Source organism: Streptomyces sp. NPDC101225 (assembly GCF_044767585.1).
GTDB lineage: Bacteria > Actinomycetota > Actinomycetes > Streptomycetales > Streptomycetaceae > Streptomyces.
The window spans coordinates 113,442-289,528 of record NZ_JBIWOE010000009.1; the positions used below are offsets into that span (position 1 = coordinate 113,442).

Annotated in this window: 161 protein-coding genes, 5 tRNA genes, 4 pseudogenes and 1 riboswitch (1 of these 171 only partly in view); of the genes and pseudogenes, 126 read left to right on the forward strand and 44 right to left on the reverse strand. The window is 70.8% G+C overall.

Annotated features, from left to right (window positions below):
* The 7 genes from gltX to ACIRPX_RS15710 form a co-directional block, all read left to right on the forward strand.
* On the forward strand, nt 1-491 hold the final stretch of the coding sequence (gltX, locus tag ACIRPX_RS15680) for a glutamate--tRNA ligase (protein WP_404193885.1). The gene continues 994 nt to the left of window position 1, outside the view; only the last 491 of its 1,485 coding nucleotides appear in the window; the start codon falls outside the window, past its left edge; it ends in the stop codon at nt 489-491.
* Between the two features lie 391 nt (nt 492-882).
* Nucleotides 883-1,635: an HAD family hydrolase gene (locus ACIRPX_RS15685; RefSeq protein ID WP_404193888.1), complete on the forward strand. Its 753-nt coding sequence runs from the start codon at nt 883-885 to the stop codon at nt 1,633-1,635.
* A gap of 91 nt (nt 1,636-1,726) precedes the next feature.
* A tRNA-Gln gene (locus tag ACIRPX_RS15690) sits at nt 1,727-1,798 on the forward strand.
* Between the two features lie 21 nt (nt 1,799-1,819).
* Nucleotides 1,820-1,892, forward strand: a tRNA-Glu gene (locus ACIRPX_RS15695).
* 29 nt (nt 1,893-1,921) lie between these two features.
* A tRNA-Glu gene (locus tag ACIRPX_RS15700) sits at nt 1,922-1,994 on the forward strand.
* 20 nt (nt 1,995-2,014) lie between these two features.
* A tRNA-Gln gene (locus ACIRPX_RS15705) sits at nt 2,015-2,086 on the forward strand.
* A 28-nt stretch (nt 2,087-2,114) separates the two neighbouring features.
* Nucleotides 2,115-2,187 (forward strand) — tRNA-Glu (locus ACIRPX_RS15710).
* A gap of 142 nt (nt 2,188-2,329) precedes the next feature.
* On the opposite strand, the gene ndgR is transcribed toward ACIRPX_RS15710, so the two are convergent.
* Complete coding sequence (ndgR, locus tag ACIRPX_RS15715) at nt 2,330-3,046, reverse strand: IclR family transcriptional regulator NdgR (RefSeq protein ID WP_007384919.1); 717 nt, start codon at nt 3,044-3,046, stop codon at nt 2,330-2,332.
* A 190-nt stretch (nt 3,047-3,236) separates the two neighbouring features.
* Between ndgR and leuC the strand changes: the two genes are divergently transcribed.
* The 4 genes from leuC (at nt 3,237) to ACIRPX_RS15735 (ending at nt 6,577) form a co-directional block, all read left to right on the forward strand.
* Entirely contained in the window at nt 3,237-4,661 is a 1,425-nt protein-coding gene (gene leuC / locus ACIRPX_RS15720) for a 3-isopropylmalate dehydratase large subunit (protein ID WP_404193890.1), read from the forward strand.
* A 5-nt stretch (nt 4,662-4,666) separates the two neighbouring features.
* On the forward strand, nt 4,667-5,260 hold the full coding sequence (gene leuD, locus ACIRPX_RS15725; RefSeq protein WP_404193893.1) for a 3-isopropylmalate dehydratase small subunit: 594 nt from the start codon (nt 4,667-4,669) through the stop codon (nt 5,258-5,260).
* A 274-nt stretch (nt 5,261-5,534) separates the two neighbouring features.
* Nucleotides 5,535-5,765 (forward strand): hypothetical protein, encoded by a 231-nt coding sequence (locus ACIRPX_RS15730; RefSeq protein WP_384269038.1) that lies wholly within the window; start codon nt 5,535-5,537, stop codon nt 5,763-5,765.
* Between the two features lie 137 nt (nt 5,766-5,902).
* Nucleotides 5,903-6,577, forward strand: coding sequence for an HU family DNA-binding protein (locus ACIRPX_RS15735; protein ID WP_404193896.1), 675 nt, complete (start codon nt 5,903-5,905; stop codon nt 6,575-6,577).
* Nucleotides 6,578-6,669: 92 nt separating this feature from the next.
* Here ACIRPX_RS15735 and ACIRPX_RS15740 read toward each other — a convergent pair whose 3' ends face one another.
* Nucleotides 6,670-6,873: a hypothetical protein gene (locus tag ACIRPX_RS15740; RefSeq protein ID WP_404193898.1), complete on the reverse strand. Its 204-nt coding sequence runs from the start codon at nt 6,871-6,873 to the stop codon at nt 6,670-6,672.
* 105 nt (nt 6,874-6,978) lie between these two features.
* Nucleotides 6,979-7,617: a 2-phospho-L-lactate guanylyltransferase gene (gene cofC, locus ACIRPX_RS15745; RefSeq protein WP_404193900.1), complete on the reverse strand. Its 639-nt coding sequence runs from the start codon at nt 7,615-7,617 to the stop codon at nt 6,979-6,981.
* 168 nt (nt 7,618-7,785) lie between these two features.
* Here cofC and ACIRPX_RS15750 point away from each other — a divergent pair, with 168 nt between their 5' ends.
* The 3 genes from ACIRPX_RS15750 (at nt 7,786) to ACIRPX_RS15760 (ending at nt 10,839) form a co-directional block, all read left to right on the forward strand.
* Entirely contained in the window at nt 7,786-8,568 is a 783-nt protein-coding gene (locus tag ACIRPX_RS15750; protein WP_404193902.1) for a lysophospholipid acyltransferase family protein, read from the forward strand.
* Nucleotides 8,565-9,575, forward strand: a complete 1,011-nt coding sequence (locus ACIRPX_RS15755) for an NAD(P)H-dependent glycerol-3-phosphate dehydrogenase (RefSeq protein WP_404193905.1) — start codon at nt 8,565-8,567, stop codon at nt 9,573-9,575. Before ACIRPX_RS15750 ends, ACIRPX_RS15755 begins: the two co-directional genes overlap by 4 nt.
* A 106-nt stretch (nt 9,576-9,681) precedes the next feature.
* The gene (locus ACIRPX_RS15760) at nt 9,682-10,839 is read left to right on the forward strand and encodes a D-alanine--D-alanine ligase family protein (RefSeq protein WP_404193908.1); all 1,158 of its coding nucleotides are present in this window, start codon (nt 9,682-9,684) and stop codon (nt 10,837-10,839) included.
* Nucleotides 10,840-10,851: 12 nt separating this feature from the next.
* On the opposite strand, the gene ACIRPX_RS15765 is transcribed toward ACIRPX_RS15760, so the two are convergent.
* Both ACIRPX_RS15765 and ACIRPX_RS15770 read right to left on the reverse strand, forming a co-directional pair.
* Complete coding sequence (locus ACIRPX_RS15765) at nt 10,852-11,346, reverse strand: DUF3515 domain-containing protein (protein WP_404193911.1); 495 nt, start codon at nt 11,344-11,346, stop codon at nt 10,852-10,854.
* Between the two features lie 20 nt (nt 11,347-11,366).
* Nucleotides 11,367-11,600, reverse strand: coding sequence for an Lrp/AsnC family transcriptional regulator (locus ACIRPX_RS15770; protein WP_003997603.1), 234 nt, complete (start codon nt 11,598-11,600; stop codon nt 11,367-11,369).
* Nucleotides 11,601-11,806: 206 nt separating this feature from the next.
* On the opposite strand from ACIRPX_RS15770, the gene ACIRPX_RS15775 reads away from it, so the two are divergent.
* Entirely contained in the window at nt 11,807-12,772 is a 966-nt protein-coding gene (locus ACIRPX_RS15775; protein WP_404193913.1) for a thiamine-phosphate kinase, read from the forward strand.
* Nucleotides 12,769-13,593 (forward strand): bifunctional hydroxymethylpyrimidine kinase/phosphomethylpyrimidine kinase, encoded by an 825-nt coding sequence (gene thiD, locus ACIRPX_RS15780; protein ID WP_404193915.1) that lies wholly within the window; start codon nt 12,769-12,771, stop codon nt 13,591-13,593. The genes ACIRPX_RS15775 and thiD overlap by 4 nt, the downstream gene beginning before the upstream one ends.
* 99 nt (nt 13,594-13,692) lie before the next feature.
* Here the strand turns inward: thiD and rpmB are convergent, their stop codons facing one another.
* Entirely contained in the window at nt 13,693-13,878 is a 186-nt protein-coding gene (gene rpmB / locus ACIRPX_RS15785) for a 50S ribosomal protein L28 (RefSeq protein ID WP_003993230.1), read from the reverse strand.
* Between the two features lie 254 nt (nt 13,879-14,132).
* Here rpmB and ACIRPX_RS15790 point away from each other — a divergent pair, with 254 nt between their 5' ends.
* A complete protein-coding gene (locus tag ACIRPX_RS15790; RefSeq protein WP_404193918.1) occupies nt 14,133-15,830 on the forward strand; it encodes a DAK2 domain-containing protein in 1,698 nt (565 codons plus the stop codon).
* A 17-nt stretch (nt 15,831-15,847) separates the two neighbouring features.
* On the opposite strand, the gene ACIRPX_RS15795 is transcribed toward ACIRPX_RS15790, so the two are convergent.
* Both ACIRPX_RS15795 and ACIRPX_RS15800 read right to left on the reverse strand, forming a co-directional pair.
* The gene (locus ACIRPX_RS15795; RefSeq protein WP_404193920.1) at nt 15,848-18,790 is read right to left on the reverse strand and encodes a tetratricopeptide repeat protein; all 2,943 of its coding nucleotides are present in this window, start codon (nt 18,788-18,790) and stop codon (nt 15,848-15,850) included.
* Nucleotides 18,787-20,655, reverse strand: coding sequence for an HSP90 family protein (locus tag ACIRPX_RS15800; RefSeq protein ID WP_404194257.1), 1,869 nt, complete (start codon nt 20,653-20,655; stop codon nt 18,787-18,789). Before ACIRPX_RS15800 ends, ACIRPX_RS15795 begins: the two co-directional genes overlap by 4 nt.
* 163 nt (nt 20,656-20,818) lie before the next feature.
* Here ACIRPX_RS15800 and recG point away from each other — a divergent pair, with 163 nt between their 5' ends.
* The 8 genes from recG to mutM all read left to right on the forward strand — a co-directional run bounded on the left by recG (nt 20,819) and on the right by mutM (nt 28,109).
* Nucleotides 20,819-23,038 carry an ATP-dependent DNA helicase RecG gene (gene recG, locus ACIRPX_RS15805; RefSeq protein ID WP_404193922.1) on the forward strand — a complete coding sequence of 740 codons (2,220 nt, stop codon included), beginning with the start codon at nt 20,819-20,821 and terminating at the stop codon, nt 23,036-23,038.
* A gap of 78 nt (nt 23,039-23,116) precedes the next feature.
* Nucleotides 23,117-23,704 (forward strand): 16S rRNA (guanine(966)-N(2))-methyltransferase RsmD, encoded by a 588-nt coding sequence (gene rsmD, locus ACIRPX_RS15810; protein ID WP_404193924.1) that lies wholly within the window; start codon nt 23,117-23,119, stop codon nt 23,702-23,704.
* 26 nt (nt 23,705-23,730) lie between these two features.
* A complete protein-coding gene (coaD, locus tag ACIRPX_RS15815) occupies nt 23,731-24,210 on the forward strand; it encodes a pantetheine-phosphate adenylyltransferase (protein ID WP_404194259.1) in 480 nt (159 codons plus the stop codon).
* 58 nt (nt 24,211-24,268) lie between these two features.
* The gene (locus ACIRPX_RS15820) at nt 24,269-25,330 is read left to right on the forward strand and encodes a DivIVA domain-containing protein (RefSeq protein WP_404193927.1); all 1,062 of its coding nucleotides are present in this window, start codon (nt 24,269-24,271) and stop codon (nt 25,328-25,330) included.
* 129 nt (nt 25,331-25,459) lie between these two features.
* Nucleotides 25,460-26,110 carry a YceD family protein gene (locus tag ACIRPX_RS15825; RefSeq protein ID WP_404193929.1) on the forward strand — a complete coding sequence of 217 codons (651 nt, stop codon included), beginning with the start codon at nt 25,460-25,462 and terminating at the stop codon, nt 26,108-26,110.
* Between the two features lie 2 nt (nt 26,111-26,112).
* Nucleotides 26,113-26,286: a 50S ribosomal protein L32 gene (gene rpmF / locus ACIRPX_RS15830; protein ID WP_003951102.1), complete on the forward strand. Its 174-nt coding sequence runs from the start codon at nt 26,113-26,115 to the stop codon at nt 26,284-26,286.
* Nucleotides 26,287-26,293: 7 nt separating this feature from the next.
* Nucleotides 26,294-27,136 (forward strand): ribonuclease III, encoded by an 843-nt coding sequence (gene rnc, locus ACIRPX_RS15835; protein ID WP_404193932.1) that lies wholly within the window; start codon nt 26,294-26,296, stop codon nt 27,134-27,136.
* Nucleotides 27,137-27,248: 112 nt separating this feature from the next.
* The gene (gene mutM, locus ACIRPX_RS15840) at nt 27,249-28,109 is read left to right on the forward strand and encodes a bifunctional DNA-formamidopyrimidine glycosylase/DNA-(apurinic or apyrimidinic site) lyase (protein ID WP_404193935.1); all 861 of its coding nucleotides are present in this window, start codon (nt 27,249-27,251) and stop codon (nt 28,107-28,109) included.
* On the opposite strand, the gene ACIRPX_RS15845 is transcribed toward mutM, so the two are convergent.
* Nucleotides 28,082-28,483: a winged helix-turn-helix transcriptional regulator gene (locus ACIRPX_RS15845; protein ID WP_404193937.1), complete on the reverse strand. Its 402-nt coding sequence runs from the start codon at nt 28,481-28,483 to the stop codon at nt 28,082-28,084. The genes mutM and ACIRPX_RS15845 overlap by 28 nt on opposite strands.
* A 102-nt stretch (nt 28,484-28,585) precedes the next feature.
* Between ACIRPX_RS15845 and ACIRPX_RS15850 the strand changes: the two genes are divergently transcribed.
* On the forward strand, nt 28,586-29,167 hold the full coding sequence (locus ACIRPX_RS15850) for a flavodoxin family protein (protein ID WP_404193940.1): 582 nt from the start codon (nt 28,586-28,588) through the stop codon (nt 29,165-29,167).
* Between the two features lie 385 nt (nt 29,168-29,552).
* Nucleotides 29,553-29,975, forward strand: coding sequence for a hypothetical protein (locus ACIRPX_RS15855; RefSeq protein WP_404193943.1), 423 nt, complete (start codon nt 29,553-29,555; stop codon nt 29,973-29,975).
* 182 nt (nt 29,976-30,157) lie between these two features.
* Here the strand turns inward: ACIRPX_RS15855 and ACIRPX_RS15860 are convergent, their stop codons facing one another.
* Nucleotides 30,158-31,288, reverse strand: coding sequence for a CAP domain-containing protein (locus ACIRPX_RS15860; RefSeq protein WP_404193945.1), 1,131 nt, complete (start codon nt 31,286-31,288; stop codon nt 30,158-30,160).
* Between the two features lie 176 nt (nt 31,289-31,464).
* Between ACIRPX_RS15860 and ACIRPX_RS15865 the strand changes: the two genes are divergently transcribed.
* The 4 genes from ACIRPX_RS15865 (at nt 31,465) to ACIRPX_RS15880 (ending at nt 37,758) form a co-directional block, all read left to right on the forward strand.
* A complete protein-coding gene (locus ACIRPX_RS15865) occupies nt 31,465-31,746 on the forward strand; it encodes an acylphosphatase (protein WP_404193947.1) in 282 nt (93 codons plus the stop codon).
* A 381-nt stretch (nt 31,747-32,127) separates the two neighbouring features.
* On the forward strand, nt 32,128-32,331 hold the full coding sequence (locus ACIRPX_RS15870; RefSeq protein ID WP_030048901.1) for a hypothetical protein: 204 nt from the start codon (nt 32,128-32,130) through the stop codon (nt 32,329-32,331).
* A gap of 224 nt (nt 32,332-32,555) precedes the next feature.
* Entirely contained in the window at nt 32,556-36,134 is a 3,579-nt protein-coding gene (smc, locus tag ACIRPX_RS15875) for a chromosome segregation protein SMC (protein WP_404193950.1), read from the forward strand.
* Between the two features lie 205 nt (nt 36,135-36,339).
* A complete protein-coding gene (locus ACIRPX_RS15880; RefSeq protein WP_404193952.1) occupies nt 36,340-37,758 on the forward strand; it encodes a sugar porter family MFS transporter in 1,419 nt (472 codons plus the stop codon).
* A gap of 126 nt (nt 37,759-37,884) precedes the next feature.
* Here ACIRPX_RS15880 and ACIRPX_RS15885 read toward each other — a convergent pair whose 3' ends face one another.
* Nucleotides 37,885-38,856: an LLM class flavin-dependent oxidoreductase gene (locus tag ACIRPX_RS15885; protein ID WP_404193954.1), complete on the reverse strand. Its 972-nt coding sequence runs from the start codon at nt 38,854-38,856 to the stop codon at nt 37,885-37,887.
* A 106-nt stretch (nt 38,857-38,962) separates the two neighbouring features.
* Here ACIRPX_RS15885 and ftsY point away from each other — a divergent pair, with 106 nt between their 5' ends.
* On the forward strand, nt 38,963-40,165 hold the full coding sequence (gene ftsY, locus ACIRPX_RS15890) for a signal recognition particle-docking protein FtsY (RefSeq protein ID WP_404193957.1): 1,203 nt from the start codon (nt 38,963-38,965) through the stop codon (nt 40,163-40,165).
* A gap of 90 nt (nt 40,166-40,255) precedes the next feature.
* Here ftsY and ACIRPX_RS15895 read toward each other — a convergent pair whose 3' ends face one another.
* Complete coding sequence (locus tag ACIRPX_RS15895; protein WP_404193959.1) at nt 40,256-40,912, reverse strand: bifunctional DNA primase/polymerase; 657 nt, start codon at nt 40,910-40,912, stop codon at nt 40,256-40,258.
* Nucleotides 40,913-41,359: 447 nt separating this feature from the next.
* Here ACIRPX_RS15895 and ACIRPX_RS15900 point away from each other — a divergent pair, with 447 nt between their 5' ends.
* The 6 genes from ACIRPX_RS15900 to ftsH all read left to right on the forward strand — a co-directional run bounded on the left by ACIRPX_RS15900 (nt 41,360) and on the right by ftsH (nt 51,022).
* A complete protein-coding gene (locus ACIRPX_RS15900) occupies nt 41,360-42,844 on the forward strand; it encodes a hypothetical protein (protein WP_404193962.1) in 1,485 nt (494 codons plus the stop codon).
* 314 nt (nt 42,845-43,158) lie between these two features.
* The gene (locus ACIRPX_RS15905) at nt 43,159-44,490 is read left to right on the forward strand and encodes an ammonium transporter (protein WP_404193965.1); all 1,332 of its coding nucleotides are present in this window, start codon (nt 43,159-43,161) and stop codon (nt 44,488-44,490) included.
* A complete protein-coding gene (locus ACIRPX_RS15910; protein ID WP_276112337.1) occupies nt 44,487-44,825 on the forward strand; it encodes a P-II family nitrogen regulator in 339 nt (112 codons plus the stop codon). The genes ACIRPX_RS15905 and ACIRPX_RS15910 overlap by 4 nt, the downstream gene beginning before the upstream one ends.
* Before the next feature lie 25 nt (nt 44,826-44,850).
* Nucleotides 44,851-47,298 (forward strand): [protein-PII] uridylyltransferase, encoded by a 2,448-nt coding sequence (locus ACIRPX_RS15915; protein WP_404193968.1) that lies wholly within the window; start codon nt 44,851-44,853, stop codon nt 47,296-47,298.
* Nucleotides 47,299-47,459: 161 nt separating this feature from the next.
* A complete protein-coding gene (gene ffh / locus ACIRPX_RS15920; RefSeq protein ID WP_404193971.1) occupies nt 47,460-49,010 on the forward strand; it encodes a signal recognition particle protein in 1,551 nt (516 codons plus the stop codon).
* 74 nt (nt 49,011-49,084) lie between these two features.
* On the forward strand, nt 49,085-51,022 hold the full coding sequence (gene ftsH / locus ACIRPX_RS15925) for an ATP-dependent zinc metalloprotease FtsH (RefSeq protein WP_404193974.1): 1,938 nt from the start codon (nt 49,085-49,087) through the stop codon (nt 51,020-51,022).
* 4 nt (nt 51,023-51,026) lie between these two features.
* On the opposite strand, the gene ACIRPX_RS15930 is transcribed toward ftsH, so the two are convergent.
* On the reverse strand, nt 51,027-51,893 hold the full coding sequence (locus ACIRPX_RS15930) for an SAM-dependent methyltransferase (protein WP_404193976.1): 867 nt from the start codon (nt 51,891-51,893) through the stop codon (nt 51,027-51,029).
* Nucleotides 51,894-52,389: 496 nt separating this feature from the next.
* On the opposite strand from ACIRPX_RS15930, the gene ACIRPX_RS15935 reads away from it, so the two are divergent.
* The 18 genes and pseudogenes from ACIRPX_RS15935 to ACIRPX_RS16020 all read left to right on the forward strand — a co-directional run bounded on the left by ACIRPX_RS15935 (nt 52,390) and on the right by ACIRPX_RS16020 (nt 64,472).
* Nucleotides 52,390-52,986, forward strand: a complete 597-nt coding sequence (locus ACIRPX_RS15935) for a hypothetical protein (protein ID WP_384263272.1) — start codon at nt 52,390-52,392, stop codon at nt 52,984-52,986.
* A 305-nt stretch (nt 52,987-53,291) separates the two neighbouring features.
* On the forward strand, nt 53,292-53,711 hold the full coding sequence (gene rpsP, locus ACIRPX_RS15940; protein ID WP_404193979.1) for a 30S ribosomal protein S16: 420 nt from the start codon (nt 53,292-53,294) through the stop codon (nt 53,709-53,711).
* 2 nt (nt 53,712-53,713) lie between these two features.
* A complete protein-coding gene (locus tag ACIRPX_RS15945) occupies nt 53,714-53,953 on the forward strand; it encodes an RNA-binding protein (protein WP_404193982.1) in 240 nt (79 codons plus the stop codon).
* Nucleotides 53,954-54,035: 82 nt separating this feature from the next.
* Nucleotides 54,036-54,578 (forward strand): ribosome maturation factor RimM, encoded by a 543-nt coding sequence (gene rimM / locus ACIRPX_RS15950; protein WP_404193985.1) that lies wholly within the window; start codon nt 54,036-54,038, stop codon nt 54,576-54,578.
* A gap of 3 nt (nt 54,579-54,581) precedes the next feature.
* Nucleotides 54,582-55,415, forward strand: coding sequence for a tRNA (guanosine(37)-N1)-methyltransferase TrmD (gene trmD / locus ACIRPX_RS15955; RefSeq protein WP_404193988.1), 834 nt, complete (start codon nt 54,582-54,584; stop codon nt 55,413-55,415).
* Nucleotides 55,416-55,547: 132 nt separating this feature from the next.
* On the forward strand, nt 55,548-55,898 hold the full coding sequence (gene rplS, locus ACIRPX_RS15960; protein ID WP_016432403.1) for a 50S ribosomal protein L19: 351 nt from the start codon (nt 55,548-55,550) through the stop codon (nt 55,896-55,898).
* Between the two features lie 45 nt (nt 55,899-55,943).
* Complete coding sequence (lepB, locus tag ACIRPX_RS15965) at nt 55,944-56,660, forward strand: signal peptidase I (RefSeq protein ID WP_404193991.1); 717 nt, start codon at nt 55,944-55,946, stop codon at nt 56,658-56,660.
* Nucleotides 56,653-57,759: a signal peptidase I gene (gene lepB, locus ACIRPX_RS15970; RefSeq protein ID WP_404193993.1), complete on the forward strand. Its 1,107-nt coding sequence runs from the start codon at nt 56,653-56,655 to the stop codon at nt 57,757-57,759. Before lepB (ACIRPX_RS15965) ends, lepB (ACIRPX_RS15970) begins: the two co-directional genes overlap by 8 nt.
* Nucleotides 57,647-58,654, forward strand: coding sequence for a signal peptidase I (lepB, locus tag ACIRPX_RS15975; protein ID WP_404193996.1), 1,008 nt, complete (start codon nt 57,647-57,649; stop codon nt 58,652-58,654). Before lepB (ACIRPX_RS15970) ends, lepB (ACIRPX_RS15975) begins: the two co-directional genes overlap by 113 nt.
* A gap of 91 nt (nt 58,655-58,745) precedes the next feature.
* Nucleotides 58,746-59,522 (forward strand): signal peptidase I, encoded by a 777-nt coding sequence (lepB, locus tag ACIRPX_RS15980; protein WP_404193999.1) that lies wholly within the window; start codon nt 58,746-58,748, stop codon nt 59,520-59,522.
* Entirely contained in the window at nt 59,512-60,036 is a 525-nt protein-coding gene (locus ACIRPX_RS15985; RefSeq protein ID WP_404194002.1) for an NUDIX hydrolase, read from the forward strand. The genes lepB (ACIRPX_RS15980) and ACIRPX_RS15985 overlap by 11 nt, the downstream gene beginning before the upstream one ends.
* A gap of 56 nt (nt 60,037-60,092) precedes the next feature.
* A complete protein-coding gene (locus ACIRPX_RS15990; protein ID WP_005311352.1) occupies nt 60,093-60,401 on the forward strand; it encodes a DUF2469 domain-containing protein in 309 nt (102 codons plus the stop codon).
* Nucleotides 60,402-60,530: 129 nt separating this feature from the next.
* The gene (locus ACIRPX_RS15995; protein ID WP_404194005.1) at nt 60,531-60,893 is read left to right on the forward strand and encodes a YraN family protein; all 363 of its coding nucleotides are present in this window, start codon (nt 60,531-60,533) and stop codon (nt 60,891-60,893) included.
* A 1-nt stretch (nt 60,894) separates the two neighbouring features.
* Nucleotides 60,895-61,146: pseudogene (locus ACIRPX_RS16000) on the forward strand (magnesium chelatase domain-containing protein); the annotation flags it as partial.
* Nucleotides 61,147-61,186: 40 nt separating this feature from the next.
* Entirely contained in the window at nt 61,187-62,749 is a 1,563-nt protein-coding gene (locus ACIRPX_RS16005) for a recombinase family protein (RefSeq protein ID WP_404194008.1), read from the forward strand.
* 240 nt (nt 62,750-62,989) lie between these two features.
* Entirely contained in the window at nt 62,990-63,208 is a 219-nt protein-coding gene (locus ACIRPX_RS16010; RefSeq protein ID WP_404194262.1) for a helix-turn-helix domain-containing protein, read from the forward strand.
* Nucleotides 63,205-63,402 (forward strand): hypothetical protein, encoded by a 198-nt coding sequence (locus tag ACIRPX_RS16015; RefSeq protein ID WP_404194012.1) that lies wholly within the window; start codon nt 63,205-63,207, stop codon nt 63,400-63,402. Before ACIRPX_RS16010 ends, ACIRPX_RS16015 begins: the two co-directional genes overlap by 4 nt.
* 488 nt (nt 63,403-63,890) lie before the next feature.
* Nucleotides 63,891-64,472, forward strand: a complete 582-nt coding sequence (locus tag ACIRPX_RS16020) for a hypothetical protein (protein ID WP_404194015.1) — start codon at nt 63,891-63,893, stop codon at nt 64,470-64,472.
* A 273-nt stretch (nt 64,473-64,745) separates the two neighbouring features.
* Here ACIRPX_RS16020 and ACIRPX_RS16025 read toward each other — a convergent pair whose 3' ends face one another.
* Both ACIRPX_RS16025 and ACIRPX_RS16030 read right to left on the reverse strand, forming a co-directional pair.
* Nucleotides 64,746-65,051, reverse strand: a complete 306-nt coding sequence (locus ACIRPX_RS16025) for a hypothetical protein (protein ID WP_404194017.1) — start codon at nt 65,049-65,051, stop codon at nt 64,746-64,748.
* Nucleotides 65,052-65,228: 177 nt separating this feature from the next.
* Nucleotides 65,229-65,402 (reverse strand): hypothetical protein, encoded by a 174-nt coding sequence (locus ACIRPX_RS16030; RefSeq protein WP_404194019.1) that lies wholly within the window; start codon nt 65,400-65,402, stop codon nt 65,229-65,231.
* Between the two features lie 411 nt (nt 65,403-65,813).
* Between ACIRPX_RS16030 and ACIRPX_RS16035 the strand changes: the two genes are divergently transcribed.
* From ACIRPX_RS16035 to ACIRPX_RS16065, 7 genes are all read left to right on the forward strand, one after another.
* Nucleotides 65,814-65,996 (forward strand): hypothetical protein, encoded by a 183-nt coding sequence (locus ACIRPX_RS16035; protein WP_404194022.1) that lies wholly within the window; start codon nt 65,814-65,816, stop codon nt 65,994-65,996.
* 570 nt (nt 65,997-66,566) lie between these two features.
* Entirely contained in the window at nt 66,567-66,854 is a 288-nt protein-coding gene (locus ACIRPX_RS16040; protein WP_404194024.1) for a hypothetical protein, read from the forward strand.
* An 86-nt stretch (nt 66,855-66,940) separates the two neighbouring features.
* Nucleotides 66,941-68,083 (forward strand): AAA family ATPase, encoded by a 1,143-nt coding sequence (locus ACIRPX_RS16045; protein WP_404194265.1) that lies wholly within the window; start codon nt 66,941-66,943, stop codon nt 68,081-68,083.
* An 833-nt stretch (nt 68,084-68,916) separates the two neighbouring features.
* On the forward strand, nt 68,917-69,201 hold the full coding sequence (locus ACIRPX_RS16050; RefSeq protein ID WP_404194026.1) for a hypothetical protein: 285 nt from the start codon (nt 68,917-68,919) through the stop codon (nt 69,199-69,201).
* A 432-nt stretch (nt 69,202-69,633) separates the two neighbouring features.
* Complete coding sequence (locus ACIRPX_RS16055) at nt 69,634-69,825, forward strand: hypothetical protein (protein WP_404194028.1); 192 nt, start codon at nt 69,634-69,636, stop codon at nt 69,823-69,825.
* A gap of 159 nt (nt 69,826-69,984) precedes the next feature.
* A complete protein-coding gene (locus ACIRPX_RS16060; RefSeq protein WP_404194031.1) occupies nt 69,985-70,536 on the forward strand; it encodes a hypothetical protein in 552 nt (183 codons plus the stop codon).
* Nucleotides 70,537-70,539: 3 nt separating this feature from the next.
* Nucleotides 70,540-70,797: a hypothetical protein gene (locus ACIRPX_RS16065; protein ID WP_404194033.1), complete on the forward strand. Its 258-nt coding sequence runs from the start codon at nt 70,540-70,542 to the stop codon at nt 70,795-70,797.
* A 42-nt stretch (nt 70,798-70,839) separates the two neighbouring features.
* Here the strand turns inward: ACIRPX_RS16065 and ACIRPX_RS16070 are convergent, their stop codons facing one another.
* Nucleotides 70,840-71,613 carry a hypothetical protein gene (locus ACIRPX_RS16070; RefSeq protein ID WP_404194035.1) on the reverse strand — a complete coding sequence of 258 codons (774 nt, stop codon included), beginning with the start codon at nt 71,611-71,613 and terminating at the stop codon, nt 70,840-70,842.
* A gap of 104 nt (nt 71,614-71,717) precedes the next feature.
* Here ACIRPX_RS16070 and ACIRPX_RS16075 point away from each other — a divergent pair, with 104 nt between their 5' ends.
* Nucleotides 71,718-72,389 carry a hypothetical protein gene (locus ACIRPX_RS16075; RefSeq protein ID WP_404194037.1) on the forward strand — a complete coding sequence of 224 codons (672 nt, stop codon included), beginning with the start codon at nt 71,718-71,720 and terminating at the stop codon, nt 72,387-72,389.
* Between the two features lie 11 nt (nt 72,390-72,400).
* Here the strand turns inward: ACIRPX_RS16075 and ACIRPX_RS16080 are convergent, their stop codons facing one another.
* Together ACIRPX_RS16080 and ACIRPX_RS16085 are read right to left on the reverse strand one after the other, a co-directional pair.
* Complete coding sequence (locus ACIRPX_RS16080) at nt 72,401-73,252, reverse strand: helix-turn-helix domain-containing protein (protein WP_404194039.1); 852 nt, start codon at nt 73,250-73,252, stop codon at nt 72,401-72,403.
* Between the two features lie 10 nt (nt 73,253-73,262).
* On the reverse strand, nt 73,263-74,012 hold the full coding sequence (locus ACIRPX_RS16085) for a DUF6879 family protein (RefSeq protein ID WP_404194042.1): 750 nt from the start codon (nt 74,010-74,012) through the stop codon (nt 73,263-73,265).
* Nucleotides 74,013-74,186: 174 nt separating this feature from the next.
* Here ACIRPX_RS16085 and ACIRPX_RS16090 point away from each other — a divergent pair, with 174 nt between their 5' ends.
* The 3 genes from ACIRPX_RS16090 to ACIRPX_RS16100 all read left to right on the forward strand — a co-directional run bounded on the left by ACIRPX_RS16090 (nt 74,187) and on the right by ACIRPX_RS16100 (nt 75,456).
* Nucleotides 74,187-74,405, forward strand: coding sequence for a hypothetical protein (locus ACIRPX_RS16090; protein WP_404194045.1), 219 nt, complete (start codon nt 74,187-74,189; stop codon nt 74,403-74,405).
* Nucleotides 74,405-74,632 carry a hypothetical protein gene (locus ACIRPX_RS16095; RefSeq protein ID WP_404194268.1) on the forward strand — a complete coding sequence of 76 codons (228 nt, stop codon included), beginning with the start codon at nt 74,405-74,407 and terminating at the stop codon, nt 74,630-74,632. The genes ACIRPX_RS16090 and ACIRPX_RS16095 overlap by 1 nt, the downstream gene beginning before the upstream one ends.
* A gap of 581 nt (nt 74,633-75,213) precedes the next feature.
* Nucleotides 75,214-75,456 carry a hypothetical protein gene (locus ACIRPX_RS16100; protein WP_404194047.1) on the forward strand — a complete coding sequence of 81 codons (243 nt, stop codon included), beginning with the start codon at nt 75,214-75,216 and terminating at the stop codon, nt 75,454-75,456.
* Between the two features lie 39 nt (nt 75,457-75,495).
* On the opposite strand, the gene ACIRPX_RS16105 is transcribed toward ACIRPX_RS16100, so the two are convergent.
* Both ACIRPX_RS16105 and ACIRPX_RS16110 read right to left on the reverse strand, forming a co-directional pair.
* Nucleotides 75,496-76,638, reverse strand: coding sequence for a hypothetical protein (locus tag ACIRPX_RS16105; RefSeq protein WP_404194050.1), 1,143 nt, complete (start codon nt 76,636-76,638; stop codon nt 75,496-75,498).
* A 197-nt stretch (nt 76,639-76,835) separates the two neighbouring features.
* Nucleotides 76,836-78,677, reverse strand: coding sequence for a pentapeptide repeat-containing protein (locus ACIRPX_RS16110; RefSeq protein WP_404194271.1), 1,842 nt, complete (start codon nt 78,675-78,677; stop codon nt 76,836-76,838).
* Nucleotides 78,678-78,843: 166 nt separating this feature from the next.
* Between ACIRPX_RS16110 and ACIRPX_RS16115 the strand changes: the two genes are divergently transcribed.
* Both ACIRPX_RS16115 and ACIRPX_RS16120 read left to right on the forward strand, forming a co-directional pair.
* Complete coding sequence (locus tag ACIRPX_RS16115) at nt 78,844-79,791, forward strand: tyrosine-type recombinase/integrase (protein ID WP_404194052.1); 948 nt, start codon at nt 78,844-78,846, stop codon at nt 79,789-79,791.
* Nucleotides 79,792-79,988: 197 nt separating this feature from the next.
* Nucleotides 79,989-80,339 (forward strand): hypothetical protein, encoded by a 351-nt coding sequence (locus ACIRPX_RS16120; RefSeq protein WP_404194054.1) that lies wholly within the window; start codon nt 79,989-79,991, stop codon nt 80,337-80,339.
* 193 nt (nt 80,340-80,532) lie between these two features.
* On the opposite strand, the gene ACIRPX_RS16125 is transcribed toward ACIRPX_RS16120, so the two are convergent.
* Nucleotides 80,533-81,459 carry a DUF3027 domain-containing protein gene (locus ACIRPX_RS16125; RefSeq protein WP_404194057.1) on the reverse strand — a complete coding sequence of 309 codons (927 nt, stop codon included), beginning with the start codon at nt 81,457-81,459 and terminating at the stop codon, nt 80,533-80,535.
* A 578-nt stretch (nt 81,460-82,037) separates the two neighbouring features.
* Here ACIRPX_RS16125 and ACIRPX_RS16130 point away from each other — a divergent pair.
* The 3 genes from ACIRPX_RS16130 (at nt 82,038) to ACIRPX_RS16140 (ending at nt 88,265) form a co-directional block, all read left to right on the forward strand.
* On the forward strand, nt 82,038-83,558 hold the full coding sequence (locus ACIRPX_RS16130) for an N-6 DNA methylase (protein ID WP_404194059.1): 1,521 nt from the start codon (nt 82,038-82,040) through the stop codon (nt 83,556-83,558).
* Nucleotides 83,555-84,748, forward strand: coding sequence for a restriction endonuclease subunit S (locus tag ACIRPX_RS16135; protein ID WP_404194062.1), 1,194 nt, complete (start codon nt 83,555-83,557; stop codon nt 84,746-84,748). The genes ACIRPX_RS16130 and ACIRPX_RS16135 overlap by 4 nt, the downstream gene beginning before the upstream one ends.
* Before the next feature lie 64 nt (nt 84,749-84,812).
* Complete coding sequence (locus ACIRPX_RS16140; protein ID WP_404194064.1) at nt 84,813-88,265, forward strand: DEAD/DEAH box helicase family protein; 3,453 nt, start codon at nt 84,813-84,815, stop codon at nt 88,263-88,265.
* Nucleotides 88,266-88,356: 91 nt separating this feature from the next.
* Here the strand turns inward: ACIRPX_RS16140 and ACIRPX_RS16145 are convergent, their stop codons facing one another.
* Nucleotides 88,357-88,719: a hypothetical protein gene (locus ACIRPX_RS16145; RefSeq protein WP_404194066.1), complete on the reverse strand. Its 363-nt coding sequence runs from the start codon at nt 88,717-88,719 to the stop codon at nt 88,357-88,359.
* Between the two features lie 1,013 nt (nt 88,720-89,732).
* Nucleotides 89,733-90,656: a hypothetical protein gene (locus tag ACIRPX_RS16150; protein ID WP_404194068.1), complete on the reverse strand. Its 924-nt coding sequence runs from the start codon at nt 90,654-90,656 to the stop codon at nt 89,733-89,735.
* 155 nt (nt 90,657-90,811) lie between these two features.
* On the opposite strand from ACIRPX_RS16150, the pseudogene ACIRPX_RS16155 reads away from it, so the two are divergent.
* The 4 genes and pseudogenes from ACIRPX_RS16155 to ACIRPX_RS16170 form a co-directional block, all read left to right on the forward strand.
* Nucleotides 90,812-92,197: pseudogene (locus ACIRPX_RS16155) on the forward strand (YifB family Mg chelatase-like AAA ATPase); the annotation flags it as partial.
* Complete coding sequence (gene dprA, locus ACIRPX_RS16160) at nt 92,194-93,354, forward strand: DNA-processing protein DprA (protein WP_404194071.1); 1,161 nt, start codon at nt 92,194-92,196, stop codon at nt 93,352-93,354. The pseudogene ACIRPX_RS16155 and the gene dprA, both read left to right, overlap by 4 nt.
* Nucleotides 93,355-93,625: 271 nt before the next feature.
* Entirely contained in the window at nt 93,626-94,468 is an 843-nt protein-coding gene (gene whiG, locus ACIRPX_RS16165; protein ID WP_404194073.1) for an RNA polymerase sigma factor WhiG, read from the forward strand.
* 74 nt (nt 94,469-94,542) lie between these two features.
* Nucleotides 94,543-95,097 (forward strand): TetR/AcrR family transcriptional regulator, encoded by a 555-nt coding sequence (locus tag ACIRPX_RS16170; protein ID WP_404194274.1) that lies wholly within the window; start codon nt 94,543-94,545, stop codon nt 95,095-95,097.
* Nucleotides 95,098-95,138: 41 nt separating this feature from the next.
* Here ACIRPX_RS16170 and ACIRPX_RS16175 read toward each other — a convergent pair.
* Nucleotides 95,139-95,720 (reverse strand): annotated as a pseudogene (locus ACIRPX_RS16175) (murein hydrolase activator EnvC family protein); the annotation flags it as partial.
* Nucleotides 95,721-95,990: 270 nt separating this feature from the next.
* Here ACIRPX_RS16175 and rpsB point away from each other — a divergent pair.
* The 10 genes from rpsB to ACIRPX_RS16225 all read left to right on the forward strand — a co-directional run bounded on the left by rpsB (nt 95,991) and on the right by ACIRPX_RS16225 (nt 106,534).
* The gene (gene rpsB, locus ACIRPX_RS16180) at nt 95,991-96,911 is read left to right on the forward strand and encodes a 30S ribosomal protein S2 (RefSeq protein WP_404194076.1); all 921 of its coding nucleotides are present in this window, start codon (nt 95,991-95,993) and stop codon (nt 96,909-96,911) included.
* Between the two features lie 182 nt (nt 96,912-97,093).
* The gene (gene tsf / locus ACIRPX_RS16185) at nt 97,094-97,930 is read left to right on the forward strand and encodes a translation elongation factor Ts (RefSeq protein WP_404194079.1); all 837 of its coding nucleotides are present in this window, start codon (nt 97,094-97,096) and stop codon (nt 97,928-97,930) included.
* 188 nt (nt 97,931-98,118) lie between these two features.
* Complete coding sequence (pyrH, locus tag ACIRPX_RS16190; RefSeq protein ID WP_404194081.1) at nt 98,119-98,877, forward strand: UMP kinase; 759 nt, start codon at nt 98,119-98,121, stop codon at nt 98,875-98,877.
* 144 nt (nt 98,878-99,021) lie between these two features.
* Nucleotides 99,022-99,579 carry a ribosome recycling factor gene (gene frr / locus ACIRPX_RS16195; protein ID WP_380854729.1) on the forward strand — a complete coding sequence of 186 codons (558 nt, stop codon included), beginning with the start codon at nt 99,022-99,024 and terminating at the stop codon, nt 99,577-99,579.
* Entirely contained in the window at nt 99,579-100,715 is a 1,137-nt protein-coding gene (locus ACIRPX_RS16200; RefSeq protein ID WP_404194085.1) for a phosphatidate cytidylyltransferase, read from the forward strand. Before frr ends, ACIRPX_RS16200 begins: the two co-directional genes overlap by 1 nt.
* 110 nt (nt 100,716-100,825) lie before the next feature.
* Complete coding sequence (locus ACIRPX_RS16205) at nt 100,826-101,287, forward strand: SRPBCC family protein (protein ID WP_404194087.1); 462 nt, start codon at nt 100,826-100,828, stop codon at nt 101,285-101,287.
* A 139-nt stretch (nt 101,288-101,426) separates the two neighbouring features.
* Nucleotides 101,427-102,533 carry a 23S rRNA (adenine(2503)-C(2))-methyltransferase RlmN gene (gene rlmN, locus ACIRPX_RS16210; protein WP_404194089.1) on the forward strand — a complete coding sequence of 369 codons (1,107 nt, stop codon included), beginning with the start codon at nt 101,427-101,429 and terminating at the stop codon, nt 102,531-102,533.
* Between the two features lie 48 nt (nt 102,534-102,581).
* Nucleotides 102,582-102,689, forward strand: a riboswitch (TPP riboswitch).
* Nucleotides 102,690-102,776: 87 nt separating this feature from the next.
* On the forward strand, nt 102,777-103,856 hold the full coding sequence (locus ACIRPX_RS16215) for a thiamine ABC transporter substrate binding subunit (RefSeq protein WP_404194091.1): 1,080 nt from the start codon (nt 102,777-102,779) through the stop codon (nt 103,854-103,856).
* Nucleotides 103,857-103,900: 44 nt separating this feature from the next.
* Nucleotides 103,901-105,502: an ABC transporter permease gene (locus ACIRPX_RS16220; protein ID WP_404194094.1), complete on the forward strand. Its 1,602-nt coding sequence runs from the start codon at nt 103,901-103,903 to the stop codon at nt 105,500-105,502.
* The gene (locus ACIRPX_RS16225; protein WP_404194097.1) at nt 105,503-106,534 is read left to right on the forward strand and encodes an ABC transporter ATP-binding protein; all 1,032 of its coding nucleotides are present in this window, start codon (nt 105,503-105,505) and stop codon (nt 106,532-106,534) included.
* Between the two features lie 75 nt (nt 106,535-106,609).
* Here the strand turns inward: ACIRPX_RS16225 and ACIRPX_RS16230 are convergent, their stop codons facing one another.
* From ACIRPX_RS16230 to ACIRPX_RS16260, 7 genes are all read right to left on the reverse strand, one after another.
* Complete coding sequence (locus ACIRPX_RS16230) at nt 106,610-107,263, reverse strand: LAETG motif-containing sortase-dependent surface protein (protein ID WP_404194099.1); 654 nt, start codon at nt 107,261-107,263, stop codon at nt 106,610-106,612.
* A 183-nt stretch (nt 107,264-107,446) separates the two neighbouring features.
* A complete protein-coding gene (locus ACIRPX_RS16235; RefSeq protein ID WP_404194102.1) occupies nt 107,447-108,568 on the reverse strand; it encodes an LOG family protein in 1,122 nt (373 codons plus the stop codon).
* Between the two features lie 115 nt (nt 108,569-108,683).
* Nucleotides 108,684-109,091, reverse strand: coding sequence for a VOC family protein (locus ACIRPX_RS16240; protein ID WP_404194105.1), 408 nt, complete (start codon nt 109,089-109,091; stop codon nt 108,684-108,686).
* A 95-nt stretch (nt 109,092-109,186) separates the two neighbouring features.
* Nucleotides 109,187-110,539, reverse strand: coding sequence for a hypothetical protein (locus ACIRPX_RS16245; protein WP_404194108.1), 1,353 nt, complete (start codon nt 110,537-110,539; stop codon nt 109,187-109,189).
* Nucleotides 110,521-111,261 carry an ABC transporter ATP-binding protein gene (locus ACIRPX_RS16250; protein ID WP_404194110.1) on the reverse strand — a complete coding sequence of 247 codons (741 nt, stop codon included), beginning with the start codon at nt 111,259-111,261 and terminating at the stop codon, nt 110,521-110,523. The genes ACIRPX_RS16245 and ACIRPX_RS16250 overlap by 19 nt, the downstream gene beginning before the upstream one ends.
* Before the next feature lie 192 nt (nt 111,262-111,453).
* The gene (locus ACIRPX_RS16255) at nt 111,454-112,818 is read right to left on the reverse strand and encodes an aspartate aminotransferase family protein (RefSeq protein WP_404194112.1); all 1,365 of its coding nucleotides are present in this window, start codon (nt 112,816-112,818) and stop codon (nt 111,454-111,456) included.
* Between the two features lie 19 nt (nt 112,819-112,837).
* Nucleotides 112,838-113,353 (reverse strand): Lrp/AsnC family transcriptional regulator, encoded by a 516-nt coding sequence (locus ACIRPX_RS16260; RefSeq protein WP_404194114.1) that lies wholly within the window; start codon nt 113,351-113,353, stop codon nt 112,838-112,840.
* A 168-nt stretch (nt 113,354-113,521) separates the two neighbouring features.
* Between ACIRPX_RS16260 and ACIRPX_RS16265 the strand changes: the two genes are divergently transcribed.
* Both ACIRPX_RS16265 and ACIRPX_RS16270 read left to right on the forward strand, forming a co-directional pair.
* Nucleotides 113,522-114,961, forward strand: coding sequence for a gamma-aminobutyraldehyde dehydrogenase (locus ACIRPX_RS16265; protein ID WP_404194117.1), 1,440 nt, complete (start codon nt 113,522-113,524; stop codon nt 114,959-114,961).
* A 162-nt stretch (nt 114,962-115,123) separates the two neighbouring features.
* On the forward strand, nt 115,124-116,314 hold the full coding sequence (locus tag ACIRPX_RS16270; RefSeq protein ID WP_404194119.1) for a spermidine/putrescine ABC transporter substrate-binding protein: 1,191 nt from the start codon (nt 115,124-115,126) through the stop codon (nt 116,312-116,314).
* A 13-nt stretch (nt 116,315-116,327) separates the two neighbouring features.
* On the opposite strand, the gene ACIRPX_RS16275 is transcribed toward ACIRPX_RS16270, so the two are convergent.
* Nucleotides 116,328-116,993 (reverse strand): YceI family protein, encoded by a 666-nt coding sequence (locus tag ACIRPX_RS16275; protein ID WP_404194121.1) that lies wholly within the window; start codon nt 116,991-116,993, stop codon nt 116,328-116,330.
* A 241-nt stretch (nt 116,994-117,234) separates the two neighbouring features.
* On the opposite strand from ACIRPX_RS16275, the gene ACIRPX_RS16280 reads away from it, so the two are divergent.
* The 5 genes from ACIRPX_RS16280 (at nt 117,235) to ACIRPX_RS16300 (ending at nt 119,906) form a co-directional block, all read left to right on the forward strand.
* Nucleotides 117,235-117,609: a sortase-dependent protein gene (locus tag ACIRPX_RS16280; protein WP_404194123.1), complete on the forward strand. Its 375-nt coding sequence runs from the start codon at nt 117,235-117,237 to the stop codon at nt 117,607-117,609.
* A complete protein-coding gene (locus ACIRPX_RS16285; protein WP_404194125.1) occupies nt 117,606-118,226 on the forward strand; it encodes a class F sortase in 621 nt (206 codons plus the stop codon). Before ACIRPX_RS16280 ends, ACIRPX_RS16285 begins: the two co-directional genes overlap by 4 nt.
* A 121-nt stretch (nt 118,227-118,347) precedes the next feature.
* The gene (locus ACIRPX_RS16290) at nt 118,348-118,839 is read left to right on the forward strand and encodes an RNA polymerase sigma factor (RefSeq protein WP_404194128.1); all 492 of its coding nucleotides are present in this window, start codon (nt 118,348-118,350) and stop codon (nt 118,837-118,839) included.
* Entirely contained in the window at nt 118,823-119,353 is a 531-nt protein-coding gene (locus tag ACIRPX_RS16295) for a hypothetical protein (protein ID WP_404194131.1), read from the forward strand. Before ACIRPX_RS16290 ends, ACIRPX_RS16295 begins: the two co-directional genes overlap by 17 nt.
* A 31-nt stretch (nt 119,354-119,384) precedes the next feature.
* Nucleotides 119,385-119,906 carry a hypothetical protein gene (locus ACIRPX_RS16300; RefSeq protein WP_404194134.1) on the forward strand — a complete coding sequence of 174 codons (522 nt, stop codon included), beginning with the start codon at nt 119,385-119,387 and terminating at the stop codon, nt 119,904-119,906.
* Here the strand turns inward: ACIRPX_RS16300 and ACIRPX_RS16305 are convergent.
* Nucleotides 119,888-120,583 (reverse strand): glycerophosphodiester phosphodiesterase, encoded by a 696-nt coding sequence (locus ACIRPX_RS16305; RefSeq protein ID WP_404194136.1) that lies wholly within the window; start codon nt 120,581-120,583, stop codon nt 119,888-119,890. The two genes, ACIRPX_RS16300 and ACIRPX_RS16305, sit on opposite strands and share 19 nt — an antisense overlap.
* Before the next feature lie 67 nt (nt 120,584-120,650).
* Nucleotides 120,651-121,715, reverse strand: a complete 1,065-nt coding sequence (locus ACIRPX_RS16310; protein ID WP_404194138.1) for an adenosine deaminase — start codon at nt 121,713-121,715, stop codon at nt 120,651-120,653.
* 178 nt (nt 121,716-121,893) lie between these two features.
* On the opposite strand from ACIRPX_RS16310, the gene ACIRPX_RS16315 reads away from it, so the two are divergent.
* Complete coding sequence (locus ACIRPX_RS16315; RefSeq protein WP_404194141.1) at nt 121,894-122,715, forward strand: DUF4190 domain-containing protein; 822 nt, start codon at nt 121,894-121,896, stop codon at nt 122,713-122,715.
* A 79-nt stretch (nt 122,716-122,794) separates the two neighbouring features.
* Here ACIRPX_RS16315 and ACIRPX_RS16320 read toward each other — a convergent pair whose 3' ends face one another.
* Nucleotides 122,795-123,367, reverse strand: coding sequence for an NADAR family protein (locus tag ACIRPX_RS16320; protein WP_404194143.1), 573 nt, complete (start codon nt 123,365-123,367; stop codon nt 122,795-122,797).
* A gap of 210 nt (nt 123,368-123,577) precedes the next feature.
* On the opposite strand from ACIRPX_RS16320, the gene ACIRPX_RS16325 reads away from it, so the two are divergent.
* The 8 genes from ACIRPX_RS16325 to ACIRPX_RS16360 all read left to right on the forward strand — a co-directional run bounded on the left by ACIRPX_RS16325 (nt 123,578) and on the right by ACIRPX_RS16360 (nt 133,219).
* Nucleotides 123,578-125,116: a gamma-aminobutyraldehyde dehydrogenase gene (locus tag ACIRPX_RS16325; protein WP_404194146.1), complete on the forward strand. Its 1,539-nt coding sequence runs from the start codon at nt 123,578-123,580 to the stop codon at nt 125,114-125,116.
* Between the two features lie 76 nt (nt 125,117-125,192).
* Complete coding sequence (locus tag ACIRPX_RS16330) at nt 125,193-126,437, forward strand: PotD/PotF family extracellular solute-binding protein (RefSeq protein ID WP_404194148.1); 1,245 nt, start codon at nt 125,193-125,195, stop codon at nt 126,435-126,437.
* Nucleotides 126,438-126,442: 5 nt separating this feature from the next.
* Nucleotides 126,443-127,594 carry an ABC transporter ATP-binding protein gene (locus ACIRPX_RS16335; protein WP_404194151.1) on the forward strand — a complete coding sequence of 384 codons (1,152 nt, stop codon included), beginning with the start codon at nt 126,443-126,445 and terminating at the stop codon, nt 127,592-127,594.
* On the forward strand, nt 127,594-128,517 hold the full coding sequence (locus ACIRPX_RS16340; RefSeq protein ID WP_404194154.1) for an ABC transporter permease: 924 nt from the start codon (nt 127,594-127,596) through the stop codon (nt 128,515-128,517). Before ACIRPX_RS16335 ends, ACIRPX_RS16340 begins: the two co-directional genes overlap by 1 nt.
* Entirely contained in the window at nt 128,518-129,318 is an 801-nt protein-coding gene (locus ACIRPX_RS16345) for an ABC transporter permease (protein WP_404194157.1), read from the forward strand.
* Nucleotides 129,319-129,347: 29 nt separating this feature from the next.
* Nucleotides 129,348-130,766 carry an NAD(P)/FAD-dependent oxidoreductase gene (locus tag ACIRPX_RS16350; protein ID WP_404194159.1) on the forward strand — a complete coding sequence of 473 codons (1,419 nt, stop codon included), beginning with the start codon at nt 129,348-129,350 and terminating at the stop codon, nt 130,764-130,766.
* A 110-nt stretch (nt 130,767-130,876) separates the two neighbouring features.
* Entirely contained in the window at nt 130,877-131,344 is a 468-nt protein-coding gene (locus ACIRPX_RS16355) for a hypothetical protein (RefSeq protein ID WP_404194161.1), read from the forward strand.
* 69 nt (nt 131,345-131,413) lie between these two features.
* Nucleotides 131,414-133,219 carry a chitinase gene (locus ACIRPX_RS16360; protein WP_404194163.1) on the forward strand — a complete coding sequence of 602 codons (1,806 nt, stop codon included), beginning with the start codon at nt 131,414-131,416 and terminating at the stop codon, nt 133,217-133,219.
* Here the strand turns inward: ACIRPX_RS16360 and ACIRPX_RS16365 are convergent.
* The gene (locus tag ACIRPX_RS16365) at nt 133,207-133,740 is read right to left on the reverse strand and encodes a phosphatase PAP2 family protein (RefSeq protein WP_404194166.1); all 534 of its coding nucleotides are present in this window, start codon (nt 133,738-133,740) and stop codon (nt 133,207-133,209) included. The genes ACIRPX_RS16360 and ACIRPX_RS16365 overlap by 13 nt on opposite strands.
* A 396-nt stretch (nt 133,741-134,136) precedes the next feature.
* Nucleotides 134,137-135,471 (reverse strand): 4-aminobutyrate--2-oxoglutarate transaminase, encoded by a 1,335-nt coding sequence (gene gabT, locus ACIRPX_RS16370; protein WP_404194168.1) that lies wholly within the window; start codon nt 135,469-135,471, stop codon nt 134,137-134,139.
* A gap of 248 nt (nt 135,472-135,719) precedes the next feature.
* On the opposite strand from gabT, the gene ACIRPX_RS16375 reads away from it, so the two are divergent.
* The 3 genes from ACIRPX_RS16375 to ACIRPX_RS16385 all read left to right on the forward strand — a co-directional run bounded on the left by ACIRPX_RS16375 (nt 135,720) and on the right by ACIRPX_RS16385 (nt 141,193).
* Complete coding sequence (locus ACIRPX_RS16375) at nt 135,720-137,831, forward strand: ATP-binding protein (RefSeq protein ID WP_404194171.1); 2,112 nt, start codon at nt 135,720-135,722, stop codon at nt 137,829-137,831.
* Between the two features lie 122 nt (nt 137,832-137,953).
* Entirely contained in the window at nt 137,954-139,555 is a 1,602-nt protein-coding gene (locus ACIRPX_RS16380) for a PucR family transcriptional regulator (RefSeq protein WP_404194173.1), read from the forward strand.
* Nucleotides 139,556-139,747: 192 nt separating this feature from the next.
* Entirely contained in the window at nt 139,748-141,193 is a 1,446-nt protein-coding gene (locus ACIRPX_RS16385; protein ID WP_404194175.1) for an aldehyde dehydrogenase family protein, read from the forward strand.
* An 83-nt stretch (nt 141,194-141,276) separates the two neighbouring features.
* Here the strand turns inward: ACIRPX_RS16385 and ACIRPX_RS16390 are convergent.
* From ACIRPX_RS16390 to ACIRPX_RS16400, 3 genes and pseudogenes are all read right to left on the reverse strand, one after another.
* Nucleotides 141,277-141,593, reverse strand: a pseudogene (locus ACIRPX_RS16390) (glycoside hydrolase family 3 protein); the annotation flags it as partial.
* 26 nt (nt 141,594-141,619) lie between these two features.
* On the reverse strand, nt 141,620-143,677 hold the full coding sequence (locus tag ACIRPX_RS16395; protein ID WP_404194178.1) for a TIM-barrel domain-containing protein: 2,058 nt from the start codon (nt 143,675-143,677) through the stop codon (nt 141,620-141,622).
* Nucleotides 143,678-143,732: 55 nt separating this feature from the next.
* A complete protein-coding gene (locus ACIRPX_RS16400) occupies nt 143,733-144,749 on the reverse strand; it encodes a LacI family DNA-binding transcriptional regulator (RefSeq protein ID WP_404194181.1) in 1,017 nt (338 codons plus the stop codon).
* A gap of 342 nt (nt 144,750-145,091) precedes the next feature.
* On the opposite strand from ACIRPX_RS16400, the gene ACIRPX_RS16405 reads away from it, so the two are divergent.
* The 12 genes from ACIRPX_RS16405 to ACIRPX_RS16460 all read left to right on the forward strand — a co-directional run bounded on the left by ACIRPX_RS16405 (nt 145,092) and on the right by ACIRPX_RS16460 (nt 158,013).
* Nucleotides 145,092-147,023, forward strand: a complete 1,932-nt coding sequence (locus tag ACIRPX_RS16405) for an acyl-CoA dehydrogenase family protein (protein ID WP_404194183.1) — start codon at nt 145,092-145,094, stop codon at nt 147,021-147,023.
* A 153-nt stretch (nt 147,024-147,176) separates the two neighbouring features.
* On the forward strand, nt 147,177-148,496 hold the full coding sequence (gene dxr / locus ACIRPX_RS16410; protein ID WP_404194185.1) for a 1-deoxy-D-xylulose-5-phosphate reductoisomerase: 1,320 nt from the start codon (nt 147,177-147,179) through the stop codon (nt 148,494-148,496).
* 8 nt (nt 148,497-148,504) lie between these two features.
* Nucleotides 148,505-149,797, forward strand: a complete 1,293-nt coding sequence (locus tag ACIRPX_RS16415; protein WP_404194277.1) for a M50 family metallopeptidase — start codon at nt 148,505-148,507, stop codon at nt 149,795-149,797.
* A gap of 168 nt (nt 149,798-149,965) precedes the next feature.
* Nucleotides 149,966-151,123, forward strand: coding sequence for a flavodoxin-dependent (E)-4-hydroxy-3-methylbut-2-enyl-diphosphate synthase (gene ispG / locus ACIRPX_RS16420; RefSeq protein ID WP_404194188.1), 1,158 nt, complete (start codon nt 149,966-149,968; stop codon nt 151,121-151,123).
* 206 nt (nt 151,124-151,329) lie between these two features.
* A complete protein-coding gene (locus tag ACIRPX_RS16425; protein WP_404194191.1) occupies nt 151,330-152,178 on the forward strand; it encodes a GNAT family N-acetyltransferase in 849 nt (282 codons plus the stop codon).
* Nucleotides 152,179-152,232: 54 nt separating this feature from the next.
* Nucleotides 152,233-152,799 (forward strand): GNAT family N-acetyltransferase, encoded by a 567-nt coding sequence (locus ACIRPX_RS16430; RefSeq protein WP_404194193.1) that lies wholly within the window; start codon nt 152,233-152,235, stop codon nt 152,797-152,799.
* Between the two features lie 105 nt (nt 152,800-152,904).
* On the forward strand, nt 152,905-154,608 hold the full coding sequence (locus tag ACIRPX_RS16435; protein ID WP_404194195.1) for a proline--tRNA ligase: 1,704 nt from the start codon (nt 152,905-152,907) through the stop codon (nt 154,606-154,608).
* A gap of 110 nt (nt 154,609-154,718) precedes the next feature.
* Nucleotides 154,719-155,054 (forward strand): hypothetical protein, encoded by a 336-nt coding sequence (locus ACIRPX_RS16440; protein ID WP_404194197.1) that lies wholly within the window; start codon nt 154,719-154,721, stop codon nt 155,052-155,054.
* Nucleotides 155,054-156,019, forward strand: coding sequence for an FAD:protein FMN transferase (locus ACIRPX_RS16445; RefSeq protein ID WP_404194201.1), 966 nt, complete (start codon nt 155,054-155,056; stop codon nt 156,017-156,019). The genes ACIRPX_RS16440 and ACIRPX_RS16445 overlap by 1 nt, the downstream gene beginning before the upstream one ends.
* Nucleotides 156,016-156,597 (forward strand): ferric reductase-like transmembrane domain-containing protein, encoded by a 582-nt coding sequence (locus ACIRPX_RS16450; RefSeq protein WP_404194204.1) that lies wholly within the window; start codon nt 156,016-156,018, stop codon nt 156,595-156,597. Before ACIRPX_RS16445 ends, ACIRPX_RS16450 begins: the two co-directional genes overlap by 4 nt.
* On the forward strand, nt 156,594-157,808 hold the full coding sequence (locus tag ACIRPX_RS16455) for an NADH-ubiquinone oxidoreductase-F iron-sulfur binding region domain-containing protein (protein WP_404194207.1): 1,215 nt from the start codon (nt 156,594-156,596) through the stop codon (nt 157,806-157,808). The genes ACIRPX_RS16450 and ACIRPX_RS16455 overlap by 4 nt, the downstream gene beginning before the upstream one ends.
* Nucleotide 157,809: 1 nt before the next feature.
* Nucleotides 157,810-158,013 carry a ferredoxin gene (locus tag ACIRPX_RS16460; protein ID WP_404194210.1) on the forward strand — a complete coding sequence of 68 codons (204 nt, stop codon included), beginning with the start codon at nt 157,810-157,812 and terminating at the stop codon, nt 158,011-158,013.
* Between the two features lie 9 nt (nt 158,014-158,022).
* Here the strand turns inward: ACIRPX_RS16460 and ACIRPX_RS16465 are convergent, their stop codons facing one another.
* From ACIRPX_RS16465 to ACIRPX_RS16475, 3 genes are read right to left on the reverse strand one after another with little or no spacing between them, the layout of a single operon-like run.
* On the reverse strand, nt 158,023-158,922 hold the full coding sequence (locus ACIRPX_RS16465) for an aminoglycoside phosphotransferase family protein (RefSeq protein ID WP_404194213.1): 900 nt from the start codon (nt 158,920-158,922) through the stop codon (nt 158,023-158,025).
* 27 nt (nt 158,923-158,949) lie between these two features.
* On the reverse strand, nt 158,950-159,417 hold the full coding sequence (locus ACIRPX_RS16470) for a ferritin-like domain-containing protein (protein ID WP_404194216.1): 468 nt from the start codon (nt 159,415-159,417) through the stop codon (nt 158,950-158,952).
* Nucleotides 159,414-159,956 carry a hypothetical protein gene (locus ACIRPX_RS16475; protein ID WP_404194219.1) on the reverse strand — a complete coding sequence of 181 codons (543 nt, stop codon included), beginning with the start codon at nt 159,954-159,956 and terminating at the stop codon, nt 159,414-159,416. The genes ACIRPX_RS16470 and ACIRPX_RS16475 overlap by 4 nt, the downstream gene beginning before the upstream one ends.
* Nucleotides 159,957-160,176: 220 nt before the next feature.
* Between ACIRPX_RS16475 and rimP the strand changes: the two genes are divergently transcribed.
* The 9 genes from rimP (at nt 160,177) to ACIRPX_RS16520 (ending at nt 172,082) form a co-directional block, all read left to right on the forward strand.
* Nucleotides 160,177-160,677 (forward strand): ribosome maturation factor RimP, encoded by a 501-nt coding sequence (rimP, locus tag ACIRPX_RS16480; protein ID WP_404194222.1) that lies wholly within the window; start codon nt 160,177-160,179, stop codon nt 160,675-160,677.
* Nucleotides 160,678-160,679: 2 nt separating this feature from the next.
* Nucleotides 160,680-161,714 (forward strand): transcription termination factor NusA, encoded by a 1,035-nt coding sequence (nusA, locus tag ACIRPX_RS16485; RefSeq protein ID WP_404194224.1) that lies wholly within the window; start codon nt 160,680-160,682, stop codon nt 161,712-161,714.
* A 101-nt stretch (nt 161,715-161,815) separates the two neighbouring features.
* A complete protein-coding gene (locus ACIRPX_RS16490) occupies nt 161,816-162,094 on the forward strand; it encodes a YlxR family protein (protein ID WP_404194226.1) in 279 nt (92 codons plus the stop codon).
* Between the two features lie 146 nt (nt 162,095-162,240).
* Nucleotides 162,241-165,315 (forward strand): translation initiation factor IF-2, encoded by a 3,075-nt coding sequence (gene infB / locus ACIRPX_RS16495; RefSeq protein ID WP_404194228.1) that lies wholly within the window; start codon nt 162,241-162,243, stop codon nt 165,313-165,315.
* Nucleotides 165,316-165,448: 133 nt separating this feature from the next.
* Nucleotides 165,449-165,742 carry a DUF503 domain-containing protein gene (locus ACIRPX_RS16500; protein WP_404194230.1) on the forward strand — a complete coding sequence of 98 codons (294 nt, stop codon included), beginning with the start codon at nt 165,449-165,451 and terminating at the stop codon, nt 165,740-165,742.
* Nucleotides 165,743-165,774: 32 nt separating this feature from the next.
* A complete protein-coding gene (rbfA, locus tag ACIRPX_RS16505) occupies nt 165,775-166,221 on the forward strand; it encodes a 30S ribosome-binding factor RbfA (RefSeq protein WP_404194232.1) in 447 nt (148 codons plus the stop codon).
* Nucleotides 166,218-167,123: a tRNA pseudouridine(55) synthase TruB gene (truB, locus tag ACIRPX_RS16510; protein WP_404194235.1), complete on the forward strand. Its 906-nt coding sequence runs from the start codon at nt 166,218-166,220 to the stop codon at nt 167,121-167,123. The genes rbfA and truB overlap by 4 nt, the downstream gene beginning before the upstream one ends.
* Nucleotides 167,124-167,381: 258 nt before the next feature.
* On the forward strand, nt 167,382-171,008 hold the full coding sequence (locus ACIRPX_RS16515; RefSeq protein WP_404194237.1) for a trypsin-like peptidase domain-containing protein: 3,627 nt from the start codon (nt 167,382-167,384) through the stop codon (nt 171,006-171,008).
* A 126-nt stretch (nt 171,009-171,134) separates the two neighbouring features.
* Nucleotides 171,135-172,082 (forward strand): bifunctional riboflavin kinase/FAD synthetase, encoded by a 948-nt coding sequence (locus tag ACIRPX_RS16520; protein ID WP_404194240.1) that lies wholly within the window; start codon nt 171,135-171,137, stop codon nt 172,080-172,082.
* 77 nt (nt 172,083-172,159) lie between these two features.
* Here ACIRPX_RS16520 and ACIRPX_RS16525 read toward each other — a convergent pair whose 3' ends face one another.
* Nucleotides 172,160-175,567: an SCO5717 family growth-regulating ATPase gene (locus ACIRPX_RS16525; RefSeq protein WP_404194243.1), complete on the reverse strand. Its 3,408-nt coding sequence runs from the start codon at nt 175,565-175,567 to the stop codon at nt 172,160-172,162.
* Nucleotides 175,568-176,087: the final 520 nt, after the last annotated feature.

Consider the following 176,087-nt stretch of genomic DNA (forward strand, 5'->3'; position numbering starts at 1 on the left):
GCGACCACATCCGGCTGCTGGACGTGAAGGACTTCACGGAGCGCTGCCGCCCGTGGCTGCAGGCCCCGTTCGCCCCCTGGGCGCCGGAGGACTTCGACGAGGCGCGGTGGCAGGCGATCGCCCCGCACGCCCAGACCCGTCTGAAGGTCCTCTCCGAGATCACCGACAACGTCGACTTCCTGTTCCTCGCCGAGCCGGTCGCGGACGAGGCGAGCTGGACGAAGGCGATGAAGGAGGGCTCGGACGCGCTGCTGGTCACCGCCCGCGAGAAGCTCGCGGCGGCCGACTGGACCTCCGCGCAGGCCCTGAAGGAGGCCGTCCTGGCGGCCGGCGAGGCCCACGGTCTCAAGCTCGGCAAGGCCCAGGCCCCGGTCCGCGTCGCGGTCACCGGCCGCACGGTCGGCCTGCCCCTCTTCGAGTCCCTCGAAATCCTGGGCAAGGACAAGACCCTGGCCCGGATCGATGCGGCCCTGGCGAAGCTGGCCGCGTAACGCACGCCCGCGTGCGGACGGACCCCGGCGTACCCCGCTCCGTCACCCGGACCTGCGCCTGCCGGGCAACTGCCGCTTCCCGAGCGGCAGTTGCCCGGCACCGGTGCACGCGGCCCGGCACCGGTGCACGCGGCCCGGCACCGGTGCACGCGGCCCGGCACCGGTGCACGCGGCCCCGGACCGGTGCACACGGCCCCGGACCGGCCCGGGCGTGGCGAGGGCCGTCGGCCACCCGGACGCCGGCCCGCCGCGGCACGCCGGGCCCGACGGCCCGGCCACCTGCGCCCCGGACCCTCACCGCCCGGACCCTCGCCGCCCGGCCCGGCCCCGACCGGCCCGGCCGCGGTGAACCGGCGGACGCGCCGCCCGCCCGCCGGGTTACGGTCGGTCCATGACCCTGCGCGCCGGCGACACCCGGGTCCACGCCATCGTCTGGGACGTGGACGACACCCTCTTCGACTACACGTCGGCGGACCGCGCCGGAATTCGCGCCCATCTGGCGGCCGAGGGCCTGCTCCAGCGGTACGGCACCGTGGAGCAGGCCCTCGCGCGCTGGCGGGCGGTGACCGACGCCCAGTGGGCGCGCTTCTCCGCCGGCGAGGTGGGCTTCGACGGACAGCGCCGGGACCGGGTGCGGGTCTTCCTGGGCGAGGAGCTGACCGACGCCGAGGCCGAGGCGTGGTTCGGGCGCTACATCGCGCACTACGAGACCGCCTGGTCGCTCTTCCCGGACGTCCTGCCCGTCCTCGACGCGCTCGCCGCGAGCCACCGGCACGCCGTGCTGTCCAACTCCAGCCTGACCGTCCAGGACCGCAAGTTGCGCGTGCTCGGCGTGCACGACCGCTTCGAGGCCGTCCTGTGCGCCGCCGAACTGGGCGTCTCCAAACCCGAGGCCGGGGCCTTCCTCGCCGCCTGCGAGGCCCTCGAACTCGCCCCGCACCAGGTCGCGTACGTGGGCGACCACCCGGAGATCGACGGCCGGGGTGCCGCCGCGGCGGGACTGCTGTCGGTCTGGATCGACCGCTCCGGCACGTACACCGGCGACGACGCCGGCACGGGCCCCCACCGGATCGCCTCCCTCGCCGAACTCCCCGCGCTGCTCGGCGCCGATACCCGTTTTGGAGCCCCGTCCACCTTCAGGTAATGTTCTTCCTGCGCCGCCGGGCAGCAGGCCGAAGGGTCTGGAACCGGGGGAGCAAACTAGAACGAGATCCCCACAGGGGCTTGCGTTCCAGTGGCCTATGGTGTAATTGGCAGCACGACTGATTCTGGTTCAGTTAGTCTTGGTTCGAGTCCAGGTAGGCCAGCTCGCAGAGCTCATCTGCTAAGCCCCCGTTGTGTAGCGGCCTAGCACGCCGCCCTCTCAAGGCGGTAGCGCCGGTTCGAATCCGGTCGGGGGTACGGATCCTGATCAACTCGGGATCGCTAGGGCCCCCGTTGTGTAGCGGCCTAGCACGCCGCCCTCTCAAGGCGGTAGCGCCGGTTCGAATCCGGTCGGGGGTACAAACTGGTCTAAACCACATTGGTCTATGGTGTAATTGGCAGCACGACTGATTCTGGTTCAGTTAGTCTTGGTTCGAGTCCAGGTAGACCAGCTCGGATCTGCGGAAACGTAAGATCCTCGCCCCCGTTGTGTAGCGGCCTAGCACGCCGCCCTCTCAAGGCGGTAGCGCCGGTTCGAATCCGGTCGGGGGTACGTATATGAAGGCCCTCCGCTCACGGCGGAGGGCCTTCGCCGTGTCCGGGGCAACGTACCGGCCGGAGGCCGGAGGAACAGGGAGGGCCCGCCGCGGCGTTGAGGCGGGCCCTCCCCGTCGACGTCCGACGGGGGCGCCGGCTCAGCCGGTGCGGCGCAGCGCCTCGGAGAGGCGGGCGGCGGCGTCGATGACCGCCTGGGCATGCATACGGCCCGGGTGGCGCGTCAGGCGCTCGATGGGGCCGGACACCGAGACGGCGGCCACCACGCGGTTCGACGGGCCCCGCACGGGGGCGGAGACGGACGCGACCCCCGGCTCCCGCTCGCCGATGGACTGGGCCCAGCCGCGGCGCCGTACGCCGGAGAGCGCGGTGGCCGTGAACCGGGCGCCCTGCAGGCCCCGGTGCAGCCGCTCCGGCTCCTCCCAGGCCATCAGGATCTGTGCGGAGGAACCGGCCTTCATCGTCAGCGTCGAGCCGACCGGGACGGTGTCCCGCAGTCCGGACAGGCGCTCCGCCGCGGCGACGCAGATGCGCATGTCGCCCTGGCGGCGGTAGAGCTGGGCGCTCTCGCCCGTGATGTCCCGCAGATGCGTGAGCACCGGGCCCGCCGTCGCGAGCAGGCGGTCCTCGCCGGCGGCCGCGGCCAGCTCGGCCAGGCGCGGGCCGAGAATGAAACGGCCCTGCATGTCACGCGCCACCATACGGTGGTGTTCCAGAGCCACGGCCAGACGGTGGGCCGTGGGTCGTGCCAGTCCGGTCGCCGCAACCAGTCCTGCGAGGGTGGCGGGTCCGGACTCCAGGGCGCTCAGGACAAGGGCCGCCTTGTCCAGAACGCCGACGCCGCTACTGTTGTCCATGAAACGATACTCCCGTCTCACTCTGTGAAACGCAAGTTCATTTTTCCGTGAGACGCGCAACCCTGGTACACACAGCGGCCCGCAGACCGAACGGGTCCGGTGGCGGGCGCCCGTGAACTGGGGCCGGGCGACGTCTCCTCAAGATCTCTAGCAAGGCCGGTGGACGTCGTGGCCGGCCGAAGGGAAAGCGATGGGTAGGACACTCGCGGAGAAGGTCTGGGACGACCATGTCGTCCGGCGCGCCGAGGGCGAGCCCGACCTCCTCTTCATCGATCTGCACCTGCTGCACGAGGTGACCAGCCCGCAGGCCTTCGACGGTCTGCGGCTGAGCGGTCGCACGGTACGCCGCCTCGACCTCACCATCGCGACCGAGGACCACAACACCCCGACCCTCGACATCGACAAGCCCATCGCCGACCCGGTCTCCCGGGCCCAGCTGGAGACGCTGCGCAAGAACTGCGCCGACTTCGGCGTACGGCTGCACCCGCTGGGCGACGTCGAGCAGGGCGTGGTGCACGTCGTCGGCCCGCAGCTGGGTCTGACCCAGCCCGGCACGACGGTGGTCTGCGGCGACTCGCACACCTCCACGCACGGCGCCTTCGGCGCGCTGGCGTTCGGCATCGGCACCTCCCAGGTGGAGCACGTGCTGGCCACCCAGACGCTGCCGCTGGCCCGTCCCAAGACCATGGCGATCACGGTCGACGGCGAACTGCCCGAGGGCGTCACCGCCAAGGACCTGATCCTGGCGATCATCGCCAGGATCGGTACCGGCGGCGGCCAGGGCTACATCCTGGAGTACCGCGGCTCCGCCATCGAGAAGCTCTCGATGGAGGCCCGGATGACCATCTGCAACATGTCGATCGAGGCCGGTGCCCGCGCGGGCATGATCGCCCCCGACGAGACGACCTTCGCGTACATCAAGGGCCGCGCCCACGCCCCCGAGGGCGAGGACTGGGACGCGGCCGTCGCGTACTGGAGGACGCTGAGGACGGACGAGGACGCCGAGTTCGACGCCGAGGTCGTCATCGACGCCGCCGCGCTGTCGCCGTTCGTCACCTGGGGCACCAACCCCGGCCAGGGCGCGCCGCTTTCGGCGTCCGTCCCCGACCCGGCTTCGTACGAAGACGCTTCGGAGCGCCTCGCCGCCGAAAAGGCCCTGGAATACATGGGGTTGGAGGCCGGGCAGCCGCTGCGCTCCATCGACGTGGACACCGTCTTCGTAGGTTCCTGCACCAACGGCCGCATCGAGGACCTGCGGGCCGCGGCCGCGATCGTCGAGGGCCGCAAAGTCGCCGACGGCGTACGGATGCTGGTCGTCCCCGGCTCCGCGCGGGTCGGTCTGCAGGCCGTCTCCGAGGGCCTGGACGTCGTCTTCAAGGAGGCCGGCGCCGAGTGGCGGCACGCGGGCTGCTCGATGTGCCTGGGCATGAACCCGGACCAGCTGGCCCCGGGCGAGCGCTCCGCGTCCACCTCCAACCGCAACTTCGAGGGCCGGCAGGGCAAGGGCGGCCGTACGCACCTGGTCTCGCCGCAGGTCGCCGCCGCGACCGCGGTCCTGGGGCACCTGGCCTCGCCCGCCGACCTGTCCGACGCCCCCGCGCCCGCTGGAGTCTGAGAGTCATGGAAGCATTCACCACGCACACCGGCCGGGCCGTCCCGCTGCGCCGCTCCAACGTCGACACCGACCAGATCATCCCTGCTCACTGGCTCAAGAAGGTGACCCGGGACGGTTTCGAGGACGGGCTGTTCGAGGCCTGGCGCAAGGACGAGACCTTCATCCTCAACCGCCCCGAGCGGCAGGGCGCCACGGTGCTGGTCGCCGGCCCCGACTTCGGCACCGGCTCCTCCCGTGAGCACGCCGTCTGGGCGCTGCAGAACTACGGCTTCAAGGCCGTGATCTCCTCCCGCTTCGCCGACATCTTCCGCGGCAACTCCCTGAAGAACGGCCTGCTCACGGTCGTGCTGGAGCAGAAGATCGTGGACGCGCTGTGGGAGCTCACGGAGCGGGACCCGCAGGCCGAGATCACCGTCGACCTGCAGGCCCGCGAGGTGCGCGCCGAGGGGATGACCGCCCCCTTCGAGCTCGACGAGAACTCCCGCTGGCGGCTGCTGAACGGGCTGGACGACATCTCCATCACCCTCCGGAACGAGGCGGACATCGCCGCGTACGAGGCCGGGCGTCCCTCGTACAAGCCGCGGACGCTCAAGGTCTGACCCGGACCGGTCCGCAGGGCCGGAACCTGACGGGTTTCGGCCACCGGAACACCCCCATGTACCCCCGATCGGCCCGATCGGGGGTACATCCGTGTCTGGGCCCGAACGGCTTGGAACCGTCTTGCTTTTCCTCTCAACTTCCCACGTTACGCCGGTCGTTGCCTGGGTAGCCGTGGGCTGTGGGCACGGCGCCCGGCCTTGCCCGGAAGGCTGTTTGAGGCATCAGTTGCTACCCCCGCAGGCGACAACTCGCCCCAGATGGCACAATCTGTGCATGGAACACGACGGCCAACTCGAGCTCTACACGGCAGTCGCGGACCGACTGAAGGAAGCGCACTCCCGAGTGCGCGCACTGCAAGTCCCGGAGGGCGTACGGATGGCGCTGACCCGGAAGCTGCTGGTCATTACGGCCGCGGCCAAGCACGATCTCGCCGACGCGGCAAGGCGTCTGGAGGCGTTCAACACGGACCTGGAGAAGGGGTGCATCCCTGAAGAGGACCGCTGAACGCAGCCGGAGCAGTCGAGTTCGTTGCGGCGCACGGGTGATTAGCCCGTTTCGTGTTTGATTTGCGGTATATATCTGCCTAACGTGCGAAAAAGCTTGAACACTTTCGTTCTGGCGATGTCTCCGAAGGGGAAGACGTGAACAAGGCGCAGCTCGTAGAAGCGATTGCCGACAAGGTGGGTGGCCGACAGCAGGCCGCCGAGGCTGTCGACGCGGTCCTGGACGCCATCGTCCGCGCGACCGTCGCCGGAGACCGGGTCTCGGTCACCGGCTTCGGTTCGTTCGAGAAGGTCGACCGCCCCGCCCGCTACGCCCGCAACCCCCAGACGGGCGAGCGGGTTCGGGTCAAGAAGACCTCCGTTCCGCGCTTCCGCGCAGGCCAGGGCTTCAAGGACCTGGTCAGCGGTTCGAAGAAGCTCCCGCGCGGCGGCGAGGTCGCCGTCAAGAAGGCGCCCAAGGGCAGCCTGACCGGTGGGGCTTCGGCCACCGTCAAGAAGGCCGCCGCGAAGAAGACGACCGCCAAGAAGGCGACCGCCGCGGCGAAGAAGACGACGGCGAAGAAGACCACCGCCAAGAAGGCCACGGGCGCCGCCAAGAAGACGACCGCCAAGAAGGCCACGGCGAAGAAGACCACGGGCGCCGCCAAGACGGCCGCCGCGAAGAAGACGACCGCCAAGAAGGCGACCGCCACCGCGAAGAAGACCACCGCGAAGAAGGCCCCGGCGAAGAAGGCGACGGCCAAGAAGGCCCCCGCCAAGAAGTCGACCGCTCGCAAGACCACCGCCAAGAAGGCCACCGCCCGCAAGCGGTAAGGGCACAGGGGCACTCACGCGCCGGGCCGGACTCCCTTCGGAGCCCGGCCCGCGGCGTGTTCGGGGTGCGTCGGAGCGTACTGAGAGCGGGTTCAGAGCGTCTGGAGCGTCACCAGTGTGATGCGGGGGCCGTCCGTGGCGCCCTCGGTCTCGATCCGCACGCGCTGGCCGGGGCGCAGCAGCCGCAGCCCGCCGGCGTCGAAGGCGGCGGCGTCGAAGCGGACGGGGGTGCCGTCGTCCAGCAGCACGCTGCCCTCGCGGGTGTCGGGGTCGTAGGTGTATGCCGTGGCCTGCATGACGGCCAGCCTAATGTGCGCGGAGGTTCGGGGCCTGCTGTGGGGGCTGCCGTCGGCGTACCGGGTGCGGGTTCGTCCTGGCCCGCCGCGCGGTTCCCGCGCCGCTCAGGTGCCCGGGGTCAGCAGGCCCGCCGCCGCGACGGCGGTACGCGGGCCCACGCCCAGGGCCAGTGCCGCCCGCAGGTCCGCGCCGGTGTCCACGTCCTGGCGAACGGAATCGACCGCGTCGAGGGTCAGCTCCTCGGCCCCGGAGGCGCGGTGGCGGGCGCGGGAATCGGGGCCGAATGCGGGGAGCAATTCCCGGGCGGGGGCGGCCGCCAGCAAGGTCGTGCCGATTGCGGCCGCGTCGGCGAGAAAAGCGCGGGGGAATTCACCGGCCGCGTCCAGTACCCGGAGCAATTCCCGGGGGCGTAGCGCCGGAAGATCGGCGTTCAGGGTCGCCACGGGACTTTCGGGGCGTGTGGTGCGTACCGCGGTCACGCCGTGCGCCAGCGCCGCGTTGAGGCCGCCGCGCGGTGTGTCCGGGACGATCCGGGCGCCCAGCGCGGACAGCTCGCGTCCGGCCAGGGAGTCGTCCGTGACGACCGCCACATCCCGCACGGCCGGGCAGGCCAGCGCGGCCGCCACGGTGTCCTGGGCGAAGGCGAGGGCGAGGCCCGGGCGCAGCCCGTCGGCGGCAGTGTCCGCGAGCCTGCTCTTGGCCCGCGTCAGGGGTTTCAGGGGTATGACCAAGCTCCACTGCACCGGTGTTCCGTCCCTCTCTTGTCGCGGCCATTGTCACTCAGCCGTCACCTCGGCCATCTGGCGGCGGCGCCGTCGGGGCGTACGGTGTTCTCGACAGACCGGCGGCCTGGGGCGACACTTGTGCGGCTCCTGGTCCGAGATCCCTGCCCCCAAGAGGAAGGTGCGCGCGTGCCCCGCCGCAGAATCGGCTTCTGGTACCGCTTCGCCGCGGTGCTCTGCAAACCGCCACTGGTGGTTCTGATCAAGCGGGACTGGCGTGGAATGGAGCACATTCCGGCCGAGGGTGGATTTATCACCGCGGTGAACCACAATTCCCATGTGGACCCCTTCGCGTACGCGCACTATCAGTACAACACCAAGCGGGTCCCGCGATTCCTGGCGAAGAGCGGCCTTTTCCGGAAGGGATTCGTCGGCGCCGCGATGCGCGGCACCGGACAGATCCCCGTCTACCGCGAGACCACGGACGCGCTCAGCGCCTTCCGGGCCGCGATCGACGCCGTGGAGCGCGGCGAATGCGTCGCGTTCTACCCCGAGGGCACCATCACCCGCGACCCCGCCCAGTGGCCCATGGTCGGCAAGACCGGTGCCGCGCGCGTCGCCCTGACGACCCGGTGCCCGGTGATCCCGATCGCGCAGTGGGGCGCCAACGAACTCCTGCCGCCGTACGCGAAGAAGCCCAATCTCCGCCCGCGCAAGACCCATCATGTGCTCGCCGGCCCGCCCGTCGACCTCACGCGCTTCTACGACCAGGAGATGACCCCCGAGCTGCTGAAGGAGGCGACCGAGGTCATCATGGCCGCGATCACCCGCCAGCTGGAGGAGATCCGCGGCGAGAAGGCGCCCGCGACGCCGTACGACCCGCGCCGGGAGCGGATCGAGCAGCGCCGCAGGACGCAGGCGCAGTCGCAGGGCCAGGGGAACGCCGCGCAGGAAGAGGAGCAGGGCACGTGAGCAAGCCGGTCAAGGCGGCCGTCTTCGGCACCGGTTCGTGGGGCACGGCGTTCGCCATGGTGCTCGCCGACGCCGGGTGCGAGGTCACCCTGTGGGGGCGGCGCGCGGAACTCGCGGACGCGGTCAACTCCGCGCGTACCAACCCCGACTACCTTCCCGGTGTCGAACTGCCGGACGGTGTACGGGCGACGACGGACGCCGCCGAGGCCGCGCGCGGCGCCGACTTCGCCGTCCTCGCGGTCCCCTCCCAGACCCTGCGCGGCAACCTCGCCGAGTGGGCACCGCTGCTCGCCCCCGACACCGTCCTGGTGTCACTCATGAAGGGCGTCGAACTCGGCTCCGCCATGCGGATGAGCGAGGTGATCGAGGACGTCGCCAAGGTGCGCGCGAACCGGATCGCCGTCGTCACCGGGCCCAACCTCGCCCGGGAGATCGCCGCGCGCATGCCGGCGGCCGCCGTGGTCGCCTGCACCGACGAGGCGGTCGCCCAGCGGCTGCAGGCCGCCTGCCACACCCCGTACTTCCGGCCGTACACCAACACGGACGTGGTCGGCTGCGAGCTCGGCGGCGCCGTGAAGAACGTCATCGGGCTCGCCGTCGGCATCGCGGACGGCATGGGCCTCGGCGACAACGCCAAGGGCTCGCTCATCACGCGCGGGCTCGCCGAGACCACCCGCCTCGGCATGGCGCTCGGCGCCGACCCGCTGACCTTCTCCGGACTCGCGGGCCTGGGCGACCTGGTGGCGACCTGCTCCTCGCCGCTGTCGCGCAACCACACCTTCGGCACCAACCTCGGCAAGGGCATGACCCTGCAGGAGACGATCGCGGTCACCCGGCAGACCGCCGAGGGCGTCAAGTCCTGCGAGTCGGTGCTGGATCTGGCGCGCCGGCACGGCGTCGACATGCCGATCACCGAGACGGTCGTCGCCATCGTGCACGAGGGCAAGCCCCCGGTGGTCGCCGTCAAGGAGCTGATGTCGCGCAGCGCGAAGCCCGAACGACGCTGAGCGACGCCCGCGCCCACGGCCGTCCCGGTCGCCGAGCGGCGCGCCCCGCGGCTCACTCACGGGGACGCTGTCTTGGACCAGTACCACCGGGTACTCTCAACGCGATATGAGCACCGAGAACCTCCCCCAGAGCCCTGAGCAGCCGCCTCGCAAGCCGCGCGTGGCCGTCGTGTTCGGCGGTCGCAGCTCCGAACACGGGATCTCCGTGGTCACCGCGGGCGCCGTCCTGCGCGCCATCGACCGGACGACGTACGACGTCCTGCCGATCGGCATCACGAGGGACGGCCGCTGGGCCCTCACCGCCGACGAACCGGAACGCATGGCGATCGCCGACCGCCGCACCCCGGACGTCGAGGAGCTGGCCGAGTCCGACGAGGGCGGTGTGGTGCTCCCCGTCGACCCCGGCAACCGCGAAGTCGTCTACAGCGAACCCGGATCGGTGCCCAAGGCGCTCGGCGAGGTCGACGTCGTCTTTCCGGTCCTGCACGGCCCCTACGGCGAGGACGGCACTCTTCAGGGCCTGCTGGAGCTCTCGGGTGTCCCGTACGTGGGTTCGGGCGTGCTCGCCTCCGCCGTCGGCCAGGACAAGGAGTACATGAAGCGGGTGTTCACCTCCTTCGGGCTCAAGGTCGGCCCGTACGTGGTGATCCGGCCGCGCGAGTGGGAGCGCGACGAGGCCGCCGCCCGCAAGAAGATCGTCGACTTCGCGGGCGAGCACGGCTGGCCGCTGTTCGTGAAGCCCGCGCGCGCGGGTTCGTCGATCGGCATCACCAAGGTCGACGACCTCTCCGGTCTCGGCGACGCGGTCGCGGAGGCCCAGCGGCACGACCCGAAGATCCTCGTGGAGGCGGCGCTCGCGGGCCGCGAGATCGAGTGCGGGGTGCTGGAGTTCGAGGACGGCCCGCGCGCGAGCGTGCCCTCGGAGATCCCGCCGCCGGACGCGCACGCGTACTACGACTTCGAGGCGAAGTACATCGACTCGACCCCCGGCATCGTGCCGGCGCCGCTGACGCCCGCGGAGACCGCCGAGGTGCAGCGGCTCGCGGTGGCCGCCTTCGAGGCCGCCTCCTGCGAGGGCCTGGTGCGCGCGGACTTCTTCCTCACCGAGGACGGCGAGTTCGTGATCAACGAGATCAACACGATGCCCGGCATGACCCCGATCTCGATGTACCCGCAGATGTGGCAGGCGAGCGGGATCGGCTACCCCGAGCTGGTCGGCAGGCTGATCGAGGCGGCGCTGCGCCGGTCCACGGGCCTGCGCTGACGAAGGACCCGGTCAGGAGGCGATCCCCTCGGGGATCGCCTTCCTCACCGCGGGGGCCAGGTCGACCAGCGGCGCCATACCGTCTCCGGTACGGCTGCGGGGGATGGTCACCTCCACGTACGCGGTGCGCAGCGTGGTGGTGAAGCGGAACGAGCCGTCCTGCTGCTTCTGCAGCAGCCAGCCGACCTTGTCGACCTCGACTCCGTCGGCCTCCGGGTTCGACATCTCGGCGGGCCGCTCGACACCGCAGCGCAGTATGATCGCCGGGTCGCCCCAGCCCGCGGTCAGTGCGGAGGCGGGTTCGGGATCCCGGCGATCCTGGCCGTCGACCTTGGACGGCAGCACCTTGTCCAGGTTCCGGCACAGCTCGGTGACCTTCGCGCCCGGGCCTGGAACCGCGGCCCGGGCACTGTCGTCTGCTGAGGAGCAGCCCGTTGCCGTGATCAGTGCGGCGGCGACGGCGGGCAGCCCGAGAACGGTTCGGCGCCGGTGGCGGATGGAGTTCACCGGCCAAGGGTAGACGGGGGCTACAGATGGACGACCGGGCAGGTCAGGGTGCGGGTGATCCCGTCCACTTGCTGGACTTTGGCGACCACCATGCGGCCGAGGTCGTCCACGGTGTCCGCCTGGGCCCGCACGATCACGTCATAAGGTCCTGTCACGTCCTCGGCCTGGATGACTCCAGGGATCTTGCTGATCGTCTCGGCGACGGTCGACGCCTTGCCGACCTCCGTCTGGATCAGGATGTACGCCTGTACCACGGAACCTCCAGGGCGGCCACGAGGATCATGTGGGGAAAAGGAACGCCACGGTATCGCGTCGCCGCACGCCGAGGGGAGACCTGCGCGGGCCGCGGTCCACGCGCCGGGGCGCAGGCACGGCAGAAGTTGACGGACACCTCGACCGTATCGAGGACACTGATGACGCGCGACCGGGAACTGCACGGGACAGAAGGGGAGCAAGGGCAATGAAGGGCACTGTTGGTGAGCTCGGGGAGTTCGGGCTCATCAGGGAGCTCACCTCCCGTCTCACCACCACCCCGGCGGTCCGGGTCGGCCCCGGCGACGACGCCGCGGTGGTCGCCGCGCCCGACCGGAGGGTCGTGGCCAGCACCGACATCCTCCTGGAGGGGCGGCACTTCCGCCGCGACTGGTCGACCGCCTACGACGTCGGGCGCAAGGCGGCCGCGCAGAACCTCGCGGACATCGCCGCGATGGGCGCCGTGCCGACCGCGCTGCTGCTCGGCCTGGTCGTCCCGGCCGAACTCCCGGTCACCTGGCCGAGCGAGCTGATGGACGGGCTGCGCGACGAGTGCCAGGTCGCGGGCGCCTCCGTGGTCGGCGGGGACGTCGTACGGGGCGACACGATCATGGTGTCGATCACCGCGCTCGGTGACCTGCGCAACCAGGAGCCGGTCACCCGGGCCGGCGCCCGGCCCGGCGACCGCGTCGCCGTCACCGGCTGGCTCGGCTGGTCCGCCGCCGGGTACGCGGTGCTCTCCCGCGGCTTCCGCTCGCCGCGTGCCTTCGTGGAGGCGCACCGGCGCCCCGAGCCGCCGTACCACGCGGGTCCGGCCGCGGCCGGCCTGGGCGCGACGGCGATGTGCGACGTCAGCGACGGCCTGATCGCCGACCTCGGGCACATCGCCGAGGCCAGCAAGGTGCGGATCGACATCCGTTCCGGCGCGATCGACATCCCGTCGCAGATGAACGACATCGGGCAGGCCGTCGGCGTCGACCCGATGCAGTGGGTGCTGACCGGGGGAGAGGACCACGCGATCGTGGCGACCTTCCCGCCGGACGTGAAGCTGCCCGCCCGCTGGAAGGTGATCGGCGAGGTGCTCAACCCCTCGGCGCTGCCCCAGGTGACGGTGGACGGGGCGCCGTGGACCAGCAAGGGCGGCTGGGACCACTTCGGGGACATCGAGTCATGAGCGTGCCGCCCCGGGTGCTGACCGTCGCCGGCTCGGACTCCGGCGGAGGAGCGGGGATCCAGGCCGACCTGAAGACGATGCTCGCGCTCGGCGTGCACGGCATGAGCGTCGTCACGGCGGTCACGGCGCAGAACTCGCTGGGTGTGCAAGGGGCTTGGGAGCTGCCGGTGCAGGCGGTGCGGGCGCAGTACCGCAGCGTCGTCGACGACATCGGCGTCCAGGCGGTCAAGACCGGGATGCTCTCCTCGGCCGAACTCGTCGAGGCGGTGGCCGAGCTGATCGCCGGCACGGACGTCCCGGCGGTCGTCGACCCGGTGGGCGTCTCCAAGCACGGGGACCCGCTGCTGGCGGCCTCCGCGCTGGATTCCGTACGGACGAAGCTGCTGCCGGCCGCGACGGTGGCGACGCCCAACCTCGACGAGGTCGCGCAACTCGCCGGTGTCCGGGTCGCGTCGGAGGCGGACCTGCGCGAGGCCGCGGCGGCCGTCCTGGCGTACGGACCGCGGTGGGTGCTCGTCAAGGGCGGTCATCTCGGGGCCGGGAGCGAGGCGGTCGACCTGCTCACCGACGGCGCCGAGGAGCACTGGCTGCGCGCGCCCCGCCACGGCAACCGGCACACGCACGGCACGGGCTGCACCCTCGCGTCCGCGATCGCGTCCCAGCTCGCGAAGGGGCAGCCCGTACCGGAGGCGGTGACGGCCGCCAAGGAGTACGTCACCGGGGCGATCGCGGCCGGCTTCGCGCTCGGCGGCGGGATCGGGCCCGTGGACCACGGCTGGGCCCTCGGCGGGGCACCCCGGCGGGGCACTCCGCCGGCATGATGCCGGCCGGCTCGCCGGGCACAGCAAGAAGCCGGCCCACCAGAGGTGGACCGGCTCAGTGCAGCGAACCAGCAGTGGCCGCGCGCTCAGCTGTGGGCGTCAGCGCGAGACCTTGCCGGCCTTGATGCACGAGGTGCAAGCGTTCACGCGCTTCGGCGTCCCGCCGACCACGGTACGTACACGCTGGATGTTCGGGTTCCAGCGACGGGACGTACGGCGGTGCGAGTGCGAGATGTTGTTGCCGAAGCCCGGCCCCTTGCCGCAGACGTCGCAGTTGGCAGCCACGGGTCACTCCAAAGACTTCAGATGCACTTACGGTTGAGTCCCGGCATGCCGGGATCGAGATCGCAGGATCAGAGATCTGGGTGGCGGTGCCAGGGGCGAGCCCGATCGGTGTCGGGCAACCGGAGCAGCATACAACGACTGCGCCAGTACAACGAAACTACCATGACTGCTCAGGGCTCCGCTCCCGGCCCTCTTCCGGCGGACACCGCCTCGGGGTCTACGCTGCGTCCCATTCGCAGCTCAAGGAGGCGCAGGTGGCGCAGGTGCCGCAGACATTCTTCGATGCTCTCGCGGTGCGCTCCTGGTGCGGCCTCGCGCTGGAGGCGCTGGGCCGCGCGCGCGAGGAGATCGACGCGATCAACGTCTACCCCGTGGCCGACGGGGACACGGGCACCAATCTCTATCTGACCGTGGAGTCCGCCGTCGCGGCGGTGGAAGCCGTCTTCGCTGCTCACGAGGTGGGTTCCGGGGCACCGGGGAGACCGACGCTGGCCGACGCGGCGGGCGCGATGGCGCACGGCGCGCTGATAGGCGCCCAGGGGAACTCCGGGACGATCCTCGCGCAGCTGCTGCGCGGCATGGCGCAGGTGCTGTCCGCCGACGGTGAGACGCCTCACACCGACGGCCCGGGCCTGCGGCTGGCCCTGCGCAAGGCGGCCGACTCCGCCCGCCAGGCCGTCGCGCACCCCGTGGAGGGAACGGTCCTGTCCGTCGCCTCGGCCGCCGCCGACGCCGTCGGCGGGATCCAGGGCGACTGCGGGACGGTGGCGAGGGCGGCCTACGAGGGAGCGCGCGTCGCGCTGGCCGCGACTCCGGGGCAGCTGGCCGTCCTGGGGCGCGCCGGGGTCGTCGACGCGGGCGGACGGGGGCTGGTCGCGGTGCTCGCCGCGCTGGTGGAGACGTTCACGGGGGAGGCGCCGAGGCCGCTCGCGGGATCTTCGGCCGCGAAGCTGCCGCCGGGCGGAGCGACGGGCGACGCGGCCGGCGTCCTCGCCGGCGAGGACTGCGCCGCGTCCCCGCAGGACGGGGGGCCCGCGTTCGAGGTGATCTACCTGCTGGAGGCGGAGGACGCGGCCGTCGCCCGGCTGCGGACCCGCCTCGACGCCCTCGGGGACTCGCTGGTCGTGGTCGGCGGCGACGGACTGTGGAACGTCCATGTGCACGTGGACGACGCGGGCGCCGCCGTGGAGGCGGGCGTCGAGGCCGGGCGGCCGTACCGGATCCGGATCACCCACTTCGGGCTCGGCGACGTCCACACGCGCGGGGGCGAACGGCCGCCGCGGGAGCGGGTCCAGCGCGCCGTGGTCGCCGTGGTGCCGGGCGAGGGCCTGGCCGGGCTGTACACCGAGGCCGGCGCGACCACCGTGCTCGCGCGCCCGGGGGAGGCGCCCGCCAGCGGAGAACTCGTCGACGCCCTGCGGCGGGCCCACGCGCGGGAGGTGGTGCTGCTGCCCAACGACGCCGGCCTGCGGCACACCGCGGCCGCGGCGGCCGAGCAGGCCCGCGCCGAGGGCATCCGTGTGGCCCTCATCCCGACCCGCTCCGCGGTCCAGGGGATCGCGGCGCTCGCCGTGCACGAGCCGGAGCGGCGCTTCGACGAGGACGTCGTCTCGATGACCTCGGCGGCGGGCGCGACCCGGTACGCCGAGGTGGCCCTCGCCGAGCGCGAGTCCTGGACCATGGCCGGCATCTGCCAGGCCGGCGACGTCCTCGGCCTGGTCGAGGACGACGTGGCCGTGATCGGCTCCGACGTCATCGCCGTCGCCGAGACCGTCCTGGACCGCATGCTCCAGGCCGGCGGGGAACTCGTCACCCTCGTCCTCGGCGACGACGCCCCCGAATCCGCCGCCCACCACCTGGAGGCACGGGTGCGCGAGTCGTACCTCGCCGTGGACACGGTGGTCTACCGGGGCGGCCGCCAGGGTGCGCTGCTCCTGATCGGCGTGGAGTAGCCGCGGCGGCGGACTCCTCAGCCCGCCGCCCCCTGCTCGTCGACCACCCGCAGCAACTGTTCGGCCTCCGCCCGGCGGTTCCGGGCCGTCTCGTCGTCGGCGGGCGCGCCGTCGTACGCCGCGAGGACCGCACGCGCGTGTGCCGTCGCAACGGCGGGGCGGCCGAGATCGCACTCCAGCCGGCCCGCGGCGAGCTCCGCGCCGGTACGGCTGTCCAGGGCGTCGTCCCCGAGCGGGGCGAACACCGCGACCGCCTCGGTGACCTGGGCCAGGGCGTCCTCCAGCGCGGCCCGGACCGCGTCGTCGTCGGTGTCCTCGGCGGCACGGCGTGCGAGCAGGTCGCCGAACTGGCGGTGGGTGTGCCCGAGTTCGGCGACGAGCCGCAGCCGCGCCTCCTCGTCGGTGCCGGTGGCGCCCAGCGCCGCCTCGCACTCCCGGACCGCCGCCGTCATCGACGCCCGTGCCGCGTCCGCCCCGTCCTCGACGCGCAGCGCCAGCCACGCGCGGGCGCGCAGCGAACGGACCAGGCCGTGCACATTGCCGAGCGAGCGCCACAGCTCGCCCGCGCGCGCGTACGCCCGGTCGGCGTCGGCCGGCTGCCCCGCCGCCCCCAGGGACTCGGCGGCGAGGTGGGCGAGCGTCGCGTGGTCGTGCTGCTCGGGCCAGTGCCGGGCGATCTCCGCGGCCTGCAGGCGCCGTTCGGCCGCCGCCCGGTGCTCCCCGAGCTCGCTCAGGCAGTCGCCCAGCCACCACTGGGTCTGCACCACCGCGCCGTCGCCGTGCGTCTCGGCGTTCAGGTCGGGCAGCGCCGACTCGAGCACCTCCGCCGCCTCGGCGAACCGGCCCTGCCGCAGCAGGAACCCGCCCAGCTGCTGCCGCGCCCACGCGCCCAGCGTCCGGCTCTCGCCCGCCTCGTCGGCCCAGTGCGCCGCCTCCAGGGCGTGCTCGGCCGCCTCCACCGACAGCCCGCGCCCGCCGAGCACCTCACCGAGCTGGAGGTGCAGCTGGGCCCGCCCGACGGCCTCCAGATGCGCTCCGCCGTGCTCCAGGGCCGCCCGCAGCGCCCGCTCCGCCCCCGCGATGTCGCCCAGGTGATGGGCCAGCCCCGCGAGCCGCGCCTCGTACTCCACCGCGAACCACGGCAGCCCGGCCTCGACGAAGGCGGCCGTGGCCCGCCCGAACAGCTCCACCGCCGTCTGCGGATCCCCGCGCCGCACCGCCAGCTCCGCCAGCATGGCCCGCGCCTCGGCGGCCCGCGCGGCGATCCGCACCGCGTCGCCGGTGTGCCCGCCGACCAGCGCGAGCAGTTCCCGCACGGCGGCCTCGGCCTCGGCGAGCACCCTTTCACCGCCCGCCTCGCCGCCCGCCGCGTCGGCGTCCAGCACCCGCCGCATCATGATCCGCGCCCGCCCCATCAGCACGGACGCCGTCTGCCGCACGCCCGTCGCGTCCTCCGCGTAGAGCGCCAGCACCTGGTCGTACGGCTCCTCGACCGCCGCGAGCGCCTCGTCCACCCGGCCCGCCAGCGCGCGTGCGTACGCCGCACGCGTGCGTGCCGCCAGCGCCTCCCCGGGGTCGCCCGCCCGCGCGTACAGCTCGGCGGCCCGCTCGAAGAGCGCGGCCCCCTCGGGCCCCCGGTCCATCGCCTCGTGGTCGGTGATCTCCGCGCGGTCGCGCACGTCCAGCTCGGCGTCCGCCGCGGCGCGCGCGACCGCCGCCCAGGCGTCCATGGCGTCCGGCCGCAGGGTGTCCGACATCCGGCGCGCCGTTGCCAGCAGGGCGGGCAGGTCCGGCGCCTGCGCGGTCACGGGAGCGGGCGCCGGTACGGCGGGCGCGGACACCCGGCCCGCCGTGCGCACCCCGAGCGGCAGCCGCTCCACCAGCGGGGGCCGCGCCATCCGCGCGCGTGCCCGCTCGCTGACATGGGAGGTGAGGTTGCGCTCGTCGAAACGGGCGGCCAGGGCAAGGGTCTCGGCACGCGCGTGTGCCGCGAGTTCGCGTGCCGTCCAGGTGCGGCCCGCCGGTCCCGGCACCTGCCGCTCGCCCAGCCCCATCGCGTCCAGGCGCTCCATGAGGAGCGTCACCACGCTGAGGAAGTCCAGCCGGCTGCGCGGTTGCCCGGTGTCCGTGAAGTACGCCGGCCGCTCCGCCAGCAGCTCCAGCGCCCGCGCCTCGTTGCCGGTCAGCGCGCAGAACTCCACGTGGTCCGCGTACGCGCCGCGCATGCTCTCCATGCCCCGCACCAGCCGGAAGCCCCGCAGATGGTGCGCGCGTGCCTCGTCCGTGCGGCCCAGCCGCAGCAGCGGCACCAGTGAGGACGCGAGGACCGCGTGCGGCTCGTGGGCACACGTGAACTGCCCCTCGAGGACCGGCGCCCACAGCTCCAGCGCCTGCGCGTCGCGCCCCTGCCGCTCCTGCCACCAGCCCTGCTCGTGCAGCTCGCACGCGTGGCAGTCGGCCATGCTGTCGCGGTCGGCGGCCAGCCACGCGGCGTACGCCCGCTCCGCGCGCGGGACGTCACCGAGATGCGCGGCCACACTGAACTCCGCTCCTCGCACCGCCCGTTCGGAGTGCCCGGCCAGGCGGTAGCGGTGCTCCATCTCGCCGAGCCACTTCTCGATCGAGGCGAGCGGCACGTGCGGCTGGTCGAGCATGCCGGACGACATCCACTTGAAGACCCAGTGCAGCGTGTGCACCTCGTACGCGTCGAAGTCCTCCGGCCGCTCGTCCCACATGCGCAGCAGGCGCGCGAAGGGGACGAACATCTTGTCCTTCTCGGAGCTGTAGTTGTAGACCTTCAGCTGGTGCCCGAGCGCCTCGATCACGGCCAGCGGGATGCCCAGTTTCTCCGCCTCCGCCAGCAGCTGCTCCGCGCGCGCGTTGCGCGCCGGGCCCTCCGGGCGCTCGCCGTTCTCCGCCATCTCCCGGCGCAGGGAGTCGAAGTCCGTGATCCCGCTCATCGCAGACCGCCTCCCGTGGAGTCGCCCGTCGTGCCGGGATCGCCGTGGGTCGCCCATTCCAGCAGGCCGATGAAGGACCTGTTCAGCAGGGCCGTGTCCGCCGGCCTGAGCGGACGCTGCGCCATCAGCAGCGCCTGCCCGTACAGGGACTCCGTGGCGGTGCCGATCAGTTCCGGGTCGCGCAGCGCACTGATCCTGCGGACCAGCGGGTTGAGATGGTTGAGCACCAGACGCGCGCGGGGAGCGGCGCCCCGCAGCGAGCCCAGGATGCCGGCCCACAGGTCGTCGGCCTGCCCCTCGGCCTCGGCACGGGCCTGCTCATGGCGGGCGGCCCGGTCGTCCAGGTGGAGGGCGGGGACCGACAGGGGGTGGAAGGCGCGCAGCACGATGTCGCACCCCACGGTGTCCAGCGTCGCCCGCGCCGCCGCCAGGAACCCCGACAGCGCCAGCTCCTCGGCCGCGTCCACCGGGTCCAGATGCGCCGTCACGGTGTCCGCGTCCAGTTCGGCGACCGCCGTCCCCGGCCGCACCGACGGCAGCGCCTCGACCAGTTCGCTGTCGTACGTGTAACCGCCGTTGACCACCCCGACGCCCTGCGCCGACGCGATCGGCGCGACCTGCCGGTACTCCTCCACGGTCCGCGTGAAGTGCACCACCGGGTGCCGCTGCGCGAACTCCTCCAGGGACAGCCGCCCGTCGGTCGTCTCGAAGGGCAGCCACGGCAGCATCGTGCGCAGCATCTCCCGGTCGTGCCGCGCCAGCGACTTCACGCCCAGGTGGTGCACCGACAGGAACGCCGCCAGCCGCTCCGGATCGCCCGCCGCGAGCCCCGTCAGCCAGGACCGGATCTTCTCGCCCAGCGCCTCCCGCACCGCGGCCAGCGTCTCGTCCTCGTACAGCGCCTCGCGTGAGGCCGTGGGCCGCAGACTGTCCGTGTCCAGCACGCACCGCACGAAGAACGCCCAGTCCGGCAGCAGCTGTTCGGCCCGCTCGGTCAGCAGCATGCCCTTGAGGTGCACGCGGTGCGTGGCCCGCTGGGCCGGGCTGACCGCCGACGGCAGCACGTACGCCACCCCGCGGATCCCGGCCAGCGGCACGTCCAGCCCGATCGTGTCCAGCGGCGTGAAGCCGAACAGGTCGTGGCAGTGCCGGGCCAGGGCCACCCGGCGGGCGGCGGGGGAGGGGTACGGGCGGTCCCAGGGCGCGGGCAGGTCGGTGACCGCCTCGTCGCCGACCCGGACGTCGTACGGCAGCAGCGACCCGAAGTCCCGGGCCAGCGTGAGCACCCGCCCGGGCGCGAGCCACTCGCCGGCGCCCGCCCGCGCCACCAGGTGCACGGTGGTGCCCGGTTCGGGCCGGGCCTCGTCCGGCAGCGTCCGCACGGTGTACGAACCGTCGTCGCTCGCCGTCCACTCCACCGGAGCCGCGTCCGGCGTGCGCGCGCTGCGGCTGACCACCCGGATCCGCTCGGCGACCACGAAACAGGCCAGCAGGCCGATGCCGAACTGCCCGAGGAAGTCGGCACGCACCTCCCGCAGGCCGTCCGCGATCGGGTCGGACCGCTTGGAGCTGCGCCCGATCGTGGCCAGCAGGTCGTGCACGTCCGCCTCGGTGAGCCCCACGCCGGTGTCCTCGACGCGCAGGGTGCCCGCCTCGGCGTACAGGCGCACCCGCGCCGGCGCGCCGGGCTGCCGCGCGCGCCGGGCGGTGATGGCGTCCACGGAGTTCTGCAGCAGTTCGCGCAGATAGACCTTGGGGCTGGAGTAGAGGTGATGGGAGAGCAGGTCCACCAGACCACGCAGGTCGACCTGGAAGGTGTGAGGTGACTGGGACGGCTGGGATGACTGTGAGGTCTGGAAGTCCATCGTCGCGGCGCCGGTGGGAGGAGAGAGCACGGCGCGGGGTCGGGCGGTCCTGGTGGGGCGGTGACCGCGGCATGGCCGGAGCGCGCCATCCTACGACCGGAACCAGCCGTCTGACCAGGGGTTTCCCGGGACGTATACGGGATTGTCAGTGACGTGGTGTGCAATGGATCTCGTGCCCGCACTGCAAGAACCACTGCAACAGCCCCTGAAGTCGGTGCTCGGCCCCGCCACCGCGAAGGTGATGGCCGAGCACCTCGGCCTGCACACCGTCGGCGACCTCCTCCACCACTACCCGCGCAGATACGAGGAGCGCGGCCAGCTCACGCACCTCGCCGACCTCCCGATGGACGAGCACGTCACGGTGGTCGCGATGGTCGCCGACGCCCGCCTGCACACCTTCGCCTCGGCCAAGGCCCCCCGCGGCAAGGGCCAGCGGCTGGAGGTGACCATCACCGACGGCAGCGGCCGCCTCCAACTGGTCTTCTTCGGCAACGGCGTTCACAAGCCCCACAAGGAGCTCCTGCCGGGCACCCGCGCGATGTTCGCGGGCAAGGTCTCCGTCTTCAACCGCCGCCTGCAACTGGCCCACCCGGCCTACGAGTTGCTGCGCGGCGACAGCGAGGAGACGGTGGAGACCTGGGCCGGCTCCCTGATCCCCCTCTACCCCGCCACCGCCAAGCTGGAGTCCTGGAAGATCGGCAAGGCCCTGCAGACGGTCCTGCCCAGCGCCCAGGACGCGGTCGACCCGCTCCCGCCCGCCCTCCGCGAGGGCCGCGGCCTGGTCACCCTCCCCGAGGCCCTGCTCAAGATCCACCGCCCCCACACCAAGGCGGACGTCGAGGACGCCCGTTCCCGCCTCAAGTGGGACGAGGCCTTCGTCCTCCAGATCGCCCTCGCCCGCCGCCGCCACGCCGACGCCCAGCTCCCGGCGGTGGCCCGCAGGCCCCGGGAGGCGGGCCTCCTCGCAGCCTTCGACGCCCGCCTCCCCTTCACCCTCACCGACGGCCAGCAGAAGGTCTCCAGGGAGATCTTCGACGACCTGGCGACGGAACATCCGATGCACCGTCTGCTGCAGGGCGAGGTCGGATCGGGAAAGACCATGGTGGCGCTGCGCGCCATGCTCGCCGTGGTCGACGCCGGCGGGCAGGCCGCCATGCTCGCCCCCACCGAAGTGCTCGCCCAGCAGCATCACCGGTCCGTCGTCGAGATGATGGGGGAGCTCGCCGAGGGCGGGATGCTCGGCGGAGCCGAGCACGCCACCAAGGTGGTGGTGCTGACCGGATCGATGGGGACCGCCGCACGCCGCCGGGCGATGCTGGACCTGGCCACCGGCGAGGCCGGCATCGTGATCGGCACGCACGCGCTGATCGAGGACAAGGTGCAGTTCCACGACCTGGGACTGGTCGTGGTCGACGAGCAGCACCGCTTCGGTGTCGAGCAGCGCGACGCCCTGCGCGGCAAGGGCAAGCAGCCGCCGCACCTGCTCGTCATGACGGCCACCCCGATCCCGCGCACGGTCGCCATGACCGTCTTCGGCGACCTGGAGACCTCCGTCCTCGACCAGCTCCCCGCGGGCCGCTCGCCCATCGCCTCGCACGTGGTGCCGGCCGCCGACAAGCCGCACTTCCTGGCCCGCGCCTGGGAGCGCGTCCGCGAGGAGGTGGCCAACGGCCATCAGGCGTACGTCGTCTGCCCCCGCATCGGGGACGAGGAGGACGACCCGAAGAAGACCGGCAGGAAGGCCTCCCCCGAGGACGAGGCGGAGAAGCGGCCGCCGCTCGCCGTCCTCGACGTGGCGGCCCAGCTCGCGCAGGGCCCCCTCAAGGGCCTCGGCGTGGAGGTGCTGCACGGCCGGATGCACCCCGACGACAAGGACGCCGTCATGCGCCGCTTCGCGGCCGGCGAGACCGACGTGCTGGTCGCGACGACGGTCATCGAGGTCGGGGTCAACGTCCCGAACGCCACGGCGATGGTCATCATGGACGCCGACCGCTTCGGCGTCTCCCAGCTCCACCAGCTCCGCGGCCGCGTCGGCCGCGGCTCGGCGCCCGGCCTCTGCCTCCTGGTCACCGAGATGCCCGAGGAAGGCGCCGCCCGCCGGCGCCTGAACGCGGTCGCCTCCACCCTCGACGGCTTCGAGCTGTCCCGGATCGACCTCGAGCAGCGCCGCGAGGGCGACGTCCTCGGCCAGGCCCAGTCCGGCGCCCGCTCCAGCCTCCGGGTCCTCGCCGTCATCGAGGACGAGGAGGTCATCGCCGAGGCGAGGGAGGAGGCGGCCCAGGTCGTGGCCGCCGACCCCGAACTGACGAACCTGCCCGGCCTGCGGACGGCCCTGGACGCCCTGGTGGACGAGGAAAGGGAGCAGTACTTGGAAAAGGGCTGAGGATGACCCCGCAGGGGCGCGGGGAGCTGCGCGACCCGCCACACTGAACGTGAAGCCGCCCACGACCAAGGACCGCAGATGACCCGCGTGATCGCCGGCGCAGCCGGCGGACGCCGCCTGGCCGTCCCGCCAGGCAACGGCACCCGCCCCACCTCCGACCGTGCCCGCGAAGGTCTGTTCTCCACCTGGCAGTCCCTGCTCGGCGGCCCTCTCGACGGCGAGCGTGTCCTCGACCTCTACGCCGGCTCCGGCGCCGTGGGCCTGGAAGCCCTGTCCCGTGGCGCGAGTCACACCCTCCTGGTCGAGGCGGACGCCCGCGCCGCCCGCACGATCCGCGAGAACGTCAGGAATCTCGGCCTCCCCGGCGCCGAGGTGAGAGCGGGCAAGGCGGAGCAGATCATCCAGTCCCCGGCGCCGGCGGATCCGTACGACATCGTCTTCCTGGATCCTCCGTACCGTGTCACGGACCACGATCTTCGCGAGATCCTGCTCACACTCCGCTCGCAGGGCTGGCTCGCGAAGGAAGCCCTCGTCACCGTGGAGCGCAGCACCCGAGGCGGCGCATTCGGGTGGCCGGACGGCTTCGAGGCGATCCGGGCCCGTCGCTACGGCGAGGGAACGTTTTGGTACGGTCGCGCCGCCTCTACGTGCGAAGACGCACGATGACCGGACCGGAGAGCGAGGGATCACAAGTGCGCCGCGCCGTATGTCCCGGGTCGTTCGACCCGATCACCAACGGACACCTCGACATCATTTCCCGCGCCTCCCGTCTGTACGACGAGGTCTATGTCGCGGTCATGATCAACAAGTCCAAGAAGGGCCTGTTCGAGATCGACGAGCGGATCGAGCTGATCCGCCAGGTCACCGCCGAGTACGGCAACGTGAAGATCGAGGCCTTCCACGGCCTCCTCGTCGACTACTGCAAGCAGCGCGACATCCCCGCCATCGTCAAGGGCCTGCGCGCGGTCAGCGACTTCGACTACGAGCTGCAGATGGCCCAGATGAACAACGGCCTCTCCGGCGTGGAGACGCTGTTCGTGCCGACCAACCCCACCTACAGCTTCCTGTCCTCCTCGCTCGTCAAGGAGGTCGCCACCTGGGGCGGCGACGTGTCCCACCTGGTCCCGCCGGTGGTCCTCGAGGCGCTCAACAGGCGTCTGCGCACGGACTGATGGGGCTACAGTCGTCCCGTCCGTCTCCAACACATCGGTAGAGAGTGGCGAGCACACGGTGGACGTGCAGAAGAAGCTCGACGAGATCGTCGCGGCGGTCTCCAGCGCCCGGTCGATGCCCATGTCGGCGTCGTGCGTGGTCAACCGCGCGGAGCTGCTCGCCCAGCTCGAAGAGGTCCGCGCGGCGCTGCCCGGCTCCCTCGCGCAGGCCCAGGAGCTGATCGGCGACCGTGAGCAGATGGTCGAGCAGGCCCGTCAGGAGGCGGAGCGGATCATCCAGACCGCGCACGCCGAGCGCGGCTCGCTGATCTCCGACACGGAGGTCGCCCGACGCTCGCAGAACGAGGCCGAGCGGATCCTCGGCGAGGCCCGCCAGGAGGCCGAGGAGATCCGCGCCGAGGCCGACGACTACGTCGACTCCAAGCTCGCCAACTTCGAGGTCGTCCTCACCAAGACCCTCGGCTCCGTCGGCCGCGGCCGTGAGAAGCTCCTCGGCACCGGCCCGGGCCTCGACGAGCAGGGCTACGAGGACGAGGACGCCCCCGAGCGCAGCCACGACCCGGAGACCCTGCGCAAGGACGCGGACGCCTACGTGGACGTCAAGCTCGGCGCCTTCGAGGCCGTCCTCGCCAAGACCCTGGAGGCCGTCGGCCGCGGCCGGCAGAAGCTGCACGGCCGGATCGCGACGGACGACCTCGGCGCCCTCGCCGACGACGCCACGTCCTTCCAGCACTCCAGCGACGCCGACTACCTGGCCGACCTCGCGGCCCTCGCCGAGCGGGACGCCGCGGCCGTCCCGGCCGAGCAGCGGCAGCCCGCCCAGCAGCAGGACTACGCCCAGCAGCCGGCCTACGGCTACCAGCAGCAGCCCGACCCCTATGCCGGCGCCTACCAGCAGCAGGGCTACGGCCAGCAGGACGCCTACGGCTACCAGCAGGCCGATCCCTACGCCTACCAGGGCTACGACGCCCAGCAGGCGGCGTACGACCAGCAGCAGATGGAGCAGCAGCACCAGGGGCACCAGCAGGAGCCGTACGCGCTCGACGAGACCAGCCTCTTCGACACCGGCATGATCACGCCCGAGCAGCTGAGGGCCTACGAACAGGGGCGCGGCCAGTAGGACACCCGCGGATTGGGCCGTGAGCGAAAGGACCGGTATCCTGGCTCTTCGGTCGCGCGTACGTCCGCGATCATCGCTGCCCGGGAGCACCACGGGCGGCGTCCCTCTGAGCTCGGATCGAAAGCAGGAATGGCTCCCAACGCTCGCCTGGACCACCGCAACCCCCTCGTGTTCGACACCCACGAGCTGGGCCGGCGTCCTGGTGCGCTGCAGAGGCTGTCCCGCACGGTGGACGCTCCCAAGGACCTCGGTCTGCAGGGAGTCGTCGGAGTGCCGGAAGGAGCCCCGGTGGAGCTCGAACTCCGGCTCGAGTCGGTCATGGAAGGGGTGCTTGTCACAGGCACCGCCCGTGCACAGGCAGAGGGGGAGTGCGTAAGGTGTCTGGAGCCGCTTCAGCTCGACGTCGAAGCGGAATTCCAGGAGATGTTCTCGTACCCTGACGCCGATGAGCGGGGCCGTGTGAAAGCGGAGCCCGACGACGACGCCGAGGACGACGAGGACAGGCTCTTTCTCGAGGACGGCATGTTCGACCTCGAGCCGGTGCTGCGTGATGCGGTGGTGCTCGCACTGCCGATGCAGCCGGTGTGCCAGGACGACTGCCAGGGCCTGTGCTCCGAATGCGGGGCGCGGCTGGCGGACGACCCGGACCACCACCACGACGCCGTCGACATCCGTTGGGCGGCATTGCAGGGACTCGCCGGTTCACTCGAAGACGGCGAGAAGGACGAGATGAGCGGCGCTGACGCGGAAGCGGGCGTCGACGAGAAGCAGGAGAAGTAGCCGTGGCTGTTCCGAAGCGGAAGATGTCGCGCAGCAACACGCGCCACCGCCGGTCGCAGTGGAAGGCTGCGGTCCCCACCCTGGTTGCGTGCGAGCGCTGCCACGAGCCCAAGCAGCAGCACATCGCGTGCCCGTCTTGTGGCACCTACAACAAGCGCCAGGTCCTCGAGGTCTGAGCGGCTGGTGAGAGGCACCGTGTCCACTGCCAAGAAGGCGGATGACGCCAAGGCGGACCCATCCGCCAAGAAGAAAGCGGACAACACGGCCTCGTCCCACACGCTTCTGGAAGGGCGGCTCGGGTACAAGCTCGAGTCCGCCCTTCTGGTGCGTGCGCTGACCCACCGTTCGTACGCGTACGAGAACGGCGGTCTGCCGACCAACGAGCGGCTGGAGTTCCTCGGGGACTCCGTGCTGGGCCTCGTGGTCACGGACACGCTGTACACCACCCACCCCGATCTGCCCGAGGGCCAGCTGGCCAAGCTGCGGGCCGCGGTGGTGAACTCGCGTGCGCTGGCGGAGGTCGGCCGCGGGCTCGACCTGGGCGCCTTCATCCGGCTCGGCCGGGGTGAAGAGGGCACAGGCGGCCGGGACAAGGCGTCCATCCTCGCCGACACCCTGGAAGCGGTGATCGGCGCGGTCTATCTCGACCAGGGCCTCGACGCGGCCTCCGAACTGGTGCACCGCCTGTTCGACCCGCTGATCGAGAAGTCCTCGAACCTCGGAGCCGGCCTGGACTGGAAGACCAGTCTCCAGGAGCTCACCGCGACCGAAGGGCTCGGCGTGCCCGAGTACCTGGTCACGGAGACCGGTCCCGATCACGAGAAGACCTTCACTGCTGCCGCCCGCGTCGGAGGCGTCTCGTACGGCACCGGCACCGGCCGCAGCAAGAAGGAGGCGGAGCAGCAGGCCGCCGAGTCCGCCTGGCGGTCCATCCGGGCCGCGGCGGACGAGCGAGCCGAGCAGGAGGCGGCCGAGAAGGCCGCCGCCGAGGACGGCCACGAAGGGCCGGCCTCCGTCTCCGCCTGACGCAGGACTCCGCCCGGGCGGAGTCCTGCCGGAAGTACAGCGCCGGCCTGAGCGCCCGCCCCGCCCGGGGCGGGCGCTCAGCTCATCCACAGTGTTCGGTACGGGGGTTGCGATGCCCGAGTTGCCCGAGGTCGAGGTCGTCCGGCGGGGTCTTGAGCGGTGGGTCGCCCACCGTGTCGTCGCGGACGCCGAGGTGCTGCACCCCCGCTCCGTGCGCCGCCACATCGCCGGTGCCGACGACTTCACGCACCGCCTCAAGGGTCATCGCGTCGGCGTTGCGAGCCGCCGCGGCAAGTATCTGTGGCTGCCCCTGGAGGACACCGGCCAGTCGGTCCTCGCGCACCTCGGCATGAGCGGCCAGCTCCTGGTCCAGCCGGTCACGGCCCCCGCCGAGAAGCACCTCAGGATCCGGGTGCGGTTCGCGGACGACCTCGCCACGGAACTCCGCTTCGTCGACCAACGCACCTTCGGCGGGCTGTCGTTGCATGACAACACCCCCGAGGGCCTGCCGGACGTCATCGCGCACATCGCCCGCGACCCTCTCGACCCGCTGTTCGACGACGAGGCCTTCCACCAGGCACTGCGCCGTAAGCGCACCACCATCAAACGGGCCCTGCTGGACCAGTCGTTGATCAGCGGGGTGGGCAACATCTACGCGGACGAGGCCCTTTGGCGGGCCCGCGTGCACTACGAGCGCCCGACGGCCGGCTTCACCCGCCCCCGCACCGCCGAACTCCTCGGCCACGTACGGGACGTGATGAACGCGGCGCTCGCCGTCGGCGGCACCAGCTTCGACAGCCTCTACGTCAACGTCAACGGGGAGTCGGGCTACTTCGACCGGTCCCTCGACGCGTACGGGCGCGAGGGCCTGCCCTGCAAGAGGTGTGACACGCCCATGCGCCGCCGTCCCTGGATGAACCGGTCGAGCTACTTCTGCCCGACGTGTCAGAGGGCGCCGCGGGCCGCGTCGTAGCGCACCCGCGCGGCGAGGACGTCGTCCATCCGGCCTTCCACCAGGTGGACCAGGCCGAGCAGCCGCTCGGCGACCTCGCGGCCGAGCGGGGTCAGTTCGTAGTCCACTCGGGGTGGGTTGGTCGGCTGGGCCTCGCGGAGCACCAGACCGTCGCGCTCCAGCGCGTGCAGGGTCTGGGACAGCATCTTCTCGCTCACGCCGTCGACGCGCCGGCGCAGCTCGTTGAAGCGCAGTGCGCCCTCCTGCAGCGCGCAGAGGGTGAGTCCGCCCCAGCGCCCCGTCACGTGCTCCAGCGTGCCCCGGGAGGGGCAGGCCTTGGCGAACACGTTGTACGGGAGGTCGGCCGCCTCCCTGAGCTCCTGCGTGGTGTCCATTCCTGAAGCGTACTCGAACGCAGCGCTAACCGGCAGGTTGCGCTAACTAGAAGTTAGTGCTTTCCTTTCGTCATTGCCACCATCACCCCAGGAGTACGCATCGTGACCACCCCCGTTGTCTCCATCGCCTACCACTCCGGCTACGGCCACACGGCCGTCCTCGCCGAGGCCGTCCGCGCCGGCGCCGCCGAGGCGGGTGCCGAGGTGCACCTGATCAGGGTCGACGAGATCACCGACGAGCAGTGGGCGCTGCTGGACGGATCGGACGCCATCGTCTTCGGTTCGCCCACCTACATGGGCACGGCCTCCGGCGCCTTCCACGTCTTCGCCGAGGCGTCCTCGAAGCGCTGGTTCGGGCAGGACTGGAAGGACAAGCTGGCGGCCGGCTTCACCAACTCCGGTTCCAAGAGCGGCGACAAGCTGCACACCCTGCAGTTCTTCCAGATCCTCGCCGGACAGCACGGCATGCACTGGGTCAACCTCGGACTGCACCCCGGCTGGAACAACAGCGAGGGCTCGGAGCACGACCTGAACCGCCTCGGCGTCTTCGCCGGCGCCGCCGCCTCGACCGACGTCGACCAGGGGCCGGACGCCGTCCACAAGGCGGACGTCCAGACCGCGGAGCACCTGGGCCGCCGGGTGACGGAGACGGCACGGCTGTTCCTCCAGGGCCGCGCCGCCTGAGCCCTGCGCGGGGGCGCGCGGCGCCGGAGCGCGGCGAGGAGCGGCGCGGGGCCTGCGGGCAGGCGTGCCGTCGAACCCCCGGCGGCGGGTGTCCGGTGTGACGGATGCGAGCATGGGCCGGACAAGGGGAACCACCAACGACGGCCCGGCTCGGCGGGTGGGGGAGAACGTGGCGAGGCCGAGGAGCAGGGCGGTACGGGCGCGGGAGGCGCGGCGGCGCAGGGCGGCGGCCCGCGGCGGCGACGGATACCGCTTGCCCGCCGGTGCCGGGCCGTCCGCGGTGGACGGCCGTGCTGCGCGGCAACGGATTCTTCGCAGAGCGGCCGCGCGGGCGGACGGGCACCGGTCCGGGCCCCTTCGCCGCTTCCTGTGGTGCTCTGCCGCGGTGGTCCTCCTCACCGTCACGGTGGTGCTCGGCGCGGTGGGCGCATCCGCTGCCGGGCTGGGCGGCACTCCGGGAGTCTTCACGGCGGACGAGTGCCATCTGGAACCGAGCGGCAGAGGCGGCAAGAGCACCTCGTGTTCGGGCGTCTTCGTCGCTCACGACGGGATCCTCGTCGACCGGCAGGCGCAGATGGTCTGGCCCGGTGGCCGGGCCGGGTCGCGTACACGGGCCAGGACGTTGCTGCTCGGCGGATACCAGAGGGAGCACGGCGTGGACGTGGCCGTGCTGGCCGTTCTCGCCCTCGTCATGGGGCTGCTGTCGGCCGGATGCGCGTTCGCCGGCCTGTCCCGTACGACGCAGGACCGTCTTGCCGTCCGGCTGCCCGACCCTGCGTTCACGGCCTATGTGACGTGGCGGTCGTGACGCGGCGGACGGCCGGGTCGAGCCGACGGGGCGTCGTCCGTCGGCCGAGGGCGGCTCCCCGCCCGGGACGCTTCGAGCCGTATCCGCTGGTGAGGCGCTCCGGTGACCGTCACGGACCGCACGGAGGCGTGCCGTCGGTGACGGTCGGGATCAGGCGTCGGCGCCGGACCCCGACGATCGGCTCAGTACCCGAAGTCCTGCGTCCACCACGGGCCGCCCGTGCCGAAGTGCACGCCGACGCCGAGGGTCTTGAAGTCGCAGTTGAGTATGTTCGCCCGGTGGCCGGGGCTGTTCATCCACGCCTCCATCACCGCGGCCGCGTCGGCCTGCCCCCGGGCTATGTTCTCGCCGCCGAGGTCGGTGATGCCGAGCTGGGCGGCCCGGTCCCACGGGGTGGCCCCGCTGGGGTCGGTGTGGTCGAAGAAGTCGTCCGCGGCCATGGCCGCGCTGAAGGCCTCCGCCAGCTTCGTCAGCGTGCTGTTGGCGGACACCGCGCTGCAGCCGGCCTTGGCCCGCTCGTCGTTGACCAGCCGGAGCACCTCCGCCTCGGCGGCCGCCTCCACGGAGACCGTCACCGGAGCGACGTTCTGCTTGGGGGGCTTGCTCTGCTCCTTCTTCGACGGCGTCGTCGTGGGCTTCTTGCCCGGAGTCGTCTTCGGCTTCTTCGTCGGCGCCTCGGTGGGCGCCGCCGAGGAGGTGGCGGGGCTCGGCGCCGCGGGCGGCGAGGCCGAGCGGTCGGCGTCGCGGCTCGTGGACGACCCCTGGTCGCGGTTCTGGACGCTGCCGGAGGAGCCGCCCTGCTCGGCCGCGGAGTTGGTCGGCGTGCTCGCGGCCTGCACCTTGTCGCCGCCGCCGTCCCCGCCGAGCTTGTAGTTCTCCAGGCCGGGCATCGCGCCCGTGGCGACCGCGACCGTGCCGATGGCGACCGCGGCGGACACCCCGAGCAGGCCGGTGCGCACCGGCGTCACGGCCTTCTTCTTGCGGCGCGAGCCGCCCCGCCTCGCTCCCTTGTCGCGCGAGATCCCGTGCTCGGGGAAGACGGTCGCGAAGTCCTCCTCCGTGGCGAAGAGGTAGGCGGCGCTGCGCGCCTCGGCCACGGCGTAGTCGTCCGGGCGCAAGTACGGGGCGGTGCCCAAGGTGGCGGGCTCGTCGGCCGCGTGGGCCTCCGGACCGGCCGGAGCCTCGTGCGGGTCGTAGCTGTACGAGTACTTCCGGGGGTCGTAGCTGCTCGTGTACGAGCCGTCTCGTGTGGTGACCCCCGTGGCGCGTCCCGTGGCGGCGCGGCCGGCGTCTGCGCGTCGGTGGCGTCCCATGTTCTGGCCTTCCTCGTCCTGCGGTCACCCGCACGAAAGGACCTTGCGGGTGACCTGACTCACGTCAACTCACTCCAACGAGTGAGTTTCATATGAGATTCATTGGGTGGGGACGGTACCGCATGGCGCCAGGGGAGGAAGTGTCCCGAGAGACATTGGCCGGTTAGGTTGCACCCATGAGCGAGGATGTGCGGCTGGTCGCCTGGGTGCGGGGACGCGTCCAAGGTGTGGGTTTTCGCTGGTTCACGCGGGCCAAGGCCCTCGAGCTCGGCGGCCTGAGTGGTTTTGCTCTCAATTTGGGCGACGGACGGGTCCAGGTGGTCGCCGAGGGCTCCCGGGAGTGCTGCGAGGGTCTGCTCGACTGGCTCCAGGGCGACGACACGCCCGGCAGGGTCGACGGCGTCACCGAGATCTGGGACACACCCCGTGGCGGCTACGACGGCTTCGCCATCCGCTGAGCCGATTCCGCGCCGCGGCCCTCGCCACGGCGCGGGAAGCCGCCGAATAGGGCTGCCAGGAGCAGATATTGCCTGGTGGTTGCCAAGAACCCCTTGCCGTGGGAGGCTCCGCACTCAAGAATGATCGCCACGCCCTGAGGGCCCCGCAGGAGTCGAGCGCCGCCGCTTCCAGGCCGCGCACCCCCGGGTCGCCCGCCAATACGGGGCGTGATCGTGTTGACCGTCAAACTTTTTGGTGAGACGCTGAAAGCACCCCGCGCACCTAGCTGTTTGGCATGGATGAACGGCAGCAAGAACTCAAGAGTGTCAAGCACCGCGGGTGCGAATCCCTCACGACCCACACCGCTTCGGTCGGTCACTCATTGTGGAGGACCATCCATCATGGCAAAGGCGCTTCTCGGTTACGTCGGCGGCTCCGACCCTCGACTCCTCGCCGAGATGCGACGGCTCCAGCAGCGCGTCCAGGACCTGGAATCCGAGCTCGGACGGATCCAGGCCGAGAACGACGCGCTCACGGCTGCCGCTTCTCACGACAGGATCATGGAGAGCATCGACGCACACCAGGCGGAGCCTGCGCTCACCTGATCACTGCTTCGCACCACGACAGCAGAGGTTGGGCCGCCCGTATCAACCGCTGAATTGTCAGAGTTTCAGAGTTTGCAAGGGACGCTCCGGCGTCCCTTCTTTCTTTCCCCGCGCATCCTTTCACCCTCTACAACGTCTGGTGTGCCCTGCATGTTCATGCGTGAAACCGCCAGGTGGCCCTGGTTCACCGTGCGGGATGGCGGCGGAAGGTAGAGTCCGGCGGCGTGCACCTCAAGGCCCTGACCCTCCGCGGGTTCAAGTCGTTCGCCTCGGCGACCACGCTCCGGTTCGAGCCGGGCATCACGTGCGTCGTGGGGCCGAACGGCTCGGGCAAGTCCAACGTGGTGGACGCCCTGAGCTGGGTCATGGGCGAGCAGGGCGCCAAGTCGCTGCGCGGCGGCAAGATGGAGGACGTCATCTTCGCCGGCACCACCGGCCGCCCCCCGCTGGGCCGTGCCGAGGTGTCGCTCACCATCGACAACTCCGACGGCGCCCTGCCCATCGAGTACGCCGAGGTCACCATCACGCGGATCATGTTCCGCAACGGCGGCAGCGAGTACCAGATCAACGGCGACACCTGCCGGCTGCTCGACATCCAGGACCTGCTGTCCGACTCCGGCATCGGCCGGGAGATGCACGTCATCGTCGGCCAGGGCCAGCTCGACTCGGTGCTGCACGCCGACCCCATGGGCCGCCGCGCCTTCATCGAGGAGGCCGCGGGCGTCCTCAAGCACCGCAAGCGCAAGGAGAAGGCGCTCCGCAAGCTCGACGCGATGCAGGCCAACCTCGCGCGCGTGCAGGACCTGACCGACGAACTGCGCCGCCAGCTCAAGCCCCTCGGCCGGCAGGCCGCCGTCGCCCGCCGGGCCGCCGTCATCCAGGCCGACCTCCGCGACGCCCGCCTCCGCCTCCTCGCCGACGACCTCGTACGGCTGCGGGAGGCGCTGAGGAGCGAGGTCGCGGACGAGGCGGCTCTCAAGGAGCGCAGGGAAGCCGCCGAGCAGGACCTGAAGAAGGCCCTGCAGCGCGAGGCGCTGCTGGAGGACGAGGTACGGCAGCTCAGCCCGCGGCTGCAGCGCGCCCGGCAGACCTGGTACGAACTCTCGCAGCTGGCCGAGCGCGTGCGCGGCACGATCTCGCTGGCCGACGCGCGGGTGAAGAGCGCGACGTCGGTGCCGCCCGAGGAGCGGCGCGGCCGCGACCCCGAGGACATGGAGCGCGAGGCCGCCCGTATCCGGGAGCAGGAGGCCGAGCTGGAGGCGGCCCTGGAGGCGGCCGAGCACGCCCTGGAGGACACGGTCGCGCACCGGGCCGAGCTGGAGCGCGAACTGGCCCAGGAGGAACGGCGCCTCAAGGACGTCGCCCGCGCCATCGCCGATCGGCGCGAGGGCCTCGCCCGGCTGAACGGCCAGGTCAACGCGGCCCGTTCACGCGCCGCCTCCGCGCAGGCGGAGATCGACCGCCTCGCCGCCGCCCGCGACGAGGCGCAGGAGCGTGCCGTCGCCGCCCAGGAGGAGTACGAGGCGCTCAAGGCCGAGGTCGACGGCCTCGACGCCGACGACGCGGAGCTCGGCGCGCAGCACGAGGCGGCCAAACGGCGACTGGCCGAGGCCGAGGCCGCGCTGACCGCGGCCCGGGAGGCGGCCACCGCGGCGGAGCGCAGGCGCGCGGCGACCCAGGCCCGGCACGAGGCCCTGGCGCTCGGCCTGCGCCGCAAGGACGGGACGGGCATACTGCTCGGCGCGAAGGACCGCCTCACCGGACTGCTGGGCCCGGCCGCCGAGCTGCTGACGGTGACGTCGGGCTACGAGATCCCGCTGGCGGCGGCGTTCGGGGCGGCGGCGGACGCCCTGGCGGTCACCTCGCCTTCGGCGGCGGCCGACGCCATCCGCATGCTGCGCAAGCAGGACGGGGGACGGGCGTCGCTGCTGCTGGCGGGGGAGGCGCCGCGGAGCGGCGCGGAGAACGGCGCGACCGGCCACGACGAACCCGCGGACGCCGGACTGGCCTACGCGGCGGACTTCGTCCGCGGCCCCTCCGACCTGATGCCCGCCGTGCGCCGCCTGCTGCGCGGCGTGGTCGTCGTCGGCACCCTGGAGGACGCCGAGGACCTCGTCTACGGCCATCCGCACCTCACCGCCGTCACCTCCGAAGGCGACCTGCTGGGGGCCCACTTCGCCCACGGCGGCTCCGCCGGCGCACCCAGCCTGATCGAGGTACAGGCCTCGGTGGACGAGGCCGCGGCCGAGCTGGAGGAGCTGGTGGTCCGGTGCGAGGAACTGACCGGGGCGCAGCACGCGGCGGGGGAGCGGCGCGGGGAGTGCGCCGCGCTCATGGAAGAGATCGGGGAGCGGCGGCGCGCCGCCGACCGGGAGAAGTCGACCGTCGCCCAGCAGCTGGGACGGCTCGCCGGCCAGGCGCGGGGCGCGGCCGGTGAAGCGGAACGTTCCGTCGCGGCCGCCGCCCGGGCGCAGGAGTCGCTCGACAGGGCACTCCAGGAGGTCGAGGAACTCGCGGAACGCCTGGCCGTGGCCGAGGAGATGCCCGTCGAGGAGGAGCCCGACACCTCGGTCCGGGACCGTCTCGCCGCGGACGGCGCCAACGCCCGCCAGACCGAGATGGAGGCCCGCCTCCAGGTGCGTACGCACGAGGAGCGGGTCAAGGGCCTCGCCGGCCGCGCCGACTCCCTCGACCGCGCCGCCCGTGCCGAGCGCGAGGCACGCGCGCGTGCCGAGCAGCGGCGGGCGCGCCTCAGGCACGAGGCGGCCGTCGCGGAGGCCGTCGCCTCCGGTGCGCGCCAGCTCCTCGCGCACGTCGAGGTCTCCGTCGCCCGGGCCGACGAGGAGCGCACCGCGGCCGACGCCGCCAAGGCCCGCCGCGAGCAGGAGCTGACCGCCGCCCGCACCACGGGCCGCGACCTCAAGGGCGAGCTCGACAAGCTGACCGACTCCGTCCACCGCGGTGAGGTGCTCGGCGCCGAGAAGCGGATGCGGATCGAGCAGCTGGAGACCAAGGCCCTGGAGGAGCTCGGCGTGGAGCCGGCGGGACTGGAGGCCGAGTACGGCCCGCACCAGCCCGTGCCGCCCTCGCCGCCGGCCGAGGGCGAGGAGCTGCCGGAGGACCCGGAGCACCCGCGCAACCGGCCGCGGCCCTTCGTACGGGGCGAGCAGGAGAAGCGGCTCAAGGCGGCCGAGCGGGCGTACCAGCAGCTCGGCAAGGTCAACCCGCTGGCGCTGGAGGAGTTCGCCGCGCTGGAGGAGCGTCACAAGTTCCTCAGCGAGCAGCTGGAGGACCTGAAGAAGACCCGCGCCGATCTGCTCCAGGTCGTCAAGGAGGTCGACGAGCGGGTCGAGCAGGTCTTCACGGAGGCCTACCGGGACACGGCCCGGGAGTTCGAGGGCGTCTTCAGCCGGCTGTTCCCCGGTGGTGAGGGGCGGCTGATCCTGACGGACCCCGACAACATGCTCACCACGGGCGTCGACGTCGAGGCGCGCCCGCCGGGCAAGAAGGTCAAGCGGCTCTCGCTGCTCTCGGGCGGTGAGCGGTCCCTGACCGCCGTCGCGATGCTGGTGTCGATCTTCAAGGCCCGGCCGAGCCCGTTCTACGTCATGGACGAGGTCGAGGCCGCCCTCGACGACACCAACCTCCAGCGGCTGATCCGCATCATGCAGGAGCTGCAGGAAGCCTCGCAGCTCATCGTGATCACGCACCAGAAGCGGACCATGGAGGTCGCCGACGCGCTCTACGGCGTCTCCATGCAGGGCGACGGTGTGTCCAAGGTCATCTCGCAACGCCTTCGATAGCGTCGACTTCAAGAAGTGAACTCAGCCGGGGTGGCTGTATCGAAAAGCTCACATTCAGCGGCCTATTGACTTCGAAACTTGAAGGCATAGTCTCAGGAACGTTGTCTTTACCTTCAGGTGTGAGCGGCGTGTACCTGCGTGCCACTTGAACCTGACAGGCGCCCCCCACTCCGGCAGTGACGCCGGTGGCCCGAGGAGTTCCCACGTGACCAGCACCGCGCAGGCACCCAAGTCAGGAGCCGGTACGGCTCATCCCGACCATCTCGGGCGCGTCGTCTTCATCGCGGCGGCGGCCGCCATGGGCGGTTTCCTCTTCGGGTACGACAGCTCCGTGATCAACGGCGCGGTCGAGGCGATCCGCGACCGCTACGACATCGGCTCCGCGGCCCTCGCACAGGTCATCGCCATCGCCCTCATCGGCTGTGCCGTCGGCGCCGCGACCGCCGGCCGGATGGCCGACCGCATCGGGCGCATCCGGTGCATGCAGATCTCCGCCGTGCTGTTCACGATCAGCGCCGTCGGTTCGGCGCTGCCCTTCGCCCTGTGGGACCTCGCCCTCTGGCGGATCGTCGGCGGCTTCGCCATCGGCATGGCCTCGGTCATCGGCCCGGCCTACATCGCCGAGGTCGCCCCGCCGGCGTACCGCGGCCGGCTCGGCTCCTTCCAGCAGGCCGCGATCGTCATCGGCATCGCCGTCTCGCAGCTGGTCAACTGGGGACTGCTCAACGCCGCCGGCGGCGACCAGCGCGGCACCCTGCTGGGCCTGGAGGCCTGGCAGGTCATGCTCGGCGTGATGGTGGTCCCGGCCGTCGTCTACGGCGTGCTCTCCTTCGTCATCCCCGAGTCCCCCCGCTTCCTGATCTCCGTCGGCAGGCGTGACCGCGCCCGCGAGATCCTCGCCGAGGTCGAGGGCGGGCAGTCCGACCTGACCACGCGCGTCGAGGAGATCGAGCACGCGATGAGGAGCGAGCAGCGGTCCACCTTCCAGGACCTGCTCGGCGGCGGCTTCTTCTTCAAGCCGATCGTCTGGGTCGGTGTCGGCCTCTCGGTCTTCCAGCAGTTCGTCGGCATCAACGTCGCGTTCTACTACTCCTCGACGCTGTGGCAGTCGGTCGGCGTCGACCCGACGGACTCGTTCTTCTACTCCTTCACCACGTCGATCATCAACATCGTCGGCACCGTGATCGCCATGGTCTTCGTGGACCGCGTCGGCCGCAGGCCGCTGGCCCTGATCGGTTCGGCCGGCATGGTGGTCGGACTGGCGCTGGAGGCCTGGGCCTTCTCGCACCACCTGGTCGACGGCAGGCTCCCGGCCGCGCAGGGCTGGACCGCCCTGATCGCCGCCCACGTCTTCGTCCTCTTCTTCGCCCTGTCCTGGGGCGTGGTCGTCTGGGTCATGCTCGGCGAGATGTTCCCGAACAAGATCCGCGCCGCCGCGCTGGGCGTGGCCGCCTCCGCCCAGTGGATCGCCAACTGGGCGATCACCGCGAGCTTCCCGTCGCTGGCCGACTGGAACCTCTCCACGACGTACGTGATCTACACGGTCTTCGCGGCGCTCTCCATCCCCTTCGTCCTGAAGTTCGTGAAGGAGACGAAGGGCAAGGCGCTGGAGGAGATGGGCTGAGGCCCCCCGAGCCGAGGAGTCGGGCCCAGTCCCCGCCGCCCTTCTCCTCGTACCCCGCCGCCGCCCCGGCTCGGCCAGTGACCGAGCCGGGGCGGCGGTTGCGTGTCCCGTGCCCGCGGACGGGCCTCAGTCCGCCAGCCGCGGCAGCACCCGCTCGGTGAACAGGCGCAGACTGCGCCAGCCCTCCTCCGGCGGCATTCCGCCGGCCAGCGGATGCAGGACGAGGTTGTCCAGGCCCAGCTCCACGCACTGGTCCGGGGTGAGGATGCGGTAGACGCCCTCGCCGCGCAGGTCGTCCACGGTCGTGGCGGAGGACTTCACGGCGGAGCGGATGTCCCCGGACTGCCAGGAGGCGTAGGTCCGCGCCTCGTGCAGGAAGTGCCGGCCGTACTCGGCCCACGCCCGGTCCGGGTCCTCGGCGATGTGCAGCAGCGGGGTCTCGGCGGCGGGCATCATGGTCCAGCCCTCGGTGCCGTACTCGACGAGCCGCTCCTTGTAGTACGCCTCCAGCTCCGGCAGGTGCGCGCTGGGGAAGAAGGGCAGGCCGAGGCGGGCGGCCCGGCGGGCGGCGGCCTTCGAGGAGCCGCCGACCAGCAGCAGGGGGTGCGGCTCGGTGAGCGGGCGGGGCGTGATCCGCACCGTACGGCCGCGGTACTCGAAGGGCTCACCGGTCCACGCCTTCAGCAGGGTCTCCAGCACCTCGTCCTGGAGCCTGCCGCGCCGCTTCCACTCCACGCCGAACAGCGCGTACTCCTCGGGCCGGTACCCGATCCCCGCGACCGTCACCAGCCGCCCGCCGCCGATCAGGTCCAGCACGGCGATCTCCTCGGCCAGCCGGAGCGGGTCGTGCAGCGGGCCGATCACCGCCGAGACGGTCACGGCGACACGGCTGGTCGCGCCGAAGACCGCGCCCGCGAAGGCGAAGGGCGACGGCAGCCAGTTGTTCGCCACGCCGTGGTGCTCCTCGGTCTGCACGGTGGTGATGCCGTGTGCGTCGGCATACGCCGCCATGTCCAGGGCCGCCCGGTAGCGGGCGCCCAGGGAGGCGGGAGTGGCGTCGGGCTCTACGAGGTTGAAGCGGACGACCGTGACGGGCATGGGGGGCTCCCCTTCACCGGGCGGGTGTGGAAGCGGACGTTAGCTGACGGAGTGTCAGACATCCAGAGGGGTGCCGCAGGACTCCATGACCGATACTGGTCGGGTTATGGAAACCGTCATCCTTGCTGTAGTCATCGCCGTGGTCGTGATCGGCGCGCTCGGCGGGCTCGTCATCGGCACCCGGCGCAGGAAGCCGCTGCCCCCGCCGCCGCCCGCCGCACCCGACATCACGGCCCCCCCGGCCGAACCGCACGTCGGCGACGAGGCCGAGACGCCCCGCGACGAACCACGCCGGACCATAGAGGAGGTGGATCTTCCGGACGGTTCGGCGCCGGTCGCCGTCGAGGAGCCGCCCTCCGTCGAGGTCCCCGAGATCGAGGTCCCCGAGCCGACCGCCGGCCGGCTCGTCCGCCTCCGCACCCGTCTCTCACGCTCCCAGAACGCGCTCGGCAAGGGCCTGCTCACGCTCCTGTCGCGCGAGCACCTCGACGACGACACCTGGGAGGAGATCGAGGACATCCTGCTCACCGCCGACGTCGGCGTGGCCCCGACCCAGGAGCTCGTCGAGGGCCTGCGCGAGCGGGTGAAGGTGCTCGGCACCCGCACCCCCGCCGAGCTGCGCGGCCTGCTGCGCGACGAGCTGCTCAAGCTGGTCGGCACCGACATGGACCGCACGGTCAGGACCGAGCCGGAGGCCCGCAAGCCCGGCATCGTGATGGTCGTCGGGGTCAACGGCACCGGCAAGACCACCACCACCGGCAAGCTCGCCCGCGTCCTGGTGGCCGACGGCCGCACCGTCGTCCTGGGCGCCGCCGACACCTTCCGTGCCGCCGCCGCCGACCAGCTGCAGACCTGGGGCGAGCGCGTCGGCGCCCACACCGTGCGCGGGCCCGAGGCCGGCGACCCCGCCTCCGTCGCCTTCGACGCGGTGAAGGAGGGCAAGGAGCTGGGCTCCGACGTCGTCCTCATCGACACCGCCGGCCGCCTGCACACCAAGACGGGCCTCATGGACGAGCTCGGCAAGGTCAAGCGCGTCGTCGAGAAGCAGGCCCCGCTGGACGAGGTGCTCCTCGTGCTCGACGCCACGACCGGCCAGAACGGCCTGGTGCAGGCCCGGGTGTTCGCCGAGGTCGTCGACATCACCGGCATCGTCCTCACCAAGCTGGACGGCACGGCCAAGGGCGGCATCGTGATCGCCGTCCAGCGCGAACTGGGCGTGCCGGTCAAGCTGGTGGGCCTGGGCGAAGGCCCGGACGACCTGGCGCCGTTCGAGCCGGAGGCGTTCGTTGACGCCCTTATCGGAGAGTGACACCGCCTGCCGGCATCGGTACGCGCACGAAGAAGCGCCCGCCTCCCAAGGTGCAGTTGGGGGCGGGCGCTTCGCTGTGTGTCTCTGCCGTCACGCCCGGGACCGGTGCGCCACGTACGCCAGGGTCCCCAGCAGCAGGCGCGCCGCCGGCGGCTTCGTGGCCGAGTCCAGTGCGGGCTGCCGCAGCCATCGCGCGGGACCCCGGCCGCCGCGGTCGGAGGGCGGGGCCGTGATGTACCTGCCGGGCCCCAGACCGCGCAGGTCGAGGGCGGCCGGGTCGTCCCACCCCATGCGGTAGAGCAGCTCGGGGAGTTCGGCGGCGGCGCCGGGGGCGACGAAGAACTGGGCGCGGCCCTCCGGGGTCGCGGTGACCGGGCCGACGGGCAGGCCCATGCGCTCCAGGCGGATCAGGGCGCGGCGGGCGACGGCCTCGGACACCTCGACGACGTCGAACGAGCGGCCGACCGCGAGCATCACCGACGCTCCGGGGAACTCGGCCCAGGTCCTGGTGACGTCGTCGAGCGTGGCGCCGGCCGGGACCAGCGGCGCGAACTCCAGGGGGTGCGCCCCCGGTGCGCCGCAGTCCGCCCGGCCGCAGGAGCACGCGCCCCCCGAGGCCCGCGCGCCGGCCACGACGTCCCAGCCCCACAGTCCCGTGAACTCGGCGACGGCCGTGCACTCCGAGGAGCGGCCGCGCCGACGCGAGCCGGAGCGGATCTCCCGGATGCCGCCGATCGTGAAGCCCATGCCCCCTCCAACGGGTCCGACGTGCCGGTGGTTACGGCGCGGATGCGGATCGTGACCCTGTGTGCCGTCCGAGTCACCCGCCCCGCTTGGCCCGGGCGGCGCTGGAGGTGCCTCTGGTGGTGAACTCGACGACGCGCGCCCCTGAGTGCGTCGCTCCGCCTACTCCCGATTGGTCTATGTCAAGTGAATCGCGTGCAGGCCGACGTGAGTTCATTCGAAGGGGTGGCGAATGGTGGCGTTTCCAGGATCGCCATGGCTGGACGGGTGATCGTAGGATTACTTTGAGTGCACGGGTCCTGGGGGCACATGCACTCGTGGGTATGCCGGAGGCAAGTCGGTATCCCGTTCGAAGGGTGAGAACCGGCGGACGGGAGACCGTATTCACCGGCATTCTGATAGGGCTTGGCGCACTCGGCGACAAGTGGTCTCAGGGATGGGGGCGTTCCAGTGAGCGGCAACGGCGGAAGCGGGACGACCGCGGCCAGCATCGACAAGCGCCCCAACGAGCTGCTCACCTCCTGGTTCGTGCGCAGCGGCTGGTCGAAGGGCGAGCTCGCCCGCCAGGTCAACCGCAGAGCACGCCAGTTGGGCGCCAACCACATCTCCACGGACACCTCCCGGGTGCGCCGCTGGCTGGACGGCGAGAATCCCCGCGAGCCCATTCCCCGGATCCTGTCCGAGCTGTTCTCCGAGCGCTTCGGCTGTGTGGTCTCCGTCGACGACCTCGGCCTGCGCACGGCACGCCAGTCACCCTCCGCGACCGGCGTCGACCTGCCCTGGACGGGCCCGCAGACGGTGGCGCTGCTCAGCGAGTTCTCGCGCAGCGACCTGATGCTGGCGCGGCGCGGCTTCCTCGGGACCTCGCTGGTCCTGTCCGCGGGCCCGTCCCTCATCGAACCCATGCAGCGCTGGCTGGTGCCCTCGCCCCAGGCGCCGCAGGCGGAGCCCGAGCCGCCCGCCGCCTCCCGCCGGGCCGGCCGGCTCTCCCGGCCGGAGCTGGACCTCCTGGAGTCCACGACGGTGATGTTCCGCCAGTGGGACGCCCAGTGCGGCGGCGGGCTGCGCCGCAAGGCGGTGGTCGGCCAGCTGCACGAGGTGACGGACCTCCTCCAGGAGCCGCAACCCGAGGCGACCACCAGGAAGTTGTTCAAGGTCGCCGCCGAACTGGCCGAGCTCGCGGGCTGGATGTCGTACGACGTGGGGCTCCAGCCCACCGCGCAGAAGTACTTCGTGCTCGCCCTGCACGCCGCCAAGGAGGCGGGCGACAAGCCGCTCGGCTCGTACGTGCTGTCCAGCATGAGCCGGCAGATGATCCACCTCGGCCGCCCCGAGGACGCCCTGGAGCTCATCCACCTCGCGCAGTACGGCAGCCGGGACTGCGCGAGCCCCCGCACCCAGTCGATGCTGTATGCGATGGAGGCCCGCGCCTACGCCAACATGGGACAGCCCGGCAGGTGCAAGCGCGCGGTGCGGATGGCCGAGGACATCTTCGCCGACGTCGACGAGTGGGACGAGCCGGACGCCGACTGGATCCGCTTCTTCTCCGAGGCGGAACTGCACGGGGAGAACAGCCACTCCTACCGCGACCTCGCCTACGTCGCCGGCCGCAGCCCGACGTACGCCTCCCTGGCCGAGCCCGTCATGCAGCGGGCGGTCGACCTGTTCGCCCAGGATGCCGAGCACCAGCGGTCGTACGCACTGAATCTCATCGGCATGGCCACGGTCCACCTGCTCCAGCGCGAGCCCGAGCGGAGCGCGGTGCTGGCCGAGAAGGCCATGCACATCGCCAAGAAGGTGCGCTCCGAGCGCGTGAACACTCGTATCCGAAAGACGGTCGACACGGCCGTACGCGACTTCGGGGACCTGGCCGAGGTCGTCGACCTCACCGAGAAGCTGGCACTGGAGCTCCCGGAGACCGCCGAGGCGGTCTGAATCCCCTGACCCCGGCCGCGGCCGGCCCTCCCGAACTGCCCGACTCGGCTCCCCCATGCCAGGTCGTCGGAAGGCCGTCCGTGGCCGGTTTTCTTCCCTCGCGGAAGGTTGCGCCAAGATAACGATCATTTCGGCCGGCATCCGGCAGTTCATCGAGGTGTAACACGCACGGCGCCTTCGTCACGGCGGCGAAACAACGAGGGGCTTCCACCGAAACCGCGCTGCGCCAATCTCATGGCGCATAACCGGCCCACCCCTCATGCCCGCTTCAGGCTTCGCCCGCACGGGGCCGTATTAACGACGAGGAGACGCCGATGGCACCAGCCATCACGCTAGCCGCAGACAAGCTGTCTGCCGCCAACACAGGCTTCATGCTCATTGCTTCCGCACTGGTGCTGATCATGACGCCGGGCCTTGCCTTCTTCTACGGAGGCATGGTCCGCGTCAAAAGCACCCTCAACATGCTGATGATGAGCTTCATCAGCATGGGTGTCGTCACCATCCTGTGGGTGCTGTACGGCTTCTCCATGGCGTTCGGCACGGACCACGGCTCGGTCGTGGGCTGGACCGGCGACTACATCGGCTGGGCCGGCATCGACAAGATGGACATCTGGTCCGGCTACACGATCCCGGTCTTCGTGTTCGCCGTCTTCCAGATGATGTTCGCGATCATCACGCCCGCACTGATAAGCGGCGCCCTCGCGGACCGCGTCAAGTTCTCGGCCTGGACCCTGTTCCTGATCCTCTGGGCCACGGTCGTGTACTTCCCGGTCGCCCACTGGGTCTGGGGCACCGGCGGCTGGGCCTTCGAGCTGGGCGTGATCGACTTCGCCGGCGGTACGGCGGTCCACATCAACGCGGGTGCCGCGGCGCTCGGCGTGATCCTGGTCATCGGCAAGCGCGTCGGCTTCAAGAAGGACCCGATGCGCCCGCACAGCCTCCCGCTGGTGATGCTCGGTGCCGGTCTGCTGTGGTTCGGCTGGTTCGGCTTCAACGCCGGCTCCTGGCTCGGCAACGACGACGGCGTCGGCCCGCTGATGTTCGTCAACACCCAGATCGCCACCGCCGCCGCCATGTGCGCCTGGCTCGTCTACGAGAAGATCCGCCACGGCGCGTTCACCACGCTCGGCGCCGCCTCCGGTGCCGTCGCGGGCCTGGTCGCCATCACCCCGTCCGGCGGCGCGGTCTCCCCGCTCGGCGCGATCGCGGTCGGCGCCATCGCCGGTGTCGGATGCGCCGCGGCCGTCGGCCTGAAGTACCGGTTCAACTACGACGACTCGCTCGACGTCGTGGGCGTCCACATGGTCGGCGGTATCCTCGGCTCCCTGCTGATCGGCCTCTTCGCCAGCGGCAAGGGCCAGTCCGACGTGGAAGGCCTCTTCTACGGCGGCGGGATGCACCAGTTCTGGATCCAGTGCGCCGGTGTCTTCGGTGTCCTCTTCTACTCCCTGATCGCCTCCGCGATCCTCGCCTTCCTCCTCGACAAGACCATCGGCATGCGGGTCAGCGAGGACGAGGAGATCTCCGGAATCGACCAGGCGGAGCACGCCGAGACCGCATACGACTTCAGCGGGGCCGGCGGCGGTGCCGCCCGGACCGCGGTCCCGGCCGGTGTCGGCACCGACAGCAAGAAGGTGGACGCATGAAGCTCATCACCGCCGTCGTCAAGCCCCACCGGCTCGACGAGATCAAGGAAGCCCTCCAGGCCTTCGGGGTCCACGGCCTGACGGTCACCGAGGCGAGCGGTTACGGTCGTCAGCGGGGCCACACCGAGGTCTACCGCGGTGCCGAGTACACCGTCGACCTGGTGCCCAAGATCCGCATCGAGGTCCTGGCCGAGGACGACGACGCCGACCAGCTGATCGACGTCGTGGTCAAGGCGGCCAGGACCGGCAAGATCGGTGACGGCAAGGTCTGGTCGCTCCCCGTGGAGACGGCCGTCCGGGTCCGGACCGGCGAGCGCGGCCCCGACGCGCTCTGAACGGAACAAGAACAGGAGTCGCCGGGTGTCGAGTACGGACGTGCGCAAGGAAGCAGAGGACTCGGGACCCAGCGGCTATGCGGCGGCCCGGCTGCGTCTCCTCACCGAGGAGGCGCAGTCCGGGCCGCCGCGCCGTACCGCCCTGTCCGCACTGACGGACAAATGGCTGGCCGGGCTCTTCGGAGCCGGCGCCGAGGGGCTGCGCGGGATCTCCCTGGTCGCCGTCGGCGGCTACGGCCGCGGCGAGCTCTCCCCGCGCAGCGATCTGGACCTGCTGCTCCTGCACGACGGCGGCGACAGCAGGGCCGTCGCCGCGCTCGCCGACCGCATCTGGTACCCCGTGTGGGACCTCGGTCTCGCCCTCGACCACTCGGTGCGCACCCCGGGGGAGGCCCGCAGGACGGCCGGGGAGGACCTCAAGGTCCAGCTCGGTCTGCTGGACGCCCGCCACATCGCCGGGGACATGGGCCTGACCGCCGGTCTGCGCACGGCCGTGCTCGCCGACTGGCGCAACCAGGCGCCCAAGCGGCTGCCCGAACTCCAGGAGCTCGGCGCCGAGCGCGCCGAACGGCAGGGCGAGCTGCAGTACCTGCTGGAGCCGGATCTCAAGGAGGCCCGCGGCGGACTGCGCGACGCCACCATCCTGCGCGCCGTCGCCGCCTCCTGGGTGGCCGACGCCCCGCGCGAGGGCCTGGCCGAGGCCCGGCGCCGGCTGCTCGACGTACGCGACGCGCTGCATCTGGCGACGGGGCGCGCGACCGACCGGCTGGCGCTGCAGGAGCAGGACCAGGTCGCCGCCGAGCTCGGCCTGCTCGACGCCGACACGCTGCTGCGGGAGGTCTACGAGGCGGCGCGGGTCATCTCGTACGCCAGCGACGTCACCTGGCGCGAGGTGGGCCGGGTGCTCAGGTCGCGGGCCGTACGGCCGCGGCTGCGCGCCATGCTCGGCGGCGGGAAGCCGGTCGCCGAGCGCTCGCCGCTCGCCGAGGGCGTGGTCGAGCAGGAGGGCGAGGCCGTGCTCGCCCGTGCCGCCCGCCCCGAGCGCGACCCCGTGCTGCCGCTGCGTGCGGCGGCGGCCGCCGCCCAGTCCGGCCTGCCGCTCTCGCTGCACGCCGTACGGCGCCTGGCGGCGACCGTGAAGCCGCTGCCCGCGCCCTGGCCCGCCGAGGCCCGCGAACAGCTCGTGACCCTGCTCGGTTCGGGCCGCCCGACGGTCGAGGTGTGGGAGGCGCTGGAGGCGGAGGGGCTGATCACCCGGCTCCTTCCGGACTGGGAGCGGGTGCGCTGCAGGCCGCAGCGCAACGCCGTGCACGTGTGGACCGTCGACCGGCACCTGATCGAGACGGCCGTACGCGCCTCCGAGTTCACCCGCCGCGTCCACCGCCCGGACCTGCTGCTGATCGCCGCCCTGCTGCACGACATCGGCAAGGGCTGGCCCGGCGACCACTCGGTGGCCGGCGAGATCATCGCCAAGGACGTGGCCGCGCGCATCGGCTTCGACCGCGAGGACGTGGCCGTGGTCGCCACCCTCGTCCGGCACCACCTGCTGCTGATCGACACGGCCACCCGCCGTGACCTGGAGGACCCGGCCACGGTCCGCTCGGTCGCCGAGGCCGTCGGCACGCAGTCCACGCTGGAGCTGCTGCACGCGCTGACCGAGGCGGACGCGCTGGCCACCGGCCCGGCCGCCTGGTCGTCCTGGCGCGGTTCGCTCGTCACGGAGCTGGTCAAGCGGGTGTCCGCGGTGCTGGCCGGCGACGCCCCCGACGAGCCCGAGGCCGCCGCGCCCACCGCCGAGCAGGAACGCCTGGCCATCGAGGCGGTCGCGACCGGCAGCCCGGTGCTGTCCCTGCGGGCGCAGACCGAGCCACCGGCGGAGGAGCAGCCGTCCGGGGACCCGGAGCCGCTCGGTGTCGAACTCCTCATCGCCGTGCCGGACCAGCCGGGCGTGCTGCCCGCCGTCTCCGGCGTGCTCGCCGTGCACCGGCTGACCGTCCGCACCGCGGAGCTGCGCGCCCTGGAGCTGCCGGCCGGCGTCGAGGGCGCGGTCCTGCTGCTGAACTGGCGCGTCGCCGCCGAGTACGGCTCCCTGCCGCAGGCCGCCCGGCTGCGCGCCGACCTGGTCCGCGCCCTGGACGGCTCCCTGGACGTCGCGGGCCGCCTCGCCGAACGCGACGCCGCCTACCCGCGCCGCCGGGGCGTCGTGGCCCCGCCGCCCCGGGTGACCGTCGCCCCGGCCGCCTCCCGCCTGGCCACGGTGATCGAGGTACGCGCCCAGGACGCCCCCGGCCTGCTGTTCCGCATCGGCAGTGCCCTGGAGGACGCGCAGGTACGGGTCCGCAGCGCGCACGTCTCCACCCTGGGCGCGAACGCGGTCGACGCCTTCTACGTCACCGGCCCCGAGGGCGCGCCCCTGCCGCGCGAGGAGGCGGCGTCGGTGGCCCGCAAGCTGGAGGAGATGCTGCGCGGGTGAGGCGCGGCCCGGACGCGGGACGGGCCCGGCCGCTGCCGGAACCCTCCCCGAGACCCCCCGAGCCGCCCCAGCCGTGACGTGGGATCCCGGCGTCGTACCGACCCGGGATACCCTGGAGGGCGATTCGTCAGCTGCCACCGACCCCGAGGACCGCGAGCGCCGTGTTCGATACTCTTTCCGATCGCCTCTCAGCGACTTTCAAGAACCTGCGCGGCAAGGGACGGCTCTCCGAGGCGGACATCGACGCCACCGCGCGTGAGATCCGTATCGCGCTGCTCGAGGCCGACGTGGCGCTGCCCGTCGTCCGGTCGTTCATCAAGAACGTCAAGGAGCGCGCCCTCGGCGCGGAGGTCTCCCGGGCGCTGAACCCGGCGCAGCAGGTCCTGAAGATCGTCAACGACGAGCTCGTCACGATCCTCGGCGGCGAGACCCGGCGCCTGCGCTTCGCCAAGCAGCCGCCGACCGTGATCATGCTGGCGGGTCTGCAGGGTGCCGGTAAGACCACCCTCGCGGGCAAGCTCGGCCGCTGGCTGAAGGAGCAGGGACACTCGCCGCTGCTGGTCGCCGCCGACCTCCAGCGCCCGAACGCCGTCAATCAGCTGAGCGTCGTCGCCGAGCGCGCCGGCGTCGCGGTCTACGCCCCCGAGCCGGGCAACGGCGTGGGCGACCCGGTCAAGGTCGCCAAGGACTCCATCGACTTCGCGAAGTCCAAGGTCCACGACATCGTGGTCGTGGACACCGCCGGCCGCCTCGGCATCGACCAGGAGATGATGCAGCAGGCCGCGGACATCCGCGACGCCGTCTCCCCGGACGAGATCCTGTTCGTCGTCGACGCGATGATCGGCCAGGACGCGGTCACCACCGCCGAGGCATTCCGCGACGGCGTCGGCTTCGACGGCGTGGTGCTCTCCAAGCTCGACGGTGACGCCCGAGGTGGTGCCGCCCTGTCGATCCGCCAGGTCACCGGCAAGCCCATCATGTTCGCCTCGAACGGCGAGAAGCTCGAGGACTTCGACGCCTTCCACCCGGACCGGATGGCCTCCCGCATCCTCGACATGGGTGACCTGCTCACCCTGATCGAGCAGGCGGAGAAGACGTTCAGCCAGGAAGAGGCCCAGAAGATGGCCTCCAAGCTGGCGTCGAAGAAGGGCCAGGACTTCACCCTGGACGACTTCCTGGCCCAGATGGAGCAGGTCAGGAAGATGGGCAGCATCAGCAAGCTGCTCGGCATGCTCCCGGGCATGGGCCAGATCAAGGACCAGATCAACAACCTCGACGAGCGCGACGTCGACCGCACGGCCGCGATCATCAAGTCGATGACCCCGGCCGAGCGCCAGGAGCCGACGATCATCAACGGCTCGCGCCGCGCCCGTATCGCCAAGGGTTCCGGCGTCGAGGTCAGCGCCGTGAAGAACCTCGTCGAGCGGTTCTTCGAGGCCCGCAAGATGATGTCCCGCATGGCCCAGGGCGGCGGCATGCCGGGGATGCCCGGGATGCCGGGCATGGGCGGCGGCCCCGGCCGCACCAAGAAGCAGCCGAAGAAGGCCAAGGGCAAGCAGCGCTCCGGCAACCCGATGAAGCGCAAGCAGCAGGAGCAGGAGGAGGCCGCACGCCGGGCCGCCGCCGCTGAGGGCGGCGCCTTCGGGGTGCCGGGCCAGCAGGCTCCGCAGGACTTCGAGCTGCCGGACGAGTTCAAGAAGTTCATGGGCTGAGGCCTCGGGAGGCCCGGCGGCCGGGGTCGCCCGCCGCGTGTGCCAGGGGTTGGTCGTTGTCGTAACGTCCGGATATGACCGACCCCGCCCCGCCGCGCTCGTCGCCGGACCAGCCCTGGCGCACCGAGGGCACGCCCGACGAGACGCCGAAGCCGCCGCCGGGCGGGCGCAGGATGCGCGGCGGCTGGTGGAGCCTGATCCTCACCGCGCTGGTCGTGTACCTGATCGCCAATCTGGTCCTGTCGTTCTTCAACGAGGGCGACGAGCCGACGATCTCGTACACCGAGTTCAGCAAGCAGGTCGACGCGGGCAACGTCAAGAAGATCTACGCCAAGGGCGACGCGATCCAGGGCCAGCTCAAGAAGGGCCAGGACAATCCCGAGGGCGAGGGCACGTACACCAAGTTCAACACCCAGCGCCCGTCCTTCGCGGACGACCAGCTGTGGGAGGAGCTGACCAACCACGACGTGACCGTCACGGCCGAGCCGGTCGTCCAGCACCGCGGTTTTCTGGCCAATCTGCTGATCTCGCTGGCGCCGATGCTGCTCCTGATCGCGGTGTGGGTCCTCATCGCGCGGCGGATGAGCGCGGGTCTCGGCGGCGCGGGCGGGATGCTCGGCCGCAAGGCACCGCCCAGGCCGGTCGAGCTGGAGCCGGGGCAGCAGCGCACCACCTTCGCGGACGTGGCCGGCATCGACGAGGTCGAGGGCGAACTCAACGACGTCGTGGACTTCCTGGAGACCCCGGACGCCTACCGCAGGATGGGCGCCAAGATGCCGCGCGGCGTGCTGCTCACCGGCCCGCCCGGCACCGGCAAGACCCTGCTCGCGCGCGCCGTCGCCGGCGAGGCGGGCGTGCCCTTCTTCTCGGCCTCCGCCTCCGAGTTCATCGAGATGATCGTCGGCGTCGGCGCCTCACGCGTGCGTGAGCTGTTCGCGCAGGCCCGCAAGGTGGCTCCGTCGATCATCTTCATCGACGAGATCGACACCATCGGCCGGGCCCGCGGCGGTGGTGCGGGCGTGGGCGGCCACGACGAGCGCGAGCAGACGCTGAACCAGATCCTGACCGAGATGGACGGCTTCTCGGGCTCCGAGGGTGTCGTCGTCATCGCCGCCACCAACCGCGCCGACGTCCTGGACCCGGCCCTGACCCGTCCCGGCCGCTTCGACCGCGTCGTCCAGGTCTTGCCCCCGGACCGCGGCGGCCGCGAGGCGATCCTGGAGATCCACACCCGCGAGATCCCGCTCGCCCAGGGCGTGGACCTCGCCCGGATCGCCCGTACGACCCCGGGCATGACCGGCGCGGAACTCGCCAACCTCGCCAACGAGGCGGCCCTGCTCGCCGTCAGGCGCCGACAGGAGCGGGTGACGCAGAGCGACCTCTCGGAGGCCCTGGAAAAGGTCCAGCTGGGCGCCGAACGGCCCCTGGTGATGCCCGAGGAGGAGCGCCGGCGCACCGCGTACCACGAGAGCGGCCACGCCCTGCTCGGCATGCTCCAGCCCGGCGCCGACCCCGTCCGCAAGATCACCATCGTCCCGCGCGGCCGCGCCCTGGGCGTCACGCTGTCGACACCGGAGTCCGACAGGTACGCGTACACCGAGGAGTACCTGCGCGGCCGCATCATCGGCGCCCTCGGCGGCATGGCGGCGGAACAGGTCGTCCACGGCGTCGTCACGACCGGCGCCGAGAACGACCTGGAGCAGGTCACCGCCATCGCGCGCGGGATGGTCGCCCGGTGGGGGATGAGCGAGCGCGTCGGCCGGCTGTCCGCCCTGCCCGCGGACGCCCAGCAGGCGTACGGTCTCGCCGCCGCCCCGCAGACCCTCGACGTGATCGAGGGCGAGATGCGCCGCATCGTCGACGAGTGCTACGACGAGGCGTGCCGCAAGCTGGGCGAGCACCGCTTCCGGCTCGACGCGCTGGCGCACGCGCTGCTGGAGAACGAGACCCTGGAGGAGGCGGACGCCTACCGCATCGCCGGTGTCGCGCGCCTGACGAAGGACGGGGCGTGAGGTCTCAGGGGATCCGCGCGATCAGGTAGCGGAAGACGTTCGGCATCCACACGGTCCCGTCCTGCCGCAGATACGGATGCAGTGCCTCCGCCAGCTCCTTGTCCACCTGCGCCTGGTCCGTGGCGCGGACCGCCGCGTCGAACAGGCCCGTCGACAGCAGCCCCCGTACCGCGCTCTCGGTGTCGGCGTACCCGAAGGGGCACGCGACCCGTCCCGAGCCGTCGGGCTTCAGCCCCGCCCGCTGGGCCACCAGCTCCAGGTCGTCGCGAAGGGCGGGGCGCCAGCTGCCCGCGCCGCGCAGCGGATCCGCCAGCTTGGCGGCCACCCGCAGCACGGACGACGTGGCGCAGCGTTCCGGCGGACCCCAGCCGGCGAGCACCACGGGCGCCCCGCGCTCGGCGAGCGGCGTCGCTGCCTGCAACAGCCCGCCGAGTCCCTCCGAGTCGCCCGCCAGACACCCGATGGGCTCGAAGGCGGTCACCAGGGTGTACGCGGGCGTCTCCGCGCCGCTCGCGCCCCCTATGTCCGCGGGTGAACCGTCGACGAGCCGGGTGTCCGCACGCGCGCGTGCGTGCCACGCGTCCGGGAGCAGCCGCTCCCGCGCCAGGGCGAGCCGTTCCGGGCAGGAATGGTCGATGCCGGTCACCGCGGCCCCTCTGGACGCCGCCATGACGAGGGCGAGCCCACTGCCGCAGCCGAGCCCCAGCAGCCGGGTGCCGGAGCCCACTTCCAGTCGCTCGTAGACGGCCTCGTAGAGCGGGACCAGCATCCGCTCCTGGATCTCGGACCAGTCACGCGCGCGTGCACACCGGTCCACAGGGGGTGTCTCACCCGCGTGGGAGAAGTGCCGCCGCACGAGCGTAGGTGTCATGTAAAGCGCCCCAATCCGCCGAGAGTTGCCGCTGTGCCCGTTTCCGTGGCCCCCGTGACGTGCGCTCGCACTCCCCCCGTATGCCAGGTAACTCCGCACTCGACCGCGCGTCCAGTGCTATCCGGGCCCAGCTTGAGGGTTCGCTGCGGGAGTGGCGAGATTTCACATCCCGGCAACCTGGGCCACTACGATCGCCGGGTCCCGGTAACGTCGCGGGACCCGACGGCGCTTAATGAGGTAGCGCCTTCCGCCCCGAGAGCGGCCGAAACGCCTCTTGCGTATCCACGGATCACGGCCGCACCGGCGTGTGGACATCGTCTACGCGCCGGGTCGTAGCCCCGACTACGTACCGGCTTGGTATGAGCTGTGAGGTTTCTCCGCAGATCAGCGCACCCGCCCTCGTCGCGACGCATCAGCGGCAACTGACGGGTACGTGCAAATTATTTGGGATGGCCCGGAATAGGAACACAGCGGCACCCCCGCTCGTTGTCATTACGTGAGCACGACACAGACACCACCTGTTCTGGCCGCAGAGCTGGCACAGGCGTGGGCCGACATTCAGCGGTACCACCCCGAGCTGCCCGATCTGGCCGCGCCCGAGTCCCTGATCGGAGAGTCCTCGTCCGCCTGCGGTCACGAGCTCTCCTTCGAGCGACTGCTCCATGAGGCAGTCCATGGCATCGCCGCCGCGCGCGGCGTGCGCGACACGTCCCGTGCCGGCCGCTACCACAACCGGAGATTCCTCGCCATCGCCGAGGAGCTGGGCCTGGACCACCCCGAGGAACCGCACCCCAGCAGCGGCTTCTCGCTGGTCACGCTCAACCCCGAGGCCAAGCGCCGCTACCGCCCGACGATCGAGCGGCTGCAGCGCGCCCTGAAGGCCCACACGGCGGCCACCTCCGCCGACACCCCGAAGAGCTTCCGGGGCCCGGCCGCCCGGCACGGCTCGTCCGGTGGCGGCGTCCGGGTGAAGGCGGTCTGCGACTGCGGGCGCAACGTCCGCGTGGTCCCCTCCGTCCTGGCCCAGGCCCCGATCGTGTGCGGTGGCTGCGGGAAGCCGTTCCGCATCCCGGAGGTGGTGGGGGCCGCCTGACGGCGACCGTCGGTACCGGCATCTCGTGGCTGCCGGTGCGGCCGGCGGGTCCCGGGGTGCCGCCGCCGTGCACGCGGCGGCGGTGTCCCGGGGCGCGGGACGCGTCTCAGCCATGCCCGGATTCCTGTGCGGCCCCTCGGCCCGAAGCGGCCCCCAGGGTGTGGCACAATGGCTAGCTGTACTCGACAGCCGCACAGGACCCCTCTCTCCTCCGGCTGACGCGTCCATCGGGCACTCGGGTACCGCAACCCCACGCGGCCGTCTCGCCGTGCCCAACCACGTCAAAACCAGGAGAGTCCACTCCCGTGGCAGTCAAGATCAAGCTGAAGCGTCTGGGCAAGATCCGTTCGCCTCACTACCGCATCGTCGTCGCCGACTCCCGCACCCGCCGTGACGGCCGTGCGATCGAGGAGATCGGTCTGTACCACCCGGTGCAGAACCCCTCGCGCATCGAGGTCAACGCGGACCGCGTGGCGTACTGGCTCTCCGTCGGCGCCCAGCCGACCGAGCCCGTGCTCGCCATCCTGAAGAAGACCGGCGACTGGCAGAAGTTCAAGGGCGAGCCCGCCCCGGCGCCGCTGCTGCAGCCGGCCGAGAAGGCCGCGCGCCCGTCGTTCGAGGCCCTTGGCGGCGGCGACGAGGGCAAGGGTGAGGCGATCACCCAGAAGAAGAAGGCTGAGAAGAAGGACGAGGCCGCCGCCGAGTCCGCGTCGACCGAGGCCTGAGCATGCTCGAGGAGGCTCTCGAGCACCTCGTGAAGGGCATCGTCGACAACCCTGACGATGTGCGGGTCGCCTCGCGCAACCTGCGCCGCGGGCGTGTGCTCGAGGTCCGGGTCCACCCCGACGACCTCGGCAAGGTGATCGGCCGCAACGGCCGCACCGCACGCGCTCTGCGCACCGTCGTGGGCGCCATCGGCGGCCGCGGTGTCCGCGTCGACCTCGTCGACGTCGACCACGTCCGCTGACGCCAAACGCACCACCGGCTCGGGCCGGGGAGGGCCTGTGGGCCGTCCCCGGCCCGAGCCGTACGACAGGAGATCAGGACACGTGCAGCTGGTAGTCGCACGGATCGGCCGCGCCCATGGCATCAAGGGCGAGGTCACCGTCGAGGTACGCACCGACGAGCCGGAGCTCAGGCTCGCGCCCGGAGCCGTGCTCACCACCGATCCCGCCGCCGCGGGACCCCTCACCATCGAGACCGGCCGCGTCCACAGCGGTCGCCTCCTCCTGCGCTTCGCGGGCGTCAAGGACCGCACCGGCGCCGAAGCCCTCCGCAACATCCTCCTGATCGCCGAGGTCGACCCGCAGGAGGTGCCCGAGGAGGAGGACGAGTACTACGACCACCAGCTGATGGACCTCGACGTGGTCACCGCCGACGGCGTCGAGGTCGGCCGGATCACCGAGATCTCGCACCTGCCGTCCCAGGACCTCTTCATCATCGAGCGGCCCGACGGGAGCGAGGTGATGATCCCCTTCGTCGAGGAGATCGTCACCGAGATCGACCTCCGGGAGCAGCGGGCGGTCATCACCCCGCCCCCGGGCCTGATCGACGACCGGGCGGAGACCGTCCCGACGCGGGAAGAGTCGTAGGACATGCGCCTGGACGTCGTCACGATCTTCCCCGAGTACCTGGAACCGCTGAACGTCTCCCTCGTCGGCAAGGCACGCGCGCGTGGGCAGCTCGACGTCCGGGTGCACGACCTGCGCGCGTGGACGTACGACCGCCACAACACCGTCGACGACACCCCGTACGGCGGCGGCCCCGGCATGGTCATGAAGACCGGTCCCTGGGGCGAGGCGCTCGACCGCGTCCTCGCCGACGGCTACGAGACCGGCTCCCACGCACCCGCCCTGATCGTCCCCACGCCCAGCGGCCGCCCCTTCACCCAGGAGCTCGCCGTGGAGCTCTCCGAGCGCCCCTGGCTGATCTTCACACCGGCGCGCTACGAGGGCATCGACCGCCGCGTGATCGACGAGTACGCCGGCCGCATGCCCGTGTACGAGGTGTCGATCGGCGACTACGTCCTCGCGGGCGGCGAGGCGGCCGTCCTGGTCGTCACGGAGGCCGTGGCCCGCCTGCTGCCCGGCGTCCTCGGCAACGCCGAGTCCCACCGCGACGACTCCTTCGCGCCCGGCGCCATGGCCGGCCTCCTGGAAGGCCCCGTCTACACCAAGCCGCCCGAGTGGCGCGGCCGCGGCATCCCCGACGTGCTGCTCAGCGGGCATCACGGCAAGATCGCCCGCTGGCGCCGCGACGAGGCCCTGAGGCGCACGACCGCCAACCGGCCCGACCTCATCGAGCGCTGCGACCCCGGGGCCTTCGACAAGAAGGACCGCGAGATGCTCTCCATCCTGGGCTGGGCCCCGGATCCGGAGGGAGAGCCGCACGGCCGATTTTGGCGCAGGGCGCAGGGCGTGGAAGAATAGGCCGCTGCTGTGCGCCGTCCGGCGTGCGCCCCTGCCACAGGGGGACACGACGCCCGCCCCGACGACGGCAGCATCCTTCAGAAACCTAGTTGCCGTTGATGACCTGTGGCATCAGCGAAGAAAGCAGACGAAATGTCTCACCTGCTCGACTCCGTCGACGCCGCGTCGCTGCGCAGCGACGTCCCGGCCTTCCGCCCCGGCGACACCGTCAACGTCCACGTCCGCGTCATCGAGGGCAACCGCTCCCGTGTGCAGCAGTTCAAGGGCGTGGTGATCCGCCGCCAGGGTGCCGGCGTGCGCGAGACCTTCACGGTCCGCAAGGTCTCCTTCTCCGTCGGCGTCGAGCGCACCTTCCCGGTGCACACCCCGATCGTGGAGAAGATCGAGCTCGTCACCCGTGGTGACGTGCGTCGCGCCAAGCTGTACTACCTGCGCGAACTGCGCGGCAAGGCGGCGAAGATCAAGGAGAAGCGCGAGAGCTGAGCTCGCGCCGGGGTCCATAGGACAGCCGGATAACATTCCGCCCCGATGGACACCGAAGCACAGCACACGGAGCGCGACCGCTCCTCCCGCCCTTCCCCGTCCGAGGAGACCTCGGACACAGAAGGACCGGAGGGACGGTCGCGTTTCGCGTTGGTGTCGCGGATCGCCGACCGGCTGCCGGGCGGGCGGATCTCCCTGACGCTGCTCGTCTGCCTGGTGTTTTTGCTGGTTCTCAACGCTTTCGTGGTGCAACCGTTCCAGATTCCCAGCGGATCCATGGAGAACGGATTGAGGATCGGGGACCGCGTTCTCGTAAATAAGTTGGCGTACCGTTTCGGTGCCGAGCCGCGGCGCGGCGATGTCGTCGTGTTCGACGGAACGGGGTACTTCGGTAGCGGGGACTACATCAAGCGTGTCGTGGGTGTGGGGGGAGACCGTGTGGTCTGCTGCAACAGGGAGGGGAGGATCGAGGTGAACGGCCGGTCGGTCGACGAGTCGACGTTCCTGTACCCCGGCGACAGTCCGTCCACGGTGCCCTTCAAGGTCGTCGTGCCCGACGGCACCCTCTTCGTCCTCGGCGACCACCGCAGCGACTCCAGCGACTCCCGCGACCACCTGGGCTCACCCGGCGGCGGCATGATCCCGGTCTCCGAGGTCGTCGGACGCGCCGACTGGATCGTCTGGCCCTCCGCCCACTGGACCCGTCTGCACCGTCCCGGCGCCTACGCGCGCGTGCCCGCCGCCGGCGGTGGCCATGGGTAATCGCGGCAAGCCGCGCGGCTCGGGGCCCGGCGACCCCTTCGCCACGGAGAACCTGCTGCCCACCGGATCCCGGCGCACCGGGAAATCGGTGCCGAGCGGCCGTAGCCGCGCCGAGCGGCGCAAGCTCCAGCGCAAGGTCAAACGAAGGCGCAGGCGCAGCGCGGTCAAGGAGATACCCCTCCTCGTCGGCGTCGCCGTCCTCATAGCCCTGGTCCTGAAGACGTTCCTGGTCCAGGCGTTCGTGATTCCGTCCGGTTCGATGGAGCAGACGATCCGGATCGGCGACCGCGTGCTGGTCGACAAGTTCACGCCCTGGTTCGGCTCCGAGCCCAAGCGCGGTGACGTCGTCGTCTTCAGGGACCCCGGCGGCTGGCTCGCGGACGAGCAGACCACGACGACGAAGAACGACCCCGTCGTCGTCAAGCAGGTCAAGGAGGGGCTGACCTTCATCGGTCTGCTGCCCTCCGCCAACGAGAAGGACCTCATCAAGCGGGTCATCGGCGTCGGAGGCGACCACGTCAAGTGCTGCGACGCGCAAGGGCGGATGACCGTCAACGGCGTGCCCCTGACCGAGGGCGACTACCTGTATCCCGGAAACGCCCCCTCCACACAGAAGTTCGACATCACCGTCCCCGAGGGGCGGCTGTGGGTGATGGGGGACCACCGCGCCAACTCCGCGGACTCCCGGGCCCATCAGAACACCGACTACGGCGGCACGGTCTCCGAGGACTCGGTGGTGGGACGGGCGATGGTGATCGCCTGGCCGCTCGGGCACTGGAACGCCTTGAAAGAACCTAAAACTTTCGCCTCTGTTTCCCACTCCGTGTCGGGGACGACCGCGGCCCCGCGGCTGTCGCATAGGGTTGCTTCCGACGATTTCAACGGAACGATCCAGCTCCCGAGCCCTGCGGAACTCCCGCTCGTTATGGGAGTGGTGGGCCTGCACCGTGTATGGGGCAGGCGGCGGCAGAGAGTGAGGAGTTGGCGTGGGGGATGTGGCGGTTGGCGCACGGTCCGGACACGACGGCGAGGAGCACCGCGGTCATTCCGTGGACGCTGCCGTCCCGGCCGCGGACAGCGCCGTGACCTCCGGGAATGACTCCGGGGCGACCGAGGACGGCGGGAAGCCGGGCGGCCGGGACGGGACCGAGAAGGAAGGCTCGGGCGGTACGCCCCCCAGGTCCGGGAAGCAGCGCTCCTTCTGGAAGGAGCTGCCGATCCTGATCGGTATCGCCCTCGTGCTGGCGCTGCTGATCAAGACCTTCCTGGTGCAGGCGTTCTCGATTCCTTCGGACTCGATGCAGAACACCCTCCAGGTGGGCGACCGTGTCCTCGTCGACAAGCTCACCCCCTGGTTCGGCTCCGAGCCGTCGCGTGGCGAGGTCGTCGTCTTCCACGACCCGGACAACTGGCTGGCGGGTGAGCCGGCGCCCACCCCGAACGCGCTGCAGAAGGTCCTCAGCTGGATCGGCCTGATGCCGTCCGCGGAGGAGAAGGACCTGATCAAGCGCGTCGTCGGCGTCGGCGGCGACACCGTCTCCTGCAAGGGCTCCGGCCCGCTGATGGTCAACGGCAAGGCGATGAACGACACGTCCGTCGTCTACGCCGGCAACACCCCGTGCAGCGTCGACGACCAGGGCGGCCAGTTCTCGGTGAAGGTCCCCAAGGGCTACATCTGGGTCATGGGCGACCACCGCCAGAACTCCCGCGACTCGCGCTACAACCAGAGCGACAAGCACAACGGCATGGTCCCGGTGAAGCAGGTCGTCGGCCGCGCCATCGTCATCGCCTGGCCGATCACCCGCTGGAACACCCTGCCGATCCCGGACACCTTCGACCAGCCCGGTCTGGACAAGCAGTCCTCGGCGTCCGCCGCCCTGACGGCCGCGCCGAACGCGCTCGCCCTCGCGGGTGCGGTGCCGGTGGTGCTGTGGCGGCGCAGGCGGACCGCGCCGGTGGACACCCGCCGGGGCGACTCGGTGGAGCAGGTCTGATCGCCTCTTGGTGAAGCCCTGGTGTAGCTGTGCCCAAGGCGGCCGGTGAAGGGCTGACCGGGTCACGTACCCCCGGGTAGGGTGCGGACCCATGGGTGGCGAGAGCACTACGCGTACGGCCCCGCGCAGCGGTGGCACCAGCACAGGCCCGGTGGGCAGCAGGACCGGACAGCGACTGTCCGGACTGGCCGTCGCACTGGGCGTCGTGCTGTTCCTCGGAGGATTCGCCTGGGGAGCCGTGATGTACCGGCCGTACACCGTGCCGACCAGCTCGATGTCGCCGACGATCGGCGTCGGCGACCGGGTGCTGGCACAGCGTGTGGACGGCAGCGAGGTCCGCAGGGGCGACGTCGTCGTCTTCAACGACACCAGCTGGGTGACCGGCTCGGCCGTGGTCAAGCGCGTGGTCGCGGTCGGCGGCGACACGGTCTCCTGCTGCACGGACGGCAAGCTGACCGTCAACGGCAGGCAGATCGACGAGTCGTACCTCAAGGACAACGTCGCCGAGGACAAGAAGATCCCGTCCGTGAAGGTCCCCAAGGGCCGCCTGTTCCTGCTCGGTGACGAGCGCGAGGGCTCCCTGGACTCCTCCGCGCACCTCAGCGACGCGGCGCAGGGCACGGTCGCGGAGTCCGCCGTGACGGCCCGCGTCGACGCCGTCGCCTGGCCCATGAAGGGCATGCTGCAGCGACCCACCGGTTTCGAGACCCTCGGCCCGCTGTCCCGGCCCGGTCCGCTGCGCATCATCCTCACCATGATCGTCGCGGGCGCCGTCCTCGTCTTCGCCGGCGGCGCCTACGGCCCGATCGCCAAGCGGACGGCCGCCCGGCGATCGCGCGCGCGGACGGAGCCCGTGGGTGCCCGCTGACGCCACGGGCGGGTCCGGGGACACGTACACGGGCGGCCTGCGCAAGGTGGCCCGGGTGGTCCTGCTCGACCCCGACGACCGCATCCTCCTGCTCAACGGCCACGAGCCGGACGACCCCGCCGACGAGTGGTGGTTCACGCCGGGCGGCGGGGTGGAGGGCGACGAGAGTCGTGAACAGGCCGCGCTCAGGGAACTCTTCGAGGAGACCGGCATCACCGACGTCGAGCTCGGACCGGTGCTGTGGCGGCGGATGTGCTCGTTCCCGTTCGCGGGCCGCCGCTGGGACCAGGACGAGTGGTACTTCCTGGCCCGTACGACCCAGACGGCGACCGGGGCCACCCGCCTCACCGACCTGGAGCGGCGCAGCGTCGCCGGAGCACGCTGGTGGACCTGTGAGGAACTGGCCCGGGCGCATGAGACGGTGTATCCGACCAGACTCGCCGGGCTGCTGCGCCGGCTGCTCGACGAAGGTCCCCCGGCCGGGCCCGTGACCCTTGACGCGGAAATCGTCTAGGGGCTCACGGGACTGGCGCACAATGGTGGGATCGCACGGCTGAAGGGGAAGCTGCCATGAGCGCCGAGGACCTCGAGAAGTACGAGACCGAGATGGAGCTGAAGCTCTACCGGGAGTACCGCGATGTCGTCGGTCTGTTCAAATACGTGATCGAAACCGAGCGGCGCTTCTACCTGACCAACGACTACGAGATGCAGGTGCACTCGGTCCAGGGCGAGGTCTTCTTCGAGGTGTCCATGGCGGACGCCTGGGTCTGGGACATGTACCGGCCGGCCCGGTTCGTGAAGCAGGTGCGGGTGCTCACGTTCAAGGACGTGAACATCGAGGAGCTCAACAAGAGCGATCTGGAGCTGCCGGGCAGCTGATCCGTTCTTGTTCCGCGCCGGTCCTGTCCCCGTGCGGGTGACGGGTTTTTCCACAACCGGTGAGTAGCCCACCAAGATCCACTTGGCCGGGGCCGATGCGCGACGGTTGGCGCCGGAGGTGGTGCCGACATGAACGCACGCAGTGCACTCGGCAGGTACGGCGAGGATCTGGCCGCGCGGCGGCTGGCGGCAGCCGGGATGACGGTCCTGGCACGCAACTGGCGGGACGGCAGGACCGGCGAGATCGACATCGTCGCCGTGGACGGCGACGTACTCGTCGTCTGCGAGGTGAAGACCCGCAGGGACGGCCGCTTCGAGCACCCGATGGCCGCCGTCACCCCGGAGAAGGCGCGGCGGCTGCGGAACCTCGCCGAGCGCTGGATCCAGACCCATGGGGGAGCGCCACCGGGAGGCGTCCGCGTCGACCTGGTCGGCGTCGTCCTGCCCGGCAAGGGCGCCCCCGTGGTGGAGCACGCGCGAGGGGTGGCCTGACATGGGATTCGCGCGTACGTGCTCGGTGGCCCTGGTGGGCGTCGAAGGCGTGGTCGTCGAGGTCCAGGCCGACCTGGAGCCGGGCGTGGCCGCCTTCACGCTGGTGGGGCTGCCGGACAAGAGCCTGACGGAGAGCCGGGACCGGGTGCGGGCGGCGGTGGTCAACTCGGGCGGCGAGTGGCCGCAGAAGAAGCTCACGGTGGGCCTCAGCCCGGCCTCCGTCCCCAAGGCGGGATCGGGCTTCGACCTGTCAAGTAGTGGACTAAGACTCTCTTAAAACGTAAAATTTGAATATGCAGAATGAGGGACAAAGCGGCATACGTCGCCGTGCTGTGATCTACTGCCGGATCTCCGACGACAGGGAAGGGCGGCGTGAAGGAGTCGACCGGCAGGAGAAGGCATGCCGCCAGCGTGCCGCCCGACTCGGTTGGAACGTCGTCGAAGTCCTCATCGACAACGACATCTCGGCCTACTCAGGAAAGCGGCGGCCGCAGTACGAGCGGATGCTCGACATGCTTCGTTCCGGTGAGGCAGACGCCGTTCTCGCTCTCACCTCCCGCCGGCTTCAACGCAACTGGCGGGACGCCTTCGACTTCCTCGACCTCGTTGAGCAAAAAGGCATCGCCGTCGAGCTGGTCAAGTCCGGCACCGTCAACCTATCCACCGCCGACGGTCGCCGTGAGGCCCGCCGCAAGGCAGTAGACGACCAGCACGAGTCCGAGGAGATCGGCGAGCGGGTCCGTGACGCTAAGGCGGAGGCCGCCACCCAGGGCATCTACAGGGGCGGCCCGCGCCCCTTTGGGTACGAAGCCGACGGCATCACCGTTCGCGAGGGCGAGGCGCGGTGGATTCGCTACGCCACCAAGGCGATCATCGATGGTGAGTCCTTGCGGTCGATCTGCCGCACCCTGGCGCGTGAAGGCGTCCGCACGGTGCCGCGCCGCAAGCGCCTGTCGGACGGCACCCGCACCGATCCCATTGCGCGTGACTGGAAGGGCGAGGAACTGCGGAAGATGCTGCTGCGAGCCCGGAACGCAGGACTTCTTGAGGTGTCCGTAAAGGACAAGGACGGCAAGAAGCGTTACGAGATAGCTGGCCCGGCCGTGTGGCCGCCAGTCTTGGACGGTGACCGGGCTAAGGCCGAGGAGATGTGGCGCGCATGCAAGGCGGTTCTGGAGAATCCGGCCCGCCGCACGACGACTGGCAACGGCCGTGTATGGCTCCTCAGCGGCCTCGCACGGTGCTGGTGCGGCTCCACGGTCCGAGGCTCCACAACGGGCGTAGGAGGCGTAAAGAAGGTCCGGGACGGCGGCAAGACGTACCGTCCCGCGTACCGGTGCTACGCGGTGCCCACCCATGTCATTCGCGACGCCCACCAACTCGACCAGCACATTGAGGACTTGGCGCGGGCACGGCTCGCCCGACCAGACGCTGCAGAGCTGCACCTGAAACAGGTCCTTGAGGCAGAACCTCGCGAGGACCTGGCGAGCCAAGGCCAGATGCTGCGGATCAAACTGGACAGCATCGCCGCTGACTACACCCAGGACCTCATCACCCGGGAGCAGATGCTGGAGATGACAGCGGGTACCCGAGAGAGGCTGAACGCGGTCACTGCAAAGATGGCCGGCCGGGCTTCCACGTCTGTAATCGCGGCTCTGCCGCTGGGCGACCCTGAGGCGATTGCGGAGATGTGGCAGACGCTGCATCTGGATCGGCGGAGGCAGGTAGTGGATGCCTTGATGACCATTGTGATTGGGAAGGCGCGGAAGGGGAGGCCACCGGGTTTCCGGCCGGGTATCGACAAGTCGTATTTCGACCCGGAGTCGATTGCGATTGATTGGAAGCCACCGACGTGACGACAATGCTATGCCTTCTAGCGGTGCCGATCGGAGATTGCGAGTCGGGACGCTAGGCGGTATTCCCTCTGTAAAGGGCTCACGGAGCTGGGCGGGGTGTCGGCCATCGATAGCCGTCCAGGAGTTTGGGTCTCCATCGCAAGGGGTATCGGGTTATCCGGGCCTTTTGGGGGAATGGAATTAGATTCCAAATTTGCGTAGAATTTAGACATGGCGAATAGTGTTGACGACCCACCCTTAATGTCTACCCGAAATGTTCCTCTGCGCGCCTTGCGAAGGAATCGGGGTTGGACCCTCGGTCAGGCCGCTTCCCTGGCACGCATGGATGCGTCTCACTTGTCGAAGGTGGAACGCGGAGTAGCGGGGGTGAGCGTTGACACGCTCGCCCGGCTGGCTGCCATCTATGACCTCACGGATCTCGGGATGCGGCTGAAGCCGTTCGTGCAGGAGGCCGAGTGAGCGCCCCGCAGTCGCCGTCGTATGAGGACATCAGGATTCGCCGGGCAGAAGAGGCGGGTGACATTGCTGCGGCTGACTACTGGCGACGGATCAAGGCTGAGGTCGACAAGGCCCCACCGCTGGGCCCGCGGCAGAAGACCCTGCTGCGTTCGCTGCTGTCGCAGCCGGGGAGCGTGGAACGCAGCGCTGCCTGACCACGGGGCGTCCGTTGTGATCTCTTTTCCGCTTGGCCGCAGGTGGGGCCATACCGGAAGTTCGACGTGGACCGGTACGGCACGAGAAGCGTTAGTCCTGACGACGTGGCAGCTGGCGACAAGCGTCTAGTTGGATGACGGCGGCGTAGTGCCCATCGTTTGAGCCTCCGCAACGCAGTCGAACACCTCCGACGTGACGCCCATGCCTAGCTCGTCGCCGACACCCCGAGACGCGCGGCGTACGGCTTGGATGGCATCGAGCCTGCGAGCATCCCTAGGTCGTCTGTGAACTGCCGGGCGGTGCTGCCGAGTAGACGCCCTTGCGCCTAGCACGCAGATCGCGGGCGCTGAGAGCGAGTTCTTCCGCCATCCCGGGATGGATAGGTACTCCGTCACCTGGTCTCTCCGCCTGTCGGCTAGGTTGATGTGCACGTTCGGTCAGGGAGGTTCAGGGCAGAGTGGCGTACCCTAATGATCCACTACGTGTAGTGGAGTATTCCGTCGCGTTCGACCAGGGCGTGTTGAGCCGATGTGAATTGCGCATCATTGGCACGAGTGGAAAATTCCGTGCGGCGGAACTGAGAAATATTCGCAACCGTATCGCCCATAGCGCCCCACCCGTTCCGGGTACCAGGACTCCGGTGCCCTCTTCGTCGGCGATGCAGTACTTTGCCGAAGAATGTGAGCGTACTGCCAGAGTGCCCCAACGGGCTGTATGGCAGCTCCTGACGAGTGATGAGGCGGTGGTGCCTGAGTTTGGTTCTCCCCCTCACGCGTGGTTGAGCCTAAACCAGGTGGTCACACAAGCCGTTGGTGCAGCAGCGGCTATTGGATCGGGCGGTGGAATTCCGACGATGTTCCTCGCTTACGGCACCGGTGTAGTCCTTGTGCAGTTCGTCAACCCGGTCGTGGCCGAGGCCGGACGCGCAGTCGCAGACGGTGTGGGGTACAAGATTCGGAAAGCCTTTGGCTTGCGTACTGACTCGGCTGTAGGACCGCAAGGCTCCACGCAGGGGATCGAGGGGCAAGGCGCCGAGTCTCTCGACGCAGACGACGACGAAATAAGTTAGGCCATCGCTGGCTGATCGGGGCGGGTGGCTCGTCAGCCGACGCGGTTTCGGGGAGGCCGCGGTGCACGGTGTCCTTGCCGATGCCGAGGCGGCGCGCTATCTCGCGGTTGCTGAGCTGCTCCTCGTCGGCGAGGCGGCGCACGGTGGCGCGGCGCGTGGCGCGGTCGAGGGTGTCGGTATCGTTTGTGCTGGCCATGGGGGCAACTCCCGTGGTTAGTCGGGCCCGTCCGGTGGTGTCGTCACCGGTTGCGGGCCCGCACGTGTCTGGTGGGGCTACTCGGTGTGCTCTCGCAGTCGCCGGTAGACGTACGAGTCGGTTACGCCGAGCGTGCTGGCGATGCTTTCCACGCTCCATTGGTCTTTGCGGGCCTCCGCCATGAGGGCGGGTAGCGTCTCCTCGACCTGCTTCCACTGGCGGCGGATGTGGCCGGCGGTTTCCATGCGGGAGTAGAGGGAGGCTGCTTGCGTGTCTGTGATCTCGCGTGTGGCCTTGATCTGTTCGGCCAGTTTGATCAGTTCGTCAAGTACGTGATCGGTGACGTGGTCCCGAACGTGCTGGTGAAACGGCTTATCGCTCATGCGGTCCTCTTGGTGGGTGGGCCCGCCCCGGTCGAGGCGGGCTGTAGGGCTACGCGAACAGGGTCGGGGCGGTCGAGGCAGTACGGCTGCTGATCCACTCTGCGCGCCACGTGCTGGTGACCTCGGCCTGTGAGGGGGCGCGCCGGTTGTCGACGGCCTCGACCTGGCCACCGAAGATCAGGGCGCGGTGGCCTCGGCGCTGTCTCGGGCTTCGGCCTTGACGCACGCGCGGCACAGGCGGGCCGGGACACTGAGGCAGCCGAGGGTGTCGCGACCGCAGTGGGTCTCCTGGGCGCCGGGACGGCGATAGCGGCCGGTGCATCCAGCGTTGGCGGCGCGGTACGTGTCCATGAGGGCTGCTCCCTGGTGTGGTGTGCCACGTGTCGTCCGTCATGCGCCACTGTACCGAGTACTGAACTCAGTTCACAATGGTTGTGCTCGCCAACAGCGCTACCACCAGCGCTTCTTGGCGCGACTCTCTTCGTGCCCTAACCTGTTCCGCGGTCTGAGAAAGTCCGGCGGTTGTACGCCGGTACGCCCCCAAAGGGGGCTTGGGCTTGAGTGTCCATTCGCGCAATATCGCGCTGCCCGCGAACTACGACGCAGACAGGCTGAGGTAACTCGACGAAGAACCCCCGTTTCCGCGGGGGTTTGCAGACTGCGGGCTCTGCACAATGACAGGCTTCCGCCTGCCTTCGTTGAGGTTCGTGTAGCACACGAAGTCTCTCGAAAGCGGCGGCTGACACCCCGTCGGGAGGCGGAATGTGGGCCGTGCTGGAGCAAGTAGCGATTGCTGCTCCGCAACTCTTCCTTATCGCGTTGGCGCTGCTCGTGGTCATGATTCTTCTTGCGCTGATCATCAGTCTGAAGAGCAGCAACGCTGCCCAGCGCCCGGAGATCATCCGGGCACTGGCGGAACTCATGGCGTTCTGGAGGCGCCGTTGACGGCGGCCCGTTCCTTGGCGGCTTCGATCGCCACCCACAACCTGACCAGATCGGCGCCCCGCCACGTGCGCCGGCCACCGTCGAGGATGACGGGCCCCCGCACGCCTCCCCGTTCGAGCAGGTCACGGACGGCTCGCCCCCCGGGGCGGGGTGCGCTCGGTGAGTTGCCCTCGGCGTCAGGGGCACGGGGCGTCGAGGCGCACCGTGCGGCCGTCGCGCTGTAGGGCCCGCTCGATGGCGGTACGCGCTACGCGGGCGACGGTGGCGGCCTCGGCGAGCATGCGCGGCGTGAACAGGGCGTCAGGCTCGTCGAAATTTGGGCGGCGACCGCAGATTAGGGCCACTCGTTACGTCAACCGTGCGGTAATTCGAGGACGTGCGACCTGAGCCCTTTCAAGCTGCCGACGGCACTATGCCCCTGGCGGTGCGGCTTATCTGAGCGTAAGGGGCGGGAAAAGGCCTCCCCCTTACTGAAGGTCACGGTTACGTAAGGTCAGCGAATCGGGCCTTTTCCGGCGTTGCCTTGAGCCACACGTGTGCCACAGGATTGATGCGACGAAAGGAAATGCCATGTCTGACCTGAGCGTGACCCGGAATGTTCGCATGTCCAAAACACTGGCCGATGTCCTGGATGAAGCCGCAGCATTCAAGGAGGTGAAACCCTCGGAATATGTCCGCCGTGCTCTTAAGGCCTACCTGGCGCAGACCGCCGTGGAAATCCAGATGGACAACAAGGGGAGGAAGGCGGCACAGCTGAGTAACCCGACTCAGCGGGACATGTTCGTCTCCGACGGGGGCGGAGCAACTGACGCAGATCTCGCGCGCCTATGGGGCGCCACGTACGACCGTAGGGGATAAGAAATCCCCCGGGAAGGGCGGGAATCCTACACCCGGGGGTTTCCTGGCTGCGGACATGCAACGACTCAAGGAAAGGATACGTGGCAATGCCGCGCCTAACAAAGGCACAACTACGGGCCGCAAAAGAGAAGGCGGCACAGATGACACCGGAGGACCTCGAACGCCTCGTGGAGTCGGAGGCGGAGCCTTTACCCGTTCCCCGCAGTTCATGGGAGGCGGTGGACCTGACCGCGATCCTGGACGGTACAGCGGAGCCGATTCTCCCCACTGTCGGGCACCGGACTGACGGCGTCGGCCTGTTCTACCCGGGCCGCACACACTGGGTTGCGGCCGAGTCGGAGTCAGGGAAGACCTGGTTCGCCCTCCACGCCTGTCGGCAGGAGATAGACCGCGGCAACTCCGTGGTCTATGTCGACTTCGAGGATGACGCGGCCGGCGTCGTCGGGCGCCTCCTGGTGCTCGGTGCCAACCCGGCGGATGTGGCGGCCCGGTTCTTGTACGTCCGGCCTGAGCGCAAGCCCACGGACATTGACGCGGCGGCGTTCGTGGAACAACTGCGGCACGCGCGCCCGACGCTGGCCGTGATCGACGGAGTCACGGAGGCAATGAGCGTCTTCGGCTTGGACCCGCTGAAGCTGGACGACATCCCGGCTTTCACCCAGCGGCTGATCCGGCCAATGGTGCAAGCCGGGGCTGCCGTCGTCGCCTTGGACCATGTGGTGAAGGCGTCCGACAACCGGGGCCGGTACGCCATCGGCTCCGCGCACAAGCTGAACGGTCTGAATGGCGCCATGTATGTGCTGGAGGTCAAGACGCCGATCAGCATCGGAATGACCGGGCGCACCCGTGTCCGGATATCAAAGGACCGGCCCGCGCAGCTCCGTAGGCATGCACTGCCGGGCCGGTCCGGCTCCCTCGCGTGGTTCGCCGACTTGGTGGTGGAGTCCCACGACGAACGGCACGCCACGGTGCGCCTTTATCCCCCAGCGGAGCACAAGGAGGAGGACGCGAGGACCGGGAAGCTCCAGGGGCTCCAGGGCGCCGTGTTGAAGGCTCTACAAAACGCTCCCGAGCCTCTGTCTGGCCGCGCGGTGCACGCCGTTGTTGGTGGCAACACAGCGGCTTGCCGCAGTGTCCTGGCCGCTCTGGTGGACGCCGGGATGGTGGAGACGATTCCGGGGCCGAAGCGCTCCACCCTTCACCGTCTGGTCCCGGAAGCCCTGATTTGACTGTGAGTGCGTCCGTAAGTGCGCCCCCCTAAAGGGGGGGCGCACTGGTTGCACAGACGCACTGACTCACGAGTGCGTCCCGGATGCACTGGGACGCACTTCGGATGCACAGACGCGAAGACCGGCGGCGACATGACGGCACGTTAAGACCTGGAAGCGTTCATGGGCCGGTGCCGGATACGCCTTGCAGGGTTACCGGTGGATCTGCGGAAGAGGCTGCAGCCAAGGTTCTGAGGCGGAATGAGCTGAGACGAACTGCGGGGACCGGTCTAGCAACAGCGACGTGCTCCGTGGCCGGCAGGTCGATGCTGCTGGCGGAGGAGGACCGGGTGATTGGACCTCGCAGGCCGTTGTCGGTCGAGCCGCAATGGACGGCAACCACCGGCATCCAAAAGTGACCAAACGTAGAGAGGCGAAGCGATGATTCAGCAGGTAGAGGCCCACTTACCGGGCGTGGGCTGGCGTGAGGTGTTCGAGCTGGAGTACGGGGGAGGCACGGTGCGTGTCGTCCCTGGCCCCAACCTGGCGGGTGTCTGGGTGTACAGGGGGATGCGGCTGGAGAGGTTTGTACCGGCCGATGACCCGGGGTTGGCGGAGGTGTTGCTCCGCTGCGGATTCTTGCTGTAATTCGCGTAGGCGTTATCTAAGGGTGTTCCGGGTCCCCAACTAGATAAAGGCCCTGTAGTAGCGGCCGTAAGCCAGTTTAATGGCTTGCGGCCGCTTTGCCTATTACGAAGGTCTCGTTTCGGCAATGTCGAAATGGGGCTATTTCCCGGGCTTGTTTTGTTTTGCGCTGCGGTACAGAATTGTGGAAACAAGGAAAGGGAATGGCTATGGCACTCGAAAAGAATCGCAACATCCGGATGACGGTGGATCTCTCTAACGCCCTGGACCGGGCCGCCGAGCACAAGGGGATGAACGCCTCACAGGTGGTGCGGCTGGCGCTCCGCTCGTACCTGGTGAGCGTCACCGATGAGCTCAAGTTGAGCAATGCGCGTCGCCCGGCCGTGGAGCTGTCGAATGCCGTCCAGGGTGATGTGGGCACTGTGACCGCGGCTGGCGTCAGTGACGCCGACATCGTGACGGCCTGGGGCCGAACGTACGACCGGTGGGCGTGAAGAAAGCTCCCGGGCGTGTGAGAAGACGTGCGCCCGGGACCTTTCTCCCGAACCATCACTCCGCTTCAGAGGAGCCGGATGACCTACCCCGACCGCAAGGAACAGTTATCCCGGAATGCCGCGCCTTACCTCGGAGCAACTCACGAAAGGGTAGACCATGCAGAGCAGAGAAAACCTGATTGAGGCCTACGACGACGCCCGTGTGGAGCACGACCGGGCGCACCTAGAAGCGTGGCTGACCCGCCGTCGTGTGCGGTTGGCGGAGCTACCCGGCGACGTGCAGAAGACCATGGAGACCAAGGCCCGGATCCGGGCTACGGAGCGCGAGGTACGCAGGACTGAGAACGCGTGCAAGGTGGCAGGTTGGGCGTTACTGCGGCCCCCAGCGACTGCGTACCTGGCACGCCACCGGGGCCGGTTAGAGCGGGTCGCGTGATTCTCATGAGGAACCCCTACTTCGAGCGCCGGGAGCGACTGCAGGAGGAGTATCGAACTGCTGTGTATCAGCTGGCCCTCGCGGACGAGACGGACGACGAGCCGCGGAAGCGGATGGCGCGGAGACAGGTGAAGGATGCCGTCCAGGGGCTGCGGTCCATCGGCATCAACCCGATACGGGGGCGGTAGGGGCTTACGAAGGATTTGCGCCGAAGGGCTCCCGGCGCCAACAGGGCCGCCCTTACTATGCGGTGCACGGGCCCGAGCGGCGCCTTCCCACCATTCGGCTCGAACGTTCGTTGCACATATAGAAAACGAGGGCGAATGAACCCCAATACACTGCTTCTAGTGGCTGCGGCCGTCACCATTGGTGCTGGATATGTTGGAGCCTTGATTGTGGTGTTTCGCCGCTTGCGTGCGGGGACGCTTCACTCGTTGCAAGTTACTCTACCTGGCTTTCGATTGGTCTGGGATTCCCGTGATCAGAGTTACAGGCTTCGTACGCCAGTCGGCACCTTCTCCGTTAACGGAGAGCCTCCAATTAGTTCGCCGGAGGGCTATGCCGCCAAAGTGGAAAATCTTACGGAGCAGGCTCGAAAGGCAGCAAATGAAGTCGATCGCGCCCTTGGGGAGATGGAGTCTGCCCTGGGTTCGCGAAAATCGGCAATTGCTGAACTTGAATCACAACTGTCGACACTCAAAGACAGCGAACAGCAGCTGAGCGAGCGCATCAAGAATCTCGAATCCGTTGAGCCTGAAGCCGCGCGAGAGTTCGTCAATTTGATGGATAAGAGTCTATCGAAGCGAGAAAAGCAGGGGGTCAAGCGAGATCTCTACCTGTTTGCCTTGGGGGTCGTCTGCACCATTATTGTGTCTGCAATCTTTTTTGCTCTGAGTTAAGGGTTGCAGGGAATCAAGGTGTTAATTCCGGCTCTCGTCTCGGCAAAGGTATTCGGGCCGTTGAATCTTTCTATCGGTGTCAAGGTGCTGATCTTCGTGATCTGCCTCCTGTTCTCCGCGCTGTCGGCTGGCTCAGTCCACAAGCCAGGGTCGCGCAAACGTGATGCGGTCCTCTTCGCGGGCGGAGCCTTCATCGGAGTCATGACGCTGTGCTTGGCGGTAATGGGCGCCCTCGGGGTGCTGTCCGGCGGGCCCGTCTGAACGTGCGGAAGCCTCGGAGATTGACACTCCGGGGCTTTTCGGTCAGTCGGCCGGCTCGCCGGGGCTCTCCCTGGACTGGTCGCCGGGCAGCAGACGGTTGAACATCGTGTCGGCGTCAGGCTGGATGTTCAACGCCTTGAGAGCAGCTGCGGAGTTGAGACGGTCCTTGGCGTCCTTGTCTTCAACGCGGTCGATAAAAGTCGTCGCAGTTTCCAGTTGGTGATCAGCGTCAATCTTGGCCTCATTGACCTCGGCAGCCTTGGTGAGGTTCGCCATGGTGCGCTTAGAGTGCAGCGCGAGCGCGCCACCCCCGGTCGTGATCAAGACGCCCGACAGGCCCGTCACAAGCGGCACATAGCCGTTGGAGCTGCCCGCATGGATTAGCGCCAGAACCGCCCCCACAAGGATGACTACCGCACCGGCGGTCATGAAGTACACGCTCAGGCGGAAGGTCCACTCGGCCTGTTTCATCGCTTGCTTCAGGAACTCGAAGTGGAACTTTTGTCGCTGCGCGGCCAGGCTCGGCGTGGTCGTTATGGCGCCGACTTGAACACCTGCGGAGCCCTGGATAAAGATGTTGCGGACCTCACCCGCGGACTGCACTACCTGCTGCTGCGGAGCGCCGGCGTCACGTAGCTGCAGTAGCTCTCTGAGGACCTTCCTAGTGAACCGACGGGTCGTGGCTGAGCAGTCAAGCAGTTCCATCACGTCGAGCAGGGCAGGCGGCGACGGCTGATCCTGTCGACGAGACGGTCGCTGCTGGGATATGCCGTCGTTCTCCTCGTGGGGGTCGCTCTCGTCTGTGGTTATCGCCATGCGCGGCACCCCGATCACACCAACTGACTCGTACGCCAACTCCCTTCAGCGTAGCGCCGGGTATGGACCCTCACGCAGGGCCGCAGCGGGCTAACGTCAGTTCCGTGCCCCATCTCTTGACGCGTGACAACGTCACCCTGGCCACTGCGGTCCTGGCGCTACTCGTGAGCGCACTGGCAGTGGCCTACACCCACCTTCAGCTACGGCTGGCCAAACAGGTTCGACGCGAGCAGTCAGAGCCCTACGTCATCGTAGATATCGCGCCGCGAAGTCCGACTTCCTCGATGATCTGCCTGAGCATCACCAACAGCGGTCCCACCATGGCGCGTGACGTGCAACTGTACGTCTCCCCGCCTCTCCGGAGCAGTCTCGGCACCGAGTATGAGCAGGCTCTTGCCGGGGTCATCGCGCGCAAGATCAAATCGATTCCTCCTGGCCGGACCATCATCTACAACCTGGACGTAGCCTTTAACGTGCTCGACCCCACACACGGCCTTCCGCTCGTCTACACCTTTCGGGTCGAGGCGACCGGTCCCTTCGGCGCAGTAGAGCCACTTGAATACGTAGTTGACCTGAGCGTTTGGCAGTACAGCGCTTACAACCGCGAGACGGTAGAGGGGCAACTTACGGAGATCGCCCAGTCGGTGAAAAAGATCGCCAACAAAGGCACGTGGACTGTTGTCACACGGCCCAGTCGGCAAGGCATCCAGCAGCCGCAGCCAGCCAGCAGCAGCAGCGACGATGATTCGGCTCCCCCGGCCACACCCGCACCTTGACGACCAGGTTGTCAACGGGGGTTCAGAGCACGACGGGCGGCGTTGATGAGGCTGCGGGCGTCGGAGCCGTAGACCGCAGACTCCTTTAAGGTGCGCCAGACCTTCAGGTAGGTGGCGATGCTGTCCGAGTCGTTCAGCCACAGCTCGGCGTGCCAGTCCTCGGTGATTACGAGCCGCTCGTCCAGGACCCAGAAGCCGTTCGCAGGGGGGACCTTGAGCGACGCTCCGAGAGGGATGATCCCGAGTTCCACAGTATCCATCCCGATGATGCCGGCGAGGCGGTCGAGCTGGCTGGCGAGAACAGGTGGCGGACAGAGCAGAGCGCGCAGGGCGGCCTCCCACACGAGGGCGTGCAGCCTCCGCCCCGCCCGGTAGAGCCACTCCTGGCGCCTCATTCGGGAGCGGACGGCGGCATCGGTGTCGCGCACCGAGTTCTGAAGATCCGCGTACCGCAGGAATATATGCCGGGCGTAATCGGCGGTCTGCAACATGCCGGGGATGACGGATTCTTCCCAGGTGTAGATGACCGTGGTCCGGTCGATCTCCAGGTTCCAGCTGTCCTGCACCGGCTTGTGCCCGGCGGCGAGTTGACGACGCCAGGAGCGGATGTGGGACTCGAACCCCTTGAGGCGGGCGTCCAGTTCGTCGAAGGCCTGGGGTCGTCCGACGCCGTCCGCCCAAGCTCGGAGGTCTTCGGGCGTGGCGGTCTGCCTGCCGTTTTCCAGCTTGTAGATCTTGGAGTGCGGCCAGCTGAGCCGCTGGGCGAGTTGCGGGCCGGTGAGCCGTCCTCCGTGGGCCGAGAGGCGTAGTTCCCGGAGACGTACGCCGAGCGCTTCCCGGGCCTGCTGGTAGTCCGTGCTCACCGGCGGCTCATCAATTCTTGTTCAGACGGGCGGCGAACTCGCCGCAGGGGACGGCGCCGTGCATTGCAGCGTCGCGGAGCTGGACGTACCTCAGCACCTCGGCGGGCTCGGTGATGATCTCAACGTCGTGGAACACGTCCTCCTCGTCGAAGTTGAGGCGGGCAACCATACGGCTATCGAAGATCCAGAAGTCCTCGTTCCCCAGCAAGCGGGCCTCGGCTTGGCTTCGGAGTAGGCAGCGGATGTCCTCTCCGGCCGCCATGTTCCGGGGCGAGTCGGCGAGGAGGAACAGCTGGCCTTCGGTCGGCGGTTCGTCAACGATCCGGACCCGCCCGACCGACTTCCCGGCGAGGGTCTGCGTGCGGATGTTCCTGGACCAGTCGTCGTCGTAGTCGAGGGTGATGCTGCCGGTCTCGATGAACTCTGCGTAGGTGGGGTCTTCGCGATCGGAGGCGTAACCGCGCCGAGTCTCCAGACGCCAGGCCGTGTGCTCGAAGGTGCCGAAGAGTTGGCCGAACTCGTCCGGGGCGATGATCTCCGGCACGCGCTCCAGCTCCTTGGGGCCGTGGTTGACGAGCAGTTCGCGTGGCACGACCACCGCCGCGTCGTTGGGACCGAAGTGCTTCAGGCGGGCGAGGTCGGCGGGTTCGGTGAGTGGCGGGCCCTGCACGATGATCTCGCCGGACTCGACGTCCTCATGTACGGCAGGGCATCCACCGTTCTTGCTGTCGGTGCCGTTGAAACGCAGTCGTCGGGCCATGGTTGTCTCCCTCGGAGTAGAGGTGTGCCGCCCCCAGCATCGACAGGTCCGAAGTCACGTACTACAGCGTGTGCGCTACGCCATGAGACCACAAGAGAACAATGAGCCCGAGCGCGAGAACATTCGAGAACATTGGATGGCTGGCGCCATTGCCCGGCTCCTACGGTCCTGTTCATGCCCACGAACACAGCCGACTGGCGCAATGCGCCTGACACCGACCCTCACGAGGCAGTCGAAGCCCTGCGGGCAGCGCTGGACCGAGCGGGGATCGTCCTGCCGTCGCTGGGCGCAGACTTCGCCAACCCAGACCTGAAGCTCGTCGAGCTGGGGCGCGTCCGGGCAGACGTCGCCGTATGCCTGGCACAAGCTCTCCAAAGTGGGGACCGCGAATGATGCAACATCACAAGGACGCCCTGGTCGTCGACACCATGCGGGACAGGCTTGGTTACGTCATGGGGCACGAGGGCCCCTACCTTCAGCTCCGGCCGGTGACCGGTGGACGTGAATGGGACGCCGAGCCGGCACACGTCCGCGACGCCACCGAAGACGAATGTCTGCAAGCGATGCGCGAACGCGCCCGCGCCCTCAACGCGGCCAGCACCGGAGGGACGTTCAGGTGATCGCGCAGGCCGCCGATACCTCGACCATGTCCCCGGAGTGTGCACTGGCCCAGCAGCGGGGCTACGAGGATCTGCACGACGAGTGTCGACAGACTCAGGATGTTCCCTTCCCCCACGGCCACGGCCTCCTGCTCGTCCCTCGCTGCACCTGCCCCCACCATCGCTACGCTCATGCTCGGTGATGTATCGGCTCACCTGAGCATCCATCAGCTCTATCCAAACTCGACAGAGGTGGGACTTCCTTGCGCTGCCTGAGCTACCCTGGATTGCGGTGGGCTGGGGTCCAAGCCAGCCACTGCCCAGGAATGGCCTGCCTGTCTCGCGACGAACATCGCGCGCATGTGGGGCTCACGGCACCACTGCATGGTTGAGGGCCAACCCTCGCCTAGACGCAGGCAGGGGTCCCGGTGAGGCACATGGGCTGAGCAGGACACTCAGAACCAATTGGGGCGGATAGAAGTCGCCCACAACGAGAACATCCGCGTCCGCGTCTATGCAGATGTCTCGGTCCGAACCGTGAGGGTTCGGATCGAGGCTGCCTGCGCACCCGATCCGACCCATGACAGGGAAGGTCAGGATCGGTGGACGGCACCGCCATCATCATCATTCTCGCCGTCGCTGGCGTGGTCACCTTCTTGCTCTATGTGATCAAGGGCGTGCTCGACCAGCTCCCCGACCTCTTCGAATCCGCCCGTAAGGCGCTTGAGGCATGGGAACGGCTGACCAAGAAGAACGACGAGGCTCCGCAACCGGACGAGACCGAGGAGCGGCCGCCCCCGGTGGTCCCCCCGGCGGACGACGAGGAGCCGCCCGCAGCCGCGTAAGGCCGCAAGGTCTCCCGCTTCATCCGGCGGGAGACCTGTTCACAGGGCGTCAATCACGTGGCACAGAACCCGGTTCAGCCACCTGCGAGGTGGTACGTCTTCCATGCCCAGTTGGTCAGGCTTCTTGCCGATAGGCCGGTGCAGAGCGTCGTCCCCCAACGTCCGGGAGTCCCTCAACTGCCTCGCAAACGCCCCGTCCGTCTGTCCCCACTTGAAGTTGCTCGCCGCCTGCTTGAAATCAGGCACTCCGAGCACGGGCGGAATGTGGTCGAGGATCGCCCTCAGCAACGCGAGGCAGGAGTAAGGGTTCTGGGCCGCGAAGTTGCTGTTCAGCTCGCGAATGAGCTGAATCAGCTTGATCACGTCCCACGGGGTGGTGTCCTGCTTGTCCTCCAACTCCTCGATCAGCGAGGTGTCGACGTACACGGGGGCCGGGGGATGCGGCTCAGGTGCAGGCGACTTCTCCGGCTCCGAGTTGAAGCCCGTCACGGAGGCGGGCAGCTGGCGCACGATGACCGGTTGCGGAAGGCGAAGACTGGGGCCGGTGTGCACAGGCCCGCCCCCGATCACCACCGGTTCCGGCATCAGCTCCGTCACCCGGGCCACGTACGACTTCACATCGTTGATACCTGCGTAGCGAGAGACATTGCGGCCCAGGTCTCGAATCCACTCGCCGTCCTCAGTCCACTTCGAACCGCCCCAGGTGGGCGGCTCGTGAGTCAGGATCTCTGGCAACCGAGCCACAAACTGGTCGCTGATTGATGGCACTGCTTGCTTGATCAACTCGGCCGTGTAGGTGGCCCGTACGACCTTGTCTGGCTCCAGAGGGGCGGCGCGATAGATCTCCACCAGCTTCCGCAGGATGTTCAAAAACGGGTGCGCCATGACGGCCATCAGCGATGGAACATGAAGCGCAGCAGCCACGGTCAGGGCTGGCTTCTCTTCGTCCTGGATGTAGCCGGTGAGGGGGTACCAGACCAGGCCATAGGTCGCCGTGCTCATCGGAACCTTCAACTGCGGCAGGGACTGGATCAGCTCGTCAGCGTCCAGGCCCTCCTCACGGTTGAGGGTCTCCCTGACGAAGTACCACGTCGGCCAGTTGCCGGTCCTGATGTAGGGGTCGGCCATGGTGTGAAGCAACAGCAGCTGGTCAGGACTGAGCGGGGCAAGCAGGTCGGTCACTGGTCATCCGATCACAAGTACCATGAAGGTGACGAACATCGTACTGACGGCGACCTACAGCCGGCGCCAGGATTGTGTGTGGGTGCTCCGGGCTCCGCAGAGGGTTGCAAGAGCCTCAGGAGCGGTCTCCTTCGGGTCGTCGCGTGCGCAGCTCCGCGAAGATCACAGCGGTTCACAGGACGTCAGACACCGGTGGGTCAGCGTTTGACGCGGCTGCGGATGGCCAGTACCGCAAGGCCCAAAAGAGCGGGCTCCGTCAGGCGGGAGGTCATCTCAATGTAGGTGCCAGCGGTGGTCAGGTCTTGGTCCGCAGAGCGGAAAACCACCGAGTTGAGTGTGACGTTCAGGGCCTTCTCGAAGCGCACGCCGGTGAACCGATTGCCTGTGGGGTTGCGGGGATCAGCCTTGTCGATCTGGAAGGTGACCTTGCCGCCGCTGGGCGGCACCGTGCCGGTCGCTTCCTGCTGTGGAGAGTCCTGGGGGAGTCCGAAACCCATCAGCAGCACGATGGTGACGAACATGGCGGCGCCCAGCCATGCAAGAGCCCGAGAAGCACGCATACCGTAGCCGGACAGGGCCCAGTAAGCGGTCAGAAGCCTTCGCTCGCTTCCGGGGATGTCGCCAGCGTGACGGCGCATTTCCATCTCCCCGTAATAGAAGTCGGCGGCACCGGGCTCGTGTTTGCCATCCTCGAACGCTTTGCGCAATGCTCGGTACACAGGCGCCAGTTGCAACGGCCCGACACGTCCGGCGCCGAGGACGGCTACGTTCCAGCCTCGGACCGCCCCCCGCTGGCTGGCACGCCAGTGGTGTTCTTCGGCGAGGGTGCGGCGCTCGGTGAACCGTACGGGAGGCCAACGTCGCCAGTGCACGGCGGGCGGGACGGTGGCGAACGTACATGCGCCTTCCAGGCGTAGTTGGTCCAGGTGGACTGTGCCGACGAACAAGCATCTCGACAGATCGATGTCAGCCAGGACCAGGTGGGCCGCATCCACGCCGCGCAGCGATGCCAACTTCACCACAGGATCAAACGCACTCGCGAGGGAAGTCTCTGCCAACTGCTGGCCGTCGGCGAGAACGAAGGGATCGGGCTCCGCAGCGATGGTGAGGGGGTACTCGAAAACCGCATGAGCGAAGTCCACTGTGGCGTAGCGCAGGCGTACCTCAGCCGTGGAGGTCCAGCGAGTCCGACGGCACTCCAGGCGCTGCGCAGCAAACGAGAGGGTCACTGGGCTGCCGAATGTCGCGCCGGACAGCAGCACCCGCCTGGCACATGCCAACGGCCCAAAGCTGATTGCTTTCTCGAAGGTCGCCGACACGAACAAGGCATCGCGCTCGAAGGTTGCCGCCCCGAACCCAGCGGCACCCTTGAAGGTGACTGACGCGAACCCTGCGAAGCCTTCGAAAGTCACCGAGTGGAACCAGGCGCCCCGCTCGAAGGTCGCCAACCGGAACTCGGCGCCGCCCTTGAAGGTCGTCGACTGGAACCCGACGCCGCCCTTGAAGGTCGCCAACCGAAAGCGTGCGGAGCCTTCAAAGGTCACCGAATCGAACCGGGTGACGTCTTCGAACGACGTCGATTCAAACCCGGCGGTGTCCTCGAAAACTGCCGAGTGGAACGACGCGACGCTCTTGAAGGTAGCTGACTTGAACATCGCGACGTTCTTGAAAGTCGCTGAGTCGAACGACGCGGCGCCCTCGAAAATCGCCGCCTCGAAACCGACGCGACCCTCGAAGGTCGCCGAGCTGAACTTGGCTTCGCCCAAGTGGGCGTGTCCGGTTGCGGGGTCGCGAAGCGCATGAAGGAGGGCATCGAGCATGGGGTCGGTGAAGGACGTGCCGCGGTGGTCAATGTCAGCGCCAGGCGTCAGGCCGGCCAGGTAGGCGTCGCGGTCGGGGTCGGCCAGGTGGACGAGGCATGCAGCGTGACCGGGGACGTGGTTACCACGGCAGCCAACCGCATCTTCCGGGGTGGTGCCGTGACCGCAGTACGGCCATGCACGCAAGGGCAGAGACGGTTCGGGGCTTGGGTGTGCCATACCCGAAGGACGATCGAGCACGGCCGAATAGTTGCCCACCTGCCTCCGATGCTCGGTGATCTGTCGCAGCAAGGGAAGGATAATCACTGTTATCCTTCCGCTTGTGGATGAGCCGTCAACAAGCCTACTGAGCACGGCAGTTGCATCGGTGGCGACCGCACAAGCGGTGGAATCCGAGGAAGCCGAGAAGGCTCGAACCACCCTGGAGATCCATTACTCGGACGACCTGCCTCGACTCGTCTCAGCCTGGCTGATGTCCAAGCGCTCCGCGCACACCCGGCGCTCCTACGCCCGAGGCTTCCGTAACTGGGAGGCCTTCTGCCGCTCCATCGACACCCACCCCATGGCTGCACGCCGGCCACACGCCGACGCATACATGCGAAGCCTGGAAACCTCCGGTGTGCCACCGACCAGCGTGGCGCACGCCCTCTCCACCGCCAGCTCGTTCTACCGGTACGCGATCAGCATCGAGGCGACCGACCGCAACCCCTTCGCCGACGTCGATCGGCCGACGATCGACCCGGACCACTCCGCAACCGAGGGTTTGACCGAGAAAGAGATGGCGCGACTGATAGCCGCTGCCTGGGAGCTATCGCCCCGTGCATACGCTCTGGTGTTGCTGCTCTACACCCTCGGCCTGCGGGTGGACGGCGCACTGTCCGCCGACGTGTCCTCCCTCGGTTATGACCGCGGCCACCGCACGCTGACCACCACCAAGAAGGGCGGTCTCACAACGAAGTTGCCGCTGCCGCCCATCACAGTCGACGCCCTTGACGGCTACCTGGCAGGCCGGACGGAGGGGCCTCTGTTCATCACCCGTACTGGGGCCCGGCTGCGCGAGCCTGAGGTGTGGAAGATGCTGCGCCGCCTGGCCAAGCGGGCTGACCTGCCGCAGGCCAACACGATCCACCCGCACGTGCTGCGGCACGGGTTCATCACCGACGCCCTCGACCAGGGTGTTCCGCTACATATTGTCCAAGACGCCGCTGGCCACAAGGATCCGCGCACCACCCAGCGGTACAACCGGGCCCGTCGCCGGTTGGACGGGCACCCCGCGTACACCGTGGCGGCGTCAATGGCGGGCCGGTTGGATCACCATGACGACGGCGGGTGAGCCGCCAGTCGGAGGTGGACAGCTCCGTATGCTTGCCCACAGCGGCCGTACGTCGGGCAGTGAGGATCCCCATGCGACTGAGCTCAGCTATTCCCGATGCCTACGCCGCAGCGCCGGCACGCAGGTTGAGGCAGATCGCCTCAGCAGCGCACACCGAGGTCAGCGAGCGACGCGGTGAGGTTGTCCGGGCTGTAACTATGGAGGATGACCTGCCAGCCGAACCGCTACGTCAACTGATTGCCGCGGATCAGTGGCACCAGGTGTGGCGACGCGTTGCTGAGCACGTTGACGACGAGATCCTGCTGGTAGGCACCGTCTATGAGCAGATCAATAAAGCCCCCGACGGGCTCTTGGTGATGGTTGCTCGCGGCATGCGCACTGAACTGAGTCAGAAATTGCAGGCCATTCCGACAAGTCCACGGCCGCAGTCTGGTGTCGACCAGGAGATTGCGTACCAGCGCCGGACAGCTCAAGCGCGCTACCTGGCGGAGACTTTCTTCCTGGACGACGTGCCCACGGTGGAGAGCCTCGGAGATGACGCCTCCTGATTGGCCGTCATGTGCCATTAGATAGTCAGGACTTGCCTTCCTCCGGCCCTCCGGTAAAAGCCCTCAGCCGATCGTGATACGGCGTCAGTGGCAGGTGGACTGGACCATCGTGATGATGGAGGCTGAGCCTTCAGCCGGGCGTGCTCGTCGCCGCCAGGCGGAGGTACCCGCGCTCCCGCACCCCGAGGCTGCCCTACGAGTGCCCCAACTCCGCCATGTCCTCCTCTGCCACCGCGGGCACGGAGCCGGAGTCCGCCGCCGGTCGAAGGGGGAACGGCTCGACCCTGGTCTCGTCGATGACCGGCGGGGGCGGGACCGGGGGCTTGGGCATGACCGCCGCCTCCGAGTGGCCTCCGCAGCCGTAGGCGAGGGAGACCACGCGGCCGTCGGCCGGGGAGAACTCGTTCGCGCAGACACCGAAGGCCTGGCCGAGCGAGCCGCCGATCGGCTGCAGGAAGCCGCAGCTGACGCAGGACGCGGGGGCCGCCTGGGCCATCGGCGTCTTCGCGCCGTACGCCTCCTCCCAGCGGTCCGCGGCGATGTGCAGGCCGTAGCGCGACAGGACCCGGGAGCGGCGCATGCCGAGTTCCTCGGCCACCGACGCGATCGTGCCGCGGGTCGGGACGACCGGAAGGTTCGCCGGGGTGCCCCCGGTGACCTCCGCGTCCTCGGCCTCGACCAGCTCCGCCATCTCCTCGGAGACCGGGGAGGCCGGCGGCGGCTCGTCCTCGCCGGAGTAGCCAGGCTCCAGGCGCAGATCCTCGGCGCCGGTGGGCAGCAGATCGCCCGGCCCCATGTCGCCGGGGCGCAGCCGCTCGCTCCACGGCACCCACTCCGGGGCGAGCAGCGCGTCGGGACCGGGCAGCAGCACGACCTCGTCCAGGGTCACGATCTTCGCGCGGGACGCGCGCGCCACCGTGACCGCCCAACGCCAGCCGCGGTACCCGAGCTCCTTGCACTCGAAGAAGTGCGTGACGACCCGGTCTCCCTCGGAGACCAGTCCGGAGTGCTCCCCCACCACACCGGGCGCGGCGGCCTCCTCGGCGGCGGCGCGGGCGAGGTCGACGGCCTCGGCACACAGGCGGTCGGGGGTGCGGCTTCGCGTTGTCGCTGCGCTCACAGGTATCGCTTCTCTCCTACGCCGTCACTCGGGTGCGCCGGCCTGAAGGCGGCGGGAGCGGACGGAGCGGACCGAAGGACCGCGTCGACGTCCACACCCGATCGCACTCGGGCGCACCTACGTCATCCATTCTGCGGTATACACGTAAGGCGCATGGCCGAGAACGTTCGCCACGGCGCTACGCACGCACGCTACCTTCTCGCAGCCGCTCGGCCTACACCGACGGTTGATCCACGGCCGCTCGGCGAGTGAGTGCACAGTCCTGGGGTGCGTCGGGGGGCGGGCCAGCCTGGGGGAGACGCGTACACGGGGGTCCGGTCACCCCGCGACAAGTCCGCCCGTCAGGGGCAGTCGGCCCGATCCGTGCCGCAGCGGCGCTAGCGGCGGTCGTCTCGGGGCACTGCACCGGAGCGGCATTTCGACGTTGTCACGCGCGAGTCCGAGGAGTAAAGCTCTCCAGGTGCTTGTCAGGGTTGGCACGAACCGTGCTGCTGCGGTGCGGCCGGCTCGGGGGTAGGGCTGCGACCTTGCCCAGGACTCCGTGTGAGTTGTCAGCGGGGTCCGCTAGCCTTCGGGCTGTGATTACGGGTGAGCTGAAGAGCAAGATTGACCGCGTCTGGGACGCCTTCTGGTCGGGCGGGATCTCGAACCCGCTGGAGGTGATCGAGCAGATCACCTACCTGATGTTCATTCGCCGCCTGGACGACCTTCAGAAGGCGAAGGAGAACAAGGCCAACCGGACGGGTCTGGCGATCGAGCACCCGATCTACACCGCCGAGACGGGCCGGTTCCGTTGGTCGCGCTTCACCAACGAAGCGCCGGAGACAATGCTCGCTCTGGTGCGGGACGAGGTCTTCCCCTGGCTGCGGAATCTTGGTGGCGAGAACTCGACGTACTCCCATCACATGAAGGACGCACGGTTCACGATCACTACTTCGAACCTGCTGACAAAGGTCGTCGACATGCTCGACGAGATCCCACTCGGTGATCGGGACGTCAAGGGCGACCTGTACGAGTACATGCTCGGCAAGATCGCGACGGCGGGGCACAACGGACAATTCCGTACGCCTCGGCACATTATCCGTCTCATGGTGGAGATGACGGCGCCAGGACCCAAGGACGAAATCTGCGACCCGGCTTGCGGCACGGCGGGCTTCCTTGTCGCTTCGGCGGAGTACGTCAGTCAGACGCACCACGAGGCGTTGCTGGAGCCGGTTCAGCGTCAGCACTTCAACGAGAGCATGTTCCACGGCTTTGACTTCGACAGCACCATGCTGCGAATTGGGTCGATGAATATGCTCCTGCATGAGGTGGAGAGCCCGGACATCCGTTACCGCGACTCGCTCGCTGAGAGCGCGGCCGGTGAAGGGGAACGGTACTCATTGATCCTGGCCAACCCGCCGTTCGCGGGCAGCCTGGACTACGACGCAACGGCGAAGGACTTGCAGGCTGTCGTCAAAACGAAGAAGACTGAGCTACTGTTCTTGGCGCTCTTCCTCCGCTTGCTCAAGCCGGGTGGCCGTGCTGCGGTCATCGTGCCGGATGGCGTGCTCTTCGGCTCGACCAAGGCCCACAAGGACCTACGAAAGATCCTTGTCGAGGATCACAAGCTGGACGCCGTGGTGAAGCTGCCGGGTGGCGTATTCAAGCCCTACGCTGGGGTGTCGACGGCGATTCTGTTCTTCACCAAGACCAACAGCGGCGGCACAGACAACGTCTGGTTCTACGAGGTCACCGCAGACGGCTGGAGTCTTGACGACAAGCGCGCCCCGTTGCTTGAAGAGGGCAAGCTCGGCCCCATCCCGGTAGTGGGTGAACTGACTCAGGCCGAGCACGAGAAAAACAACCTCCCTGACGTTCTCCGTCGCTGGCAGCTCCGGAATGGGACCGAGCAGGAGCGCGGCCGGACTGAGCAGAGCTTCTGCGTTCCCAAGGCGGACATTGAGGCCCAGGGGTACGACCTGAGCCTCAACCGCTACAAGGAAGTTGTCTACGAAGAAGTCGAGCACCGAACACCAACCGAGATCCTGGAAGAACTTGCCCGCATCGAGGCGGAGATTCAGCAGGGAATGAGCGAGCTGAAAGGGATGCTTGGATGACCGCGGTGCCTCTGGGTGAGCTCTTCTTGTTGATTCGCAACGGAATGAATGTTCGGCAAGATAAGTCGGGTGATGGGATTCCAATCACACGCATTGAAACGATTTCGAAATCGATTGTTGACCCAAGCAGAGTTGGCTATGCCGGGATCATCCCAGGAGTCGCAGACGAATGGCTGCTTCGGGCTGGAGATATTCTCTTTAGTCATATCAATAGTGTTGAGCATGTCGGCAAATGTGCCCTCTACGAGGGGGAGCCGAAGCAACTCATTCATGGCATGAATTTGCTCTGCCTGCGATGCGATCCCAGTCGCCTTGCGCCTGAATATGCGGTGCACCTTCTCCGAACCTCAGGATTTCGCGCGAAGCTTCTCCCCAATGTTAAGAGGGCCGTGAACCAGGCGAGTGTTTCTATCAGGGATCTGAGTCGGATTCCTGTGGATGTTCCCTCGCTTCCGAGGCAGCGCCAGATTGCCGCTGCGCTGGATAGGATTGACGCACTGTACGCAAAGCGTCGACAGGCCATCGCGCTACTCGATGACCTTACTGAGTCCGTCTTTCGAGACATGTTTGGGAATCCAGCGACTAATTCTCGGGGGTGGGAAAGGAAGCGACTCGGGAGTCTGGGTCGGGTTGTCACGGGAAATACGCCCTCGCGGACCCAAGCTGAAAATTACGGGGGGCGGATTGAGTGGATCAAGTCTGACAATATCCGCCGTGACGCGATTTATCTGACTGAAGCATCCGAGCGACTCTCGGAGGTCGGAATGAGAAAGGCGCGATTCGTCGGCCCTGGCTCGTTGCTTGTCACCTGCATCGCGGGAAGTCCTTCCAGTATTGGAAATGTTGCTATTGCGGACCGTGAAGTGGCCTTCAATCAGCAAATCAATGCCTTCACTCCTTCCGATGGGAATCCTCTCTTCTATTATTTTTTGCTCCGCTTGGTCAAATCGATGGTGTTGGAGAAGTCGACCGGTGGCATGAAGGGACTTGTGAGCAAATCGCGCTTCGAGTCGATCGCGTTGATCGACCCTCCGCTTGCTCTGAAGGAGGAATTTTCACTTAAGGTACGAGCCGCCTTGGCGGTGAGAGATGCTCAGCGCTCCCAGAATCTAGAACTGGACGCGCTATTTGCCTCCGTTCGTCATCGCGCTTTTCGCGGTGAATTGTGGGGCGAGGGTCAGGTCGCCTGAGTAGTCCAGAAGTATTCACCGAGTTCCCTCCCGTCTGTTGGCCGAACGCCTAGAAAGGGCACACGTGAGCAACTTCGGGTTTCTTAGGGGTGAGTGGCCTGACCTCTGCAGTGAGGCGCTACATGCGGAGCGGTTGGCTGTGGCGGATCCGCGGGCGGCTGTGTTCTACGCGAGGCGGACCATAGAACTCTTGGTTACCTGGATGTTTGATGCGGACGAGGCACTGCAGCGGCCGTACCGGGACGACCTGTCGGCCATGCTCTCGGAGCCGACGTTCGTGCGGGTCGTGGGGCCGGCGATCCGCACGAAGATGGACGTCATCCGGCGTCAGGGGAATGCCGCTGTCCATCGCAAGGCGCCGGTGTCGGTGAACGACGCGATGCGGGTCGTTGGCGAATTGTTCCACGTCATGTACTGGCTGGCGCGCACCTACGCCACGGACCAAGCGAACCTTCCCGCCCCTGGTTTGTCCTTCGACCCGACGTTGGTGCCGCGTCCGGAGCCGGCCAGCGTCAAGTTGGCCAAGCAGGCCGAGTTGAAGAAGCAGGCCGAACAAAACGCCGCGCAGCAGGAGGCGCTGGCAGCAGAGCGGCGCAAGGCTGAGGCCCTCGATGCTGAACTGCAGGTGCTGCGTGCGGAGATTAGAGCGGCGAAGGCAGCCAACGAGGCGCGCGTCGACACGCACGACTACAACGAGGCTCAAACCCGCACGCTGATCATCGACCTCCTACTGAAGGAGGCGGGGTGGGCTCTGGATAGCGTGCAGGACAAAGAGTTCCCGCTTTCCGGACTGCCGGAATCAGCATCAAGGACCGGCAGGGGCAAGGCTGACTACGTTCTGTGGGACGACGACGGCAAGCCCTTGGCCGTCGTGGAGGCCAAGCGCACTACGCGTGACGCGAAGGATGGCCAGAACCAGGCCAAGGTGTATGCGAAGGCGCTCGAAGAGCAGTTCGGTCAGCGCCCGATCATCTTCTACACCAACGGCTATCACACGTACATTTGGGACGACCTAAACTACCCGCCGCGCGAGGTTCAGGGCTTCTACACCAAGGAGGAATTGCGACTGCTGGTGCAGCGGCGGACCTCGCGGCAAATCCTGGCGAAGCTGCCGATCAACGACCAGATCGCGGGCCGCGCGTACCAGTCTCACGCGATCCGGCGGGTGGGGGAGGCCTTCGAGTCCGATGCAGCTCGCCACGCCCTTCTCGTGATGGCCACCGGCTCAGGCAAGACCCGCACAGTGATTGCGCTTGTCGACCTAATGATGCGGGCCAACTGGGTCAAGCGCGTGTTGTTCCTGGCTGACCGCAAGGTGCTGGTCAAGCAGGCCACCAACGCGTTCAAGCAGCAGCTGCCCGGGGCGCCGGTGGTCAGCCTCCTGGAGGAGAAGGACTCCAACGCACGGGTGTACGTGTCGACGTACCCGACGCTGATGAACCTCATCAACGAGGTGGACGAGACGGGGATGCGCCGCTTCGGGCCGGGGCACTTCGACCTGATCGTGGTGGACGAAGCGCACCGGTCGATCTACCAGAAGTACGGGGCGATCTTCGACTACTTCGACGCCTTACTCGTCGGTCTGACCGCGACACCGAAGGACGAGATCGACCGCAACACATACCGGCGCTTCCAGTTGGAGGACGGCGTACCGACCGACGTGTACAGCCTGGAGGAGGCTGTCGCGGACGGATATCTCGTGCCTGCGCGGGCTGTGGAGGTACCACTGAAGTTCCAGCGCGGTGGCATCAGGTACGCCGACCTGTCCGACGAGGAAAAGGAGCGCTGGGACGAACTCGACTGGGCAGAGGACGGCAGCGTACCCGACGAGGTCAGCTCGGAGGAGCTCAACAAGTACCTGTTCAACGCGGACACGGTGGACAAGGCGCTCGCGAGTCTGATGGAGCACGGTGTCCGTGTGGCTGGCGGAGATCGTCTCGGCAAGACGATCATCTTCGCGGCCAACAGCGCGCACGCCGAGTTCATCGCCGAGCGATTCGATTTCAGCTACCCACACCTGCGTGGGGAGTTCGCCCAGGTCATCACGTACCGCAAGGAATACGCGCAGAACCTGATCGATCAGTTCTCCGACGCGACCAAGGCGCCGCACATCGCGATCTCCGTCGACATGCTCGACACGGGCGTAGACGTGCCCGAGGTCGTGAACCTGGTCTTCTTCAAGCTCGTTCGTTCCAAGACCAAGTTCTGGCAGATGATAGGCCGAGGCACCCGACTGTGCCCGGACCTGTTCGGCCCGAACCGGGACAAGGATGGGTTCCTGGTCTTCGACCTGTGCCAGAACATCGTGTTCTTCAATCAGAACCTCATGAAGGCCGAAGGAAAGCTCGGGCCGTCCCTGACTCAGAGAATCTTCACTGGCCGCGCGGACCTGCTGCTCGCCCTCGACGGACAGGAGCCCACCGCGGACGGACAGGCCGAAGCAGAGGCAGCTGGTGACGACGGCACCATGAGCACGTCCGGACTGCGGCACCACCTCGCGGATCGGCTGCACCAGGAGGTGACCGCCATGAACCCGGACAACTTCCTGGTCCGCCCCAAGCGCGAGTACCTCGATGCGTTCGCCGGCCTCGATAGCTGGTTGTCTCTGACGCAGGAGGCGCATGCTCAAGTCGTCGACCACTTGGCGGGTTTGCCTACCGCGTTTCGCGACGACGACAGCAGCGAGGAGGCTAAGCGCTTCGATCTGCTCGCTTTGCGGTTGCAGCTCGCAGTGTTGCGCGCCGATCCCGGCTACGACCGGCTGCGTGCCCAGGTGCAGGAGATAGCCTCGGCGCTGCAGGACCAGTACACGATCCCGGTCGTGCGGGCTCAGCAAGAGTTGATCGATGAGCTGGTCGGCGACGAGTGGTGGCAGGACGTGACCCTGCCGATGCTGGAGTCGATGAGACGTCGGCTGCGGAGCCTGGTCAAGCTCATTGAGAAGGCCCGTCGCAACATCGTCTACACCGACTTCGAGGACGAACTGGGAGAGCTGTCGGTCGCCCAGTTGCAGGGCACGGCGATTGGCGCTGACCTGACCCGGTTCGAGCAGAAGCTGAAGATCTACCTGCGCGCCCACGAGGACCAGCTGGCGATCCAGAAGATTCGCCGAAATCGGCAGATCACCGCGACTGACTTGGCCGAGTTGGAGCAGGTGTTCCTTGAGGCTGGCATCGGTACTGAGGCTGACCTCGACCGCACCCGCAGCGTCGAAGGCGGGCTCGGCGTCTTCCTGCGCTCCCTAACTGGCCTGGACCGCGACGCAGCTCGTGACGCCTTCGACGACTTTCAGCGTGGACGGACTCTGTCCAGTGCTCAGCTGCGCTACGTGGACCTGCTGATCGACTACCTTGCGCGCAACGGCACGTCCGACATCGAGGCTTTGTACGGGTCGCCGTTCAGCGCCCTGGCGCCCCAGGGCCCCGAAGACCTCTTCGAAGAGGCGGAGATCGACAGCATGGAGGCGGTCATCAAGTCGATCCGCTCTACGGCCGTCGCAGCAGAGGACGTGGCGTAGCCGACAGGTTTTGCACCGGAGCTGGCCTCGACGTTGGCTGCCCTGCGCCGCGGATTTGCCGGGCAGCCACTCGCGGCAACCTAAGCAATACTCACGGCAAGACCGGGTCGCTGTAGCGGTCGAACACTGCGTCCCGCTCCCGCTCCCAGGTCCAGTCGGCGTCTCTACGGCGAAACTCCGTAACGGCCAGCTCGAAGAACTGGCCGGAAGGCTTACCAGTGGACCCATTGACCACCAGGGCCGACAACATCGGATCACGCCCGCTGCTGTCCCGGCGGCAAACGTCCGCCAGGAGGAGCGACATCATTCGGCCGTGATAGTGCACCCGGTGCTCCGGTGCCACGGCCTCGCTCAGTGCCTTGTAGGTGTCGGTCCGGCCCTCTTGGGCCCACGCCCTCAGAACTTCCATCATGGCTTCCAACGCAGCCAAGTAGTCCGCATCCCCGTGCTTCATCTGAGCCCCTCCACTTGAACAGAACCAGTACGGAACCGAGTTGAGACTGTATGGAGTTCGCAGACGCCGGCGAGCGTCGCACCGGAACGTCGATGCCTCCGCTAAGCCGAACTGGCCACCAACCAGTGCCATGGGTTGCCATCGACCACGGAGTCGAACTCTCCGGCAACCGACCAGCCAGCCATCCATCGTCCGCCGCCGTGGTTTTTGCCGCGGCAGGAACACGTACACAAGGGTCCTTGGGCGGTCTTGCAGCTCGCCGTGCACTTCTCGAGAGGGTTGTACTCGCGCCCTACCATGATCACCTTGTGTCGCCGCATCAGTGTGTTCGCGACGGACTGGAAGTGTTGGTTGTTGACCGTCCAGCACCCCATGCGCTCGTTCCAGGCTGACGTCACAGCGCGCTGCGTCAGGTCCTGCACTCGGTGTGCCTGCGTTGGCTTCGAGTAGCCGGGCATCCACACACCGAGCCATCCAGAGGCGGGAAGAACCACCGAAGCCAGGCTTCCGCCCTTCCACTGCGGCAGCCACTTTGGAGCTGGCATAGCCTCGGGAGCGGCAGCGGGGAGGCGCGGCGAGCCGCCATGCCCGGCGAGTCGCGCTGGTACCGGAGGTAATCGCGAGCTGCTGCTCTGCCTGACAGGGTGAGCCTTTCTGGCGCTGGCGGCAACGATCTCCGCCACGCGGCCCGTCAGCAGACCGGAGGCGTTGCACGCACGCTCGCCGTAGAGCTCACTGCTGTGGGTCTCGACAGTGCCGTCTTTGGTGATCCTGACGATCTGGCAGCAGTCCTGACAAACGGATACGTTGGCCAACGGGTGCCCTCTCAACCGATTTCCCGGATGCTACATCTGGGAAATCGGATTTTCGTGCCCTTCTCGTCATCGTTGAACTCTCGCCAGGGCCATAGCCATCGGCACGCCCGGATCGCCTCCCGCTGGGGGAGCAGGTGTACGACCTTCGCAGGAGTCCCCCGCTGGGCAGCTGCGGATCCTGAGGGAATGGGCAGAGGGTCAGAGGTAACCGGCACCTTTGGAACGTTCACGGCGGACGGTGGCGCCGACGGAGTCCGGGTTGGCGTCAGGGCGAACCTGGAGGATGTTCGCGACAGCCGCGGCGTTGGTGACGCCAGCGCGCAACTGTTCGCGAGCGAGGTGGGCGATGCTCGGCGAAGTGTCGTTGTGTTCGCCATTGTTCGGGCTGGTCAGCGGCACGTTGTTCTGCCGCTCGGGCCCCTCGTCCGCATCGTGTTCGCTATCGCTGTTCGGTTGTTCGGGAGCCCTGTTCGCTGGCTTCGCAGGTACCTCAGGCGGGGTGCCGGAGAGCCGGGCGCGGAGGTGCTCGGCGGCGAGGAGTTCAGCCGCAGCCCGGTCCTCGATGCGCGCAACCTGTCGGCGGACGTCCGCGACGGCGAGAGCGGCGTTCGCTCGTGACATCTCCTGCCGTACCCACGCGGCGTCGGCCTCGGACAGATCCCGGTCGATGAAGCGCATGACGCCGAACCACAGCGTCTTCGCGAACAGGCTCACCCCGGCCCCAACGACACCTAGGGCCGGGCTGCCGAGCAGCAGACCGTGCCAGAGGATTGCGCCCATGGTTGCAGCCAAGAGCGCCCATCCGAGGCGCTTGGAGAAGCCGCGTTTGGCGGGGTCGAAGCGGCTCAGCCATTCCAGGAGGATGTTGACCATCCAACCCAGGTCGAACACTACTGCGGCGGCGAACCCGATCCCGCGTCCCAGCAGTACGCCGATGCTGTAAGTGGACCAGGTGACTGAGACCAGGGTGAGGACGAGGACCAGACTTGCCGCGGCCCGTAGGGCGACCCGGTCCCAGTCGCGAGGCGGGACAGGGATGGCAACGGCGTAGTGCTCGGGTACATCGTGGGTACCGCCGTCGAGTGGTACATGGCGGACGTGGGTCCCGGTCCGAAACTTCACGAGAGGTCCTTCACTGTGAGCCCGCAGGGTGCCGGTCAGGGCCAGAAGCGGGGAGCGCGTACTTCCTCCCGGAGGCACCCACTGGATTCGGCCGCAGGTCACGGCCGATGCAGGTCAGAGCCCTACCGGGCACTTAGAAGCGTCTCAAACAAAGATTCGACCTGGCCGTGGCCTGTGCGGTGCTCGGCGCCGCGGAGCGGATCGACCCGCGGGTCCTCGCCGACATCGTGATGATCGGGGAGCTCGGGCTGGACGGCAGGGTGCGCCCGGTGCGGGGCATCCTGCCCGCGGTGCTGGCCGCGGCGGACGCCGGCTACGAGCAGGTGGTGGTGCCGGAGTGCGCGGCCGCCGAGGCATCGCTGGTGCCCGGTGTCTCGGTGCTCGGGATCCGCAGCCTGCGGCAGCTGATCGCCGTCCTTGCCGACGAGCCGGTGCCCGAGGAGGAGCCGGACGAGCTGGGCCGCCCGGACCCGCTGCTGGCCGGGCTGCGCGTGCCCGGCACCGGAGCGGCCACCGGCATGCACAGCCTGGGCGCCGCACCGCACGATCACGACCACGACCTGGCCGACGTCGTGGGCCAGACCTCGGCCCGTACGGCGGTGGAGGTGTCCGCCGCGGGCGGCCACCATCTGTTCCTCGAAGGGCCGCCCGGCGCCGGCAAGACCATGCTCGCCGAGCGGCTGCCGGCCGTACTGCCCCGGCTCACCCGGGAGGACTCGCTCGAGGTCACCGCGGTGCACTCGGTCGCCGGGCTGCTGCCGCCCGGCAAGCCCCTGATCGACGTCGCGCCCTACTGCGCCCCGCACCACTCGGCCACGATGCAGTCCCTGGTCGGCGGCGGTCCGGGCGTCGCGCGCCCCGGGGCGGTGTCGCTGGCCCACCGTGGGGTGCTCTTCCTGGACGAGGCTCCGGAGTTCCACGGCCAGACCCTCGACGCCCTGCGGCAGCCCCTGGAAGCGGGGCACGTGGTGATCGCGCGCAGCGCGGGAGTGGTGCGGTTCCCGGCCAGATTCCTGATGGTGCTCGCCGCCAACCCGTGCCCGTGCGGCCGCTTCTCGCAGCGGGACTCGCTGTGCGAGTGCCCGCCGTCGGCGATCCGCCGCTATCAGGCCCGGCTGTCCGGGCCCCTGCTCGATCGGGTCGACCTGCGCGTCGAGGTGGACCCGGTCACCCGCGCCGAGCTGACCGTGCCCGGTGCCCGGGGCGAGTCCACCGCCGCGGTCGCCGACCGGGTCAGGGCGGCGCGGGAGCGCGCGGCAGCACGCCTCGTGGGCACCCCCTGGCGGTCCAACAGCGAGGTCCCCGGGCGCGAGCTGCGCAGCCGCTGGCACGCGGCACCGGGAGCCATGGACGACGCCGAGCGCAATCTGGAGCGCGGGGTGCTCACCGCCCGCGGGCTCGACCGCGTGCTGCGGGTCGCCTGGACCGTGGCGGACCTCGCCGGCCGGGGCCGTCCCGGCGCGACGGACGTGGCCCTCGCCCTGCAGCTGCGCACGGGAGTCCCGCGGGGTGTCCCGATGGCGATCGGGGCGCCGGCGTGAGCGCCGGCGACGACCGCGGCGCCGAGCGGCTCGCCCGGGCCTTCCTGGCCCGGGTCCTCGAACCGGGCGACGAGGCCGGCGGGCGGTGGGTGCGGGAGCTCGGGGCCCGGGAGGTCGCCCGGCGCCTGCGCGAGGACGGGCCGCGGCTCGCCGGGGTCACCGGCAGGCGCTGGGCGGGACTGCTGGCCCGTGCCCGGCTGGCCGAACCGGAGCGGGACCTCGCGGTGGCGCGGGAGGCCGGGGTGCGCTTCGTGGTGCCGGGGGACGGCGAGTGGCCCGGACAGCTCGACGACCTGGGCGATGCCCGGCCCTGCGGACTGTGGGTGCGCGGGCGGGCCGGTCTGCGGATGTGGGCCCTGCGCTCGGTCGCCGTCGTGGGGGCGCGCGCCTGCACCGGGTACGGCGCCCACATGGCGGCCGTGCTGGGCGCGGGCCTCGCCGAGCGCGGCTGGGTGGTCGTCTCCGGTGGCGCCTACGGGGTCGACGGTGCCGCGCACCGGGGCGCGCTCGGGGCCGGCGGCGCCACCGTGGCGGTCCTCGCCTGCGGGGTCGACCGGCCCTACCCGCCCGGGCACACCGAGCTGATCACCCGGATCGCGGAGCAGGGCCTCGTCGTCGGGGAGCTGCCACCCGGTGATCATCCGACACCGAGCAGATTCATCGTCCGCAACCGCGTGATCGCCGCCCTGACCCGGGGCACCGTGGTCGTCGAGGCGGCGCACCGCAGCGGCTCGCTGGTCACGGCGCGGGCGGCGCAGCGGCTGGGACGACACACCATGGGGGTGCCCGGACCGGCCACCAGCGGTCTGTCCGCGGGGGTGCACGAGCTCCTGCGGGGCGACGCCGCGCTCGTCACCGACGCCGCGGACGTCGTCGAGCTGGTCGGCGCCATGGGGGAGCTGGCCCCCGAGCGGCGCGGGCCCGTACTGCCCCGCGATCTGCTGGAGCCGGGCGCCCGGCGTGTGCTGGCCGCCGTGCCCGGCCGCGGCGCGGCCCCGCCCGGGGCGATCGCGCGGGACGCGCAGACCACGCAGGACGACGCGATCGCGAGACTGTACGAACTCCGATCACTTGGTTACGTCGAACGACACGGCGACGGCTGGAAGTTGACACGCCAGGCGATGATCTCCGTCCACGGAGGCCGGAACCGGTGCTGACGGAGGGGGTTCGGCCGTCCGGGGGAAGCCCGAGACCTGTGGAAATACCCGCAGTTGGCGTTCCGGGCCGCTCGCTGCGAGCCGTCGCCCCGACCCGGTGGGGCGCACCGAGGAACGTATCTGCGCACGGGTCACGGGCCGCCCTTCGCTCACCGCGACACTCCAGTCACGCTACGCTCACGTGGATTCCGACGCAGACAGGCATCTCGACATCAGACCGACAGCTCACCCAGGCACCCTCACTTCACGGCAGAACGGCACAAGGCGACGAATGCCCCAGCACACCTCCGGGTCCGACCGGGCGGCGATCCCCCCAGCCGCCCGTGACGGTGGCAGCGTGCGACCGCCCGCTCCCTCGACGCTCGACGAGCTGTGGCGGTCGTACAAGGACACGGGCGACGAGCGGCTGCGGGAGCAGCTGATCCTGCACTATTCGCCGCTGGTCAAGTACGTGGCGGGACGGGTGAGCGTCGGCCTGCCGCCCAATGTCGAGCAGGCCGACTTCGTCTCGTCCGGGGTGTTCGGGCTGATCGACGCGATCGAGAAGTTCGACATCGGCCGGGAGATCAAGTTCGAGACGTACGCGATCACCCGTATCCGGGGCGCGATGATCGACGAGCTCAGGGCGCTGGACTGGATTCCGCGTTCGGTGCGGCAGAAGGCGCGGAACGTGGAGCGGGCGTACGCGACCCTGGAGGCGCGGCTGCGCCGGACGCCGTCCGAGGGCGAGGTGGCCGCCGAGATGGGCATCCCGGTCGACGAACTCCACGCGGTGTTCAGCCAGTTGTCGCTGGCCAACGTGGTGGCCCTGGAAGAGCTGCTGCACGTGGGCGGCGAGGGCGGCGACCGGCTGAGCCTGATGGACACGCTGGAGGACACCGCCGCCGACAACCCCGTCGAGGTGGCCGAGGACCGGGAGCTGAGGCGGTTTCTGGCCCGGGCGATCAACACGCTGCCCGACCGGGAGAAGACCGTCGTCACGCTGTACTACTACGAGGGCCTCACGCTCGCCGAGATCGGGAACGTGCTCGGTGTGACCGAGAGCCGGGTCAGCCAGATCCACACCAAGTCGGTGCTCCAGCTGCGCGCGAAGCTGGCGAGCTTCGGCCGCTGAGGCGCGTGAGCGCCTCCCGCCGGGGGTGGTCCGTCCGTAAAGTGGTCGACGTGCCAAGGATTCGAGCGGCCTCCGTGGCCGAGCACCGGTCGATGCAGCGGGCCGCCCTGCTGGACGCGGCCCGGTCGTTGCTGTCCGAGGGTGGGACCGAGGCGCTGACCTTCCCGGCCCTCGCCGAGCGGACGGGGCTCGCGCGGTCGTCCGTGTACGAGTACTTCCGCTCCCGCGCGGCGGTCGTCGAGGAGCTGTGCGAGGTCGACTTCCCCGTGTGGGCCGCGGAGGTCGCGGCGGCCATGGAGCGGCAGGGGACGGCCGAGGCCGAGATCGAGGCGTACGTGCGGCAGCAACTGGAGCTGGTGGGGGACCGGCGTCATCGCGCCGTCGTGGCGATCTCCGCCGGCGAGCTGGACGCGGGCGCCCGGGAGAAGATTCGGGCCGCGCACGGCGGGCTGGTGGCGATGATCGTCGACGCGCTGTCCCGGACGGGGCACTCCGAGCCGCGGCTGGCCGCGATGCTGCTTCAGGGGATCGTGGACGCGGCCGTGCGGCGGATCGAGCTGGGGGCGGAGGTGCCGTCGGACGTCGCCGACGCGGCCGTGGGCATGGCGTTGCGGGGCGTACGGGGCTGAGCCGGCGCTGCGCGGCCGTCCGCCGGCCGGGCGGGCCCGTGCGGCAGCGGCACGCCGAGCACCGGCAGCAGCCGCGACGGTCCCCTCCGCAGCAATCCCGGTGGCAGCAGGGACAGCGGATCCAGATAGACCCCGCCCCTCAGCAAGCCCCAGTGCACGCACGTGAGAGCGCAGTGCGAAGTCCCCGGCTCCGCCGTCCCCACCACCTCACCCGCCTTCACCTCGTCCCCCTTGCGCACCGTCGCCTTGACCGGTTCGTACGTCGTACGCAAGTGCGTGCCCGCGACTCCCACGGAGACCACGCCGCGGCCCGCCACCCGGCCGGCGAAGGAGACGCGGCCGGGCGCCGCCGCTCGCACCGGGGCGCCGGGCGGGGCCGCGAGGTCGACGCCCCGGTGGCCGCGGCCGTAGAGGGTCGCCGGGGGCTCCCAGCCCCGTAGGACGGCGGGGCGCACTCCCACCGGCCAGGCGCGGCCGGAGGCCGGCGTGGGCGGGGGCCGGGGCGGGACGGGGGGCGGGGCGTCCGCCCGGGCCCACGGGGTCAGGCCGGCCAGGGCCAGGGAGACCAGGGCCAGGGACAGCAGTTCCGCCCATGGCGGCCGCCCGCTTCGTTTCGCTCGCATGCCGCAACCGTCCCGCACTCCCGGCGGTCATGGCCGGGACCTGTGGACCACCGCGCGGTTGTGGACAGCGGCGTCACCCGGTGCCTCGCCGGTCCCGTACACTTCTTCTGGCGATCCGGGTCACCGGGTCGACTTCGCACGCCCCGACACCAGGTGGTCACAAGCCGGTGTCAGCGCTCCTCGGTCCTTCGTGGCACGGCGCATGCGGGCGTCAGGCGCGGGAGCCGTCCGGTCCCCGCGGCACAACCGAGAAAACCAAGGAGAACGGCCATGGCCGTCGTCACGATGCGGGAGCTGCTGGAAAGCGGCGTCCACTTCGGTCACCAGACCCGTCGCTGGAACCCGAAGATGAAGCGCTTCATCTTCACCGAGCGCAACGGCATCTACATCATCGACCTGCTCCAGTCGCTGTCGTACATCGACCGCGCCTACGAGTTCGTCAAGGAGACCGTCGCCCACGGCGGCACGGTCATGTTCGTCGGTACGAAGAAGCAGGCGCAGGAGGCCATCGCCGAGCAGGCCACCCGCGTCGGCATGCCCTACGTCAACCAGCGCTGGCTGGGCGGCATGCTCACCAACTTCTCGACCGTCTACAAGCGTCTGCAGCGCCTCAAGGAGCTCGAGCAGATCGACTTCGAGGACGTCGCCGCGTCCGGTCTGACCAAGAAGGAGCTTCTCGTGCTCTCGCGCGAGAAGGCCAAGCTGGAGAAGACCCTCGGCGGTATCCGCGAGATGCAGAAGGTGCCCAGCGCCGTCTGGATCGTGGACACCAAGAAGGAGCACATCGCGGTCGGTGAGGCCCGGAAGCTCAACATCCCGGTCGTCGCGATCCTCGACACCAACTGCGACCCCGACGAGGTCGACTACAAGATCCCGGGCAACGACGACGCGATCCGCTCCGTCACCCTGCTCACCCGTGTGATCGCCGACGCGGTCGCCGAGGGCCTCATCGCCCGCTCCGGTGTCGCCACCGAGGGCAAGGGCGAGAAGGCCGCGGGCGAGCCGCTCGCCGAGTGGGAGCGCGACCTGCTCGAGGGCGAGAAGAAGGCCGACGAGGCCGAGAAGCCGGCCCAGGCCGCCGCCGAGGCCCCCGCGGCCGAGGCTCCCGCCACCGAGGCCCCCGCGGCCGAGGCTCCCGCCACCGAGGCCCCCGCGGCCGAGGCTCCGGCTGCGGACGCCGAGCAGGCCTGAACGTCAGCGTCCTGAAGTTGACGGCGGGAGCGGTCCGGCAGCCAATAGCGCCTCCGGCGCGGTGAAAGCCGCTCCCGCCGTTCACCCGTAGGTCGGCGGAGTGTCCACGGCCCCCGACCGCATGGGGCCGTGGACCCCGTAGATCTTCGATCTTCCAGACTTCGAGAAAGATTCAAAGACTCATGGCGAACTACACCGCCGCCGACGTCAAGAAGCTTCGTGAGCTCACCGGCGCCGGCATGATGGACTGCAAGAAGGCGCTGGACGAGGCCGAGGGCAACGTCGACAAGGCCGTCGAGGCGCTCCGGATCAAGGGCCAGAAGGGCGTCGCCAAGCGCGAGGGCCGCTCGGCCGAGAACGGCGCCGTCGTCTCCATCATCGCCGACGACAACTCCTCCGGCGTCCTCGTCGAGCTGAAGTGCGAGACGGACTTCGTCGCCAAGGGCGAGAAGTTCCAGGCCGTCGCCAACGCGATCGCCGAGCACGTCGCCAAGACCGCCCCGGCCGACCTCGACGCCCTGCTCGCGTCCGAGATCGAGGCTGGCAAGACCGTCCAGGCGTTCGTGGACGAGGCCAACGCCAACCTGGGCGAGAAGATCGTCCTGGACCGCTTCGCGCAGTACTCCGACGGCTACGTCCTCGCGTACATGCACCGCACGATGCCCGACCTGCCCCCGCAGATCGGTGTCCTGGTCGAGTTCGACAAGCCCAACGCCGAGGTCGCCAAGGGCATCGCCCAGCACATCGCCGCCTTCGCGCCGAAGTACCTCGCGAAGGAGGACGTGCCGGCCGAGGTCGTCGAGTCCGAGCGCCGCGTCGCCGAGGAGACCACCCGCGCCGAGGGCAAGCCCGAGGCCGCCCTGCCGAAGATCGTCGAGGGTCGCCTCAACGGCTTCTTCAAGGACGCCACGCTCCTCGGCCAGCCGTACGCGCTGGACAACAAGAAGTCGGTCCAGAAGATTCTGGACGAGGCCGGTGTCACCCTGAAGCGCTTCACGCGTATCAAGGTCGGCATCTGAGTCCGTGCCGCGAGCGGCGTCCCGGCCCGATAGGGTCGGGAGCAGTCGTCCGGTACGCCGTCACGCGCGCGTGTGACGGGCGACAGCAGATCTGACGAGGAGGCCATTGCCGCGCATGGGTTGCGAACGACACCCCACCGGCAGTGGCCTTCTTCGTATGTGCACCACGTGAAAGAGGCGGGATCTCGATGACCACCAAGGCCCAGAAGAGCGACGACGGCAAAGTAACCGGTCGGTTTCTGCTGAAGCTGTCCGGTGAGGCATTCTCCGGCGGCGGGGGCCTGGGTGTGGACCCCGACGTGGTGCACAAGATGGCCCGTGAGATCGCGTCCGTCGTGCGGGACGGCGCGCAGATCGCGGTCGTCATCGGCGGCGGCAACTTCTTCCGCGGCGCCGAGCTCCAGCAGCGCGGCATGGACCGGGCCCGCTCCGACTACATGGGCATGCTCGGCACCGTCATGAACTGCCTCGCCCTGCAGGACTTCCTGGAGAAGGAAGGCATCCAGTCCCGGGTGCAGACCGCCATCACCATGGGCCAGGTCGCCGAGCCCTACATCCCGCTGCGTGCCGTACGGCACCTGGAGAAGGGCCGCGTGGTCATCTTCGGCGCCGGGATGGGCATGCCGTACTTCTCCACCGACACCACGGCCGCCCAGCGCGCCCTGGAGATCGACGCCGAGGCGCTGCTGATGGGCAAGAACGGCGTGGACGGCGTCTACGACTCCGACCCCAAACGCAACCCGGACGCGGTCAAGTTCGACTCCCTCGGGTACGGCGAGGTGATCACCCGCGACCTCAAGGTCGCCGACGCCACGGCCATCACGCTGTGCCGCGACAACAAACTGCCGATCCTCGTGTTCGAGCTTCTGGCGGAGGGCAATATCGCCCGCGCCGTCAAGGGTGAGAAGATCGGCACGCTTGTGGGTGACCGCGGCAGCCGGGACTGACCGGCAACACCTACGGACCCTGACCGGGGGATGGACAATGTCCTGCCGGTCGGGAACCGTGCAGGAAGAAGACGCGACGCAGCCGGCCGCCGCCCCACCAAGGAACCGCAGCCGGGCCTTACTCAAGACACGCAGGAGCAAGTGGTGATCGAAGAGACCCTCCTCGAGGCCGAGGAGAAGATGGAGAAGGCCGTCGTGGTCGCCAAGGAGGACTTCGCAGCGATCCGCACCGGCCGTGCGCACCCGGCGATGTTCAACAAGATCGTGGCCGACTACTACGGCGCGCCGACGCCGATCAACCAGCTGGCTTCGTTCTCCGTGCCGGAGCCGCGCATGGCGGTCGTCACCCCGTTCGACAAGTCGGCCCTGCGCAACATCGAGCAGGCCATCCGCGACTCCGACCTCGGCGTCAACCCGAGCAACGACGGCAACATCATCCGAGTGGTGTTCCCCGAGCTCACCGAGGAACGCCGCCGCGACTACATCAAGGTCGCCAAGGGCAAGGCCGAGGACGCGCGCGTGTCCATCCGCTCCGTCCGCCGCAAGGCCAAGGACGCGATCGACAAGATGATCAAGGACGGCGAGACCGGCGAGGACGAGGGCCGCCGTGCGGAGAAGGAACTCGACGACACCACGCACAAGTACGTGGCCCAGGTCGACGAACTCCTGAAGCACAAGGAAGCGGAGCTGCTCGAGGTCTGATGAACGACTCTTCCTGGGGAGCGCCGCCGCACACCGGTTCACAGCCCGGGTACTGGGGGCCGTCGGACCAGGGGCCTGTCCAAGGGGCTGCCCCGGCGGGTCCCGCGTACGATGCGCCTGAGGCGCAGCAGACTCGCCCCATGCCCATCGTGCCCGAGGGACCCGCGTACGGCGGTGACCAGGATGACGACCGGGGGGCCGCTCGGCTGAGCGGCCCCTTGTTCCGCGACGAGACCCCGCAGGCGCCGCCCTACGGGGTGGTGCAGCAGAATCCGGAGCCCATGCCCGACGCCCCGCAGCCGGCGCCCCCGCCGCAGAAGAAGAGCGCGGGGCGCGATCTGAGCGCGGCCATAGGGGTCGGCGTCGGACTCGGCGTGGTGATCATCGCGTCCCTGTTCGTCGTCAAGGCCGTCTTCGTCGGGGTCGTCGCGGTCGCCGTCGTGGTGGGCCTGTGGGAGCTGACCAGCCGGCTCGAGGAGCGCAAGGGCATCAAGGCGCCGCTGGTCCCGCTGGCGCTCGGCGGTGCCGCGATGGTGGTCGCCGGGTACGTCCGGGGCGCCGAGGGCGCCTGGGTCGCGATGGCTCTGACCGCCCTGGCCGTCCTCGTCTGGCGCATGACGGAACCGCCCGAGGGCTACCTCAAGGACGTCACGGCGGGCGTCTTCGCGGCGTTCTACGTGCCGTTCCTCGCCACCTTCGTGGCCATGATGCTGGCGGCCGAGGACGGCCCCTGGCGGGTGCTGACCTTCCTGCTGCTGACGGTGGTCAGCGACACGGGCGCGTACGCCGTCGGCTGGCGCTTCGGCAAGCACAAGCTGGCGCCGCGCATCAGTCCCGGCAAGACCCGCGAGGGGCTGCTCGGCGCGGTCGGCTTCGCGATGGTCGCGGGCGCGCTGTGCCTGCAGTTCCTGATCGACGACGGCGTCTGGTGGCAGGGCCTGCTCCTGGGCCTCGCGGTCGCCGCCAGCGCCACGCTGGGCGACCTCGGCGAGTCGATGATCAAGCGGGACCTGGGCATCAAGGACATGGGCACGCTGCTGCCCGGCCACGGCGGCATCATGGACCGCCTGGACTCGCTACTGCCGACCGCGCCCGTGGTGTGGCTGCTGCTGGTCCTCTTCGTCGGCTCCGGCTGACGGCACGGAACGTCCCGCCGGCCGATGGCGTCACCGTCGGCCGAGTGGGACGATTCTGCTGTAAGCCCTCAAAAGGGATCATCCGCGGATCATCCTGAAAGGGGGGCGTCATGTCCGCCTTCCATGAAGAGATCGACGTCGACCGGACTCCCGAGGACGTCTGGGCGTACGTCATCGATCCCTCCCATCTGCCGGAGTGGCAGCTGAGCGCGGTCTCCGCCGAGCAGCTCGACGCCGGTCCGCTCCACCCCGGCTCACGGGTCAGGGTCACCCGCCGGGTCGGACGCCGCGAGATGCCGATGACCATGGAGTTCACCGAGTACGAGCCGCCGCACAGCTGGGGGCTGCGCGGCGTCGACGGCCCGGTCAGGGGCACCTTCCACGGGGCGGTGGAGCCGCTCGACGACGGCCGCCGCGCCCGTTTGACGATGGACCTGGACTTCGAGGGGCACGGCATCGGAAAGGTCCTGCTGCCGCTCCTCGTCCGCCCCCAGGTCCGCAAGGAACTCCCGCGCAACGAGCAGCTCCTCAGGAACAAGCTGGAGCACACGGCGAGCGACTCTCAGCAGTAGCCGACGGGCGACGCTCCCCACCGGTCCACGGCCCACCCGACCCCCCGCCCCGGCCACCGATGCGGTGCCTGCGCCGGTGCGGGGGCACACCTGCGGCGGCAGGTTGTCACACCAGTCGATCTGCGACACTGGTACCGCCATGCCTAAGCCCGGAGAACTCACTTTCGTAGCCCCCCGCGGAGCCAAGAAGCCGCCGCGGCATCTTGCCGATCTCTCGCCCGCCGAGCGCAAGGAGGCGGTCGCCGAGATCGGGGAGAAGCCGTTTCGTGCCAAGCAGCTCTCGCAGCACTACTTCGCGCGGTACGCGCACGACCCGGCGGAGTGGACCGACATCCCCGCCGGTTCGCGCGGCCGGCTGCAGGAGGCGCTGCTGCCCGAGCTGATGAGCGTCGTACGGCATCTGTCGACCGACCAGGGCACCACCCGCAAGACGCTGTGGCGGCTGTTCGACGGGACGCTCGTCGAGTCCGTGCTGATGCGGTACCCGGACCGGGTCACCATGTGCATCAGCTCGCAGGCCGGCTGCGGGATGAACTGCCCCTTCTGCGCCACCGGGCAGGCCGGGCTGGACCGGAATCTCTCCGCCGCGGAGATCGTCCATCAGATCGTGGACGGGATGCGGGCCCTCAGGGACGGGGAGGTGCCCGGCGGGCCGGCGCGGCTGTCCAACATCGTCTTCATGGGGATGGGCGAGCCCCTCGCCAACTACAAGCGGGTCGTCACGGCGATCCGCGCGCTCACCGACCCGGCCCCGGACGGGCTCGGGCTCTCGCAGCGCGGCATCACCGTCTCGACCGTCGGGCTCGTGCCGGCCGTCCACCGTCTCGCCGACGAGGGACTGAAGTGCCGGCTGGCGATCTCGCTGCACGCCCCCGACGACGAGCTGCGCGACACCCTCGTCCCCGTGAACACGCGGTGGAAGGTGCGCGAGGTCCTCGACGCCGGGTTCGAGTACGCCGGCAGGAGTGGGCGCCGGCTCAGCATCGAGTACGCGCTCATCCGGGACATCAACGACCAGGCCTGGCGCGGCGACCGCCTCGGACGGCTGCTCAGGGGCAAGCCCGTGCACGTCAACCTGATCCCGCTCAACCCGACGCCCGGCTCGAAATGGACCGCCTCCCGTCCCGAGGACGAGAAGGCCTTCGTCGAGGCCATCGCCGCACACGGTGTACCGGTGACGGTCCGGGACACCCGGGGGCAGGAGATCGACGGGGCCTGCGGTCAGCTCGCGGCCACCGAGCGGTAACCTGAGCCGGTACGAACACCCGTACCGAACACCCGTACACACATCTGCATATTCCGACAGGGGAGCGCCACAGCGCTGAGAGTGCGGCAACCGGGCCGCAGACCCTCTGAACCTTGCCCAGGTCATTCTGGGTAGGAAGTTCGGTGATCACTCAAGCTGTTGCGCCCTGCCCGGGAGCCGTCGGCCCTGTCCGCCGGTCCCGGGCAGGGCCGCGTCTCTTCCTGGTCAGCCAGGAGGAATTCGGTGAACAACTACAGGAAGCTCGCGGCAGCCGCCGTGGGTCTCGGCCTCGTCACGCTGTCCGCCTGCGGGTCCTCGTCCGGCAGCGGCGGCTCCGGCGGCTCCACGTCCGTCACCCTCGTCAGCCACGACTCCTGGGCCGTCTCGAAGAGCGTCCTCGCCGACTTCGAGAAGCGGTCCGGCTACACGGTCCACGTCCTCAAGGACGGCGACGCCGGGCAGGCCGTCAACAAGGCCATCCTCACCAAGGACAACCCGCAGGGCGACGTCTTCTTCGGCGTCGACAACACCCTGCTCTCGCGGGCGCTCGACAACGGCCTCTTCCAGCCGTACGAGGCGAAGGGCTCCGACATGATCCTGCCGGAGTTCCGCGTCGACCAGGCCAAGCACCGGGTCACCCCCATCGACTCCGGCGACATCTGCGTCAACTACGACAAGGCGTACTTCAGCAAGCACGGGCTGACGCCGCCGCAGTCGTTCGACGACCTGGTCAAGCCCGAGTACAAGAACCTCCTCGTCACGGAGAACGCCGCCACCTCCTCGCCGGGTCTCGGCTTCCTGCTCGGCACGGCCGCCCGGTACGGTGACGGCGGCTGGCAGGGCTACTGGAAGAAGCTCAAGGCCAACGGCGTGAAGGTCGTCGACGGCTGGGAGCAGGCCTACAACGAGGAGTTCTCCGGCTCGGCCGGCGGCAAGAAGGCCAAGGGCGACCGGCCGCTGGTCGTCTCCTACGCCTCCTCGCCCCCCGCCGAGGTCATCTACGCCGACCCGAAGCCGAAGACGGCGCCGACCGGGACGGCGTACGGCACCTGCTTCCGGCAGATCGAGTACGCGGGACTGCTCAGCAACGCCAAGAACACCAAGGGCGGCAAGGCGCTGCTGGACTTCCTGGTCAGCAAGGAGTTCCAGGACGACATGCCGCTGAACATGTTCGTCTACCCGGTGCGCAAGGCCGCCCGGGTTCCGGCCGAGTTCCAGAAGTACGGGCAGCCGGCCAAGGACCCGGAGCGGATGGCGCCCGGCAAGATCGCCGAGAACCGTGACCAGTGGGTCAAGTCGTGGACGTCACTCGTACTGAAGTAGCCGTCCGTGCCCGGCGCGCGGGGAGCGCGGCGCGGCTCGGCCTCATGGCCGTGCCCGTCGCGTTCTTCGCGCTGTTCTTCGCCTGGCCCGTGGCCGCGATCGTGGCGCGCGGGCTCAAGGTCGACGGCACCTGGCGGTTCGGCCGGATCGCGGACGTCGTGGCGCAGTCCGACATCCGGCACGTCCTGTGGTTCACCACCTGGCAGGCGCTCGCCTCGACCGCGCTCACGCTGCTGATCGCGCTCCCCGGCGCATACGTCTTCGCGCGCTTCGACTTCCCCGGCAAGCAGGTGCTGCGGGCCGTGGTCACCGTCCCGTTCGTGCTGCCGACGGTCGTCGTCGGTACGGCCTTCCTCGCGCTCGTCGGCCGCGGAGGGTTCCTCGACGCACTGTGGGGGGTACGGCTGGACACCACCGTGTGGGCCATCCTGCTCGCGCACGTCTTCTTCAACTACGCCGTCGTCGTCCGTACCGTGGGCGGCCTGTGGGGCCAGCTCGACCCGCGGCAGGAGGAGGCCGCGCGGATGCTGGGCGCCTCGCCGCTGCGGGCGTGGCGGAGGGTGACGCTGCCCGCGCTCACGCCCGCCGTCGCCGCGGCCGCGCTCATGGTCTTCCTCTTCACCTTCACCTCCTTCGGCGTGGTGCAGATCCTGGGCGGGCCCACCTTCTCCACGCTCGAGGTGGAGATCTACCGGCAGACGTCCGAGATCTTCGACCTCTCCACCGCCGCGGTGCTCACCGTCGTGCAGTTCCTGGCGGTGGGCGCGATCCTCGCGGTGCACGCCTGGACCGTACGGCGGCGCGAGACGGCCCTGCGCCTGGTCGACGCGTCCGTGACCGCGCGGCGGCCGCGCGGGGCGCGGGAGTGGGGGCTGCTCGCCGGCGTCCTCGCCACCGTCGCCGTGCTGCTCGTGCTGCCGCTCGCCGTGCTGGTGCAACGGTCGCTGGACGCCCCGGACTTCGGCTACTACCGGTCGCTGACCCACGACGGCGGCGGCACCTTCCTCGTCCCGCCGATCGAGGCGATCGGCAACTCCCTCCAGTACGCGGCCGCCGCCACCGCCATCGCGGTGCTGATCGGCGCTCTCGCCGCCGCGGCCCTCGCCCGCCGGGACGCGGGCCGGCTGGTGCGTGCCTTCGACGCGCTGCTGATGCTGCCGCTGGGCGTCTCCGCGGTGACCGTCGGCTTCGGCTTCCTGATCGCCCTCGACAAGCCGCCGCTCGACCTGCGCGCCTCCTGGATCCTGGTGCCGCTCGCCCAGGCGCTGGTGGGCGTCCCCTTCGTGGTGCGGACCATGCTGCCGGTGCTGCGGGCGGTGGACGCGCGGCTGCGGGAGGCGGCGGCCGTGCTCGGGGCGTCTCCCTGGCGGGTGTGGCGGGAGGTCGATCTGCCCCTGGTACGGCGGGCGTTGCTGGTCGCGGCGGGTTTCGCGTTCGCCGTGTCGCTCGGGGAGTTCGGGGCGACCGTGTTCATCGCGCGCCCCGACAATCCGACGCTGCCGGTCGCCGTGGCGCGGCTCCTCGGACGCCCGGGAGACCTCAACTACGGGCAGGCGATGGCCCTTTCGACGATTCTGATGGTGGTGTGCGCGGTGGCGCTGCTGGTGCTGGAGCGGTTGCGTACCGATCGGACGGGGGAGTTCTAGATGCTGCTGAGCCTGCGGGAGGCGACGGTCCGCTTCGGCGGCCGGGCCGTGCTCGACGCCGTCGGCCTCGATGTCGCCGAGCACGAGATCGTGTGTGTGCTCGGGCCCAGCGGCAGCGGCAAGTCGACGCTGCTGCGGACGGTGGCGGGGCTGCAGCCCCTCGATGGCGGCCGGGTCTCGCTCGACGGCCGGGACCAGACGGGCGTGCCCGCCCACCGGCGGGGCGTGGGCCTGATGTTCCAGGACCACCAGCTCTTCCCGCAGCGGGACGTGGGCGGCAACGTCGCCTTCGGGCTGCGGATGCGCGGTGCCTCCCGCCCCCAGCAGGAGGAGCGGGTGGGGGAGTTGCTGGATCTCGTCGGCCTCCCGGGGGCCGCCCGCCGGGCCGTCGCGTCCCTCTCCGGCGGGGAGCAGCAGCGGGTGGCGCTGGCCCGGGCGCTCGCGCCCCGTCCCCGGCTGCTGATGCTGGACGAGCCGCTGGGGCAGCTCGACCGCTCGCTGCGGGAGCGACTGGTCGTCGAACTGAGGGAACTCTTCGGGCGGTTGGGCACCACCGTCCTCGCCGTGACGCACGACCAGGGCGAGGCCTTCGCGCTCGCCGACCGGGTCGTGGTCATGCGCGACGGGCGGATCGCGCAGTCCGGTACCCCGCTGGAGGTCTGGCAGCGGCCCGCGGACGCGTTCGTGGCCCGTTTCCTCGGCTTCGACAACGTGGTCGAGGGCGCGGTGGCCGGCCAGGCCGCGGACACCCCGTGGGGCAAGCTGCCGGTGCCCGAGGACACCCCCCAGGGCCCGCGCACGCTCCTCGTGCGCCCCGCCGGCGTCCGTCTGGTCGCCGCCGACCAAGGTCTGCGCTGCACGGTCGCCGCGCGTACCTTCAAGGGCACCCACGTCGCCCTGCGCCTCCAGCCTCAGGAGGCGCCGCGCCTGGAGGCGGCGTGCGCGCTGCGGGCGGCGCCGGAGGTCGGGGACACGGTCGGTGTGGAGTTCGACGCGGCCGAGATCGTCGTACTGGCCCGACCGTCGGCCTGACGGTACGCCTGACACGACCGTGGCCCGTCCCCCGGGGATACGGGGACGGGCCACAGCGGCAGTGCGGGTCGGGCGTCAGCCCTTGGTGCTCGCGCCACGACGACGCATGCCGAAGAAGACGGCGCCGCCGCCGACCACGACCAGGGCGCCCGCGACACCGGCGATGAGGCCGGTGTTGGAGTTGGCACCGGTCTCGGCCAGGTTCGAGTCACCGGCCGCCGGGGACGGCGCGTTGCTCGAGGTGCCGGCCGGAGCGGAGCTGCTCTCCGAGGCGGACGGGGTCGCGCTCGGGGTCTCGTCGGCCGGAGGCGTGCTGCTCTCCGACTGCGACGGGGTCGGCTCGCCCTTCGAGCAGCCCTCGGAGGGGGTCGTCAGGTTCGGCGTGATGTCCTTGTCGACGATCGGGCGGTTCTTGTTCTTCCCGGCCGTGACGTGGACGCGGTACTCGGCGTTCGGCTTCCAGTCCTCGTTGAAGGTGACGGTGACGCCCTCACGGGAACCGGTGACCTCCTGCTCACCGACCTTCTGGACGTCCGCGCCGTTGTTCTCGAGGAACACGGTGATCGTGGCCGGGGTGCCGGAGCCGTCCTTGTCGGTGACGGTGATGACGCCCTGGGTGCCGTCGCACTTGGCTTCGGCGGAGAACTCGCTGATGTTGCAGGCGAGCGCGCTGCCCGCGGCGCTCAGGGCGAGCGCGGAGGAAGCGGCGGCGACGCCCAAGATCTGCACGGAACGACGGGTTATGGACACGTTTGCCCTTCACGGGATGTTCAACTGCGGGGGGCTGACATGGGAAGTGAATCATCGTCGGAGGCGAAGCCTCACTCTCCCCAAGAGACTCACAGGTCTATAAGCGTTCCATAAGGAGTGTCAATGCGTAGGCGGGGCCCGGCCGTTGGCTTTGCCTTCTTATTAACCGCAGAGACGTTTCAACGCCTCCGGAGCCTCCTCGATACGGTCAACGAGGGCGATACGGGACTCCATCGACCGTTCCCGGGCGAGCGCCCGCAAGAGGGGCCACGTGGGCAGCCGCTCCGTCCAGTGCGCGCGGTCGACGAGCACCATGGGCGTCGGTTCGCCGCGTGACTCGTAGTAGTTGGGCGTCGCGTTGTCGAAGATCTCCTGTACGGTCCCGGCGGCACCCGGCAGGAAGATCACGCCCGCGTTGGAACGGGCCAGCAGGCCGTCCTCGCGGGTGGCGTTGGCGAAGTACTTGGCGATGTGCGACGCGAAGGCGTTCGGCGGCTCGTGGCCGTAGAACCAGGTGGGGATGCCCACGGAGTGGTTGCCCTTCGGCCAGCGCGTCCGGATCTCGAAGGCGGCCTGGGCCCACTCGGTGATCGAGGGCGTGAAAGAGGGTGCCTTGGCGAGCAGTCGGAGGGCCTCGTCCAGCATCGCGTCGTCGTACGGCGCCGTGTACGCGCCCAGGTTCGCCGCCTCCATCGCGCCCGGGCCGCCGCCGGTCGCCACGGTGAACCCGGCGCGGCTCAGCTCCCGGCCCAGGCCCGCGGCACCGGCGTACACCTCCGTGCCGCGCTTCATCGCGTGACCGCCCATGACGCCCACCACCCGCGCGCCGCGCAGGAGTTCGTCCAGGGCGTCGGAGATGGAGTCGTCGTGGACGGCGCGCAGCATCGAGGCGTATATGTCGCCGTCGGCCCTGGTGCGCCGGAACCACGCGTAGGCGAGGGCGTCCGGGGTGTGCGCGTAGCCCTGCTCCAGCGAGGCGAACAGGTCGGCGGGCGTGTAGAGGTGACCGCGGTAGGGGTCGAAGGGCAGGTTCGGGACGGGCGGGAAGACCAGGGCGCCGTCGCCGCGGATCTTCGCCGCCGCCTCCTCGCGCATCGCGCAGCCGAGGAAGACGGCCCGGGCGGTGTCGGTGGTGAGCAACTCCCGCGTACGGTCGGTCAGATCGACGGCCTGCACGCGGCATCCGGCGAGGGTGCCGCGCGCCGAGACGGTCGCGTCGAAGTCCTCGAGCGTCTCGATCTCGTGCTCGTCGTGGTGGGCCGCATGGGCCGGGCTCGTGTGCACGGGCCCATGCTAGGCACCGCGTGCTCCGGCGGAGGGTGCCCAGCCCGCGGCGAGGAGGCGGGGGTGCGGGGGCCGCCGCCCGTCGCACCGGGCGGCCGAGGCGGTACGCCGCGGCTCAGCCCTGGACGGCCGCCGGGTCCATCCACATGACCTCCCAGGAGTGGCCGTCGAGGTCGTCGAAGGAGCGGCCGTACATGTAACCGTGGTCCTGGACGTCGTCGTTGGCGGTGCCGCCGGCCGCGACCGCCTTGCCCACCAGTTCGTCGACCTTCTCGCGGCTCTCCGCGCTCAGGCAGATCAGCACCTCGCTGGTCTTCGTGGAGTCCGCGATCTCCTTCTTCGTGAAGTCCGCGTAGCGCTGCCTGCCGAGCAGCATCGCCACGATGGTGTCGCTGATCACGACGCAGGCGCAGTCGTCCGTGCTGAACTGCGGGTTGATCGTGTAGCCGAGCTCCGTGAAGAACCTCTTCGACGCGGCGACGTCGTCGGTGGCCAGGTTCACGAAGATCATCTGCTGGTACATGCGAGCCTCTTCCCTCGGGCGGATGCCGGTCGCGGGGGTAGACCGGTGGCCCGCGCGGAACTCATCGGTTCCCGGGGATCGTGTGCCACCACGGATCAGCGGGCCAGCGGAAGCGCCGCCAGCTCGGCCACGACCAGGGTCAGCGGGCCGAACACGGCGAGCAGGGCGCCGGCCCGCAGCCCGGCGGCACCGCGCAGCATCGTCACGGGCGCGCCGAGCCGCAGCAGCGCGGCCGTGGTGTCGGACCGGGCCTGCCTGGCCTCGACGGCCGCGGTCAGCAGCGTGGTCACCGCGCAGCCGGCGACGAGCAGCGTGCCGAGGGTGGTGAGCGGGCCGAAGCCGGGCCGGTCCGCGTCGAACAGCGCCGCCATGGCGACCATCCCGGAGGCGACCGCGCAGAGGACACCGAGCGGGCGTCCGATGCGGGTGGCCTCCTCCATCAGCACGCGGCCGGCGAGCAGCCTCAGGGCGCCGGGGCGCGCCGACTGCAGCAGGCGGCCGCACAGATGGGTCAGGCCGGGGCCTGCGAGGGCGAGGCCCAGGGCGGTGAGGACCCAGCCGATGAGGATGCCGGGCGCGCCGGTGGCGAGACCGCCGGGCAGGGCGAGCCGGGAGCCGCCCGTCGCGCCCCCGGCGTAGGCCTCGACGGCCAGGCCGGCGGCCAGGACCGCGACACCCCAGGGCAGTCCCGCGGGCGGGTGGCGCGGAGCCGGAGGCCGGGCGGGGTCCGGGTCGGGGTCGGGTGCGGGGGCGGCCGGGCGCTCGGTGGGCGCGGACATGACCGCCGCGGGCAGGACGGCGTCGGCGGACCGGTGGCCCGTGCTGCCGCCGCGCAGGCGCGCGCCGAAGCGGCCGTACGCGCCGAAGGTCTCCTGCGCCACCGACCTGCCGTACGCGCCGAAGCGGCCGTAGCCCCTCGGCGCCGCGGCCGGACGGGCGTCGCGCGGGCGCAGGACCAGCGCCACGGTGGTCGAGGCGATCGCCGGCACCAGCGCCAGCAGGGTCAGGGCCGCCGGGAAGGGCAGCGGCCGGCCCGCGGCGAGGAAGGCGGCGGCCGTCCCGCCGACGGGCCCGCCCGCGACGTCGCCGCGCAGCTGGAGGAAGACCAGCAGGGCCAGCAGCGAGCCCAGTGCGCAGGACAGGGCCGTGGTGGCCGCCGAGATGGTCATCAGGCGCCCCGGGCCCAGGCCGACGGCCGAGAGGCCGGGACGGGGCCTGGTGGCCGGGTCGGTGCGGGCCACCGCGGTCGCGAGGTGGACGGTGGCGGCCAGCGGGGTCAGGCACCAGGCGAGCCGCAGCGCCGAGGAGGCGGGGCTCTCGGCGTGGCTCATCGCGTAGCCGAGGACGCACAGCAGGAGGAAGCCCGTCCCGGCCGACGCCAGCGCCACCAGCGCACGGCGCAGGTGCACGGCCGGGTGGGCGCCGCGGGTCAGACGGAGAGCGAGCACGCGGCCCGGCCTTCCGTCTCGGTGACCGGGGGCAGGTGGACCGTCTTCACGCGGCGGCCGTCCAGCAGCGACACCGTGCGGTCGGCGAGGGCGGCGGTCTGCGCGTCGTGGGTGGCGAGCACCACCGTGATGCCGTGCGAGCGGGCCGCCGTGGTGAGCGTGCGCAGCACATGGGCGCGGTCGGCGCGGTGCAGCGGCGCGGTCGGCTCGTCGGCGAACAGCACGGTGGGGGCCGGGGCGAGGGCCCGCGCGATCGACACGCGCTGCCGCTCGGCCTGCTTCATCGCGTGCGGGCGCAGCCGGGACTTGTCGCCGATGTCGAGGCGCTCCAGCCACTCCAGCGCGGCGGTCTTGGCGCGCCGGCGGCTGGTGCCGCGGAGCATCAGCGGGAGGGCGGCGTTCTCCCAGGCGTTGAGTTCCGGCACGAGCACCGGGGCCGGGTCGATCCAGCCGAAGCGGTCGCGGCGCAGCCGCTCACGGGTCATCGGGCCCATGGTGTGCACCGGCACGCTGTTGAACCACACCTCGCCGCGCCGGACCGGCACCAGGCCGGACAGACAGCGCAGCAGCGTCGTCTTGCCGCTGCCCCGGGGGCCGCCGACGGCGACGATCTCGCCCTCGCGGACGCCGAGCGAGACACCGCTGAGGCCCGGCGAGCCGTCGCTGTGCTGGAAGTGCAGGGCGCGTGCCCAGAGCACGTCGTTGTCCGGCGGGGCCTCCATGGGCGTACACCTCGTTCAGATCCGTAGTTCCCGTGCCTTTCCCCCAGGCGGGGGAACGAAGGCTGGGCCGATCGGTTACCAGGCACGCTAAGGAGCCGGGGCCGCTGCGCCGGACAGCACGCGGCCCGGGGGCACCCTTCTCACTCGTACGGGTGCACCCCGGGCCGTATGACCGGGCGGAGGCGGCGGAGCCTAGAGCTTCGTCCACGCCTCCGTCAGCGTCGCGCGCAGGATCTGCTCGATCTCGTCGAAGGTCCCCTGGTCGGAGATCAGCGGCGGGGCGAGCTGGACGACCGGGTCGCCGCGGTCGTCGGCACGGCAGTACAGGCCGTTGTCGTAGAGCGCCTTGGAGAGGAAGCCGTACAGGACGCGCTCGGTCTCCTCGTCGTTGAACGACTCCTTGGTGTTCTTGTCCTTCACCAGCTCGATGCCGTAGAAGAAGCCGTTGCCGCGGACGTCGCCGACGATCGGCAGGTCGTGCAGCTTCTGCAGGGTCTGCAGGAAGGCGCCCTCGTTGTCGAGCACGTGCTGGGTGAGGTTCTCGCGCTCGAACAGGTCGAGGTTGGCGAGGCCGACGGCCGCGGAGACCGGGTGGCCGCCGAAGGTGTAGCCGTGCAGGAAGGTGTTGTCGCCCTTGTAGAACGGCTCGGCCAGGCGGTCGGAGATGATGCAGGCGCCGATCGGGGAGTAGCCCGAGGTCATGCCCTTGGCGCAGGTGATCATGTCCGGCACGTAGTCGAACTTGTCGCAGGCGAACATCGTGCCGAGGCGGCCGAAGGCGCAGATGACCTCGTCCGAGACGAGCAGCACGTCGTACTGGTCGCAGATCTCGCGCACGCGCTGGAAGTAGCCGGGCGGGGGCGGGAAACAGCCGCCGGCGTTCTGCACGGGCTCCAGGAAGACCGCGGCGACCGTGTCCGGGCCCTCGAAGAGGATCTGCTGCTCGATCTGGTCGGCGGCCCAGCGGCCGAAGGCCTCCGGGTCGTCGCCGAAGATCGGGGCGCGGTAGATGTTGGTGTTCGGGACCTTGTGCGCGCCCGGGACCAGCGGCTCGAACGGGGCCTTCAGGCCCGGCAGACCGGTGATCGACAGGGCGCCCTGCGGGGTGCCGTGGTAGGCGACCGCGCGGGAGATCACCTTGTGCTTGGTGGGCTTGCCGACCAGTTTGAAGTACTGCTTGGCGAGCTTCCAGGCGGTCTCGACCGCCTCGCCGCCACCGGTGGTGAAGAAGACCTTGTTGAGGTCGCCGGGCGCGTAGTCCGCGAGCCGCTCGGCCAGTTCGACGGCCTTCGGGTGGGCGTAGGACCACACCGGGAAGAACGCCAGCTCCTGCGCCTGCTTGAAGGCGGTCTCGGCCAGTTCCGTGCGGCCGTGACCGGCTTGGACCACGAACAGGCCCGCGAGACCGTCGAGGTAGCGCCTGCCCTTGTCGTCGTAGATGTAGGTGCCCTCGCCCCGGACGATGGTCGGGACCGGGGCGTTCTCGTACGAGGACATGCGGGTGAAGTGCATCCACAGGTGGTCGTACGCGGTGCGGCTGAGGTCCTTGCTGCTCACGGTTATCGGGTCCTCACGGTTATCGGGTTCCCCACATGTAGGTCTGCTTCTTGAGCTTCAGATAGACGAAGCTCTCGGTGGAGCGCACGCCGGACAGCGCCCGGATGCGTTTGTTGATGACGTCCAGCAGGTGGTCGTCGTCCTCGCACACGATCTCGGCGAGGATGTCGAACGAGCCCGCGGTCATCACCACGTACTCGACCTCCGGCATGGTGGTCAGCGCGTCCGCCACCGGTTCCAGGTCGCCCTCGACGTTGATGCCCACCATCGCCTGCCTGCGGAAGCCCACGGTGAGCGGGTCCGTGACGGCGACGATCTGCATCACGCCCTGGTCGAGCAGCTTCTGGACGCGCTGGCGCACGGCCGCCTCGGAGAGGCCCACGGCCTTGCCGATGGCGGCGTACGGCCGGCGGCCGTCCTCCTGGAGCTGTTCGATGATGGCGAGGGAGACGGCATCCGGATGAGGAGTGCCGTTCCTGGACTCGCGGGAGTCCCGCTGCTCTGCGTTTCGACTGGCCACCAGCTCACTGTGCACGACGTCTCGGCAGTTCCGCAAGGCCGGAGCAATGAAATTCGTTGTTTACGAGACGGAGACTTGCGGATTTCGCAGAAACGGCCCGAGTGGGGGTGTTGAAAACGTCGGCGTGCGGATTAGGGTGGGTGTCTCAGCCAATGGACAGCTCGACCTGACAGGAGGCCGGCAGTGAGCACCGAGCTGCGTCGTCTGCGCAACTACATCGACGGTGAGTTCCGGGACGCCGCCGACGGACGGACCACCGAGGTGGTCAACCCCGCGACGGGCGAGGCGTACGCGACCGCGCCGCTGTCCGGCCAGGCGGACATCGACGCCGCGATGGCGGCCGCCGCCGCGGCCTTCCCGGCCTGGCGCGACACCACCCCCGCCGAGCGGCAGAAGGCCCTGCTGAAGATCGCGGACGCGTTCGAGGAGCGGGCCGAGGAGCTCATCGCGGCCGAGGTGGAGAACACCGGCAAGCCGATCGGACTCACCCGGTCCGAGGAGATCCCGCCCATGGTCGACCAGATCCGCTTCTTCGCGGGCGCGGCCCGGATGCTGGAGGGGCGCTCGGCCGGCGAGTACATGGAGGGCCTGACCTCCATCGTCCGCCGCGAGCCGGTCGGCGTCTGCGCGCAGGTCGCGCCGTGGAACTACCCGATGATGATGGCCGTGTGGAAGTTCGCCCCGGCCCTCGCGGCCGGCAACACGGTCGTGCTGAAGCCGTCGGACACCACCCCGGCCTCCACCGTCCTGATCGCCGAGATCATCGGCTCGATCGTGCCCAAGGGCGTCTTCAACGTCGTCTGCGGCGACCGCGACAGCGGCCGTCTCATGGTCGAGCACCCGACCCCGGCGATGGCGTCGATCACCGGCTCGGTGCGGGCCGGCATGTCGGTCGCCGAATCCGCCTCCAAGGACCTCAAGCGCGTCCACCTGGAGCTCGGCGGCAAGGCGCCGGTCGTCGTCTTCGACGACACCGACATCGCGAAGGCCGTCGAGGACATCTCGGTGGCGGGCTTCTTCAACGCCGGCCAGGACTGCACGGCGGCCACCCGCGTCCTCGTCCAGGAGGGCATCCACGACGAGTTCGTCGCGGCGCTCGCGAAGGCGGCCGCCGAGACCAGGACCGGTCAGCCGGACGACGAGGACGTGCTGTTCGGCCCGCTCAACAACCCGAACCAGCTCAAGCAGGTCTCCGGGTTCATCGAGCGCCTGCCCGCCCACGCCAAGGTCGAGGCGGGCGGCCACCAGGTCGGCGAGAAGGGTTACTTCTACGCTCCGACCGTCGTCTCCGGGCTGAAGCAGGACGACGAGATCATCCAGAAGGAGGTCTTCGGCCCGGTCATCACCGTCCAGTCCTTCACGGACGAGGACCAGGCGGTGGAGTGGGCCAACGGCGTCGAGTACGCCCTCGCCTCCTCGGTGTGGACCAAGGACCACGGCCGCGCGATGCGGATGTCCAAGAAGCTCGACTTCGGCTGCGTGTGGATCAACACCCACATCCCGCTGGTCGCGGAGATGCCGCACGGCGGCTTCAAGAAGTCCGGCTACGGCAAGGACCTGTCGGCGTACGGCTTCGACGACTACACGCGGATCAAGCACGTGATGACGTCGCTGGACGCGTAGGGCCCACGGCGTGAGGCGCGGCCCCGGACGGCAGGTTCCGTCCGGGGCCGCGCCGCTTCCCGGGCGTCGCCCCCGGATGATCGACAGGGTGTCCGGACTGCGCCGGTGGACTCGACGCCGCGTCGATTGCCCGGGCCGTCACGGGGGCGGCATGCTGCGGCAATGCCCTCCTCAGCGAAGAACGCCGCCCTGTCCCGCCGGTCCCTGCTGCGTGCGCTGGGCGGGGGAGTGGTGCTCGGCGGACTGGCCGGGTGCGGGGTGCCGGCCGCCTACGTGGCGCCCGGTGAGCGCGCCGTGGCGGACCTGTCGGCCACGGACAGGCGGCTGGTCTGGGCGAACTGGCCGCTGTACATCGACACCGACGACGACGACCCCAACCGGCGCCCCACCCTCGAAGCCTTCGAGCAGCGCACCGGGATCTCCGTCGAGTACACCGAGGAGATCAACGACAACGACGAGTTCTTCGGCAAGATCAGCCCCGCCCTGATGAACCATCAGCAGACCGGCCGCGACCTGATCGTCATGAGCGACTGGATGTGCGCGAGATTCGTACGGCTGGGCTGGGTCCAGGAGATGGACCGGACGAAGCAGCCGAACGTGGCCGCGCACCTGGACCCGCTCCTGCGCTCACCGGCCTTCGACCCCGGCCGCAGGTACTCCGTGCCGTGGCAGTCCGGCATCACCGGCATCGCCTACGACCGCCGCAGGCTGGGCCGCGAGATCCGGCACGTCTCCGAACTGTGGGCGGACGACCTCAAGGGCCGTGTGACCCTGCTGTCCGGCCTCGACGAGGCGTTCGCGCTGCTGATGCAGGGCAACGGCGTCGACATCACCCGGTGGACCGCCGACGACTTCCACCTGGTCTGCGACCAGGTGGAGAAGTACGTCGCGCAGGGCCGCATCCGCCGCTTCACCGGCAACGACTACACCAAGGACCTGGTCAGCGGAGACGTGCTGGCCTGCCAGGCCTACTCGGGCGACGTCATCCAGCTCCAGGCGGACAACCCGCACATCCGCTTCGTCGTCCCCGAGGAGGGCGCGGAGCTGTGGTCCGACTCCCTGATGGTCCCGGACCGCGCCCGGCACAAGCGCAACGCCGAGCGTCTCATCGACTACTACTACGCCCCCGAGGTCGCCGCCGACCTCGCGACCTGGGTCAACTACGTCTGCCCCGTCCCGGCCGCCCAGCACGTCCTCGCCGAAGCCAAGGACGAGGACACCGCGGCCCTCGCCGAGAACCCGCTGATCTTCCCGGACGCACGGATGCGCAAACGACTGGCGATCGCGCGTGACATCACGTCGCAGGAGCGGGTGGAGTTCGCGAAGCGGTGGAACAGCATCGTGGGGCTGTAGCGGGAGGGACCGGTCAGGCGGGGTCCGCGCGGATGGCGGCGATGTCGAACTGCAGGCGCACCTTCTCGCTCACCATCGCACCGCCCTCCGCCAGCTTCTGACTGTAGGTCAGGCCCCATTCGGAGCGGTTGACGGTGGTCGTGCCGTCGAATCCCACCCGCTGCATGCCGAACGGGTCGGTGACGTGCCCGATGTAGGTGAGGTCCAGGTCCACGGGCCGGGTGGTGCGCTTGATGGTGAGGTCGCCGGTCATCCGGTAGACGTCGCTGCCCAGCAGCCGCACCGCCGTACTGACGAAACGCATCTGCGGGTAGTTCCTGGCGTCCAGGAAGTCGCGGCCCACCAGATGGGCGTCGCGCTGCTCGACCCCGGTGTCCACCGACCCGGTGGACATGACGATCTCGGCGCGGGAGCGGGACGGGTCACGGCCGTCGAAATGGAGCCGGCTCTCGTACTCGGTGAACGCCCCGCGGACGGTCGTCACCATGGCGTGGCGCACGGAGAAGCCGATACGGCTGTGCGCGGGATCGATGATCCACTCCCCGGTCAACGCGGCCAGCGCCGGGGCAGGCGCACCGGCCGTGGGGGGAAAGGCCGGTGGTTCCGGGGCGAGTCGGGGGGCGGGTGCGGTGGGGGGAGCCGGGCGGCGCAGGGTCGCAGCTCGGGTGAACAGGTTCATGATTCACGTATCTACGTCATGGCGGAAACGGCCGCAAGGCACCTTCAGGACCCGCGCACACGGTCGTCACCAAATAGCCCCCGAGCGGCACGGAATGGCCGCCGGGCAGCCCGCCGTGACGGCGATCCCGAGGGCTTTGCCCGCTCTTTACAACCAGTTCGGGGGCCGCCTCGTCTCTCCGCTCGACAGTCACCCAGCCCGCCGGTCGACCACCGCGCGGGCCGACGAAAGAGAGCGATTCATGCGCCGAACGGGCCTCAGTGCCATGGCACTTGCGTGCACCGCCGTCCTGGCGGGCGCGGTGCCCGCCTTCGCCGACGGGGCGAGCGCGACCCCGAGCCCGGCCCGGAGCGCCACCCGCGCCCCGAGCCCCGTCCCCTCCTCCGACCGGGCGAGCACCGTGCCCAGTGCCGTCCCGAGCGCCGCCCCGACCCGTGCGCCGCGGTCGGGCCAGGTCTCCGTCGTGCCGAGCGGCGCGCCCGACACCGGTGTGGCGCCGACGCGTTCGGACTCCCACGGGACGGGCGCGCTGGTCGGCGGGGGCGCCGCCGCGGCCGTCGTCCTGGGTGGCGGCGCGGTCTTCCTCGTACGCCGCCGGCAGGCGAGCGGGGCGTGAGCCCGTTCTCCAGGTCCGCCCTCGCCGCCGTGGCGCTGGCCGCGCTGCTCGTGGGCTGCGGCGGCCCCGGTGCCACGGCCGGCGGCCCCGCGGACGGGAGCCGGCCGAGCGCACCGTCGTCCTCCGCGCCGCCCGCCGCCGGGCGGGTGTCCGCGGTGGGGCGATCGGTCCCGGTCAGGCTCCGGATACCGGCCATCGGGGTGGACACCCCGGTCATCAAGCTGGGTCTGGCCGGGGACGGCACCGTCCAGGTGCCGCCGATCGCGGCGCACGACCGGGCCGGCTGGTACCGGCACTCGCCGACGCCGGGGCAGACCGGTCCGTCGGTGATCCTCGGCCATGTCACGGTCGGCGCCTACGGGGACGGCGTCTTCCGGCATCTGAAGGACCTGCGCCGGGGCGCGCGGATCGTGGTGCGCCTGGAGAACGGCACGGCTGCGGAGTTCACCGTGACCGGCGTGCGGACGGTGGCGAAGGACCGCTTCCCGTCGGACGAGGTCTACGGCGACGTGGACCGGCCGGAGCTGCGGCTGATCACCTGCGGCGGCGCACGGACCGGTGACGGCTACCGCGACAACGTGATCGTCTTCGCGCAGCTGAGCTCCCCGGGCGGCTGAGGGGCCGCCCCGGTCCGCGTCCGCCCCGACGTCCCATGGAGGCCGGGCCGACGGAACGTACGCCGTCGGTCCGGACTCTTCCCCAGGAGACCCCACGAGCCCCCCACACCCCGGGAGAACGTTGAAACGGTCCCGCGAGAAGGCCGCGTCCGAGCTGTTCGCCGCCCTCTACCCGCGTCTCGCCGGCTGGGTCCGCCGGCTGGTCGACGACGACGAGACGGCTCACGAGATCGCCTCGGAGGCGTTCACCCGGCTGTGGGCCCGCTGGACGTCGGTGGCCGAGCCGCGCGGCTTCCTCTACGTCACCGCGGCCAACCTCGTCCGGGACCACTGGCGCAAGCTGGAGCGCGAACGCAGGGCGGTGCGGCGGGCGACCACCGAGGCCGCGGTGACCCCGCCCCCCGAACAGGCCGACCCCTCGGTGCGGTTGCTCGTGCAGTCCCTCCCGGAACGGCTGCGCGTCCCGATCCTCCTGCACTACTACGCTGACATGCCCATCCGGGAGGTGTCCGTGCTCACCGGACGCAAGGAAGGAACCGTCAAGGCCGACCTCCACACGGCCCGTGAACTGCTCCGTGCCCACCTGAGGAGAAGCCTTGATCACACACCCTGACGAGGGCCCGGACCACGACCCCGACGACCCGCTCACCGTCATCCTGCGGCCCCCCGGCGCGTACCTCGGCGCACCCCCCGGCCGCTACGAGGCGATCCGCCGCGGCGCGTCCCGCCGCCGTCTGCTGCGCGCCGCCGCCGGGGCCGCCGTGACCTGCGGTGTCGCCGCCCTGGCGCTCCTGCCGCTGCGGCTGGCCGGCTCCGGCGGCGCGGGCTCACCCGCGGTGCCGCTCGCGCCCCCGCCCGCGAGCAGCCCGGCGGCGCCGCACCGGTCCGCCTCGCCCGCCCCGCGGAGCCCGCGCCCGGCCCGGGATCCCGGCACCACCGCGCCGACGGCCGTACCGACCACCCGTCCGAGCACCGCGTCCGGTGCCCGCCCGTCCGCGAACGCCCGTGTGAGCCCGTCCGCCTCCTCCGGGCAGAGCGTCACCCGGGCCCCGTCGGGGGCGCCGTCGACCGCCCGGACACGCGACACCTCGACGCCGTCCGCCGCCACCCGCCGGTCAACATTTTGAACATGTTCAATTCCGGGCGTACGCTACCGCCATGAGCGACAGAGCCGCCCTGCTGAAGGGCATCCGTGCCTGGTTGGTCCTCTTCGTCGTCTGCCTGGTGCTCAGCGGCGCCACGGCCTTCCCCCTCGTCCACGAACTGCGCTGGACCGAGGACCTGCTGCGGTCCCTGTCCGTGCCGGAGCACCTCCCGGCCGTCATGGACTGGATCGTGCGCGTCCGGCACGGCCTCGACACCGCCGACACCGACTACCCCTTCCTCCTCTACGGCACCGACTGGCTGGCCTTCGCCCACCTCGTCATCGCGGTCGCCTTCTACGGCCCCTACCGCGATCCCGTCCGCAACATCTGGGTCGTCGAGTTCGCCATGATCGCCTGCGCCGGGGTCATCCCCCTCGCCCTGATCTGCGGACCGCTGCGGGGCATCCCGTTGTGGTGGTCGGTGCTGGACATGTCGTTCGGGGTCCTCGGAGTGATCCCGCTCTACGTCGTCCGCAGGAAGATCAAGCGGCTGGAGGCGCTCGGCCCGGCGGTGCCTCAGCTCGCGCCGGCGTAGTCCCGCAGAGCGCACAGCACGTCGACGCGGTTCGTCGTGATCGAGTCGACGCCGACCTCGATCAGCCGGAGCATGGAGCGCCGGGTGTCCGGGGTCCAGACGGACAGGAGGTAGCCGTCGTGGTGGACCCGGGCGGCGAGGTCCCTGCCGACCAGCGAGAAGCGGTAGTTCAGCCAGCGCGGGCGCACCGCCGCCAGCAGCGCCGGCCGCGGCGGGGCCAGCGTCTGCCAGGTCAGCGCGATCTCGGCCGACGGGTCGGCCGCCCGGACGGCGAGCATGGCCGGGGCGTCGGCGCAGTAGTACACGCGGTCCCGCGCCCCGGCCTCGCGCACGGCGTCCGCGATCCGGCGGGCCGTCCGCACCTCGCGGGTCCCCGGCAGGTCGAGCATGACCCGGCTGCCGCCGGTCGCGGCGAGCGCCTCGGCCAGTGTCGGCACGCCGCCGCCGGTGAGACCGCGCACCTCGTCCGCGGACAGCGAGGAGAGGGGCCGCTCGTGCTCCCACAGCCGTTTCAGCGTCCGGTCGTGCAGGAGCACCGGGACGCCGTCCTTGGTCAGCCGTACGTCGATCTCGACGGCGTCCGCGCCCTGGGCGAGCGCGGAACGCAGCGAGTCGATCGTGTTCTCGCGGACACGGTAGGGGGCGCCACGGTGGGCCACGGCGGTCACGTTCTGCATGGCCCTCATTGTGCGGGTTCCCGCGCGGCGGCCCCTCCAGGGGTGGCGGCCGGCCGGCGGCCGGGGGTCAGGGCGCGAGCCACGCCGAGGTGTAGGCGTCGATCTCGTCGCGGATGCGGGCCTTGCCCGGCTCGTCCAGGAAGGAGACGTCGACCGCGGTCTTCGCCAGTTCCGCCAGGGCCCGCTCGTGCAGGTTCAGCAGCCGGGCGGCGACCGCGTACTCGGTGTTGAGGTCGGTGCCGAACATCGGCGGGTCGTCGGAGTTCACGGTGATGACGATCCCCGCCCGCGCGAACTCCTTGATCGGGTGCTCCTCCAGGGTGCGCACCGCGCGCGTGGCGATGTTGGAGGTCGGGCAGACCTCCAGCGGGATGCGGTGCTCGGCGAGGTGCGCGAGGAGTTCCGGGTCCTGGAAGGAGTGGGTGCCGTGCCCGATGCGCTCGGCCTGGAGATGGGTGAGCGCGTCCCACACGGTCTCCGGACCCGTGGTCTCACCTGCGTGCGGCACCGAGTGCAGGCCGGCGGCGACCGCGCGGTCGAAGTACGGCTTGAACTGCGGCCGCGGCACGCCCACTTCGGGCCCGCCGAGCCCGAACGACACCAGGCCCTCCGGCCGCAGCCGGTCGTCGGTGGCGAGCCGTGTCGTCTCCTCGGCGGCCTCCAGACCCGCCTCGCCGGGGATGTCGAAGCACCAGCGCAGCACGGTCCCGAACTCGGCCTCGGCCGCCTTGCGGGCGTCCTCGACGGCATCCATGAAGGCGCGCTCGTCGATGTTGCGGCGGGTCGAGGACCAGGGCGTGATGGTCAGCTCGGCGTAGCGCACCTGCTGCCGGGCCAGGTCGCGGGCGACCTCGTACGTCAGCAGCCGTACGTCCTCCGGGGTGCGGATCAGGTCGACGACGGACAGATACACGTCGATGAAGTGGGCGAAGTCCGTGAACGTGAAGTAGTCGACCAGGGCCTCGGGGTCGGAGGGCACCCGGGAGTCGGGGTGGCGGGCGGCGAGTTCGGAGACGATCCGGGGGGAGGCGGAGCCGACGTGGTGGACGTGCAGTTCGGCCTTGGGCAGTCCGGCGATGAAGGAGTGCAGGTCGCGCGGTGCTGCCGCGGACGCGTCAAGGTGCTCGGTCAAGGGTTCCTCCCCGAAAGCGGCGCCCCGTGGCGGTTTCGGCCGGGCGGGACGCGGGTGATCGGCTGATCGGTGACTCGCGGATCATCGTAGGCCGGGGCATCCGGCTTCCGGCCCCCGCTCCACGGCGGGGGGTACGGCCCGTAGCATGACGGGACGTTCGACAGAGGGGAATCCGCGCATGTCCGACGACGCGCAGACGCCGGCCGCCCGCGACCCGTGGGCCGCGCCGTCGGAGGCCGATTCGCGTGACGCGGCCCCCAAGGTCCCCCTGGGCAAGCAGGACGGCTCCGCGCCGGAGCCGAACCCCTGGGCCCCGCCGGCGAACGACGATCCGGCGGGTCCGGGGTACACGATCGCCGGGAGCGACGTGCCGCCGGCGGATCCGGGCGGCCCTCCCGCAGGTCCGGCGCACCCTTCCGTCCACGACCAGCGGACGGTGACGTCCATGCCCGGCGTGGGCGACACGGCACCGCCCGCCGCCCAGCCCTGGGCGAACCCCTTCTCCCCGCCGGCCGCCACGCCTCCGGCGAACCCCTTCTCCCCGCCGGCCGCCACGCCTCCGGCGAACCCCTTCTCCCCGCCGGCCGCCACGCCTCCGGCGAACCCCTACGCCCCTCCCGTGCACCACCACGGCGAGCCGGTCCCTCCGCCTCCCATAGCCCCCGGCGGCCCCGGCCAGGTCCCCTACGGCTTCGGCCATCCGCAGCAGGCGCCCGGCGCGCCGGGCTACTACGGCTGGCCCGGCATGGCTCCCCTTCCCAGCAACGGCATGGGCACCGCCGCCCTGGTGATCGGCATCATCGCGGTCGTCGTGTTCTGCCTGTGGCCGATCGCCGTCCTGCTGGGTGCGCTCGCGGTGATCTTCGGCTCGATCGGCCGGGCCAAGGCCCGCCGGGGCGAGGCGACCAACGCGGGCCAGTCCCTGGCCGGCATCATCCTCGGCGCCGTGGGCATCGTCCTGGGCCTGGTCATGATCGCCGTCCTGATAGCCAACCCCTGACCCCGTCCCGGGCCGTGAAGGCATGCGGTGGCCGCCCGTATCGGTGGCCGCCTTCGCTCAGGGCTCCCGGGAGGGGGCGTCAGGCCGCGCCGCGCAGGCGCTCCCGCGCCTCCATCAACGCGAAGCCCAGCAGGTTCGGTCCGCGCCATCGCTCCGGGTTCGTCGCCGCGTCGTCGTCCGCCGGGAGGCCGATGCCCCAGACCCGGTCCACCGGGCTCGCCTCGACCAGTACCCGCTCGCCCGTGCCCAGCAGGAACTCCCGCAGATCCGCGTGGGCGGCGAACTTGTGGACGCTGCCCTCGACGACGACGGAGAAGCGCTCACGCTCCCACGTCCGCTCGTCGAAGCCGCGCACCAGGCGCCCCGCCTTCTTGGCGAGGGAGGGGTGCTCCGCGGCCAGCACCCGCCGCTCCGCCTCCGCGTCCCCGAAGAGGCGGGCCTTGGCCGCCATCATCCAGTGCTCAGCCGTCCCGTACGTCACTCCGGCCACGGTGAACGGCGACGGCCACCACTGACTCAGACAGCTCGGGCCCACACGGCCGTCGGCCCTCGCCCGGTGACCCCAGAAGTGCAGATACTTGATCCGAGTCCCGGCGTGGACCTCCCTGACCAGGGCTTCCCGGGAGTCGGTCTTCCCCGTGATCCTTTCCATGCACGCGAGTCTGGCAGGCACCACTGACACTCCGTCCCCCCTTTTCCGCGCTCACTCGACACCTGGTCGACAGATTCCGTCGCGTAACCGAAAGGCAACAACGGAATCACTTGTAGGACCGCTATTGCTCTGTCAGGATCGGCACTCAAATCGAGCTGGAGCTACGCCACCCGCCCCCCGATCCGCGGGGCGACGGCGGAGGAGAGCGACATGCACAACCCGGGCAGTGAGACCCCGGAACGGTTCCCGGCACAGGACCGCTTCTCGGACGGTGCGCAATTCATCGCGGGCCGTCCGGCGAAGGGGACCTCCGGCCGTACGCACGCGGTCGTCGACCCGGCGACCGGCGAGGAGGTGTACACCTACGAGCTGGCCGGACCCGACGACGTCGACGCGGCCGTGGCCGCCGCCCGCGCGGCCTTCCCCGGCTGGTCCGGCGCCACTCCCGGCGAGCGCTCGGACGCGCTGCACCGCTTCGCCGCCGTGCTCGCCGACCGTGCCGAGGACTTCGCCCGCGCGGAGTCCCTCCAGTGCGGCAAGCCGCTGAAGCTGACGCGCGAGTTCGACGTCCCGGGCACCATCGACAACACCGCCTTCTTCGCGGGCGCCGCCCGCCACCTCCAGGGGCAGTCGGCCGGGGAGTACTCCGGCGACCACACCTCGTACGTGCGCCGCGAGCCCATCGGCGTCGTCGGGTCCGTCGCGCCCTGGAACTACCCCCTGCAGATGGCCGCCTGGAAGATCCTCCCGGCGATCGCGGCGGGCAACACCATCGTGCTCAAGCCCGCCGAGCTCACCCCCCTCACCTCGCTGATGTTCGCCCAGGCCGCGACCGACGCCGGTGTTCCGGACGGGGTCGTCAACATCGTCTCCGGCACCGGCAAGGAGGCCGGCGAGCACCTCGTGGGCCACCCCGACGTCGTCATGACCTCCTTCACCGGCTCCACCGCCGTCGGCAGGCGCGTCGCCGAGGTCGCCACCGCCACCGTCAAGCGCATCCACCTGGAACTCGGCGGCAAGGCCCCCTTCGTCGTCTTCGACGACGCGGACCTCGACGCCGCCGTCAACGGCGCCGTGGCCGGTGCGCTCATCAACACCGGCCAGGACTGCACGGCCGCCACGCGCGCGTACGTGCAGCGTCCCCTCTACGACGCGTTCGTGGAGCGGACGGCCGCCCTGATGGAGTCCGTCCGCCTCGGCGACCCCTTCGCCGCCGGCACCGACCTCGGCCCGCTGATCTCGCACGCCCAGCGCGACCGCGTCGCCGGCTTCGTCGAGCGGGCGCGCTCCTACGCACGCGTGGTGACCGGCGGCGAGGCCCCCGGGGGAGACCTGGAGAAGGGCGCCTACTTCCGCCCCACGCTGGTCGCGGACGCCGCCCAGGACAGTGAGATCGTCCAGTCCGAGATCTTCGGCCCGGTGCTGGTGGTCCTGCCGTTCGACAGCGACGACGACGGAATCGGGCTCGCCAACGACACCCCGTACGGCCTGGCCGCCTCCGCCTGGAGCCGCGACGTCTACCGGACGAACCGCGCCACCCGCGAGATCAAGGCGGGCTGCGTGTGGATCAACGACCACATCCCGATCATCAGCGAGATGCCGCACGGCGGCTACAAGGCGTCCGGCTTCGGCAAGGACATGTCCGCGTACTCCTTCGAGGAGTACACCCAGATCAAGCACGTCATGTTCGACAACACGGCGGTGGCCAGGAAGGACTGGCACCGCACGATCTTCGGGGACCGGCTGTAGTCAGTATCCGGCTACCGCCGGGTGAAGAACAGGCCGCCCGACCCGCGGCCGCACCTCCCGAAAGGGCAGCACGCGCATGGAGCAGTACGAGCCCGACCTGTCACCGGCCGTGGTGGCCGCCGTACGGCGCAGCTACCGCAACGGACGAGCCGCCATGACCCGCCGTTCGCTGCTGCGCGCCTCCGCGGGCGGCGCCCTGGCCGCCGGCGGAATGACGGCGCTGAGCAGCTGCGGCATCCCCGCGGCCGGCAAGACGCAAGGCGGCCAGTCCGCCGACGACCACTCGGCCAAGGAGAAGGAGATCAACTTCTCCAACTGGCCCGAGTACATCGACGTGGACGACAGCGGCAAGCACCACCCGACGCTGGAGACGTTCCGCAAGCGGACCGGGATCACGGTCAAGTACACCGAGGACATCAACGACAACGACGAGTTCTTCGGCAAGATCCAGCCGCAGCTCGCCGCGGGCCAGGACACCGGCCGCGACCTCATCGTGCTGACCGACTGGCTGGCCGCCCGCATGATCCGCCTGGGCTACGTGCAGAAACTGGACGCGTCCAACCTGCCGCACGCCTACGCCAACCTCTCCGACCAGTTCCGCAGCCCCGACTGGGACCCGGGCCGCGCCTACTCGTACGTGTGGCAGGGCATCTCGACCGTCGTCGCCTTCAACAAGAAGGCGCTGGACGGCGTCGAGGTGAAGTCGGTCTCCGACCTGCTCGACAACCCGGCCCTGAAGGGGCGGGTCGGCCTGCTGACCGAGATGCGCGACACCGTCGGCATGACCATGCTCGACATGGGCCTGAACCCGGCGAAGTTCACCGACGACGACTACGACAAGGTGATCGCCCGGCTGCAGAAGGCCGTCGACAAGGGCCAGATCCGCCGCTTCACCGGCAACGACTACACCTCCGACCTCAGCAAGGGCGACCTGGCGGCCTGCGTCGCCTGGGGCGGCGACATCGTCCAGCTCCAGTCGGACAACCCCGACGTCGGCTACATCATCCCCGACAGCGGCTACATGACCTCCACCGACAACCTGATGATCCCCAACAAGGCGCGCCACAAGACGAACGCCGAGCGGCTCATCGACTTCTACTACGAGCCGGAGCCGGCCGCCGAACTCGCCGCCTACATCAACTACGTGAGTCCGGTCGCGGACGTGAAGCCGTACCTCGCCAAGCTCGACAAGTCGGCGGCGGACAACCCGCTGATCCTTCCCGACAAGGCCATGGAGGCGAAGTCGGTCGCCTTCCGCGCGCTGAGTTCCAAGGAAGAGACGGCCTACCAGCAGAAGTTCGCGAAGCTCACAGGGGCGTGACGAAGATGACCAAAGACAGCAGCGGCGACGTCCGCCTCTCCGGCATCAGCAAGACCTACGGCTCCTTCACCGCCGTGCACCCGCTCGACCTGACCGTGCCCCAGGGCTCCTTCTTCGCCCTGCTCGGCGCGTCCGGCTGCGGCAAGACCACCACCCTGCGCATGATCGCCGGACTGGAGGAGCCCACCGGCGGCACCGTCCACCTCGGTGACCAGGAGGTCACCCAACTGGCGCCCTACAAGCGGCCGGTGAACACCGTCTTCCAGTCCTACGCCCTCTTCCCGCACCTCGACGTCTTCGAGAACGTCGCCTTCGGCCTGCGCCGGCGGGGCATCAAGAGCGTGAAGAAGCAGGTCGAGGACATGCTGGAGCTGGTCCAGCTCGGCGAGCAGGCGCGCAAGAAGCCGCACCAGCTCTCCGGCGGCCAGCAGCAGCGCGTCGCGGTGGCCCGCGCGCTGATCAACCACCCCAAGGTGCTGCTGCTGGACGAGCCGCTCGGTGCCCTCGACCTCAAGCTGCGCCGCCAGATGCAGCTGGAGCTCAAGCGCATCCAGACCGAGGTCGGCATCACCTTCATCCATGTCACGCACGACCAGGAGGAGGCCATGACCATGGCCGACACGGTCGCCGTGATGAACGCGGGCCGCGTCGAGCAGCTCGGCTCGCCCGCCGACCTCTACGAGAACCCGCAGACGACCTTCGTCGCCAACTTCCTCGGCACCTCGAACCTGATCGAGGCCGAGGTCGACTCCCGGAGCGGCGACGACATCGTGCTCAGGGCCGGCGGCGGCAAGCTCGTGCTGCCCGGGTCGCGGTGCAGCGCGCCCTCGGCGACCGGCGGCAAGGTGCTGGTCGGCGTCCGCCCCGAGAAGATCTCCCTCACGCACGCCGACGACGCGGGCGAGATCGACGAGGGCCGCAACCGCATCACCGGGAAGATCGCCGACTCCAGCTTCATCGGCGTCTCCACGCAGTACGTCATCGACAGCCCCGTCTGTCCGGAGTTCGAGGTCTACGCGCAGAACATCGACCGCGACGCCCGCCTCGTGCCCGGTACCGAGGTCGTCCTGCACTGGAACCCGGCGCACACCTTCGGCCTCGACGCGGCGCAGGACATCGACGCCGGTGTCGCCGAGGTCGAGGAGGAGGCCGCCTGATGGCCACGGTCACCGAGGCGCCACCCCTGGCGCCCGCCCCCGAGAAGAAGCCCCCGCGCAAGCGGGGCCGCTGGACGCCGTACTGGCTGCTGCTGCCCGGCCTCCTGTGGCTGATCATCTTCTTCGCGCTGCCGATGATCTACCAGGCCTCCACGTCCGTGCAGACGGGCTCCCTGGAGGAGGGCTACAAGGTCACCTGGCACTTCGCCACCTACTGGGACGCGCTGTCCGAGTACTGGCCGCAGTTCCTGCGCTCGGTGCTCTACGCGGCCGCCGCGACGATCCTGTGCCTGCTGCTGGGCTACCCGCTGGCCTATCTGATCGCCTTCCGGGCGGGCCGCTGGCGGAACCTGATCATGGTGCTGGTGATCGCGCCCTTCTTCACCAGCTTCCTGATCCGCACGCTCGCCTGGAAGACGATCCTCGCGGACAGCGGACCGGTGGTGAGCGCCCTCAACACGCTGCACGTCCTGGACGTCACCAACGCGCTCGGCTGGACCTCCGGCGACCGCGTCCTGGCCACACCGCTCGCCGTGGTCTGCGGTCTGACCTACAACTTCCTGCCGTTCATGATCCTGCCGCTGTACACCTCGCTGGAGCGCATCGACGGACGGCTGCACGAGGCGGCCGGCGACCTGTACGCCAGGCCCTGGACCACCTTCCGCAAGGTCACCTTCCCGCTGTCGATGCCGGGCGTGGTCTCCGGCACGCTGCTGACGTTCATCCCGGCGGCGGGCGACTACGTCAACGCCGAACTCCTCGGCTCGACCGACACCCGCATGATCGGAAACGTCATCCAGACCCAGTTCCTGCGGATTCTGGACTATCCGACGGCCGCGGCCCTCTCCTTCATCCTGATGGCCGCGATCCTGCTCATGGTCACCCTCTACATCCGCCGGGCCGGGACGGAGGATCTGGTCTAAATGCCTTTCGTCAACTGGCTCAAGCGCCATCTCGTGGTCATCGCCGGACTGGTGACCCTCGGCTATCTGCTGCTGCCGAACGTCATCGTCACGGTGTTCTCCTTCAACAAGCCGAAGGGCCGCTTCAACTACCAGTGGCAGCAGTTCTCCACGGACGCCTGGAAGGACCCGTGCGGGGTCGCCGGCCTGTGCGGCTCGCTGTCGATCAGCCTCCAGATCGCCCTGTGGGCGACGATCGGCGCCACCCTGCTGGGCACGATGATCGCCTTCGCGCTGGTCCGCTACCGGTTCCGCGCCCGCGGCACGGTGAACTCGCTGATCTTCCTGCCGATGGCGATGCCCGAGGTCGTCATGGCCGCCTCGCTGCTCACCCTGTTCCTCAACCTCGGCGCCCAGCTGGGCTTCTGGACGATCCTGATCGCCCACATCATGTTCTGCCTCAGCTTCGTCGTGGTCGCCGTGAAGGCGCGCGTGATGTCGATGGACCCGCGCCTGGAGCAGGCGGCGCAGGACCTCTACGCCGGTCCGGCGCAGACCTTCCTGCGCGTCACGCTGCCCATCGCCGCGCCCGGCATCGCGGCGGGCGCGCTGCTGTCCTTCGCGCTCTCCTTCGACGACTTCATCATCACCAACTTCAACGCGGGCTCGACCGTCACCTTCCCCATGTTCGTCTGGGGCTCGGCACAGCGCGGCACGCCCGTCCAGATCAATGTCATCGGCACCGCCATGTTCCTGGTGGCCGTGCTGCTGGTCCTGGCGTCCATGCTGATCGGCAACCGCCGCAACCGGCAGAAGGCATGACCGCACACCCCTCGTAGGGAGTTGACATCATGGCCCCGAGCGCCATGAACCGCTGGACAAGGTCTCTTTCCGACGCACAGCCCGTCCCGTACTGGCTGGAGGACCCCGGCAAGCCCCACCCCGAGCCCGCGCTGACCGGCGCCGAGAGCTGCGACCTGCTGGTCGTCGGCGGCGGTTACAGCGGACTGTGGACCGCGCTCCTCGCCAAGGAGCGCGACCCCGGACGGGATGTCGTCCTGCTGGAAGGCCGTGAGGCGGGCTGGGCCGCCTCCGGCCGCAACGGCGGCTTCTGCGCCGCCTCCCTCACCCACGGCCTGCCCAACGGCCTGGCCCGCTGGCCGGCCGAGATCCACCGCCTGGAGGAGCTGGGCGCCCGCAACCTCGACGAGATCGAGAAGGCGGTCGCCCGGTACGGCCTCGACTGCGACTTCGAGCGCACCGGCGAGATCGACGTGGCGACGGAGGCGTACCAGACGAGGGAACTGCGCGACTGGTACGAGGAGATGGAACGCGAGGGCCTCGCCGACGGCGTCGAGTTCCTGGACGCCGAGGCGGTGCGGCGGCACGTCGACTCACCGACGTTCCAGGCGGGTCTGTGGGACCGCCGGGGGGTGGCCATGCTCCACCCGGCGAAGCTCGCCTGGGGCCTCAAGCGCGCCTGCCTCGGGCTCGGCGTCCGCGTCCACGAGCACACCCCGGCCCTCGCCCTGAAGCGGTACGGCGCCGGCCTGGCCGTCCGCACCCCCTACGGCTCGGTCCGCGCCCGCAAGGTCGCGCTCGGCACCAACATCTTCCCGAACCTGGTCAGGCGCGTGCGGTCGTACACCGTCCCGGTCTACGACTACGCGCTGATGACCGAGCCGCTGAGCGACGCGCAGCTCGCGTCGATCGGCTGGCAGGGCCGCCAGGGACTCGGGGACTCGGCGAACCAGTTCCACTACTTCCGCCTCTCCGCCGACAACCGCATCCTGTGGGGCGGTTACGACGCGGTCTATCCCTACGGCGGCCGGGTGCGCGCCGAGTACGACGACCGCCCGGAGACCTACGCCAAGCTCGCCGGGCACTTCTTCACCTGCTTCCCGCAGCTGGAGGGCGTCCGCTTCACGCACGCCTGGGGCGGCGCCATCGACACCTGCTCGCGCTTCTCGGCGTTCTTCGGCACCGCGCACCAGGGCGACGTCGCCTACGCGGCGGGTTACACGGGTCTCGGCGTGGGTGCCACGCGCTTCGGCGCCGAGGTGATGCTGGACCTGCTGGCCGGGGAGAAGACGGAGCGGACGTCGCTGGAGATGGTCCGCAGGAAGCCGATACCGTTCCCGCCCGAGCCCTTCGCGTGGACCGGCATCGCCCTCACCAAGTGGTCGCTCGCCCGCGCGGACGCGCAGGCCGGCCGCCGCAACCTCTGGCTGCGGACGATGGACCGGCTGGGCCTCGGCTTCGACAGCTGAGTGTGATCCAGCTCACGTCAATCGGGTGCCCGAACCCGCGTAATGCCGGCCTGGGACCTCCCTCTCTCCCGTGACGCGACGGCGTCAAGGAGAGACAGGGAGGTCCCCTCATGGCTGGGGCGAAGACGGCGGTCGAGTGGCTGGCATCCGTTGCTCCGGATCCCGAGGCCTGTCGCCGGGAGTGGGAGCGCAATCCGCAGGGGATCGCCCTGCTGCCCGCCGGCAAGGCCTGGGACGTGATCATCCTGCCGAGCGGGCTCGGCTATCCCACCCTGGACGTCCTCACCCGCATCCTCGGCCGGCCCGGCCCGGTGCTGGCCGACTTCGGGGACGCGCGCATGGGTTTCCTGGTGCCACCGGGCACCGCGGCCCGATGGCTCGGCACGGGCATCCGTACGGCGGGGGCGGGCACCTGGATCGTGGTGCCGTACCCGGGCCGCTCGACCAGCGGGGTCCGCTGGCTGGTGCCGCCGGACGGCTCCGGCACGCTCACCGACCCGGCCCTGCTCGAACTGGCCCTGCACGAGGCGGCGGCGAGCCTGGCCGTCGACGACGACGGCCGGGGGCCGAGGGCTTGACAAGAGGATTGGTCTGGACCAAATTGGGCGCGCTCCACCCCTCCAATTCCCCCCTGCCCGGAGGCACTTGTGGATCGCCCCAGTCGCACCAGACCTGTCCTCGCCGCGCTCACGGCGGCCCTGCTGGCCGTACCCGGCATCACCGCGCTCTCGTCGCCGGCCCAGGCGGCCGACGCGGACCTGGCACGCAACGGAGGCTTCGAGTCCGGCCTCGACGGCTGGAGCTGCACCGCCGGCACGACGGTCGGCTCACCCGTGCACAGCGGCAGTTCCGCGCTGCAGGCGACCCCGGCCGGCAGCGACAACGCCCAGTGCACGCAGACCGTGACCGTGCAGCCCGACTCCCGGTACACGCTGAGCGGCTACGTCCGCGGCTCCTACGTCTACCTCGGCGCGTCCGGCACCGGCACCACCGACGTGTCCACCTGGACCCAGTCCGCCCCCGACTGGCAGAAGCTCACCACGACCTTCACCACCGGCGCCGCCACCACCGAGGTCACCCTCTACACGCACGGCTGGTACGGCACCGGCGCCTACTACGCCGACGACGTCTCCCTCGTCGGCCCGGCCGGGAGCACGGGCCGGCCGCCCGCCGCGCCCGGCGGTCTCCACGCCGGCACGGTCACGTCCTCCACCGTCGCCCTGTCCTGGACGCCGGTGACCGGCGCCACGAGCTACGCGGTCTACCGCGACGGCACCAAGGTCCAGACAGTGAGCGGCAGCTCGGCCACCGTGACGGGCCTGGCCCCGTCGACCGCGTACAGCTTCCAGGTGACCGCCGTGAACGACGCGGGTGAATCGGCGAAGTCGGCGGCCGTGACGGCCACGACCACCACCGGCTCCTCGGGCGGCACCTCCGACCTTCCCACCCACGCCCTGGTCGGCTACCTGCACGCCAGCTTCGCCAACGGCTCCGGCTACACGCGGATGGCCGACGTCCCCGACAGCTGGGACGTCATCGACCTGGCCTTCGGCGAGCCGACCTCCGCCACCTCCGGCGACATCCGCTTCACCCGCTGCCCGGTCACCGAGTGCCCGAACGTCGAGTCCGACGCCGACTTCAAGGCCGCGATCAAGGCCAAGCAGGCGGCCGGCAAGAAGGTGCTGATCTCGATCGGCGGCCAGAACGGCCAGGTGCAGCTGACCACCACCGCGGCCCGCGACGCCTTCGTCTCCTCGGTCTCGGACATCATCGACACCTACGGCCTCGACGGCCTGGACATCGACTTCGAGGGCCACTCCCTCTCCCTGAACGCCGACGACACGGACTTCAAGAACCCGAGGACCCCGGTGATCGTCAACCTGATCTCGGCCCTGAAGACCCTGAAGGCCAGGTACGGCTCGGCGTTCGTCCTGACCATGGCCCCGGAGACGTTCTTCGTGCAGATGGGCTACCAGTTCTACGGCACCGGCAAGTTCGGCGGCCAGGACCCGCGCTGCGGTGCCTATCTCCCGGTCCTCTACGCCCTGCGGGACGACCTGACGCTGCTGCACGTCCAGGACTACAACTCCGGCCCGATCATGGGCCTCGACAACCAGTACCACACCATGGGCGGCGCCGACTTCCACATCGCCATGACCGACATGCTGCTCACCGGCTTCCCGGTCGCGGGCGACGCGAACAACGTCTTCCCGCCGCTGCGGCCCGACCAGGTGGCCATCGGCATGCCGGCCTCCACGAACGCGGGCAACGGCTACGTCGCCCCGGCCGAGGTCACCAAGACCCTGGACTGCCTGACGAAGAAGTCGAACTGCGGCTCGTACCCCACCCACGGCACCTGGCCCGCCCTGCGCGGACTGATGACGTGGTCGGTCAACTGGGACCGCTACTCGAACTGGGAGTTCCAGCACACCTTCGACGGCTACTTCGGCTGATCCCCGGCCCTGCCGAGGACCATCCGGAAGACCGTCAGCAGCATCGCGCAGAGGCACCAGCTGGCCACCACGTCCAGGGGCCAGTGGTAGCCGCGCCGCACCAGGCCGTAGCCCACGCCGAGATTGACGAGCACGCAGGCGGCGACGAGGGCGCGGCGGGCGGCGGCGCGGCTCAGCCAGGGCAGCAGGAGCAGGGTCGCGGTGCCGTACGCGACGGAGGCCGTGGCGGTGTGGCCGGAGGGGTAGTAGCCGGTGCCCGGACCCATGATCGGTGGGCCCGGACGGTCGATCAGCGCCTTGAGCGGCACGACCAGGACCGGGACCAGCGCCATCGCCACGGCCGCCGCCAGCGGCGGCAGCCACCAGCGGTAGGTCCCCGCGGCGCGGCCGCGCCGGGCGACGTGGGCGATGACGGCGAGGAGCACCGGTACCGCGACGACCACGCTGCCCAGGTCGGCGAGGCCGCCGTAGACGCGCAGCGGGTCCACGAGGGCGTGGCTGACGCGCTCGTCCCCACGCACGAGCGGGCCGCCGGAGACGACCTGCCAGGTGATGAGCGCGAAGAGAAGGGCGGGAAGCCCGAGCAGTCCGAGAAACGGAAGGAAGGAGGCCGGCCGCCCCGGAACAGGGGGGGTGGTTCCGAGGCGGCCGATCTGACCGGATCGACGCCCACCCCGGGGGGTTTGGGGCGGGCGACTGTCCGATCGGTGAGGAGATCCGGAACCGGAAGCTCCGGGTGTGTGCGCGAGGGCACGACCAGGTCGTAGCTGGGGAGGCCACGGCCTGAAGTCGCCCACAGTCCCCTGTGAGCGGGGTGTATCTCTCATCTGGGTAGAACCTACGGCAGCAGATGGGCCGAAGACAGGCGGAATCGCGTCCCGCCATCCACCTCGCACACGTTCTTCACACGGCCTGCCTCAGACGCGGGCGAAGGCCTGCTCGATGATGTCGAGGCCCTCGTTGAGCAGGTCCTCGCCGATCACCAGCGGCGGCAGGAAGCGGAGCACGTTGCCATAGGTGCCACAGGTCAGGACCAGCAGTCCCTCCTGGTGGCAGGCCTTGGCGAGCGCCGCGGTCGCCTCCGGGGCCGGCTCCTTGGTCGCACGGTCCTTGACCAGCTCGACGGCGATCATGGCACCGCGGCCGCGGACGTCGCCGATGATCTCGAACTTGTCGGCCATGGCGGTGAGGCGCGCCTTCATCACCGCCTCGATGCTCTTCGCCCTGGCGTTGAGGTCGAGCTCCTTCATGGTCTCGATGGCGCCCAGCGCACCGGCGCAGGCCACCGGGTTGCCGCCGTAGGTGCCGCCCAGGCCGCCCGCGTGCGCGGCGTCCATGATCTCGGCACGGCCGGTCACGGCGGCCAGCGGCAGACCGCCGGCGATGCCCTTCGCGGTGGTGATCAGGTCCGGGACGACGCCCTCGTCCTCGCAGGCGAACCACTGGCCGGTGCGGCAGAAGCCGGACTGGATCTCGTCCGCGACGAAGACGATGCCGTTGTCCTCGGCGAACTGGCGGATCGCGGGCAGGAAGCCCTTGGCCGGCTCGATGAAGCCGCCCTCGCCGAGCACCGGCTCGATGATGATCGCGGCGACGTTGTCCGGGCCGACCTGCTTGGTGATCTGGTCGACGGCCTGCGCGGCGGCCTCGGGGCCGGCGTTCTCGGCGCCGGTCGGCCAGCGGTACCCGTACGCCACCGGCACCCGGTAGACCTCGGGCGCGAACGGGCCGAAGCCGTGCTTGTACGGCATGTTCTTCGCCGTCAGCGCCATCGTCAGGTTGGTACGGCCGTGGTAGCCGTGGTCGAAGACGACCACGGCCTGGCGCCTGGTGTACGCACGGGCGATCTTGACCGCGTTCTCGACGGCCTCCGCGCCGCTGTTGAACAGCGCGGACTTCTTGGCGTGGTCACCCGGGGTCAGCTCGGCCAGGGCCTCGGCGACCTCCACGTAGCCCGCGTAGGGGGTGACCATGAAACAGGTGTGGGTGAAGTCGGCGAGCTGGGCGGAGGCCCGGCGCACGACGGCCTCGGCGGAGGCGCCGACGGAGGTCACGGCGATGCCGGAGCCGAAGTCGATGAGCCGGTTGCCGTCGACGTCCTCGATGATCCCGCCGCCCGCGCGCGCGGTGAACACGGGCAGCACGGAGCCCACGCCCTGCGCGACCGCGGCGGTACGGCGGGCCTGCAGTTCCTGCGACTTGGGGCCGGGGATGGCGGTGACGATCCGGCGCTCCTGCGGAAGTGCGCTCATGAGGGGCTCCTGGGGGTGTGCGCGGTGGTGCGATGGCGTGCTGCGGACTCTTGTCTTCTTTTCTCGCAGGCTAGGACGGGGGACGAAAGGTGGGCATGCTCCATGTGGGCGTTTTCGGCCGGCGCGATTGTCCACCGTGGACAGGGTGCCGGTCAGGGGCCCGGCCGTGTAAAGCGGTGAACTGCCCGGACGGGGCGTTAGATTGACCGCTGACGGTGGACGGAGCGGCTGGTCAAGGGGCGAGGGCGATGGACAGCGACGGGACGCAGGACGCGCGGGGTACGCATGCGAATCCTGTGCCACGGGCACGCTCCGCCTTTCCGCCGAAGCCCACGGAGGCCCCGCCGATGCCCCCGCCCCCCGACGGCTCCGCCTTCCTGACCTGGCTGCGCGCACCGCGGCCGGAGGCGGCACCGGGGATCTGGCGCTTCGGCCACCGCCCCCGGAAGGCCGAGGAACCCGAGCAGATCCCGACCAGGCAACTGCTGAGCGGAGCACTGATCGCGTTCCTGGTGGGCTGGCTCGTGTGGTCGCTCCTGCAGAACGGCTATCTGGGCGCCTGGTGGCTTCTGCCGTTCAAGCTGCTCGTCCCTGATGCCTGGCGCGGCGGCGGGAGCGAGGTCGGCAACTTTCTCCTCTACCAGGGATATCAGCTGCTGATCGCCCTGATCATCATGGTGGTCGTGGGAAGACTCGGCCGCTGGAACGAGGTATGGAGGCGCTTCGGGGCACCCTTCTTCAAGCGTCCCGCGCTCCGGCAGGCACCTCCGCCCGCGCCCGAGGAAGATCCCGCCCACTGGAGTCAGCTTCGGGCTGCCGGCGCCGACGACGCCGCGGACCGGCTCGCCTCGGCCGCACGGACCGGGGAGATGCGCGACGTCGACCACGCCCGCATCAGCCGTGCCTGGCAGGGGGTCCGCAGCGGTCGGCACAGCCTGAGCACGTTCACCGGGGCCGTGCTCAAGGACGGTGCCGCCGCCTGCCTGCATCCCTCCGGCGAGCGCGACCTGCCCTTCCGCCAGGCCCGGCACGACCTGATCACCGGCCAGGTGCGGCTCGGCAGCACCACGGACGATCCGCGCAACCCGTACGGCTATCGCGGCACCGGACTCGCCCTGGCTCCCGAGCTCCTGGGAACGTCGCTCATCGCCGTCGGACCCGCGGGCTCGGGCAAGACGGGCTCGCTGGTACGGCCGCTGGCGGAGTCCTTGTGCTTGCAGGCGCTGGTGGGGCGGGCCTCCGTGGTGGTCGTCGGAGGGACGGGTGCCGAGCTCGGCACCCACGACTCCTACGACGTCGTCGTGCGCATCGGCCACCCCGATTCCGTCTACGACCTCGATCTCTACGGCGGCAGCGGTGATCCCGACGAGGCCGCGGCCGTGCTCGCCGAGGCGCTGGTCGGGGATCTCGCGGATCCGCATCCGGGCAGTGACAGCCGCCGGTCCACCACCGTGCTCGCGCAGCTGCTCGGACCGTTCCGGGCGGTGCACGGCCGCTTCCCCTCCGTGCCGGAGCTGCGGCAGCTGCTGGACGGGGCGCCCGGACCGCTGGACGAGCTGCGCACGGCGCTGCAGGGCTCCGGGCAGGACTCGCTGCTGCGGGAACTGGACGCGCGGCAGCGGCAGTCGGGCCACCCGGGCGACGTGGCGGCCGTGCTCGGGGACCGGGTGGCGCTGCTCGACCGGCCCGCCTTCGCCGGGTTCTTCGACACCTCGGGGCAGTCGAAGCCGTTCTCGCTCAAGGCCCTCGACCACCCGGTGCGGGTCCGTATCGACCTGCCCGAGCGCGGGCACGCGGACGCCTCGCGGATGCTGGCGCGCCTGGTGCTCGCGCAGTTCACGGCGAGCGTCGCGGTGCGGGAGGACCGCTCCCTGTTCGCCTGCCTGGTGCTGGACGACGCCACCGGGGTCGTCACGCCGGAGGCGGTGCGCGGGATCCAGCGGCTGCGGTCGGCCAACGCCGGCGCCGTGCTCACCCTGCGCACCCTGGACGACGTGCCGAGGCCGCTGCGCGGGCCGCTGCTCGGCTCCGCCGGCTGCCGGATGGCGCTGTCCGGGCTCACCCCGTGGGACGGGCAGGACTTCGCCGAGGTCTGGGGCAAGGAGTGGACGGAGGCGCGGGACGTCACCGACCGGCAGATCATCGCCGAGACCCCGGCCGGCAAGGCCGTGCACATGCTGCGCCGGGTGATCACCGGCAAGGCGCCGACCGCGCGGGCCGTGACCGTGCGGCAGGTCGAACGGGAGCGGTGGTCGGCCTCCGAGCTGGCGCACGGGGTGCCGCCGGGCCACGCGGTGCTGTCCCTGACGAACGTGAAGGGGGAGCACGCGCCCCCGCTGCTGGTGGATCTGCGGCACTAGGCCTGGACTCCGAGGCGCCGCGGGACCGTACAGTGAGGCAGAATCGGCACACGTCGTTCATACCCGATGTCCAAAAGATCACAGGGTTCGCCCAGTCCTCGCAGACCTGACCTGAAGGTCCCATGCCTCCGACCCTCGCCTCGCTCGTCCACCACTCCGCGCTCCGGCTCACCGTGCGCGCGGGTGAGGAACGCCTGGACGTGCCCGTCCGCTGGGCGCACGTCAGCGAACTCGCCGATCCCGTGCCGTACATGGAGGGCGGCGAGCTGCTCCTGGTCACCGCGCTGAAGCTGGACGCCGAGGACCCGGAGGCGATGCGGCGGTACGTGAAGCGGCTGGTCGGCGCCGGGGTGGTCGGGCTGGGCTTCGCCGTCGGCGTCAACTACGAGGACATCCCGAAGGCGCTCGTCGACGCGGCCGAGGACGAGGGGCTGCCGCTGCTGGAAGTGCCCCGCCGCACCCCCTTCCTCGCCATCAGCAAGGCGGTCTCGGCGGCGATCGCGGCCGACCAGTACCGGGCGGTGACGGCGGGCTTCGCCGCGCAGCGGGAACTGACCAAGCAGGCGCTGACGGCCGGTCCGGAGGGGATCCTGGCCGCGCTCGCCGCACAGGTCGACGGCTGGGCGGCGTTCTACGACGTCTCGGGCACCGTCGTCGCCACGGCCCCGGAGTGGGCGGGCCGGCGGGCCGCGCGGCTGACGGCGGAGGTCGAGCGGCTGCGCGAGCGGCCGGCACCCGCGTCCGCGGTGGTCGGCCCGCCCGACAACGAGGACCGCGTCGAACTGCACTCCCTGGGCACCGAGCGCCGGGCCCGGGCCGCGCTCGCGGTGGGCACGGCGGCGGCCCTCGGCACGGCGGAGCGGTACGCGCTGCACTCGGCGATCGCGCTGCTCACGCTCACCACGGAGCGGTCGAGGTCGCTGCACGCCGCGCAGCAGCGCCTGGGCGCGGCGGTGCTGCGCATGCTGCTCGCGGGCGAGCCGGACCACGCACGGGCCGTCGCCGGCCATCTGTACGGCGGCCTCCTGGACGCGCCCTTCCGGATGGTCGTCGCCGAGTCGGCGTCGAGCGCCCGCACCGCGGCCGAGGCCGCCGATCCGCTGGGCGCGCTCGCCGAGATCGTGGAGTCGGCGGCCGCGCGGGCGGGGGAGTCCGTGCTGGTCGTGCCCGAGGGGGAGCAGCTGATCGTGCTGGCCGCGGACGGGGGCGCGGCGGTCGCCGCGTGCGGGGAGTACGCGATGGCGGTGGAGGGCGCGCGCTCCGACGTCGCCGCGGCGCGGGAGCCCGCCGGCGACGCGGACGAGCTCGTGGTGGGGCTGTCGGCGCCCGTCGGCCCCATAGCCGCCGCGGCGGCGTACAAGCAGGCCGAGCAGGCGCTGTCGGTGGCCCGGCGGCGGGGCCGGGTGTGCGTGGCGCACGAGCAGCTGGCCTCGGGATCGGTGCTGCCGCTGCTCGCCGACGACGCGGTCAAGGCGTTCGCGGACGGGCTGCTCCGCCCGCTGTACGAGCACGACGCGACCGGTCGCGGCGACCTGGTGGCCTCCCTGCGCGCCTGGCTCTCCCGCCACGGCCAGTGGGACGCGGCGGCGGCGGACCTGGGCGTGCACCGGCACACGCTGCGCTACCGGATGCGGCGCGTGGAGGAGATCCTGGGGCGGTCGCTGGACGACCCGGACGTCCGCATGGAGCTGTGGCTGGCGCTGAAGGCGGCATCGGTGGAGTGAGAGGACCGGGCCCGCGGGGTGACGGTGCCGGCCCGTCGGCCGCCGGGGCGCGTCCCGTGGACCCGACCTGGCCGAACCGTCGCAGCCCCGCCCCCGACCACTCCACACCGGCCAAACACCGCCCGGTCCCCGCCGATCTACGGTGGACCCGGACCATCCTGCACACCCCCTATCGCGGAAGGGCCGGGACTCATGACTTCCACCACCGCCTTCTGGCTCGCCGGCCGCCAGGCCACGGGCGACGACACCTTCGACGTCACCTCCCCGTGGGACGGCCGGCTCGTCGGCAAGGTCAGCGTGCCGACGGACGCCCAGGTCGAGGAGGCCGTCGCCGCCGCCCACGCCGTGCTCGAGGACTTCGCCGCGACCCCCGCCCACGTCCGCGCCGCCGCCCTCGACCACGTCAGCAGGCGCCTGGCCGAGCGGACCGAGGAGATCGCCCGGCTGATCTCGGCGGAGAACGGCAAGCCGATCAAGTGGGCCCGCGGCGAGGTCGGCCGCGCCGTCTCCGTCTTCCGGTTCGCCGCGGAGGAGGCCCGGCGCTTCAACGGCGGCGAGGCCCAGCGCCTGGACACCGACGCCGGCGGCCAGGGCCGGCTCGCCCTCACCCGGCGCTTCCCGAAGGGCGTCGTCCTCGGCATCGCGCCCTTCAACTTCCCGCTCAACCTCTGCGCCCACAAGATCGCCCCGGCGATCGCGGCCGGCGTGCCGATCATCCTCAAGCCGGCCCCGGCCACCCCGCTCTCCGGCCTGATCATCGGCGACCTGCTCGCCGAGACCGACCTGCCGGCCGGTTCCTGGAGCATCCTCCCGGTCGCCAACGACAGGATGCCCGCGCTGGTCCAGGACGAGCGCCTGCCGGTCATCTCCTTCACGGGTTCCGAGAAGGTCGGCTACGCGATCATGGACTCGGTGCCGCGCAAGCACTGCACCCTGGAGCTCGGCGGCAACGGCGCGGCCGTCGTCCTCGGCGACTACGCCTCCGACGCCGACCTCGACTGGGCGGCCACCCGCATCGCCGCCTTCTCCAACTACCAGGGCGGCCAGTCCTGCATCTCGGTGCAGCGGGTCGTCGTGGACGCGTCCGTGTACGACCGCCTGCTGCCGCGCATCGTCGCCGCCGTCGAGGCCCAGGGCACCGGCGACCCGGGCGACGACACGACCGACGTCGGCCCGCTGGTCAGCGAGGACGCGGCCAGGCGCGTGGAGTCGTGGGTCAAGGAGGCGGTCGAGGCGGGCGCCACGCTCCTCACCGGCGGCGACCGCGACGGCGCCTCCTACGCGCCGACCGTCCTCACCGACGTGCCGTCCGAGGTCACCCTCTCCTGCGAGGAGGTCTTCGGACCCGTCCTGACCGTGCGGAAGGTGGACGGCGAGGCCGAGGCGTTCGCCGCGGTCAACGACTCCAAGTACGGCCTGCAGGCAGGCGTGTTCACGCACGACCTCCAGGTGGCCTTCCGGGCCCACCGCGCGCTGGAGGTCGGCGGCGTCGTCGTCGGCGACGTTCCCTCCTACCGCGCCGACCAGATGCCGTACGGCGGCGCCAAGCGCTCCGGCGTGGGACGCGAGGGCGTGAAGTTCGCGATGGACGACTACACGTACGAGCGGGTCCTCGTCCTCACCGGTCTGGCCCTGTAGGGCCACCCCGCGAAGGGGCCCGGCGCCGAGCCTTCCGGTGCCGGGCCCCTTCCATCCCGCCACCTGCCCTCAGCCGGTGCAGCCGACCCGGCCTCGGTCCGGACCGCGGGGCCCTCGCGGGAGAACGACGCGTACGGCCGGCCGTGCCCGGAGCCGGAGTCGGCCGCGTACCAGGTCTGCGGGAGGTGGCCCGCGGGGGAGATTTCGCCGGCCGGCACCCCGGCGAGCGCGGTGCCCGCGGCCCGGCCGCCGTGCGCGGTCCACAGCGCCGCGGGCCGCGCAGGAGCCGCTCCTGCTGGGCGGGGAGCCGCAGCGTCGTACGGTCCTCGGTCTCCCGGCCGTTGATGTGCGGGTCGTTGCCCGCCACCACCAGCACCACGTCGGCCTGCGCGGCCGGCCGCAACGAACGAACGGTCGCCGGCCGCCCTAGAGGGGCACGTCCTCCGGCGCGATCGGCAGCCGCGCCCCGTCCCGCAGGAACAGCGGGATCCGATCCAGGGGCGCGTCGACGGTCACGGTCGAGCCGCCCGCGTAGACCTCACCGGTCCACGCATCCGTCCAGGCCGCACCCGTCGGCAGATACGCCGAACGGGCCGTCGCGCCGGCCGTGAGCACCGGTGCCACCAGCAGGTCCCGGCCGAACAGGTAGGCGTCGCCGACCGTCCAGGCCGCCCGGTCGCCGGGAAACTCCAGGAACAGCGGCCGCATCACCGGCAGCCCCTCCTCGTGCGCCTCCCGCATGACGTCGAGGACGTAGGGCCGCAGGCGCTCGCGCAGCCGCAGGTACCGCTCCATGATCGCGCCGGCCTCCTCGCCGTACGACCACACCTCGTTCGGGCCGCCGGTCATCTCCGGGCCCAGCGGCATGCCCGGGTCGCGGAAGCCGTGCAGGCGCATCAGCGGGGACAGCGCGCCGAACTGGAACCAGCGGATCATGACCTCGCGGTAGGCCGGGTCGTCCGGGTCGCCGCCGTGGAAGCCGCCGATGTCCGTGTTCCACCAGGGGATGCCGGACAGCGCGGTGTTCAGGCCCGCGGCGATCTGGCGGCGCAGGGTCGCGAAGTCGGTGCCGATGTCACCGGACCACAGCGCGGCGCCGTAGCGCTGGCTGCCCGCCCAGGCGGAGCGGTTGAGCGTGATCACCTCGCTCCCGCCGGACGCGGCAAGGCCCTCGTGGAAGGTGCGGGCGTTCTCCGCCGGGTAGCTGTTGCCGACCTCCAGGCCGGGGCCCGTCCAGTAGCGCAGGTTCTCCTGGAAGCCGGGCTTGAGCTCGGGCTCGCAGGCGTCCAGCCAGAAGGCCGTGATGCCGTACCGCTCCAGGTAGTTCTCCCTCACCCGCGACCACACGAACGCGCGGGCGTCCGGGTTCGTGGCGTCGTAGAAGGCGACCTGGACGGTGGAGGCGACCCCCTTGTCCGGCCAGTCGGCGTGGGCCGTCGGGCCGTACTGGGTGCCGATGAAGTAGCCGCGCTGCTCCATCACGGGGTGGTTCTCGCTCAGCGGCGACACCGACGGCCAGACGCTGACCACCAGCTTGATGCCCAGCTCGTCCAGTTCACGGACCATCGCCGCCGGGTCCGGCCACTCGGCCGGATCGAACGTCCACTCGCCGAGGTGGGTCCAGTGGAAGAAGTCGCAGACGATCGCGGAGATCGGCAGCCCGCGCCGCCGGTACTCCCGTGCCACGGCGAGGAGTTCGTCCTGGGTGCGGTAGCGCAGCTTGCACTGCCAGAAGCCCGCCGCCCACTCCGGCAGCATCGGCGTCCGGCCCGTGACCGCGCTGTAGCGGCGCTGGCCGTCGGCCGGGGTGCCCGCGGTGATCCAGTAGTCGATCTGGCGGGCCGAGTCGGCCACCCAGCGGGTGCCGTTGTACGCCAGCTCCACCCGGCCGATCGCCGGGTTGTTCCACAGCAGCGTGTAGCCGCGGCTGGAGCAGAGCACGGGCACCGAGACCTCGGCGTTGCGCTGGACCAGGTCGACGACCAGGCCCTTCTGGTCGAGGCGGCCGTGCTGGTGCTGGCCGAGGCCGAACAGCTGCTCGTCGTCGTAGGCGGCGAAGCGCTGCTCCAGGCGGTGGTGGCCGTTGCCGACGGCGGTGTAGAGGCGCGAGCCGGGCCACCAGAAGTGGGCGCGCTCCTCCGCGAGGAGCTCCGCGGAGTCCTCGGTGCGCAGGAAGCGGATCAGGCCCTCGGCGTCGACGTGGACGGTCAGCGCACCGACCGTCAGCCGCCCCTCCCGCTCACCGACCTTGATGCTGCTCCCGGTGGCCGGGACCTCGTCGAGCAGCGCGCCCGGCGTCTTCTCCAGGATGGGGCCGCCGAGCCGCGCCCGGACCCGGACCGCGTCCGGACCCCACGGCTCGATGCGAAGGGTCTCCTGACGGCCGCTCCACTCCAGTGCGCCGTCCCGCTCACGGAAGGTGCCGACGGTGGGGGACGACTGCGCGAGGCTGACCCGGGTCTGGTTTCCGGCAGGCTGATTCACGAACGGTGCTCCCGAAAGGACAAGAGGGTGCCCGGAGGGCAGGGGAAGGCAGAGGTCAGGAACCGCCGGAGGGAGCCGGGCCGGTGCTCGCCCGGACCGCCAGCTCGGGGGAGATCAGCACGACGTCGTCGGCCCCACGCCCGTCGAGCTTGGCGACGAGCCGCTCCACGGCGTGCCGGCCCATCTCCTGCGCGGGGATGGCGACGGAGGTCAGCCGCACCGAGGCCTGGACGGCGACCTGCTCCGGGCAGACCGCGACCACCGAGACGTCCTCGGGCACGGCGCGGCCCTGCTGGCGCAGCAGGGCGAGCAGCGGTTCGACCGCCGACTCGTTCTGCACGACGAAGCCGGTGGTGCCGGGGCGCTCGTCCAGGATGCGGGCGAGGGTGACGGCCGTGGCGTCGTACCCGCCCTCGCACGGCCGGTGCAGCAGCCGTAGGCCCAGCTCCCGGGCGCGCGAGCGCAGCCCGTCGAGCGTGCGCTCGGCGAAGCCGGTGTGCCGTTCGTAGACCGCGGGCGCCTCGCCGATGACAGCGATGTCGCGGTGGCCGAGCATCGCGAGGTGCTCGACGCACAGCGCACCCGTCGCCCTGAAGTCCAGGTCGACGCAGGTCAGTCCGGTGGTCTCGGCGGGCAGCCCGATCAGCACGGACGGCTGGTCGGTCTCCCGCAGCAGCGGCAGCCGCTCGTCGTCGAGCTCGACGTCCATCAGGATCATCGCGTCGGCGAGCCCGCTGCCGGTGACCCGGCGCACCGCGTCGGGGCCCTCCTCGCCGGTCAGCAGCAGGACGTCGTACCCGTGCGTGCGGGCCGTGGTGGCGACCGCGATGGCGATCTCCATCATCACCGGCACGTACATGTCGGTGCGCAGCGGGACCATCAGGGCGATGATGTTCGAACGGCTGCTCGCCAGGGCCCGCGCGCCCGCGTTCGGGTGGTAGCCGAGCTCGCGGATGCTCTGCTCGACCCGTTGCCGGGTGTCCGTGGAGATGGACCGCTTGCCGCTGAGGACATAGCTCACCGTGCTCGCCGAGACTCCGGCGTGCTGGGCGACCTCGGCGAGGGTGACCATCCAGCTCTCCCAGTCATGTGAAGCGCTTCGACAGTGCCCGGAGTGAAGCAGGGCGAGTGAGGGTGGTTCGACACTAGCTTCTCGCGGGAGCGGGTGTCCAGAGGGTGTCGAAGCGCTTCGACACCCTTCTTTCTGGAGCGGTCCCGAACCCGAACCGTCCCCCCGCGGGGGCTCCGGGGGCAAGGGCCCGGCACCCGGACGGCGGACGGCGTTGCGTCAATTCGGCTCAACGACCGTGCCCCAGGGGTGGTGAGGTCGCCCGGGATCGGGTACATACGATCGGGTAGAACCCGTCGGTAACCGATACGGCCCATGATCCCGATTCGCGGCGAGGTGAGCCTCATGTCCGCACCATCCAGCAAACCCACCGTCTCCGAACGTGAGGCCCGCCAGGTGGCGGAGGCGGCCCGGGAACAGGAGTGGCGCAAGCCCAGCTTCGCCAAGGAACTGTTCCTCGGCCGCTTCCGGCTCGACCTCATCCACCCCCACCCCATGCCGACCGACGAGGCCGCCCAGCGCGGCGAGGAGTTCCTCGCCAAACTGCGCGACTTCTGCGAGACGAAGGTCGACGCGGCCCTGATCGAGCGCGAGGCCCGCATCCCCGACGAGGTCATCAGCGGCCTCAAGGAGATCGGCGCCCTCGGCATGAAGATCGACACCAAGTACGGCGGCCTCGGCCTCACCCAGGTGTACTACAACAAGGCACTGACTCTGGCGGGCTCGGCCAGCCCCGCGATCGGCGTGCTGCTGTCGGCGCATCAGTCGATCGGCGCACCGCAGCCGCTGAAGCTGTTCGGCACGCAGGAGCAGAAGGACCAGTTCCTGCCCCGGTGCGCCCGCACCGACATCAGCGCCTTCCTGCTCACCGAGCCGGACGTCGGCTCCGACCCGGCCCGCCTCGCGACCACCGCGGTGCCCGACGGGGACGACTACGTCCTCGACGGCGTGAAGCTGTGGACCACCAACGGCGTCGTCGCCGACCTGCTCGTCGTGATGGCGCGGGTGCCGAAGAGCGAGGGCCGCAAGGGCGGCATCACCGCCTTCGTCGTGGAGACCAACTCGCCCGGCATCACCGTCGAGAACCGCAACGCCTTCATGGGCCTGCGCGGCATCGAGAACGGCGTCACCCGCTTCCACCAGGTCCGGGTCCCCGCCGCCAACCGCATCGGCCCCGAGGGCGCGGGTCTGAAGATCGCGCTCACCACGCTGAACACCGGCCGCCTGTCGCTGCCCGCGTCCTGCGTCGCCGCCGGCAAGTGGTGCCTGAAGATCGCCCGCGAGTGGTCCGCGGCCCGCGAGCAGTGGGGCAAGCCCATCGCCCACCACGAGGCCGTCGGCGCCAAGATCTCCTTCATCGCGGCGACGACCTTCGCCCTGGAGGCCGTACTCGACCTCTCCAGCCAGATGGCCGACGAGAACCGCAACGACATCCGCATCGAGGGCGCGCTCGCGAAGCTCTACGCCTCCGAGATGGGCTGGCTCATCGCCGACGAACTCGTCCAGATCCGCGGCGGCCGCGGCTTCGAGACCGCGGCGTCCCTGAAGGCCCGGGGCGAGCGCGCGGTCCCTGCCGAGCAGGTCCTGCGCGACCTGCGGATCAACCGGATCTTCGAGGGCTCGACGGAGATCATGCACCTCCTGATCGCCCGCGAGGCCGTCGACGCCCACCTCACCGTCGCCGGCGACCTCATCGACCCCGAGAAGTCCCTCCAGGACAAGGCCAAGGCCGGCGCCAACGCAGGTGTCTTCTACGCCAAGTGGCTCCCGAAACTGGTCGCGGGCCCCGGCCAGCTCCCGGTCTCCTACGGCGAGTTCAAACGCGAGGTCGACCTCTCCGGACACCTGCGTTACGTCGAACGGCACGCCCGCAAGCTGGCCCGCGCCACCTTCTACGCCATGTCCCGCTGGCAGGGGAGGATGGAGACCAAGCAGGGCTTCCTCGGCCGCGTCGTGGACATCGGCGCCGAACTGTTCGCGATGAGCGCGGCCTGCGTACGGGCCGAACTCCTGCGCAGCCAGGGTGACCACGGCCGCGAGGCCTACCAGCTCGCCGACGCCTTCTGCCGCCAGTCCCGCATCCGCGTCGAGGAGCTCTTCGGCCGCCTGTGGAACAACACCGACGACCTCGACCGCACGGTGGTCAAGGGCGTGATGTCGGGCACCTACGAGTGGCTGGAGGACGGCGTCGTGGACCCCTCGGGCGAGGGCCCCTGGATCGCCGTGTCCGACCCCGGACCCTCGCAGAGGGACAACCTGCACCGTCCCATCGGCTGACCCGCCGCACGTCCCGGAGGGGTCCTCCCGGCGCCCGATCTTCACGCCGTCCTCACAAGGGGGGATCCCGCCGCAACCCGGCGGAGCCCGACAAGCCACCCACCCGAGCGACGCACTGTCCTCCCGGCGGCGCGACTCGGCAACAATGGAGGGATGAGCGACAGTCCAGCCCCACGAGGGCACGGGTCGGGAACCGCGTCCGCCCCGCGACATCCGGCCCGCGCCCTCGCCGACCCGCACCTCGTCTACGACCCCGTGGCGGGCGGCGGCCCGAAGGACGTGGTGATCCTCGGCTCCACCGGGTCGATCGGCACCCAGGCCATCGACCTCGTACTGCGCAACCCCGACCGCTTCCGCGTCACCGGGCTCTCGGCCAACGGCGGCCGGGTCGCCCTGCTCGCCGAGCAGGCGCACCGGCTGCGGGTGCGGAGCGTCGCGGTCGCCCGCGAGGACGTCGTGCCCGAGCTGCGCGAGGCGCTCGCCGCGCGGTACGGCGCGGGGGAGCCGCCGCCGGAGATCCTCGCCGGGACGGAGGCGGCCACACAGCTCGCCGCCTCCGACTGCCACACCGTCCTCAACGGCATCACCGGCTCCATCGGCCTCGCCCCGACCCTTGCCGCCCTGGAGGCGGGCCGCACCCTCGCGCTCGCCAACAAGGAGTCGCTCATCGTCGGCGGCCCGCTGGTCAAGGCGCTCGCCGGGCCCGGCCAGATCATTCCGGTCGACTCCGAGCACGCGGCCCTGTTCCAGGCACTGGCGGCCGGCACGCGCGCGGACGTACGGAAGATCGTCGTGACGGCGTCCGGCGGCCCCTTCCGCGGCCGCACGAAGGAGCAGCTGGCGGACGTCACGGTCGAGGACGCCCTCGCCCACCCCACCTGGGCGATGGGCCCGGTCATCACGATCAACTCCGCGACCCTGGTGAACAAGGGGCTGGAGGTGATCGAGGCACACCTCCTCTACGACATTCCCTTCAGCCGCATTGAGGTGGTCGTGCATCCCCAGTCGTATGTCCACTCGATGATTGAGTTCACGGACGGCTCGACGATCGCCCAGGCGACGCCCCCCGACATGCGAGGGCCGATCGCCGTCGGCCTCGGCTGGCCCGAGCGGATCCCCGACGCGGCCCCCGCCTTCGACTGGAGCAAGGCGTCGGCGTGGGAGTTCTTCCCGCTCGACAACGAGGCCTTCCCCTCGGTGAACCTCGCCCGCCACGTGGGTGAGCTCGCGGGCACCGCCCCGGCGGTGTTCAATGCGGCAAACGAGGAGTGCGTGGAGGCGTTCCGCGGCGGGGCGCTGCCCTTCAACGGGATCATGGAGACCGTGACCAGGGTGGTCGAGGAGCACGGCACCCCGGCCACGGGAACCTCGCTCACCGTGTCGGACGTCCTCGAAGCGGAGACCTGGGCGCGGGCCCGGGCCCGGGAACTGACGGCGCAGACGGCTTCGGCCACCGCGGAGGCGCGTGCATGACATCCCTGATGATGGTCCTCGGCATAGTGATCTTCGTGGTCGGCCTGCTGGTCTCGATCGCGTGGCACGAGCTGGGGCACCTGTCCACCGCCAAGCTCTTCGGCATCCGCGTGCCGCAGTACATGGTGGGCTTCGGCCCGACCATCTGGTCACGCCGGAAGGGCGACACCGAGTACGGGTTCAAGGCCATCCCGTTCGGCGGCTACATCCGCATGATCGGTATGTTCCCGCCCGGCGACGACGGCCGGATCACCGCGCGCTCCACGTCCCCCTGGCGCGGCATGATCGAGGACGCCCGCTCGGCGGCCTTCGAGGAGCTCCAGCCCGGGGACGAGTCGCGTCTCTTCTACAAGCGCTCGCCCTGGAAGCGCGTCATCGTGATGTTCGCCGGCCCCTTCATGAACCTCATCCTGGCCGTGGCGCTGTTCCTCACGGTCCTGATGGGCTTCGGCATCACCCAGCAGACCACCACCGTCAGCTCGGTCTCCCAGTGCGTCATCGCCCAGAGCCAGAACCGCGACGCCTGCAAGAAGGGCGACCCGGCCTCCCCGGCCGCGGCGGCGGGCCTCAAGGCCGGCGACAAGATCGTCTCCTTCGACGGGGTGCGCACGGACGACTGGAACAAGCTCTCCGACCTCATCCGCGCCACCCCGGGCAAGGACGTGGCGATCGTCGTCGACCGCAAGGGCCAGGACGTCACGCTGCACGCGAAGATCGCCACCAACCAGGTCGCGAAGAAGGACTCCAGCGGCCAGGTGGTCCCGGGCAAGTTCGTCACCGCCGGCTTCCTCGGCTTCAGCGCGGCCAGCGGCGTGGTCCGGCAGGACTTCGGCGAGTCCGTGTCCTGGATGGGCGACCGGATCAGCGAGGCCGTCGACTCCCTCGCGGCCCTGCCCGGCAAGATCCCGGCCCTGTGGGACGCCGCGTTCGACGGCGCGCCCCGCCAGCCCGACTCCCCGATGGGCGTGGTCGGCGCGGCCCGCGTCGGCGGCGAGATCTTCACCCTCGACATCCCGCCCACCCAGCAGCTGGCCACGGCCCTGATGCTGATCGCCGGCTTCAACCTCTCCCTGTTCCTGTTCAACATGCTCCCGCTGCTCCCGCTCGACGGCGGGCACATCGCCGGCGCCCTGTGGGAGTCGCTGCGCCGCAACCTGGCGAGGGTGCTGCGACGGCCGGACCCGGGCCCGTTCGACGTGGCGAAGCTGATGCCGGTGGCGTACGTGGTGGCCGGGGTGTTCGTGTGCTTCACCCTGCTCGTCCTGGTGGCCGACGTGGTCAACCCGGTGAAAATCACCTAGACACGTGGAGTTCGGGGCGGCCTGGAACGCTTCGTTCCAGGCCGCACTCCATTGAGTGCGTTTAGGGTCGTGATGTGCTCGGTCCTGCTCATGTGCCGTAATCTCGAAGCCTGGAGCCCGCTGCTGACGGGACCGGACCTTGATCCACGACTTGGGGTTGCACAGCAGATGACTGCGATTTCTCTCGGCATGCCGTCCGTTCCGACCAAGATCGCCGAGCGGCGCAGGAGCCGGCAGATCCAGGTCGGATCCGTGGCCGTGGGCGGGGACGCGCCCGTGTCCGTGCAGTCGATGACCACGACCCGTACGTCCGACGTCGGCGCCACCCTCCAGCAGATCGCCGAGCTCACCGCCTCCGGCTGCCAGATCGTGCGGGTCGCCTGTCCTACGCAGGACGACGCGGACGCGCTCGCGACCATCGCCAGGAAGTCGCAGATCCCGGTCATCGCCGACATCCACTTCCAGCCGAAGTACGTGTTCGCCGCGATCGAGGCGGGCTGCGCCGCGGTCCGCGTGAACCCCGGAAACATCAAGCAGTTCGACGACAAGGTCAAGGAGATCGCGCGCGCGGCCAAGGACCACGGCACCCCGATCCGCATCGGTGTGAACGCCGGCTCCCTCGACCGCCGTCTGCTCCAGAAGTACGGCAAGGCCACCCCCGAGGCCCTCGTCGAGAGCGCCCTGTGGGAGGCGTCCCTCTTCGAGGAGCACGACTTCCGCGACATCAAGATCTCGGTCAAGCACAACGACCCGGTCGTGATGATCGAGGCGTACAAGCAGCTCGCCGCCCAGTGCGACTACCCGCTGCACCTCGGTGTGACCGAGGCCGGCCCCGCCTTCCAGGGCACCATCAAGTCGGCCGTCGCCTTCGGCGCCCTCCTCTCCCAGGGCATCGGCGACACCATCCGCGTCTCCCTGTCGGCCCCGCCGGTCGAGGAGGTCAAGGTCGGCAACCAGATCCTGGAGTCGCTGAACCTCAGGCAGCGCGGCCTGGAGATCGTCTCCTGCCCGTCCTGCGGCCGCGCCCAGGTCGACGTCTACAAGCTGGCCGAGGAGGTCACCGCGGGCCTGACCGGCATGGAGGTCCCGCTGCGCGTCGCCGTCATGGGCTGCGTGGTGAACGGCCCGGGCGAGGCCCGCGAGGCCGACCTCGGGGTCGCCTCCGGCAACGGCAAGGGCCAGATCTTCGTCAAGGGCGAGGTCATCAAGACCGTCCCCGAGTCCAAGATCGTCGAGACCCTCATCGAGGAGGCGATGAAGATCGCCGAGCAGATGCAGGCGGACGGCACGGAGTCGGGCGAGCCGTCGGTCTCGGTGGCGGGCTGACCGCACTCCTCGTGGCGCCGGTCGGCCTCGGCCCGTCCGGCGTTCGGGGACGAGGCCCGTCCAGGGCCGACGCGGGGCCCGGGGGCGGCAGCCCCCGGACGGCACTGCGGCCGAGTCCCACCTCCCCAACAGACGGGGGCGGCGCGGCAAAGCTTCCGCAGGTACAGTGCGGAGATCAGCAGAACCTGCAGCGTGAGGCCCTCCGCGTGTTGACCCAGACCACCTCCCGGGTGCTCGAACCGAGCGACCTGGACGCCGCGCTCGCCGTCCTCGACCGTGAGCCGGTCGCGAACGCCTTCGTGACGTCACGGGTCCAGGTCGCGGGCCTCGACCCGTGGCGTCTCGGCGGCGAGATGTGGGGCTTCTACGAGGAGGGCATGCTGACCTCCCTGTGCTACGCGGGTGCCAACCTCGTCCCGATCTGCGCCACTCCGCGCGCCGTGCGTGCCTTCGCCGACCGCGCGCGCCGGGCCGGCCGCCGCTGCTCGTCGATCGTCGGGCCCGTCGAACCCACCGCCCAGCTGTGGCGCCTGCTGGAACCCAGCTGGGGCCCGGCCCGCGAGGTCCGTCCCCACCAGCCCCTCATGGTCACCGACCGCATGCCCGGCGCCGTCGCGCCCGATCCGTACGTCCGCCGCATCCGCAAGGACGAGATGGAGACGATCATGCCGGCGTGTGTGGCGATGTTCACCGAGGAGGTCGGCGTCTCCCCGCTGGCCGGGGACGGCGGGCTGCTGTACCAGGCGCGGGTCGCCGAACTCGTCGGCTCCGGGCGCTCGTTCGCCCGCCTCGACGAGCAGGGCAAGGTCGTCTTCAAGGCGGAGATCGGCGCGGCCACCGCCCAGGCCTGCCAGATCCAGGGCGTGTGGGTGGCTCCGGAGTACCGGGGGCGGGGGGTCGCCGCTCCCGGCATGGCGGCGGTGCTGCGCTACGCGCTCGCCGACGTGGCCCCGATCGCCAGCCTCTACGTCAACGACTTCAACACCCCGGCCCGCAGGGCGTACCAGCGGGTGGGCTTCCAGGAGGTCGGCGCGTTCATGAGCGTGCTGTTCTAGCCGCACCTCACAGTGCTGTTCTGACCCTCGTACAAGCCCTGTAGTCTCCCCGGCATGCTGCGCTTCCCCGGCCACGGACACCGCCGGCCCGACGACGTCGTGATCGGCCCCCTCGATCTGTCCGCCCGGGTCGACGAGGCGCTCGCCGTGCAGGCCCTGGCCTTCGGACTGGGCGCCGACGAGGTCGCGGTACGGCGGCAGATCGTCCTGCGGCACATGACGTATCCGGGCGCCCGCGCGCTCGGCGCCACCATCGAGGGCCGTCTGGTCGGCTTCGTCTACGGCATGCCGAACGACCGCGCGCACTGGTGGTCCACCGTCGTGGAGCCGTACGTGCGCGCGCAGGGCCACGAGAGCTGGCTCGACGACTCGTTCGTGATCACCGAGCTGCACGTCCACCCGGGCCACCAGAACCGCGGCATCGGGCGCGCTCTGATCACGACCATCACCGACGGCGCCGCCGAACCCCGCTCGATCCTCTCGGCGATCGACGTGGACAGCCCGGCCCGGGGCCTCTACCACTCCCTCGGCTACGAGGACCTCGCCCGCCAGGTCCTCTTCCCGAGCGCCCCGAAGCCGTACGCCGTGATGGGCGCCCCGCTGCCGCTGCGGCACCGTTAACCGATTTCCACCGGAACCGGCCGCCCGGCTAACCTCCTGCCATCACCTCCCCCGTTCTCGGCTTCGCTCGGGCGGGGGACCCCCAGCCGCAGGAGTACGAGAACCATGGCGAACGCACCGGTCCAGCGCATGTCCCAGTTGATGGCCAAGACGCTGCGTGACGACCCGGCGGACGCCGAGGTCCTCAGCCACAAACTGCTCGTCCGCGCCGGCTACGTCCGCCGTACCGCCGCCGGGATCTGGAGCTGGCTGCCGCTCGGCAAGAAGGTGCTCGGCAACATCGAGCGCATCGTCCGCGAGGAGATGGACGCGATCGGCGCCCAGGAGGTGCTGCTGCCCGCCCTGCTGCCGAGGGAGCCGTACGAGGCGACCGGCCGCTGGCAGGAGTACGGCCCCGAGCTGTTCCGTCTCAAGGACCGCAAGGGCGGCGACTACCTCCTCGGGCCGACGCACGAGGAGATCTTCACCCTGCTGGTGAAGGACCAGGCCTCCTCCTACAAGGACCTGCCGGTCGTGCTCTACCAGATCCAGCACAAGTACCGCGACGAGGCCCGTCCGCGGGCCGGCATCCTGCGCGGCCGTGAGTTCCTGATGAAGGACTCCTACTCCTTCGACACCGAGGACGAGGGCCTGGCCCGGTCGTACGCCCTGCACCGCCAGGCCTACCAGCGGATCTTCGAGCGCCTCGGCCTCGACTACCGCATCTGCGCCGCGACCGCGGGTGCCATGGGCGGCTCCAAGTCGGAGGAGTTCCTGGCCCCGGCCGAGGCCGGCGAGGACACCTTCGCGGACTGCCCGAACTGCGACTTCGCGGCCAACACCGAGGCGATCACGTACGAGCTGAAGCCGGTGGACGGCTCCGGCGTCCCGGCCGTCGAGGAGCTCGACACCCCGGACACCCCGACCATCGAGACGCTCGCCGCCTTCCTCGGCGTCCCGGCCTCCGCCACGCTGAAGAACCTCCTGGTGAAGGTCGACGGCGAGATCGTCGCCGTCGGTGTCCCGGGCGACCGCGAGGTCGACATGGACAAGGTCGAGGCGCACTTCGCCCCGGCGCCCGTGGAGATGGTGACCGAGGCCGACTTCGCGGGCCGTCCGGACCTGGTCCGCGGCTATGTGGGGCCGCAGGGCCTGGGCGAGAAGGTGAAGTACATCGCCGACCCGCGCGTGGCCCCGGGCACCGCCTGGACCACCGGCGCCAACAAGCCGGGCGTGCACGCGAAGAACGTCGTGGTGGGCCGTGACTTCGAGGTCGGCGAGTACGTCGACGTCGTGGTCGTCCAGGACGGCGACCCCTGCCCGGTGTGCGGCACCGGCCTCAAGCTGGACCGCGCCATCGAGATCGGCCACATCTTCCAGCTCGGCCGCAAGTACGCCGACGCCCTCAAGCTCGACGTCCTCGGCCAGAACGGCAAGCCGGTCCGCGTCACCATGGGCTCCTACGGCATCGGCGTCTCCCGCGCGGTCGCGGCCCTCGCCGAGCAGACCGCCGACGAGCAGGGCCTGTGCTGGCCGGCCGAGGTCGCCCCCGCCGACGTGCATGTGGTCGCCGCGGGCAAGGCCCTGCAGACCGAGCTGGCCCTGGAGGTCTCGGAGAAGCTGAGGTCGGCCGGGCTGCGCGTGCTGGTCGACGACCGGGCCGGGGTCTCCCCGGGCGTGAAGTTCACCGACTCCGAGCTGATCGGCGTGCCGAAGATCCTGGTCGCGGGCCGCCGCGCCGCCGACGGTGTGCTGGAGCTGAAGGACCGCAGGACCGGTGAGCGCGAGGAGCTGACGGTGGACGAGGCGATCGCCCGCCTGACCGCTTAAGGAACTCCTCAGGAAGCTCTCCGGGCCGCTGAAGGGAACTCACAGACTTCTCTCAGGCCGTTCCCCGACCGTAGGACGTGACAGAGCGTCACTACGGGAGGGGAACGGTCATGAACAGCGGAGAACGGGGTCCCGCGGCCTTCGTCCGCAGAGGCGCCCGGCGCACCGCGGCCGTCGCGGCGGCCGTCACGCTGGCGGCCACGGCGGGGTGCTTCGCGCTCGTCGGCACCATGCGGGCGGACGCGGGCACGGCGGCGGGCAGCACGGGTTCGAGTTCGACGGGTTCGAGCTCCACCGGTTCGACTTCGGCAGGTTCGAGCGACTCCGGCGGCACGGACGCGTCCTCCTCGTCGGGCGGCTCGACCTCGGACGGCTCCTCGTCGTCCGGCGGTCTCACGGCGTCCAACGGCAGCGGCTCCGCCGACGCCACCTCGGGGGCGTCGTGATGAGCGCGCCCGGGAAGACCCGCACCACGGCCGCCGTCGACCGGCGCGCCCTCGGCACCGGCGTCCGGCTGGTCGTCACCGATCCGGCCATGCTCGCCTCCTGCAGCCTGCTGCTCGCCCGGCACCTCGCCGAGGTGGACGCGGCGTGCAGCCGTTTCCGCGCCGACTCGGAGCTGTCCGGCCTCGACGGCACGGCGGGCCGCCCGGTCCGGATCAGCCCCCTGCTCGCGGACGCCCTCACGGTCGCCCTGCACGCGGCCGAGGCCACCGGCGGCGCCGTCGACCCGACGGTCGGCTCGGCGATGGACGCGATCGGCTACGACCGCGACTTCACGCTGATCCAGGAGGACGACCGCCCGGTACGGCTCACCGTGCGGCGGGCCCCGGGGTGGCGCACCGTACGGCTCGACCGGGCGGCCGGCACGGTCCGCGTGCCCACCGGGGTCCGCCTGGACCTCGGCGCCACGGCCAAGGCGTGGGCCGCCGACCGGGCCGCCGCGCTGCTGGCCCGGGCGGCGGGCTGCGGCGTCCTGGTGAGCCTGGGCGGTGACACGGCCGTCGCGGGCGAACCCCCGGCGGACGGCTGGCAGATCCGCGTCCAGGACATCACCGGCCCGGTCGGCGAGACACCCGCGCAGGGCCCGCACGCCACCGTCGGCCTGCGCAGCGGCGGCCTCGCCACCTCCGGCACCGCCGCCCGCACCTGGCGCCGCGGCGGCCACGCACTGCACCACGTCGTCGACCCGCGCACCGGCCTGCCCGTCCGCGGGCCGTGGCGCACCGTCTCGGTCGCGGCGGCCACCTGCGCGGCCGCGAACACGGCGAGCACCGCGGCCCTGGTGAAGGGAGCGGGCGCCGAACGATGGCTGACACGGCAGGGGTTGCCGGCCCGGCTGGTGGCGCGGGATGGAACCGTCGCCACCACCCCCGGCTGGCCCGCGGCCGCGCCGGAGGCCGCCGCATGACCTCCGAGACCCTCTGGTACGCCGGCCGCGCCACCGGTGCCGTCTGCCTCGTCCTGTTCACGGCCGTCGTCCTGCTGGGCATCGCGGTCCGGCTGCGCACCCGCCTGCCGGGGCTCCCGCGCTTCGGCACCGTCGCGCTCCACCGCAGCCTGTCCCTCTCGGCGACGGCCTTCCTGGCCCTGCACGTCGCCCTCGCGGTGGTCGACGGCTACGTCGACATCGGCCCCGCCGACGTGCTCGTCCCCTTCGTCTCCGACTACCGGCCCCTGTGGCTGGGGCTCGGCACCGTCGCCCTGGACCTGATGCTCGCGGTCCTGGTCACCAGCCTGCTCCGGGCCCGGCTCGGCCCCCGCGCCTGGCGGGCCGTCCACCGGCTCGCGTACGTGTCCTGGCCCGTCGCCCTGGTCCACGGGATCGGCATCGGCACGGACACCGGCACCGGCTGGATGACCTGGCTGACCGTCTGCTGCCTGGCGGCCGTCGCCACCGCCGTCGGCATCCGCCTGGCGCACTCCGCCCGCGCCGCCCGCCGCACCCCCGCCGAGCTGCTGCGCACGGCCGAAGGAGCCCGCTCATGACCACGGCCCATCCCGACCTGCACCTGCCGCCGCGGCTCCTCGCCCCGGACGGCGCCCCGGCCGACCTCACCGCGCACGAGCAGCGCCACGGGCCGCTGCCGTACGGCGATCCGGACGCACTGCTGCGCTCCGTCGCCGCGTCCGGGCTCACCGGGCGCGGGGGAGCGGCCTTCCCCGTGCACCGCAAGCTGGCCGCGGTCGCTCTGGCCGGCCGTCGTACCGGGCGCGCGCCGGTCGTCGTGGCCAACGGCGCCGAGGGCGAGCCCGCGAGCCGCAAGGACAGGACACTGCTGAGCCTGTCGCCGCATCTCGTGCTGGACGGACTCCAGGCGGCGGCCCGGGTCGTCGGCGCGGCGCAGGCGTACCTCGCGGTCGAGGACGGCGCGTCCCGCCTGGAGTCGGCCGCCGCGCACCGCCGCGACCCCGTCCCCGTCCGGGTCGTCCGCGTCCCCGCCCGCTTCCTGTCCGGCCAGTCCTCCGCGCTCGCCCGCTTCGTGGGCGGCGGCCCGGCGCTGCCCGCCCACCAGGACCCGCCGGTCCGGGAACGCGGCGTGCGCCGCGCCCCGACCCTGGTCCAGAACGTCGAGACACTGGCCCACCTCGCGCTGGTGGCCCGCTACGGCGCCGACTGGTTCCGCGGCGCCGGGACCCCCGCCCAGCCGGGCAGCGCGCTGTGCACGGTCCATGTGCCGGGACACCGGCCCCGGGTCGTGGAGGCGCCGTTCGGGTTGCCGCTGCACCGCCTCGTCCCGCTGGAGGGCATGTCCGCCGTCCTGCTCGGCGGCTACCACGGCACCTGGATCCCGGCCGCCGACGCGGCCCGCCTGCCGCTGGACGCCACGACGATGGGCGCCGGCGTGCTGGCCGCCCTCCCGGCCGACCGCTGCGGCCCGGCCGAGACCGCCCGCGTGCTGCGCCACCTGGCGCTGCAGTCGGCCGGCCAGTGCGGGCCCTGCCTCAACGGCCTGCCGCGGATGGCCGCCGCCTTCCGCGCCCTGGCCACTCCCGGCCCGCAGGGCGGCACGCGCGCCGACGTGGCCCGCTGGTGCGGCCTCGTCGAAGGGCGCGGCGCCTGCCACCACCCGGACGGCACGGCCCGCCTGGCCCGCAGCGCACTCACCACGTTCGCCGCCGAACTCGACGCCCACGCAAGGGGATCGTGCACGGCCACCGACCGCACACCCCTGCTGCCCGTACCCCAGGAGACCTGACATGGACCAGCGGATCACCGTCGACCGGACGTCCTGCGCGGGCCACGGCCCGTGCGCCGAGCTGCTGCCGGAACACATCACGGCGGACGAGTGGGGCTACCCGATCGTGACCGGGGCCCTGCTTTCGGCGCGGATCGTGGGACGGGCGCGCAGAGCCGCGGCGGACTGCCCCGTCCTGGCCCTCAAGCTGACGGCCGGGGCCTGAGGCGCCCCGTTACAGCCACCCGGCGAACTCCAGCAGCAGCTCCGCGTCCTTCGGCCGCCCCACCCGGAGCGCCCGCACGCCGGACTCCACGGCCCGGAACAGCGTCCACCCCCGCAACCGCTCCTGATCCACCTCCAGCGACTCCGCGAGCCGCTTGACCCGTCGCCGCGTGGTCGACGCCCCCGACGGCGAGGCGATCAGATCCTCCACCCGGTCCCGCACCAGCCGGGCCAGGTCGAAGGCGCACTCACCGACGACCGGATCGGGCCCGACCGCCAGCCACGGCATGCGCTCGCCGGCCAGCACCTTGCTCTGCCGGAACGTCCCGTGCAGCAGCCGGTGCTCGGGCGGCGCCGCCAGCAGCGACTCGCGGGCGGCCACCGCCGCGTCCACCAGCGCCGCCACATCGCCGAAGCCGGACGCGGTCGCCCGCATCGCCTCGGCCTGCCGTCCCGTCCGTTCGGCGACGGTCTCGAAGGAGTGACCGGCGGGCGGCTCCACCCACAGCCGCCGCAGCGTCCCCGCCGCCTCCAGCAACGCCTTCGCCTCGGGCAGCGACCGTACGGACACATCCGGGTTCAGCCGCTCCAGCAGCAGCACACCCTCCGCGGGGGGCTCGTCGAGCAGCTGCACCGCGCCGGTGCCGCCCCAGTACGCGAGCGCGCCCCGCTCGCTCTCCGGCCGGGCCCGGGGCGGCGCCAGCTTGAGCACCGCGGGGGTGCCGTCCGGCCTGCGCACCAGCACGACCAGGCTGCTGCGCCCTCCGGGCACCTGCACCCGCTCCACGGTCAACTCGCGTAGCGCGACGGCCTGCTGCGCCCCTTCGGGCAGGTTCTCCAGCCAGTCGTCGCCGTCGGGTGCCGTCTCGCCGAGCGTCCTGACCAGACGCTGCGGCGGTTCGAAAGCCATACGCGAGTCGTTCCCTTCCCGTACGCGTCACGCCGTGGGCCGCGGCGCGGGCGAGGCCGTGGCCGCCCGCTCGGCGAGCCCAGGGAAGGCTACGCTCTCGCCGCTCCAGCGCACCGCCCGCACCGCCGCCTCCCGCAGCGCCCCGGCGGCCGCACGCCGCTGATCGCCCGTGGTCGCCCGGACGAGGTCGGAGTACGCCCCGGCCACCCGCTCCTCCAGCTCGGTGGCGAACCGCACGGCCGCGCCCGAGTCCGGCACCGGGAACGGCAGCGCGTAGGCGGGCGCCGCGGCCACCGGGGTGCCGCCCAGGTCCCGGATCCTGCGGGTCAGCGCGTCCCGCCGGGCCCGGTGCGCGTCGTACGCCGACCGCGCCTCGGCCCGCCGGCTCTCGCGGATCCGCCCGCCGACGACGCCGTAGCCGTACACGGCCGCATGCTCGGCGGCCAGCGCCGCCTGCAGGGCCCTGAGCTCCTTCGGGTCCGTCCCGCCGCTCATCCGGCCCCCTCCGTCAACAGGTACGCGTGCGCCGCCCCGGCCGCCGCCACCGAGGCCAGCAGCCGGGCCAGTTCGCCCGGCACCTCCAGGAGTGCCGCCATGCGCCGGTCGGACAGGGCCCGTTCGGCGGCGGCGAGCTCGGCCAGGGCGTCCTTCTCGGTGGCCGGCGTGGACGAGACCTCCCCGGCCGCCGACGCCGACGCGGACGCCGAAGGCGACGCCGTGCCCGTGTGGCCCTTCGCGGCCGTCCCCCCGAACGCCTCCATGTGCCGCACCACCTCCGCCCGCAACGGCGCCAGCCGCCCGGCCACCTGCGGATGCGTGGCGATCACGGCGTCGTACCGCCCGACCATCCCCGCACTCTCCCGCGCCGCCAGCGCCCGTGCCCTGCGGCTGACCGACTGGCTGCCGCCGGCGCTCTTCCCGGGCTTTCCGCCCCCGTCGCTGCAACCCGCCAGCAGGGCGGCCGAGGCGGCGGAGGCGAACAGGGCTCTTCGACGAGGCCCCGAGGGGACCCGCTGGGGTGGGGGGTACGACACGGCTGACGTCCTCGGGGGTGCGTACGAACACATGGGCGGGTACCGCCGTTGATCACGTTACCCGCGAAGTGGTCCACGTCATATCACCGGCCCGGGCCCGGCGGCCTCAGGCCCCACGGCCGGAGGCGAAGGCGGGACGCAGCAGCTCTCGCGACCGGATACGCTTTGACCAGACACGCGACCTTCCCACAACAGCACACGCGGCCGAGGAGTCACCCGGATGAGCACCACCCAGAGCGAAAGGCTGCGAGAGCTCCTGGAACCGCTCGTCAGCTCCCAGGGGCTGGATCTCGAAGAGATCGCAGTGGACTCCGTCGGACGCAAGCGGGTGCTGCGCGTCGTCGTCGACTCGGACACGGGTGCCGACCTCGACCAGATCGCCGATGTGAGCCGTGAGCTCTCGGCGAAGCTCGACGAGAGCGACGCGATGGGCGCGGGCGAGTACACCCTCGAGGTCGGGACCCCGGGCGCGGAGCGCCCCCTCACCGAGCACCGGCACTACGTGCGTGCCGTGGACCGCCTGGTGAAGTTCCAGCTGGCCGAGGGCGGGGAACTGGTGGCGAGAATCCTGAAGGTCGACGACGAGGGCCTCGATCTCGAGGTGCCCGGGGTCAAGGGCCGCAAGGCCACCGGCCGACGGCTCGCCTTCTCCGGGATCGACAGGGCGCGCGTGCAGGTCGAGTTCAACCGCAAGGACGACAAGAAGGAAGAGGAGGCGTAGCCGTGGACATCGACATGAGTGCCCTGCGGGGCTTGGTACGGGAGAAGGAGATCTCCTTCGACCTGCTGGTCGAGGCGATCGAGTCGGCCCTCCTCATCGCCTATCACCGCACCGAGGGAAGCCGCCGGCACGCGCGCGTGGAGCTCAACCGGGAGACCGGACATGTGACCGTGTGGGCGAAGGAGGACCCCGAGGACCTCGAAGAGGGCCAGGAGGCCCGCGAGTTCGACGACACCCCGTCCGGCTTCGGCCGTATCGCCGCCACCACCGCCAAGCAGGTCATCCTGCAGCGGCTGCGCGACGCCGAGGACGACGCGACGCTCGGCGAGTACGCCGGCCGTGAGGGCGACATCGTCACCGGCGTGGTCCAGCAGGGCCGCGACCCGAAGAACGTGCTCGTGGACATCGGCCGCCTCGAGGCGATCCTGCCGGTGCAGGAGCAGGTGCCGGGCGAGACGTACACGCACGGCATGCGGCTGCGCTCGTACGTCGTACGGGTGGCGAAGGGCGTCCGCGGCCCGTCCGTCACCCTCTCGCGCACCCACCCCCATCTGGTGAAGAAACTCTTCGCCCTGGAGGTGCCGGAGATCGCCGACGGCTCCGTGGAGATCGCCGCGATCGCCCGTGAGGCCGGCCACCGCACCAAGATCGCGGTCCGCTCCACGCGTTCGGGCCTGAACGCCAAGGGCGCCTGCATCGGCCCCATGGGCGGCCGGGTGCGCAACGTGATGGGCGAGCTGAACGGTGAGAAGATCGACATCGTCGACTGGTCGGACGACCCGGCCGAGATGGTGGCGAACGCGCTCTCCCCGGCCCGCGTCTCCAAGGTCGAGGTCGTCGACCTCGCCGCCCGCTCCGCGCGCGTGACGGTGCCGGACTACCAGCTGTCGCTGGCGATCGGCAAGGAAGGGCAGAACGCCCGGCTCGCGGCCCGGCTCACCGGCTGGCGGATCGACATCCGCCCGGACACCGAGCAGCCCGCGGAGCAGCGCGGGGAGCGGCACGGCGACCGGCACGGGGACCAGCACGGGGAATAGATCCAGGCCGTGCATGGCTGAGATCACGACAGTTGCATGCGCGGAAGTGTTCGATTCTTGCCCCAAAGGGGTGAGGTCGCTCCGGGGAGGTAGACTTAGCAGTGTCTGGCCGGACGCGCGCCCGCGCATGCCCTGAGCGCACCTGTGTGGGGTGCAGGCAGCGAGCGGCCAAGAAGGATCTGCTGCGCACTGTGGCGATCGAGGGCGAATGTGTCCCCGATCATCGCGGTACGCTGCCCGGCCGGGGAGCATATGTGCACCCCGCCGTGGTCTGTCTCGACCTGGCGGTACGTCGCCGGGCGTTCACGCGGGCGCTGCGCGTCCCGGGAGCGCTCGACACCAAGGCGTTGCGCCTCTATGTCGAGCAGCCGACACCGTAAGAAACGTCGTACGGAACCTCCGTGCGGCCCTGGTACCCCGCGAGTTGGAAGTAGGTCGAGATTGCGATGAGCACTCGATGAGCACGCGATGAGTACGCCCATGAAGTAGCGACGGTCCGGACGCACCCGGACCTAAAAGGAGCGAAGTGGCTAAGGTCCGGGTATACGAACTCGCCAAGGAGTTCGGGGTTGAGAGCAAGGTCGTCATGGCCAAGCTCCAGGAACTCGGTGAATTCGTCCGTTCGGCGTCTTCGACGATCGAAGCGCCCGTAGTCCGCAAGTTGACGGACGCCCTCCAGCAGGGCAACGGAGGCGGCAAGCCCGCCCCCGCCCGCAAGGCTGCCCCGGCGAAGCCGGCAGCCCCCTCTCCCGCGCAGGCCGCCCGCCCGGCTGCCCCGCGCCCGCCGGCGCCCAAGCCGGCCGCCGCCGAGAAGCCCGCGGCTCCCGCCGCGCCGGCCACTCCCGGCCCCCGTCCCACCCCGGGCCCGAAGCCCGCGCCGCGGCCCGCCCCGGCGTCCCCGGCTCCGTCCGCGCCCGAGTTCACGGCGCCCCCGGCGCCGCCCGCCGGCCCGGCTGCCGGCGCCCGTCCCGGCGCTCCGCGTCCGGGCGGCCAGGGCCCGCGTCCCGGCGCCCGTCCGGGCGGTCCCGGCCAGGGCGGCCAGGGCCGTGGCGGCGAGCGTTCCGGCGGCGCCCGTCCCGGCGGTCAGGGCGGCGCGCGTCCGGGCGCCCGTCCGGCCGGTCCCCGTCCGGGCAACAACCCCTTCACCTCCGGCGGCTCCACCGGCATGGCGCGCCCGCAGGCGCCCCGTCCGGGCGGTGCCCCGCGTCCCGGCGGCCCGGGTGCCCCCGGTGGCGCTCCGCGCCCGCAGGGCGCCGGCCAGGGTCCGCGTCAGCAGGGCGGTGCGGGCGGTCCCCGTCCGCAGGCTCCGGGCGGCTCGCGTCCGACCCCGGGCGGCATGCCCCGCCCGCAGGGCGGCGGTCCCCGTCCCGGCGGCGGGCCCGGCGGCCCGCGTCCCAACCCCGGCATGATGCCGCAGCGTCCCGCTGCCGGCCCGCGTCCCGGCGGCGGTGGTCCCGGTGGCCGCGGTCCCGGCGGCGGCGGTCGTCCCGGTGGCGGCGGTCGTCCGGGTGGCGGCGGCTTCGCCGGCCGTCCCGGCGGCGGCGGTGGCGGCGGCGGCTTCGCCGGTCGTCCCGGTGGCGGTGGCGGCTTCGCCGGCCGTCCCGGTGGTCCCGGTGGCGGCGGTGGCCGTCCCGGCTTCGGCGGTCGTCCCGGTGGTCCGGGCGGTCGTGGTGGCACGCAGGGCGCCTTCGGCCGTCCCGGCGGTCCCGCGCGCCGTGGCCGCAAGTCGAAGCGGCAGAGGCGCCAGGAGTACGAGGCCATGCAGGCCCCGTCGGTCGGCGGCGTGATGCTGCCTCGCGGCAACGGCGAGAGCATTCGCCTGTCGCGCGGTGCCTCCCTCACCGACTTCGCGGAGAAGATCAACGCCAACCCGGCGTCCCTCGTCGCGGTCATGATGAACCTGGGCGAGATGGTCACGGCCACGCAGTCCGTCTCCGACGAGACGCTGCAGCTCCTCGCCGACGAGATGAACTACACGGTTCAGATCGTCAGCCCCGAGGAGGAGGACCGCGAGCTGCTCGAGTCCTTCGACATCGAGTTCGGCGAGGACGAGGGCGGCGAGGAGGACCTCGTGGTCCGTCCGCCGGTCGTCACCGTCATGGGTCACGTCGACCACGGAAAGACCCGGCTCCTCGACGCCATCCGCAAGACGAACGTCATCGCGGGCGAGGCCGGCGGCATCACCCAGCACATCGGTGCCTACCAGGTCGCGACCGAGGTCAACGACGAAGAGCGCAAGATCACCTTCATCGACACCCCGGGTCACGAGGCGTTCACCGCCATGCGTGCCCGTGGTGCGAAGTCGACCGACATCGCGATCCTGGTCGTCGCGGCCAACGACGGCGTCATGCCGCAGACGGTCGAGGCGCTCAACCACGCCAAGGCGGCCGAGGTCCCGATCGTCGTCGCGGTCAACAAGATCGACGTCGAGGGCGCCGACCCGACCAAGGTGCGCGGTCAGCTGACCGAGTACGGCCTGGTGGCCGAGGAGTACGGCGGCGACACCATGTTCGTCGACATCTCCGCCAAGCAGGGTCTGCACATCGACTCGCTGCTGGAGGCCGTGGTCCTCACCGCGGACGCCTCGCTCGACCTGCGGGCCAACCCGAGCCAGGACGCGCAGGGCATCTCCATCGAGTCCCGCCTCGACCGCGGCCGCGGTGCCGTGTCGACGGTGCTCGTCCAGCGAGGCACGCTGCGGGTCGGCGACACGATGGTCGTGGGCGACGCCTACGGCCGGGTGCGCGCCATGCTCGACGACAACGGCAACAACGTCGCCGAGGCCGGCCCGTCGACGCCGGTCCAGGTCCTGGGCCTGACCAACGTCCCGGGTGCGGGCGACAACTTCCTGGTGGTCGACGAGGACCGTACGGCCCGTCAGATCGCCGAGAAGCGCGCCGCCCGTGAGCGCAACGCCGCGTTCGCCAAGCGCACGCGCCGCGTCTCCCTCGAGGACCTGGACAAGGTGCTCAAGGCCGGCGAGGTCCAGCAGCTGAACCTGATCATCAAGGGCGACGCGTCCGGATCGGTCGAGGCCCTGGAATCCTCCCTGCTCCAGCTGGACGTCGGCGAAGAGGTCGACATCCGCGTCCTGCACCGCGGCGTCGGTGCGGTCACGGAGTCGGACATCGACCTGGCGATGGGCTCCGACGCCATCGTGATCGGCTTCAACGTCCGCGCGGCCGGCCGCGCGGCGCAGATGGCCGAGCGCGAAGGCGTGGACGTCCGGTACTACTCGGTCATCTACCAGGCGATCGAGGAGATCGAGGCGGCCCTGAAGGGCATGCTGAAGCCGGAGTTCGAGGAGGTCGAGCTCGGTACGGCGGAGATCCGCGAGGTCTTCAAGTCGTCCAAGCTGGGCAACATCGCGGGTGTTCTCATCCGCTCCGGCGAGGTCAAGCGCAACACCAAGGCGCGCCTCGTCCGCGACGGCAAGGTGGTCGCGGAGAACCTCAACATCGAGGGTCTGCGTCGCTTCAAGGACGACGTCACCGAGATCCGCGAAGGGTTCGAGGGCGGTATCAACCTCGGCAACTTCAACGACATCAAGGTCGACGACGTCATCGCGACGTACGAGATGCGGGAGAAGCCGCGCGTCTGATCCAGCACGCGATCGGGGCCGGTCGGCGGGAGCGAATTTCCGTCGATCGGCCCCGGCCGTTGCGTGTACGGTTCCGGTATCGGCGTCGCAGCGACGCCCATACCCCGAACCGGCGGGACATCCGGGTACACACATGTATGTGGGGACTCTGTCCTTCGACCTGCTCCTCGGCGACGTCCACTCGCTCAAGGAGAAACGCGCTCTCGTCCGTCCGATCGTGGCCGAGCTCCAGCGGAAGTACCCGGTGAGCGCGGCGGAGACGGGCCATCAGGACCTCCACCGCAGGGCCGAGATCGGGCTCGCGGTGGTCTCGGGGGAATGGGGGCACCTCACCGACGTACTGGACCGCTGCGAGCGGCTGGTCGCCGGGCGGCCCGAGGTGGAACTGCTCTCGGTTCGACGCAGGCTCCACAGCGACGAAGACTGAAGCAAGAAGTAAGCACTTAAGGAGACGGACCAGTGGCCGACAACGCGCGCGCCAAGAGGCTGGCGGACCTCATCCGAGAGGTGGTGGCCCAGAAGCTGCAGCGCGGGATCAAGGACCCGCGGCTCGGCTCGCACGTCACCATCACGGACACCCGGGTCACCGGGGACCTGAGGGAGGCGACCGTCTTCTACACGGTGTACGGGGACGACGAGGAGCGGACGGCCGCGGCCGCCGGTCTGGAGAGCGCCAAGGGCGTCCTGCGCTCCGCGGTCGGCGCGGCGGCGGGCGTGAAGTTCACGCCGACGCTGACGTTCGTGGCCGACGCCCTGCCGGACAACGCCCGCACCATCGAGGACCTCCTCGACAAGGCGCGGCAGTCCGACGCGAAGGTGCGCGAGGTCTCGGCCGGCGCCAGCTACGCCGGTGAGGCCGACCCGTACAGGAAGCCGGGCGAGGACGAGGACGACGCCGCCGAATGACCCAGCAGAACCGGACGCCCGACGGGCTTGTCGTCGTCGACAAGCCGCCGGGCTTCACCTCGCACGACGTGGTCGCCAAGATGCGCGGCATCGCCCGCACCCGCCGCGTCGGCCACGCCGGCACCCTCGACCCCATGGCGACGGGCGTGCTCGTGCTCGGCGTCGAGCGCGCCACCAAGCTGCTCGGTCACCTCGCGCTGACCGAGAAGGAGTACCTGGGCACGATCCGGCTCGGGCAGACGACGGTCACGGACGACGCAGAGGGCGAGATCACGGGGTCGCACGACGCCTCGAAGGTCACCCGCGAGGCCGTCGACGCCGGGATCGCCGAGCTGACCGGCGACATCATGCAGGTGCCGTCGAAGGTGAGCGCCATCAAGATCGACGGCGTGCGCTCCTACAAGCGGGCCCGGGAGGGCGAGGACTTCGAGATCCCGGCGCGGCCGGTCACCGTCTCCTCCTTCGCGGTGTACGACATGCGGGACGCCGTCGCCGAGGACGGCACACCGGTGCTGGACCTCGTGGTCTCCGTCGTCTGCTCCTCCGGCACCTACATCCGGGCCCTGGCCCGGGACCTGGGCGCCGGCCTGGGCGTCGGCGGCCACCTCACCGCGCTGCGCCGCACCCGCGTCGGCCCGTACAAGCTGGACGCCGCCCGCACGCTGGAGCAGCTCCAGCAGGAGCTGACCGTGCTGCCCGTCGCCGAGGCGGCGGCCGCCGCGTTCCCGCGCTGGGACGTGGACGCCCGCAGGGCCCGGCTGCTCAGCAACGGCGTACGGCTGGAGATGCCCGAGGTGTACGCCGGCGGCGGCCCGGTGGCCGTCTTCGACCCCGACGGGCGCCTGCTCGCGCTCGTGGAGGAGCAGAAGGGCAAGGCGAAGAGCCTGGCCGTCTTCGGCTGAGGCGTCGCGGGGGACCCCGGGGCCGTGTTGTCCGTGGAGCGGCGATCACGGGGTTGTGCCGCCGCTCCACGGTCCCCCCTCGGTTCCCCCACCCCTAGGGTGTATCCACCGACCCCCGCCTGTTCACCCGTGCGGGCAGGCGCTCGGAGTGAACCGAGGGAGCGGAAGGGGGCGCGTTCGTCCCGCGATCTGTCCCGCTGATCACCACGCGCCTACCGTCGAAGGGTGGGCACAGGTGTACGGCGGGGAGGTTCGGCCATGGCGGGACGGGGCCCGCGGACGACCGGGGGCGGACGCCGGCAGACGGACGACGCGCCGGCCGGACGCGTGGGTGCGGCGGACCCCCTGGTGCCGGACGCGGCCCTGGTCCGCATCCGCGACCTGGCCGGCCGCCCCCGCGGCACCGGCTTCATGGCCGACCACCACGGCACCGTGATCACCAGCCACGAGGCCGTCGACGGCCTCGCCCGGCTGGTCCTGCACGCGGCCGGCGACCGCACCTGCCTCGTGACCGCGGACGCGGTGACCCCGCTGCCGGCCCTGGACCTGGCGCTCGTGCGCACCGAGGGCCTGGACGTGGACCCGCTGCCGGTCACGGTCCGGGACCGGGTCGAGTCGGGCACGTACGTGCGGATCGCCGCCGGACACTGGCGCGAGGCGCGCGTGCTCCACGCGACCTCGGTGACGTACGCGGCGACGGACCGCTTCCATCTCCTCGACGAGGCGATGGAGCTGGCGATCGGCACGGACGGCCGCGACGCGCTCAGGCTGGGCGGCGGCGCGGCCGGAGGACCCGTGCTCGACGCCGGGACCGGCGCCGTGGTCGGCGTCCTCGGCACCGCCCTGCACTCCGGCCACCGCAACGTCGGATTCGCCGTCCCGCTGCTGCCCGCCCCCGCCGGCCCGCTCGCCGACCTGCTCGCCCGGAACGCGGCGACGGTGCCGGCCTACGGAGCCGACCTCAACCTGGCGGGCGTGCTGGAACTGACGGCCACGTCGGTCGGCCAGGACGGACCTCCGGGAGCACTGGCGACCCACGTCGGACGGGCGGACACCGTCGAGCCGGTCGAACGGGCAGTGACGGCAAGGGAGTTCGCCGCGTTCGAACGCGGCCCGGAGGCCGTCCTCGGTCTCGTCGGGGCACCGGGCAGCGGCCGTACGACGGAACTGGCGGCGCTCGCCGCCCGACGCGCCCGCGGTGCCGCACCGGCCCCCACCCTGTGGCTGCGCGGCGCCGACCTGAAGGACGCGGACACCTCGGTCGCGGACGCGGCCCGCCGGGCGCTGACCCGCGCCGCCCGCATCCTCGCGGCGTCCGGACCGGCCGGTGAGCTCGGCGACCTCACGCCGGAGCGCCTGGCCGGCGTGGCACGCGCCGCGGGCCGTCCCCTGCTGCTCCTGCTGGACGGCCCCGAGGAGATGCCGCCCGTGCTGGCCCACCGGCTGCCCGAGTGGACGCGGGGGACGGCGAGCTGGCTGGGGGAGACGGGGGCGCGGCTCGTGGTGGCCTGCCGGGCGGAGTACTGGGAGCGGGCCGGAGCCGAGTTCCCGCACGAGTCGCTGTACGGCGCGGCCGCCGGCGGCGGACTGCCGGCGTGCGTGCCCCTCGGCGACCTGCGCGCGGACGAGGCGCGCACGGCCCGCGCGCGGTACGGCATCCCCGAGGACGCCCTGGCGGACGCGGACGCCCGCCACCCCCTCACCCTGCGGCTGCTCTCGGAGGTACGCGCCGCCCTCCCCGACGCCTCCCCCGCGCGCGTGTACCGCGACGACGTCCTCTCCGCCCACCTCGACCTGATGTGCCTGCGCGTCGCCGTCCGGCTGGCCGCGGAGAACGGCCTGCGCGGCACCGCGGTACGGCGCCTCGCCGCGAAGGTCGCCGGGCAGGTCCACGAGGCCGCCCGCCGCAGCCTCGGCCCCGGGCAGGGCGAGCTGGACCGGGAGACGTTCGAGGCGGTGTTCCCCTGGGGACCGGCGCCCGCGCGGCTGGGCGGCGGCACCGGCTGGGCGTCCGCCGTCCTCACCGAGGGGCTCCTGGTCCCCGCCGGCGGCGGCTACCGCTTCGCCCACGAGGAGCTCGCCGACTGGATCCAGGGCATGCATCTCGACCTCGGCGAGGCCCTCGACGCCCTGGTCCACCGCCGCGCCCCGGACGGCGACCGCGTCCTGTCCGTCCCGCACCACCGCATCGGCCCCGTCGTACAGGCCCTGCTGCTGCTCGCCCGGCAGCACGGGCCGCACCGACTCGCCGACCGCCTGCGGGAGTTGGTGCACGCCCTGGACACGGACCCGCCGTCCTGGTGGGCCGCCCGCCTCCTCACCGAGACCCTGCTGCGCGTACCGGACGCCACCCCGTACGAGGAGGTCCTGAGCCTGCTCGTGGAGCGGCTGGTGGCGACACGCGGGCAGGACGGCGACCGGTCCGCGGCAGGGTCCCGGCAGGACGGCGACCGGCCCGCGGCAGCGTCCCGGCAGGACGGCGACCGGCCCGCGGCAGCGTCCCGGCAGGACGGCCCGAACTCCCCGGAGACGAAGGGCGATCCGTGCTCCGGGCCCGAAGCCCCGGCCGCCTTCGCCCCCGCCTTCTGGACCGCCCTGGCCCTCCCGCGGGCCGGCCGCCTCGACCTGCTCCGCCGTCTCCTGCCCGCCGACGGCCCCCCGCCGCGGGCCGGTTCCCCGCAGCAGACCGGTCCCCGCTTCCTGGACGCTGCCTCCGGCCTCCTGGTCGCGGACCCCACCGCCGTACAGCCACTCCTCACGCACTGGTTCGACGACGACCGGCCGCTCCCCGCGACCCCGCACGCGACCGTCGCCGAGGCGGCGCAGGCGCTGCTGCACACCCACCGGCATCTCGCCCTGGACGAGCTGACCGAGGTCCTCGTCGAGAGCGCGCACCGGCGGGCCGACGAACTGTTCGCCGTGCTCGCGGAGGACGAGCCCTCGGCCGTGTGCCGGGCCGTCGACCGGTGGGCGCACGACGAGCGGCCCGCGCGGCGGGTGGCGGCGCTGGCCCACGGCCTGAGCGCGGCGCCGCACGTCCGGTCCGAGGCCGACCGCGAACTGCTGCGCTACGCCGCCCTCGCCCTGCTCGCGCGCCCCGCCGACTGCACCCTGCACGGCGGCGCGCTCGCGCTCCTGGTACGCGATCCACACACGCGTGCCCGCCATCTTCCGCGGGCGCTGCGGCACTTCGCCGCCGCCGACCCGCGCTTCCCGCCGAGCGCGCTGGTCCCCGCGCTGGCCACCCACCCGGAGCCGGTCCTCGACGCGTTCCGGCAGCGGCTGCGCGGGCCGGACGCCGGGCGGGCGCTGCGCACGCTCGCCGACGTCACCACGCCCTCGCTCGCACGCCGGGTCGCCGTCCTGGTGCGCGAGGCGGTGCGGGAGCACCCGGACGCCGCCGCGGACGTGGCCGCCTACGTCGACCGGCGGCTCGACCAGGGGCCGCCCGCCCGGGCCGTCCTGCTGCCCCTGGTCACGGGTCTCCTCGACGGCGGACCGGAGCAGGTGCGGGCCGCGCTGGCCGCCGTCCTTGCCGCGCCCGGCGCGCCGGCCTCCCGCCCGCTGCGCCGCGAACTCCTCGACTTCCTCCTCGCCCACGAGCAGGCTCCGGCCGTCCTGGACGCCCTGCTGCACGCCACGGGACGGCTTTCGGGGGACGACGCGCGCGACCTCGTGCACCGCACCGGCCTGCTCCTGGTCCGCACCCCGGACGGCGCGACGCGCTTCGACCGCGGGCTGGTCGACCTCGGCCGGCACGTCCCCGGCTTCGCCGCCCGCATGGCCGGCTGGCTGGCCGACGCCCCGCAGGCCTGGGCGGCGGTGGTCGGTCCCAGCGCCCGCCGGACGATCGAGAACCTCTCGGGCGTGCGCGTGCCCGCCTGAGCCGTGCCGCCGCGTGCGTCGGGTCACAGCCACCATGCCGATGAGGGCCGTCCGCGCCCGGCATGGCACCCTTAGACCTGCGTAAGAGGTCGAAAGATACGGTTACGGGTTCGAGGAGCGGTCACAGTGCAGCGCTGGCGTGGCTTGGAGGACATCCCCGAGGACTGGGGACGCAGCGTCGTCACCATCGGTTCCTACGACGGTGTCCACCGCGGTCACCAGCTGATCATCCGGCATGCCGTGGACCGCGCGCGTGAGCTGGGCGTCCCCTCCGTGGTCGTCACCTTCGACCCGCACCCCAGCGAGGTCGTCCGCCCGGGCAGCCACCCTCCGCTGCTCGCCCCGCACCACCGCCGCGCCGAGCTGATGGCCGGGCTGGGGGTGGACGCGGTCCTCATCCTCCCCTTCACCACCGAGTTCTCGAAGCTGTCGCCGGCCGACTTCGTGGTCAAGGTCCTGGTCGACAAGCTGCACGCCAAGGCGGTCGTCGAGGGCCCCAACTTCCGCTTCGGCCACAAGGCCGCGGGCAACGTCGAGTTCCTCGTCGAGCAGGGCAAGGTCTACGACTTCGAGGTCGAGGTCGTCGACCTGTACGTGAGCGGCGAGGCGGGCGGCGGCGAGCCCTTCTCCTCCACCCTGACCCGGCGCCTGGTCGCCGAGGGCGACGTCGAGGGCGCGGCGGAGATCCTGGGCCGTCCGCACCGTGTGGAGGGCGTCGTGGTGCGCGGTGCCCAGCGCGGCCGTGAACTGGGCTTCCCGACGGCCAACGTCGAGACGCTGCCCCACACCGCCATCCCCGCCGACGGCGTCTACGCCGGCTGGCTGCACGCCCAGGGCGAGTCGATGCCGGCCGCGATCTCGGTGGGCACCAACCCGCAGTTCGACGGCACCGAGCGCACGGTGGAGGCGTACGCCATCGACCGCGTCGGCCTCGACCTCTACGGCCTGCACGTGGCCGTCGACTTCCTCTCCTTCGTGCGCGGCCAGGCCAAGTTCGATTCGCTGGAGGGCCTGCTCGAGCAGATGGGCGAGGACGTCAAGCGGTGCCGCGAACTGGTGGCGGCCGCCGAGTAGTTCCCGCCACGACGACGAGGGGCGGCCGGTACCCACGGGTACCGGCCGCCCCTCGTCGTCACGGGCCACCGCAACCGCTACTGCTGCTGCGGCGGGGGAGGGGCCTGCGGGTAGCCGTAGCCGGGCTGTTCGGGTGCGCCCGGCTGCGGCGGGTACGGCTGACCGGGCTGGGCGGGCGGCTGCGGGGCCGGCGGCTGTCCCGGCTGGGCGTAGGGCTGTCCGGGCTGCGGGTAGGGCTGCTGTCCGGGCTGCGGGTACGGCGGCGGGCCGGGCTGGGGGGCCTGCGGGTACGGGCCGGGCTGCCCCGGCACCTGCTGCCCGGGGGCGTACGGCTGGCCCGGCATCGGCGGGGCGGCCACCGGCGGCGGGTTGCCGTCGTTCGTCCACAGGCCGTGCATCTGCTGGTGCCGTACGAAGTCCTCGGCGACCATCGCCGCGAGGTTGAAGTACGCCTCCCGCACCTTGGGCCGCATCATGTCGAGGTCGACCTCGGCGCCGGCCGCGAGGTGCTCGTCGAACGGCACGACCACGACACCGCGGCAGCGTGTCTCGAAGTGGCTGACGATGTCCTCCACCTTGATCATCTTGCCGGTCTCGCGGACACCGGAGATGACGGTGAGGGACCTCGACACCAGGTCCGCGTACCCGTGCGCGGACAGCCAGTCCAGCGTCGTACTGGCGCTGCTCGCACCGTCCACCGACGGCGTCGAGATGATGATCAGCTGGTCGGCGAGGTCGAGCACCCCGCGCATGGCGCTGTAGAGCAGACCGGTGCCGGAGTCGGTGAGGATGACCGGGTACTGCTTGCCGAGCACGTCGATCGCGCGCCGGTAGTCCTCGTCGTTGAACGTCGTGGAGACGGCCGGGTCGACGTCGTTGGCGATGATCTCCAGCCCGGACGGCGCCTGCGAGGTGAACCGCCGGATGTCCATGTAGGAGTTGAGGTACGGGATCGCCTGGACGAGGTCACGGATGGTGGCCCCCGTCTCGCGGCGCACCCGGCGGCCGAGCGTGCCGGCGTCGGGGTTGGCGTCGATCGCCAGGATCTTGTCCTGGCGCTCGGTGGCGAGCGTGGAGCCGAGGGCGGTGGTGGTCGTGGTCTTGCCCACGCCGCCCTTGAGGCTGATGACCGCGATCCGGTAGCAGGACAGCACGGGCGTCCGGATCAGGTCGAGCTTGCGGTTCCGCTCGGCCTCCTCCTTCTTCCCGCCGAGCTTGAAGCGGCTCGGCGCGGCCGCGGGCCGCCCGCTCTTCGCCTTCTGCTTCTTGTTGATCAGCCGGTCCGAGGACAGCTCCACGGCGGCGGTGTAACCCAGCGGCGCGGCACCGGGGTTGGTCACCTGCCGCTGGTCGTGCTGCACGGGCTGCGGCCAGGCGGCACCGGCCCGCGGGTCGACGGGGGGCTGCGGGGCCTGCGGCGCCTGAGGCGGCTGTTGTGCCTGGGGCGCCTGCTGGTTGGGCTGGGGGTGCCCCTGCGGGGCGGCGCCGGGATGGGCCGGGGGCTGCGGGAAGCCGTAACCGCCGGGGGCGGGCGGCTGCGGGGCCGGTGCCTGGGGGTGGGGCTGCGGCTGCGGCTGCGAGGGGACGCCGGGCTGCTGCGGCGCCGGGGGCTGCTGCGGCTGTGCCTGCGGTGCCGGGGGCTGCGGGAAGCCGTAACCGCCGGGCTGCGCGGGGGAGTTGGGGGCCGGCGGAGCCGCGGGTGCGGGGGCGCCCGGGTTCGGGAAGCCGTAACCGCCGGGTGCGTGCGGCGCGGGGGCCGGGGCGTCACCGGGCTGCGGGAAGCCGTAGCCGCCCTGCGGCTGGGGCGCGGGAGCGGGCGGCTGGTTCCACTCCGCGGGCGCCGGCGGCGGGGCCTGCGGCTGGAAGTGCGGCTGCTGCGGGGGCTGTTGCTGCGGCGGCACGGGCGGCTGACCCTGCGCGGCGGCCGGGGGCTGCTGCGCCGCGGGCGCCGGGGGAGCCGGCTGCTGCGGCTGCTGCGGGGGCTGTGCGGGCCAGTGGGCTGCCGGAGCGGGCGCGGCGGGCTGGTACGACGGCGGCAACGGCGGGAGCCCGCCCTGCGGTGCCGGCGGGGGAGTCCAGGCGGGCGCCGCGTCCTGCGGGGCGCCGGCCGCGCCCGGGACGGCGTCCTGGGGTGCGGCGGGCACCGGGGCCGCGTCCTGGGGCCGGCCGGTCTGAGGGGCCGCGTCCTGGGGTTCGCCGTCCTCGGGAGCGGCCTGCTCCGAAACCGCAACCGCGTCCGCGGGTACGGCGTCGGAGGGCTCGGGGCGTTCGGCCACCGCGTCCTCGCCCACCACGTCGGCGGGGTCGGCCACGGTGCCGTCCTCCGCCTCGGTCCTCTCGGCCTCCGCGGGAGCCGCGGCGTCCTCCTGCGAGGCGGCGTCCTCCTGCGAACCGCCCACCTCGGCCGCGACCGCCGGGGGCTCCGCGACGTCCTCCTCGGGGGAGTCGCCCTCCCCTTCCGCCGACGCCTCGGCGGATTCCGGGAGTTCGGACACGTCGGCCGAGCCGGGCACGTCGCCGTCGCCGCCGTCACCGCTCTTCCCGTCCTCGGCTTCGTCGGCCCGGACGGCGTCGGCCTCGGCGCCGGTCTCCGCAGCCGCAGCCACGGACGCGTCCGCAGCCGCTGCCACGTCCGTGTCCTCGGACTCGTCGGCCGCGGGCTCCTCGGGGACGGTGTTCGCCACGTCGTCCCCGCCCGGCCGCCCCGGCTCGGCCTGCGCCTCGGCGGCGGCACGCTCCGCGATCTCCCGCTTCAGCGCGACGGAGGAGAAGCGCATGGTGGCGCCGCTCTCCAGATCACCGTTCCCGGACTCCTCCACGGAATCCGCAGGAGCGGCACCCGCGGCACCCGCGGCACCCGCCGCCCCCGCGGACGTCGCGGCCTCCCCGGACGGCTGCGGCTCGAACCCGCTCCCCACCGGAAGCCCGGGCACCGCACCCGGCCCACCGCTCGGCGGCGCGGGAGGGGTGAACGGCGCGCCAGGCGCCGGTGCCGCCGCCGGAGGGGTGACGGGAGGGGTGACCGGAGGAGTGAAGGGAGCCCCGGGCGCCGGCGTCGGCGCGGGCGGAGGCGGAGTGAACGGCGCAGGAGCGGGCGCCGGAGCCGGGCCCGGACCGTCGGACGCGGGCGGCCTCGGCATCGAGTGAGCCGGCGGAGTCAGTCCCGGCAGCGAGGAGAGCGAGAAGTCGGAGGGAGACCCCGCCGCGGGCGGGGTCCCAGGCGCGTCCCCGGGCCGCCCCGCGCCGGCGCCGGACGCGCCGCCCGCCGCAGCCGCCGTACCGCCGGGCGACGGGCCCCCGGACGCGGCGTCACCGCCGCCGTCACCGTCACCGCTCGCGCCCTCGGACGCGTTCTGCGTATACCAGGCGGGCGGCGCGTAGTCGATGGTGAACTCGCCCGTCGTCTCGACGGCGGACTCCGCGTCGGGCTGGTCATCGCCGGGTGTGGCCCAGCCCCCGCGGATCCCGTCCCGATCGCTGCTCACAATTCCTCCTGGTGTGCTGGAGCACCCTCATGGCGTGCTGGGGCGACCCTTGCCTGTCGTCCTGTGTCGTTCCGAGGTCGTCCGATTCCACCGGCTTTCCCCCTGAGCCGTCGCCGCCCGGTCCGTGGCTGTGGCGACGCGCACTCTCCCAGCCTAATCACCACAAGCGTCATCCCGGCAGGCCCGCCCACCCATGAGCGACCGACCGCTGCGTCACAAACAGCGCAGAAGTGGCCTGCGCAGCCCACCTATTGGCGAACAAATCGGACGCTGTCCGTGAACTCCCGGCACACAACGTGAAGGGAAGCGGTCAGAGGCGATCCCCCGAACTGCCGTACCGCGCAGGGCTTCTGACGCCCCGGAGCTCACCCGCCCGCGTACGTGATGTCCCCGCCCGCCGCCGGTCGCCTTGGTCCCGTGGCGCGGGCGAGCCGGCCCTCTGCAGGGCGACGGCGGGCCCGATGCCGTCGGCCAGGTCCCGCTCGGTCGTCGGGCACATGCAGGTGCCGGTGCCAAAGCC

What these genes read in the sequence shown, in the direction of transcription:
- ACIRPX_RS16400 (WP_404194181.1), bottom strand. Translation starts at nt 144,749, where the DNA reads ATGGTCACCCTCGCCGAGGTCGCCCAGCACGCCGGAGTCTCGGCGAGC.
- ACIRPX_RS16030 (WP_404194019.1), bottom strand. Translation starts at nt 65,402, where the DNA reads ATGGACACGTACCGCGCCGCCAACGCTGGATGCACCGGCCGCTATCGC.
- rplS (WP_016432403.1), top strand. Translation starts at nt 55,548, where the DNA reads ATGTCTCACCTGCTCGACTCCGTCGACGCCGCGTCGCTGCGCAGCGAC.
- dxr (WP_404194185.1), top strand. Translation starts at nt 147,177, where the DNA reads ATGAGCGACAGTCCAGCCCCACGAGGGCACGGGTCGGGAACCGCGTCC.
- ACIRPX_RS15870 (WP_030048901.1), top strand. Translation starts at nt 32,128, where the DNA reads ATGGCAAAGGCGCTTCTCGGTTACGTCGGCGGCTCCGACCCTCGACTC.
- ACIRPX_RS16035 (WP_404194022.1), top strand. Translation starts at nt 65,814, where the DNA reads ATGTGGGCCGTGCTGGAGCAAGTAGCGATTGCTGCTCCGCAACTCTTC.
- ACIRPX_RS15795 (WP_404193920.1), bottom strand. Translation starts at nt 18,790, where the DNA reads ATGAGCGGGATCACGGACTTCGACTCCCTGCGCCGGGAGATGGCGGAG.
- ACIRPX_RS16270 (WP_404194119.1), top strand. Translation starts at nt 115,124, where the DNA reads ATGCCCTCCTCAGCGAAGAACGCCGCCCTGTCCCGCCGGTCCCTGCTG.
- ACIRPX_RS16335 (WP_404194151.1), top strand. Translation starts at nt 126,443, where the DNA reads ATGACCAAAGACAGCAGCGGCGACGTCCGCCTCTCCGGCATCAGCAAG.
- ACIRPX_RS16095 (WP_404194268.1), top strand. Translation starts at nt 74,405, where the DNA reads ATGCAACATCACAAGGACGCCCTGGTCGTCGACACCATGCGGGACAGG.
- ACIRPX_RS16435 (WP_404194195.1), top strand. Translation starts at nt 152,905, where the DNA reads ATGGCGAACGCACCGGTCCAGCGCATGTCCCAGTTGATGGCCAAGACG.
- ftsY (WP_404193957.1), top strand. Translation starts at nt 38,963, where the DNA reads ATGGAAACCGTCATCCTTGCTGTAGTCATCGCCGTGGTCGTGATCGGC.
- ACIRPX_RS15825 (WP_404193929.1), top strand. Translation starts at nt 25,460, where the DNA reads ATGGCTCCCAACGCTCGCCTGGACCACCGCAACCCCCTCGTGTTCGAC.
- whiG (WP_404194073.1), top strand. Translation starts at nt 93,626, where the DNA reads ATGCCCCAGCACACCTCCGGGTCCGACCGGGCGGCGATCCCCCCAGCC.
- ACIRPX_RS16385 (WP_404194175.1), top strand. Translation starts at nt 139,748, where the DNA reads ATGACTTCCACCACCGCCTTCTGGCTCGCCGGCCGCCAGGCCACGGGC.
- leuD (WP_404193893.1), top strand. Translation starts at nt 4,667, where the DNA reads ATGGAAGCATTCACCACGCACACCGGCCGGGCCGTCCCGCTGCGCCGC.
- ACIRPX_RS16090 (WP_404194045.1), top strand. Translation starts at nt 74,187, where the DNA reads ATGCCCACGAACACAGCCGACTGGCGCAATGCGCCTGACACCGACCCT.
- ACIRPX_RS16445 (WP_404194201.1), top strand. Translation starts at nt 155,054, where the DNA reads ATGAGCGCGCCCGGGAAGACCCGCACCACGGCCGCCGTCGACCGGCGC.
- ACIRPX_RS16025 (WP_404194017.1), bottom strand. Translation starts at nt 65,051, where the DNA reads ATGAGCGATAAGCCGTTTCACCAGCACGTTCGGGACCACGTCACCGAT.
- ACIRPX_RS16470 (WP_404194216.1), bottom strand. Translation starts at nt 159,417, where the DNA reads ATGAGCGGCGGGACGGACCCGAAGGAGCTCAGGGCCCTGCAGGCGGCG.
- ispG (WP_404194188.1), top strand. Translation starts at nt 149,966, where the DNA reads ATGACTGCGATTTCTCTCGGCATGCCGTCCGTTCCGACCAAGATCGCC.
- ACIRPX_RS16405 (WP_404194183.1), top strand. Translation starts at nt 145,092, where the DNA reads ATGTCCGCACCATCCAGCAAACCCACCGTCTCCGAACGTGAGGCCCGC.
- ACIRPX_RS16375 (WP_404194171.1), top strand. Translation starts at nt 135,720, where the DNA reads ATGGACAGCGACGGGACGCAGGACGCGCGGGGTACGCATGCGAATCCT.
- ndgR (WP_007384919.1), bottom strand. Translation starts at nt 3,046, where the DNA reads ATGGACAACAGTAGCGGCGTCGGCGTTCTGGACAAGGCGGCCCTTGTC.
- ACIRPX_RS15800 (WP_404194257.1), bottom strand. Translation starts at nt 20,655, where the DNA reads ATGGACTTCCAGACCTCACAGTCATCCCAGCCGTCCCAGTCACCTCAC.
- pyrH (WP_404194081.1), top strand. Translation starts at nt 98,119, where the DNA reads ATGACCACCAAGGCCCAGAAGAGCGACGACGGCAAAGTAACCGGTCGG.
- ACIRPX_RS16380 (WP_404194173.1), top strand. Translation starts at nt 137,954, where the DNA reads ATGCCTCCGACCCTCGCCTCGCTCGTCCACCACTCCGCGCTCCGGCTC.
- ACIRPX_RS16045 (WP_404194265.1), top strand. Translation starts at nt 66,941, where the DNA reads ATGCCGCGCCTAACAAAGGCACAACTACGGGCCGCAAAAGAGAAGGCG.
- ACIRPX_RS16205 (WP_404194087.1), top strand. Translation starts at nt 100,826, where the DNA reads ATGTCCGCCTTCCATGAAGAGATCGACGTCGACCGGACTCCCGAGGAC.
- ACIRPX_RS15905 (WP_404193965.1), top strand. Translation starts at nt 43,159, where the DNA reads ATGGCACCAGCCATCACGCTAGCCGCAGACAAGCTGTCTGCCGCCAAC.
- ACIRPX_RS15865 (WP_404193947.1), top strand. Translation starts at nt 31,465, where the DNA reads ATGAGCGAGGATGTGCGGCTGGTCGCCTGGGTGCGGGGACGCGTCCAA.
- ACIRPX_RS16350 (WP_404194159.1), top strand. Translation starts at nt 129,348, where the DNA reads ATGGCCCCGAGCGCCATGAACCGCTGGACAAGGTCTCTTTCCGACGCA.
- ACIRPX_RS16050 (WP_404194026.1), top strand. Translation starts at nt 68,917, where the DNA reads ATGGCACTCGAAAAGAATCGCAACATCCGGATGACGGTGGATCTCTCT.
- ACIRPX_RS15860 (WP_404193945.1), bottom strand. Translation starts at nt 31,288, where the DNA reads ATGGGACGCCACCGACGCGCAGACGCCGGCCGCGCCGCCACGGGACGC.
- lepB (WP_404193993.1), top strand. Translation starts at nt 56,653, where the DNA reads ATGGGTAATCGCGGCAAGCCGCGCGGCTCGGGGCCCGGCGACCCCTTC.
- ACIRPX_RS16225 (WP_404194097.1), top strand. Translation starts at nt 105,503, where the DNA reads ATGCTGCTGAGCCTGCGGGAGGCGACGGTCCGCTTCGGCGGCCGGGCC.
- ACIRPX_RS15760 (WP_404193908.1), top strand. Translation starts at nt 9,682, where the DNA reads ATGAGCACCGAGAACCTCCCCCAGAGCCCTGAGCAGCCGCCTCGCAAG.
- ACIRPX_RS16330 (WP_404194148.1), top strand. Translation starts at nt 125,193, where the DNA reads ATGGAGCAGTACGAGCCCGACCTGTCACCGGCCGTGGTGGCCGCCGTA.
- ACIRPX_RS15685 (WP_404193888.1), top strand. Translation starts at nt 883, where the DNA reads ATGACCCTGCGCGCCGGCGACACCCGGGTCCACGCCATCGTCTGGGAC.
- ACIRPX_RS16110 (WP_404194271.1), bottom strand. Translation starts at nt 78,677, where the DNA reads ATGGCACACCCAAGCCCCGAACCGTCTCTGCCCTTGCGTGCATGGCCG.
- ACIRPX_RS15730 (WP_384269038.1), top strand. Translation starts at nt 5,535, where the DNA reads ATGGAACACGACGGCCAACTCGAGCTCTACACGGCAGTCGCGGACCGA.
- ACIRPX_RS16415 (WP_404194277.1), top strand. Translation starts at nt 148,505, where the DNA reads ATGATGGTCCTCGGCATAGTGATCTTCGTGGTCGGCCTGCTGGTCTCG.
- leuC (WP_404193890.1), top strand. Translation starts at nt 3,237, where the DNA reads ATGGGTAGGACACTCGCGGAGAAGGTCTGGGACGACCATGTCGTCCGG.
- trmD (WP_404193988.1), top strand. Translation starts at nt 54,582, where the DNA reads ATGCGCCTGGACGTCGTCACGATCTTCCCCGAGTACCTGGAACCGCTG.
- lepB (WP_404193999.1), top strand. Translation starts at nt 58,746, where the DNA reads ATGGGTGGCGAGAGCACTACGCGTACGGCCCCGCGCAGCGGTGGCACC.
- ACIRPX_RS16280 (WP_404194123.1), top strand. Translation starts at nt 117,235, where the DNA reads ATGCGCCGAACGGGCCTCAGTGCCATGGCACTTGCGTGCACCGCCGTC.
- ACIRPX_RS15930 (WP_404193976.1), bottom strand. Translation starts at nt 51,893, where the DNA reads ATGACACCTACGCTCGTGCGGCGGCACTTCTCCCACGCGGGTGAGACA.
- ACIRPX_RS16515 (WP_404194237.1), top strand. Translation starts at nt 167,382, where the DNA reads ATGGCGGGACGGGGCCCGCGGACGACCGGGGGCGGACGCCGGCAGACG.
- ACIRPX_RS16465 (WP_404194213.1), bottom strand. Translation starts at nt 158,922, where the DNA reads ATGGCTTTCGAACCGCCGCAGCGTCTGGTCAGGACGCTCGGCGAGACG.
- ACIRPX_RS15885 (WP_404193954.1), bottom strand. Translation starts at nt 38,856, where the DNA reads ATGCCCGTCACGGTCGTCCGCTTCAACCTCGTAGAGCCCGACGCCACT.
- ACIRPX_RS16455 (WP_404194207.1), top strand. Translation starts at nt 156,594, where the DNA reads ATGACCACGGCCCATCCCGACCTGCACCTGCCGCCGCGGCTCCTCGCC.
- ACIRPX_RS15775 (WP_404193913.1), top strand. Translation starts at nt 11,807, where the DNA reads ATGAAGGGCACTGTTGGTGAGCTCGGGGAGTTCGGGCTCATCAGGGAG.
- recG (WP_404193922.1), top strand. Translation starts at nt 20,819, where the DNA reads ATGGATCTCGTGCCCGCACTGCAAGAACCACTGCAACAGCCCCTGAAG.
- ACIRPX_RS16315 (WP_404194141.1), top strand. Translation starts at nt 121,894, where the DNA reads ATGTCCGACGACGCGCAGACGCCGGCCGCCCGCGACCCGTGGGCCGCG.
- ACIRPX_RS16430 (WP_404194193.1), top strand. Translation starts at nt 152,233, where the DNA reads ATGCTGCGCTTCCCCGGCCACGGACACCGCCGGCCCGACGACGTCGTG.
- ACIRPX_RS16040 (WP_404194024.1), top strand. Translation starts at nt 66,567, where the DNA reads ATGTCTGACCTGAGCGTGACCCGGAATGTTCGCATGTCCAAAACACTG.
- ACIRPX_RS16355 (WP_404194161.1), top strand. Translation starts at nt 130,877, where the DNA reads ATGGCTGGGGCGAAGACGGCGGTCGAGTGGCTGGCATCCGTTGCTCCG.
- ACIRPX_RS16275 (WP_404194121.1), bottom strand. Translation starts at nt 116,993, where the DNA reads ATGAACCTGTTCACCCGAGCTGCGACCCTGCGCCGCCCGGCTCCCCCC.
- ACIRPX_RS16005 (WP_404194008.1), top strand. Translation starts at nt 61,187, where the DNA reads ATGCAGAATGAGGGACAAAGCGGCATACGTCGCCGTGCTGTGATCTAC.
- rimP (WP_404194222.1), top strand. Translation starts at nt 160,177, where the DNA reads ATGAGCACCACCCAGAGCGAAAGGCTGCGAGAGCTCCTGGAACCGCTC.
- ACIRPX_RS16240 (WP_404194105.1), bottom strand. Translation starts at nt 109,091, where the DNA reads ATGTACCAGCAGATGATCTTCGTGAACCTGGCCACCGACGACGTCGCC.
- ACIRPX_RS16120 (WP_404194054.1), top strand. Translation starts at nt 79,989, where the DNA reads ATGGAGGATGACCTGCCAGCCGAACCGCTACGTCAACTGATTGCCGCG.
- ACIRPX_RS16440 (WP_404194197.1), top strand. Translation starts at nt 154,719, where the DNA reads ATGAACAGCGGAGAACGGGGTCCCGCGGCCTTCGTCCGCAGAGGCGCC.
- ACIRPX_RS16135 (WP_404194062.1), top strand. Translation starts at nt 83,555, where the DNA reads ATGACCGCGGTGCCTCTGGGTGAGCTCTTCTTGTTGATTCGCAACGGA.
- ACIRPX_RS15910 (WP_276112337.1), top strand. Translation starts at nt 44,487, where the DNA reads ATGAAGCTCATCACCGCCGTCGTCAAGCCCCACCGGCTCGACGAGATC.
- gabT (WP_404194168.1), bottom strand. Translation starts at nt 135,471, where the DNA reads ATGAGCGCACTTCCGCAGGAGCGCCGGATCGTCACCGCCATCCCCGGC.
- ACIRPX_RS16250 (WP_404194110.1), bottom strand. Translation starts at nt 111,261, where the DNA reads ATGGAGGCCCCGCCGGACAACGACGTGCTCTGGGCACGCGCCCTGCAC.
- ACIRPX_RS16145 (WP_404194066.1), bottom strand. Translation starts at nt 88,719, where the DNA reads ATGAAGCACGGGGATGCGGACTACTTGGCTGCGTTGGAAGCCATGATG.
- ACIRPX_RS16325 (WP_404194146.1), top strand. Translation starts at nt 123,578, where the DNA reads ATGCACAACCCGGGCAGTGAGACCCCGGAACGGTTCCCGGCACAGGAC.
- rpsB (WP_404194076.1), top strand. Translation starts at nt 95,991, where the DNA reads ATGGCCGTCGTCACGATGCGGGAGCTGCTGGAAAGCGGCGTCCACTTC.
- mutM (WP_404193935.1), top strand. Translation starts at nt 27,249, where the DNA reads ATGCCCGAGTTGCCCGAGGTCGAGGTCGTCCGGCGGGGTCTTGAGCGG.
- ACIRPX_RS16320 (WP_404194143.1), bottom strand. Translation starts at nt 123,367, where the DNA reads ATGGAAAGGATCACGGGGAAGACCGACTCCCGGGAAGCCCTGGTCAGG.
- ACIRPX_RS15740 (WP_404193898.1), bottom strand. Translation starts at nt 6,873, where the DNA reads ATGCAGGCCACGGCATACACCTACGACCCCGACACCCGCGAGGGCAGC.
- ftsH (WP_404193974.1), top strand. Translation starts at nt 49,085, where the DNA reads ATGACCGACCCCGCCCCGCCGCGCTCGTCGCCGGACCAGCCCTGGCGC.
- ACIRPX_RS15895 (WP_404193959.1), bottom strand. Translation starts at nt 40,912, where the DNA reads ATGGGCTTCACGATCGGCGGCATCCGGGAGATCCGCTCCGGCTCGCGT.
- ACIRPX_RS16460 (WP_404194210.1), top strand. Translation starts at nt 157,810, where the DNA reads ATGGACCAGCGGATCACCGTCGACCGGACGTCCTGCGCGGGCCACGGC.
- ACIRPX_RS16010 (WP_404194262.1), top strand. Translation starts at nt 62,990, where the DNA reads ATGTCTACCCGAAATGTTCCTCTGCGCGCCTTGCGAAGGAATCGGGGT.
- ACIRPX_RS16220 (WP_404194094.1), top strand. Translation starts at nt 103,901, where the DNA reads ATGGCCGTGCCCGTCGCGTTCTTCGCGCTGTTCTTCGCCTGGCCCGTG.
- ACIRPX_RS16500 (WP_404194230.1), top strand. Translation starts at nt 165,449, where the DNA reads ATGTATGTGGGGACTCTGTCCTTCGACCTGCTCCTCGGCGACGTCCAC.
- ACIRPX_RS16200 (WP_404194085.1), top strand. Translation starts at nt 99,579, where the DNA reads ATGAACGACTCTTCCTGGGGAGCGCCGCCGCACACCGGTTCACAGCCC.
- truB (WP_404194235.1), top strand. Translation starts at nt 166,218, where the DNA reads ATGACCCAGCAGAACCGGACGCCCGACGGGCTTGTCGTCGTCGACAAG.
- ACIRPX_RS15845 (WP_404193937.1), bottom strand. Translation starts at nt 28,483, where the DNA reads ATGGACACCACGCAGGAGCTCAGGGAGGCGGCCGACCTCCCGTACAAC.
- ACIRPX_RS16450 (WP_404194204.1), top strand. Translation starts at nt 156,016, where the DNA reads ATGACCTCCGAGACCCTCTGGTACGCCGGCCGCGCCACCGGTGCCGTC.
- ACIRPX_RS15990 (WP_005311352.1), top strand. Translation starts at nt 60,093, where the DNA reads ATGAGCGCCGAGGACCTCGAGAAGTACGAGACCGAGATGGAGCTGAAG.
- ACIRPX_RS16300 (WP_404194134.1), top strand. Translation starts at nt 119,385, where the DNA reads ATGAGCGACAGAGCCGCCCTGCTGAAGGGCATCCGTGCCTGGTTGGTC.
- ACIRPX_RS15945 (WP_404193982.1), top strand. Translation starts at nt 53,714, where the DNA reads ATGCTCGAGGAGGCTCTCGAGCACCTCGTGAAGGGCATCGTCGACAAC.
- ACIRPX_RS16070 (WP_404194035.1), bottom strand. Translation starts at nt 71,613, where the DNA reads ATGGCGATAACCACAGACGAGAGCGACCCCCACGAGGAGAACGACGGC.
- rsmD (WP_404193924.1), top strand. Translation starts at nt 23,117, where the DNA reads ATGACCCGCGTGATCGCCGGCGCAGCCGGCGGACGCCGCCTGGCCGTC.
- ACIRPX_RS15995 (WP_404194005.1), top strand. Translation starts at nt 60,531, where the DNA reads ATGAACGCACGCAGTGCACTCGGCAGGTACGGCGAGGATCTGGCCGCG.
- lepB (WP_404193991.1), top strand. Translation starts at nt 55,944, where the DNA reads ATGGACACCGAAGCACAGCACACGGAGCGCGACCGCTCCTCCCGCCCT.
- rlmN (WP_404194089.1), top strand. Translation starts at nt 101,427, where the DNA reads ATGCCTAAGCCCGGAGAACTCACTTTCGTAGCCCCCCGCGGAGCCAAG.
- ACIRPX_RS16345 (WP_404194157.1), top strand. Translation starts at nt 128,518, where the DNA reads ATGCCTTTCGTCAACTGGCTCAAGCGCCATCTCGTGGTCATCGCCGGA.
- tsf (WP_404194079.1), top strand. Translation starts at nt 97,094, where the DNA reads ATGGCGAACTACACCGCCGCCGACGTCAAGAAGCTTCGTGAGCTCACC.
- ACIRPX_RS16085 (WP_404194042.1), bottom strand. Translation starts at nt 74,012, where the DNA reads ATGGCCCGACGACTGCGTTTCAACGGCACCGACAGCAAGAACGGTGGA.
- ACIRPX_RS16340 (WP_404194154.1), top strand. Translation starts at nt 127,594, where the DNA reads ATGGCCACGGTCACCGAGGCGCCACCCCTGGCGCCCGCCCCCGAGAAG.
- ACIRPX_RS16305 (WP_404194136.1), bottom strand. Translation starts at nt 120,583, where the DNA reads ATGCAGAACGTGACCGCCGTGGCCCACCGTGGCGCCCCCTACCGTGTC.
- thiD (WP_404193915.1), top strand. Translation starts at nt 12,769, where the DNA reads ATGAGCGTGCCGCCCCGGGTGCTGACCGTCGCCGGCTCGGACTCCGGC.